The following is a 230686-nucleotide window of genomic DNA, read 5'->3' on the forward strand; positions in this document are numbered from 1 at the left end:
TATCCGGACGGAAGAATTGCCGAGCAGGCCAAGCTGCACATTACACCTGCGGAAGTCGAAGGCTGGAATATGGGGGCGGGAGAAGGGCTGGAGGTATTCCAGACCGATAAAGGCACCATCGCTATGCTGACCTGCTATGACATTGAATTTCCGGAAATTGTGCGCATGGCCAGAGCCAAAGGTGCAGACGTGATTTTCTGTCCATCCTGTACGGATGACCGCCATGGATTCCACCGGGTAAGATATACGAGCCACGCCCGCGCGATTGAGAATCAGATCTATGTGGTGCTGACAGGGACCGTAGGCTCCTTGCCGACTGTCGACCTGATGCGCGCCAATTTCGGCCAGGCAGCGGTCATTACGCCGAATGATATTCCTTTTCCGCCGCAAGGTCTGCTTGCCGAAGGTGAAATTAATGACGATATGATCATTACCGCCGATCTGGATCTGGAGCTGCTGTACAGTGTGCGCGAGAAAGGTTCTGTAACGACGTGGCGGGACCGCAGGACAGATCTCTACACAGATTGGAAGTAAGGAGTGGAGCACGGTATGTACTACAAAACCTTTTATGCTTTTGACGGAAAAATCCCGGTGCCTGCGGTTATCCGCCAGTATACCGAAGACGATTTTGCCGAGCTGATCACCATTCAGTCCGAAGCATTTCCGCCGCCTTATCCTGCTGAATTATGGTGGAACAGGGCGCAGCTGCTGAATCATGTGACGCTTTTTCCGGAAGGCGCGCTCGCTGTGGAAGTGAACGGGGAACTGGCTGGCTCAGTGACAGGGCTGAAAATCAATTTTGAGCCGGAGGGTGAAGGGCTTCATCATACGTGGTCGGAGGTTACAGCAGACGGTTATATTACCACGCATCAGCCGGATGGAAATACGCTGTATATCGCCGATTTATGCGTACGTCCCAAATACCGCAAGCTGGGTCTCGGCAAGGAACTGGTGCAGTCGCTGTATCACGTTGTGGTGGAGCAGAAGCTGGAGCGGCTACTGGGAGCGGGAAGAATGCCCGGCTATCATCTGCAGGCTTCCCGGATGCCGGCGGAGAAGTATCTGGCCGAAGTGGTCGCCGGCACACTAACTGATCCTGTGATTACCTTCCTGCTGCGCTGCGGGCGGACGCCGGTCGGGGTCGTAGCCGATTATCTGGATGATGAAGAATCGGGCAATTTCGCTGCACTGATGGAATGGCGCAACCCCTTTGTTTCACGTGTATGAAGTCGTAGTGAATTCATAACCGGATGGAGGAGGAAATGGAATATGGAATATATAAGAATCACCGATATTGGGGACCCGTTGTTCAGACAAGTGCATCAATTGCTGGCAGAGGTGTTCCCGCCGGAGGAAGTGCTGGAGTACAGCTTGTGGAAAGCGCCGCTTGAAGAGCCCGGGATTCGCGTATTTGCCGCCGTCCATGATGGAGCTGTGGTGGGCACAACGGAATACCGTTATTATCCGGACTGGAATGTGGCAATGACCGACTTCACCATCATTGGCCGGGAGGGTCTGGGGATCGGGCGTTTTCTGGCCCGGAACCGGCTGAAAGACCTGAACAAGCTTGCTGCGGATAGCGGCAAAATGCTGTATGGTATGTTCGCAGAAATCTACGATCCTTACCGGGCCAGGCATCATGAGTTTGGAGGCGTTAAGCCAATGGATCCGTTTGTACGCCGGGAGGTGCTGTCGCACTTAGGCTATAAACGTCTTGATTTTCCTTATGTACATCCCTCATGGATGGGCAACGGGGAAGCGGTAACCGGACTGGATCTTTGTTTCATGCCCGCAGATGAGGAGCAGGACCGGCTGGATGCATCTTTGGTTGCCGATTTCCTGACCCGCTATTATGCTGTGCTGGAGGATAAGCCTGAGGCCTGGCTATCCATGGTGGAAGTTCTGCGTGCCCAGGATAAGCTTGAATTGCGTCCGCTTTAATTATTCTTCATGGCGAATTAGCCATTGAATTGCTCTCTTGAACTGGATATAGTGTACAATGGGAAAGCGAATATGACTTTGATTAAATATAAGAAAGAATAAGCGAGGAACACGTGATGGCTGAAGTACAGTCCGACAAATACGGTGTTTCTGTGACACTGGAAAGCCTGCGGGACGGGCAGCGAAATGTTGTAAAAGCAGCCGGAGAAGTTACTGCCAGAGGGCCGCAGCTATATATCCGTTATGAAGAGTCCAGTCAGGGCCCGCAGGGCGAGGCTGTTTCCGTCCGCACCACCATAAAGATTTCAGACAGCGAGCTGAAGCTGATCCGTCACGGCGGAATCCAGTCCGAGCAGTCTTTTGCGCCGGGGCGCCGCCTGCCGGGATTCTACCGTTCCCCTTACACACAGTTCAATCTCTCTACAGAAACGCGGAAGCTGGATATGGTCCGGAACGGGCGGTCGCTGACGGTTTCATGGGAATATGATCTGTACGTTTACGAGGAGTTATCAGGACAGTTCGCGATCAGTTTGCATATACAGGAGGAACCACAATCATGACACAAAGTTCAAATCCGCTTCAGCTTGCCAATGAACGGGTGAAAGAAGCCATCGCCGATGCAGTTGTTGCCGCAGGCCTGGTGACCAGAGAAGAGCTTCCCGCTATCGTGCTGGAAGTGCCGAAGGACAAAGCGCATGGCGATCTGGCAACCAACGCCGCGATGCAGCTTACCAAGATTGCGAAGCGCAATCCGCGCCAGATCGCTGAGGCGATTATTGAGCACCTGGACACAGGCCGTGCTTCTATTGAAAAAGCAGAAATTGCCGGACCGGGATTCATCAACTTTACTTTGTCCAAGAGCTACCTTTATCCGGTAATCGCTCTTGCCCACGAGCAGGGTGACAACTACGGCCGCATAGATGTTGGCCAAGGGCAGAAGGTTGAAGTGGAATTCGTCAGCGCGAATCCTACCGGCAGCCTGCACCTGGGGCATGCCCGCGGTGCTGCTGTCGGCGACGCGCTCTGCAACGTGCTGGATTATGCCGGCTACAAAGTAACCCGTGAGTACTATATCAACGACGCCGGCAACCAGGTGGCCAATCTGTGCAAGTCGATTGAGACCCGCTACCTGCAGGAACTGGGCCAGCCGGCCGAAATGCCGGAGGACGGCTATCATGGCGAAGACATCAAGGGATTTGCCAAAGAGCTTGTGGCTGAGAAGGGGGATTCCCTGCTTGCGATGACTCCGGGGGACCGTGCCGCTTTCTTCCGCACTTACGGCCTGACCAAGGAGCTGGACAAAATCAAACGCGACCTCGGCCGCTTCCGCGTCAACTTCGACATCTGGTTCAGCGAAACCTCGCTGTATGAGAATGGACAGGTCCTGCGTTCACTCGATGAGCTGCGCGACCGCGGAGAGGTATATGAGCTGGACGGGGCAACCTGGCTGCAGACGACCAAATACGGCGACGACAAGGACCGCGTACTGATCAAGAACGATGGAACCTATACCTATCTCACGCCTGATATTGCTTACCACAGCGATAAATATAGCCGCGGCTACGATAAAATGATCAATATCTGGGGCGCTGACCATCACGGCTACATTCCGCGGATGAAGGCGGCGATGTCGGCCCTTGGCAACGATTCGGAGAAGCTTGTGGTGCTGATTGCCCAAATGGTCAGTCTGTTCCAGAACGGCGAAAAGGTCAAAATGTCGAAACGTACCGGCAAAGCGGTTACGATGGAAGACTTGATGGAAGAAGTCGGCCTCGACGCGATCCGTTATTTCTTCACGATGCGCAGCATGGATTCGCATCTGGACTTCGATATGGACCTGGCAATTTCCACGTCCAATGAAAATCCTGTATTCTACGTCCAATACGCGCATGCGCGGATCTGCAGCATTTTCCGCCAGGCGGAAGAGCAGGGCATCACATTGCCGGATTACGCCGATATCGATTATACGAAGCTGACGGCAGCTCATGAATATGATCTGCTCCGCAAAATCGGCGAATTACCGGCGGAGATTGCCATTGCTGCCGAAGGTTATGCACCGCACCGCCTGATCCGCTATGTCTACGATCTGGCTGCGCTGTTCCACAGCTATTACAAAGCCGAGCGCGTGATCACCGAGGATGCCGCACAGACCGTGGCCCGTCTCGCCCTGCTGGGCGCTGCGCGTACGACGATTGCCAACGTGCTGCGCCTTGTGGGTGTCACTGCGCCTGACCGCATGTAGCTGCAGCTTGCGCCAGCAAACTTAAAAGCTCCGCCTTCCGGTGATAGGAAGGCGGAGCTTTTTGCGTGAGGCAGTACCGATACTGCCGGGTCCTGCCTTGAATAACACCGGACCGGTGACCGCCCGCAATCTGGGCGGCCCCCGGTCCGGGCTGGTTGCAGGCCCCGTGCCGGAGGGGCCTGCTGCTGCGCGCCGCCGCAGAGCGCAGCGGCGGCATTTGCCGCCCGTTGCCTACGCCTTCGCGGCGGCGGCAACGGGCTTAGCCCGTGCGCCCGCCCGCAGCAGGCGCAGGGCATCGGCCGCGCCGCCGCCCAGGGAAGCGCGGCGCTGGCCCTTGCGCAGCCGCACCGGCGAAGCCGTGCGGCGCAGCAACAGCTTCAGCTCGCGCGGCGTAAGCGACGGCCGCAGCGCGAGCAGCAGTGCAGCGGCACCGGTGACATGCGAGGTCGCCATGGAGGTGCCGCTCATCTCTTTGTAGCCCTCCCTCAGCCAGCAGGAGGGCACGCTTTCGCCTGGTCCGTACACATCGATGTACGGACCGCGGTTGCTGAAGGCCGCTACGCGGTGCCTTCTGTCAAGGGCGCCGACGGCGATCGTCTCGGGGTAGCGGGCGGGGTAGTCCCCGCCCCGTTTGCCGTCATTGCCGGAGGAGGCGATGATGGCGATCCCGGCCCGATAGGCCTTGATCACCACATCATGAAGTGCTTTGCTTCTTGTTTTCATCCCGAAGCTCATATTGATAATGTCGATCTTGTTCTGTACACACCAGTCGATCCCAAGGACAATATCCGACACATAGGCCGAGCCGCTGTGGTCAAAGGCTTTGACCGGATACACCAGTGCCCGCGGGGCTACGCCCATCATTCCGCGCGTGCCGCCCGCTGCGGCCAGTGTACCGGCAATATGAGTGCCATGCCCGTTATCATCGAGCGGCAGCATGCCGCGGTGCAGCAGATTCACACCGGAGGCCAGGGAATGCTTCAAATCGGGATGGCGGTAATCGGCTCCCGTGTCAATGACGCCTATTTTCACATGCACTCCGGTTGATTTGGACCAGGCCTGGGGAGCATGTATCGCCTTCACCCCCCATGGCATGACGGCGGTTCCGCTCTTGTCCGGGGACACGGAGTGGACCTGTATCCGCAGGTCATCTTCAATACGCAGCAAATCGGAGAATTTATCCATCAGTCTTTCTGCACCCGCAGCAGGCAGAAAGAAGGCCCGAATCAGCGGGGAAACCTGAACCTGCCGCAGCCCGGGCCGCTTTTTCTTCAGCGCCTTCCACTGTGACAGCGCTCCGGCATACTGGCGGGCATCGTTAAAGGTAACAATACGCCGCTCAGTAGTACTTTTGGGGGCAGCCGATATCTCATCAAGCAGCATCTGCCAAAATCCGTAATAGTCCATAAGTTATACGCCGTCCCCTCCTCGGTGCCGTGCTGCCATATTGTATGAAAGAAGGCGGACGTCCGAATGGGAACTTGCCCTTTTTTAGCGAAATGGGCTGCCCATCGTGTCAAAAGGCGGCGCTTCACATAAAATAAACGGAAGAGATCTAAACCTCTCTTTGCAACATCCCGTAAGGAGCCGATCCTTGGCGTGGATACAGTCATGCGCGGAGGAATTTCCTCCGCCTTTTTTAGCAAATAAGGAGTATAAGCTTGGCACTATACTTTCTTCATATCTTTTGTACAGAACCGGCTGTGTGTGTCTTTCAAAAAAAGAAGGTTTATCACAGATTTCCTGGCGTTGGGACAGCCGGGTACATATGATCAGATCGAACTGCTTTGTTCATGCCGGTGCAAGCAGCGGCTGAAACATCCGAAAGCGCTTCAAACCTTCCGGAACGCCAGAAACAAATCTCCATACCAGGACCGCAAAGCGAATCTTCCGGCCTCTCACCGCAATTGACTTGCAATTTGCTGGCAAATAGGTTTTACTTAGGTTTGTTAATGGATATGATAAATTAAGCATGATTTGTAAAGTGAACAATGCGTGAGAGGAAGTGTCCTTTAGTGAGTACGCCACTCAATTTAAAGCTGGACCCTGAGAAAGTTAAAGAAATACCGATGGTGGACCTGGCTTTCCTGGTGCTTAAAGCAGCCAACACACCTTTTTATTACCGTGACCTGATGGTTGAAGTAGCCAAGCTGCGCGGTATGACCGAGCAAGAAAGCCAAGATACTATTGCCCAGTTATATACCGAGATTAACATTGACGGGCGTTTTGCCTGTGTCGGAACCAACCTGTGGGGGCTGAAACGCTGGTACCCTCTGGAACGCTCCGATGATCCTGTCGGCAACACCAAACGCGTTCGTATCATCAACGATGAAGACGACGATTTGGAAGATGATGATTTTGCCGAAGAAGAAGAGAACTATGCTGCTGAGGAAGAGGACTTCGACGTTATCGACGAAGATCGCGACGACCTCTATTCAGACGACGACAGTGAAGAAGAAGTTGACGAGGATGTTGTCATTGATGAAGATGACATTGACGAAGACGAAGTGGATGAAGATGACTCCGAAGACGGCGAAGGCGAAGATGCCGACGAGGACGAGAACGACAAATTTTAGAATAGTGCACTAGGGCAGAATTCCTCCCTTGACATGGGTAGGACCGTCAGAGTAAACTATTGCATGGGCTTATAATGAACGTTAATATTATTTTCTAAAATAAAAAGTGCCCCGGCTCTACGGGTGTCACTTTTTTGTTTTTTTAGATGGTTTTTCCGTGATTGGATGAACGCATCCCAGGTTTTTTTGGATGGCAGAAGTAACTTTTAAGTTCCCCGTTTTGATGATGGAAAAAAGGGTTACGATAAACAAATGCGTCGCCTGAATTTCTGGACTTTATTTAGGAGGGTTTTACAGTGACAAAGTATATTTTTGTAACGGGTGGCGTTGTGTCTTCCCTGGGCAAGGGCATCACCGCTGCTTCGCTGGGCAGGCTGCTCAAGAACAGAGGTCTGAAGGTGACGATCCAGAAATTTGATCCTTATATCAATGTAGACCCTGGAACTATGAGTCCTTATCAGCACGGGGAAGTATTTGTCACCGATGATGGTGCGGAGACTGACCTGGATCTTGGACACTACGAACGGTTTATTGATATCAATCTGTCAAAGAACAGCAATGTGACGACAGGTAAAATTTATTCCTCCGTAATCAGCAAAGAACGGCGCGGGGAATATTTGGGCGGCACGGTTCAGGTTATTCCTCACATCACGAATGAAATCAAGGAACGGGTATACCGCGCCGGCCGCGAGACTGGTTCTGATGTAGTTATTACCGAGATCGGCGGTACTGTAGGCGACATTGAGAGCCTTCCGTTCCTGGAAGCTATCCGTCAGATTAAGGGTGATATCGGCCGGGAAAATGTAATGTATATCCACGTAACCTTGATTCCTTATATTAAGGCTGCGGGTGAAGTAAAGACAAAGCCGACACAACATAGTGTCAAGGAGCTGCGCAGCATTGGGATTCAGCCGAATGTGATCGTATGCCGTACGGAATATCCGCTTTCTGAAGACATGAAGGCCAAAATTGCCTTGTTCTGTGACATCGATGCCAATGCAGTAGTTGAGTGCCGCGATGCTTCCACGCTGTACGAGGTTCCGCTTAACCTGCGTGATGAAGGTCTGGATGAGATTGTGGTTAACCATTTGAAGCTGACTACACCTGCGCCGGATATGCGTGAATGGGAAAGCATGCTGGAGCGGATCCAGAAGCTGGAACACACCGTGGAGATCGCTATTGTCGGCAAGTACGTTGCTTTGCATGATGCATATCTGAGTGTGGTGGAGTCGCTTTCGCATGCAGGTTTCGCAGCCAATGCGGAAGTGAAGCTCCGCTGGGTGGACGCCGAGATGGTGACCGACGAGAATGTGGACGAACTGCTTGGCGGAGTAGGCGGCATTCTGGTGCCAGGCGGCTTCGGCGACCGGGGGATTGAAGGTAAAATCTCCGCAATCCGTTATGCCCGTAAGCAATTGATCCCATTCTTCGGGATTTGCCTGGGAATGCAGGTTTCCGTTATCGAATACGGCCGTTCCGTGTTGGGACTGGCAGGGGCGAACAGTTCGGAGATTGATCCGACTACATCGCATCCGCTGATTGATCTGCTCCCTGAGCAGAAGGATATCGAAGATATGGGCGGCACCATGCGTCTTGGACTGTATCCTTGCAAGCTTTTGCCGGATTCACTGGCTATGTCCTGCTATGATGATGAACTGGTCTATGAACGCCACCGTCATCGGTATGAGTTCAATAACGCCTACCGCGACGATATTGAAAAAGCGGGTCTCGTGATCTCCGGGACTTCACCTGATGGACGTCTGGTGGAAATTGTGGAGCTTCCGGGTCATCCTTGGTTCCTGTCGGTACAATTCCATCCGGAATTCACTTCCCGTCCGAACCGTCCGCAACCGCTCTTCCGTGAATTTGTCAAAGCTTCGCTGACTCATTCCGAACAGCTGTAATTCATATGTCAAACCGGCCCTCACGGGTCTTTGAAAGCCTCCATCTGGAGGCTTTCTTCAAAATATAAGAATTTATATGTTTCACGCTATAAATTATCCTATAGGACAGTATAGGTTGTGCGCTATACCTTTTCCTTCATTTCTGCAAAAACGGATGTCGTCCTTCGTTAAGGACGGCAAAGCCGTTTTTTTTCGGTTATAAGGGTTTGTATACCTTTAATGCTGTTGAGAATTAATTTTTATAGTTTTGAATTTACCATTCCCGGGTAGTCAATATTTAACCATTATATGGATTGTATTTACCCATTTTATCCAATTAGCAGGATTTTGGCTGTTAAGCACGAATTATAGGTTTCGTATAGACTAAGTTGTAGTGGGCCGTTAGCTGTGCGGAGCGCGGTATAGTCAATCTGCCTTAAATCTGGGAGGGTATGATATGGAAAAGAAGAAAGTATTAATTGTCGATGATCAGAACGGAATCCGGATTCTTCTCATGGAAGTGTTTAATAGCGAAGGGTATACCACTTTTCAAGCAGCTAACGGAAAATTGGCACTGGACATTGTTCGTAGTGAATCCCCAGACTTGGTTCTGCTTGATATGAAGATTCCGGGAATGGACGGACTCGAAATCCTGAAGCATTTGAAGGAAATCAATCCGGCCATCAAGGTGATTATGATGACTGCCTACGGAGAGCTGGATATGATTAAAGAAGCGACGAAACTCGGAGCACTGATGCACTTTACCAAACCTTTTGACATTGATGAGATGCGGGTAGCTGTGAACATGCATCTTAACAGCAAGTCGATAGACCAGTGCAGCTAGTGCTAGTGTGGAATAGGCGGTTTGGGATGCTCCTGAAATGGACAATCTAAAAAGGATGAGTTCCGCTGGGATATGGGCTGGATGAATATCGTCCCACCGGGACATTTTTTTGTGTGCCCTATTTAGTATTTAACACAGGATGTGCTATAATAAGCCTGTATGTGATGTCGGCTTATATATAAGCAACCAACATTCTTAGGAGGATTGAAACCATGCCATTAGTATCTATGACAGACATGTTAAACAAAGCACTTGAAGGAAAATATGCAGTAGGCCAGTTCAACATCAACAACCTGGAGTGGACTCAAGCGATTCTTGGTGCCGCAGAAGAAGAGAAATCACCGGTTATCCTTGGTGTATCCGAAGGCGCAGCTCGTCACATGGGCGGATTCTACACTGTTGTAAAGATGGTTGAAGGTCTTGTTCATGACATGAAAATCACCGTTCCTGTAGCGATTCACCTGGATCACGGTTCTAGCTTTGACAAATGTAAGGAAGCCATTGATGCCGGATTTACTTCCGTAATGATCGACGGTTCCCACCACCCAATCAGCGAAAACATTGAAATGACTAAAAAAGTCGTTGACTATGCACACGCTAAAGGTGTTTCGGTAGAAGCCGAAGTAGGTACAGTTGGCGGACAAGAAGATGACGTTATCGGCGGCATTCAGTATGCTGACCTGAACGAATGCGTAAGCATCGTTAAAGAAACCGGCATCGACACTTTGGCTCCGGCACTTGGTTCCGTACACGGTCCTTACCATGGCGAGCCTAATCTCGGATTCAAAGAAATGGAAGAAATCCGCAACGCGGTTAAACTTCCACTGGTTCTGCACGGTGGTACAGGTATCCCTGAGCACGATATCAAGAAATCGATCTCCCTGGGTACTTCCAAAATCAACGTAAACACTGAGAACCAAATCGCATTTGCTAAAGTAGTTCGCGAAGTTCTTGCTGCTAAACCTGATGCTTACGATCCACGTACATTTATCGCACCAGGCCGCGATGCCATCAAACAAACCGTTATTGGCAAAATCCGCGAGTTCGGATCCAGCAACAAAGCGTAATTTATTTCCGCCCTTAGCGGACGAGCTACCCTTGTTAAGAGTGCTCTTTCCTTTGTGCATCTGCACAGATTAATATCTTTATGCACCGGGACAGGTTATTTAACGCTGTCCAGTTGAATAGTTTGATATGGAAAGCACACCGCTTAGCCGGTGTCTTTCCATTTTATTCACCAAAAATGCCACAGCAGGTATTGCCGGATAAGTTGCAATACACGTAGGGGGAACCAGATAAATCTATGGAAAAATTAATGATTGGCGGTGGACGTCCGCTAGAGGGCGTTGTAACCATCAGCGGAGCGAAGAATAGCGCAATTGCGCTTATTCCTGCGGCGATTTTAGCCGAATCTGAAGTTGTTCTGGATAATTTGCCCTCCCTTAGTGATGTGGCTGTTTACTCTGAAATTCTGGAAGAGCTTGGTGCGACTGTGTCGTGGTCAGGTAACCAGATGAGAATTGATCCCTCCCGTATCGTCTCCATTCCAATGCCTAACGGCCCCGTTAAGAAATTGCGGGCTTCATATTATATGATGGGAGCGCTTCTTGGAAGATTCAAAGAAGCGACAATTGGTCTTCCCGGCGGCTGTAATTTTGAACCCCGCCCAATTGACCAGCACATTAAAGGTTTTGAGGCGCTGGGAGCGACCGTGACCAATGATCATGGTTCGATTCATCTTTATGCTAAGGAACTGCGCGGTGCGAAAATTTATCTGGATGTATCCAGCGTTGGAGCGACCATTAACATTATGCTTGCGGCTTCACGGGCCAAAGGCTCTACAATTATTGAAAATGCGGCTAAAGAGCCTGAGATTATAGATGTAGCTACCCTATTAAACTCTATGGGCGCAGTTATTAAAGGCGCCGGTACCGAAACCATCCGGATCGAAGGCGTTACGGAGATGCATGGCTGCCGTCATTCCATCATTCCCGACCGGATTCAAGCTGGGACATATATGATTGCTGCTGCAGCAACGCGCGGCAACGTGTTAATAGATAACGTTATCCCCAAACATTTGGAGGCATTGACCGCCAAACTTCTGGAGATGGGCGTAGAAATTGAAGAACTGGACGAAAGCATTCGTGTGATCGGCAGAGCCCGATATGAGCATGTCGATGTTAAGGCTTTGGTATACCCCGGTTTTGCCACCGATCTTCAATCCCCGATGACAAGTATATTGACCCAGGCTGAGGGAGTTAGCGTCCTTAGCGATTTTGTCTACAGCAACCGGTTTAAGCATGTGCCGGAACTCGTGCGGATGGGCGCAAAGATCCGCGTAGAAGGGCGATCAGCCATTATTGAAGGCGGCAAGCTTAACGCTGCTAAAGTAAAGGCTGCCGATTTGCGCGCGGGTGCGGCGCTGGTCATTGCCGGACTGACTGTTCAGGAAGGCATTACCGAGGTCACGGGTGTGGAATATATTGACCGCGGATATGATAATCTTGTTAGTAATCTGCGCAATTTGGGTGCCGAGGTCTGGCGCGAGAACGAATAGAAATTGAGGTTGCCCGAGGAATTGGGAGGAGTAATATTTGCCTCTAAACTGCATATCTCCTTCCAATTTGGGTAATCCTATCCTAATGAGCAATTTAATAGACTCATATTTTGCCCGAACTCATACAAAAATTGAATAGGTGGTTATTACATGGATCTTCAAATTTCCGATCTGGAAGAAATGAAGCTGACCGATCTGTATAAGCTGGCCAAGAAATACCAGATTCCCTACTACGGAACGCTCAAGAAACGGGAACTGATCTTTGCGATTCTTCGCGCACAAGCGGAGCAAAGCGGGCTCATGTTCATGGAAGGCGTACTGGAGATTTTGCCTGAAGGTTATGGTTTCCTGAGGCCGATTAACTATTTGCCCAGCGCGGAAGATATTTATATCTCGGCTTCGCAAATTCGCAAATTTGATTTAAGAAGCGGCGATCTTGTTTCCGGGAAATGCCGCACACCGAAAGAAAATGAACGTTACTTTGGATTGCTTCAAGTAAATGCCGTGAATGGCGAGAATCCTGCCAGTGCAGCGGAGCGCTTGCATTTCCCGGCGCTGACACCTCTTTATCCGCAAGACAAGCTGCCGCTCGAAACATCCCCTACTCATTTATCTACCCGAATAATGGATTTACTTGCTCCTGTAGGTTTGGGGCAGCGCGGTTTGATTGTAGCACCTCCCAAAGCAGGAAAAACGCTCCTTCTGAAAGAAATAGCCAACAGTATCTCCACTAATAATCCCGAGATTGAACTGTTTGTATTGCTGATTGATGAACGTCCCGAAGAAGTAACTGATATGCAGCGTTCTGTAAAAGGCGAAGTGGTTGCATCCACATTTGACGAGCTTCCGGAGAATCATATTAAGGTAGCTGAGCTTGTCCTGCAGCGGGCACTGCGTTTGGTTGAGCATAAAAAAGATGTTGTTATTCTGCTGGATAGCATTACCCGGTTGGCACGCGCCTATAACCTTGTGGTTCCTCCATCCGGCCGGACACTTAGCGGGGGGATAGATCCTGCGGCGTTCCACCGTCCGAAGCGGTTCTTTGGTTCTGCGCGGAATGTAGAAGAAGGCGGAAGTCTGACGATCCTTGCAACAGCGCTGATTGATACTGGATCGCGTATGGATGATATCATTTATGAAGAATTTAAAGGTACAGGCAACATGGAGCTGCATTTGGACCGCAAGCTGGCGGAACGCCGTATCTTCCCGGCAATCGACATCCGCCGTTCAGGCACACGCCGCGAAGAGGTGCTGCTGAGCAAGGAAGAACTCGACACCATTTGGGCGATCCGCAAAAATATGAACGAGTCGTACGATTTTGTAGAGGGATTCATCAAAAAGCTGCGTGACACCAAGACCAATGCCGAATTCCTGGCGTCTTTTGATGTGGCCGGAAGCAAAGAAGGTTCATCGGCAAGCGGTACAGCCAGCAATGGCGGAACTTCTAATAGCGGTTCGTCGGCGCGCCGGACAACACGGCCCAAGACACCTACTGTCCCTACAACCTGAGAATTGATATAAGAGGAGACTAACATGTATTTGGTATATGCCGACGGGCAAGGAAACGTATATGATCATCCCGAGCTGTACGGGCTTGCCCGCAGCGGAGATATGATTGTTGAGATACTGGAGGAAGAATTGATTCCGCTGCCGGAAGGCGCGACGCTGGTAGGACTGCCTAATACGCGGGCAGTAGGCATGAACCCCGAGACAGGGGAAATGCTGCCGTTGCCGGAAGGTTCGCAGGCTGTAGGCGCACTGTTGCCGCAGGGTTTTACAAGGCTTTGTCTTCCTGGTTATGTCAAGACAGACAAGTCTTATAAGCTTCCGCTGTTCGGATATTCCGCTGTAGTGTGGAAGGATGGCGGCTTCTACGTGGCTGCTGATCTTACGGATGATCCCGAACAATGGAACCCTTTGAATTGTGACCGGGAGAATGTGGAAGCCGGAGTCGGTGATTTGACCGCCAAGTATCCGGAGAACCGTCTATATGATCATCTTTCCAACTGCGCGCTGGGCTATGAATGCCTGACTTCCTCAAATACCTTTTTAGGTCGTTGGGAAGGTGCGGTTCCGGTCTCCTATTCTTGCAATGCCGGGTGCTTTGGCTGTATTTCCGAACAGCCTGATGACAGCGGGTTTGTATCGCCGCAGACCCGTATGAACTTCCGGCCAACGGTGGATGAAATTTCTCAAGTCATGCTGGAGCATCTGAAGACGCCTCAGTCCATCATCAGCTTCGGTCAGGGGTGTGAAGGCGAGCCTTCCACACAGGCCAAATTAATTATTGAGTCCATTCGTGCAGTGCGTTCGGTTACTGATATGGGCTACATCAATATCAACACCAACGCCGGGCTGAGCGACCATATTCGCGGGATTGTTGATGCAGGGCTTGATTTGATGCGGGTGAGTACGATCAGTGCCTTGGATAACCATTACAACGCTTACTACAAGCCTCGCGGCTACACTTTAGCGAATGTGGAGAAGTCGTTGAAGTACGCTGCGTCGCAGGGTGTCTATACGTCTATCAATTATCTGATTTTCCCCGGGGTCACGGATCGCGAGGAAGAAATTGAGGCGATGGTGGAGTTTGTAAGACGTACAGATCTGAAACTGATTCAGATGCGTAATCTGAACATTGATCCTGAGAGCTATTTAGAACTCATTCCTCCGGCGCAAGGCGAAATTCTGGGTATGAAGACCATGCTTGAGATTTTCCGCGAGGAACTTCCGGGTGTGGTTATAGGCTCCTTCACTCATGTCCCTCCAGCGGATTTGGCCCGTCCCAAACAGCGCAGAGTCCATATGTAGCACGGAAATATGGGCTTCAAACATATTGCAGACTTCTACCTTTCATGCTAAAATACCGTTGTATGTTTAATAACTCTGGGTCCGCATGAGTCCTAGGGCATGAGAGGTGAAATTCAAATGCAACAAGCAATCCAACCAAAGTACAACCTTACTAAGGTAACCTGCGCATGTGGCAACACATTCGAATCCGGTTCTATTAAACAAGAGCTGCGTGTCGAAATTTGCTCTAACTGCCATCCGTTCTTCACTGGCAAGCAGAAATTCCTTGATGCCGGTGGTCGCGTTGATAAATTCAAGAAGAAATACGGTATCTAATCAGCCTTGCCTTTCAGTTGCATAAGATTGGACTGCCCCTTGGCTTTTTAGCCAGGGGGTTTTTATATACTAGAGGAAAAGAATGCCGTTTCCGCTTGCCGGGTTGATTTTTACCGGGCGGTGAGCTATACTTATCTTCGCCGTGCTAGACGGGGAGGTAGCGGTGCCCTGTAACTCGCAATCCGCTGTAGCGAGGTTGAATTCCTGTTAGAGGTGCTGTCGATGTGAGGCCTTGGTCCCTATGGACTGTGTTGACGGTTGGGTCCTCCGCAATGAGTGCTTGTGAACCTGGTCAGGTCCGGAAGGAAGCAGCCATAAGCAAGTTTACTCTTGTGCCGGAGGGTGGCCTAGCCCGAGCAGTCTTGTAGGGTTGCCGCTTGGATCGCAGCCATCAATAACAGGTGCACGGTTTTATATTATGAATATATCGTTAATGATAGCGTCTTTGCCACAAGCAAAGATGCTTTTTGTTTTTGGTCAAAGTCTGGGGAATATAGTATAATAAATTAGCGACAAATGCCGGAAAGCGGCAGCCTAAGAAAGGGTAATGCATAGTGGAACATATCGCGCTGTACCGTGCTTGGCGGCCGCAGTCGTTTCAAGACATGGTAGGACAACAGCACATTATCCAGACGCTGCAGAATGCGATTCGTGAACAGCGGGTTTCGCATGCCTACCTGTTCAGCGGCCCGCGGGGAACCGGCAAGACGAGTGCTGCCAAAGTGCTCGCCAAAGCGGTCAATTGCGAGCGCGGTCCGGGTCCGGAGCCATGCAATGAATGTCCATCCTGTGTGCGGATTTCCGCTGGCAACGTAATGGATGTGCAGGAAATTGATGCGGCCTCCAACCGGGGGGTTGAAGAGATTCGCGATCTGCGGGATAAGGTGAAATATGCGCCTACCGAAGTACGCCGTAAAGTGTATATTATTGATGAAGTGCATATGCTGACAACAGAAGCGTTCAACGCTCTGCTAAAGACGCTGGAGGAGCCGCCGCCTCATGTTATGTTCATTTTGGCGACGACAGAACCTCATAAATTGCCGGCGACGATTATTTCCCGCTGCCAGCGTTTTGACTTTCGCAGAGTATCGCTCGAAGAGCAGAGTGGCCGACTAACTGAAATCTGTGAGAAGGAGGGCATTACTGCAGATGCAGATGCATTGCAGTACATTGCCCGCCTGTCCGATGGGGGGATGCGCGATGCTCTCAGCATACTGGACCAGATTTCTTCCTTTACAGACGGCAATGTGACTTACCAGCAAGTGCTGGGGATGACAGGGGGGATTCCTTCCGAGCAGTTTGCCCGCCTTGCAACAGCCATTCTGGAAGGTGATATGGGCCTGCTTCTGGAACTTGTCGAACAGCTTATGCACGAAGGCAAAAGCGCCGACAAATGTCTGGAGAACCTGCTGTATTATTTCCGTGATTTGCTGATGATCAAGATGGTGCCGGGCGCGGATCAGCTAACAGACCGGGTTCTCAATCCGGCTGAATTCCGCGACATGGCAGCAGCGTTCTCTCGGGAGCGGCTGTTTGAAATTGTCGAGACCCTGAACCGCTATCTGGGAGAAATGAAATATGCCACTCATCCGCAGACTTTGTTTGAAGTGGCGCTGATGAAGTTATGCAGCTTGCAGCAGGGCGGAGGAGCTCCGCTTCTGGCGGCTGCCCCTGGCTCAGCGACCTCCCTGCAGCCTTCAGGGGGCAGCTCCTCCGTGGATCCGGGGGAACTGGAGCTTCTTAAGCGTCAGATTGCCGCATTGGAGAAGAAGCTCGAGCAGGCTATGCAGTCCGGAGGGATATCCGGTAACGGCTCAAGAGATCAGGCTTCCGCCCAGAAGCCAGCCCAAAGCTCGGCTCCACGAATCTCCTCACCCTCCAAGCTGCCTCCGCAGCTGGATAAATTCATCGCCGGTAAAGACAGTGCTGATTTCGCCTCGGTGTTTAAACAATGGAGCGTCGTCTTGCAAGGGGTGAAGGAGGAGAAGGTAACCGTGCATGCCTGGTTTGTTGACGGTGAGCCTGTGTCCGTAATGGAAGATGCGGTGCTTGTGGCCTTTAAGAACACAATTCACCGGGATACCACAGAGAAACCTGCCAACAGACAGGTGATTGAGAATGTGTTAGCTGCACGGCTGGGTAAGCCCTACCGTCTGGTCACGATATTACTGCGTGACTGGAATGAAGCGGCGCAGAAGTCTGCTGCACAACCGGGCAAGGAGGAACTTCGTCTCGAGCATGAGCATGAAACTGCGGAGACAAAGACTGAACCATGGATTGACGAGGCTATCCAGCTCTTTGGAGAAGACCTTGTTGTCATAAAAGAGTAGCATTTAAGCCTATGAGCGCAAAAAGCGCATTCCAAAGGAGAGACGACTTATGAATAATATGAACCAAATGATGAAACAGGTTAAAAAAATGCAGGAGCAAATGCTCAAAGCCCAAGAAGAGCTGGGAAGCAAGACGATCGAAGGTTCTTCCGGCGGCGGTGTGGTTACTGTTCAAGTGAATGGCCATAAGAAGCTGCTGTCCATGCAAATCAAACCAGAGGCTGTTGATCCGGAAGATATCGAAATGCTGCAGGATCTTGTCATCACCGCTGTAAACGACGCCCTTACCCAGGCTGAAGAGCTGGCTAACAACGACATGGGTAAATTCACCGGCGGAATGAAGATCCCTGGCTTATTCTAGGCCTACTCCACTCCAGACCAAAGGAGAACCATCAATTTGTATTATCCAGAACCGCTAGCCAAGCTGATTGAAGCTTTTACACGTTTGCCCGGGATCGGCCCGAAGACAGCAGCCCGGCTGGCTTTTCATGTACTCAACATGAAAGAGGATGAAGTTATTGATTTTGCCAAAGCGCTTGTCAGTGTCAAACGCAATCTTCATTACTGCTCGGTCTGCTGCAACATTACGGACACCGATCCATGCCGTATATGTCAGGACAAAACCCGAGACACCTCAGTGATCTGTGTGGTACAAGACTCCAAGGATCTTGTTGCCATAGAGAGAACCAAAGAGTTCGACGGCTACTATCATGTGCTTCAGGGTGCAATTTCACCGATGGAGGGCATAGGTCCTGACGATATAAGACTCAAGGAACTGTTGACCCGGCTGAGCGACGAGAGAGTGAAAGAGCTTATTATGGCCACTAACCCCAATATTGAGGGTGAAGCTACGGCCATGTATATCTCCCGTCTGGTTCGTCCGTTCGATATTAAAATCACCAGAATAGCCCATGGCTTGCCCGTGGGGGGCGATCTGGAGTATGCGGACGAGGTTACCTTATCCAAAGCTTTGGAAGGCCGTCGTGAGCTCTAAGCAGTTCTGACATTATAATCAGCGAAGGAAGCCCGTGAGGGCTTCTTTTTTGTATATACGGGGGGGCGCATACGTCCGAACGATACATTACATACAAGATAAGCTATGAACTGCCGTCTTGCTTTGTGGGACTTTTTTAGTTCTAAGTTTGTCCCCATCTTTATATGAATGAGAATATGCAAGACGCGGAAGCCGCGTTATCAAAGCATAGAATTATTCTTGAGGGGGATTCGCAAATGGGTTGGTGGGGCTCCAGAAAGCAGGGAAACGATGTAAAAGATGTTCAGGTGTCAGACTTGGATGAGCACTGGAATGTATACCTTGAGGTGTGTAAGGCCCAATCGGACTGGCAAAGAGCCTATTTGATGTTTGATGAGGCGCTGGGTCAGGATCAAATTGATTACGCGATATATATTCTGGAGGCAGCTGAACGCAAATATCAGATTCATCTTAAGCATGCTAAAAGCTTGGGGCTTAACCGCAGTCTATTATAAGCTTGGACAAGACATGTAAAGGGGGAGCACAATGCTAAGATTGGCTGCAATGGGCGTATTGATATTATCCGGGTTATTATTGATATTAATAGTTTTCCGTAAAAAATTGGGCTGGGCCTGGCTCAGTTTGTTTGGAACTCATCTTATTCTTGCTGCACTGGGCATTTATATAGTGAATTTCTCCGGATTGCTTACGGAAGTTTATCTTCCTTTAAACCCGGCAACCATAGGCGCAGTAACGATTCTTGGACTTCCGGGAGTCCTGATGCTGCTCGGTTTAAAAATAACTTTGTTTTAATGGTTGACGCATGTTATAAATTTATGATACATTAAGTCTCGGCCCTTTGGACAAGATATCACTTGATAACTTGCCAATAAGGAAAGCGAAAAAAAGAAATTAAAAAAACGCTTGACTGAAGTAAGGGTGTTGTGATATATTATAAAGGTCGCTGCTGACAAGCAACGACAACGAAAAAGAGGCATTGATCTTTGAAAACTGAACAACGAGTGAGTGGGAAATCACGCAAGTGAGATCCAAAACGGATGAGTTTCACAGCGTATTTATACGCTTTAGAAATTTCATCGTGAGAATGTAAATTCTCGTCAGATGTTTCAAATTGAGCAATCGCTCTTTTCAATATCTTTTTCGGATGGTTATTTTCTCGGAGTAATTCGGGTGAAGTAACCGCTCGAAAAAACCAATTTGGAGAGTTTGATCCTGGCTCAGGACGAACGCTGGCGGCGTGCCTAATACATGCAAGTCGAGCGGAGTTATGAAGGAGCTTGCTCCGGATTAACTTAGCGGCGGACGGGTGAGTAACACGTAGGCAACCTACCTCTTTGACTGGGATAACTACCGGAAACGGTAGCTAATACCGGATAATTCCTTTGTTCACATGGACGAAGGATGAAAGGCGGAGCAATCTGCTACAAGGAGATGGGCCTGCGGCGCATTAGCTAGTTGGTGGGGTAACGGCTCACCAAGGCGACGATGCGTAGCCGACCTGAGAGGGTGAACGGCCACACTGGGACTGAGACACGGCCCAGACTCCTACGGGAGGCAGCAGTAGGGAATCTTCCGCAATGGGCGAAAGCCTGACGGAGCAACGCCGCGTGAGTGATGAAGGTTTTCGGATCGTAAAGCTCTGTTGCCAGGGAAGAACGTCCGGTAGAGTAACTGCTACCGGAGTGACGGTACCTGAGAAGAAAGCCCCGGCTAACTACGTGCCAGCAGCCGCGGTAATACGTAGGGGGCAAGCGTTGTCCGGAATTATTGGGCGTAAAGCGCGCGCAGGCGGCTATTTAAGTCTGGTGTTTAAACCTTGGGCTCAACCTGAGGTCGCACTGGAAACTGGGTGGCTTGAGTACAGAAGAGGAAAGTGGAATTCCACGTGTAGCGGTGAAATGCGTAGATATGTGGAGGAACACCAGTGGCGAAGGCGACTTTCTGGGCTGTAACTGACGCTGAGGCGCGAAAGCGTGGGGAGCAAACAGGATTAGATACCCTGGTAGTCCACGCCGTAAACGATGAGTGCTAGGTGTTAGGGGTTTCGATACCCTTGGTGCCGAAGTTAACACAGTAAGCACTCCGCCTGGGGAGTACGGTCGCAAGACTGAAACTCAAAGGAATTGACGGGGACCCGCACAAGCAGTGGAGTATGTGGTTTAATTCGAAGCAACGCGAAGAACCTTACCAGGTCTTGACATCCCTCTGAATCCACTAGAGATAGTGGCGGCCTTCGGGACAGAGGAGACAGGTGGTGCATGGTTGTCGTCAGCTCGTGTCGTGAGATGTTGGGTTAAGTCCCGCAACGAGCGCAACCCTTGACTTTAGTTGCCAGCAGGTAAGGCTGGGCACTCTAGAGTGACTGCCGGTGACAAACCGGAGGAAGGTGGGGATGACGTCAAATCATCATGCCCCTTATGACCTGGGCTACACACGTACTACAATGGCCGGTACAACGGGAAGCGAAGCCGCGAGGTGGAGCCAATCCCAGCAAAGCCGGTCTCAGTTCGGATTGCAGGCTGCAACTCGCCTGCATGAAGTCGGAATTGCTAGTAATCGCGGATCAGCATGCCGCGGTGAATACGTTCCCGGGTCTTGTACACACCGCCCGTCACACCACGAGAGTTTACAACACCCGAAGTCGGTGGGGTAACCCGCAAGGGAGCCAGCCGCCGAAGGTGGGGTAGATGATTGGGGTGAAGTCGTAACAAGGTAGCCGTATCGGAAGGTGCGGCTGGATCACCTCCTTTCTATGGAGAATCGTCACCTGCAACGGTGACATTCAAATCGGAAGCTTAGCTTCCAAAACACTCACTCGTGTTCAGTTTTGAAAGAGCAAGTCTCTTTCGTATGCGTTTGGTGGCGATAGCGGAGGGGTTCCACACGTACCCATCCCGAACACGACCGTTAAGTCCTCCAGCGCCAATGGTACTTGGACCGAAGGGTCCTGGGAGAGTAGGACGCTGCCAAGCGGACAACCAATTCGTTGGTTGATTCAAAAATGTTATATATGTTATATGGGCTTTTAGCTCAGTTGGTTAGAGCGCACCTCTGATAAGGGTGAGGTCGGTGGTTCGAGTCCACCAAGGCCCACCATATAACATTAAATTCCTTTATGGGGCCATAGCTCAGCTGGGAGAGCGCCTGCCTTGCAAGCAGGAGGTCAGCGGTTCGATCCCGCTTGGCTCCACCACAATGATTTAAACTCAATACTTTTTCAAACTTGATCCTTGAAAACTGGATACCGAAACGAATTTGCGTTTTAGAACATCTTTTAGCTGAAGCTTGTGTGAACAAGTTTTAATTAATAGTGATACTAAGGAAAGGTTTTGGATTGTGAGCGACTTTTGGCTTTAAACAGACTGGCGGACAGAGAGATCTGGAAGCGCTGTTTAAAACAAGATGAGCGAATAAGCCAAATACCAGAGCGATTGGTTAAGCTAATAAGAGCACACGGAGGATGCCTAGGCGCCAGGAGCCGACGAAGGACGTGGCGAACAACGAAACTGCCTCGGGGAGCTGTAAGCAAGCTTTGATCCGGGGGTGTCCGAATGGGGAAACCCAGCTGTGGTAATTCGCAGTTACTTCTCTCTGAATACATAGGGGAGATAGAGGCAGACCAGGGGAACTGAAACATCTAAGTACCCTGAGGAAGAGAAAACAATAGTGATTCCGTCAGTAGCGGCGAGCGAACGCGGAACAGCCTAAACCAAGGGGCTTGCCCCTTGGGGTTGTGGGACGTCTCACATGGAGTTACAAAGGAATATGGTAGGCGAAGAGGTCTGGAAAGGCCCGCGATAGAGGTAAAAGCCCTGTAGCCTAAACTGTGTTCTCTCCGAGACGGATCCCGAGTAGTGCGGGGCACGTGAAACCCCGTATGAATCCAGCAGGACCATCTGCTAAGGCTAAATACTACCTGGCGACCGATAGTGAAACAGTACCGTGAGGGAAAGGTGAAAAGCACCCCGGAAGGGGAGTGAAATAGAACCTGAAACCGTGTGCTTACAAAAAGTCAGAGCCCGATCTATGGGTGATGGCGTGCCTTTTGTAGAATGAACCGGCGAGTTACGTTTAACATGCAAGGTTAAGGTGAGAAGCCGGAGCCGCAGCGAAAGCGAGTCTGAATAGGGCGATTTAGTATGTGGACGTAGACCCGAAACCGTGTGATCTACCCCTGTCCAGGGTGAAGGTGCGGTAACACGCACTGGAGGCCCGAACCCACGTATGTTGAAAAATGCGGGGATGAGGTGGGGGTAGCGGAGAAATTCCAATCGAACTCGGAGATAGCTGGTTCTCCCCGAAATAGCTTTAGGGCTAGCCTCGGTGAATGGAGTGGTGGAGGTAGAGCACTGATTGGGTGCGGGGCCCGCAAGGGTTACCAAGCTCAGTCAAACTCCGAATGCCATTAACTTCTTGCCGGGAGTCAGACAGTGAGTGCTAAGATCCATTGTCAAAAGGGAAACAGCCCAGACCATCAGCTAAGGTCCCCAAGTGTGTGTTAAGTGGGAAAGGATGTGGAGTTGCACAGACAACCAGGATGTTGGCTTAGAAGCAGCCACCATTGAAAGAGTGCGTAATAGCTCACTGGTCGAGTGACTCTGCGCCGAAAATGTAACGGGGCTAAACACACCACCGAAGCTATGGCTAGATGCACTAGCATCTGGGGTAGGGGAGCGTTGTATGCAGGTTGAAGGTGTACCGTAAGGAGCGCTGGACAGCATACAAGTGAGAATGCCGGTATGAGTAACGAAAAGATCAGTGAGAATCTGATCCGCCGAAAGCCCAAGGTTTCCTGAGGAAGGCTCGTCCGCTCAGGGTAAGTCGGGACCTAAGGCGAGGCCGAAAGGCGTAGTCGAAGGACAACAGTTTGAAATTACTGTACCACCGTAATCCGCTATGAGCGATGGGGTGACGCAGGAGGGTAGTGACGCGGACTGATGGATGTCCGTCTAAGCAGTGAGGCTGGTGTGTAGGCAAATCCGCACATCGTTAAGGCTGGGCTGTGATGGGGAGCGAAAATTAGAGTAGCGAAGGTCATGATCTCACACTGCCAAGAAAAGCCTCTAGCCAGGAGAAGGTGCCCGTACCGCAAACCGACACAGGTAGGCGAGAAGAGAATTCTAAGGCGCGCGGAAGAACTCTCGTTAAGGAACTCGGCAAAATGACCCCGTAACTTCGGGAGAAGGGGTGCCTCGGTAGGGTGAATAGCCCGAGGGGGCCGCAGTGAAAAGGCCCAAGCGACTGTTTAGCAAAAACACAGGTCTGTGCGAAGCCGCAAGGCGAAGTATACGGGCTGACGCCTGCCCGGTGCTGGAAGGTTAAGGGGAGCGGTTAGGAGTAATCCGAAGCTGTGAACCGAAGCCCCAGTAAACGGCGGCCGTAACTATAACGGTCCTAAGGTAGCGAAATTCCTTGTCAGGTAAATTCTGACCCGCACGAATGGCGTAACGACTTGGGCGCTGTCTCAACGAGAGATCCGGTGAAATTTTAATACCTGTGAAGATGCAGGTTACCCGCGACAAGACGGAAAGACCCCATGGAGCTTTACTGCAGCTTGATATTGAATTTGGGTACGATCTGTACAGGATAGGTGGGAGCCGTAGAGGCAGGAGCGCAAGCTTCTGCGGAGGCGCCGTTGGGATACCACCCTGATCGTATCTAGGTTCTAACCTGGTACCCTAATCGGGTACGGGGACCGTGTCAGGCGGGCAGTTTGACTGGGGCGGTCGCCTCCTAAAGAGTAACGGAGGCGTTCAAAGGTTCCCTCAGAATGGTTGGAAATCATTCGAAGAGTGCAAAGGCATAAGGGAGCTTGACTGCGAGACCAACAAGTCGAGCAGGGACGAAAGTCGGACTTAGTGATCCGGTGGTACCGCATGGAAGGGCCATCGCTCAACGGATAAAAGCTACCCTGGGGATAACAGGCTTATCTCCCCCAAGAGTCCACATCGACGGGGAGGTTTGGCACCTCGATGTCGGCTCATCGCATCCTGGGGCTGAAGTAGGTCCCAAGGGTTGGGCTGTTCGCCCATTAAAGCGGTACGCGAGCTGGGTTCAGAACGTCGTGAGACAGTTCGGTCCCTATCTGTCGTGGGCGCAGGAAATTTGAGAGGAGCTGTCCTTAGTACGAGAGGACCGGGATGGACGTACCGCTGGTGCATCAGTTGTTCCGCCAGGAGCATGGCTGAGTAGCTACGTACGGACGGGATAAGCGCTGAAAGCATCTAAGCGTGAAGCCCCCCTCAAGATGAGATTTCCCAATTAGTAAGACCCCTTGAAGACGACGAGGTAGATAGGTTGGAGGTGGAAGTGCAGCAATGCATGGAGCTGACCAATACTAATCGGTCGAGGGCTTATCCAACAATTTAAGACGCAGATTTGTTTCGGGTTCAGTTTTCAGGAATCAAGGTTCCTGAATGAATTTACATGGCACCAACTTGTTTGGAGAGATACCCAAGTGGCTATAAGGGGACCCTCTGCTAAGGGGTTAGACTGCGTAAGCGGTGCGAGGGTTCGAATCCCTCTCTCTCCGCCATTTCAAATTCATAATATTGTTAGTGTGGCGGCGTAGCTCAGCTGGCTAGAGCGTACGGTTCATACCCGTGAGGTCGGGGGTTCGATCCCCTCTGCCGCTACCATACAACCCGGAGGCTTAGCTCAGCTGGGAGAGCATCTGCCTTACAAGCAGAGGGTCGGGGGTTCGATCCCCTCAGCCTCCACCATTTTCACAATTCAACACCGTTTCAACACTTTTACACCGTGCCGGTGTAGCTCAACTGGTAGAGCAACTGACTTGTAATCAGTAGGTTGGGGGTTCAAGTCCTCTCGCCGGCACCATTATTTTTACAAATGCGGAACCGTGGTGTAGTTGGCCTAACATGCCTGCCTGTCACGCAGGAGATCGCGGGTTCGAATCCCGTCGGTTCCGCCATTTTTTTATGTTTTATGGCTTTTTTTATGGCTCGGTAGCTCAGTCGGTAGAGCAAAGGACTGAAAATCCTTGTGTCGGGGGTTCGATTCCCTCCCGCGCCACCATATATGGAGGCTTAGCGAAGTGGCCAAACGCATCAGACTGTAAATCTGCTCACGTACGTGTTCGGTGGTTCGAATCCATCAGCCTCCACCAGTTTTATGAGCCATTAGCTCAGTTGGTAGAGCACCTGACTTTTAATCAGGGTGTCGAAGGTTCGAGTCCTTCATGGCTCATCCCAATCAGAAAGTCATCACCTCCGGGTGGTGGCTTTTTTGTGTTATTGTCATACCGCAGGAAATTGAAATTGCTGACAGCGAGTTTAAAATTTCTGTCTCCGTTTAATTATAAGTTTATAACACTGAGCAGAAATGAGGGGATTCCCGTTATATATGATGCAATTATTGTTGGAGGCGGTTTTGCCGGCCTGCAGGCAGCGATTCAATTAGGACGTTACTCTACCCACCATGTGCTTGTGATAGACGCGGGAGGGGGAAGATCTAACATTTGCCGCAATTATCATAATATATTGGGCTGGCCAGAGGGAATATCCGGTGAAGAGCTTAGGGCAAGGGGCAGGCGGCAGGCTGAAGTTGCCGGTGTGGAGTTTGCTACGGATAGGATTACTAAGGCAGAGAAGCAGAATGGTTTGTTTCAGCTGAACGGTTCCGAGAATCAGTGCTATAGTTCAAAGACATTGCTGCTTGCAACAGGTGTAATGGACCGCTTTCCTGAGCTGCCGGGGCTTGCAGCTACACTAGGGAAGACGGTATATGTATGCCCGGATTGTGATGGCTACGAAATTCAGAACCGGCAGACCCTATTGCTGGGCTCAGGTGACGTAGGGGCAAATATGGCTTTTGTTTTGCGTGAGCGTACGGGTGATTTGACTTATATCAATCATGAGTGCCAGCCGGTATCGGCAGAGAACCGCCAACGTCTTGAAGAGCAAGGGATCTTATATGTAGAGGAAGCAGTTGCTCGAATCGATGAGGAGAATGATGGAATCATTAAAGCGGTAATCCTGGAGAGCGGAAATACTTTGCTTGCGGAGCGAGGGTTCATCGCCTTTGGGAATAATGCGGTACATTCGGAACTTGCGGCAGAGCTTGGGGTGAAGCTTCATAAGAATAGGCATATCGAAGCGGATAAGCGTTCATTAATGACCAATGTGGAGCATTTATGGGTGGCTGGTGATGTCGCTGTTCATGCAGAGCAAGCTACTGTTGCAATGGGTGAGGGAGCGATAGCCGGTATTTGGATGCATAAAGAGTTAAAGAAGATATCCCCGGTAAGCTTGCCGCCGTCTAAGCAAAATCATAGCGAAATGGTAAAACAAAATAAATGATTCCTCAAATTGTCGATTGTGTCTTAGTAATCGGAGGGACCAGGCCGCATAATGTTGGGAATTATGATAAAATAGGCGAAAAGAGCAAAAGTGGTGGAGAATGGTGACGATGGATAGTGAGGCATTGCGTCAAAAATTGGAGCAGCTCACCGGAAAGAGAACCGGAATCAAACAACTCGGGAGGCAGCATTCAGCTTCTCTTTTTGGCATAGGCAAAGAAGAGTTGGATCAGCCGGTCACTCATGAAGGTCATCTTTGGGTACCATTGTATGAGAACGAGGGAAGAATAACTGCGATTTGGGTAGAGATGGATGGCCTTTCGGCTCTGGAATTGCAATTGGTCAATTATGCGGCACGGAATTTTGCTGTCGCGCTCAAGGCCACAGGGTTAAAGGAAGAAGGAGAAGTAGAGGCCCGGCAGCTGAGCAACTGGCTGAATTCGCAGCTCGAGCAAGAGAAGAATGATGCAGAGATTCCTGACGAAATCACTCTGAAGGGACGTTTGTTCGGCGAGATGATTCCTTTTCTGCTGGTGAGTGAGAATGTCCACAATCCGCAGATCTCTTACCGTTCGCTTATGAAGCTGCTGCGCAATTATTTTGAGAACGAAATATTGCTGATCCCCCTGCAGGAGAAGGAATGGTTAATTTTAGCCCGCAAGGAATTGCTGACCGGCGGGGATGATAAGGACGATGAGGAAGAGAGTGTAGATGAGCTTCTGTCACAGACCTGTATGGGGCTGCATGAGCTGATTGCCAGTGAGTGGGTAGGTGTATTCCATCTGGCGGTTGCACCGGCGATCATCCCGGTAAAAGGTTTGACGGGCTCGGTTGCGCTGCTGCGGGAAACGATTGTTTTGGGACGGATTTTTCAGGTTGGCGACTATATTCATCTCCCGTGGGAGCTGCATATGGAGCGGCTGGTGAACAGTATCCCTGATGAGCGGCGCAGGCAGCTGCTAGGACAGATCGGTGACTATACTTCGGTGCTGGCGGATAAGGAAATGCTGCTGACGCTGGAAACTTTCTTCGAGATGGACTGCAATGTCAGTGAGACCGCGAAAAAATTGTACATCCACCGCAACACGCTCCTATACCGGTTGGACAAGATCAAACAGGAGACCGGAGCCGATGTACGGAGCTTTGGCGACGCAGCAATTGTAAAGTTAACCATGTTATTGTATAAAGTGACGAAAAGAAAATAGGATTTTTGTGAACGTTACAAATAGCCAGCGAGGCACGTCTGGGGTAAGATAAATGTACAAGAAAGCGATTTATTTATAATCAACTAATAACTCGAGGGGGAAATACAATGGCAGGCGTACGTTTAGAGCATATTTTCAAAAAATACCCGGGTTCCGATAAAGCAACAGTAATCGACATCAATCTTGATATTAAAGATAAGGAATTCCTCGTACTGGTTGGACCTTCCGGTTGTGGTAAATCCACTACCCTGCGTATGATCGCTGGTCTGGAAGAAATCTCCGAAGGTAAAATGTACATTGGCGACCGTGTAGTCAATGACGTTGCTCCTAAAGACCGCGATATCGCGATGGTATTCCAATCCTACGCCCTGTACCCGCATATGAGCGTGTACCAAAACATGGCTTTCGGTTTGAAACTGCGTAAAGTGAAGAAAGAGGAAATCGACAAGAAAGTTCGCGAAGCTGCAAAAATTCTCGATATCGAGCACTTGCTTGAGCGTAAACCTAAAGCACTGTCCGGTGGTCAACGCCAACGTGTCGCTCTAGGCCGCGCTATCGTCCGTGATCCGCAAGTCTTCTTGATGGATGAGCCACTTTCCAACTTGGATGCTAAACTTCGTGGTCAAATGCGTGCTGAAATCACTAAACTGGTTAAACGCCTTGAAACCACTTGTATCTACGTAACGCATGACCAGACAGAAGCTATGACGATGGGTGACCGTATCGTAGTTATGTATGATGGTATCATTCAACAGGCAGCTTCTCCTGAAGAACTGTACAATGAGCCTACCAACTTGTTCGTAGCCGGATTTATTGGTTCCCCAACTATGAACTTTATCAATGGTACTCTGTCCGATGTTGGCGGCGCTGTTCGCTTCCGCGCTGAGAACCTTGACGTTGAAGTTCCAGGAGGCAAAGCTACAATCCTGCGCAGCAAAGGCTATATCGGCAAAGAAGTGATCATGGGCGTTCGTCCAGAAGATATCCATGAAGAACCAGTATTCCTGGAAGCTTCCCCGAACACAATCTTCACTTCGCTGGTAGATGTTACGGAAAACCTTGGTCATGAAATGCTCCTTTACTTGAGCGGCCTGGGCAGCAACACTGTAATTGCCCGTGTAGATGGACGTTCCACTACCCGTGAAGGCAGCAAGCCTAAATTGGCAATTGACATGAACAAAATCCACATCTTTGATAAAGAATCCGAACTTAACGTATTGTTGGGCTAAGATAGACATATCTTCCCTTTTAAAGAAAGCCGCCTGAAAGGGCGGCTTTTTTGTCTTCTTGGAGTCTTCCCCTAATGACTTCCTAATCTATAGGAATAGATGGGCAGAATATAAGCAGGTTTGGGTTGGGTTCAACTCCTTATATATCAATGGATCTAAGGGCACGGTAGCAGGTATTAAGATTGCATTAAAGGGGATTATCAATTAAGATAGCAGGAGAATTACCTACGGATGGAATGGAAAGAGTTGTTAACCAAATGTAGGAAAGCGGACATAACCGTTAGGTGACGAAAGGACGGACATACATGGCTAAGAAGGTAAAAGTATCGGAATTGGTACAGCATTTTCAATTAGAGGTTGTTTCCGGGCATGAAGGTCTGAAGAGACCGATTACAGTGGATGACTTGAATCGGCCCGGTCTGGAAATAGCAGGTTATTTCGAATATTATCCGGAAGAACGGGTACAGTTGCTGGGCAAGACAGAGCTGGCCTTCTTTTCTATGCTTTCGGAGGAAGAGCGCAAGAGCCGGATTCGCGGGATCTGTAAGGAGAATACACCTTGTATTGTCATTACAAGAGCATTGGATGTGCCGCAGGAGCTGATTGACATAAGCAATGAAAAAGGGCTTCCGGTATTGCGCAGCTCGATGGCTACAACGATTTTTTCCAGCAGACTGACCAGCTTCCTTGAAGGCAGACTTGCACCTACAGCAACCATTCATGGCGTTCTCTGCGATGTATACGGTGTAGGCATGCTGATTACAGGCAGCAGCGGCATTGGTAAAAGTGAAACGGCACTTGAGCTCGTTAAACGCGGACATCGCCTGATCGCGGACGATGCCGTGGAAATCCGCCAGACCTCCGACAACCAGCTGCATGGTACGGCACCGGAGCTGATCCGCCATTTGCTCGAAATCCGCGGCGTCGGAATTATAAATGTAATGACACTCTTCGGTGCAGGCGCAATCCGCAATCATAAGCGTATTACGCTGGTGGTTCGGCTGGAAGCCTGGCAGCAGGACAAGCAATATGACCGGCTTGGTCTGGATGAAGAAACGACACGGATTATCGATACGGACGTTCCCCTCGTAACCATTCCGGTACGGCCAGGACGAAATCTTGCCGTTATTATTGAGGTTGCGGCCATGAACTACCGCTTGAAGCAAATGGGCTTTAACGCGGCTCTGCAGTTTACCAATAAACTTACAGCTACCATATCTGAAGACATGGATGATCTGGACTAGGAGTGTGAGAGCATGTTTTTTTCATTAGCGATTAATCCCATTGTATTCTCCATCGGTTCACTACCCGTTCACTGGTATGGTTTGATCCTTGGATTCGGCGCACTTGCCGGATTATTCCTCGCGATTCAGGAAGGCAAACGGTTTAATATTTCCCAGGAATTCTTTATGGATATGCTGCTGCTTGGAGTGCCGTCGGCGATCATTGGCGCGCGGATATATTTTGTGGCTTTTAAATGGGAGGACTATAAGGATAACTTTATAGATGTCTTCAAAATATGGAACGGCGGAATTGCCATCTATGGAGCCTTGATCGGGGCCATTATTTGCGCCATTATCTATTTCCGTTATAAAGGGTACCCATTCTGGCGTGTTGTGGATATTTGCGCGCCTGGACTGCTGGCCGGACAAATGATTGGCCGATGGGGTAACTTTATTAATCAGGAGGCTTATGGTGGGGTTGTAGAGGAGTCGTTCCTGCGCGATAAGCTGCATTTGCCTGACTTTATCGTCAATCAAATGTACATAGAAAATGCGTTCCATCATCCAACCTTCCTGTACGAATCGCTGTGGAGCTTGCTGGGTATTCTACTCCTTATGGTGCTGCGCCGCCAAAGGTTTGTCCGTGCGGGTGAAATCTTCTTATCCTACTTTATCTGGTATTCAATCGGCCGTTTCTTCATTGAAGCCTTGCGTACCGACAGCTTGGGCTTTAACGGCAGCAGCGGTGTAGCTTCATTCGTCAACGGCCTGTGGAGCCCGATGAAATGGATGGGCTTTGAACAAGGGTACTTTGATCCTGCCTATGGAAATATCCGTATCTCACAGCTGCTCGCTTTGCTGATTATCGTGGCTGCTGTAGTACTTATTATTGTGCGCCGGGTAACCGGTCAATCTAAGGCTCATTATTCCGATCCTATTGTCAGCACCAAGCCGGCCGCGGCAGATTCTGTGGTCCCGGAGAATGCAGTCAACACACCGCAAAAAGCCCCGCAGGCGGCACCGCCTGACAAGGTCAAGTCTGAGGATGCGGAACCGAAGGAGTAGTAACCCGATGATAGAATGCGTTCTTTTTGATCTGGACGGAACGATTGTGAACACCAATGAACTGATTATTGGCTCTTTCATGCATGCGCTGAAGGAGAACAATCTTCCGTCTCTGACCCGGGAGCAGATTATCCCCCATATGGGAACAACACTTCATCAGCAGCTGAGCGCGTTCTCCGGCCTTGAGGATACCAGCATATTGGAGAAGTCCTACCGTTCTTACAACTACGCGCATCACGATGAGCTGATTGGTTCTTTTCCGCGTGTGAATGAAACGATGGAAGAGCTGTCGCGGCGCGGGATTAGAATGGGGATTGTAACGACGAAGATTCGTCCGACTACGCTCAAGGCACTGGAGATGTTCGATCTGCTGAAGTATATGGAAACTATAGTAACGGTTACTGATGTGACACAGCCTAAACCGCATCCGGAGCCGGTGCTGACAGCTATCCGCAACTTAGAGGTTGACCCGCAGCATACCTTGATGGTAGGCGACAGCATTGTAGATATCCAATCGGCCAAAGCGGCCGGTGTGCCTGTAGCAGCTGTAGCCTGGTCACTTAAAGGGGAAGAGACGCTGCGTAAATATGAGCCGGATTATATTATCCATGACATGACGGATTTATATGAGATAGTCCGGCAAGGGACGAAGGAATCGTGAGAAACCTAACCCGCTATCCGGTGGAGGGGCATAATTCACTCTGGTACATTTACCGTACAGTTAGCCCATGGAAGGGCGTCCGTAATTTTATTTTTATCCAAATTGCCCGGTATTGCCCCATTCTTCCGCTCAAGAACTGGATTTATCGCCGGATCCTTGGCATGAAGGTGGGTAAACATACGGCATTTGGACTGATGGCAATGGTCGATGTATTTTTTCCGGAGAAAATTACAGTCGGCGAAAACTCCATCATCGGCTATAATACCACCATTTTGGCTCATGAGTACCTGATTAAAGAGTATCGGCTCGGTGAAGTCATTATTGGTGAAAATGTTCTAATTGGCGCTAATACAACCATTCTCCCCGGTGTAACGATCGGAGATGGCGCGGTTGTGGCGGCCGGTTCGGTTGTGCACAAGCATGTGGCGGCCGGATCGTTTGTCGGAGGCAATCCGCTGCGGGAGCTGCGCCCGGGGGACTCGTCAGACCGGTTAGACCGTACAGAACACCTATAGTTAGAAACAAACCGCTTACGTATTTTACTTGTCCAGGATGCATTATGATGTCTTTTGGGTATAGTTACGTAAGGCGGTTTTTTTCGTTATAGAGGAGCAGCGACAGATAAGTTACAGGCATCGTATCTCTTTGCATAGTCAATCTGAAGGAGATGAGAGATTTAAAGTGAATTCCATCAAAAAGGAAAGACTGCCCCAGTTGGATATTTTCCGGGCTTTGGCCATACTTGGTGTACTGCATGTACATGCCACATCGTTCGCAGCAGGAGAGCAGGCACTTCAATCGCCTTATTATGTTTGGATCAACGGGGTCAATATTTTTTTTAGATTCGGGACTCCCTGTTTTATTTTTCTTAGCAGTTTTGTTCTTTTCTATAATTACTACGGCCGTCCGGTTACCCGTGGGCTGATGCTTAACTTTTACCGCCGGAGACTAACGTATATCCTTTTGCCTTATCTGCTGGCCTCCATCGGATATCATCTAATGGTTCTCTACATAAACGGCCAATTGCTTGATGATCCGTTAACGAATCTATCCTCCTTTATGTACGCCCTCATTACAGGCTCTGCCTATACTCATTTGTACTTCGTATTTATCAGCATTCAGTTCTATTTGGTCTTTCCGCTGATCCTGCAACTGATGCAGAAATCAAAAACAATGGTCACCTGGGCTATACCGGTCGGTCTCATCATTCAGTGGGCTTTTGTATTCCTGAATAAATATCAGCTGCAACTTGTGGATAAGGCCAGCTATGCTCCAACGTATATGGCTTACTACATGATGGGGGCTTATCTTGCGATTCATTTTGACAAAATCAAGCCTTGGCTGGAACGCTCCTTCAAAGAGTGGTCCAACAAACAAACAGGAGAGACATTTGTGCTCTGGGGGAGTTGGCTCGCTGCGGCCTTCATTCAGATTCATCTATGGTATCAAGGCCGGCATTTTGGCCATTGGGTCAACTCGCTGTGGTACGAGCTGCTCTGGAATGCTCACTCCATGCTTTCGGCGCTTGTACTGCTCCATGCCACCTTCCTGATATACCGCACTGCTTCCCGAGGGGTTAATGCCTTTATGACTAGGCTTGGAGAAATCTCCTTTGGTGTGTATCTGCTCCATCCGCTCATTCTGGTGCTGTACCGCCGGTTCCGGTATAACATTCCATTGGATTCCTTGGCCTATGTATTATTCGTACATGGAGGGCTTATAGTGGCTCTTGGGGTAAGCTGGGTGGTCGTTCAGATCTCGTTCCGCCGAATCCGGTGGTCCTGGATCGCATTCGGAAGTGTTCCCCGCTCGCTTGCACCACAACCTAAGCAGGAGCCGGAAGCTGTGCTCACTTTGGATAATAGCCACGGAAAGGCTTAGCGAGTTTTTAAACAGCAAAAAGCCATCGGCATGAAGAATGCCAATGGCTTGATATTCCCGGTTATCGGGCACTAAGATCGAATAGTTACGGATGTATGCTTTATTCCCCAAAGGTGATATCAACTTCAAGCAGCTTGTCTTTCTCCTGCCCCAAAGTGACTGAACCTCCGAACAAGGCTGGAATGGACTCCAGTGGAGCGGCCATGATCCCGATCTTGTTCTCAACGGGAGCAGCCAGCTTGACGGTTTGTCCATCGAGCAGGGCTTCGTCCGAACCTACAGTCAGTTCCGCAACGCTGTCTCCCTTGGCGAGAGTAATCAATTTCTTATCGATATCATAATCGAAGGCAATCCCCAGCATCTGCGCATAGAGCTTGAGAGGAGCCATAATGACGTCTCCTGTCGTTGGCGGAAGGAAACCGAAGCTCTGCGGCTCACCGTTCAGAGAGAGATCTATGGAATAGACTGTGCCATCCTCTGTATTAACGATTACATTCTCGGCCTGCCGTTTCAGCAGTTGGATCCCCTGTTCCAGGTTATCTGCTGTGACCAGATGGGTCCCTTTAGAGATTCCATCCACAATTATAGAATTAACAGCGCCGGAGTGATGGGACAGATCCTTGTAAAGATCAAGGTTATAGGTGATGTCGGTGTCTGTCTGGAATTCATAAATACTAACATTGGAATAGGAATTAAGCTTATCGAACATATAACGTTTCATTTCTAGCTGGTTGCCGTAGCGTTCCGGGTTGGTCTTATACCAGACCTGCTGCCGCAGAATCGAATATGGCGGATAGTAGAAATAAAACTTCGTCTCTGGATGAGCTTTGACTATGCTGACCACATTCTCATCAAAGGTTTGCTTAACGGAATCCAGCGGATCCTCATTATTTCCATACGCGACCTCCTTGTTCCGTGCCGACTGCCAGTTCTTAATAACTAAGTCGCGTCCATAGGTAACTGACTTGTCCCAGTTGTACAGTAGCTCAAGCGATGTCAGCTTCAGGTTCGCTCGTCCTTCTGACTTACTTAAAGCTGTAAGCGCCGACTTAATATTAGTTTCATTGAAGACATATTTGTAATCGTTAAGCGGATTGCTGTCGTACAGATATGCGGGGAATTCTTCATTACCGGTTGCATTGTTAGTGCGGAAGGCGAAATAATCGATTCCCCATAATACTTGTTTGACCTGGCCTGTTTTGAAGGCTACTTTTGCAGTCTGATACTGCTCTCCGATGGTCGAGCCTTCAATAGACAATTTAAGAACGTCGCCCTTCAACTTCTCGCCTACATCAGAGGGGAGAAAATTTTCCGTCATGGAGCTGCCGAGAACGATGGTATCATATTTGTAGTTACGGGCAAGACCGGGATTCTGGTATCGTTCCTGCCAGGACAGTTTAGGAGTGTAGAAGCTGGCCTTGCGGTAGAACTGCAAGGGATCGACGATATAACTAAAGGTACCAATCAGAACAGCGAACGCGATAACCATAGTTATAAATTGAAATATAAATTTTTTGTATTTCGTTTTTTTATGCCTCAATTCAATAAATCTCCTTTATCAGTTGAAATGGCCGGGATCAGAAGCTGAAATAGAGAAACTCGCTGATTTTGTTGAAATAGACGACAGCAATACAGAACAAAGCGGCGGCAAAAACGGCGGTTTTCCAGCCCGGCTTGAATCCTTCCAGCATCTGCATAGAGTTGCGGCATAGCACAGCCACAATCATGAAGACAGCCAGTCCCAATACAATCGTCTTGTCCAATGAAGCGATGCCGATTCCGTTAAGGCCGACCATTCCTTTCAACACCTTGATGGCATTGTCCCAACTGGTTGCCCGGAAGAAAACCCAGGTCAGATTAATAAATTGGAAAGTGATAAACCAAGCTACCCATTTCGGCAGTTTGATGTTGGCTTTTTGCCAAATCCGGTGGATAAACTGGGCAAATCCATGCATGAATCCCCAGAAGACAAAGGTCCAGCCCGCCCCGTGCCAGAGACCGCCGATGAGCATGGTCAGCATGGAGTTGATATGGGTGCGGGTAGTTCCTTTACGGCTGCCGCCCAGAGGGAAATAGATATACTCCCGCAGGAAGCGGCTTAAGGTCATATGCCAGCGGCGCCAAAAATCCTGAATGTTCAAGGATTTGTATGGTGAATTAAAGTTGATGGGCAAAATAATATTAAACAGCAGGGCAACACCAATCGCCATGTCCGAATACCCGCTGAAATCATAATAGAGCTGAAGGGTGTAGGAAAGTGAGGTTGTCCAGGCTTGAATAAAATTCAACTGGGACAGCACATCAAATCCATTGCTGGCTACGGGTGCAAATGAATCGGCGATAACCACTTTCTTAAATAACCCAATACTCAGCAGAAAAAGGCCTTTGGCCACGTTGCTGTAATCAAAACGTTTGCCCCGTAAACGGTCGAACTGCGGCATCATCTCCTTATGATGGAGAATCGGACCTGCAATCAGATGCGGATAAAAGGTTACAAACAATACATAGCTGATCACATTATATTCTTTTGCTTTACCGCGATAAGCGTCGACCAGGTAAGCGATCTGTGTAAAGGTGAAAAAGCTGATTCCGAGCGGAAGCACGATCTTGAGCAATGGAACATCTGAATCGAACAGAGCGTTGACATTGCCGATAAAGAAATCGGCATATTTATAATAGATAAGCAGCAGCAGATTCATGATGATGGCGAAAGCCAAAGCTAGTTTGCGCTTTCGTTCCGTGGCATTTTGCATATGGGAGATGGTTCTGCCCATAAAATAGTTGAAGGCGATGGAACCCAGCAGCAGTGGAAGGTAGCGCACATCCCACCAGCAGTAGAAGAACAGGGAACTAAGCGCTAGCCAGAGCTTGCTGGCGTAGATCAAACGAAAGCGATTTAATAGAAAATAAACTATCACAGTAACCGGCATGAAAATAAATATAAATTCGTAAGAGTTAAACAGCACTTCTTCAAACACCTCTTCATAATTTTCGACTTCAAATAGCTGGTCTATGGCCCTAAGTTTCAATATACTAAAAAAACGTCTGGCGGGTAAGTCCTTACACGGCAAATAATAAGAAATAATCCTGAAAATTGACAAAAAACGATGTGCGGCAAATATTCCATATTTTAGTTTTTTTGTCAAGTGCCATGCGGCGAGCCGATATCAGGAAGATGTATTCAAAGATATGAGATTGCCGAATATAACATCTTGCCGGTATCATCAGCCAGTACTCCTTTACTCCCCCGACTGTTCACGCTGAAACCCGGCGATGGCCTCATATTGACTTTCCAGACTCCGGAAGACGGAAATATAGATGGGCAGCAGCTGCTTGTACACTTTGGCATGCTCTTGGATCGGCTGATGCTGATGTGTGGAGCCGATCATTCCGAATACATGATCAAGGGAGTCGATGCGCCGGATAGCATAAAGGCCAAGCACCACTGCGCCAAGGCAGGAACTCTCGAAGCTCTCCGGAACGACAACCTCCTGATCGAAAATATCGGCCATCATCTGCCGCCACAGGGAAGAGCGGGCGAAGCCGCCGGTGGCGAGAATCTTGCTCGGGCGGCCAATGCGCTCCTCCATGGCCAGCAGCACGGTGTACATATTGAAAATGACCCCTTCCAGCACTGAACGGATCATATGCTCCTTGTGGTGATTCATCGTCAGGCCAAAGAAGGAGCCCCTGGCGTCCGGATTCCATAGCGGTGCGCGTTCTCCAGTCAGGTAGGGATGAAAGAGCAATCCGCCGCTGCCGGGAGGCACCTGCTCGGCAATGCGTGTCAGCACTTCATAGGGATCAATGCCGAGGCGTTTGGCAGTCTCCACCTCGGAGGCGGCAAATTCATCACGTACCCAGCGGAACAGCATGCCGCCGTTATTCACCGGCCCGCCGATGACCCAGTGTTTCTCGGTCAGGGCATAGCAGAAGATTCGCCCTTTGGGATCGGTAAGCGGACGGTCCACTACGGTGCGGATCGCTCCGCTGGTTCCGATCGTGGCAGCGATAACGCCAGGCTGAATGGCACCTACCCCAAGATTGGAGAGGACCCCGTCGCTGGCGCCGACAATAAATGGAGTAGAGGAGAGCAGGCCCAGTTCTGCTGCCAGCCCCGGGAGCAGCCCCTGCATGATATGAGTGGTAGGGACAGGGATTGACAGGCGCTCCCTGGTAATGCCGGCAATGCTCAGCGCCTCTTCATCCCAATCCAGCTTCTCCAGGTTGAACATGCCGGTAGAGGAAGCGATGGAATGGTCGATCACATATTCTCCGAACAGTTTGGCGAAGATGTATTCTTTAATGGAAATGAATTTATAAGCCTGGCGAAAAAGCTCAGGCTGCTCTTCGCCAAGCCACATCAGCTTGGTGATCGGGGACATCGGATGAATAGGGGTTCCTGTACGCAAATATAATTCATGTCCCCCGAGCTCGTTCTTAAGACGGGCAGCACAAGCAGCGCTGCGGTTATCCGCCCATGTGATGCAGGCGGTAAGGGGCTTGCCCGTATTGTCTACGGCAATGACACTATGCATGGCTGAACTGAAAGAGACAAACAGCACCGCTTCAGCGGGGACAGCGCTGTCCCGCATCACCGCCGCAATGGTTTGGGTTACTGCATTCATAATTTGCTCCGGGTCCTGCTCAGCCACAGATGGGGAGGGCTGGTGCAGCGGGTAACCCTGATTGGACTGTGCCGCGATTCGGCCATTTTCTTCGAAGAGGACTGCCTTAGTGCTGGTGGTTCCAATATCAACGCCGATCATATAGGATGTATTCAACGGATAGTCCTTCTTTCTATTGGAAAATAGATACTTGGAGCACTGGAAGCAGGGAATAAAGTACAATTATATAAGGTTATTATATTATCCGGTAAACGCTGAGGCAAAATTCAGGTAAACCTCAGGCTGGTGGTTAAGATATTATGTCTATGGTGTAAGGTTTTATTGACGCAAAAGGATGGATCATGATACGATGTTGCAAATGCTTTACTTTGCTACCACTTTACCATAGTAAAGTGAACGATATATATAACTAGCATGATATCTGATGAGGTGACTAATGAAGATGTCCAAACCTAAGGGATTCGAGAAGCCGGCTGGTGTGCGCGACTATCTCCCGCGTGCAGTAACGAAGCTGCGCAAGATTGAGAACGACGTGCTCCACTGTATGAGCCGCTGGGGATACCAGCAGATGATTACACCCACACTTGAATATTACGATACGGTCGGCGTGGCTAGTTCCACATCAGACCAGAAGCTTTATAAATTGCTTAACAACCGTGGTCAGGCCCTGGTGCTGCGTTCCGAAATGACTGCGCCGGTTGCGCGCGTGGTTTCATCGTTATTGAAGGATGAGCCACTTCCGCTCCGCCTTTCTTATCATGCCAATGTGTTCCGGGCAATCGAAGAGGAGGCCGGCCGGGAAGCGGAGTTCTTCCAGACTGGTGTGGAGCTTGTAGGCGATGATTCGCCTGAGGCGGATGCCGAGGTCGTGGCGCTGGCCATTTCATCGCTGCAGGCAGCGGGCGTCAAGTCTTTCAAAATCGCGATGGGACATGTCGGATTCCTGGACGGACTCTTCCAAGAGGCGGTCGCCGGACTGCCGGAAGCCCAGGAGGAGCTGAAAAGCCATCTGCTGAACCGCGATTATGTTGCTTTCCGGGAAACCCTCCGGCGGCTGGACCTGACGGAGGCCCAGAAGCGGGAGCTGGACGGGCTGCTGCGGCTGCGCGGCGGCAAAGAAATCTGCGGGCAGGCACTGGAGCTTAGCAGCCATCCGCTGGCCCGGACCTCTATTGAGCATCTGTGCAAGGTGTGGGAGGTGCTTGTCTCTTACGGGGTTTCACAGCATGTGCTGATTGATCTGACGATGATCGGAGATTTCTCTTATTATACAGGGATGACCTTTGAGGGATATGCCTCCGAGCTGGGGTTCCCGGTATGCAGCGGCGGGCGGTATGATAATCTGCTTCAGCAGTTTGGGCGCCCGATTCCTTCGACCGGGTTCTCACTCAAAACGAACCGGATTCTGGACGGAGTATCCGGCATGCCGGAAGAGGCGGAGCTGCCGGTATTGATCCAGTACGATGCGCTGCGGCGGACCGAAGGGCTGGAAGAAGCCGCGCGGCTGCGCGCACAAGGCCGGATTGTTGTAACCAAGCTGGCAGCGGGGCCGGAAGAGCTGAAGACGGTGAAGCGGCTTGACACAGAGACGGTGGAAGCCGACGGCGAGCAGTATGGTGAAATCTATACATTTGTGTCTTTTGTCAGCGAACACGGCTAAGCGGAGAGCCTGCGGCTAGTGATCGGTATAGTAAGAGAACAGAAATGAACAATTTGCAGAGGGAAATGGAAACGGAGGCTAATGATGATGGCGCAGATACTGAAGGTAGCGATGCCGAAAGGCCGAATATACACTAAAGCGGCAGAGTTGTTCCGCCAAGCGGGGCTGCCGATTCCGCCGGATGGCGAAGAGTCGCGCAAGCTGGTGATCTCACTGCCTGAGGCGGGCATGGAGTTTATTCTGGCCAAGCCGGTTGATGTGCCTACCTATGTTGAATATGGTGTGGCGGATATTGGCATTGTGGGCAAAGATGTGCTGCTGGAGGAAGAACGCGACGTGTACGAGCTGCTTGATCTGGGCATTGCACGCTGCCGGATGTCCATTATCGGGCTGCCAAACTGGCAGCCAGGGATTCAGCAGCGGGTAGCGACGAAATACCCGAATGTAGCTTCGCGGTATTTCCGTGAGCAGGGCCAGCAGGTGGAGGTCGTTAAGCTGAACGGCTCGATTGAGCTTGCTCCACTGATTGGCCTTGCCGACCGTATTGTCGATATGGTGGAGACCGGGCAAACCCTTAAGGATAACGGACTGGTGGAAATGAAGAGCATCTTCGAAATCACAAGCCGGCTGGTTGCGAACCGTGTAAGCTACCGGATGAAGAATGAGCAGATCCAGCAGCTGTGCGACCGTCTGCAGGCAGTTATCACAGAACCGGGGTTTCAGTTAAAATAAAATGAGTATGGATGTTCAAAGGGGGAACGAGCGGTGAAGGTCCAATCGAGCAGGGAATTTAATCTGCAGCGTGAAGTGGAATACGGAACGCCGGAGCAGAACAAGGCCGTGAAGCAAATCGTAGCCGACATCAAACAGGAGGGCGACGCTGCGCTGCTCCGCTATACGGAGCGGTTTGACGGGGCGGCGCTGACACCGGCGCAGCTGCGGGTAACCGCAGAAGAGCTCCAGGCGGCTTATAGCCGGGTTGAGGAGTCGTTCGTAACCGCGATTCGTGCGGCTGCGGTCAATATCCGGGCGTTTCACGCCCGTCAGAAACGCAGTTCCTGGATGGATCTGCAGCCGGACGGTACGATCCTCGGCCAGATCATCCGCCCGCTGAAGCGGGTGGGTGTATATGTTCCCGGCGGCAAGGCAGCGTATCCGTCCTCGGTGCTGATGAACGTGATTCCGGCCCAGATTGCCGGAGTGCCGGAGATCGTGATGGTCACACCGCCGTCGACCGGCGGCAAGGACGGCATCGATCCTTACATCCTCGTTGCTGCGGCAGAAGCCGGTGTGAGCGAGGTCTACCGCGTGGGCGGCGCGCAGGCGATCGCTGCGCTCGCCTTCGGCACGGAAACCATCGCGCCGGTCGATAAAATCTGCGGCCCCGGCAACATCTACGTTGCCCTGGCCAAGCGCGAGGTCTACGGCGCGGTCGATATCGACAGCATCGCCGGGCCCAGTGAAATCGTTGTGCTCGCCGACGAAACCGCAGAGCCGGCTTACATCGCGGCTGATCTGCTCTCACAGGCCGAGCATGACGAGATGGCCTCGGCTATCCTTGTGACGCCGTCGCAGAGCCTCGGAGAGGCCGTAGCGGCCGAGGTGGAGCGGCAGCTTCAGGAGCTGCCGCGCGAGGCTATCGCCCGCGCCTCAGTGGAGAACTACGGCGCAATCATCGTCGTAGACTCGATGAAGGAAGGCATCTCCGTAGTGAATCGGCTGGCGCCGGAGCATCTGGAGATTGTCGTCGAAGATCCCATGGGCCTGCTTGGCAGCATCGAGAATGCCGGAGCGATTTTCCTGGGACCGTACAGCTCGGAACCGGTCGGCGATTATTTCGCCGGACCGAATCATATTATACCGACCAATGGCACCGCGCGGTTCTCTTCGCCGGTTGATGTGGATGATTTCATCAAGAAATCAAGCCTGATTTATTACAGCAAGGAGGCGCTGCTGCGTGATGGAGCAACCATCATCGAGTTGGCCAGACGCGAAGGGCTGGAAGGTCATGCACGGGCGATAGAGATCAGGCTGGAGAATGAAGCGAAGGGCGGAGAAGAAAATGGAGAATAACAATAACGAACAGGCTGTACGCAAAGCAGGCCTTAGCCGTAAAACAAACGAAACGGATATCACGCTGTCCCTGGCTGTGGATGGAAGCGGCATTGCCGAGCTGGAGACCGATGTGCCTTTTCTGAACCATATGCTCGATTTATTCGCGAAGCATGGCCAATTTGACCTTTCTCTGGAGGGCCGGGGGGATATTGATATTGACGACCACCACACGGTGGAGGATATCGGCATCTGTCTGGGACAGGCGCTCCGCGAGGCACTGGGTGACAAAAAAGGCATCAAGCGTTATGCGAGTGTGTTCATTCCCATGGATGAAGCGCTGGCCCAGGTGGTCATCGACATCAGCAACCGGCCGCATTTTGAATACCGGGCGGCTTATCCGTCGCAGCAGGTAGGCAGCTTCTCTACGGAGCTGGTTTATGAGTTCCTCTGGAAATTCGCGCTGGAGGCCCGGATTACACTGCACGTGATAGTACACTACGGCTCCAATACTCATCATATGATTGAGGCGATATTCAAAGCGCTGGGACGGGCGCTGGACGAAGCAACGCAGATTGATCCGCGTGTGAAGGGTGTGCCATCTACGAAGGGAGTGCTGTAGCATGACCGTTGCTATCGTCGATTACGGCATGGGCAATCTGCACAGTGTCAGCAAGGCGGTGGAACGTCTCGGCTACGAGAGTCTTGTGACAGGCGATGCCGGGGAAATTCTTGCGGCAAGCAGTGTCATTCTGCCGGGCGTCGGTGCCTTTGGCGATGCGATGGAACAGCTGCGGAGCAGCGGGCTCGATCTTGTGGTTAAGGAGGCCGCCGCCGGGGAACAGCCGGTGCTTGGCATTTGTCTGGGCATGCAGCTGCTGTTCAGCAGCAGCGTGGAACACGGCGAGCACGAGGGGCTGGACATCCTGCCGGGATCGGTGGTACGGTTCGCGCCCCGTTACGGCTATAAGGTGCCGCATATGGGCTGGAACAAGCTGAGCTTCCGGCAGCCGCAGAGCCCGCTGCTTGAGGGACTGGAAGAAGGGCATGTGTATTTTGTCCATTCCTATCATGCAGTGGTTGGACAGGAGAACGATTTGCTTGCCGTAACCGATTACGGGCATCCGGTCACGGCGGTGGTCGGGCGGGACAATGTTTTCGGCATGCAGTTCCATCCGGAGAAGAGCGGAGAGCTTGGCATGAAGCTGCTGGGGAATTTTCTAAAGCTTAAGAGAGAGCGGGCGTAAGCCCGCTATAAATATATTGTAATGAAAGCGGGGAGCGCCACATGTCTTCTTTTATCGTGTATCCGGCGATTGATATCCGGGATGGAAAGTGTGTAAGACTGCAGCAGGGTGATTACGCTCAGGAAACGATCTATAATGACAGTCCGGTGCAGGTCGCTAAATCATGGGAAGAGCAGGGAGGCCGGTTCATTCACCTTGTGGATCTGGACGGCGCGAAGGCCGGGCATCCGGTCAATGATACCATCATCGGTGCCATTGCCAAAAACGCAGGTGTGCCCGTCCAGGTGGGCGGTGGACTCCGCAGTCTTGCTGATGTGGAGAAGCTGCTCGGTCTTGGAGTCAGCCGGGTCATTATCGGGACGGCGGCCATCAATGACCATGCTTTTACGGAGGCTGTGCTCGCCAAATATGGCGATAAGGTAGCTATCGGCATTGATGCCCGGAATGGCTACGTAGCTACGCATGGCTGGCTGAACACCTCCGAGGTGCGCGCCGAGGATCTGGCCAAGGAGCTGGCAGCCAAAGGTGCAGAGACGTTTATCTACACGGATATCTCCCGTGACGGGATGATGCAGGGCCCGAATATCGAGGGAATCGTGGCCATGGCTGCTGCCAGCGGCAAAACCGTCATCGCCTCCGGCGGCGTTACGAGCCTTGACGATCTGCTGCGCCTGAGCGTACATAGCGGCAGCGGAATCGGCGGAGCGATTGTAGGCAAAGCGCTGTACACCGGCAACATCAAGCTTCCCGAGGCACTGCAGGCGCTGGGACGTCCAGCAGGACAGCTGTAATATAGGGCGAAAAATTGGATCGAAGAGAATTCGAGGCGGATGCCCTCAGAACCCTTTGAAGGAGGGACTTCATAATGTTAGCCAAACGTATCATCCCCTGTCTGGATGTGAAAGACGGGCGGGTAGTCAAAGGCGTTAATTTTGTCAATCTGCGCGATGCCGGAGACCCGGTGGAGCTGGCGGCGTTGTATGACCGTGAAGGTGCGGATGAACTGGTGTTCCTGGACATTTCCGCCTCGGTGGAAGGACGGGCGACCATGGTTGAAGTGGTCCGGCAGACGGCTGGCGAGATTGCCATTCCCTTCACCGTTGGCGGGGGAATTTCCACTCCCGACGATATGAAGCGGATTCTGCGCGCGGGCGCGGATAAAATCGGCATCAACACGGCGGCGGTCAACAATCCGCAGCTTATTCTGGAAGGGGCCCGCCGCTTTGGCTCCCAGTGTATTGTGGTGGCGATGGATGCCAAATATAATGAGGCTTGGGGCGAATGGGAAGTGTACACGCATGGCGGGCGCAAGCCTACCGGCATCCGTGCGCTGGCCTGGGCCAAGGAGGCCGAGAAGCTGGGCGCCGGTGAAATACTGCTCACGAGCATGGATGCGGACGGGACCAAGGACGGTTTTGATTTGAAGCTGACCGCAGCGGTCTGCGATCTGCTCAGCATCCCCGTAATTGCCTCAGGCGGTGCGGGCAAGATTGAGCACTTTTATGATGTATTTACCGAAGGCAAAGCCGATGCGGGACTTGCGGCGACCATTTTTCATTATAAAGAGATTGCGATTCACGATTTGAAGACAGAACTGAAGCAAAAAGGGGTAGAGATCCGATGAGCCAAGAACAAGAGAATAGAACCCTGAACCAACAAGAAACGGTCGAGGGCATCCGCTGGAATGAATCCGGTCTGCTCCCTGCTGTGGTGCAGGATGCCGGCACTTTGGAAGTATTGATGTTTGCCTATATGAATCCGGAGTCGCTGCGGCTCTCGCTGGAGAGCGGCCAGACCTGGTTCTGGAGCCGTTCACGCAGTGAATTGTGGCATAAAGGGGGAACCTCGGGCAATACCCAGGCCATTACCTCGATCCATTATGATTGCGACAGCGATACGCTGCTCGTAAAGGTTGTACCGGAGGGACCCGCCTGTCATACCGGTGAAACCTCCTGCTTCTTCCGTGAGATTCCACTGAATACTTCGGCAGCAGCACCAGTCGCTAAGGCAGCTGAGACAGAGCCTTCTGCAAACCTTGCAGACAGCGGACGTTTTGCTGTACTGGGTGAACTGGAGCGGGTCATTGCCGAGCGGGAAGCCGAACGTCCGGAGGGGGCTTATACGACCTATCTGTTTGACAAAGGTGTCGACAAGATTCTGAAAAAAGTAGGCGAAGAGGCTTCGGAAACGATCATCGCCGCCAAAAATAAAGACAACGCCGAGCTGCGCCTTGAGGTCAGCGACCTGATCTATCACCTGCTGGTGCTGCTCCAGGAGCGCAAGCTTCCGCTCGATGAGATTCTGGAGGAACTGAGCGCCCGCCACGAACGGCCGCGCCGGGACTAAGGGGGCTTTCCGCATGCATATCGATTACCATACCCATCATGAACGCTGCGGCCATGCGGTAGGGAAGCTGGAGGAGTACGTGCAGCGCGGCATAGCGCTGGGGCTTGAGCAGCTTGGGTTATCCGACCATTTGCCGCTCATTCATGTCAATCCGGATACCTATTATCCTGAAATGGCCATGCCGCTTGCTGAGCTTCCGCGTTATGTGGAGGAATGCCTGACGCTGAAGGAGCGCTACCGCGGAAAGATTGAGCTGCGGGTGGGGCTGGAAGCCGATTATATCGAAGGCTATGAAGAACAGATTCACGAGCTTTTGTCGCCCTATCCTTGGGATTATCTGATTGGTTCGGTTCATTTTCTCGGGGAGTGGGATATTACGGATCACCGGCAGACCCATGGCTGGGAAGGCAAAGATGTAATGGAGGTATACCGCAGGTATTATGATGCTGTGCGGAAGTCGGCGTTATCAGGATTATATGATATTATAGGACATATGGATGTAATCAAACGATTCGGTTATGGTCCGCAGACACCGGAAGGTAAGGCTGAGGTCAGGGAGCTGGAGCTGGATGCGCTGAAAGCAATTGCAAGCAGCGGCATCGCCATGGAGCTGAATGCTTCCGGGCTGAGCAAGCCCTGCGCGGAGATGTTTCCGGCAGAGCATGTGCTGCAGCAAGCGCTGGCACTCGGTATTCCGCTTACCCTGGGCTCGGACGCCCATGATCCGGCAAAGCTGGGAGACGGTTTGCAGGAGGCGCGCAGTCTGCTGTGGCGCACTGGTTTCCGCGAGCTGGCGGTATTCGAAGGACGCCGCCGTACATCCGTTCAGTTTGAACTATAAATTATGATCCCCAGGAGGGTACTATGCATCATCATCAATTGCGTATTTTTTCCGGTTCGTCGAATCCGAAGCTGGCCGCAGATATTGCGGAGCGTCTGGGCGCCCCGCTGGGCCAGATTAAGCTGACCCGCTTCAAGAGCGGCGAGATTTATGTGCATTATGAAGAGAGCATCCGGAACTGTGACGTATTTTTGGTGCAATCCCTCGCACACCCGATCAATGAGCTGTTCGTTGAGCTGCTCGTCATGATTGATGCCGCCAAACGCGCATCGGCAAGAACCGTGAATATCATTGTGCCTTATTACGGATACGCCCGGCAGGAGCGTAAATCTGCTCCACGTGAGCCGATTTCGGCCAAGATGGTCGCGGATGTGCTTACGACTGCAGGAGCGACCCGTGTCATTACCATCGACCTGCATGCAGCGGCTATACAAGGATTCTTCAATATTCCGGTCGATCATCTGACAGCGCTTGATCTGATCAGCGGGTATCTGAAGGTGAAGGCACTTTCCGATCTTGTGGTAGTTTCGCCGGATGCCGGGCGCGCTTCCATGGCGGAGAAGCTGGCCAGCCGGCTGGATTCACCGTTCGCGATTATGATCAAGAAACGTCCGGCCCATAACGAATCGGTAATCACGCATGTTATCGGTGATGTTGAAGGACGAACGCCGATAATTATTGAGGATCTGATCGATACGGGCACGACGATTGTGAATGTGGTGGAAGGCCTGAAGGAGCGGGGAGCCAAGAACAGCATCATATGCGCAACTCACGGTTTATTCTCCGGTGACGCGCTTGTACGCATGGACCATCCCAATATAGATGAAGTGGTAATCACGGATTCCATCGCGCTTCCGGATGACCATTCCAACCGCTTTAAAGTGTTGTCCGTTGCACCTATGCTGGCTGAGGCGACACGCATTATCATCGAAGGCGGTTCTATAGATAAGCTGTTCAGAGACGCGGGGATTTAATTTCCCGCGTTTTTTTGCTGATGTTCTCATTCATTCCTGTGAACCTCTCACGGCTGCAAGCTTTTTCCCTCCAAATGGTTTCCCTTGCGCTTGAGAATCTCCCTGCCACATGTGGTATACTATTTGGAGACAGTCGGGACCATAAATGGAAACGAAAGAACGCTTAAGATGGGAGCTCAGGGTGCCGCAAGGCGCCGCTCTCCTATTTTTCGTGAGGATAAGGAAGCTTACAAAGGGAGGTGCCTTGCTTCCATGATTGAGAGAACTTCAGAGAATGTTGCGGAAGGCAGTAATGTTATTTCCGTCACTCTGGATGCCAATTTTTTCTTTGAAAGAGCCGTACGGTCACTGGACCGCTTTCAATATGATAAGGCATTAAAGAATTTTCGCAAAGCTGTTGAATATGAACCGGAAAACCCTGTGAATCATTGCAACATGGCGGGTATATTATCTGAGATGGGCGATTATGAAGCATCGAATGATATTTTGATCCATGTGCTGGAGAAGATTGACCCTGCAATGACGGAATGTCATTTCTATATGGCCAATAATTTTGCCAATATGGAAAGTTTTGAAGAGGCGGAGCGGTCGCTGGTCACTTATCTTGAGGAGGATGCCAGCGGCGAATATCTGGCAGAGTCCGAGGAACTGATGGAGCTGCTGCAATACGAGCTGAACCGCCCTGCCCCGCTGATCCGGATCCGCAGCCGTGAAGGCGTGGTCGAGCATGACCGGGCCCGCATGCTGCTGGAAGAGGGGAAGTTCCCGCAGGCCGTTAAGATGCTAGAGGAGATCACTAAGAATACGCCGGACTTTCTGGCGGCTCATAACAATCTTGCTCTTGCCTACTTCTACATGGGCCGTTTTGCCAAAGCGAAGGAATGCCTGTCCGAGGTGCTGGAGCAGGATCCCGGCAACCTGCATGCGCTTTGCAATATGGCCATCTTCATGCAGTATGCGGGAGACAAGGAACAACTGGCGGTCTTGCTGCGTATGCTTGAGGCGACAGTGCCGTTTCATCAGGAGCATGTGTTCAAGATGGCCACAACGATGGGCATTCTGGGCAGACACAGAACAGCCTATGGCCATTTCCGCCGCCTGCTGAAGGATGAAGAAGTGGGCGGAGACGCCGGTCTCTATCATTATTGTGCAGCGGCCGCCAGCAACAGCAGCCTGTACAATGAAGCGCTGCGCTGCTGGAGACAGGCAGCCAAGCTGGATCCCGAATCGGCTGTGCCGGGCTTCTTCCTGTCACAGCTGCAGGGGGCGCAGACTGAAGGCAGACCGATGCCTCTTGTCAGCTACAACTACCAGCTGCCATTTCAGGAGCAGCTCAAGCAGTGGCAGGACAACACGGACAGCTTTACCGAGGAAATGCGGAACAATCCGCTGCTGCGTGCTTCGTTCTTCTGGGCGCTGCGTTATGGTGATGCCAACACGAGGCTGCAGGTGACCGAAGCGCTGCGCTGGATCGAGGACGAAGAGATGTCCGAGGTGCTGAACGGGCTTCTGGCGCAGGAGCCACTGCAGGAAGATAAGCTGCAGGAGGCGGCGCTGATCAGCCTGCAGCGGCTGATCGGCAGCAGCCCGGATGCGAATGCTGCTCCCCAGGAGGAGCTTCCGCCGCTAAGCCATAAAGGGCCGCCGGAATGGAAAGAAGACTGGCAGCGGATATTGGACCATACGGCATCAATGATGGACCGGCGGTATGATGCCATCCAGAAGAAGGACGCCGAGCTCCTATGGAAGCAGTTTGTTAGCGATTTGTATCCCGATGTGCCGTACTTCCGCCATACGGGAGGCTGGGCCGCAGCTCTGGAATATCTGACTGCCAAACTGCATGACCGGCCGATTACCTATCGCGAGGTGGCCCAGCATTATGGGGTTTCTGCCTCCATGGTAAGCCGGTATGCACGCCGTATCAGCAACGAGTGTGATATTCCCGGGAGCTTGCCCGGGCAGGAGACCCTGCCCTCGTCAACGGAGAATATCTAGGTACTTGCAACATGACTGTAAGAAAATATAAGCAAGGAAGTATAAAGTGAGTATTATACTGCATCCTTTATATTGTTCACCTGAAACGCATCTTGGCTTCCGAGAAGCCCTACAGCCGTTTCTTCCAAATAAATAACCCACTTGTAAGGAGGCCAAAGTGATGTACAAAACGATTGTAATCGGAACAGGCCCGGCCGGGCTGACTGCCGCGATTTATTTGGCGCGTGCCAACCTTAGCCCGCTCGTGATTGAAGGCTTGCAGCCGGGGGGACAACTGACAACGACGACAGAAGTGGAGAACTTTCCAGGCTTTCCTGAGGGAATCCTCGGTCCTGACCTGATGGATAACATGCGTAAGCAGGCGCAGCGCTTCGGTGCGGAATTCAAGAACGGCTGGGTGGAATCCGTGGATTTCTCGCAGCGCCCCTTTAAAGTAACTGTAGATGGACTGGGTGTGCTGGAGGCGGAAACAGTTATTATCTCGACGGGCGCCTCGGCCAGATATTTGGGCATCCCGGGGGAGCAGGAGAATGTAGGACGCGGGGTCAGCACTTGTGCAACCTGTGACGGCTTCTTTTTCCGCAACAAAAAGATTGTCGTGGTCGGCGGCGGCGATTCCGCAATGGAGGAAGCCAGCTTCCTAACCCGGTTTGCCTCCAGCGTAACCTTGGTTCACCGCCGTCCGGAGCTTCGTGCTTCGAAGATTATGCAGGACCGGGCGCGTGACAACAGCAAGGTAGCCTGGGCGCTTAACCGCACGCCGCTTGAAGTAACGGTCGGCGATGCCGGGGTTAAAGGGCTGACAGTGCGCAACAACGAGACAGGTCTTGAAGAACTGGTGGAAGCGGACGGTGTATTTGTAGCCATTGGACACACACCGAACACAGCGTTCCTGGGCGGTCAGATTACTACCGATACCAATGGGTACATTGTGGTGAATCCGGGTACGACGGAAACGAACATTCCGGGTGTATTCGCTTGCGGCGATGTGCAGGATACACGTTACCGGCAGGCAATCTCCGCAGCGGGAACCGGTTGTATGGCGGCGATGGATGCCGAGAAATTCCTGGAGGGCACCATGGTGCATGACTGGAGCGAAACGTTGGATAAATAAGTACAGATTCTTCTAAAATATCTTTTGAATAGGCAAGCCGGCTGGTCCCTAAATCAGGGACCAGCCGGCTTTTTCTTTTATCTTCAGAGATGTGCGGACTTTCGGATTGAACTTTTTTTCACTTAGTGATTGCAATCACTATTGCCCCCTATCGGCTATGCTAAGCTGTTGTTGAGAAGGATTCTCAGTAGGGAGAAGATGCATATGAACAAAGTGCTGAAGATGGATGAATCCATATTCGAGCTGGTGAGCCGGCATCCCGAGGTTGTGGACATTATGACAGAGCTGGGTTTCCAGGATATTGCCAAGCCGGGAATGCTGCAGACCGCAGGCCGTTTCATGACCTTGTCTAAAGGAATCAAACTGAAGAAAATGAATCCGGACGCCGTAAAGCTGACGTTTCAGCGCCATGGCTTCGAGATTCTTGAATAGAGATTATCTGCAAGACGATATGATAAAAGGAGCGGAATTCCAATGAGTGAACTGATTAACAACCGCGAAGTAGATGTGCCTGAGCAGACACGCCGGCAGGCGATGCTCAAAGAAATCATAAAGGAACTTCATGCCGGAAAAAGTGTGGAAGAGGTCAAAGCACGCTTCGCGGAAGCGGTAGGCGATGTTACGGTAGCGGAGATTTCCGCGATGGAGCATTCACTGATGACGGAGGAGGGTATTCCTGTAGCGGAGGTCCAGCGCCTGTGTTCGGTGCATACGGCCATTTTCAAAGGCTCCATTGAGCAGATTCACCGTTCCTCGAAGCCGGAGGAGCAGCCTGGTCATCCCGTGCATACCTTCAAGCTGGAGAACCGCGAAATCGAACGTCTGGTCAACTTCCGCCTGGAGCTGCATGCCGGTAAATTTTTGAAGAATGCCAGTGAAGAAATCATCTTCAAGCTGCTGGAGGATCTCAGCCTGCTGCTGGATCTCGACAAGCATTACAGCCGCAAAGAGAACCTGTTGTTCCCTTATCTTGAGAAATACGGAATTTATGGCCCGACCAAGGTCATGTGGGGTGTGGACGACGGCATCCGCGCGATGATAAAAGAGGCTAAAGCTGCACTCAGCCAGTATAACGGCCAAGCCGAGGACATCGGAGTTATGCTTACGAACATCATCCAGGAAGTAAATGAGATGATCTTTAAGGAAGAAAATATTCTGCTGCCGATGGCGCTCGACAAGCTGACCGAGGATGAATGGGTCAAGATAGCCAGAGAAAGCGACGAGATCGGCTTCTGCCTGACTGCACCGGAGCAGGAGTGGATTCCTGAGCGTGCTGACGAACCGGAAGGAGCTGCAGTGCAGAGTGAAGCTGTAGGCGAAAGTCCGCAGGGCTTTATCCGTTTTGAGACGGGCCTGCTGTCGCTTCATCAACTGGAGACCGTACTGAACCATCTGCCGGTCGATTTAACGTTCATTGATGAGAATGATGTAGTCCGCTATTTCTCACATGGCAAGGAACGGATTTTCGCCCGGACCAAAGCGGTTATAGGCCGCACGGTGCAGAACTGCCATCCGCCGCAAAGCGTTCATGTGGTCGAGAAATTACTGGAAGACTTTAAGGCAGGCCGCAAGGATGCTGAGGATTTCTGGATTGCGATTAAGGATAAATTTATCTACATCCGTTATTTCGCCGTCCGCGATGAAGCGGGCCGCTACATGGGTACGCTGGAGTTCACACAGAATATCGCACCGATTCGTGCGCTGGAGGGGCAAAAACGCATATTGTCAGAATAATGACAAGATTGATTTACTACACTTGTTCCTCGCCGGTTAACCCGGCAAATCTACCTGACTTCCCGCCCCTAAAGGCCGGGAAGTCTTTTTTGAACCCGCAAAAACCTGTTTTAGTTCTAATTAATCCCGTCTCTGCATTTCTTAACTATGCCATGTGCATTGTCCATGTGTCTTGCCTGACCAATAAATTCATGTGCTCTGGATGGCTTAGCTTTCAAATTAGCCGGGTGTGTCGCCTTTCCTTGACCGCAGAGAAAGCTTCTATTATAGTGGGTACGTAGGATTAACTATTTTAGCATAGAAAAAGGTGGCTTGTTACATGTCTGAAAATATCTACGTTGGCGTGGATTTAGGTGGAACCACGATTAAGGTTGGAATCTGCAATGCCGAGGGGAATCTGCTGCACACTTATGAAGGTCCTACAGGGACTGCGGATGGCGTCGATGCCGTCATCGATAACATCGAGAAATATGTGCGCCAGATTGTGGAGGACTCTCCATACTCTTGGGATCAGCTTGCCGGTGTAGGAGCGGGCCTTGCCGGGTTTACGAACATTCGTGAAGGAATCATCATCCTTGCGCCTAACATAGGTTTTAGAGATGTGCCGATCCGCTCCATTCTGGAGAACCGATTGAACAAGCCTGTGAAAATAGACAATGACGCGAATGTGGCTGCACTGGGCGAAGCCTGGAGCGGTGCAGGACGCGGCATTGAGAATTGCGTCTGCTATACACTGGGAACGGGTGTTGGCGGCGGCATTATCATTAACGGCAAGGTGTATCAAGGATTTGCCGGTCTCGCCGGTGAACTGGGCCATATCTCTGTAGTGCCAGACCTGGAAGCGATCCAGTGCGGCTGCGGCAATATGGGTTGTCTGGAAACCGTTTCCTCTGCTACGGGAATTATCCGTATGGCCAATGATGCTGTAGCACGCGGGGACCGCACCTCTCTGTCATTGGTAGAGAAGATTGCGGCGAAGGAAGTATTTGATGCGGCAAAAGCGGGCGACGAAGTTGCAATTCGTATTGTTAACCGTGCAGCGTTCTATCTGGGCAAATCCATTGCGGCGGTAGCTGCGGTGCTTAACCCTGAAGTGTTTATCATTGGCGGCGGTGTCTCCAAGGCAGGAGATATACTGTTTGACGAGGTCCGTCGTGTATTCGCCAAGCTGACTCCCGAACCATTGCAGAAAGGCGTTACCATCGTTCCTGCCGAACTGGGTAATGACGCTGGTATTATTGGGGCCGCCGGCCTTTTGTTGCGTTCTTAATAAGCTGGAATTATTCATATACTAATTTTAGGGAGGGGACGCTTTAATGACCGAATTGGAGCAATCTCCGTCGGCTAGTGCCACCCTGATCATTATTACGGGTATGTCGGGTGCAGGCAAGACCATTGCTGTACAAAGCCTGGAGGACCTCGGGTTCTTCTGTGTCGATAATCTGCCGCCGGTGCTGATCCCGAAATTCGCCGAGCTGATAGAGCAGTCGAAGGGGAAAATTGCCAAAGTGGCGCTCGTAATTGATCTGCGGGGGCGGGAGTTTTTTACGGCTTTGTCGGAGTCGCTGGCCTACATCAAAAACGAGTCAACCATCGGCTGCGAGATTCTGTTTCTGGATGCAACGGATTCTGTGCTTGTCCAGCGCTACAAGGAGAGCCGGCGGCATCATCCGCTGGCTCCCAAAGGGATGCCGCTTGACGGCATCCGCCTGGAGCGCCAGATGCTGGAAGAGCTGAAGGATTCCGCTACACTGTGTCTGGACACCAGCAGCATGAAGCCGGTGCAGCTGAAGGAGAAGATCGTATCGCGGTTTTCGCATCTTGGAAAAAGCACACTCTCCGTTAACATTACCTCGTTCGGATTCAAGTATGGCATTCCGATCGATGCAGACCTCGTATTTGATGTCCGCTTCTTGCCTAACCCACACTATGTGGATCAACTGCGGCCCAAGACTGGCCAAGACAGCGATGTCTACGATTATGTAATGAAATGGCCTGAAACGCAGACGTTTCTGACCAAGCTGCTGGATATGCTTCATTTCCTAATTCCGCAATACCGCAAGGAGGGCAAATCCCAGATTATTATCGGCATCGGCTGCACAGGCGGCAAACACCGTTCGGTAGCGATCGCGGAATATTTGGGCAAAATGCTTGGAGTTAGCGAGACGGAATCCGTAGCGGTTAGCCATCGGGATTCCGAGCGTGATCGGCATTAACGAGAGAAGGGATCATTAGTGGCTGAAGAACAAGGGCAGCGTCCGCGTATCGTCGTGATGGGCGGCGGTACCGGTCTGTCTGTCATGCTTCGCGGTTTGAAGGAAAAGCCGCTTGATATTACGGCTATAGTTACTGTAGCGGATGACGGGGGCAGCTCCGGTATTCTGCGCAGCGAGCTGCAAATGCCGCCGCCAGGCGATATTCGCAATGTGCTCACGGCTATGGCTGATGTAGAACCGCTGATGGCGGAGATTATGAAATACCGCTTCAGCAGCGGAGAAGGACTGGCCGGACACAGCCTCGGCAATCTTATTCTTGCAGCGCTTACGGATATCTCCGGTGACTTTGTCACCGCTGTCCGTGAGCTTAGCCGGTTGTTCGCCGTTCGCGGCAGAGTGCTGCCGGCTGCGGGGCACGCTGTGGTGTTGCATGCGGAGATGTCGGACGGCACGATTATTACCGGCGAGTCCAAAATCCCGGAGGCCGGCGGACGGATCAAACGCGTCTTTCTGGAGCCGGCTGATGTGGAACCGCTGCCGGAGGCGCTGGAAGCCATCCGTAATGCAGATGCCATCCTCTGCGGCCCCGGAAGCCTGTATACCAGCATTCTTCCCAACCTGCTGGTGCCGAAGCTGGCGGAGGCCATTGTGGAATCCGAAGCGATTAAGATCTTTGTCTGCAATGTGATGACCCAGCCTGGTGAAACGGATAATTACACGGTCAGTGATCATCTTCAAGCGGTATATGATCATGTAGGCCTGCACTTATTCGATTACGTTATTGTCAACGACGGGGAGATTCCAGAGCAGGTTCAGGTCAAATATGCGGAAAAAGGCGCCCGACCGGTGCTGCTTGACCGGGATGTGCTGGACGGCAACGGTTATAAGGTCATTGCGGATAAGCTGGTCTTATTCAAGACTTATCTCCGGCATGACACGAATAAACTCAGTCACCATATTTACCAGTTAGTGAAGGACTGGAAATCCAGATAGTTCTGGTTTGATTTTTGGATGAACATGAAAGAGGTGAGCCCCTTGTCTTTTGCGGCCCTTACAAAAAAAGAGCTGACGATGGTGGAGAGCCAGCCTTGCTGCGAGAAAGCGGAAATGTCAGCGCTGATCCGAATGAATGGTTCGGTGCAGCTTTCGAGCAAAAAGGTAGTTCTCGACATTTCGACGGAAAACGCCGCGATTGCAAGGCGGGTATATTCTTTGCTTAAGAAATATTACCAGGTCCATATCGAGCTGCTCGTGCGTAAAAAAATGCGTTTGAAGAAGAATAACGTTTATATCGTAAGAATCCCAAACCGTGTTCAGGAGATCCTGAAGGATTTGCGGATTGTTTCCGAAGGTTTCATCTTTACCGATGGGATCGACAAGGAAATCGTCGGTAAGAACTGCTGTAAGCGCGCATATCTGCGTGGTGCATTTATGGCGGGGGGATCGGTCAACAACCCGGAAGGTTCTTCCTACCATCTGGAAATCGCCTCCATGTATGAGGAGCACTGCAAAGCGCTGGTGGATCTGGCTGGGGAATTTCACCTGAACGCCCGCTGCATAGAGCGCAAGAAAGGCTTTATCCTATATATCAAGGAAGGCGAGAAAATCATTGAGTTTCTCAGTCTGATTGGAGCGCATCAAGCGTTGTTTAAATTTGAGGATGTGCGGATTATGCGCGATATGCGCAACTCTGTGAACCGGATCGTCAACTGTGAAACGGCGAATTTGAACAAAACGATTGGCGCTGCGGTGCGGCAAATTGAGAACATCAAGCTGCTGCAGCGTGAAGTGGGGCTGGAAAGCCTGCCGGATAAGCTGCGCGAGGTCGCTGAAATCCGTTTGGCACACCCGGACATCAACCTCAAGGAAGTGGGCGAGATGCTGAAGGGAACGGTCAGTAAATCCGGTGTAAACCACCGTTTGCGCAAAATTGACGAGCTGGCTGATAAGGTTCGGGGAAGCTGATTATTTTTTTTCTAGTGTGGATGAGGTTATAATGATATAATATTATAAAATTAATGTGAAATTTTTGGGCAGATCTCAAATAGGGGGTAAGCGTTTCATGACAAAGCACCCGGTAGTTGTACGGTTGAAGACGGGGCTCCACGCTCGGCCGGCAGCATTGTTCGTGCAAGAAGCTAACAAGTTTTCGTCGGAGATTTTCGTGGAAAAAGACGATAAAAAGGTTAACGCCAAAAGCATCATGGGCATTATGAGCCTGGCGATCAGTTCCGGCACGGAGATTTATATTAGCGCGGATGGCGCCGATGCGGATCAAGCTGTAACCGCTTTGACTAGTCTTGTAAGCAAGGAAGAGCTTGAGAACCAATAATTTTGCAAGGTCTTACTTATTCGTACACCAGAAACGTTGCTGCTCTCCCTCTCCGGGAGACAGGCAGTTTAAAAAGCCCCTTTGCGGGCTTTTTTTATTACCTTGTTTAGGAAATTTGAATTTGATGAAATTACAAGGAGAATGAGCATGCACAATCAGGTGACTTTAGCAGAGCCGACAGTAGAGCTGGCGCCGCAGTACTTGGCATTTTACGAAGAATGGCTGGCAGGTGGAGAGATATTCGTCCCTTGGGTAATTGGCATTGATCCCACCGACTTCGCGGCTATGGTCCGGTATTTGCAGGATAACGCGGATGGCGTAAATCTTAAAGAAGCAGCGCAAGGGATGATCCGGAGGTTTTGGCTCGAGACGTGAAATGCAGGCAGAATGTAACCTCTGCAAATTTTTTCTTCAAAAGCTTTAGGGGATATGCAACTTTTGCCAAGCAGTTCCGTCTAGAGGGTACCAACAATTTTTGGAGAATGAAAGGGGATGGCAAGGATGAAGAAATGGGGCAAAACAGTCGGTACCGTATTGCTGGCGGGAAGTTTATTGGTAGGGGGTACGGCGTTAAGCGGAGTGCTTCAGGCTCCTGAAAAGGCTTACGCTGCTGAGGACGTGCAGAGAAATGTCGTTAGTGTTGTAGGTAAAGGCGAGCTTTCGATCAAGCCGGATATCGTGTATCTGTCGATCGGCGTCAGCACTTCTGCTGCAACAGCTGAAGAAGCACAGAAGTCGAATGGAGCCAAAATCACCAAGCTGACCAACCTGCTGAAAAAAACCTGGGGTATTGCGGATAAGGACATTCAGAGCACCCAATTTTATGTGCAGCCTAATTATGCCTACACTGAAAAAGACGGTCAACAGGTTAAGGGTTATAACGCCCAGCACACGCTGCAAGTCTCTTACCGCGATCTGACTAAGGTCGGGGGACTGCTGGATGCCGCTTCTACAGCGGGGGCGAACAACATCGGAAGTGCACGGTTTGCCATCGAGGATCCTTCTGCATTCGAAGCACAGGTTATTGAGAAAGCAATGGCTAATGCAGATGTGAAGGCAGCCGCGATTGCCAAAGTGGCCAAACGCAGTCTGGGCCAGGTCGTTACGGTTATCCAGAATGACGACGGTAATAACCCGGTTGTCTATATGGAGAACGCCCAAATGTCCAAAGCATCGGCCGATATGGCTGCAGGCACTTCGGTTGAAGCGGGAGAGGTTAAAGTATCCACCCAGCTTAGTGTAATGTACGAGCTGAAATAAGAAAGCGGCGGGTGAGGCGTTGCTTCCGCTGTGATGGCGGAGGCAACGCCTCTTTTTGCTTTTGAAGTACAGAAGCAGGTGTGAAATCTCTCAATTTGTTTAAAGTAATGTAATAAGACTCGTAATATTTGCAGGGAAACTTTAAGAAACTGTAAGGAACGTTGTAACAACCACGGTTGCTGTTTATCTTATAATGGGAAGAGTCAATATCGTACCAGCGGAAGGGGAAAAAAGTATGAAGTATATGTCGAAAGAACAAGCCCGTAAATGGGGCGCAGGATTAATGGCGGCAGGATTGCTGCTGGGCGGAGCTCTTCTGCCTGCAGAGACGAGCCAGGCCGCAGCGGCCAAGACACAGGCTAAGGCCAATTCATCACTTGTTGTATTAAAAACAAACGGAATGATTTCACAGCATACCGGGATTGTAAGCGCAGGGAAAGTATGGGTGCCGGTTGCTTTTATGCGTGATACTCTGGGTATGCCGTTGACTTATGATAAAACGGAGAAAACGTATACGGTCGGGAGCGGAATTACACGAACCAAGCTGATGGTCTCCGATTACGGCACCTCCATCTCGGTCAATAATTATTTTCTGGGAGAGTATGAAGGCAAGATTATAAATAACCGACTGTATGTTCCCTTTGATCTGCTCAGCGATTATTTGGGATATAAGGGGGATTGGAATGCTGCCTCCGGACGGTTAAATGTGATAAAGAAAACACAAAATCCGATTACGGTAACGACTGAAACTTACAGCAAGGACTACAAGGACGCACCGATCAAGCTGGATTACCCGCAAATCAGCGGTTTGGACAATGCCAAAGCGCAGGCAGCGATTAATAATACCCTTAAGCAGACGTTCCTAAAGTATGCGGAAGGGGCTGAGAAAGAAATTGCCATTAAAGCCAAAGATGACCGCCCCTATGAATATGAAGGAGGATATGTGGTTACGTACAATCAGGACGGGGTGCTCAGCCTTGTGACCAGCCAGTATGGGTATACCGGCGGCGCTCATGGAATGACCTACCGCAATGCCTTTACCTTCTCGCTCAAGGACGGAAAGCAGCTATTGCTTAAAGATTTATTCGGTGCCAACCCCAACTATAAAAAAGAGCTTAATGCAAAGCTGGCGAAGCTGCTGAAAGCAGATGGCGGGTATCTTGGCGGCTTCACCGGCCTGAATACGGAGAAGGATTTCTATTTGAAAGACGGCAAGGCAGTACTTTTCTTCCAGTTGTATGAATACACTGCATATGCTGCCGGATTCCCTGAGTTTACTTTCACATTCAAGGAACTGCTCCCCGGCGGAAGCAGTCCATTTGCCGCATTGAAGTAAATACAGTGACCTGACTGCGAATCCGCCAATGCCGGCTACGGACATTTCTCCGTTACCGGATCACCTAACCGTTCATAAGCTAAAGGAGAAACCAGCTTAGGAGCGGGGAGGGAAAGTAACGATGAGTATTCAGTATACGGCGATTGGCGATTCGTTAACGACAGGATTTGGAGCTCTGCCGGGCAATGGGTTTGTTCCGGTCTACCGCCGGATGGCAGAGGCACGGCTGCGGGTACCGATCGAATTATCCAATTTGGGAGTCAACGGTTTGACCACAGATGGATTGGAGCAGAGACTGAAGGGGGATTACAACTATCGGCTTGCCATCAGTGAGGCCGAATTGATTACGATGTCCATTGGCGGCAACGATTTGATCAAGGCGGCCAAAGCGGCGGCCGGCCGGCCGGCCGATCTGGCTCCGGTTCTGCAAAAAGCGCTCCGGGAATGCAAGCGTAATTTGAATGACATTATGGGCACGCTTTCGCAGTTGAAGGCGGGCATGCGGAGACCCTATATTATTAGAATAGTAGGACTGTATAACCCCTATCCCCAGTTGACGGAAGCGACGGATTGGGTGCGGCAGTTTAACCGCTATGCTGCGGTATATAGCAGCCCGGTATGCCGGTTCGCCTCTATATATAATGAATTTGCCGGCAACGAGCGGGGGCTGCTGTCAATAGATCATTTGCATCCTAACGGAAGAGGTTACCGTGTTATCGCCGGGAAACTGGACACGTTGGGGTATGGGCGTCTGGGGTAATTCTTCATCAATAGAATAATGTACCTGGACTATAAAACAGCAAAAGAGGCTGGCGGGGATCACTTAGTGGTCCCAACCAGCCTCTTTGTTGTTGCATGTATTAAACGCCGGCAGGCAGCGTCTTCTCGATAACTTTATCGACAATACCATATTCAGCTGCATCAGCTGCAGTCATGAAATAGTCGCGGTCGGTATCCTTTTCGATCCGTTCCAGCGGCTGTCCTGTGCGCTCGGACAGAATGCGGTTCAGCTTGTCGCGCAGCTTGAGGATGCGGCGGGCGCGGATTTCGATGTCCGTTGCCTGACCTTGAGCACCGCCCAGAGGCTGGTGAATCATAATTTCGCTGTTAGGAAGTGCAAAACGTTTGCCTTTGGCACCGGCGTTCAGCAGGAAAGCTCCCATCGATGCGGCCATACCTACGCAAATCGTCGATACATCCGGTTTGATGTACTGCATTGTATCAAATATAGCCATACCCGCTGTAATGGAGCCACCAGGGCTGTTTACATACAGGTGAATATCCTTCTCCGGATCCTCGGCAGCCAGAAACAGCATTTGCGCGATGATGGAATTGGCTACCACGTCATTAACCTCCGTTCCAAGGAAAATGATGCGGTCCTTCAGCAGGCGGGAATAGATGTCATAAGCGCGCTCACCGCGGTTGCTCTGTTCTACTACCATAGGAATATAACTCACGTGGAAAACCTCCTTGAATTGGTTCTTCGAATGTGTTCATTTTTACTGTTACCGTATTAACCACATGATAAACAAATTCAAACAAAAAGTCAAAGAAAGTCAAACTTAGTTGCAAAAAAAGAGCCATCACCTGGCTCTTTGGTTAATCATTAGTATGGGTGTTGCTAAATTATAGACAAATAAGAAAATAATGGCGCGCCCGCCAAGAATCGAACTTGGATCTCAGGCTTCGGAGGCCTACGTCATATCCATTGGACCACGGGCGCAACAGAAATTATTATAATACACTTATTATGCAAATGCAATGGATTCATCCTGCTGTTTGAAAAATATCTTTTCCCGGATGTCTGTGGCCTCATTTTTAGTCCGGCCGGAAGTATACAGCTTGGGCGTTTGTGCGGCCAGCACAAGACTTTCAGCCCCTTACATGGCTTGGCAGATGTATAAGATGAAAAGAGGTTGAGAATTATACTCTCGGAAGACTTGCACTCCGCGTAATATTTGGGTAGAATATGGGTGGGACTTAAAAAGTTAACCCGGGACATTTTAAGACCACGAACAAGGGAATAGAGAAAGACGAAGTTGCAGGAGTGAAAGCATGCGTAATTTATTAGAAATCCAAAAGCAGCTTCTGCCTGATCTCATGGAAACCCTTAAGAGACGGTACACGATTCTACATCAGATCATGCTGTCCGATATTATCGGACGCAGGACGCTCGCCGCTTCGCTTGATATGACTGAGCGGGTACTGCGCGCCGAGACGGATCTTCTGAAATCGCAAGGGCTCATTGAGATCGAGAGTGTCGGCATGCGCATCAGCGATGCCGGGCGCAGACTGCTTGACCTGCTGGAGCCGATCGCCAAGAGCTTGTTCGGCCTGGATGATCTGGAAGAGAAGATTCGCTCAACGTACGGTCTTAGTAAAGTCATAGTAGTGCCTGGCGACTGTGAGACATCGCTGTTTACCAAACGTGAGCTGGGCCGGGCAGGCGCCAAAGCGTTGCTGGGTGTGCTCCGTGCAGGCGATACGATTGCTGTCACCGGCGGCTCGACACTGGCCGAAATGGCCGATCAGCTGACACCGCCGTTATCCCATTCCTATAAGAACGCCTGGATTGTTCCGGCGCGCGGAGGACTTGGGGAAAGTATGGAGATTCAAGCCAATACCATTGCTTCGACGATGGCCAAACGGCTTGGAGCCAATTACCGGCTGCTGCATGTACCTGATCTGCTCAGCGGAGATGCTTATCAATCACTGGCGCTAGACTCCAATATTGGAGAAATCGTGCAAATTATCCGCAGATCGCGTATTATTGTTCATGGAATTGGCGATGCCATTGAAATGACCCACCGCCGTAAGCTTGATGAGACTACGGTCTCGGAAATACAGGAAGAAGGCGCGGTTGCCGAATCGTTCGGCTACTATTTCAATGAAGACGGCCAGGTTGTCCATACCATGCTGACGATGGGACTGCGACTGGAGGATATTATCCGGACGGAAGTTGTCATCGGAATCGCCGGAGGCAAACGCAAGGCGAAGGCCATTCATGCGATGCTGCGGTTTGGGCAAGAAGACATACTCGTCATAGACGAGGCAGCGGCTGTCGAAATCGGCAAAGAAATCGACGCACAAATACAGCAGGCCCTATAGCATCCAGTTTCTGGAGAGCATTCGCAGTTATTTTGCATTATACTTAACATTGTTGTCTTGACAAGCTTAACGGCCTGTCTTGAATAAATAAAACGAAATCTAGGAGGAACTATTCAATGAGTGTAAAAGTTGGTATTAACGGTTTTGGACGTATTGGACGCCTTGCATTCCGCCGTATTCAAAATGTAGAAGGTATCGAAGTGGTAGCAATCAATGACTTGACTGATGCTAAGATGCTTGCTCATTTGCTTAAATATGATACAACTCAAGGTAAATTCCAGGGTGAAGTTGAAGTTCACGACGGATTCTTCAAAGTAAACGGCAAAGAAGTTAAGGTTCTGGCTAACCGTAACCCTGAAGAACTTCCTTGGGGCGACCTCGGTGTTGACATCGTGCTGGAATGCACAGGTTTCTTCACAACTAAAGAAGCAGCTGAGAAACACTTGAAAGGCGGAGCTAAGAAAGTAGTTATTTCCGCTCCAGCTACAGGCGACATGAAAACTGTCGTTTACAACGTTAACCATGACATTCTGGATGGTACTGAAACAGTTATCTCCGGCGCATCTTGCACAACTAACTGCCTGGCTCCAATGGCAAAAGTGCTGAACGATAAGTTCGGTATCGTTGAAGGCTTGATGACAACTATCCACGCTTACACTGGTGACCAGAACACTCTTGATGCTCCACACGCTAAAGGCGACTTCAGACGCGCCCGTGCTGCTGCTGAGAACATCATCCCTAACACTACCGGTGCTGCTAAAGCCATCGGCCTGGTTATTCCAGATCTGAAGGGCAAACTTGACGGAGCTGCTCAACGTGTGCCTGTAGCTACAGGTTCCCTGACTGAGCTGGTTACTGTTCTTAACAAGAGCGTTACTGTTGAAGAGCTGAACGCAGCAATGAAAGAAGCTTCCGATCCAGAAACTTACGGATACACTGAAGATGAAATCGTATCTTCCGACATCAAAGGTATGACTTTCGGTTCCCTGTTCGATGCAACACAAACTAAAGTCCTGACTGTTGGCGACAAACAACTGGTTAAAACTGTTGCTTGGTATGACAATGAAATGTCCTACACTGCACAACTTGTTCGCACTTTGGAACACTTCGCTAAACTTGCTAAGTAAGATCGTTTTTATATAAGCAGCATCTATAGAGCGGAAACAGAAGTTCCTTGTTTCCGCTCTTTCTAAATGGATTCGTGAGTGAACCAATATGGGTGTGGAGGAAACTAATCATGAACAAAAAGAGCGTCCGTGATGTAGAAGTAGCAGGCAAACGCGTATTCGTACGCGTCGATTTCAATGTGCCAGTGGAAGACGGTAAAATCACTGATGATACACGTATCCGCGAAACACTTCCAACGATTAAATACCTGATCGAGAACGGTGCAAAGGTCATTCTGGCCAGCCATATGGGCCGTCCAAAGGGTCAATTCGTTGATTCCATGCGCCTTACCGGTGCTGCTGTACGTCTGTCCGAGCTGCTCGGCAAACCAGTTGCCAAAGCTGATGAAGCGATTGGCGATGCTGTTAAAGCACAAATTGCTGAACTGAACAACGGTGATGTGCTTGTGCTTGAGAATGTCCGTTTCTATCCGGGTGAAGAAAAGAACGATCCTGAACTGGCTAAGCAGTTCGCGGAACTGGCTGACCTGTTCGTCAACGACGCATTCGGCGCAGCTCACCGTGCACATGCTTCGACTGAAGGCATCGCTCACTTCCTGCCGGCTGTATCCGGTCTTCTGATGGAGAAAGAATTGTCTGTTCTGGGCAAAGCTCTTTCGAACCCTGAGCGTCCTTTCACTGCCATCATCGGCGGTTCCAAGGTTAAAGACAAGATCGACGTTATCGACAACCTGCTGACTTTGGCTGACAATGTACTGATCGGCGGCGGCCTTTCCTATACATTCACTAAAGCCCAAGGCTTCGAAATCGGAAATTCCTTGGTAGACAACGACAAACTTGATGTCGCTCTTGGATTTATCGAGAAGGCTAAAGCACTGGGCAAAAATTTCGTGCTTCCGGTTGACGTAGTTGTAGCCGATAAGTTCGGCGCAGATGCCAACACCAGAATTGTTGATACAACTGACATTCCTGCGGATTGGGAAGGTCTGGACATCGGTCCTAAAACTCGTGAAATTTATGCCGATATCATCAAAAACTCTAAGCTGGTTGTATGGAACGGACCTATGGGTGTATTCGAAATCGACATCTTTGCTGAAGGTACAAAGGCTGTAGCACAGGCTTGTGCAACAACCGAAGGTTACACTGTAATCGGTGGCGGTGATTCCGCAGCTGCAGCAGAGAAATTCCACCTGGCTGACCAAATGGATCATATCTCCACTGGCGGCGGCGCATCACTCGAGTTCATGGAAGGCAAGGCACTTCCTGGCGTAGAAGCACTGAACGACAAGTAAGACGTAGAAGGTAGAAGGAGGCAATCCATTACTATGAGTAGAACACCTATTATCGCCGGGAACTGGAAGATGTTCAAAACCGTTCCGGAAGCAGAAGGCTTCATCGCTGAAGTCAAAGGCCAAGCAGAAGTAGCAGGCGTAGAGACTGTTGTTTGCGCTCCATTTACTAACCTGCCAGCACTGGTAGCAGCAGTAAAAGGCACAAGCATCAAGATCGGTGCACAAAACCTGCACTTCGAAGATAACGGCGCTTATACAGGCGAAATCAGCGGTGTAATGCTGAAGGACCTTGGCGTTGAGTATGTTATCATCGGGCACTCCGAACGTCGCGCTTATTTTGGCGAAACGGACGAAATCGTGAACAAAAAGATGCATGCGGCATTCCGTCACGGCATTACTCCAATTGTTTGTGTAGGCGAAAAGCTTGAAGAGCGCGAAGCTAATCAAACAAAAAATGTGTGCAAAGTTCAAACCGAAGCTGCATTTGCCGGTCTCAGTGCCGAACAGGCTGCTCAGGTCGTTATCGCCTATGAGCCTATCTGGGCGATTGGCACAGGCAAATCCTCCACTTCCCAGGATGCCAACGAAGTTATTGCTTATATCCGTACCCTTGTAAAAGGTCTGTATGATGAAGCAACTGCTGAAGCTGTGCGTATTCAATACGGCGGCAGTGTGAAGCCTGAGAATGTAACGGAGTACATGAGTCAAAGCGACATCGACGGTGCTCTTGTCGGCGGTGCCAGCCTGCAGCCAGCTTCCTTTGTTTCACTCGTTGAGGGGGCGAAGTAAGAATGTCAGCACCAAAACCTGTAGCGTTAATCATCATGGACGGTTTCGGTTTGCGCAATACGACTGAAGGCAACGCTGTTGCTCAAGCCAACAAGCCTAACTATGACCGTTACCTGAAACAATATCCGAATACCACACTAACTGCTTGCGGTGAAGCTGTAGGTCTGCCGGAAGGACAAATGGGTAACTCGGAAGTAGGACACCTTAACATCGGTGCCGGACGTATCGTATATCAGGATTTGACCCGGATTGACAAGTCTATCCGTGACGGAGAATTTTTTGATAACGAAACGCTGGTGGCTGCTGTAAGAAACGCCAAATCAACCGGCAAAAAGCTTCATCTGTATGCGCTGGTCTCCGACGGAGGCGTACACAGTCATATCAGCCACCTGTTTGCCATGCTTGATCTGGCCAAGAAAGAAGATATGCACGAAGTGTATATTCACGCATTCATGGACGGCCGCGATGTACCTCCTGACAGCGGACAAAAGTTCGTTCAGGATCTCGTAGCCAAGATTGAAGAGGTTGGCGTAGGTAAGATTGCTACGGTATCCGGACGTTACTTCGCAATGGACCGTGACAAACGCTGGGAGCGTGTAGAGAAAGCCTATCGTGCTATGGTATATGGCGAAGGCCCGAAATATACCGATGCCCTGCAGGCGATCACAGCCTCCTATCAGAATTCCGTGTATGATGAATTCGTTGAGCCTAGTGTTATCGTAGACAGCAATGACAAGCCGGTTGCGGTAGTGGAAAGCGGCGATTCCGTTGTGTTCCTGAACTTCCGCCCTGACCGTGCGATTCAGCTGTCCCAAGTCTTTACCAACTCGGATTTCCGTGGTTTTGACCGGGGTCCTTTGTTCCCGCAAGGTCTGCACTTCGTATGTCTGACTACATTCAGCGAAACGGTGCAGGGCTTCGTGGCCTACTCACCGAAGAACCTGGATAATACCTTGGGTGAAGTGCTGGTACAGCAGAACAAGAAGCAATTACGTATTGCGGAAACTGAAAAGTACCCGCATGTAACCTTTTTCTTCAGCGGCGGACGCGATGAAGAGCTTCCTGGGGAAACCCGCATCCTGATCAACTCTCCTAAAGTAGCAACTTATGATCTTCAGCCTGAGATGAGCGCATACGAAGTGGCGGCGGCCTGCGTAGCGGAAATCGAAGCGGATAGACAAGATGCTATTATCCTTAACTTCGCAAATCCTGATATGGTTGGACACTCCGGCATGCTGGAGCCAACAATCAAGGCTGTTGAAGTGACGGATGAATGTGTGGGTAAAGTTGTGGATGCCGTTGTAGCCAAAGGCGGCGTGGCAATCATCATTGCCGACCACGGCAATGCGGATATGGTATTTGACGAGAACGGACGTCCGTTCACGGCTCATACTACTAACCCGGTTCCTTTCATCGTAACTACCGAAAATGTTGTACTGCGCGAATCCGGTATCCTTGCCGATGTGGCACCGACGATTCTGGATCTGATGGGACTTCCGCAACCAGCGGAAATGACCGGACAATCCATGATCGCCAGCCGTAAATAAGCAGGATTTAAGCTTTACCATCACTACCAAAACCCATGATAAAAGGAGATTAACTTACATGACTATTATTTCTGATGTGTACGCTCGCGAAGTCCTCGACTCCCGCGGTAACCCTACTGTAGAGGTTGATGTTTATCTGGAATCCGGCGCTAAAGGCCGCGCTATCGTTCCTTCCGGCGCTTCCACTGGCGCTCATGAAGCTGTAGAGCTTCGTGACGAAGACAAAAACCGTTACCTGGGCAAAGGCGTTCTGAAAGCTGTTGAGAACGTAAATGAAATCATCGCTCCTGAAGTAATCGGTATGGACGCTCTTGACCAACTGGGCATTGACAAATTGATGATTACTTTGGACGGTACTCACAACAAAGGCAAACTCGGCGCTAACGCAATTCTGGCTGTATCCATGGCCGTAGCCCGCGCTGCAGCAGCAGCTCTGGATGTACCTTTGTATGTATACCTGGGCGGATTCAACGCTAAACAGCTTCCAGTACCAATGATGAACATCGTTAACGGCGGCGCACATGCCGACAACAACGTAGACGTTCAAGAGTTCATGGTTCTGCCAGTTGGCGCACCTAGCTTCAAAGAAGCACTGCGTACAGGTGCTGAAATCTTCCACGCTCTGAAATCGGTACTGAAAGCTAAAGGCCTGAACACAGCAGTTGGCGACGAAGGCGGATTCGCTCCTAACTTCACTTCCAACGAAGATGCATTGTCCTCCATCATGGAAGCTATCGAAAAAGCCGGTTACAAACCAGGCGTTGACGTATTCCTTGGTATGGACGTTGCTTCCACTGAGTTCTTCAAAGATGGCAAATACCACCTGGAAGGCGAAGGAAAATCCTTCACACCAGCTGAATTTGTTGACCTGCTCGCTTCTTGGGCTGATAAATACCCAATCATCACCATCGAAGATGGCTGCTCCGAAGATGACTGGGAAGGCTGGAAATTGCTGTCCGAGAAACTCGGCAACAAAATCCAACTCGTTGGCGATGACTTGTTCGTAACCAACACTGAGCGTCTGGCTAAAGGTATCGAAGAAGGTATCGGTAACTCCATTCTAATCAAAGTTAACCAAATCGGTACTTTGACTGAAACTTTCGATGCTATCGAAATGGCTAAACGTGCAGGTTACACTGCAGTTATCTCTCACCGTTCCGGTGAATCCGAAGACAGCACCATCGCTGATATCGCTGTGGCAACCAATGCCGGCCAAATCAAAACAGGTGCTCCTTCCCGTACAGACCGTATCGCTAAATACAACCAATTGCTTCGTATCGAAGATGAACTGGGTGAATTGGCTCAATACAACGGCCTGAAATCCTTCTACAACCTCAAAAGATAATTATTTTTGAGTCAAGCTTTTCAAAGAGTCTGCCGGTTTCCGGCAGGCTCTTTTTTATTATGGCTTTAGCCAGTTGAGTGCGTGAAACGCGCGAAACAAAAAACCACCCGCTATGCGGGTGGAGGGAACGAGGGTTTGACCACCAAGACCATTCCGATAGAATTGAGATGTTCAGGCTCAATGGAAAGGAATGGTCAAAGATGGCAAACAAGAGCTATAGAAGTGGATGTGCAAATACCATATCGTGTTCACCCCGAAGTATAGACGGAAAGAAATATATAATCAAGTAAGGAAAGATTTAATCGAAATCTTCAAGCGTTTATGTAAATACAAAGGAGTCGAGTTCATAGAGGGACACATGATGCCAGATCACGTGCACCTGTTGGTCGCGATACCGCCGAAGATCGCCGTGTCCACGTTCATGGGATATCTGAAGGGAAAAAGTTCGCTCATGATCTTTGAGAAGCACGCTGGACTAAAGTATAAGTATGGGAATCGAAAATTTTGGGCGGAAGGATACTACGTGAGCACGGTGGGTTTAAATGAAGCCACGGTAGCCAAATACATCCGTGAACAAGAAGCACATGACCAAGCCATAGACAAATTGAGTGTAAAAGAATACGAAGATCCATTCAGTGACAAAAGGAACAAAAAGAAATAAGCCCGTTTAACGGGTAAGTGAAGATGACAAATTACACTGAGCCTGAACAAATGTGTGGTCAGGCTAGCGTCTTTAGGCGCAGTTTGGCAACGAGGGGTTATACCCCTAGAGCAAACCACCCGTTGGACGGGTGGTCCTGATTTGAAATTGCATCTGCCACTCTGAATAGGTATTCTATAAATGTAGATAATTGGAAGGAGTGGATTGAATGAATGCTATTGTGGCCGGGATTGCGATTGGAATACTGATTGTAATCATAAGCTTAGTTTTTACACGAATCCGGGGACTGCATTCCGGGCTCACGTTTTATCCGGGGATTGTCGGCTTGGTTGGCGGTGCAATCTTGCTCGTGCTCAGTTTTTCAGTGATTGGGCGCTGGGAAGGGATTGCCTATGCCTTTATGTGTGTTCCTATCATTGTGATTTCCGCGCTGTTATTGCTGACTCTTACGTTTTTCAGGAGACAGGCATAGGAGATTGACACCCGGTATCTCCAAACTAGATTCGTAGTCAGAAGGTTGTATTCATACGGTAGCTATGATAAAATAAAAATGCTGTTTATGAAACGTAAAACCTAATTTAGCATAGATAGTGATGCTTGGACGTAGGAGGTGGAAGTGAATGGATATCTTTTTGAAAGTAGTTCTCCTGATTTTTTCCGTCGGTCTGATTGCGGTCGTTCTTCTGCAAAAAGGGAAAAGCGCAGGTCTCTCCGGTGCCATCTCCGGCGGTGCTGAGCATCTTTTCGGTAAAACTAAAGCACGCGGTATGGAGCTTGTACTGCAGCGTGTAACGGTTGCACTGGCAGCTGGATTCTTCATTATGGCGATCGTTGTTGCCATTGTAGTTGATTAGGACGTCTACAATAAGCCTTCGCACTGTTCTGAATAGAATGGGGCGTGGGCTTTTTTGGTGCAATTTTTTGGACTGCGTTAACTTTGTGATAATCATTACAGGGATGCTCTGGATTGATTTCGTGTATACTAGGGTATGAAGTATATAAAGGTAAATTTTACTTGAATGATTTCGGGTGAAGCAGGACAAGACATACATATATGCCAGCAGCGCTTAAAGGCTGCGGAGGGCCGAGGTGACTAACTTGATAACACAGGAAATATTGCTTGATTTTATGCGGGAGACCGCTTATAAACCGCTCACTTATGACGAATTGGTAAGCCACTTCGAGTTGCATGATAGCGCGTCGTTTAAAGCGTTCGAGGATTTGCTGCTGGAGCTTGAACAGGACGGGAGAGTCGTGCTGACCCGGAATGCCCGTTATGGCGTGCCGGAACGGATGGATTTATTGCGCGGACGGCTGCAGGCACATGCGAAGGGGTTTGCTTTTCTAATCCCGGACGACCGTGATCATCCCGACGTGTATGTACACGCCAACGATTTAAAGGGTGCGATGAACGGGGATATCGTACTGGTGCGTGTTACTTCGAAAAGTCCGTCCGGCGGGCGGATGGAAGGCGAAGTGGTGCGGATCGTGAAAAGAGGTGTGCTCCAGACTGTTGGGGTATTCCAAAGCCTGGAGACCTACGGTTTTGTGCTGCCGGATGACAAGCGGATTAACCGCGATATCTTTATTCCGAAGCAGTCCTTTATGGGAGCGGTCGACGGCGAGAAGGTTGTGGTCCGCATTGTAAATTATCCGGAAGGCCGCGCTGCGGCTGAAGGGGAAATCATTGAAATTCTGGGGCATAAGGATGATCCGGGTGTTGATATTTTATCCGTAATCCGTAAGCACCAGCTGCCTGAGGCTTTTCCGTCTGAAGTGATGACCGAAGCGGAGCAGGCGCCGGATTCCATTACCGATGAAGAAATTATCCAGCAGGGACGCCGCGATTTGCGCGGGCTCAACATTGTCACCATCGACGGTGAGGATGCCAAGGATCTGGATGATGCGGTCAATGTGGAGCGGCTGGAGAACGGGCATTACAAGCTGGGCGTTCATATCGCCGACGTCGGCTATTATGTGCGCGAAGGTTCGGAGCTCGATAAGGAAGCTTATGACCGCGGATGCAGCGTGTATCTGGTGGACCGGGTAATTCCGATGCTGCCGCACCGTCTCTCTAACGGGATTTGCAGTTTGAACCCGCAGGTGGACCGGTTGACGATGTCCTGTGAGATGGAATTTAATGAGCATATGAAGGTCGTGAAGCATGATGTCTTTACGAGTGTAATCCGCACCAAAGAAAGAATGACTTACTCCAATGTCCGTAAAATCGTGGAAGACGAAGATCCGGAGCTGCTGGAGCGGTACAGTCCGCTGATCGAAGATTTCCGTCTGATGAAGGAACTGGCCATGAAGCTGCGCGATGCGCGGATGCGGCGGGGAGCGGTTGATTTTGACTTTGAAGAAAGCAAGATCATCGTCGACGAGAACGGCAAAGCTGTTGATATCGTAAAACGTGAGCGTTCAGTAGCCGAACAAATTATCGAAGAGTTCATGCTGGCGGCCAATGAGACGGTAGCCGAACATTTCCACTGGCTAAAAGTGCCGTTCCTCTACCGGATACATGAAGATCCGGACCCGGAGAAGCTGCAGAACTTTATGGCCTTTGCCGCCAATTTCGGCTACCACGTTAAGGGACGCGGCAATTCTGTCCACCCGCGCGCGCTGCAGAGCCTGCTGGAGGACATTCAAGGCACCAAGGAGCAGACAGTCATCAGCACAATGATGCTGCGCTCCATGAAGCAGGCTAAGTATGATGCGGAGAGCACGGGCCATTTTGGACTTGCGGCGGAATACTATTCCCACTTCACATCGCCGATCCGCCGGTACCCGGACCTTGTCATTCACCGTGTGATGCGCGAGGTGATCGAGAACGGTGGAGCCCTAAGCCAGAAGCGTCATGATTACCTGTCCAGCCGGATGCCTGACATCGCGCAGCAGTCCTCTGAACGCGAACGCGTAGCAGTGGAAGCAGAGCGTGATACGGAGCAGCTGAAGAAAGCGGAATATATGCAGGATAAGGTCGGCGAGGAATTCGAGGCGATGATCAGCAGTGTAACCAGCTTCGGCATGTTCATCGAGCTGGAAAATACCGTCGAAGGTTTAATCCGTCTCAGCGCGCTGAGCGATGATTACTACCACTTCGACGAAGCTCATATGGCGCTCATCGGGGAGCGCACCTCCAAGGTGTTCCGTATCGGCGATGAGGTGAAGATCCGCGTCGCCAAGGTCAACATGGACGACCACACGATCGACTTCGAGCTGGTCGACATGAAGCCGCGTGCGGCAAGCGAGCACCGCAGCTATAGCGGACGCGGCGGTAAAGGCGGCCGTCCGGGTGCCGGCGGCTTCAGCAAGCCGTCCGGTGGAAAAGCCGGCGGCAAGGGCCGCACCGGCGGTAAAGGCAAGCCCGGCGCTGTCGGCGCGGGCAAGGGCAAGTCCGGCGGCGCGCTGAACGCCGGCAGAGGCAAGTCCGGCGCGGTGGGAACCGGCGCCTGGGAAGCGCCGCGCACAGACGCGGCGGCTGGTAACGGCGCGCCTGCAGGCGGACGCGCTAAACGTGGCAGCGGCGGCCCTGCAGAGGCCGCACGCCGGGCTTACGCCGCCCTGAACGGCGAAGCGGGCGGCAGCAGTGCGCCGCGCGAGCGTAGCGGCGGGGGACGTGGCCGCGGCGGAGAGGCCGGAGGCGGTGCCGGGGGACGCGGCATCAGCTTCGGCTTCGGCTCCGGCAAGGGCGGCTACGGCGCGCCAGCCGGCGGCGCAGGCGAGCAAGGTGCAGGCGAGCTGCGCGGCGTTGACGCGAACACCCGGTTCAGCAGCCGGGAGGATCGCGGGTTCGAGAGCCGCAGCGGAAGCACAGAAGGCAAAAATAAGGGCCGCCGCAAGAAGAACAAGAGCGGCGTGTTCATTGGCCCTTCCGTGACTCCAGGCAACGTGGAGACCTCCGACAAGGTAGCTGCCAAGCGCAGTGACAAAGGCAGCAATGCGGAAGGCGCAGTACGCCGAAAGAAAAAGAAGAAAAAACCTCAGGAGTAAGCTGAGATGATGAAAAGCGCTGTTCCCCGTGAAGGGAGCAGCGCTTTTTTACTAATAACGAATTTTATGTTCGGGGTCTCCCGCAAAAGGAATGCATAAACTTCCAAGATCAAAGTCTCCCTACACTGGGATTAACGCCATCTCCACTTATATCCTAGCATGTAATTTCTATTTATCCATCATATTGTATATAAATCACCTCCAAAGCGGGTCTTACTGACATACATATGTCAAAATGCCTGATGGTGAATGGGCGCTGCTTCCTTGCGTTCCCCGGAGCGCTTTTGATACAATATAGATCTGACGTTTGGATAATCAAACTTACCTGCTTGTTAAGGCGATCTGATTATCTCTGCCTAGGAATACGATTCAAGGAGTGACTCTCATGGGTAAAAAAGCAGACGGGAAAGTGCTCGCCCAGAACAAAAAAGCTTCCCATGATTATTACATCGAGGACACTTACGAAGCAGGCTTGGTGCTGACCGGCACAGAAATCAAGTCGCTGCGTAATGGGCGCGCGAATATTGGCGATGCTTTTGCGACGATCCGAAACGGTGAGATTTTCGTGCACAACATGCATATCAGCCCTTTTGAACAAGGGAACCGCTCCAATCCTACCGACCCGACGCGTACGCGCAAGCTGCTGATGCATAAAGAGCAGATTCACAAGCTGCTGGGACAGTCCAAACGTGAGGGTTTCACCATCGTGCCGCTGAAGGTGTACGTCCGCAATGGATACGCCAAGCTGCTGATCGGCCTTGGTAAAGGGAAGAAAGAGTACGACAAACGCGATTCTGCCGCAAAACGTGATGCTCAGCGCGATATTCAGCGTGTGCTGCGCGACAAGCAAAAGATCGCAAGATAGGCCCGGGCAGGAGATTGCCCAATGTTCCAGATTCCCCCTTCAATTCCTTTAACCTTCGTGTTAAAGTGTTGATAAATGTGCTATACTGTGTAAGTAAAGCTTAATGCTTCTATGCAGTCTTCTTGAAGAAGAGACTGTGGATCGGATCACTTTTGCTCGCTGGTCCGCTTAATCCGAAGCGCCCTTTTAATGAGGGGCCGTTCTTGGATTCGACGGGGGTAGTTCGAGCATGAGTAGCGAGTAGTGGGGACGCGTCCGCTTCATCAACGCTAAAGCCTATTAAACGGCAAACAACAAACAAACTACGCTTTCGCAGCCTAAGAAACTGTGTGCGTGCTTCTACCCTGCATCGCCCATGTGACAGGGATAGGGGCTAACAAGTAGTGGGATACGCTGTCTCATCTCCGCCTGCGGTGAGCTGAAGAAGACAATCAGGCTGACCCGAAGGGGACCCGGTTACGGGGGGCTTCTAGGGTGACATCAAATCCGTGACTACACTCGTAGAAGCTTATGTGCCGTTATCTTCGGACAGGGGTTCGAATCCCCTCGGCTCCATATGGAGTATGAGAGAGTACCTTAATTGGTACTCTTTTTCATGTTTTCAGGAGATAATCAGGGGTGCATTGTGGTTGAAAAGCCTTGATAACACTAGGTTTCAGCTAGAAGGATGATAAATTACGCCGCCTCTGGTTTTACTTCGCTCTAGCTTTATGTTTACAGAGGTTGAGAAGTTCCTCAGTGATGTTGACTGGATGTGCATTCTCCGTAACAATTGACTACGACAGTTACCCAAAGAGGCAAGTAACGAGGGTTCTTGGGAGGCAGTGAATGATCATGGTTGGCAGATATATAATTTAAGAAATAGCCAATAATTCTGAAATAACTTTAATAAAATTAAAAAAAATCATTTTCATTGGTGCGATTTTGAAGTAGACTAAAGAAGAATTGTTATATCATGAATAGGAGCGATTAATTTGGAACAATATAAGTTTAGCTCTGAGAATAACAAAATGATTGTTGAAGCTATCGTTGAAGGCTATCGGGATTACATTGAACATCGTAAGGATAGGAAAGCTAAGATGAAGATAAGTTCTGCTTTTGCTTGGACTAAAGGTAATTTCATTGAAAGCAAAATTGCAGAAGAGTGTGTTGATTACGGTTTTAGGTATAGAAAATCAAAAGCAGGCTTAACATGGGACTATCTTCAATTCATTCATGGTGAGTCTAAGATTCTTTTCCTGGTTAAGAATGCAACTTATTTTAATGAAAAATGCTTTTCGCAATCTAAATTACCAGCGAATAGAGGTAATAAAGGATCTCACCGGACATACTTACATGAATTGTCTAAAATCAATAAAGATGTGGAGTTCTCAAAATTTCAACCTGTTGCAGAGGATGGTGAATTAGCCGCGAGATACGAACAACTTTCGTTTTTCGTTTCTGAGAACCAAGTAAAAGAGGAATTGGAAGATTTCCAATCATCGTTTACTGAATTTCATATCCTAACATATACGCTAGATGAGGCGTATCAAATTTCTGAAGTGAAAAATTATTTACCTAATCCAACTGACAATGTGGCATATTTAGTTGAAGACTTGTCTGATTTTATATTTGGTGCAGAGTTAACTAATGAGGATCGAGAAGTGGTAGCACCAGAAATGGGCGAGGAAATCATGGATCCAGCAGCTTATGATATCGGGATATTGGAAGAGGATCAACAAGCTGAGTAGTTAAGAGGTAAGGAGGGGGCAAGAATGTTCATTGGTGAGAATCTTACCAATTTACGAATCATGCATGGATATTCTAGAAAGCAGCTCTCTGAAATGTTAGATGTGACAGAACAAGCGATTTGGCAGTATGAAAATTCGTATACATCACCTAAAGTACAAATTGTAAACGAGCTAAAAAGAATATTTAAGGTGAAGAGTAAATATTTTTATACTCGGGATATGGTATCGCTTTACAATGTGGCATCGAATATCGAAGTTATGAATATTGCTTATCGTTCAAAGATCATAAATACATTTTCAAAGACGCAATCGGAAGTAAAACATGTTGAATTTTTAGATGCATTTGTAGAGCAAATTACAGCTAAGATCAGTCTTCCAACCTTGAATATTGTTCAGTTAAGAGATGAAGTAGTAGATTATCTAAACAGCACAGACGACGACAGGATGATTCAAATCAATAAAATGGCCCAGTTAGCGCGAAAGAAGCTGGGCTTTTCACATGACACAAATGATGAACTAATGTATTTAATTGAAAAAAGTGGCATTTTTATATTTGAAAAAGCAATTGGTGAAGATATTGATGCATACAGTTTATGGACTCAAAAAAATAGAGCTTATATTATTTTGGGAAATATAAAACAATCCGCTGCAAGAAGAAACTTTGATCTCGCACATGAGTTGGGTCATTTATTGCTTCATTTTCGAGTTGAGTTTGCAAACTTAGATAGGAAAGAACATAAACATTTTGAGAATGAAGCTAATTTATTTGCAGGAGCATTTTTGTTGCCTGAAAAAGAATTTATCAAAGATATAACGGAAGTTATTGCTATTACAAATCCAGATTCGTACTTAGAATTAAAACGAAAGTGGAAAGTATCATTACAAGTGTTAGGTTATCGAGCTTATAAACTAGGTATTTTTGAAGCGAAGGATCATCGTAATTTCTATGCTGCATTACACAGAAAGAATTATCTAAAGGTTGAACCATTGGATAAATCAATCCCACTCCAGAAGCCCATGAAAATTAAAACGATTATTGATTTTTTGGCAAACAGGAAACTTATGGATATTCGTCAAATGATAGAAAAGGATTGGACGGTTGAAGTATCTTTTTTCAAGCAAATGACAGGGCTAGATGGTGAGTTTTTTGATAAATATGTAAGTAGTGAGTTGGAATTTGATTTGCAGAAAGTTATTACGATTCCTAATAGAAATCAATAAAAAACAAAGTGGTTTTTATAAACAAAGCACGTTAAACCATGCATAGTTAGATTCAGTTATCTTTCGTGTATGTAGGTTTACATGTGGAGCAAATCAGTTCGAAGTTTATGAGAGCGGGGGGCTTCTAGGGTGACATCAAATCCGTGACTACACTCGTAGAAGCTTATGTGCCGTTATCTTCGGACAGGGGTTCGACTCCCCTCGGCTCCATATGGAGTATCACCAAAAAAAGCGACCGTTAAGGTCGCTTTTTTTGATTTATAGAGTCTGTAAAATATATTGTGTAAACTCTCAAACCCATTAAAATGGAAGTAAGAGAAAGGTTGGGGAGAACACATGGGACTTTGGTCAAAACAGCAACTTCGGGAATTCATAAAGGAGAACAATCTGGTCACCGCTCAAGATGCACAGAATGCCTTGAAAGACCTGTTTGCAGAGACGATACAGGAGATGCTGGAAGCCGAAATGGATACTCACTTAGGCTATGGAAAGCATGAAGTAAAGGCCAAACTCACTCCAAATAGTCGCAATGGAAAGAGCCGCAAAACGGTCGTCAGTGAGTACGGTGAACAGGAAATCGCTATCCCTAGGGACCGTCTGGGTGAGTTTGAGCCACTTGTCGTCAAGAAGCATCAGTCGAACGTAACGGGCATCGAAGAACAAATCATTGCCCTGTATGCCAAAGGCGTCAGTACAAGAGAAATCCAGGATCATCTAGGACAGATGTATGGCATTGAAGTCTCTCCTACGCTCATTTCCAATGTCACGAACAAGATTGTTCCTCTCATTAAAGAATGGCAGAACCGGCCTCTGCAGGGCGTCTATGCGGTCGTCTATCTGGACGCCATCCACTTTAAAGTCAAACAAGACGGGGCCATTATCAACAAGGCCGCCTACATGGTCATTGGCATTGATTTGGACGGAAACAAAGATGTGCTGGGCATGTGGATCGGGGAGAACGAGTCCTCCAAGTTCTGGCTGAGCGTGCTCAATGAGCTGAAAAATCGCGGGGTGGGGGACATTCTCATTATCTGCGTGGACAACCTGTCCGGGTTCTCTCAAGCGATTGCAGCCTGCTACCCCCAAACTGAAATCCAGAAGTGTATTATTCACCAGATCCGCAGTTCCACACGGTACGTGTCGTACAAGGACATTAAGAAGGTGACCGCCGACTTAAAGCCTATATACAAGGCCGCTACTGAGGAAGGCGCCTTGCTTGAACTCGACCGTTTTGAGGAAGTCTGGGGCGCTAAATATCCTCTTATTATCCGTTCCTGGCGGACAAATTGGGACGAACTTGCTACCTTTTTCAAGTACCCGCCTGAGATCCGCAAACTCATCTACACCACCAATATGATCGAGAGTTACCACCGCCAGCTACGCAAAGTAACGAAAGGAAAAAGCATCTTTCCTACGGATGAGGCATTGCTGAAGATGCTCTATTTAGCTACCGTTGACGTCACTCGGAAATGGACGGGACGTGTACAAAACTGGGGGCAAATGCTGCTCCAGTTGTCCGTCTTCTTTCCTGATCGGGTCGGTCAACACTTGCGTTAGATTCGCGACTTCCCCCTCGGGGGAATCTATGCTTAAAAGCGTTTACACAAAAGTATTGACAGACCCGATTTATACCCTAATCTGGACACAATGGGCTTCAATAATATTGGATAATTCCTTAAGCGTAAATTTATGATTAACCATATCTACCGTGAAATCTTCAGCTTTCTTCGTATCCATCTCAAAGGTCAAATTATTGAGCTTTAAATAAACAACAAGTGCTGTAAAGGCAGACCGTTTATTACGTTGTGAAATGAATGGTTTTAGCCTAATGATTCAAACAGTGCAGCGGCTTTTTCAAGAACAGCAGAACAAGCTTCATCCCTAAAAGCGGAAGATTGCGGGCGAAAGACTGCCGATTCGAGTAACCCGGTGTCTTTTACACCAATTTGTCCTTCAGGGCTATACCGTTGAATCATTGCTAGATTAATGGCAATTGCATCTTGTATGGATAGATAGCGAGTTAGCATCCTTTAACTTTAAGCCCACGTAATGTCTGATCGTATTTATGCATAACGTCTGTCAAAGAATCCATGAAGTCCTTGCTGATTCTATTAGGCAATGCGACTTTATTTGATTTTCTGATAATAATCCCCCCATCGCTTCGTTTACATCAATAAGAACAGTATCCCCTTGATCTAGTCCTATCTGCTTTAAATCATCTGTCATAGTAATGCTGAGGCTATTTCCAAACTTTGAGACTTTACGTTCCATTTCGATCACACTATTCATTGGAGTTCCTCATAACCAATATATATTACGGTCACCCTGAGCTTGGCTAATGTCATGTCCCTTTAAATATAAAAAAAGTTGTTGCAATTTATATGTAATATGTTTACACTAAAAGTAATAAATTGGAAAAAACGAAAAAACGCGGACGGTTGTGAAGTGTTTCACAAAAATCACCTGAGGTATGTAAGTGATGGTAGGGATTTATTTGCAACATCTGCTTTTGAGAAAAATTATACATAGTATTGCCCTCATTAATTCAACTGATATCTGGAAACCCAATAGAGGCTTGGCACCAAAGAAAGACGAAAAGTTAGCTTGTACCAGTTAGAGATCCCGCTTTTGTGGAAGGGCAATTATGTAAGGTGGTGGTAGATGTTAAGGTTGGAAATCCTTGTAGACCCCATAATCCAAACTTAGTCATATCTTATAATGGAGAGGTAGATGATAAATGAAGAAGAATTTTTTATTATCAATTACACTATGTTTTTCCTTGCTTTTCTGTTTGGCAGTACCTGCAGCCTTTGCTAATTCAGTAAGTGAAGATGAAACCCTGAATAATGGATATTCAATAACTGATGCCTATGAGTACCCATTACAAATAGATACTGGGGAATGGAAAGAAATTCAATCCTCCGAGGAAAAAGTTAAGGTTTCTCAAATCCCAGAATCCATTTTATATAATATGACGACAGAAGCATTGGTAGAAACAGTGATGAATTATCCATTAATGGTTACTATGTACGCTTTTGATACCGAACAAGCAGGATTTAATGCCGTTTACAGTACTTTTAATGGTTTGCAGGAATTAACAAAGAGGTCTGACGCAGCCTTTGAATTAGAGCGATATCGTAGCAATACTGCTCTTTTAAAAACAACAGATACTAAAATAATCGTTCAAAGTTATTATGCCGAAACTTTACTTGCAGCTATTGGCTCTAATAGCCGTGTAAGTTCAGATAGCGTTATTACTCCAAATTTCACCAACAGTTCTGTAACTACACCTAGAGGTACTAGTGTGCCGACATTTAAAGATCTGACCTGGGCGGATCATGGATATACATCGGCACAAGGGGCTGCAATTCAAGCTCAGTTCGTAGCAGCATTTCCTAATGCAACAGTTTTGAGTGCTCAGAATCCCAGTTATAATTGTCACTCGTATGCATGGTATTCTACAAGTTCGGCTAATACACATTGGATGAATAGCTCAAGTGGGTATAGAACGGATGGTAGCTATACCAGTGGAACGGCGAGAGTTGGGAGCAAAGTGGATTATGGAGCAGGAGATCATTCAGCCATTGTAACATATGTTGGAGGAGGATCGGGACCCAATATTACAGTTAAGTCAAAGTGGGGACATAATGGAGTGTTCTCACATAATATAGTTGATTCTCCTTATACGATGGGTGCTTATTCTTGCACTTTCTGGAATTGATTATAACCACAAGTTATTATACTGTTTCTCTGGTTATACGTGATAGTGATTTGAAGGATGGGTTACAGTAGTGATGTTATTGAGGACTAAAGTTCCTTCGGTTGACATCAAATCCGTGACTACACTCTTAGAAGCTTATGTGCCGTTATCTTCGGACGGCTGAATAACTACTCGGTCAACGTATTCTTGAAGAACTTGTCTTTTTTCACCTTCATCGGCGGAGAGAAGCAGGTTCTTTTTCGTTTTCAATACTTTTTTTAAAATGGCCCTCACTAGTAAAGGGTATTAATAAATGAACAGTAAATGGAGTAATTATAGTGGTGGGTTTCTTTGACGGCTGCCGTACTGCTAGGGGTACAGGCAGTGGGAGCAATCTTCGGGTTGCAATTGGCCCAGAAAAATACGATGAGGTTATAGCGGCCGTGAATGCGGTCCTGGGTATCTTGGTAGTGCTGGGGAATTGTGAGTAATCCGGAAGCAGGCAAAGGATATATTAACAAAGAATAACTATTTACAAATGATAAGTAAAGCCCCGTCATTAAAGGAGGAGCTTTACTTACAAGGTAGTATAGTTTTGATTAATACTTAATATCTTCGTCTTGATAATCGTTCTGAACTGAATTTAAATAGCCTCCTATCGCAAATGTAGTTATAAGTCCACCGCTGAAACCCATAAAGATTGAAAAAAGCGTAAACCCAAAAAGCGCGCCAATTCCAAGCGTAGATAGAAGCACAAGAATGATACCAAACCATTTCATAGCAAGTAACTCCTTTATTATATGTATTAAAATGGTAATTTAGTAGTAATACGTATTATTTTCCTATCAGTTTCACTTGTATTTCAAGTACATACAGCCGAAGCTATCACGGACGCAAGCAACTCTGATAAAGAGTAAATTCCCAAGCGTTTTTGTGTACAAATCTCTTTCAAACAAGGATGGAGATTTCCTACTAATGGTTTCATGTTTTGTACATTGGCCTTATTATGCATCTCGACAGTTAAAGTCAAATTATGGTAAGTTCTTCGTATAATTACTGTAGTAATGAAGTCAGATTCGAGCGATAAATTAAGTGCAGCTACTTTTTCACTTGGAAAATATAATATAACAAGCCTTTTCACCTGGGAGGGAGGTACTGAAGATGAATGAGCCGGGTTTGGAGAAGGCGATGGACACCCTGCAATATTTGAGTCAGGATCCAGAGGCCAGACGCTTGTATGAGGCCAGACAGAAGTATCTGCATGATGAGGCATCTATGCTCGGAAGTGCAAAAATGGCAGGTATAAAGGAGGTAGCAAAGAATATGCTGACCTTGAATCTGGACATAGCGACCATTGCAAAAGCCACTGGATTAACGGAGTAGGAAATTAATAGTTTGAGGAAGTAGATAATTAGGGAGCATCTATTGAGCGGATGCTCCTTTTTTATTGAAGAAATTATGTGGGGTAACTTTCGTTGCCTAATAACCTATCTAGGTGTATGATTCTATCCTGCATATAGGGACTAACAAGTAGCGAGATACGCTGTCTGGTCTCTGCCTCTGGGGGCAGCAGAAGGGGATAATCAGGCTGACTTAACGTATAGCCGGTTTCGGGGTGATACGTATCAGTGAAGACACCTTAAATGTTTTTTCACTTCAACCTTTACGCCTAAGCGTACCACATATATTCTGCAAATATGCTACGCTGGTTTATATCATTTTTAATTCTGAATCTTATAGAGGAGGCCCCCATGCCAAGCATTCTCGAATCCCTATACCACGGTAGCTTGTTCCCTAACGAGCACGTTATCCCCAAAGATTCTAATTATCGCCCGTTAAACAAACAAATCATCGAGTCTATAGAAACTTGGAAAGGTAAGCTGTCCCAAGGAGATTTTGAGGAACTGGAGTCTTTATTGGAGTTCTATTCGCAAGTGCAGGGGATGGATATGACGGCTGCGTTTGTGTGCGGACTCAAGACCGGAGCGGCGATGATGATTGAAATTCTAGTCGATGATTGCTCTTCTAAATCATATTAGCGCTCAACTCCGAGGTAAAAAAAGCAACCTCTGTCCGAAGCGGATAGAGGTTGCGGCTACTATAACGTCTTCGTGAGGCAACCTGCGAAGAACGTTCTGCATGAATAAGCTTTATCCCATAATGACTAGCACGTTGTTTTCAGCTTTCATTTTGGCGATTGGGATCAGGTCGCCTTGAATTTCTTCGCCGTTAATGACGATATGGGTAACCCCTTTTTGGACGCCGTTCTTGTTCTCTACCTGAATGTTCAGCTTCTTACCGCGGAATTCCCGCACCATGGAGAAGTCATTCCAGCTGGAAGGAACACATGGATTGATGCGAAGGCCATCCATCTGCGGCTGAATCCCCATGATGCCCTCCACCAGAGAGACCATCACGGTCGAGGCGGTGCCGGTGAGCCAGTGGACATGCGCCCGGCCTTGATACGGGCTGTCTTTGGACTCGACGAACTGACCATGCACGTAAGGCTCAAGTTTGCGGATTTCGGCTTTGTCGTTCATGCTGGCCGGACTGCAATTCAGGAAGTATTCGAACGCGCGTTCACCGTTGCCAATCATGGTTTCCGCTAAGATGAGCCATCCCTGCGGCTGGCTGAAAATACCGGCGTTTTCCTTGGTGGAGGCGTTGAAAAGGGCCATCAGAGCCACTGGCAGGCCGTACTCCCGGAACGGCGGGTAGAATAACATAGTGCCGTAATCGGTCCGCAGATTGTCGTACACTTTATCCATGGAGACCTTTGCCTGTTCCGGGCGGGCGGCGCCGCTTAATACGGCCCAGCTTTGCGGATTCAGCCAGATTTTTGCTTCATCATTCTCCCAGGAGCCAATTGTATAGTTATCTTCGGTGAATCCGCGGACGAACTGATCGTTCTCCCAAGCATGCTTCTGAATGTTCCCGTCGAGCTCATCAAGCAGGCCCTGTGCCCACTTTACGTCGTCCGGCTTGTTCTTGTTTTGCGCGATTTCCATGAACACTTTGAAGGCCATGTACAGCTGGAAGGCGACGAATAGCGACTCACCTTTGGCTCCGAGACGCAGACAATCGTTCCAGTCCGCATGAAGCCCGACCGGCATGCCATGTGCACCCATACGATCCAGGCTGAATTGAAGAGCCTGGCGCAGATGCTCGTACACCGTGCCTTCACCTTTATCCGAATAAGGTATCATCTCATCTGTAAAGTCCCAGTTGCCACTTTCATTTAAGTATTTAATGATGGTTGGGAACAGCCACAAGGCGTCATCGGCGCGATAGTGGGGATGACCGGTTTCCCGCACGTATTCCGGGTCGTCTGGTGTGCCCTCGTGACCAGGGTTATGATCAAACTTCACCAGTGGAAGTCCACCGCCGTTGGAGACCTGGGCGGAAATCATCAGTCTTAGACGCTCGAGGGCCATCTCATGATCCAGATGAATGATACCTTGAATATCCTGTACGGTATCCCGATAGCCGAGTCCGTTACGAAGACCGGAGTATTGGAAGGAGGCTGCACGAGACCAGATGAAAGTGATGAAGCATTGATATGCGTTCCAGGTGTTGATCATGTTGTTCAGATTATCGCTTGGTGTCTGGACCTGGAAGCGGTTAAGTTTGCTGTGCCAGAATGCCTTCAGTTCTTCGAGTTCCTTGTCCACGACAGACAAATCTTTGTAGTGGCTGAGAATTTCGGACGCACCTTTCTCATCATATTGTCCCAGAAGGAAGGCGATTTCTTTCTCTTCTCCTGGCTGCAGCTCTACGTTGATCTGCAGAGCACCGCAGGAGTTGGTGTTGTAGTTTAATGTATTGCTACATTGGCCGTTTGCAACGGAAGCCGGATTGCCGTAGCTGCGGTAATCGCCGAGGAACGTATCCCGGTCGCCATCGTAAGCGGTTACCTCTGCGCCTGCAGCACCGAAGAATCTCCAGCTCTGATCCTCGGGAACGTTTTCATTGATGGATTGAAGGATCATATTGTTTTTGTAGTAGGTCCGGGAGATGAACAGCGTGTACTGAAGGTTGACGGTATCCTGCTCGTAATTGTTATTGTTGGTTAATTCGACAAATCCGAAGAGAGCCAGCTTCCGCGCTTTGGAGTCATTATTGCGGACCTTCATGCGCCATACCTCGTAGGTTTTGTTCAGCGGCACATAATATAATGATTGTGTATGGATATTGTCGTAATCCGAGACGATGTTCGTGTATCCGGTTCCATGATGGCATACCGACTTGTACTGATCCAGATCTTTACCCACGGGCTGCCAAGAACCGGACCAATAATCCCCGTTCTCCAAATCTCTCACGTAAATGTAGCGCCCAGGCTCGTCCTTTGAATTAAAATGGTAGCGGACATGCCGCCCGTTGGCTCCAGACTTTACAAAACTGTAGCCCCCTGCGTTTCCTGAGATAATGGCGCCGTATTCCGGCGAGCCCAGGTAGTTCGCCCAAGGGGCAGGCGTATTCGGTTTCGTAATGAGATACTCTTTGTTTTTTTCGTCAAAGTGACCGTATTGCATAACCATTCCTCCTATAAAGTGGATGATGGGCAGGGCAATAAACGCGCGTTCACAAACAGGTGAAGTTTCCCGGCCCAATTTCATTATAAGATAGTTTTAATCAACCTATAACCCCATATTTGTGAAAAAACAACAAAGAATATCAAACTAAGGAATTTTCAAGTTCTTCTAATAAAGGCGGAGAAACGGAAGGGGTTTATCGCCTTATGGATGTGCCGAAGGACTTTTTTTTCGTAATACGCAAAATTTAGTTTAACATGTCGTTTTTGATGGTAATGTATGTATATTGTGTGGTTATATAATGAATCAACTAAGTTTTTATGTATTCTGTATATGCATTAGGTCCACGGAAGCTTGTACATAGATCACATTTAGTGTTTATTTGGGTTGGGAGTTAATCTACCCTGCGAAAGGATGATTTTATGAAAATTGATGTCCAAAGGGAGAGCGGAATTGCCCGGGAGATCGGCCAGCATGAAGTTTCTCTGGGCGCAATCAAAGAAAATCTCGAGTTGTACAAGGAAAGCTTGAGAAAAAGCTGGGATGCAGATGAAACTATACATATGACACATGCTATGGAACTGATTCAAACGAGTATTGGAAGGGTCGCATCAAGTCTTAGAGCGATTGAGTCGGATATTATATCTACGGCAAATGCGATAAGACAAGAAGAAGATGCGAAGGAGGCAGCAGAAATCGCAGCTAGAGAGGCAGCAATGAAGCAGCTCAAGAATAGTCCGCATACTAAATAAAGTCTGTGCCGGGAGGACACTGTATTGAATACCATTTTCCTAGATGAGAATCTTATTCAAATTGCATCAACCCATCTTTCTAAGTACACCTCTGACTTATCTGACGCAGTGAGCAGACTTTCCCGGTTGCTTGGTCAAATTGACAATAGAGTTCTGTCGCGAAGTGATGTAGGCAGCCGGTTAGGCAACCTGTGTAAAGAGCTGGGGGATTTACAGGAAAAGCTGGGGAATTTCAAGAAGTTTGTGGAGAATGAAAGTGGAAAATATTTTGATATTGAAGATTATTTGGTTAAAGTCGGATTGTCATTCAGCTCAAACCCCATAGACCAGTATGAGTCTCAATTGGCTGGCGATCCTTTCTTTCTGCTGGCCTTCCGCAATGCCGTGAATGATGTATTCTCTGGCATTACGAACTCGGATACATTACTCCGGTATAAAGATTTGCAGTTTAAAACCGTTAAAAAAGACGGGAAGATTCTCATTCAGCTCGTCAATGCGGAAATGGTTACGGGCAGACACTATATGGAGTATAGAGACGGGTTGGTCCGGCTCTTAGGCGGGGAAAGTGGAACCTTCAAGAAGCGATACGTGAACCGGTTAATTAACGGGGATGGAATACCTCTGTATGTTGACGGCCATGGGGTTATCCAAGATAATATGGACCGTTTTAATAGACTGGCTCCGGTAGAACAATTCATCAATGGAAGAAGCAACAGATTACAAAATATGAAGGATGTATTCAAATCTTCTTATAAAGACGGGATGACACTCTGGGATGATTTTAACTGGAAAAACACGACGGCTTTGTCTAAGGGCGGAAAGTTTCTAGGTGCGGCCGGGACGGTTCTGGCGGTAGGAGATAACTTTGTGGAGACCTTCAGAGACGGCGGGAAGTGGGATTTTAACTTGAAGAACACTGGTACTTTTGCTGTGAACACCACGGTGGATGTTGCCGCCGGAGCGGGTGCAGCAGCAACTGGGGCCGTTATCGGCTCATTTGTGGTGCCACCCTTGGGAACTGTAGTGGGGCTCGCCACAGGCGTAGCTATAAACTTTGCCCTCAATGCCAAGTTCGGAGGTCCGCCGCCGAAAAGTGTAGTCGATCATACGAAAGATGTGGTTAACGATGCAGTGGATGCTACTTGCGACGCTATCAGTGGTGCTGTATCAAACATCGGAAAGGGCTTGAACAAATTGATATGGTAGGAGGCTCACATGTTAAAGCAATATAACGAGGAGTACTTCGCTAAAATAAAGGAAGCCGCGCGTGAACGCTTGCGTCCTGATGGTGTATCTGTATTTATTATAGCTACCTTAGTGTTCAGTGCTGTAATGATCGCGGTTTCGCTTAATGCGGTTCTCTATGGTGATAACACCGGTTCGAGGTGGATGATTTATTTAATTGTAGACATAGTCCTCTGGGCATTCCATTTGCTGGCTGCACTTTTATTTTATAATGTGAAATGGGCCTATAAATATCAAAAAATCCAGTCCTACATACTATGTTTGATTACCCTGAAATTTTCGCTGGAATTCTATTTGGTTTACTTTCTGATGTGTGAAGACAGAGAGGCAGCGCCGTTCATGACATCACTCGGTCTGCTGATGTTGTTAGGCGGAATTCTTTTCCTGATCCTCTCCACCTGGCGGGCAGTGCAGCGGGTAAAAAAGGGTCATTTACAAAGAGGCGGCAGCGGATTATACAATTACAAAGAGTCCAAGTCCTACATAAGTTTGCCTGTTATTTATCTCGGAGCCGTTATTGCCGGACATATGCCTAAGATGTTCTCGGATAATAGCTCATATACATCCATGGAGCCTGCAATTGCCTTGGTGTTTTGTGTAGTTCTTCAGTATGCCATTGCCATGGCCTGGCCTGAATTCTTCCTGCTGGTATACTGCAAACGACGATTCCCCTCCTTTCATATCCAGCCATACAAGCAGCGTAAATCGAAGCAGCAGAAGCCACGCGGGGGGCACAAGGCATGAAAATAAAGCGGACTCCGATCATATTCCATAACGTCATCAGTTGTACCAAAACCTGCAAAATCGAGGAATGGCATCAGCTGGCCAGAGAGCTTCGTAATTCCGTTGTAAGCAGTGGCTTATATGGTACAGGTCCGGTCATTTATCAAGTTGCCAATCTGAATTTGGCTGCAGGGGAGGCCGACTATTCCTTCTATGTTCCTGTAAATGCACCTGTGGAGATGAAGAACAATGAGGAGTATCAATTTACAGAAACGTTGAACTTTACAGATGGGCTGCTGCTTAGACACGCTGATCTCGACGACGATATCGAAGAATCATACGCTGTTCTGAGGTCATGCGCGGAGTCCTATCAGCTAACGCTTGAAGAACCCTTTTACAATATCTATCTGGATGTCTACGGGGATGGAATTATCGATATTTTTGCTCCGGTCATCAAGGAGGGATAGTGTGGTAAATCCAAAGGATTCGATAAAATACACCAGTGTTGTCTCCAGAAAATATCATTTCTACTATAAGGATCTGGAGCAGCAGCTATCTGATTTTATGAGTGATGTATTCCAGCTTAAGGCTACGATTAAAGGTCCCTTATTCTATTCCATAAACAATATTCCAATGGATGAAATGCTGCATGCGGAATTTTTTATTCCTATCCATGAGGATTATCTGGACGTGACAGAAGATATGCATTTCCACAGTTATTTCTGCATCGACCGGATGATTTCTACTTGTGATCTTGCCGATTATGAAGCAAGTACGGAGACCGCTTATGGAGAGCTGCTCCACTATATGGAGAGCAATTATTTGCGCCAGACGACTCCCATTTTTCATATCGTTTCCGGGGACCGGACATTACCCTATTTGTTTATCAAAATCGGAGTCAGCGCTCAAAGTGCTGAGGAAATTTGGCTGTGAACGGCGGTACAGGACGGTTATCAGCGAATTGAACCGCATGTAGAAAGGATGCAAGGAGATGGCATTCAATCCAGAAACCAATGAAGAATTAGTGATTGACGGGAAGGTTTATGTTGTTCAGGGGCATCCGCTCATGAGTGAGATCCCCTACGGCCAAGAGGGCAGGCAAGGTACGGTGTATAAACTCACCAGCATTCAAGACGGCATTTCCAAAGCGCTGAAAGTATTCAAACCCGTCTTCCGGCAGCCTTCTAATGTATATTTGTCAGAGCAGCTTGCGGCCTTTTCAAAGATTGATGGACTTCAGGTCTGTGAACGGGATGTATTGATTCCTCAGCGGGACGTACAACTGTTGGGAAGTCACCCGGAGCTGCTGTATGCTGTTCTTATGCCATGGATCAATGGTCCGACCTGGATGGATATCATACTGGAAAAGAAAGATATTCCCCAAGAAACGGCGCTTCATACCGCCAGATCGTTGGCTGAAGTGTTATCTTTCATGGAGCAGCGCGGGTTGGCGCATGGGGATTTATCAGGCTCTAACGTTATGATTCCCGGACTCCTGCATGAGATTATGCCCTTAGTCAAATCATGCATTCAGCTGATCGACATAGAGCACATGTATGCGGTCCACCTCGACAGGCCTGAATATATGACGATGGGATCACCCGGATACTCTTCCGGGAGAAGTGATTATCAGCATCTTTGGAACAAGTATGCAGATCGTTATTCCGGCAGCATCCTGCTCGCGGAGATGCTGGCATGGTTCCATCCTGAGATTCGGGAAGCGGCATGGGGTGAAAGTTATTTTGACCCCGAGTTGATGGAGAATGACCAGGATAGAGTAGCCTTAATTAATAGAGTGTTGACTGAAAATTACGGCGGCGAGGTTGCGGGTCTTTTTCGTAAAGCATGGGAAAGTGACGCGCTATATCAATGTCCAGCATTCGGAGAATGGTATATTGCCTTATCCTCGGTCAGCCTTGGCTACACGGACTCCTCCGAAGAGGTTCTGGCGGAAGGAACAATGACTTCAACGGCCCTCCCATCCGTTCTTCGTCCAACTCCAATGGAAGAGTTGTCAGAATGGGATGAAGCGCCGCTGGGTAGAGCAAGAATGCTGGAAAGTTCAGGGGATTTACAGGGAGCCTTGGCGGCTTACACAGCATTGCTTGCCGGTCCCGTTGCTGATTCCTCTGTCCGCCATGAAATCGAAGTTTCCATACAGGTGATTCAGTCTCTGCTGGCTGAACAGCATTCGAAAGAAACTGCGCCGGAACAGGAAGAGCTGCGCCACCCGGCAGGCAAGAAATGGCGGCTCGGAATGCTGATTGCATTGGCGGCAGCTATTGTGCTCGGCGGCAGTCTGACTGTAAGGGGGATAATGGGCGAATCGGAGCCCTCAAATGAGGCTGCTGACGTTGCCGCTCAAGCAACGGTGCAGCCAACGGCAACAGCCCAGCCAACAGTTGCCGCCAGCCCGTCGGCGGCTGCTCTGGCGCCCGTAACTACGGAAAAGCCGAAGCCAAAGCCGACAGCTGAGCCGACGGTTAAACCAACGCCGAAGCCGACAGCTCAGCCAACGGTTAAACCAACACCGAAGCCGACAGCCCAGCCAACGGTTAAACCAACACCGAAGCCGACAGCCCAGCCGACGGCTAAACCAACACCGAAGCCGACAACTAAACCAACAGCCAAACCAACGTCGAAGCCGACAACTAAACCGGCGGCAACCGCCAAATCAGTAGCGAAGAAGCAAAAAATCAAAGCGTTGGAGGATAGCATTCTTTATGCCTACAACGTTGAAGATGATACGGAAAAGGTTATCCGTCTAGCTAAACAACTAAAAGCACTGGATAGCAATAACAAGCTGGCACGAAGCATGCTAAAAGAGCTTACAGGAGAGTAGTTATACAAAAGTACATATAACATTTAGGAGGAATAGATATGAAGAAGTTTATCTCAGGCTTTATCTGCGGTGGATTATTATTCGGAGGTGTTACCGTATTTGCGGCAGATTTAAAGGGAGCCCTATTCAATATTAATAGTGTTGAGGTGGATGGCGCGAAGATTACGGTGAATAGTAAAAATAAACCTTTTACATTCCAAGGCTACGCTTATTTTCCCAGCTATATGCTGCCTGAGCTGGGTTATGAACCTTCGCGTTCCCGTGACGGAAAGACTGTAATCTTAAATTCAACGGGCAAGAAGGTTTACGCAACCACCGGCACGATTGAGGCAGGCAACGATTTCCTGATCGGAGCCCCTGAAGTGGTTAATACGAACGCAGAGAGCAGCATTATGTACGACGGCAGCACTGTGATTAAAGAGCAGAACGGGACCACCCATTTGAATTATATCTATACGATGCTTGGAGACTATACTCCGGATAGCAAGGGACAAGCAAAGATTACCTATCAACTGGATGAAAAGTACAGACAGTTTAATGCGAAAGCGGCTCTAATTCAGCATAAGCTAGGAAGCGTCAGCACGCAGCCGGTCACGGTAGATGTTTATCTTACAAATAAGGGCGGGCAAACGACCTTATACGGATCGTACACATACACGTCCACCCAAGAACCCCAAAATTTGATTGTGCCGCTTCGTTATGTGGATAAGATTACATTTGCGATAAGCAGTCTAGGCGCTTCTAAAGTGGAATTTGCCATGTTTGATCCAGTATTCATTAAATAGTAATCCTGCAGGAAGTTAGTGCCGGCTATTTGGTGGATTTGAATAGGGAGTGAAGATACGCATGCAGCTATCACTGCTTAAAGATACGGTCATCTATACTTGTGTTCTTCCCGAGAAACAGAAGGGACAATACTGGATCACCCAGAGAAATGAACAGAATTATGAGGAGAACGTTATCAGCATTGAAGGCATTGAGGGGAAATGGATTCTAAAGTCCAATAAACAGGCCGTTATTCTGGACAGCAACAAGTCCACTATTAAGGAAATTGCCATAGAACCCATGAACATGTACTCCATTCATCTTATCCGAACGAATGAGTATGTAGTGCTCTTCTCTGAGCCTGTCTCCCGTGACAGGAACACCTTTAAGAAGCTGAAGTTTCATGCAAACAGTAAAATAACGATTGGACGGGCAGAAAATTGTAATCTGCATTATGCCAATAAGTATACCTCATCCCTTCATGCTGAACTGTTGATCAATGGCTCTACCCTGACGATTCAAGACCAGAGCAGCGCAAACGGAACGTTTGTGAATGGGAGACGGGTCACCAGCAAAGTGCTGAAACTAGGAGATGTCGTCTATATTATCGGTCTCAAAATTATTATTGGCCCCGATTTTATCGCCGTGAACAATCCGGACGGTCAGCTAAAAATCAAAGGGGCTGCGTTTCAGCCGTATGTTAAGCAGACGGCAGCTGTGGTTGAGGAGGAGGAATTGGAGGAGATCGCCGTTTCCCCTGAATTCTTTTACCGTTCTCCACGGTTTAAGCGGGATATTCAGCAGGCGGAATTTGTAATTGATCCTCCACCTTCACTCGGTAATATGGAACAATTACCAATCATGCTGATGCTGGGTCCGTCCATCACTATGGGGATGGCCTCACTTTTCACAGGGTTGTTTGCCCTCCAGAATGCACTCAGTTCCGGGGGGAATGTCAGAAATGCAATGCCTACTCTAGTAATGTCTATGAGCATGCTGCTAGGTACAATATTATGGCCTATCTTGGCCAGAAGACATGAGAGCAAGCGGAGAAGCCGGCGCAATCAGGAGAGAAATGTGAAATACAAGGCCTATTTGGAAGAGCTCCGGCAAAAAATTGCAGATGAGTGTGCCTATCAAAGCGATATTCTACATGAGAACCTAGTGACTGTAGAAGATTGCGTTGGCCGCATAGAACAAAGGAAGCGTAATTTATGGGAGCGAACCCGCAGGCATAATGACTTTTTATCGCTTAGACTGGGACTGGGAACCGTTAACCTGCAGGCAGAAATTAAGCATCCCGAAATAAGATTCAGCTTGGATGAAGATGATTTGCGGGAGGAATTAGAAGCGTTCATCAAAGAACCGAAGCTCCTGAAAAATGTGCCGTTGCCGCTGTTATTGACGGAGGATTGGATAGCGGGAATTATCGGCACCAGGGAAGCCGCCGTTATGCTTACGAAACAGCTGATCCTGCAGCTTACCGCACTTCACAGCTATGATGAACTAAAGCTCGTCTTTCTCTATGATACAAAAGAACAAGATACTTGGGGATTTGTGAAATGGCTGCCGCATGTATGGAATGAAGAGGGCAGTTTGCGGTTTGTCGCAACGGAGCTAAATGAAGTGAAAGAGCTGTCCAGTTATCTGGAAAAAGAGCTGTCCGCCCGGGAAATGCTCTCATCTGATGAAGAAATACGGGAGTTGTCGCCATATTACGTGATTATAGCTGCGGACAAGCAGCTGGCGGGCAAAGCTGAAATAATCAACGGATTATTAAAGCAGAAAAAGAACCTTGGCTTCAGCATTTTGCATCTTTATGATCAGCTTATGCATCTTCCCAAAGAGTGCTCTCTGGTGATTGAGTGCGACGGTGAAGATTCGAATATTTTTGACAAAGATAATATTTCCGGGAAATCTGTATCTTTCCGCCCTGATCCTTATGGGATCCGTAATGAGCTTGCGCTTGCTGTCCGGCTGGCTAACATCAAGCTTGACACATCAGGGTCTAAATATAATCTGCCGGATATGTTAACCTTCCTCGATATGTTTGGCGTCGGAAAGATAGAGCATCTTAACGCCTTAACCCGCTGGAAGGATAACGATCCGGTACTGTCACTGGAAACTCCCATTGGAGTGGATACCACAGGAGCCTTATTTCAACTGGATCTGCATGAAAAATTCCATGGTCCTCATGGATTGATTGCCGGAATGACAGGTTCGGGTAAAAGTGAATTCATTATGACCTTTATATTATCACTGGCAGTGAATTATCATCCTCATGAAGTAGCCTTTATCCTTATCGATTATAAGGGCGGCGGGATGGCAAGCGCATTCTCTAGCCTTCCTCATCTTGCAGGAACGATTACCAATTTGGACGGCGCTGCGGTAAAACGTTCGCTGATTTCAATCCAAAGCGAGCTGAAACGACGCCAGGCCATATTTCAGGATATTCATAGCCGGCTTGGTCTTAGCAACATTGATATCTATAAATACCAAAGGCTTTACCGGGAAGGGCAGGTATCCGAACCGCTTCAGCATTTGTTTATCATTTCTGACGAATTTGCCGAACTTAAAACCCAGCAGCCGGAGTTTATGGAACAGCTGGTAAGTGCTGCGCGAATCGGACGAAGTCTGGGCATCCACTTGATTCTGGCTACTCAGAAGCCTGCGGGTGTCGTAGACGACCAAATCTGGAGCAACAGCAAATTCCGGATTTCATTGAAGGTCCAGGAGAGGGCCGACAGTATGGATGTAATCAAAAGACCGGATGCCGCGGAATTGTCCGTTACGGGCAGATTTTATGTGCAGGTAGGCTTTAACGAGCTGTTTGAACTAGGGCAATCTGCATGGGCCGGCGCACCGTATGATCCATCGGACCGGATGGAACGTACACCGGAGCACAACCTCACGATAATTGATACGCTGGGCCGTATTGTAAAGCAAACAGCTGTGAATAAACGAAAAATCAGACAGGCCAATCCGGAGAAGCAGATTAGCAAGATTAATGAGTATCTATCCCACATTGCTGCCGAAGAAGGCATCAAGATCCGGCCGCTGTGGTTGGAGCCGATTCCTGCTGTGATTTATCTGCATGAATTGAAGAAGAAGTACCCTAACTCCCCTTCTTTTTATGGTGAGATTAATCCTGTAATCGGCGAGGTCGATGATCCGGTGAACCAGAGACAGCTGCCCATGACCTTCCCGCTCTCCCGGGACGGCAATGCCATCGTTTATGGTACGGCCGGAAGTGGCAAAACAGTCTTTCTGACGACACTTATCTTCTCCTTGATAGAGCAGCATACTCCGGAAGAAATCAATATATATATTCTGGACTTCGGTTCGGAAACGCTGGGAGCCTTCTCAGAAGCACCGCATGTGGGTGATGTAGTCTTCTCTCACGACAGTGAAAGGGTTAATAAACTCTTCCAGATGCTTCAGCAAAAAATAGAACAAAGAAAGAAAATATTCTCGCCGTATGGGGGTGACTTCGGTTCTTATAATCGCGTATCTGCGGAACAAGAGCCATCTATATTAGTCGTCATTCATAACTATTCTGTATTTACCGAGCTTTTTGAGGGCAAGGAAGAGGTGATCTCGCTGCTTAGCAGAGAAGGCCTGAAGTATGGAATTTATTTTATGCTGACTGCACTTAATACGGGAGCTATACGGTACAAAACCTTGCAGAATTTCAAGCAGCTCTACGTGCTCCAGCTGAATGATCCATCCGATTATTCCGGTGTGCTCGGCAATGTAGGGGGCGTATACCCTTCCAAATTGAAGGGCAGAGGTATCTTCAAGAAAGACAACGTCTATGAATTTCAGCTGGCCCATATTCAGGCAAACGGCAACAATCTGCTGAATGAATTGCGTAGCAGCTGCAGCAGCTATGCGAAACAATGGACGGGAACAACTGCTGAACAGATACCGATATTGCCGGACAAGGTGGATCTTGCCTTCCTCAAGAAGGATGTTCATCGCTGGAAGGACGGATTGATTCCTGTAGGGGTGGAGAAAGACAGCCTAAAAGTATCCTATATGGACCTCAGCCAAAGCTATATTCAGTTGGTAGCTTCCCGCGATCATGATATGTCTACTTTCATGCAGGGCCTGGTCGAGGTACTCTCCGAGCAAGGCTCTTCTGATTCGGAGCTGTTGGTGCTAGATGCCAATAGACAGTTTACGGAAGACTTTCACAGGAGATGCCGCTATATCAATGACCATAGCGATGCTGCCGAGCAGGCAGTTATTGAATTGTTCAATATGCTGGTGCTGCGGAATAACGCCTTTAAGGATGCACTTGCTGCCGGCCAGCCGGTTCCTGTATTCAATAAACTGACGGTAATTGTGCTGTCGGTATCGGCCTTGCTGTCCAAGCTATCCGTAGATGCTAAGGATAAGTGGAAAGTTCTGCTTGAAAAAGGGAACGCCGCCTATCAGGTTCATTTTATATTGGCTGAACGGGCTGCTAATATCGCGGCATTCTCCTATGAAGCTTGGTTTAAAGAGCATGTGGCCGGAGGTGAGGGGATATGGATTGGAGATGGTTTTACCGATCAGTACCACATGAAGCCGGCCAGATTCAGCCAAGAGATGTACCGCGAGATTGGGGACGACTTCGGATACGTGGTGCATCGCGGGAAGGCTGTTCTGGTGAAGCTGCTGTCTGCCAGTGCGCTCGTGGAGGAGGAGGTCCCCGTTGGATAAGATCATTATTGAGCTCTATATTCCGGCAATCAGCCAGACACACGATGTGATCATTCCTTTAGATCTTCGTCTGCATGAGATCGAAGGCCTGCTGGCAGCTGCAATCATGGAGCTGTCGGGAGGGGTCTATATCAGATCAGAAGATACCGTCATCTGCGATAAAGAGACCGCTACAGTGCTTGATATTAACCTATCGGCAAGGGAGCTGGGATTAAGTAACGGCTCCATGCTGATGTTAATATAAATTTTATGTTTTTTTAATCAGAAAGGAGTAGAAATAATGTCGAAAATTACTGTGGATCCTGCACGGCTGGAATCAGCAGCACAAAAGATGGATGGTCAAGCGTCTGAGTACGCCACGCAATACAAGAAGTTATTCACAGAGGTAAACGCTATGGGTGCCGCTTGGAAAGGGGCCGACAATACGGCATATGTTACCCAGATTCAAGGCTTTGAGGAGGATTTTAAGAACATGTACGATCTGCTGCTTAAATACTCCGAATTTCTAAAACTGAGCGCCAAGATGTACCGGGATACACAAAGTGAAATTATCAATTCTGCTAAAAAATTAACCAATTAAAAAAGGGGGCTGCATATATGTCAACGGAAGGAATTCAAATTTCTTTACCTGAGGTAGCGAATACTGCCGGAACGATCCGATCCATTAATGAAAATCTCAGCGCCAGACTGGACGAAATTAAAATGGAGATGAACGCACTTGCCTCCACCTGGCAAAGTGATGCAAGCAATACCATTCGTGAGAAATTTAAAGGGATGGAACCCCGCTTTGAAGAATATAAGAACGTCATTATTTCCTATGCTACTTTTTTGGATACAACAGTAAAAGGATATGAAGATACGGAAAACGCGATAAAAAACAATGCGAGCCAATTCAAATAACAGCTTCTGAAGGAAGGGTAATGGACTATGTCCGTTGCCCTTATTAGCACTGAACCAGGGATAGGAGAAGGAAATATGTTGACAAACGGAGAGATTCTTGGCGGGAGATATCTGGTAGAAGAGCTTATTGCCAGAGGTGGCATGGGTGCTGTATACCGGGTACGGGATACCAGATTGAATCGTAAGATTTGGGCGGTTAAGGAAATCATTATCGATGCTGAAACCGATGGCAGCAGCTTTCTGGAAGAAATACGGATTCTCAGCAATCTGTCCCACCCGTACATCCTGAAGATAGCGGATTATTTTGAGCCGGATGCTGAGGGAAGAAGTTATCTGGTGATGGAATATGTGAACGGGCACACGATTGAAGAGATATATGGGGATAACAAGACGCCGATAACAGTGCAGCGTGCGCTTAAATATGCCGTGCAGCTATGCGAAATTCTGAACTATTTACATGAACAGCCTAAACCGGTGATTTTTCGTGACCTAAAGCCTTCAAATATTATGGTAGATGAACACGACAATTTGAAGCTGATCGACTTCGGAATTGCAAGGACCTTCAAGAAGGGGCAGTTAAAGGACACGGTAGCATTAGGTACAATGGTGTTTGCAGCCCCGGAGCAATTGGAAAATGGGCAGACGGATTTCCGGACCGACTTGTATTCAATGGGTGCCACACTTTACTTCCTGCTCACCGGTGGGAAATATTATTCTTCCGTTCACTCTACCTTTGCGTTCATCTCTCCTGAGGTTCCATTGGAATATGTGAAGCTGATTAAAAAATTACTTGAAACGGACCCGGATCAAAGGGTTCAAAGCGCGCGTGAAGTGAAAAAACATTTAGAAAACATCTCTAAACTAATGATCGATAAAACACCGGTCGTTGAACCGACGGTTATGATCAATAATCACGATGGAGCTTCACCAATGACTGGAGATTTAACCGGGGGATTAGCCCCCAGGGAAAAATATACAGTACAGGCTACGCAAAGCACTCCGGCATTGATTATTTATCTCATTGATGTTAGTGCTTCAATGGGGTTGGAAATGAATAATGTCAGAAGAATAGATTTAGTGAAAAAAGCATTGGTTTCTACCATAAAGCAAATGGTCTACCGCTCCACTAAGGGGAGCCGGATTGCAGCACGTTATCGGATCGCTATTCTTCCTTACAGTGACGAGGTGGACGACTTGCTGGGAGGCATCAAGGCGATCGATCAAATTGCCAGGACGGCGACGCTGCCAGAGCTTACACCCATGCGATTTACGGATACAGCACTTGCGTTTCAAAGAGCGGAGGAATTGCTTCTGGAACAGTTGCCCCTTATGCAGAAGTGTCCGGCTCCATTGATTTGCCACATGACTGACGGCGTGCATACCGGAGAGGATCCCGAGCCGGTGGCCAAACGGATCATGGAGATGAGTGTGCCTGATGGGAATGTGCTTATTGAGAACATTTTTATAAATGATCATTTTCTCGAAGAGCCTGTTAACGACCCGCGGAACTGGAAGGGGATTCTGCCCGGAATGAATCTGAAGGATGACTATGCGCTTAAACTCAGAAACATGTCTTCTGCACTTCCGGAAAGCTACCGTAAGATGATGACTGAATTCTCTTATACTCTGCAGAGCGGAGCTCTGATGATGCTGCCTGGCAGCAGTCACGAAATGGTATCTTTAGGCTTCCAGATATCTGCGTCTACTCCGATACGATAGGACAGTGATGCTAGAGATGAGATTATTTCAGATTGACCAACGATTGGAATATCCTCTGTCGTCACTGCAAGCAGGGCCTTTTTCCATACGCTGCACCTATGCCCGTTCCAGAGAGACACGGCAGGGAGATGATATGGGGCAGGACTATATAACCTATAAAATAACGGATGACAGCATCCTGTTCTGTGTATGTGATGGGGTCAGCCAGTCCTTTTACGGAAATTTAGCAGCAAAATACCTAGGGGATTCTCTGCTGCAATTCATGTCTGAATCCGATTGGTTTAATTCTGCGGACAGCGAAGTTGTAAAGTACAAGTTATCTTCAGGCTTGCAGCAAATGACCGCCCCGGCTACAAATATGATCAACCATTATGAACTCCCTTCGCATATTGGCGGCCTCTTCCGTGAAGTACTGGAGGAGAAACGCTTGAAGGGCAGCGAGACTACATTTGTATGCGGGAAGATTAGCTACATGGCTGACAGCAACAAGGGTCAGATCACCGTAGCCTGGCTGGGAGATACAGCTATTCGTTTCTTCGATTATGGCACTGAGATTCCAGGCTTAGTAAGCGGGTTTTCCCAATGGAACCGTTGGTCGACTTGTCATGGTGTTATGGGAGAAGGACCTTCTATTCTGTCTATGGATCTTGCAAAAGGTTCCGGTGGACCGAATTGTATACAAATATTCACGGACGGACTAATGGGGTACAGGAATTGGAAAAGGTATCCGGAAAACGCGGAACTTCGACAGATGATTGAAACATCGTATAACCATGTTGCCAGTGATGATGTTTCTTTTTTGGAAATTCGCTGGAATTAATTGTTGGTTAGTCCTATCCATTTGAGTAGGGCTGCCAAATAAGTTGAGAAAATAAACTATACATAAGTAAAACGGACATTGTGGTGATCGTCCTTTATTTAAGTATAATACAAAATATGGTAATCTGGATTCTGATAATATACTCTTAATCTTGGATGTGGTCCATGGAATGAAGCCCTAAGAGCAAGATGGCCCGCAATAAAGCTTTGACGCTCCGCAGGCATCAGTGAAGTCACTGGCAGAGCATTACTCCACGCAGGGTGCCGAGGAAGCGGAAGGTCTGCTGAAGCATGGTTCGTACTCCGTTAGAGGTGGCGAGTCCCCGGATGACTACACCATCTGGGGCGATTATTACTATCTTGAAGCATTGATGCGGCTGGAGCGGGGCATTCCGGGATACTGGTACGAGCGGTAGCCCGGAAGCAAGCTTGCTCTTTCAAGCTGGAGAAGCATAAGCAAGAGCACCTGGATGGGTGCTCTTTGTGCTTTTAGAGCAGAAACCTCTACCGAAAAAACTACCTGGTGGCGAAACGCCTTTCTCCGCGTGTGATGAGAAAATGTGTACTGTAAATTGTCCTTATCATTCTCGCTGAAACGGATCTCGTCCTTGTAAGGACGACGCAGCTGTTTCTACTTGGTGCAATTCACGCCGCTCCTTGCTCTTCAGTCGTGTAGTTTGCGCCTGTTTTGCTGTGAGCGCCGGTACCGCCGCAGTGCCCCCGTCCATTTCCGTAAGATGCTTCCAGTAACGTTTGGGCATCAGGGAGGAACGCAGCCGGTCATTGCGGCGCTCCTGAATACCGATGGCAGTATAGAATTTCTTCCACAGGAGGCGATAGGCCTCCTCAGCCGCATCAGGCTCCGGGGGTATCCATTCCTGGAGTGGAATAATGGCTTCTTGCCCGGGCTGATGGATCAGCGCCATCCTATGGGTCTTGTCATAGATCATGAAGCTTTCGCCCTGAAACCGGTCGCAGAAATGCTCCTGAATGACAGGGAGCACGTAGTTGCGGGGTTCAATCACCGCTGCCATGACCGGACCGTAAACGGAAAACCGCACAAAACCGAGAAAGAGATGCCCTTCCCGCCGCAGATGCTGTACCGCCTTCTGCAAGGCGTTCACGGTATCATCGGCAAGCATGTCCATAACCTTGCGGCCATGCGTGAAGCCGAGATACAGAAAATTCAGCAGCAGCAGTTCCTTGTCTGGCGTACATGTCCAGAATCCTAAACGGACAAGCTCTTCGGCCTCAGGACAGATGCGCAGAGGTATCGAGCGCAGCACGCGGTCTGCTTTGGCGTTGTCGGTCTCAATCCATTTGGATTCCAGCAGCAGGCCTTGCCCTTCACCCTCCGAATGTATGGTTAGCGGAGTTTCTTTCCATTGGTAGCTCTCGAACACGCAGCATAGCAGGCCTTCAAAGCTGCCGTCATAGGTATAAGCCAGAGCGGCCGTCTTGAACATCAGGAGGATTCTCCTTTCCTCAGTCCTGCCGCTCCCGCTGCAGGCAAGGCTGCCAAATACGTGTCATCGAACAGGGAAAGCTGCTCGTACTGCGGCTGTAGAAACGGGGACAGCTCTTGGCCGGACATGAGTGAACGAAGCAGGGTATGCTCGCCGACTTTTAACCCCTCCAGCATTTTCCCCTTACAGGTAATGAAAAATTGAGCGCGCTTCAGCACGACACCGAGCTTCTTCAGCGCGTAAAAATCCAATGTCCCCGCCCGCCGTGCTTTTACAATCCGCTGAGCACTCCTTACACCGATGCCCGGAACACGCAACAGCGTTTCGTACGGCACACGGTTGACTTCAACCGGGAACTGCTCGCGGTGATTGATGGCCCAGCTGCATTTGGGATCAAGCAGCGGATTGAAATTGGGCGCCGCTTCATCCAGCAGCTCCTTGGCCTGAAAGCCATAGAAGCGCAGCAGCCAGTCAGCCTGATAGAGCCGGTGTTCCCGCAGGAGCGGCGGTTTGGTGTCCAGGGAAGGCAGCAGCGAATGCTCTACCACCGGGGTGTAGGCAGAGTAAAAGATACGCTTCAGCCCATACTTCCGGTACAACCCTTCCGTGAGGTTGAGAATCTGGTAATCGGTATCCGGTGTTGCCCCTACGATCATTTGTGTACTCTGCCCGGCCGGTGCGAAGCGGGGAGCGTGGTTGTATTTGACAATGTCCGAAGAATTCTCGTTTATCTTCTCTTTAATAAGGGCCATCGGCTTCAGAATGGACTGTTTGCTCTTATCTGGAGCAAGCCGGCCCAGACTCTCCTTGGAGGGCAGCTCAATATTGACGCTCATGCGGTCGGCGAGCAGGCCGAGTCTGGACAGCAGTATATCATCTGCGCCGGGAATTGCCTTCACATGGATATAGCCCCCGAAGTGATGGACGTTCCGCAGCAGCTCCAGAGCGGCCATCAGCTGCTCGGTTGTATAATCGGGGTTACGCATAATGCCGGAGCTGAGAAACAGGCCTTCTATGTAATTGCGGCGGTAGAACTGCATGGTGAGGTCTGCGATTTCCTCCGGTGTAAATGCAGCCCGGCGCGTCTGATTCGATTTGCGGTTGATACAATAGGCGCAATCATAAACACAGCTGTTCGTCATGAGCACCTTTAACAGTGAAATGCAGCGGCCGTCGGCCGCAAAACTGTGGCAGATGCCCATACTGACGGCATTGCCCATGCCTCCAGCCTGACTTTTGCGTTCTGATCCGCTTGAGGTACAGGCCACATCATATTTGGCCGAAGCCGTTAAAATTTCGAGTTTCTCCATGATATCCACGATCATATCCCCCTCACTTGGGAAAAGTATAACCCGAACAAATGTTCTTGTCAAAATCAAACAAATACATAAAAATACACACATAAGGGTGTCCTTTCGTGTCAGTGCATATGCGCCGCAGCGCGCCGTGCAACAAAGCCGCAGGATTTTGCAAGAAAACGCAATACTATAGTTTTAGCAAGGTTTTGCTTATAAGATTAGTTGTGAAAGGAGGCTGCAGCATTGAACGTTATATTTGAAGCCGATTCAGCATTAGACCGGGGTGTCGCCAAAGTAAGTACCCATCCTGCGGAAAAGGAATATTGGGGGAACATTAAAGAGGCTATTCATACCGCAGAGAAAAAGCTTGTAGTGATCAACGCGAAAAATGACCGCCATGTTCAAATCGGGTGGAGTACGGTTGCTGTAATTGAAGCGGAAGACCGCATGTGCAGCGTACGTGTAATTACCGGAGAAAGGTATTTGCTCAATAAACGGTTGAAGTATGTTGACGAAAGTCTGGATTCAGCCCTTTTTATGAAAATTAATAATCAAACCATCATCAATACGGGCTATATTAAAGAGTTTTCATCCACTAGCAACGCAAGGATTCAAGTGGTGCTCATGGATCATTCCAGTTATTTTGTCAGCCGCTATTACATTAAACAATTCAGGGGGAGATATCATGATTAGCCAGTTCAAGCATTCTTTTTTTCAAGTATTTACGGTGACATCCTTATGGGTAACGTTACTGTTAACGGTTTTTTATAGGGAACAACCGATCAGTATGGTATACCTGTGGCATGTTGCGGGGATTGCTGCAATATCGGCCGTATTATTTGGAATTATGTACGATGCCCTATGGAATCATTTCACCTTAAAGCCGTTCTGGAATATTCTGATTTCCTCCATTATTACAATAGCGGGCGGAATGCTGATTGTCTGGTTATTTTCACAAGATATGTTTCACGTTATTCTGCCCTGGTGGCCCGGAATGCTGTTATTGTCGGTTGTAATGCACACCATAGCTTTTTATTTCTACGCTAGAATAGACAGCCGAAAAAGAGTGGAAGAGCTGAACAAGATACTGAAGTAGGCTGCAGCGGGGCGGGGGGCTGAAAGTGTTATTCCCAAGGAATCAGTTACTCCTGGCTCTGCAATCTGGCCAAAATGTATGCGCATTCCTACTTATGCTATAATAGCATCTAATAGTAGATTAGATTGATGGTTTAGGCTGCGTGGGTTTGCCGATTTGTGAAAATTAGGTCAGGGGTGTTGCAGGGATGAGAGGATATAACATTTGGCGTCCGTTGATGCTGATATTGGTCGCGCTGCTTACGAGAAGTGTGGTTACCAACCTGTGCCTTCTGTTTGGCATGGGCAATGATTCAGCGACCAGTGTCGGCATGATCGGCGCGATTATAGCTGCGTTTGTGATGTATAACCGGATGACGAAACAACGGCGTAAAAAATAAAAATCAGGCCGCCGGGGACCGCGTCCCTTCGTGCTTTTCCTAAACACCCGCTCATGGATTGGGTATTTAGGAATGTCTGGTGGATGAACAAGCCGAATATTCACAATATTAACAGATGAAACTTTGCTTTTATAGAAGCTGAGCTTGTATATTAATATTAAGTTGATGAAATAAGTATAGAGATGATCATAGGGAGAGAATACATTGAGCACACAAAGTTTTGGAGTTCCATTAGAAGGGTTTGCTGAATTCAGCAGAGTCGTCGCCGCAGAAGGTGCAGTGCTGTTAAAGAATGAAGGACAAGTTCTTCCGCTTCAGGCAAGCGACAACGTTGCCATTTTTGGCAGAACCCAGGTGAATTATTACCGTAGCGGAACCGGTTCAGGCGGCAGTGTCCATGTTTCACATACAACCAATCTGCTGGATGGTCTTCGGAGTAAACAGAACATTTCCATTAACCAGCCGTTGGCAGCTGTATATGAAACGTGGATTGAGAGCAACCCGTTTGATAATGGCGGCGGGGGTTGGGCTGCAGAGCCGTGGCACCAGAAGGAGATGCCTTTAACCGATGAGCTGGTATCAGAGGCAAGAGCTAAATCCAATAAAGCTATCGTAGTGATCGGACGTACGGCCGGTGAAGACCAGGATAATGCCAACGAACCGGGAAGCTACCAGTTAAATGATGAAGAAAAAGCGATGTTGAAGCAGGTGACGGCCTATTTTGAGCAAACTGTCGTTGTGCTGAATGTCTCCAATATTATCGATATGAGCTGGTTGAACGATGAAGGTTATGCGCACCCCATCCCTTGTGTGATTTATGCTTGGCAGGGCGGTATGGAGGGTGGCAATGCGATTGCCGACGTGCTGGCCGGAGAAGTGGCACCAAGCGGTAAATTAACCGATACGATTGCTTATTCCATCGAGGATTATCCCTCGACCCGTAATTACGGCAATGAACTCAAGAACTTTTATCAGGAAGATATTTATGTGGGCTATCGTTATTTTGAGACGTTTTGCCCGGAGCGGGTTCAATTTGAATTTGGATACGGTCTATCGTATACCCGGTTTGAAGTGAAGCCGGAAGAAGCCAAAGTGATCACCAAAGATGGAGAAGCGTACATTGCTATTGAAGTAAACGTATCTAATACGGGAACTGCCTTTGCGGGAAAAGAGGTCGTTCAGGTCTATTATGAAGCGCCGCAAGGCAAGCTGGGCCAGCCGGCCAAAGCTTTGGCTGCCTTCGTGAAGACCCAACTTCTCCAGCCGGGTGAATCGCAGCGTCTGACTGTAAGATTCCCTGTTCAATCGATGGCCTCTTACGATGACGCCGGAGTGACCGGTCATGCTTCTGCTTATGTGCTGGAAGCCGGGACATACCGCCTTTACGTGGGAACCAGTGTTAAAGCGCTGGCTGAAGTGGGCGTAGAAGGACAGAGCGGTTACAGCGTGGAAGCTCTTCAGGTTGTGGAGCAGCTGCAAGAGGCGCTGGCGCCGACAGAGAGCTTTACAAGAATGCACCCGGGAGCCCGCAAAGCAGATGGCTCTTATGAACTTGCCTATGCAGAGGTACCGAAACAAAAGGTTTCTATGGCTGAACGTATTCAGAGCAATCTCCCTGAAGCCTTAGCGCAAACCGGCAATCAAGGATATAAATTAAGAGATGTCCATGAAGGCAAAGTCAGCATGGAGACTTTTATCGCCCAGCTTAGCGACCAGGATCTGGCGGCGATTGTCAGAGGCGAAGGCATGAGCAGTCCGCTCGTTACACCGGGTACGGCTTCGGCTTTCGGTGGAGTAAGCGATCAGCTGTTCAGTTATGGAATTCCGGTTGGCTGCACCGCAGACGGCCCGTCGGGCATTCGCATGGACAGCGGGCAGAAGGCGACACAGGTTGCCATTGGAACCTTGCTGGCAGCAACCTGGAATGCTGAATTGGTGGAAGAGCTGTATGTCATGGAAGGCCGGGAGCTGTTAAGCAACAGTGTAGATGCGTTGCTGGGACCGGGTCTGAATATCCGCCGCAGTCCATTGAACGGGCGCAATTTTGAGTATTTTTCGGAAGATCCGCTGATTTCAGGGGTTTTTGCTGCAGCCTGCACCCGCGGGATTATGAAGGGCGGCTCGAACGCCACACTGAAGCATTTTGCCTGCAACAATCAGGAGAAGCACCGCAGTAAGGTGGATGCGATTGTGTCCGAACGGGCGCTCCGTGAGATTTATCTGAAAGGTTTTGAAATCGCGGTAAAACAGGGTGGAGCCAATTCGATTATGACCTCCTATAATCCGGTGAACGGGCATTGGGCGGCATCCAACTATGATTTGAATACTACGGTTCTTCGCGGAGAATGGGGCTTCAAGGGCATCGTGATGACCGACTGGTGGGCGATAATGAACGATGTCGTGGATGGAGGTCCTGCTGACCGGAGGAACACAAACTGGATGGTCCGTGCACAAAATGACTTGTATATGGTTGTCAGCAACTATGGTGCAGAAACCAATGTCTGGGGAGACAACACGATTGAATCCCTGGACAATGGCACTCTGACCCGTGGAGAGCTGCAGCGCAGCGCTATCAATATTTGTGAGTTCCTGATGCAGGCACCTGTGTTCTCCAGAGAACAAGTGATTGCAGAAACGGTTGATGCCTTCAAGGCGAATCCGGCTCTTGCCGCTGGGCAAGCCCAAACCGTAGCTGACAATGCAGTGGTCCAAACGGCTGCAGCCGGATCGACCTTCATAAAAGTTGATCAAGCGGGTGTATACCGGATCTTTGCAAGCGTCATGTCTCCGGATACAGAGCTGGCTCAGAGTGCAGCCAATATGACTCTAAACGATCAAGTGGTGACGACTATTCAAACCAATGGTACGGACGGCAGATGGATCACGCTGAAGCTCGTGAAGATTGAGCTGGAAGCAGGCCTCTATGAAATGAAGTTTGATTTCGTCAAACCAGGCATGCAGATTAACGCGATTGAATTCAAACAAGTGTAAATGAAGACGGCCTTGGAGTTTGGCGACACCTGGGAATGGATCGATCATGCTACATCTGTCGGTGACTGGATCGCCTATTCCATTGACAAAGATATCTACGTTGTGAAGAAGGATGGCACCGGACTCAAGAAGCTAAACTAGAAGCACCTTTGAAATAAGGATGGAAAAAGGTAATAAAAGAACAAAAGACACCTCCAGGGGTGTCTTTTGTTCTTTAGGGTAGTATATGTTGTGCAATTACAAGTTCTCATCTTTGATGGCATCAATCACATTCTCCTGCCGTATCTTTGCGCCGGTGATTTGGTAGGCCAGTCCTATGCTGCCTGCGGCGAGGATAAAGCAGCCTGCTAATTGAAGCCAAGGGATCCCGGCCAGAAAGTCCTTCCACGTAGCGGCAATTGCGTAATGCAGCATAATACCGCAGACGCCGGCCAATATCGGTATAGACAGCAGGGAGGGCAACAATCCAAAGTATAGTCCTTCCAGTCGCAGCATACGTTTCATACCCCGGGGAGACAAGCCCATACTGCGAAGGATCGCGAACTCGCGTCTTCGGGCTGAAAGGTTGCCGGATACGGTGGAAAAAGCACCTGTGATGCCTATACAGCCAAGCAGGATGGCAAAGCCGCCGACCAGCAGCTCGATGGAACGGATGGCGTCCCGGTTGCTTTCCTCCCGGCTGAGCAGGGTGGTAATGCTCCAATCCTCGGGCGGCAGGTACTGGTTCAGGATCTCACCGGCCTGCTGCCGGGCCACAGCCAGCTGTTCCCGGGGAATGTTCATTTTGTAGGTAATACTCTGGTAATCCAGCGCCCGCTCCATACTGAGTTTCTGAACAATACCCTCATACGTGTCCATCGGCACGATCACCACCAGATCCAAGGGATAGTAATGCTGGTCGAGCGTCGGATATTGGCCGGTCACCGCACCAACTGCAAGCTTATACTCTCCACCCGTATGCGGCTGGTCAGAGAAATGATCTTCTTCAATAGTGATTGAATCACCGGCGGTAAGGTGAAGATACTCCGTTTCCGGGATGTTGTACTTTTCGATAAAAGAGGGAATATTGCCACTGGTCCGGTTAACTATGATAGCCTTAGACTCACCCTGATCAGCAAATAGAGCTGCGTCTACCCCAATCTGGGCGCAGTAAGCGGCAAAAGAGGCACTGTCTAGTCCTTTCAGCTCCAGAAAAATTCGCGGCTGCCCCTCTTCTTGCAGCAGATCGGTAGGGAAGCTGCTGCCGGAATCACCGGGATAGTAGCTGTCCTGAAATCCACCGGCAGCGGCAAAGGCCGGATGGATTCGCTGCTTATCCCATTTAAGGGAGTGTTCAGCCTCCCGGTAAACCACCTGCTGCTGAACACCGGACAAGCCGGACAGCAGCTTCATCATAGCCGGATTGGGCTGCTCCACGGTGGTCATTGACAGTTCGAAAGTGTATTGTTTCTGGGCCAGTGCCAGCTTCTGGTCGGCTATCCAGATGACCGCGAAGCTTTGAAAGCCTACTAGCAATGTAATGAACAGCGTGAGCGAGATTATCGTCGTGCGATAGGCTTTTTTGTTGGCTGCAAAGGCGCTGAACGCAAGCCCTCCCTCAGCACTTAGTCTGTTATGTATCCAGCGGTATTCGCGTGTCTTCCCCGCTTTCCTTGTAGCCGGGACATTTCGGATGGCTTCTATCGGCAGCAGTTTGGCCAGCTTCCGGGCTGGCGTCCATGCGGACAATAACACAGTAGCAAAGCTTGCTGACCCTGCTATGCCTACGATAGGCCAAGAGAATGCAATGCGTAAATGGTTGTTTGCAGAATCGGCTAACAGGGCGTCGATCGCTTTGATAATAACGGCCATTCCGGCATAACCAAGCAGCAGTCCCAGGGGGATGGCGATGCAGGCCAGTCCCAAGGCTTCATACAATACAATGCGGCGAATTTGCTTCGGTGTTGCGCCAACGCTTTTGAGAATACCCAGTTGCCTGATTTGGCTTGCTGTTGTAACTGTAAAGGCATTGTAGATCAGTATGCTGAAGAGGAGCATCACCAGCCCCATCGTTAGAAGGGCAGAGAGTACATACCCGGAGGTTAGGGCAATTCCGCCATGGACACCGGGCCCCTTGAGCCCGTACAAGGCGAGAAGCGGTGTATTGTAAGTAATGGCGTAGCTTCCGGAAGCATTCGGCTTCTGGCCAATGTTCCCGGCCAGCTGCGGAGCTGTTTCATAAGCATCGATGTTACGTAGCCGCAATGAGACGTTAAACAGCTCTTGCGGTGAAGCCGTCTGCATATCCGCGAAGCCATAGGCAGAGTAACAGGGATAAGAGGATACGGAGGATTCATTGATCGTTCCCGTAATGATGAATGCTTGTTCACCAGCAGGCTGAAAGGTTTCACCTTGGAGCCGTGGGGCATAGTCCGCCACCGGCCTTCCATCCAGCATACGTTGCCCTATGGGAAGCTGAAGGCTGTCTCCTATTTGGTATTGGGGATTCTCGGCAAAAAATAATTTGGATACGATGATCTCGCCCTTATTCTTTGGGATCCTGCCTTCCAGTAGTCTTCCTGTACGCGGGCTGTTCTCCCAAGCGGCATCGCTCAGCTGTACCAGATCCAGATAAGGCCGCTTTGTGCCCTCCAGCTGTAGCGACTGGTGCTGCGATTCCAGATAGACCTCATCCACCTGCGGATGGAGCTGAATATATTTCAGCTGTTCTGCCGGAACCGGTTGTCCTAAACGGGCATGCCAATTACCGCGGTCCTTGACGGTCGTATCCACCTCGTTAAGCCACTGGGAATAAAGTAGAAAACCAGAGGCGCAGAGTAAGGTGGCAGCGATCAGAATGGCCGTGAAGATGAACATTGTGCTGCGCTTGTTCGCCTTGAGATGGGAGCGGACGTAGTCTCCGATGATAGTATTCATTGCCGGATCACCTCGTCGGAAACAATGCGGCCGTCTTCCAGAGTGATAATGCGGTCCGCTTCCAGCGCAATCTTCTCGTTATGGGTAATGAGCAGAACGGTCTGATTGAATTGCCGATGGGACAATTTCAGCAGCCCGACCGTTTCCTCTGTATTTTTCCTGTCGAGATTTCCGGTCGGTTCGTCCGCCAGTAGGAGAGCAGGTCTGTAAATCAAGGAACGGGCGATAGCCACACGCTGCTGCTGCCCGCCGGACAGCTGGCCCGGCAGGTGGTCGAGCCGTGATTCCAATCCCAGGCTGCGGATAATGTCCTGCAGCCGCTGTTCATCCGGCGGTCTTCCGTCCAGAAGCATCGGCAGTACAATATTTTTTCGGACACTTAAGGCAGGAATAAGATTATAGAACTGGTAGATCAGCCCGACCTTCCTTCTGCGGAATACCGCTAATTCTTCTTCGTTCAGCTGTGCAATGTTACGGTCCTCAATCATGATCGTACCGCTGGTCGGGCGGTCTACGCCGCCCAGCAGATGCAGCAGAGTGGACTTGCCGGAACCGGAAGCGCCGATAATGGCGACGAATTCGCCTTTTTGTACCGACAGCTGAACGGAGTCAAGGGCGGTAACGAGCGAATGTTCCGAACCGTAGGCTTTCGTCAAGTTCTCACAACGTAATATTTCCATGGGTGGAGCCTCCTTTGTACGGTCCACTCTACCAGCCCACGGTGACATTCCGGTGACGGTGGAAGATTAATAGGCATACCACTTGATGACAAAACGGGCCCCGCCCTCCGGCCGGTTCTCCGCATGGATGCTGCCATTCTGCCGCTGAATGATGGAATGGGCCAGCGCAAGACCGATACCAACGCTGTCCTTGCGGGCATTGCTCCCTCTGTAAAAGCGTTTGAATATATGCGGAAGTTCTTCCGCAGGAAATCCCGCCCCGGAATCCTCCACTATAATTTGTGTGTACACGGGGTTCTGTGCGTAAGATACAGTGATGTTGCCGCCAGTAGGGATATGCTCCGAACAGTTCATCAGTACATTGAGCAGTGCTTCCGAGCTCCAATGGTAATCTCCGCGGTAGCTGATGGCGGGGCTGGATTGAAGGGTCAAGGTTTGCCTTCTGCCGGAGAGGATATTCTCCAGAGGTTCAGCGGCGCTGGCCAGCATCGTGTACACATCCACCGGAAGCTGCTGCAGCTCCAGCGTTCCCGCATCCAGCCTGGACAACGTCAGCAAGGAAGATACCAGACGCTCCAGGCGGGTTAGCTGGCTTTGGATTTTCTCCACATACAGGGCGTCTGCACTGTTCTGCCTGCTGTCTGCCAGTAATTCAGCCATCAAAGAGACAGAAGTCAGCGGTGTCTTGATCTGATGGGCAATATCGGACAGATTGTCGGCGAGCGATTGCCTTTCCAGCACGGCTGTCTCACGGGTATGCCGCAGCTCTACAACAGTCTTATATAATTCGTCTTCCAGGAAAGAGTATTCATCCTCACCAGTCCGGGGCAGAATATGGTGCTGTCCCTGATTAATGGAATAGAGATAAGCTGTCAGTCCGGCGATTCTTTCCTTTCTTTTGATTTGTAGTCGATACTGAACTGCTGCAAACAGCAGAAACAGGAGCATCCACAGGCCTACACTTCCCGCGATGATCAGCAGGCGGTTCATGTTATTAAAAGTGTGGAGGGTATACCCATAGCGGTGCAGAAGTTCGGTGCCGGTCTGCAAATCGGCGGCATTCCCGTCATGCAGTCCCTGTACTAACGTCTGTTCCAGCTCCGGGTGGCGGCTGTAGGATGTCCCGGTGAGCCGCGCCGTTTGGGTATATTCAGCCTGCGAGACGAGCCGGGATATGCCAATCCCCATAACCAGTCCGGCAAACAAGGCAGCGGCGAAGGCCAGAAGGAGAAACCGGCTGTACCTGAGTCTATTCATCATCCGGCTCCAGGCGGTAGCCGATGCCGCGAATCGTCTTGATGCTGGAGGAAGGGCCTAATTTCTCCCGCAGCCGTTTTATCATCACGGTCAAAGTGTTGTCGTTGACAAAATCCCCGTCCGCATCCCATAATTTCTCAAGCAGCACTCTGCGGGTCAGCGTCTGATTCTTGTTCTGCAGAAGCAGCAGCAGCAGGCGGTATTCACCGGCGGTCACCGGCACCTCTGTTCCGCTGCAGAATACCTGCGTTTTGACCGGATCAAGCAGAAGTGCTCCGCAGGTGAGGCGGGCTGACGCAGGGGCGGCGATTCCTGTCCGGCGCAGTACGGCCTGGATGCGGGAAAGTACCACACTAAGCTGAAACGGCTTAACGATATAATCATCGGCTCCCATATCCAGACCCTGCACGATATCATGCTCGTCATCCCGCACAGTCAGGAAGATTACCGGAATATCGGACATCTGTTTGACGTAAGAGCAGAAATCATAGCCGTTGCCGTCAGGAAGATTCCAGTCCAGCAGGATCAGATCATGGGGGCTGGCGGTCAGCATATTTTTGGCGGTACTGACCCGATCGGCATGTTGGATACCAAAACCCTTTTGCAGCAGGAACACTTTAAGTCCAAAGGCAATAGTCTCGTCATCTTCAACGATCAGAATTTGTTGTTGTCTCATGTTTCTAGTATATCTATTTTAGTTTTTGGAAGGAAAGTATATCTTTAACTATACCTGCGATGATTACAATGCTGCCAATGCAGGTAATATATACAAATAAGCCTCTGCTAAAAGGTAAGCCAAACCACACGATATATACTATAAACCGATGATAGGGTGAGGACGCATGAGAAAAACAATGATATTGACTCTATTGACCTGCAGTTTAGTATTTGCCGGTTGCAGTAATAATGCAGACAGCAAGGTAAATTCGGCAGAGCCGGATCAGACTGCGCAGCAAACAGCAACGGTGCCGGAACCGGTAACAACGCCAGAAGTAACCCCGGTAACAACCCCGGAAGCCACACCGGAGGAAACGTCGCCTGCAATCGGGCAGGAGCCTGCCGCCGGATCGATGAAGCAGGACTACTTGAAGAAGCTGGATAAGATTGAAGAGGGGCTTACGGATTTGCAGGCTTTATCTGATGAAGGGACAACGGCGTCGATGATCGAGGCTGCGGACAAGGAGTACGGACGGTGGGATGCGGCTCTAAATGAGATTTACCAGGTGCTCAAGCAGCAGCTCCCGAAAGATGAAATGGCCAAATTAAAAGAAAAGCAATTAAAATGGATCACAGAAAGAGATGAAACGGCGGCGAAGGCAGCGGCAGAATTTGAAGGCGGTACGATGGAGCCGCTGGAATATGCAGCGACCCAGTCAGGGGTCACTAAGGAAAGATGCTATGAGCTGGTTGAGCTGTATATGAAGTGAACAGGATACATCGCAAAAAAGACACCCCCGGGGTGTCTTTTTAATATTGTATGAAAATATATGAAGAAACGGATGTCGTTCTTTGTTAAAGAAGGAAAAGCTGGTTCTTCTTTGGTCGGCCCCTAAGCTGCTAAACCCCACTGCCTCCCCCCATCAATCCCTTAAGCCCACTCATAAACGGTCTGATTGTCTTAATCATGCCGTAGCCCATCTTCATCACCGGCATAGCTTTCTGAATCATTCCGAAGAAGCGGAGTCCGCCGCCCATCAGTCCGCCCAGTCCGCCAAGCCCCCCGCCCAGTCCGGCAGCGCCGGCACCCGAGCCTCCGAGCAAGGATCCGAGCATCGGCAGAAATGCTGAGGTTGTGGCCTTTTGCGAACGGGAGGTGGAAGCTCTACGTGGTTTATGGTTACTGCGCTGTTTGGAGAGAATGAGCGCCCCCTGATCGAGTCCGGTTATCCATCCCACATAGGTACGCCCGTCATGCAGCGTAATGCAGACCTTTCGGCCCTTCAATCGTTTTGCCTGCTTGCGCACTCTTGCTGAATTGCCCATTTGCAGATCACCTCATTGTTCTATTTACTCCTATAGTACACAGAGGATTGGATACGGCTTGTGCTAGTTCCACGAGTATGGCAAAAAAAGTTGAGAAATAACCGCCTAATGAGGTAGTATAGCTATATGGTATTTATTTTTATAAACTGATTCATATTTATATTAAATAAAAGGTTGGGAGAGACCCTAATGACTAATTTCCGCGATCAAATCATTGCACATTACAAATTCGAGGATGCAGACCATATCGCTAAAGACAGCTCTGGACAAGGGCGGAACGGAGAGGCCTTCGGCAAGGTAGCACCGGTAATCTCCGAGGTGAGCGGCAGAGTGGCTGCAACGTTTGCGGGTGGTGATGCAGGAACCTCGTATGTCCGGCTTCCGGCGGACTTGCTTCAAGATGTAAGCGACAACACGGGGATAACCGTTGCTGCATGGGTGAACTTTGCCAAGGGCTCTAACGTATGGGAGCGGATCTTTGACTTTGGCAAAGGGGAGAAAGGGCCTTATCTGTTCCTGACACGTAATTTGCGCGGTACCCTGTCTGCCGGCGGCGATCTGGCCGTTGATCCGGGCAGAGGATTTGCCGGGGGCGAGTGGATGCACATTGCCATGTCGGTAACGGGTACGCAAGGCGGCACTTTAAGCAGTGCGGGTCCGGTGGTGTATGTGAACGGTGAAGCCGTGGCCGACGGCTCGATCAGCCAGACCTCCAGCGGCAACTATGCCCAGCTGCGCAGATGGTTTGCGACCTTTACGGATTCGGACAACTACAGCAGCAACTTTATCGGCCGTTCGCAGTTTGCTGCGGATGCAGACTTTGCCGGCTCGCTCTCGGATATGCGGATTTATAAAGCGGGTTTGTCGATGGACGAGGTCATTGAGGTGATGTGCGATTCTTTGAGTAATGAAGAGATCGTAAGGCTGGCCAGAGACAAGTATCTTGCCTTCCCCACGACCATAATCACTAAGGACTTGTCACTGCCGGCTTCGCTGATGGGCGGAAAAGTTGAAGTGAGCTGGAAATCTAGCCAGCCTGCGGCGCTTCTGGATAATGGACAGGTTCAGGAAATAAGCTCTGCTCAAGCCGCAACCCTTACCGCAGTTCTGACCCGGGGGCCTGTCTCTATGGAAAAAAGCTTCGACGTCTCAGTGCTGCCGCAGGACCTGCCTCCATATACACTGACCATCCATGGGAATAAGGAAATCCTCGATGTCAGCGAGGTGATGTACGGCTTGTTCTATGAAGACATTAACAACGCAGCGGACGGCGGAATTTATGCTGAGCTGGTGCAGAACCGCTCGTTCGAATCTTTTGCTTTTGATACCTATTCCCATACTTCCGGGGAATGCGGCTGCTCCACCGGCCGGAACCGCGAGCCCTTATTCGCGTGGTCCGGAGATACCGGTAAGATGCTCCCGCAGCACAGCGGCGGACTAAATGAACATTTTGGCGTAAAGGACCCGGAAGTAAATGCTTATTATGTGACGGTGGCGGATGGCGCCGTGATTCAGAACAAAGGGTTTGCTGATTCCAACGGAAATTGTGCCATGTCCATACTAACGGGCGCGAAGTACGATTTCACGATCTGGGCGAAGGCAGAGTCAGCCGGTACAATTACGCTGCAGCTTCAGGGAGCGGACGGGTCAGCGATCAGTGATTCTGTAATCGTGAAAGTGGAGGGCAGAAATACCTGGAAGAAATATGGAGTGGATGCCAAGCTTGTGCTGACGGGTTCGGCTACGGCTCTTGGCCAGCTTGCGCTTGCTTTTGCGGGTGAAATTTCGATCGACATGGTGTCTCTGGTTCCGCAGGATGTATGGGGGGCAGGCGAGGAAGAGCACTCCCGGTCGGCTCACGCCAACTATACGGGCAACCCGAACTACCGGCTGAGAAAAGATCTGGTGAACGCGCTTGTCGGTATGCATCCGAAATTCCTGCGTTTCCCCGGCGGCTGCATCTCTGAAGGCTCCTTTATTTGGGAGAATGTGTATGACTGGAAGGATTCCATCGGAGCGGTTGAGCTGCGCAAAGAAAATTACAACGTATGGGGCTACATGATGACTATGGGCCTCGGCTATATGGAATATTTCCAGCTGGCAGAAGACCTTAATGCAACTCCGCTTCCGGTGATGGCTTGCGGCGTGCTGTGCCAGGCGCGTTCGGACTACGCCCATCCGGCCGGAGGCGAATTACGGGAGTATTACATCAAGAACTTTACCGACCTGATCGACTTCGCCATCAGCATGGACTTCGAGAATAACGAATGGGCGGCCATGCGCAGCAAGATGGGCCATGAAGCTCCGTTTGATCTGCGCTATCTGGGCGTAGGCAACGAGAACTGGGGTACAGAGTTCTTCGCCAACTTTGAAGTGTTCAAGACATCAATAGATGCCTATATGGAGCAGAACTATCCGGGGCATGAGCTGCATATTATCTCCACGGTTGGCGCGCAAGCGGACGATGATGCGTACCAACAGGGCTGGAAGTTCCTGAGCGGCAATCTCAGCGGATCGGCTGAGGTGGCTTTTGCCGACGGGCATAAAGTAATTGAAGAAACGGTAACCTGGTACGGGCAGCAGAGCAACTACATGGACACGATTGCCGATGAGCATTACTACCGTTCCAATGACTATCTGCTTGCGAATGCCGACCGGTATAATTACTACTATAGAGCGTATAACGCTGACGGCAGCATCGACTGGAAGGAAACCTCCAAGGTATTTGTCGGGGAATATGCTTCTACGGACAAAAACACACTGGCTGGCGCAGTAGCAGAGGCAGCGGTTATGACCGGATTCGAAAACAATGCGGATGTCGTTCTGCTCGCCGCCTATGCGCCGCTGTTCAACAAGGTACTGACGGATGGGACCTACCGCTGGACACCGGACTGCATCTGGTTCGACGATGAGACGGTGTGGTTCACCCCGAACTATTATGTGCAGCAGCTGTATGCCAAATATTTGGGCAATAAAGTACTGGCAACGTCCTTCTCTACGTATAGAAACGGCAAACCGGCAGCACTTCTTCCTCATGGCGGAATTGAAGTGGCGGCAGGCAATGCTGATATTCTGGTGAAGCGCGTGACCGTAACGTCGAACAAGGATGGCCGTGTGCTGCTTGATCAGGACTTTACACAGGCGCTGGATCCGGCTTGGCAGACCATCCCCGGCTCCGCAGGGTATACCGTTCAGGCGGATAAAGGGCTTGTACTTAAGGCGCAGGCCAGCGGGCTGAACGGCCTGTACATCCTGAATGACAGCTGGACCGATTACAAGGTGGAGGTTGTTGCTTCGCGAATCGCGGGGGAGGACGGTTTCTACGTGGGCGCAGGGCTGACTGACATTTCACCGGAGAACAAGGACGTCCTCGAATATGCTATCAGCTATGGCGGCAATGCTACCGGTGTGAAGGTGTACAAGCAAGGCGTGGAAGCCTATACCCTGGGCGATTACTCTTCCAGCACGGCGGCAGGCAATCTTAGAGCAGCCAGCTATGAAGAGATTTCCGACAACACGGAATACACGATTACAGTGAATTACGGTGGTGAAAACGGAGAGAGCCTGATCTGTTTGTATACGGATGGCAGAGCAGCCAGCAAGGTGCTGGACTACAAGCTGGAGGCCTACAACAGAGAGATCTTCAACTCGGTTACAAAAGACGCGAAGCATGTGTATGTAAAGCTTGTGAATGCCGATGATGTAGACAAAATAACGCAGCTGCAGCTTGAAGATTTGAAGGTCGGGGCAGCCGCGAAGCTGATCACCTTGACTGGCGAAGCCCAGCTTGTACATGTGCCTAATGTAAACCAGAAGAACAATGAGCGAATCGTGCCTGACGAGCGGGAGATTACACTAAACAGCAGCAATATTGTTCTTAATCTGCCTGCTAACTCGGTGAATGTGCTGGTGCTGGATCTGAAGGCATAAAGAAGCGTCTGCTGTACTATGCAGGCTTTCGCCGCAGCAGGTGCAAAATAATATGCAGTACTGCACAGAAGACACCCTTAGGGCAATGTCATTAAGTTAAGGCGCAGGGCCAAAAATCAAAAAAAGAGCAGGTTATCGAAAAGATAGCCCGCTCTTTTTTGCACGAAAAAGAAAAACAGGACTTGACAAGCGGATGGAAATGTGAGGCGAAGCCCCTTGAAACAACGAGGAGGTTACGCCAATGAATGAGTACGCGAATTCGCTAAAAAAACTCTGACATCCCTCATACGAGAAATGTCAGCCACACCAGCACCTTTTGTCAAAAAACCTGAAATATATTTTACCTGAAAGAAAAAGCTGCCCTTTGAAACGGTCATGCAACTCCTGATTTCCATGGGAGGAAACAGCCTATGGAACTCTTGGAATCGCAGGGTTATGACGTAAACACCGCAACCACTTCTGCTTTTGTCCAGCAGAGGAATAAAATCCTGCCGTCTGCTTTGGAATTTTTGTTTCATCAATTTACGCAATCGTATACGGATATCAAAGACTACCGAGGGTATCGATTACTTGCCGTTGATGGTTCGTATTTACATATCGCTACGGACTCTGCGGACACGGACACTTATTTTCAAAGTCAACCGAACATGAATGCTTATAACCTTCTGCATTTGAACGCAGCTTATGACTTATGCAACAGACTTTACGTGGATGCCCTTGTTCGCCACGAAGGTTGTGAAACGAGGGAAGGGCCCTGGCTGCTATGGTTGCCGTTCCCCTATCCAAGGCAAGACCATTGTTACGGCCGAGAGGGGTTATGAAAGTTACAACCATTTCGCACATATGGAACGCAAAGGGTGGAACTACGTCATACGGGTAAAGGATTTGGAATCCAATGGTATTCTTTCGAGCTTGCGTTTGCCGTCTAGCGGAGAGTTTGATATTGACGTGCATCTGACACTCACCAAAAAAGAACCCAAGAGGTCAAGGCTCATCCCGAGATTTACAAGTTCGTCCCTTCCACGTCTACCTTTGATTTTTTGGATTTGCAGGAGAACTATTTTTATCCGATTTCCTTTCTTGTTGTTCGTTTCTTCCTGCCGAATGGCGCTTATGAAACCGTCATTACGAGTCTTTCTGCCGCTGATTTCCCGTCCGGTGTCGAAGCGCTGATTCACAAAAACATTTTGCCGATTCGACCCATTCGCTCAGGGCAGAAGAATACGCGCAAAATCGGCTGGAAATCTGTCGTTAGCTTCGTCTACAGAGCAGCATAATTCGTTTCGCATGAACATTTTTTAAGCGGATATTCCATCCGCTTTGCTTGCTGTGCGCTTTTTCCCTTCTTGCACCAAAAAAACAAACGACACAGGGCTTTTCCCCATGCCGTTTTGGATTCCACTTTTATCTCAGTCTTATCTTTGAGTTTATCTTAATGACATTGCCCAGGGGGCACCTATTTTTTAAGCATTTCTCCTTTTCCTAACTCTCTCAATCTAGTATTTAATCTATCCTGACGTTCTTGGAGCTTAATTGGTTGGATAAACGTAAAATCAAAGAGAGTTTCTAATACCTCAAGCAACCATTCAGCTTCGCCATCTTCAACTTCCATTATCTCACCTGTTTGCTTACTTTTTAGTGGGTGAGCTGCAAGATTTCCAATGACTCTTATTGCATCAACTGAATCTGCCAAAAAAGAAGGTATGTTAGGAAGACTTATAAATTCCCCAATTTCTTGATAAAGGTCTTTCTTTTCAATGGAGAACTGTTCGCGTAATATCTGTTGAAGCATTCTTCTGCATATTGCAGCACTTGCTTTTGGACTAATGGGAAGAATCAGAGCTGCTTCTTTATAATCCTTTCTATACTTCTCAGGAATAAGAACAGATAAATGCGTGTCAGTTGTTCTTGGATAGATCATTTTTTCTTCTAACATGTCTTCTGGATTCATATGGTAATAACTCCCTACGGTACTCAAATCACCCCTTCTTAACATAATAATTATGTCGTTGCATTCTGGACAAAGAAAACTCTTCACCTCATAGCCTACAGATAACTTTTCATATTCTACATATCTTGCACCTGTTTCATGATAGGTTGATTCAGGTTCTTGTATTTTAAAGCTAGTGCTACAATGTGGGCAAAGCATTTTCATAATTCAACCCCTCTCAATTGTCTCAATAACTTCATTTTATCATGATGTTTGGAGTAGAGAAGGGAAAAAGTATTACTAGTATTTATTATCCTTGGCATGGAACGGTCTGAAGCTGAGGAGTTTTTAGGACTGCCTTCAGCAACAAATAACTATGACTCCGCCGTGCTCTGTACCTATAGTTCAGGTGTAGACGTTTTGTATAGAACCGAATTGGTTGTCGGCATTATTTTATCGGCTTCTTCAGAGGGGAGTTACCAAACACAGCGCGGGTTAACCATAGGAATGCAGGATATAGAAGTGAAGGGGATGTTTAATCAAAGCCCTGAGCAAACGGCCGGTAGCTCTACTGTGAATTACATTTATGATTCTGAACTTAATGATGTCCTGGAGAATATTCCAAATCCCCCAAGGGAAACAGTATTCGTTTATAATATCGAAATTGATAATGCTGCAGGAAAAATTCGAAATATTAGGCTGTCTGATAACCAGGCCAGTATTAGTGCATTTCAAAGATAAGTAAGTATTGGCCACGAAACTCCAACACCCACTAAAAGCTCAAGCGACCGGCGAAGAACACGCCGTTCCATTGGGCTTTTTTGCTGCGCTTACGCTCCGCAACCATGGGTGCCGGTGGCACGGAAGGGCAACCCCGTAAAGACTGCAGGAGCCGGAAAGGGAGGCCGCGGCCTGGATGACACTTGCCGCCCGCAGCAAAGCTTATCATAATATGCAATGGTCTAAGGCTGAAATTATCTATTTGAAGTGTATTAGAACAAGTGCGCCCTTATATAGTTTGTAAATAGTGCGAGTAATATTATGGAAAAAAATAAAATGAGAGGGGGAAGATATAAGGCAATTTCATTGCGGTATTATGTCGTGTAGGATATACTGAAAACAGTAATTGAGCTTCTCGCTGATTCCACCACGGGCGAGCAACCCGTTTTAGAGTTTATCCGTCAGATGGCCGCCGAGGGGCGAAATGATCCGGATAAACTACAGCTCTATAAACTAATTATTCGTGGACTTGATTTTCTAAAGCGTTACGGCCTGCAAGAGTCCTTCAAGAAGTATTTTGAGTCTCACAGCGAAGATGGAAGACCTTATACTATATACAATCATGCTTGTAAAAAATCTTCGACATCATGTTCCTTTAATAGAATTCAGGGTAAATTGGAAGGCTGCAGGAGCATTCAGGGCTGTTTTTTTCGAACACCAGATAGAGGACACTCAAATTTTGTTGTTTGTTCAGTCCGTTGTGAAGCAGACAACGCATGACCCGGAATTTGAGCCAATCGTCAAGGAAACAGAAACCGTTCATTCTAACTTTTTACTTCATCCAGAGCAATATATAAACCTATTAGGAGATGGTAAACCATGACTAAACACTTAGGGCAGGATTTTGAAGAGTTGTTGGCAGAGGCAAGAGAGATACCGGAAGTTCGGGAGTATCTGGACAGCTTCTCGGTTATCATCGGGGATATGGTTTATGCTCGGCGTATGCAGTTGAATCTCTCACAGCAAGAGCTTGCGAACCGGGCCGAGACCACACAGAAACGGATTTCTCTAATTGAAGCCGCTAAAGGGAATGTTGGCCAAGATGTGTTGGACCGTGTATTTAGAGAGTTGAAGCTTAAAAAATTGGATGCTCAATTTGAAGAATTATCAGCTGGACGGGCTTAATAAACCAGAGTTCACCTACGAGAGCAAGCACGTCGAATCCATAGGAAGTATATTTCATGACAAGTGCCTCAGCTTTGGCAGAACGATAGTAGGTTTTAGGGTAGGGGCAATCCGGGTGAGGATAGGCATAGGCCATATTCCAAATATCGAAGATTCCATTCAAGGTGCTGACGTATTTATGCCAAGCGGTATGGTGCCGCTTCAGTTTCGTTCCGCAGTGCGGACACTGCTGCAGTTCGCTATGGAAATACATTCTCTTCTTTGGGGTAATCCGGTTTTTGGTTGAAGGCATAGATGCCTCATCCTTCCTCACCTTTTATTACCACTAAGGGGAAATTCTCCATATGGTTAGTGAAACGGGCAGATGTAGAAAAAAAGTGGCAAGTTAATCTGAAATGCCAATTGTTGTACTATATTTTTGTTAAAATATTGCGTAACATAACGAAACAAAGTATATTATAAGTAACAAAAATTTAATCTTTTATAAGGAGTGTAGTTGTGAAATATAATATCAATTTGTTTGGAAACAACTTTGATTGTGAAATGCAAGTACAAAATAATGCCTTGACCATTACATTAGTCGAGGATAATCAGAAAGCTTTAGCATCGTACTTATCCAGAGTGCTTCAAAAATATACGGAAATAAATCCTACAGATAAGAATTCTTTAGAGGTAATGGTTAAGAAAGCGATTCAAGTCGAAAAAAGCATGGGGGGAAGGATGTCCGAACCCAAGCTCAAATTGCCTTATGAGTTTGCTCCGGAAGTCAAAGAAAAGCTTATCGAGTGTGCCGATCTACAGGATACCTCAGCTACTCAATTGTTAATTCGCCTCATTGATCAGAAGTATCAAGAAGTGATGAATAATAACTGAATGAAGATAGGAGAGTCTAAGCTATGGCTTACGGAAATAAAGTGAAATTCCACTATGATGTTCCCGCATATATCAAAAAAGAGTTGGCAGAATCGGCTAAAAAACTGGGAATTACTGCTACAGAACTACTAATTAGAATTATTGAAGAAGAACATCAAAGAGTAAAAGGGGCAGAGCAGGACTCAAATTGAGTCCTGCTCTTTTTTTATTATTTGAAGAGTTGGGACAGACAATTATGTAAGTGTATGCTCTCGGTGATGGAGAAGTTATGATAACGGTACTCTTTAGTATTCCTTTCTATCTGGTCCATATAAAAAAGGTGCATATTCCAATAATCTTCTTTTGCATTGGTTGTTACTAGAAGTAAACTGAAAAAATCCGGTTTGTCAGCAATATTCATAGCAATCTTGGTGTCGGCATCCTCAGTGTTAAGGATTTCATGCACATGTAGTAATAACGGAGAAGGTGGCAATTCCTGCAGCGGGAAAAAGCTTTCATTGAGAGAAACGAAGTCCATTGTTAGTTATTTCCCCCTCGTATTTCCTTTTATTCAATTATATTACGCTATGTGTAATAACGCAAAATAGTTTGGGGAATTTTGTATCTTTTTGTATTCTTTTATATTATATACGAACAAATGTTTCCCTTTAATACTCTTAGATACTCTTTTAAACGTATCTTTTTTTCCAAAGGATTCAAATTCTAAAAAATTATTATGAAAATAACTCCACAATAAATATGGAGTTATTTTCGTTTCTTTTATTTATTCTGTTTTTTAATGGTTTCTAGCAATTCGTTCATGGTTTTGTTCAATTCATCCAGGCGCTCTTGGATACTGCTCATTAAATTTCTTAATAGAAGAATAGCAATGACTATTGGAAATCCAACATTGCTAATTAGGTTTACCCACAGATCCAGACTTTCCATATTAGCACCTGCTTTCAAAAATAGTGATTGTTGGGTAACGAATCACTATTTTTTGAAGCTGTTTCTGTTATACACTCATGGAAACAGCATATCGTCCATTTGCCAATTCATTACTAACCCCGTTGAAATCTACTGGTGAAGGAGTGGATACTCCTGATGGAGTATGTGCCAAACTCGCTACCGCATTTCCTGAATTCACGTTAATCCAAGAGCCTGCCGCGTTTTTAAACATCATTTCAGAAATTTGAAGTCTCGAAAAAGATAGCTTCCAATTTGGGAGACTAGACGGCAAAGATGAATAGCGAGTATATTCAGCACCAATGATATAGCGAGCACAAGTTCCATCTATACTGTAGGTGCTCGTGCCATAGGTACCTTTAGACGTATATACGGTAGTGCCGTTCACGATAAATTGTACATGTTCATTATCCAGGCGCAGCAGCTTAATATGGACCGAATCGCCATCTCGGTATTCGCACATTGGACCGTCATGTAGTCCCTCAGGACCATTTGCGAACCAGTGCCATTGATAGGTTCCAGTTCTGGAATCTTTAAACTCAGGAGCGTATTTAACCGAAACACCACACTCAAATCCTGCCATACCACAATAGGTATTAATGTATGATCCCCCTTGTGGGAGTGATTTGGACGAAGGTAAGGTTACGCGGGCCTGAAAACCTTGATTGGTGTATCTTCCTGTAGTAGGGTAAATTTTAGCGAATTTAGCATATTCATAACTTGGCATGATATTACTCCTCCTAAAAATTTATATTGGTTAAGGAGTTTGGAGGGGAACAGAATGGGGTGCTTCCCGGCACTCATCAATCATTCTGCAACAAACGCTTACCGTGTTTTTATTATATTATATAGCGTAACGTTACGCAATATATTTTTTTTAGGAAAACAGAACTTTTTCTTGTTTGAAGCGTCTATAATTTAGTGTAATTACAAATTATTGGAGGTTAGTTAGGTATGAAAAAATTTTTTCTTTCATCTTTATTTACTTTAAGTATGCTCTTAACATTTGCTATCCCACTTTCTGCTGCGCCAGCGATTCAATTGGTGATCAATAGTGAGGTTATTAATTCAGATGCTCCACCCGTTTCCGTCGCAGGGCGAACTATGGTTTCTTTAGCTTCCTTAAAGACGCTGAAGCTCAATTTAGTCTGGAATGCTGATAAGAAAACGGTGACTGTCAATGCTCCTGGGGTCAAAGACAAGCTTGTACTTACGATCGGTCAAAAAGAAGCTTCTTATGGAGGAAAAACCCTTACTTTGGATGTGCCTGCTCAATTGAACAAGAATCGCGTTGTTGTGCCTTTGCGGTTCATCAGCGAAGCCCTTAAAGCAGAGGTGGAGTGGAAAGCGGACAAAAATACTGTCATTATCCGGAGTGCTGACCAAGTAGAAACATATAACAAGCTGTATCAAGGTACGGATTTGGTCGCGGCACGTAAAATCGCTGTAGACCTTCCTTCTAAGGATGAAAATACGCTTCATAATACCGAGGAAGGCGTTTATTATCAGTATATCTTTCCTGAAGGAGAAGCATTGAGATATTATTATGTTGTTGGAAATTTATATACTTACTATGAAATTAAGGATGATGTTAAACATTTAGTTTGGGAAGGTGTAGAAGAAGATTCAGGGAAGAAAACGGAAGAAAAAGGAAAACAGCCACCGGAAGACAAAACACAATATTATTTTTTACAAGAACGTGTGGATCATAGCGTCACATATGGTAAGGTCGGGGATGAAAAGTCGGTAACGCAAGCTTTACCTAAAAATACTACGGGATTAGTGGATATTATAGTACCTATTTCCGGTGAAGTAAGGAAAGATCAAATTAAATAGATTATTCACATCATTTTGGACGTCCTGAGCAATAAGGGATGTCCTTTTTATGTTTTAAGTTTTCTATTCCGTATGCTTCTGAAGCCAGTAGGCTGAAGAACAACCGGAAAAGAGCGGGGAAATCATGCTACTCGATCTAAGGCGGTAAGAGCGGTCGCCGGCCGGGTCCAGCCCTTCGGCAAGCAGGGGAGCGAGAAGCTGCATCCGCTCAGCGGCGAGGGCTTCGGCTTTCCGTTGGTCTTTCATGTCTCCTTCATAAAATGAACTCCAGGATAGTCTACCGCAGGGCCGGGGCGAACAGATAGGAAAAATGGTATGTACTCACAACTGGGCGTTAGCGACCGGGCGGACAAGTCTGGCCAGCCAGCCGGGTTCTTGGTAGCGAAAGGCTTCGGCGGGGGCGGTAGGCGGATGGAAGGAAGGTATTTTCGTAGGTCAGAGAAACCCTCTCGGGAAACCGAGCATTCAGCTCTCGCAAGGCCAGCATGAAATAGACGGCAAGCACCCGAATGGCAATGTGACTGAAGTTAGGAATCATGAGAATTTTCGCTGGTATCGGCAGGGTCACCCAGTTCAAGGGCCGCAGGTTCTTTTATCATTTGTTCCTATACTTCTATTTATGAAGAAAGTCTTTAAGCCTCTGCATGGCGCTGGCTGTTCTCCAGTATCTCTTTAGCCAGCTCATCTCCACGGTGTTCGAGCATGCTTACGGTTTGCAGTAGCTCCGCCTGCCGGCTTCGGTGCTCATTCGTCCAGAATGGGTGGGGGGAAACACCCGGCTCTATAGAGGCCGGATCAGTCATTCCCTTGAAAAAACCTTCAAGTAAGGCATCGATCTGTTCATACACCCCGGCCATCTCAGCCAGCGCACCGGCTTCGGCAGGATGCTGCAGCAGCGGCAGCGATGCTTTTAAGTAAGCTGCGGCGCTTCTACGGGCATCGGTTAGTGCCATCATGCAAAAGTGGTTTACGCTGAACCTGCGTTCAAAATCAGAGGTTTCTGCATCTTGGTACCACCGGTTGCTGAGCAGACCTTCGCACCAGGTATCCAAAGCCTTATAGCCGAGCTGGTAACCTCTATTATCATCGGCCCTCATGGAGTCCAGCTTGACCCTGAGTGAAGCATAGAAGTTGTCCAGAGCTGACGGTACATGAGCCTGGCTGTCAAAGCGCATTAGCATATAAGGCCAATGGTCCACATATAAATAGCCCTTGCTGACCCTCATATCGCTCTGAAACTCTGGATCGTCGTGCAGACTCTCGAAGGTTTCCCCATCAAAATAGCTGCGGCACAGAAGGGTATCCCCATTGTCCAAGTACCCTGTAATTACGCCCCACTCGGGGGCAACCCTGAGGTTGATCGCTATCGGCAGCTGATGCTTCCGAATGCTGTCCATTAGTTTTTGCTTCTCCTGTTTGCGTTCTTCCGGTGTAAGCCGGTTCGCCCGGCTGGCTGTAAGTCCATAGGCTTTATGGGCAGCAGCTGAAAAATCATAGGCTACGAGTGCATCGGCTGAGCTATAATCCCACACCGGTGTAAAAGAAATTCTCCAGCATGCCCCGGACACCCCCATTACCTGCTCATAGGTAGTCTCAATCCCCCTTGTGCTCAAAGACAGATAGAAGGCTCCTGCCCATGAACAGTCCATTCCTTGGCCGAAGCCAAGTCGGCCTACATTCTCAACAATATAATGCTGCCGGGACGGTTGGATGGCAAAGAGGCGGGTCCGGTCCGGGCTGTAGTGAATCTGCTCACCTTCGGCACAGCTTACCGCATGAATACCCTCGGCATTCAAGTAGAGGAGCAGCAGATAATCGTTGCCCTCATTGTCGATAAGGCTTGGGAAAAGCTCGTGGCTGACCGTGAAATGCTCCCACTGAAAGAACTCATAATGCTGCATCTTCTTCAAAACATTCCGGTGGATCAGCTCATTTCCATAGGAGGCGTACACAAATTCCAGTCCGCTTTTGCCGGAGGTATACCCTTTGGAATGGACATCAATCGTCAGAAGCTGTTCTTTCAGCGCATAGGCTGAATAGATTCCCGCAGGCGTCTCATATCTGAGAATCAGCACCTTGGAGCGGTCGCCGGACAGACAGCTGGGAAAGATATGATCGCTGACGGTGAAGGACAGTTTGTTGCCGGCCACGAACTGGTTCACAAAGTGGGTGACATCATGGGAATCCCGGCCGTCTGTGTATACGGCGGAAAGTACGACTAATTCCTGGGGCAGCAAAATGCCGTCAATGGGGTGGCCCAGTACACTGGACAGCAAAGGAAGGGTGGCGGTTTCGGGCAGGGACTTCCCTGTTTCCCATTTGGAGACGGCTTGAGCCGTGACATTGAGCTGTTCGGCCAATTGTTCTTGGGACAGCTGTTTTTCTTTACGGAGCATGGCGATGCGTTTGCCGACTTTTTCGCTACTGATCATAATTACCTCTCCCGAAATTGAATTCGACGTCGTAATTTCATTATAATCCCGGACTATGGAATAACCATGGATTCAAGGAGGGGAGAGGGGCAGCGTTTTCCAACCGGCAGTTGAGCCGGACGACAGTCATGGGCATTTTTCCAGAATAATCAGCTCCCCGTCCCATTCAGGAACAGAAGAGGTAACTTCTTCAAAATGCTCACATGTAAATGAATTTAGAGGAGATGCGTAACGTTCGCAATTTTTTTTTTGAAAAACTTTTGCATGTTTGGTTGCGTCTATTATAAATGAGTCTAAAAAATGGGAGGTATGTAGAAATATGAAAAAAATGATAAGTATTTTATTAGTAATGTGTTTAGTATTTTTGTGTAGTTCAATACCAATATATGCAAAATCACCGGTTACTCTTATTATCAATAGTGAAGTAGTCAGTTCAGATTCACCACCTGTCATAATTAATGGAATAACCATGGTCTCATTAGATTCCCTGAGAAAGTTAAATCTTAATTTGAATTGGAATTCAATAAATAAAACAGTTACTGTAACAACAAAAGTGAACCAGGATAAGTTAGTTCTTAAAGCAGGAGAAAAAGAGGTTACGTATGGAGGGAATACAATAAAATTGGAGTCCTCTGTTCAAGTCAAAAATAATCGGATTATGCTCCCTTTACGTTTCATTAGTGAAGCTTTTAAAGCAGAGGTGAAATGGGTTAAAGATGCAAATGAAATAATTATTCATAGTTGGGATAAGATAAATACCTATTCTACCTTATATCAGGGCGATGATTTACTCGCTGCTCGTAAAATTGCCCTGTCTCTTCCTTTGATTGGAGAAAATAAACTATCCTCAAGTAAAGAAATGTCATCCCATCAGTTGTATTTCCCTGAAGGTGAGGTCTTGCGATACTACCACGTATGGGGAAATTTAGTTTCCTATTATGAGATTAAAAATGATCTAACCTATTTAGTTTGGGAGGGAGTAGAGGAAGTAGGCAAATCAGGTGTGTATTCAAAAGAGTATGGAAAGCGACCTGAACCAGAAAAAAATGAGGTTTACTTTGATCTTGCGAGAGATTCAAAAGATGTAACCTATGGTAGAGTGGATTCAAAAGATGTTTTAAGGAGCATGCGAGACGATAGTTCAAATCTTTTAGTTGGAATGCTTCAATCCATTCCTGATGAAGTTCGAACGGATAAAGTTGTGAATTAGACAGGGTCTACTTTCTCTTTATTTAGCTTTACTTTAAACTGAAGTATTTTTAAATGGTTATATCAACTAAAAAGTAAAGGGTGGATTAAATTGAAAAAAACATTAATTTCAATTCTTAGCACTTTCTTTATTTTATTTTCATTAAACAGTATAGCTAGTGCAGCAAAGCCTATTCAGTTAAATGTAGATGGAAGCTTTTTAACTGATTTGGCTGCACCTTTGATTAAAAACAGTATTAGTTACGTTCCTATTCGTACCGTTCAATCTTTGGGTTACAAGGTGAATTGGGACAGCAGGTCCAAAACAGTATTAATTATTAACAAGGCCACCTCTGATAGATTGAGTCTTGTCATAAACAGTGATGTTGCGATGATGAATGACAAAAAACTAGACTTAGATAGGCCTCCTCTTGTGAAGGGGAACACAGTTTATGTTCCTCTGAGATTCATCAGCGAAAATTTCGGAGTGCTTGTCGATTGGGATTCAAAAAATAACGGTATTGTGCTTGTTTCTCCAGATCCCGAAACTCAAACCCAGATAAAAAGCGGCGATCTGGCTAAAGCCAGATTAGCTGTTGCTGGGATGCCAAGGGTTCAATTTTATATATCCACTGTGCGTCCGGAAAGTCATAGTTACAGCTATATTTTTAATGAAAAAGACTATTCTAAGTTCTATTTCATTTTGGGTGACAGCATCTACTATTACGAAATGAAAAACGGATATATGAGCATTGTTTGGGAAGCTCAGATGGCTGCTTCCAATCAGAAGAACTCGTCTAGTCCGTTGGCTAAATTTTTAGATACAGGTATAGATACTCTCTGGGGGAGACAACCTGAATTAACGTCTCGACTAGTCTATTTTGAAGATGAAGCGTTTGTTTACGATAAAGGAGAGTATGGGATTGTTGGTATGGATGGATCGGTGGAGTTTTCTAAAACGGTTGTAAATCCTAAAAAATTTAGCGATATTTTGATTAATTTTCCGGAAGAAAATTAAGATAACCGGGAACTCGGTAATTTCGAGTCCCCGATTTGTTCAGTAGTCAGCCCTTCTCTTTGAGCGCTTGTATAAGGTCGCGGACACGTTCTTTTAACTCTTGGACATTGGTTTTTAAATCATCAATGGTCTTGCGGTAACTGACCATTAGATAAAAAGCCATTGCTGCCCGACCCCTTGGATATGGCCTGAATCCAATGGAACCATCTTTCATAATCAAAAACCTCCAAGAAAGAGCCTGAAGATCTCAGGCTCTTTCTATTTTGCTTTAGGTTGTTAGTCTCGCAGTCCAGGAACCGCCAGTATACATGTGACTACCGTTTGCGCTAGTAAGGTAGTTGAGTGGAGCTGGAGTGTTTGCATCCGAAACCCCTTCTGGATGGTGAAATGCCGTTAATGTACCGGATGCCATGGATACCCATGTGTCAGCAGTGTTGCGGTAGTAGATGTTTGAAACAGTTACGTTGTCATGGAAAACCCTCCATGCTGCCAGTGGTGCTTTGAATCCAGAGGATTGACTGGCTCCGAGGACGATACGGCAATCTGGTAAATACCAAAGATGCTGACATGACCAATCTTACGCGGCGTATTACGGCCGTTTCGCTTTACCGCCTCTTCGGAGTGGCAGAGGGGACAGGCGAATTAGACAGGGTCTACTCTATGGCCCCTAGGTGAGTCTGTTCAGCGAGGGAATGTTGTTGTAACAAGAGTTACGCAACTTTCTTGTTAAAAACATCAGTTTAGATATTTAGCTTTACTTTAAACTGAAATATTCTTAAAATGGATGTATCAACTAAAAAAAGTAAAGGGTGGATTAAATTGAAAAAAACATTAATTTCGATTCTTAGCACTTTCTTTATTTTATTTTCATTAAACAGTATAGCTAGTGCAGCAAAGCCTATTCAGTTAAATGTAGATGGAGCCTTTTTAACTGATTTGGCTGCACCTTTGATTAAAAACAGTATTAGTTACGTTCCTATTCGTACCGTTCAATTTTTGGGTTACAGGGTGAATTGGGACAGCAGGTCCAAAACAGTATTAATTATTAACAAGGCCACCTCTGATAGATTGAGTCTTGTCATAAACAGTGATGTTGCGATGATGAATGACAAAAAACTAGACTTAGATAGGCCTCCTCTTGTGAAGGGGAACACAGTTTATGTTCCTCTGCGATTCATGAGTGAAAATTTCGGAGTGCTTGTCGATTGGGATTCAAAAAATAACGGTATTGTGCTTGTTTCTCCAGATCCTGAAACTCAAACCCAGATAAAAAGCGGCGATCTGGCTAAAGCCAGATTAGCTGTTATTAGGATGCCAAGGGTGGAATTTTATACATCCACTGTGCGTCCGGAAAGTCATAGTTACAGCTATATTTTTAATGAAAAAGACTATTCTAAGTTCTATTTCATTTTGTATACTAGCATTTACTATTACGAGATGAAAAACGGATATATGAGCCTTGTTTGGGAAGGTCAAATGGTGGCTTCCAATCAGAAGAACTCGTCTAGTCCGTTGGCTAAATTTTTAGATACAGGTATAGATACTCTCTGGGGGAGACAACCTGAATTAACGTCTCGACTAGTCTATTTTGAAGATGAAGCGTTTGTTTACGATAAAGGAGAGTATGGGATTGTTGGTATGGATGGATCGGTAGAGTTCTCTCATACGGTTGCAAATCCTGAACAATTGAGCGATATTATTATTAATTTTCCGGAAGAAAATTAATGAAAACAGGGAATTCGGATAATTTCGAGTTCCCTGTTTTTTCAGTGGTTAGCCCTTTTCCTTGAGCGCTTCTATAGGGTCTCAGACACTTTCCTTTAACTCTTGGACATTGCTTTTTAAATCATCAATGGTCTTGCGGTAACTGACCATTAGATAAAAAGCCTTTGCTGCCCGACCCCTTGGATATGGCCTGAATCCAAATGGAACCATCTTTCATAATCAAAAACCTCCAAGAAAGAGCCTGAAGATCTCAGGCTCTTTCTATTTTGCTTTAGGTTGTTAGTCTCGCAGTCCAGGAACCGCCAGTATACATGTGACTACCGTTTGCGCTAGTAAGGTAGTTGAGTGGAGCAGGAGTGTTTGCATCCGAAACCCCTTCTGGATGGTGAAATGCCGTTAATGTACCGGATGCCATGGATACCCATGTGTCAGCAGTGTTGCGGTAGTAGATGTTTGAAACAGTTACGTTGTCATGGAAAACCCTCCATGCTGCCAGTGGTGCTTTGAATCCAGAGGATTGACTGGCTCCGAGGACGATACGGCAATCTGGTAAAAATTTGTATACCTGAGTGCCAATGTATATAGGGCTAGAAGAACCGTTTAGGTAGAAATTAAGCTTATTTGTGGTTGGGTCGAGCAAGATTTTAATTGTGACAGTATCGCCGTCATTAAACTGAACTGGTTGGTTTTCTACTTTATGGTCGTCATTGCTGGTGTTAACAAACCAGTGCCACTTATAAACACCGTTGCTCAGAAAAAGAGGCGTCCGGGCTGTCGAGATACCAATTTCGTATCCACCTATGCCACAGTAAAAGTTGATGTAATCGTATTCTCCACCTAACAACTTTGTGGATGGAAGCTTAAATTGCGCCTGCATCCCACGGCCTCTGGCCTTTTCTGTAGGAGCGTAAAGACGTACAAATTTTGCATATTCGGTATCCTTCATGAAAAATCACCTCCAAGAGTCGCGTTTTATACGCGTTAATTTGAGGTTATAGAAGAGGCGATTTGGGATATCAGCCAAAGGTGTATCCCTGCACCTTAGTCCGACTAGAATCTACCATTTCCTAACCTGCAAGTTCATAGTATCATATTGCGTAACGTTACGCAATATGATACTTAAAAAAATCTATTCATTTGAATTTTGATTTTTTATTCCTTAAAGGCTGGATATTTCTGCTGAATACGTGTTCACCAAGAACTTGAGATGATAAATTAAATTCTAATTACTCAAGTTACGTAGCTCAAATCTCCAAATAAATCATAATTACATACAAAATTAAAGAAAGATATACTTTAATTATATCGTAGCGTACTGTTACGCAATATGTTAAGATGGAAAAAAATCCTATTAAAAGGAGTATATATAACATTCGAAGCGAGCTTGAATTTGCTTTGAATATTTAGAATAGGTATTTTTTCGCAGGGTTAACAACCAGATTTCAAAACTGTAACCTGTAAAATCGAAACATATTGCTAAACCATAACGTAAAAAATATACTCCGATGGAAATTAAATCCTTAACACGAGAACGTACGTTTGGTATAATGAGCAAATCTAGTCTAGAATCGGTGTCGACAAAAAAAGGGGGGTCTTATCTTATGTTAGTCTATGAAAATCAGTTCCCAGTGAAAAGCCCATTTAAATTTCCACAAGAGGTACATCAACATATTATGGACATCATTGATGCAAGCCCAACTTCTCAATTCTTTTGCCATCTAGCAACAGAAATTCCAAATATCTATGTCTATTTATTCGAACATAACCCGTTGGAGGCATATACTATTTGTCATATTTTTTCGTGTGATCAAATAGGAGAAGACTATACCTATCAAAGTCTTTCTTCCAGTCAGATCCATATGATGGATCAATTTGTTTTAAAGGCTAATCTTACTTAGACTTTTTATCTCTTATTACACGTTCATATTCTTCTTCAATGGTTTTAGATAACAGTTCAGTTGCTGTCATATTCAGTTTTTTTGCTGCCGTAGCTAGCTGTTTTTTTATGTACACAGGTACGTCATAATGAAATTTAACTTTATTTCCATATGCCATTATCCGTTCCCCCTATCCTATGACTTCTTGGTATTTGTTTTCGATAATACGGATTAATAATTGAGTAGCTGACATTTCTTGTAAAGCAGCTGCTTCAATTAATTTCTCCTTAATTTCAGGCTGGAATTCATAGGGTAATTTTAATTTAGGTTCTACCATGCGGCCATCTAATGTCTTTTCAGCATCCAGGGCAAGTCGCACTAAAGCTTCTAAGGATGAATCATTAGAAGCTTCTCTTCCGTACTTGGGTAAAACGCGTATTAAATATTTCTTTAAGGCCTTCTGATTTTCATCCGGTATTTCGATCCCAAAATGCTCACCATCGATCTTAATATCACAGTCTATTATAAGTCCAAATAAGTTGATGCTATACTTCATACTCATCCTCCTTTTCAACTATGGTTATTATATAGCGATTCGTTACGTACCACAATATTTTATTCCTTCATTTGCAACCCATTTCCATTTAAATATGAACGAATACCCAATAGCTCTGAAAAAATAGCATTGCCGTTAGCCTTATGATTAGCTATTAAGCTGTGTGTAGCCAAAACTACTAGCTGCGATTGAGACAACCCAGTCTCCTGAGCGATCTCATGTAAATCAATTCTGGATTTTTCTGGAAGATATACAGTGAGCCTAGAAGGCTTTACTTTCGATTCCATTCACATCACCCTATTTTAATTTATCTCTATAATAGCATATATTAAATGGTACTGTAACATATGATATATGCTACTATTATATATAGCGTTACGTAACGTTATATATAATAATAAATATGAAAGGAGGTTTTCACTTATGGATTTACAGGCGGTTGTTCAGCTAATTGGAAACGTTGGATTCCCAATCGCCCTTTCTCTGATGCTCCTTCAGACGATTCTTGTGAAATTCAATAAACAAATGGACGGATTAGAGAAGCGATTGGCTCAGCTTGATAAGACCATGAATTTAATACTCAGGACATTTCATCAAAATGCTTCAAAGTCAGCTTTTCGTCAGGATCAAAAGGAAGAGGATTGATATTGCTTAACGTTTATAAGCTCGTACAGTTCTAAAGAGGTTTAGACGTATCGTACTGACTGTAACATAATTGGTTATTTTTTTATTTGAGCATTTTGCATAATTTATTTTCCCAGAAAGAGACAAGGATAGAATCATGCTAAAATTGAGGTTTTGAAAGAACCAGACGTAAAATGGACAAAGGCAGAATTTTCAAAATTTAAGCGGTGGTTGTGACTCGTTGTCCCGATAACGCCAGTGCAGAATAAAGCAGAAAATCGCACTTGTGATTTTTTGATTGCCCAAAACATGCAGTTGGTCTGCGGTTATATAGGTCTTCATTCGAGAGTTACAGCGTTCTACACTGGCTGGCTAGTTGTAGAGGGGCTTCCCAGCCCCTATCCCGGTGCGGTAGCGCATACCGGCGGAGATACTGCGAGAGTCTACCTTGACCACCGTTCCATAATTGGAAGGGGAACACGACGACATACCCAAAGGACAATCGATTTTGCCCGTGGTGTGTGGACAGCGGAATGTCAAACGTTCGTTTCCCAGCCCCCAAGGTCATAGGAAAGCCGATAGAACATCAGGGTGTAACCTTACATGTCAGGCCTGCAGGCGACTCTTTCTCATTTGGAGGATTCAGCGAAATAATCGCTTGCTTCGTGACATTTCGGACACCCTCCTAGTTTTTCTTTTGTTATAGCCTGCATTCAGCATGAAAAATCGGTGCTTGAATCGATCCCGGTTAGCTTCATGAGTGTGGGCCCTCTGCTCCATCATTCACATGCGCGGGTAACCTTAGGTAATGGGGAGATCAGTCGTAATTTCATTATAATCCCGGACTATGGAATAACCATGGATTCAAGGAGGGGAGAGGGGCGGTGTTTTCCAACCGGCAGTTGAGCCGGACGACAGTCATGGGCATTTTTCCAGAACAATCAGTTCTCCGTCCCATTCAGGAACAAACAGCTGGCCGTCATAATAATCGAGGCTGCATATTCTTGGCAGCTGAAGGCTGAAGAGATCGAGAGTATCCAGAGCATGCTCCGCTGGAGAAACGATGTGCGGGGTTCCGGCAATGGTGGTGATGATCCCGGAGCTATTGTCAACCCTGCGGACAACATGATTTTGCGTGTCTCCGATATACAGATTGGAGGCTTCGTCGAGAGATAGTGACCATGGCCCGTCAAAATGTTCTCCGCTGCTTGAACCGAAGGTAGCCTGGAGCGCAGATCCCCCATCTCCGGTGTAACCGCCGCGGCCCGTTCCCGCAATCACCGTGACTTCTTCATTAACGGGATCAATCTTGCGCACACAGTAGTTTTTGCTGTCCAGCACATACAGGTTTCCATCCGCTCCCCGTCTTAAATCATAAATCCAGTTAAACTGCACCTGTGTAAAGGATACTGTGCCCGCCTGAAATCCCGGTTCACCCGTTCCTAGCGTAGTCATTAAATTACCTTTCAGATCAAATTTATGGACCCGGCAGCCGGTCACTTCATTGATCCACAAGAAGCCGGCAGAATCATACTCACAATTCCCAATATCCTTAAATCCACAAGCCGCTCCATCTATCAGCAACTGGGCTTCTCCGGCAGCAGGGTTAATTGCGAATACTTTGTTATTCCCGCTGCTGGCGACGATAACGGTCTCCTTATCCGGAAAGGTAATATAAGTAGGGTTGAGGATATCCGCATAGATATGCCTAACATGCTCTCTGACGATCTGATTTCCGGCCGTCCAGTTCAGAGTGTCCGTATCCGTCGCGATTTCCCCAACCCAGTGTGTATCATGGTCCAAGATATAGCGTGTACCCTGTGGATTATGAAAGCCAAAGTGGCAGTAGCCGTCGATAAGCTTCAGTTCTTTTCCGAATTGCAGCCGCTCTTTAATTCTCCAGTTCATCCAATCACCCCCGCTTCTTGGGTTTTTTCTTGATCAGGATCATTTGCTCAATATCCTTAAGTTCATCTATAGAATGCACTTTAATCCATAGCCATCGTCCATCGTGGAATTGAGCAGCAGCTTCATACACCGACTTAAAATGTGCACCGAACTCTTCCATCTTGCCCGTATACGCTTCGATCTCCTTTTTCCCGAGTACAAGCAGAACGGTAAAGCCCTCTTTTTCCGGAAACATAGCAAATAAGGTCTTTCCGCTCCTGCGGTATCTCACGTTCCAGCCATAATTTTTTCCGCCAAAATTGAGTTCTGGCTGGTGATCGTAATTTTGCTCGGCAAAGCGGCTGAGTTCGATCCATGCTTGCTTGGCCTCTGCGCCAATAAACGTATAGATCTGTTCTTCCGTAGGAACAACTTCTTTATCACATAATCGCTGGCTATTCACTCTGACTCCTCCTTAATTTGTTCTACTAAGGCCGCAAACCATGAGTCTAGTTCCTCCGGTTGAATGGATAGAAGTTTGTGCTTATCTACAATGATTTGGTCTTTCGTGACGGAGGTAAAGCGGACAAAAGGTTCTCGCGACAACATGGATAAACCCATGCGATCCGTCCATTCCTTGATGGGGAGACTGTCTTTAGGCAGCAGGAATTTCAGCAGATCATAGAAGGTTTTGTGCATTACATTCAAGTTGTAGCCCGGACATTCCTTACTGATGATATAAGAATCGACTTCCCGCCAAAGATGCTCGATTATGGCTTGTCTTACAATCAGACTCTCCTTGGAGAGGTCCCCGGTGCTCATCATTTCCTTAAGTCTTGTTTCCCAGCAGTCCGGAGTCCATGGCAGCGTTCTGCTCATGTGGACCAGCCATTTCTCATGCGGCACATATTCATGGTTGGTAATAAATAAGGCCTCCAGCAAGCGGATCGCTGCCATATTGAGCATGGAGTGGCCCTGCACGGGATCACCTCTGTGAATCCAGATATCCCCGGCCAGCCGAAAATACCACCAGCAATTGAATAACAAGCCTTCGGCATGCAGCGGCTCTGGTGTATGCGCCAGCTTTTCTGACATCATTTTGGCGATTTGCCCCGTGGGATCGTACAGGATTTTGGCATAGGATAAATCCCACAGTGCCACACTCTCCCACGACCGCTGCTGCTCTTCTTCCAGATCTGAGATCTTGATGTCATACAGATAGCTGCCGATCCTGGTAATACCTAGGGGGATAGGGGGTTGTCCGCTGTTCCACAGCTCATACGGGGAGGACTCCAAGTAGAAAACCAAATCGATCTCCGATAACTCGTCGGCATACCCGCGGGATAATCCGCCGTTCAAGGTGATGCCCAGAACGCCGTCCAGAGATTCAAAATCCTTCATTCTGCTATCCAGTTCCGCGAGGAATAAATGAAGCTTATTGGTGCTTGTTGCCGTTACATAAGGCCTGCTCATACAGAATCACCTCGTTATTGATCTGTGACCGAATGGGAAATCGTTAGTAATAATATATAGCTATGAAAGCGGTCCACCTATGATATTAGTCTTAAACGCCAAAATTTAAATGCTAAATAAAAATTAACTTGCCCTCTTGTTAAAATCATGATATATTAATTCCTGCACTGCAATAAACAATACTTTGCGGTCATGGCGGAATTGGCAGACGCGCTGGCTTCAGGTGCCAGTGGTAGCAATATCGTGGAGGTTCGAGTCCTCTTGACCGCATACCAACAAAGAAAGCTTCTGAATTGTCCCTACGGACAGCTCAGGAGCTTTTTTTCATTGGGTTCAGCTGCTCAAATGAGCTTCAGCTGAGTAGGACAACAGGGTTGAGCTTGGACTGGGCGTGGCCTGATGCTTACGGAACGCGGACGGAGACATGCCGCTAAGCTTATTGAATACGCGGTTGAACTGGGAGAAGCTGTTGAATCCGCACTGCTCGGCGATGTTGGAAATCTTTTGCCGGGTGATGATCAGCAATTAAATGAAGAGACTGCTTCACCCGCTGCATCATACGAGGGGGGAGCAGTCTCTTCTGAGTTAGGGGAGGAGTTGCTTATTGCGCCGGAGCGGGAACCGCTGCGGAGGGGAAGAAGTTGGGCAGATACTCCTTATTCGCTTCCAGCATTTCATCAAGCATAGCAATAGCTACCTCGACCGAAGGGACCAGCGGATGGTGAGCCATCGCCTGAATAGCCAGGCTACGGTCACCGCTTACGGCGGCATCAATTGCAAGCTGCTCGTAGGTTTTGACGGCATGGATGAGCCCTTTGGCCATCTGCGGAATTCTGGTCAGCGGCAGCGGCAGCGGTCCGGTCTTGGTCACGACACAGTTGACCTCGATACTGGCATCCTCCGGAAGAAAGTCAAGGATACCGCGGTTGGCGACATTAAGGGTCTGGATGTCATTCGTGCCGTTGTGCAGCGAACGCATCAGGTTCACCGCCGCCTCGGAATAAAAGGATCCGCCGCGCTGCTCCAGCTGCTTCGGCTTCTCCTTCAGCTCCAGATTGCTGTAGATCTCAAACAGCTCTTCTTCCACACGTTTGACCACTTCGGCGCGATTCCCGCCTTCCTTGAACGATTCCTGCTGCTCTTCAAGCATCGCATCGGTCATATAGAAATATTTCAGATAATAAGAGGGCACGGCGCGCAGCGATTGCAGGAACTCGGGATTCCACTCCCGTGCGGGCACATTCTTTGCACTGTAGCCGGCGGTGTCGGCCAGCATGTCATCCAGCATGTCTTCGCCTTCGACATCAATGCGGGTGATCCAGTGCAGATGATTCAGGCCGACAAATTCGGCATAGATCCGGTCAGGTGCGGCGTTATATTTGGCCGATACCTCCTTGATCAGCCCGATGGGGGCATTGCAGAGGCCGATGCTCTTCACGTTCGAATATCTCAGTACGGCTTCGGTCACCATTCCTGCCGGGTTGGTGAAATTCAGCAGCCAGGCGTCAGGCGCTAGCTCTTCGATATCCCGGCAGATGTCCAGGATGACGGGGATCGTGCGCAGCGCTTTCAGCATTCCGCCGGGGCCGGTCGTTTCCTGGCCGATAACGCCGTATTTCAGCGGTATGGATTCGTCGCGTCCCCGGGCATCCAGCATGCCGACGCGGATTTGTGTGCTGACGAAGTCCGCGCCTTCTATGGCTTTGCGGCGGTCGGTGGTGAGGTGGACTTCAATCGGCAGGCCGGACTTTTCGACCATGCGTTTAGCCAGACTGCCGACAATATTCAGCTTGCGTTGTCCTTGTTCAATATCCACGAGCCAGAGCTCGCGGACGGGGAGCTCCTTGTAATGCAGAATGAATCCTTCTACCAGTTCCGGTGTATACGAAGAGCCTCCGCCGATAACGGCGATTTTCAGTCCTTGCTTAGCTGTCAAGATAAATCACTCCTGTCCTGTTGTGATAGGGATAAGTTCGAAATCCTGAAACGCACGCATCTTCTCATAAATATCGCTGGTAATGGTGAGGCCGTCACTTTCCAGGGCTGACCAGACAGCACCGACCACAGGCTCAGTGGATAAGGTGACTACAGCAGCAAGCGGAGCCGCTTCTTGTACAGCCTGGCTGATAGGTCCGCGGATCCAGCCGCGGTCGCCCCGGGTGAGCAGGCTTCCGACAAGCACTACGTCGAAGGTGTCCTTCTCCATGCCTAGCTTGTGAATGACTGCTGCGGCAGCTTTGCCCAGCTCCATGCCTTGGTGCTGCAGAATCGCTAGCGCCGCAGCATCTCCTTCGGCGGCCGCCGGGAACAACAGGCGGGCAGCGTCAAGTGGCACATGCTTGCCGTGATCAAGAAAGTCATTGTACATATCATCCACCCGCTCATAGCCGAGCAGCTTCAGCAGCGGCGCAGTTAGAAGGGTGGGGGATTCCCGGCCGTCCCAGGCGCGGATAACGGTGCGGAACACTTCGATATTCAGCGAGCCGCCGCCGCCGAAATCGCCGTACATATAATCGAAGCCGCCGCATTGATAATGCTGGCCCTGCGGATTGCGTCCGGCGGCGTTGGTGCCTGTGCCGCAGATCAGCGCGACCCCGTAAGGCCGGCCCGTACCCGCCCTTAGTCCAATCATCGGGTCGCCGCTGAGTGTATAATTTGTAAATCCGATCCCGCGTATCATCGGGTGGAGGATATCATAATCCGTCTTCCGGTCGGCGCCGGCAAGCCCGAGATAAGCATGCTTGATATCGCCTAGCTGCAGCCCGGCTTCCGCCAGTGCGGCGAAGGAGGCTTCGCGAATGCTCGCAGCGGCTTCCGTAGCGCTAATCTGGTGATTGCCGTTGCCGCTCCTGCCCTTGCCAAGCACATTGCCGTGCTCATCGCAGAGCAGGGCATAGGTTTTGCTTCCTCCCCCATCGATCCCCAAGTAGTAAGTCAATGGTCGTCACTCCTAAAGTTTTGTGAGCATCACTTCTCTGAATCTCTTCGTACAAAACTGGCTTCGAAAGCATTTGCTTAGTTTTGTGAGCATCACTTCTCTGAATCTCTTCGTACAAAACTGGCTTCGAAAGCCCGCAGGCGGAATGATTGCAGGTGCGGTTCTACCTGGAAGAGGTGGAGTCACGTACAATCAGCTCCGGATCAATCCGGATGTTAGCACCGCGTTTCATATTTCCGTTGATGCGTCTGAGCAGCATATCGGCAGCGGCAAGCCCGATCTTATCCGCCGGCTGGCGCAAAGTTGTCAGATGCGGGCGCAGCTGTGAGGCGATATAGTGGTCGTCATATCCGACGATGGCTACCTCTTCCGGCACAGAGATGCCGGCCTCCATCAGCGCGTTGATCAATCCCAACGCGATATTGTCATCCCCGGCGAATACAGCCGTGGGCAGCTTGCCCGCCTGCAGCCAGCGTTTGCCGGTGTCATAGCCCATGCCGATATCGAAATCGCCATGGACAATCTCAAACGGCTCCAGCCCTTTCTCCTGCAGGGCCTGCAGGAAGCCGCCGCGCCGCTCCCGTGTGCTGCGGAACATCTCATTGCCGCAGAGGTGGGCGATGGAGGTATGGCCAAGCTCAAGCAGATGGCTGCCCGCCGCATAGCCGCCCTTGAAGTTATCAATGGTGATGGAATAGGCGTCATTCCCCTCCTGCTGATTATCAATCAGCACATAGGGGATTCCCCGCCGTTTCAATTCCACAATATAATTGTCTTCTTGCATCGGGGAGAGCAGAATCAGTCCATCTACCCGGTCCTCCTGAATCAGATAGTGGTTCTCATTGAAGTCGATGCCTGTCGAGATGGAGATGGCCAGGTAGTAGCCGTGCAGGGCAAGCACGTCATTCAGCTCCTTGACCACGGCATCGAAGAAGGAATCCTGCAGTGTCGTTACGATAAGGCCGATAATCCCGGTCTTGCCGCTGGCAAGGCTGCGCGCAGCCGCATTGGGCCGATAATCCAGCTCCTTGATTGCATCCAGCACCTTCTGGCGGTTATTCTCCCGCACCGTCCCGGCGCCATTCAGCACCCGGGAGACGGTGACAACGGACAATCCCGATTTTTTGGCTACATCAAAAATACTTACTTTCATCGCTAACGCTCCTTGCGGCGGATTTTCCGAAGCTTTATTCTATCTTTAGTATACAAGGCTTACGGAATATCCGCTAAACGTCTTATCTCTTAATAATTTCGGTAACTTTTTTCTGAATGACCGGCATCACCTCTTCAAGGGTTTTGTGTCCGGTCTCGACAGGCTGCAGCTCATTGATGAACATATCATTGATCTGCGAATATTTAGTGATGAGGTGGTTGTAGGATTCATAGCCATATCTAACAGCGCCTTCGTATACCTTCTTCACATCCTCGGGATCAATGCCGTCAAAATGTTTGTAGTAGGCTTCTGCTGCTTCGGTGTTCACAGGCGGGTTGCCGCCGCTCAGCTCAATCGATTTCTCCTGAACTTCAGTCGTCAGCAGGAATTTAATCCATTCAAAAGCTTCCTTCGGATGTTTGGAGTCCTTCAGAATCATTAGCGGGTCGACGAACAGGGTGCTGCGCACCTTGTCATTGCCGCCCCATGGCACTGCGGCCACGCCGATGTTGAACGGGAAATCATTGGCTCCCGCAAGGTTCCACGAGCCGCCGATCGACATGCCGATTTTGCCTGCGACGAATGGATCGCCGTTCTGGCCGGCTACGCTTTTGCTCCACTCGGAGTTCGGTGAGACTTTATCCTTGAAGATCAGATCGAACAGCTTTTGGTATGCGGCAATAACCTCCGGAGAATCGAAATGAGTTTCGGAAGGAACGCCGCCATTGGTCCAGGTGTCCTCGGAGTAAGGCTCCGCCCCAAAATACAGCGGCCGCATATCCCGCTCGGCCCAGGTAAAGTCGACACCGTATTGTGTTTTAGCGATATCGTCGGAGACGAGCGTCATTTTTTTTGCTTCCTCGACCATCTTTTCAAACGTCCAGCTCTTATCTTCATAGTCGCTTGGCGGATAGGACAGCTTCGCAGCATCGAACATATCCTTGTTATAGAGCATCAGGGTGACATACATATTGACCGGGATGCCGTAGGTACGGTTGTTTACGGTGTAGATCTTCATCAGGTTATCCGGTATGTGGTAATCTCCGGCTTTGAAGCCTTCCTCCGCGATCAGGTCGGTCAGATCAAGCAGCATGTCTTTGTTGTAATATTCCGCGAACCCGCCGTAGCCGTAGTGGCTGGTGACATCGGGAGATTTGCCTCCGGCAATCAGCGTCTGGAGCTTGCTGTCAAACTGCTCATACGGCGCTTTTTCCACCTTGACCTTGATGTTCGGGTGCTCCTTCTCGAAATCGGGAATCAGCTTTTCGATAAAGGTGCGGTCTTCCGAATCAATCGTGTAATGGGTAATGGTCACTTGTTTCTCTGAAGCGCCGGAGTCTCCGGTGTTTTTGTTTCCCGGGGCCACATTGCCTGCCGACTTTCCTCCTCCGCAGCCTGACAGCATCACCATCAAGGCCATGGACGCTGCAAGCAGCAGTGCGAATGACTTCCTTGTACTGTTCCTTTTCATGAGCGAATCCCTCCATCATTTCAAGTCTATTTGGCCGCCAAGAGTACTGCGGAGATTACTTGATGCCTGTCAGTACTATGCCTTCCACGAACTGCTTCTGGGCCACCGCGAACAGGGTGACGATTGGAACCATAGCCAGCACGGAGGCGACCATCAGCAGATGCCAAGGCGGGATGCGGAACCGCGACGAGGTGAGCGAGGCCATGCCGACCGGCAGTGTGAATTTGTCCGAGGAGCTTAAGTAGAGCACTGGTGTGAGCAGATCGTTCCAGCTGTAAATAAAAGCGAAGATGGCGACGGTCGCCAGTGCCGGTGCGGACAGCGGTAGCGCAATGGTACGCCACATCTTCAGTTCGCTGCAGCCGTCGATCCGTCCGGCGTCGAACAGCTCCTCGGGCAGCGTAGAGAAAAATTGCCGCAAGAGGAAGATGTTATAGGCGGAACCGAAGAATGCAGGCACGACCAGCGGCAGGAAGGTGTCGATCCAGTTCATTTTGGAGAAGAGCACGAACTGCGGGATCATGATCGCCGGATAAGGCAGCATCATCGTGCTCAGCAGCAGGGCGAACCAGAGCTGGTTGCCCCGGCCTCTGTATCTGGCGAAGCCGTAGGCCACCAGTGCCGAGGAGAGCAGGGTGCCAATGACGGTGAGTCCGGCGATGATCAGGCTGTTCTTATACAGTGTGCCGAACTGCAGTGTATCAAAAATCTCCGTGTAATTGCTCCAGGCCCAGCTCTCCGGGAGAAAGGTCGGCGGAAATTTCAGCATTTCCCGCTTCGATTTCAGGGAGGTCGAGACCATGAAGAAGAGCGGAAGCAGCATAAGGAAGGTTGTAATCAGCAAGGTAATGAAGCTGGTGATCTTTACGGGATCCGCTTTCCGCCGGGAATGGGAAGTTGGCACCCGGGGGCTGGTGGCCTTGACGGTACTCATCGGCGTTCCCCTCCTTCGTAATGAACATAACGGTTGGACAGCTTCATAATGATGGCCGTGAACACCAGTACAACGATCAGCAGCACCCATGCAAGAGCTGACGAGTACCCTGCCCGGTATTCCTTAAAGGCGGTGTTGTACAGATTGTAAACATAGAACCAGGTGGAATAATTGGGACCGCCCTGCGTCATGACGAACGCTTGGGTAAAGACCTGGAAGGAGTCGATCAGGCCCATAATCAGCTGGAAGAGCAGCACGGGAGAGATCATCGGCAGCGTAATGTTCTTGAAAATTCTAAAGCGGCCCGCACCGTCCAGTCTGGCGGCTTCAATTAGGCTGGACGGCACGCCCTGCAGCCCTGCAAGGAAGAGAATCATACCGGATCCGGCTGTCCAGAAGGACATGATGATCAGGGCATACAGTGCGGTGTCCGGACTCATCAGCCAGGCCGGGCCGTGAATGCCAAACCAGGAGAGCATGTAGTTGAAGAGGCCGATCTGTGGATTGAAGATCCAGTACCAGAGTAGAGACATCGCGACGCCTGACACCATGCTGGGAAAATACATTGCTGTCCGGAAGAAGCCCCGCAGGGGAATCGTCTGGTGCAGCAGCAGCGCAAAGCCGAGAGCCAGCAGCATCTGTATCGGAACACTGATAAAGGTGTATCTAAGCGTGACCGTTACCGACTTCCAGAACAGATCATTGTGAAACATTTCAGTGTAGTTGGCCAGGCCGATAAACCTGGGAGGGTGAATAATGTCGTAATCGGCGAAGCTGTAGTAGAGCGATGATATGATGGGGTACAGCGCGAAGACCAGGAAACCGATAAGCCAGGGCGAAATAAACAGATACATGTAGAACATCCGACGCCTGCTCTCACTCTTAATCACGGACACACCAACCTTTCGATCTTAAAAGTATAAGCGCTTTAACTTTTGTCGTAAATAAATGTCGTAAAAAGGCAATATTACTGTATTTATTCTTTATAAAGTTTAATCGCTTTAACTTTTAAATCCACCTGATGACATTATCATAGTGGATGAACCGGAAATAATCAACCCTTATTTTATTGAATAAAGCGCTGCCAGTCAAATAAAATAACATTCGTTATAGTTTTTTTATATTTTTTTGCTGAAAAAACATGAAAATTTCATACTGGTGTAAGGTAATATAACTCTTAAGTGTGAATTGGGCGGGGTTTGTTGAATGCCGATTTGTTTTCCTGACTAGAATCCACTGCGAAAGTGGAGATTTTATTCCATGGATTACTGATATTACTCAAAAAAACAGGTACCCTCCTTATAAAAAGGACGGTACCTGTTACGTATCATTTCAAAATATAAGACTATAAATTATCCTTCTATTTCTCGCCGAAACGGATACCGTCCTGTTGAGGCCGACGAAGCCGTTTCCACTTGTTTACCGCGTGTTTCCGTTCCACTGCTCATCGCCCGAAAGATACTTCCCGGTCAATACGGACAACAACTCGATGCCAACCTGATTCTGTCCGCCTTCAGGGATGATGAGGTCGGCGTATTTCTTGGAAGGCTCGATAAACGCCTCATGCATTGGTTTTACCGTCGTCAGATATTGCGTGTGAATGGAGCGGATGGTCCGGCCGCGTTCTTCAATATCCCGCAGCACCCGGCGGAGAATACGCACATCCGGGTCTGTATCTACAAATACCTTGATGTTCAGCTGTTCCCGCAGCTTCTCATCGGAAAGCACGTGCAGCCCTTCGAGAATGACAATGTTGTTGGGCGCAAGCTCAACCGTCTTGTCAGTGGAACGGGCGTGAACTGTGAAGTCATACACTGGAGCGTACGCAGCTTGTCCGGCTTTCAGACAATCCAGGTGCTCAATCAGCAGTTCCGTATCGAAGGCAAGCGGATGATCGTAATTGATTGCTCCGCGCTCAGCCATGCTGAGGTAAGAATGGTCTTTATAGTAGTTATCCTGAGATATGAACGTCACTTTGTCTGTTCCCAGACGGTCAATGACGGAGCGAGCTACTGTCGTTTTGCCGGAACCGGTCCCGCCGGCGATACCAATAATAAGCATGGTGTTTTAATAAACCTCCCTAAGCGATTGCCTTTGCAATTTCAATATTGTAGCACAGCGGTCAATTTATTTCACCTCGGTACGGGGAATAAAACGTGAACATTCAAAAAATTCAGGAGTTTTAGCCTGAAATGATATAATTTAAGATATTCGATGCAGATGTAGGTGTATAGATGAAGGGAGAATTTACCGGGATGTATGAGACAAAATCACTGCTTGAAGCCTTTAACGCCACGGCTATGAAGTTGGCCGGACACGGGAAACGCGAGATTGAAGTGTTGAAAGAGGCCTTTGCCGGAGTGGATGGACAGACGGACAGCGATATTTACGGAGGGGGCGGGCTGATCGAGGATTTCCAGGCTGAAATGGCGGAAGTTCTCGGGAAAGAGACGGCGGTCTTTTTCCCCAGCGGGACTATGGCCCAGCAAATTGCTCTAAGAATCTGGTGCGACCGTAAGGGGATGAAGACGGTAGCGTATCATCCTTTATGCCATCTGGAGATTCATGAGCAGGACGGGCTTAAAGAGCTGCATCATATCGAGCCGCTGCTTCTTGCGGACAAGGACAGCTTAATTACACTGGATGATGTCAAGAACATCGGAAAGGACATTGCTTGCCTGCTGCTGGAGCTGCCGCAGCGCGAAATCGGCGGCCAGCTGCCCGAGTATGCCGAGCTTGAAGCCATCTCCGCCTATTGCCGCGGGCAGGGCATTATTCTGCATCTCGATGGCGCGAGATTGTTTGAGGTGCTGCCGTATTACGGGAAGACAGCGGCTGAGGTATGCAGCCTGTTTGACAGCGTATATATCTCCTTCTATAAAGGGATTGGCGGCATCGCCGGTGCCATTCTCGCAGGCAGCAGGGAGTTTACAGAGGAATCGAAGATCTGGAAACGGCGGCATGGCGGCGACCTGGTCAGCCTCTACCCGTACATCGTTCCGGCCCAATATTATTACCGGCTGAGAACCGGCAAGATGGGACAATACTATGAGGAGGCCAAGGAGCTTGCCGCTTTGTTGGGCGGCTGCCATAAGGTGTCCACGCTTCCGCAGCAGCCGGTCTCGAACATGTTCCATGTCCATTTTGCCATGGCCAAGGAGCAGCTTGAGCCGATATTGGTTACAGTGTATGAGCAAACCGGAGTGGGGCTGACTGCATCGCTGAGGGAAACAGGGGAAACCTCCTGCTTTTTTGAGATGCATATCGGTGACCGCTATGGCAGTATCCCCAAAGCAGAGCTTGGCGCAGCGGTAGAACTGCTGGATCAGCTGATAAAGCAAGCGTAACAAGGTTCAAATGGCATCCTCCCGATGAAGGAGGGTGCTGTTTTTTGTCTTGCATTAGTTTGTTTTTGTGATTATACAGGGTATTGGTTACACGAAAAAAAGACACCCCACGAGGTGTCTGGTTACTACATTAGTATGGGCGCAGTCGAAGTTACCGGTTGAGCAGCGAACGAACGAAGGATACCCGCAGCAGCTGCTTTTTCATCAGCTTGGTGCGGAACTGGCGTTTCAGCTGGCTGTAAGCTTTGGGGGAATGGCTGCTGGCCCAGTTATACATGAACTTGAAGTCGGTATGACTTTTGGCCGAATTCATCAGGTAATAAGAGATCGTGTCATACACATTGTGGTTGAACCACTCGTTCATTTCCTGCTTATTGTAGCCGTAGCGTTCAATCGCCATATTGCGGATAAGCCGCTTCTCCTCCAGGTTCTCGATCAGGAACGACTGGCTGAGATGAAAGGTGATGTTATTGCCATGAATCCGGTACACCCCGGCCAAACAATCGATGAACCCGGCATCGCCGATCAGCAGGGCACGCAGGTAAATCGAGGCATCGTTGACCATGTTCATGTTCAGGATGTCCATGCTCATCAGCGCTTCGCGTTTGAAGACTGTGGTTAGTGTAGAGGCAGGCTTGGGATAACCCTTCTGCTCGAAATTCATGAAATAATCCTTTTTGCCGGTAATGCTGGCCAGCTGCAGGCTGGAGATCGTGAGCTTCCGGCTTTTGGAGTATTCCAGAAATACGTTTGCGGCCACAAATGATACCTCAGGATGCGTCAGGTGAAAATTCACAGCTCTGCTTAAATAACTGGAATCAATCAGATAGTCGTCATCATCGAGGAACAGAATATATTCACCGTCTCCATGAGCGGCAAAAGCCTTACGCCGGTTATTCCCCGGCCCGCTGTTGGTTTCATTCTGCATGAAGATGACACGCGGGTCACCGCCAAAATTCGTGTGCATCATCTCGTCCGTGCCATCGCTGGAACAGTCGTCAATGACGGTAACTTCTTTATGGGGATAATCCTGCCGCAGAATGCTCTGAATCGCCTGATGCAGGAAGTCTTTTCTATTATAAGTAGTGATAATGACGCTGACCTTCGGATAAGCAGCAGGATCGGCGGATTCAGGCAGCTGGTTCTCTGTTTCCCCGGTTCCGCTGCTGAGTCTGGCAAGCTGCGTAAGCAGTCCCTCAATCGTATTCAATTCAATATGAAATTGGCGCAATAAATAGTACTCCAGCGCATCCTCAGACGCTCTCCCCGCCAAATAAGCCTCGATCAGTTCAGCCAAGGTTGCCAGATGTTCCTGGATCGCGGGTGCGCTTTCCTTGCTGCTAATCTCCCGGCCCCGGCGTACAATGGCTTCGCGTGACAGCTCTTCGGCGGAGAAATGCTGAATATCGTCATGGAGCTGATGGAGTAATCGGTAGCCGGCCTGTTGCAATTCCTCGCTGTGATCCATATTCAGCCCTCCTCAAAGTTTTGTTAGCATCTGCTTCATTGATGTACTTCGTGCAAAACTTGCTTCGAAAGCATACACCACTCCGCTTAAGCCTGCCCGGCCGTAACCTTGCGCTTCAGCTTGAGCTTCGTACGGAAGCCTTTGAGATAACCCCAGGTATAGAGGAATACCTCGCGTTCCATCAGCGATCCGACCAGGAAATAGATGGGCAGAATGATGATGCCGAGCAGCACGGCCCACAGAATCACACCGGTGTATGAGGTAATGCTGAGGTCGAGCTTGGTGGTGACAAAAACGATGGCAGTGAAGACCACGACGTTGATCAGCCATCTGCGGAAAGTGATCCATGGACTGCGCTCCAGCAATACCCGGCTGGCATAGACAACAATATCAATGGAACGGTACAGCAGCGCGGCGATGGTGCCCATCAGCACGCCATAAATTCCGAAGAAGATGACGCAAATGATCGAAGCCCCCAGATTGATCGCCGACTCCATAATAGAGCGGAACTGGGTGTTTCTGAAATGTCCGGCAATCGTAATGATATTGTTGGAGGTGGTGCGGGCATTGGTCAACAATTTAATCACCACGAATAGAACCGGCAGCCAGGCATTAATATAGTTCACATCGTTGACGCCGGCCGTGTACAGTTTCATGAACGGCAGGATGATGATATAGACAACAGTCAGAATGGCAAAGATGAGACCCATGAAATAGACCTCGTAAGCATCATAGAACTTCACGAAAGCCTCTTTGCCCTCATGATAGCTTTGGCCCAAGGCGGCCTTTATGCTTCCGTTGACCGTCTGGACGATATTGTCGACAATGGTGAAGATCATGTTGTACATCACGTAGATGCTGACGATCTTCAGGTTCGTAAATATAGTCAGAATCAACACGTCCGTATTGCGGAAGATGAGATAGGAAATCTCATGCACCATAACCGAGTTCTTCTGGCCAATGGCTGCAAAATCCGGCTTGTGGCTGAGGTCGATCCACTTATAATATTTCTTCGAATAGAAATAGAAAGCGACGATCTGCAGCAGGGTGAGCACGAAGAAGGAAGCCTGTACGGCAATGATGTTCACACCCTGCAGCAGCAGGATGATCCGCACGACATTGTTCAGAATATTTGCGATGGTGACGATGGACGTCTCCACATAGCTTTTGCCCTCGGCGATCAGCAGAATTCTGAATTTGCCCTGGAAGTAATAGTTGATGGCCCCGCCCAGACCCGAGAATAAAATAATCGCCATGATGCTCACTTTGTTGATCTCCGAGTGGATGACCAGCGGATAAATGACTGCAAGCAATACGACGGAGATAAAATAGTACATTCCCGTTTTTTTATAATAGCTGGAGGTTGCCGCGAGAATCGAATTGATATGACCCCGGTCATTGTTGGCTATCGGCTTATACAGAGCCTGCAGCGAAGCTGCACCGACCCCTGCTTCAAGCAGGGCGAAGTAACTGATGATCTGCACGATGGATGCAATGAGACCGTTGGCTTCGGAGCCGTAGTTGACCATAATCAGTCTTGGAATGAAGAAGCCGAGAATAATTGTGATCACCTGGCTGGTAAGGCCAAAGCCGAGGTTCAGCAGGCTCCGTTTAGCTTTCATAGCTTCTTCTCCCTTCCATCAACGGTGCCGGTGACAGATAAGCGTCCAATTGTTCAAAATGCTTCTCTGCCTGATTTGCCTGCAACGTCACGTCAAGCCGGTTAGTGGCCATACTGTCATACACCTCTTCCGGTGTAAGCTCGGACAGATGGGCGAAATCGGTGTATTTTCCGGTAAAATAGGCATCCTGCATGACATTGACCATCTTGCTGCTGTAGGCCACCGGGAAGACAGGCTTGTCAAATACCCAGCCGAGAATCATCGCATGGAACCTGGAAGCGACAATACAGCTGGCACCTGCCAGCGCGGCGAGGATGTCATCTATGTTTGTTTTATAGAGGTGAACATGGGTCTGCTCCTGAAATTCTGCCGGAATCAGGCCGAGAATTTGCCCAATGGCTTCCTGGTCGCCTTCATGCTGGCAAAATGACATGAAATGCACGGCATAACCCTGCTTGATGAAATAGATTGCAACATCTTTCATTTTTTCATAATAGAGGTTGTCAAAACCGCTTAAGTTCTTGGACGACGGCTTAATCACCGAAATCGCAATCGTTTGGCCCGCTGGAGGTTTTTGTCCGGATGAGGTTTCGTTTGCGTTATATTTCAGCTGGAAGATGATATCCGGAGCCATTCGGACATTGCCCAAATCCTTAAATAAATCATAGGAGTATTGCTCTCTGAAAGAGACGTCGGTATATTCCGGGAAAATCCGCCGGTGCACCTGGTAATACTCATCATCCGTAAAGGGACCGAAATTGGCGCCCATCAAATAATACGGCTTGCTCTTGTTGCGCATGGCTTCCGCGTTCGCCACATATTCCGCCCAGTGTTCTCCCTGCATAAAAATAGACCCGCCGATATGTACGGTTCCATCTGACTGATCACCCAGAAATCTCTGCAGAAAGTTGTTATGCAGCTTTAATTTTCTGAAGACATAATTAATTCCCCGGAACAGGACGGAGTCCGAAGCGTAGACCTTGAGGTTCTTGATGTCCTTGAATACCAGCTTATATAAACGGGGAGCAATGATCATAAACCGGGTATCCGGATACCGTTCGCAGAGTACCTTGATAAACAAATCATCGCCCAAATTGAATTCTGTATATGCGCTTACCATCATCTTCTTCATATCTTAATTTCCTTTCTGGTGATCATGGTTTTGAGCTTATGTTTGAACTGGAGCCAGCTTCTGTCCATGTGGATCAACCGCGCATATAAAGGCGGGGAAATTAAGAAGGCTTTGATTCTAAAGGCGAGCTGTCTGTCATCCCCGCTGTAGCGTTTCATAATGAGCCGCATCTCGTGGTTCAAATGAGGGTAGCTCTTCTCAATGTCATGAAGCAGGTCACGCATGCGGATTCCCGAAGTGCCGTTCAGGCAGGTCTTGAGATTGTAAAAGTAGTTCTCCGTCATCTCCCGGGTCAGGAGGAGCTCCGAGATGGTGCTGGCCTCGCTGAAGGGATGGGCTTTGAAGTATTCATCCACCCGTTTGAAGGCATCGACCACATCAAATTTATTCACGTTATACGTGCCTGTAATAGATGACGTCCGTTGCACATAATAGGATAATACGTCGGGGATTGAGATCACCCGGGACGCTCTGGACAAGGCTTTATAGATGAATTCCTGATCCTCTCCGTTCACACAGCGCTCCGTGTAGCGGATGCCGTTCTCCAGGAGAAAGCTCCGCTTGAAGGCAATGCTTCCGGTCCAGATTCTCAGGCTTTTGTGTACAAAAATATTCTGCAGCGCCTCGCTTCCCGTAGTGTCGGACTGACCGGAAGTGAAGCTTACAATGGTCGACTGATCCTCCCGGACGAGGTTGTAGCCCCAGCAGACCACATCCGGATCCGTGGTCCGCGTGGCGCCCTCGATACTCAGCACCAGGCTGCTGTCGGCGTAATCGTCTCCGTCCAGGAACAGCACGTAATCTCCTGTAGCTGAGGCCAACCCGGTGTTTCTTGCGGCGCTCACTCCGGAATTGGGAGTGCGGATCAGCTTCGAACGCAGATCGGGATGCTGCTCCAGGAAGTCAGCGGCCACCTCATACGTCCGGTCTGTTGAGCCGTCATCGACCATAATCAGCTCGAACCTCTTCCCGCTCTGTTCCAGGAGTGAGAGCAGCAGAGGTGTTAAATAACGTTCTAAATTGTACATGGGCACTACAATGCTCACACTCATGCGGCCACTCCCTTCCTGAGGTTTGATGGATTAACCGGCGGTTTGTCTGGAGAATATTTCTCTCAGCCCTTTTTTGTAGCCGCTGATGGCAGCTGTATTCTTCTTGGGCTGTTCCCGCAAAATCAGATAGAGCGTCGTCCAGACCAGGGCGAGATAACCGACAGGTCCCGAACGTTTATCCTTGAGCAAATGCACATGGTTCAGCACTCTCATATAAGCTACATTCTCAAGATTGTCTCTGGAGGCCGGGGACTCATGATGCAGAAGTTTAAGTTCGGGATTGATATAAAGGGGGCCGGAACCTTGCGCGATACGGGACATAAGAATGTCTTCACCGACGCTGTAGCTTTGGAGCCAGGGGACGGGTTTGAGGTCTCGAATGGCCTCTTTCTTGAAGGACATGTTGCAGCCGTGCTGGAACTCTGTCTTGAAGATCTTCCGTGCCTTATGCCAATTGTACATGGAGCCGGCCTGGCCGCTTAAGGAAAGCTTGCCGCTCGATAGAGATTGCTGGAAGGAGAGCAGACAGCGGATCGTGCCGAGGAAGCTGTTGCGCATCCCGATGGCGACCCCGCCGACACCTGCGCAGTCCGGATGGTCGAGGTAGGTTTGGATTAAAGTGGCCAGATAATGATCGGGGATTTCGACGTCGTCATCAAGGAAGAGGATCTTGTCCATGGTAGACAGCTCCACCGCCTTGATTCGGGACAGCCATAATCCCCGCTCAGTTTTGCTGTGGTACAAAAGGGGATAACCGCAACCGGCCAATAAGGCTTCGAACCCCTTGAGGGTTCCTTCGGGAATCTCTCCGTCATCAATGATAATGACCTCTATAGGATACGTCCGGCCTATGCTTTGTATAGTTATAGAATGAATGCACCGTGTCAGGTCCTGTACCCGGTTCCTCGTGCAGATAGCCACTGACAATCCTTGCATATACTCCACTCCCTTATCCGATTCTCCCATCTACATTAATCATAATAATCTTGGGATTATAAGCTAACTTAAGCTTACTATTGGCAGAGAAAGGTTGTATATACTACTTTAGTTTACTTATTGACTACCTTGGAGCAGTAACAATTATTTTGAATTTAACATTAAATTCTATAAATTCGACATAATCAGCGCTTCCTAAAATTCCGATATATTAATTATAAGCGTTTTCCAGACTAAGCCAGGGAGGGCAGACCAGACATAGTTGAACAGCAAGGACATCTTAGAAAAATGGGGCTGAATTTGTGGGAATAAAAAGAGGATCAAAACACTTAATCATGGCTTTGGTTGTCATCCTGATCATTAGCAATTTTTACGGTATACCCCATGTCGCTCGGGCACAGACTTCAATACCGCTGGATACCATTCTCGAGGACACGCTGGAACCTGCAGGGAAAAACATTTCAGATTTAAATCAAAGCGGAGTTGGCATCACCGAGGTGGATAACGCCAATGGGCAATGGCAGTACAAAAACAACTCGGGCGTATGGCTGTCGATTGTAGCTCCTGATCCGGGCAACATTGTTGTGTTAGGCAGCGGTGTGATGATCCGCTTTGTTCCGAAGAAGGATTGGAACGGAACTGTAGGCATCAAGTATCGCGACTGGCTGATTCCAGCGGAATCCGGCGGAAATCCTCCTAACTATGTAAATGTGAATGAGGCCTATACAGGAAAAGAACCGGCTTTTGGGGAATTTGAGGAAACCGCGCAGCTCAAAGTCCTGCCTGTTAACGATACTCCTTATATTTCCGAGTCTGGGGGCAATGATTACCTTGATTTTGACGGTAAGGGGTACGTAACCCTTCCCGATCTGGACATATATGCTAATTCCCTTACGATTGAAACGTGGGTGAACGCCAGCAGTGCTCCGTCATGGGGGCGTATCTTTGATACCTCTTACGGTCCTGATAATTTTAATTTGCATTTTACCTTTGAAGGAAATACAGGGAGAATAGCACTTGAAGCGTTGCCGCAAAAGGGTACCAGAGTTAAAGCTTACCTGGTAAGGACAACGGAGCGATTGCCTTTGAATCAATGGGTTCATGTGGCCGCCGTATATAATCATGTGGAGAAAAAGGCCTATATTTACTGGAATGGAATTCTGAAAGGCAGCGGATTTATGGATCTGACGGACATGGCTAAAGCCAAGGCGCAGAACTCCAATCTGCCGAGAGCTTATAACTTTATAGGTGAGAGTACATGGTCCCAGGATGCCAATTATACGGGGGGCATGAGAGACTACCGGATATGGAATAAGGCAAAGACCCAGGCGGAGATTGAAAGTCAGATGAGCACCAGTCTGAGCGGAGCTGAAGCGGGTCTGATGGCCAACTACAAATTCAATAATCCAAGTGATGGAGCGGTCGCCAAGGATTCCTCCACGGGAGCAAGAAATGGCAGCATTGTAAGTGGCAGATGGCAGTCCGACACAGGGTTCAACACCAACGTGGTAACACCGGTGAACACTCCTGTATCTAAGCCGTTTAAACTGACTGATGTGGATGACGGCGACATGCTGACGCTTTCTGCGACCTCGTCGAATACGGCCCTTTTGACGAATGGCAATATCACCTTTTCAGGGGAAGGCCCGGAAAGAAGTATCCATCTTACTCCGGCAGCAAACATGACAGGCGCCTCCACCATCAAAGTCACAGTAAACGATGGAATTACTTCAAGTAACAGCAGCTTTTTATTGAGTGTTGTGGCCGGGAAATTTGATCTTAAATTCATTTCGCCCTCTGTGGGTGTGATGGCACCTGCTTTTAACCGGGGGATTATCTACAATAAAGTGCATGTTCCCAACAAAAGCGGAAGCAGTCCGAACAACAGTATCGATATAAATGTAGGAGCGGTGAATCCTGCTGATGTAAATGTAACAGCGTACGCAGACAATGGATCTGGCGTCACGGTGACTGGCTCCTACCCTACGTTTACTGTCAGCGGCCTGATTGTGGGTGTATATAAGCCCATAAAGATTAAAGTAGCCGATAAATTCTCATCCAATTTCAAGGAATATCAGCTTGATATCATCCGTTATCCGGGAAATGATGCCAATCTGGCTGCGGGGAATGGACTGGCTTTGTCCAGCGGCGGACAAGCCATTGCGCTGTCCCCGAGCTACAGCAGTAATACGTCCAACTATACCGCTACCGTCGAAAATGATGTAAGTTCGGTTAAAGTGGACGTGAAGAAGTCGAATCTGTTCTCTACAGCGACGTTGAACGGTGGAGCTATTGGTTCTACGGAATCTGTTGATGCCACTGGGAATGTCAGCTTGGCCTACGGGAAGAATCTGATTTCCGTTGTAGTAACGTCAGAGGACGGGAAAACAAAGAAAACCTATGACGTTGTGATTGTGAGAAAGCTGTTGGGGGATGCTTCTCTGACTAATCTGACCGCTTCGCCGGGCGGACCGTCGCCAGTCTTCAATACTAATCAGGCGGACTACACAATGGATGTCGCAAACGCAGTAACGACTGCGGAATTTACTCCGACAGCCGCATTGGGTGCAAGCGTTAAGGTGAATGGCGTGGATCACCCGAGTGGTACGCCTTTTCTCATTACGGGTCTTGCAGCAGGAAATAACAAGTACTTGATCGAGGTAACGGCACAGGATGGAGTGACGAAGAAGTCTTACAGTCTGGTTATTCTGCGTGCACCTTCGGATGTGGCAGATCTTTCGGGTTTGACCGTCTCTTCGGGAACGTTGTCGCCTGCCTTTAATAACAACGAAACGGGATATTCGGTTGAGGTTGCCAATGAGGTGTCCTCGCTGGAGCTTACTCCAAAGCTTCTGGATGCTGCGGCAAGCCTCGTAGTGGACGGCAATATTCATATTGATGATACTGCCTATACTAAGAACTTAAATGTTGGTCTGAACACGGTTGAGATCGTGGTGACTTCACAGAGCGGTGTCCGTGTAAAAACAACCCTCGTAAATATTATCAGAAAGGCTTCTTCCAATGCCGATCTGTCCAGTTTGGTCCTTTCAGAAGGAGTAGTCGATCCTTCTTTTGACAAAAATCAAACCGGGTATGGTGTGACCGTGGCTAACAGTGTCTCTCAGCTTACGATTACTCCTACTCCTGAGGATGCAAACGCAGAGATCAGCCTGAATGGAAATGTAGCGGCGAATGCTCAGCCAAGACTGGTAAATCTACAGGTTGGTGTCAACGAATTCAATATTTTGGTCAGGGCTCAGGATGGGATAACGTCAAAGAATTATGTTTTGACGATTGTCCGTGAGGCTTCCTCCGATGCGGATTTGACCAATATCACTTTGTCCGGCAAAACATTATCGGGAGGTTTCGACCGCGGAACTTCAACCTATTATGAGTATGTGCCGAACAATGTTACCAGCATGGCAGTTGCAGCAACTACAAGTGATGAACAGGCAACCTATACCATCAATGGGCTGGAGTCGGCAGGAGGAGTGCCTATTCCTTTGAATGTAGGAGAAAATGTAGTTACAGTAGTTGTTACAGCCGCTGATAAAGTTACTATCAAGGAATACACGGTAACTATCGTCCGTGCAGCTTCGTCGAATGCAAATTTGCTCGAGTTGACGATGACTGACTTATCGGATAATGCGATTACCCTTACATCCGCTCCGGGCACTTTCAATTATAGCGGCACGGTCGAGGATGAAGTTTCTGTAGCTAAGCTAAGTGCAGTTGTTGATGATGCAAATGCAAGCACCTCCGTATTTGTGAATGGGGTTTGGATCGAAGACCTGAACGCTGTGCCTCTGACCACAGGCTTGAATGTTATTGAAGTTAAGGTCACGGCTCAAGATGGAAGCATGCAAGTATACACCATTAATCTGGTGAGAAATCCAAGTAAAGATGCAACTCTGCTGAATATGACGATTTTCCCTGGCGATTTAACACCGGTTTTCCAGGCAGGCATCGGTGATTATTCGGTCAATGTGAACAACAATGTAAGTGACGTCGATTTTTTAATTAGGACTAATAATGAGCTGGCAACCTACATCTTAAAGAAGAATGGAACCTCTACCGGCGTAATAGGCGACCGCGTAGCACTGGATGAGGGCACGAATCAAATTACAGTAGAGGTTACGGCTGGTGATGCCAGCACTACAAAAACCTATTCCGTTACTGTGAATCGTGCCGTTCTGCCGAAGGACTCCTCTCTTACTGATTTGACCGTCAGCTCTGCAAGAGGAACAGAAGCTCTGAATCCCCAGTTTTCCGCTGAAGTCTTCAAGTACTTCTTGTCGGTACCCTATGAAGTGGATCGGGTTGAACTGGATGCTGCCAAAGGGGATATGAATGCACAGATAACCGTAAATGGTGTCACGGTAGATAGTCCGATGCCTATTTCGCTGGTGGAAGGGCTAAACATCGTAAACCTGAAGGTTACAGCACAGGATGGAAAGACAGAAAGTGTGTACACGGTGGAAATCACCCGACAATCACGTTCGTCCGATGCTACTTTGGGGAGTATCGGTGTAGATGTCGGAGCTTTGGACCCGGCCTTTGATCCTGCCGTTTCCGATTATACGGTAGAGGTAGGAAATGATGTGAACTCCATCATCCTGAGTCCGATAGTGGCTGATGGAAAGGCGAAAAGCCAAATCACTGGAAGAGACGGGGCCTCTCTAGATAATCTGATTGAAGGGGACAACGTATTTGATATTCAGGTCACTGCTGAGGATGGGACTTTAAAGATATACACAGTTAAAGTTGTTAAGGCCCAGCCTGTAGCTACACCAACACCAACACCAACACCAACACCAACACCAACACCAACACCAACGCCAACAGCAGAACCGACGGCAGAGCCGACGGCAACGCCAACGGCAGAACCGACAGCGACGCCAACAGCAGAACCGACGGCAACGCCAACGGCAGAACCGACAGCGACGCCAACGGTAGAACCGACAGCTACGCCAACGGCAGAACCAACGGCAGAACCGACGGCGACGCCAACGGCAGAACCGACGGCGACGCCAACGGCAGAACCAACGGCAGAACCGACAGCAACGCCAACGGTAGAACCGACAGCAACGCCAGCACCGGAAACGCCGACAGCTGAACCGGCGGTACCTGTCGCACCAATTGCGACAGCGTCGACAGAGCGGATAACCGTGAAGGTAGAATCAGGACAGCTGGGTCAAGGTTCTGTGCTGGCTGAAACGGTTATCCAACGCACACGGGATTCAAGTGGAATCCTGCGTGATGTAGTCAACTTCACCACGGATCGGGTGGAGGAGGTTGTCCGGAAAATTGCCGGATCCTTGGATAATACGGCCCGGATCATGATCCCTGATGAGAAGGATCAGGTTGCGGATATTAATGTAAGTGTTCCTAAAGATGCGATTAAGACGCTCGGCGACTCCAACGTGAACATGGAGATCTTCACGGAGAACGTAAGAATTCTCATATCACAATTATCACTGGATAATTTCACTGAAGATCTATATTTCCATGTAGTGCCGATTAAAGACCAGACGTTGCGCAAAGAGGTTGAAGACCGGGCTAGAATCGAACGGATTGTCAGAGAAATAGCAGCTGACAAACAAATTGATGTCGTCGCCCGTCCGATGACAATCGAGACCAATATGCAGAGCAGACCGGTTACATTAACGCTCCCTCTGCGTGACGTGCAGCTGCCAGCCAATCTCTCGGAAAGAGAAGACTTCCTGTCCAATCTGGTCATCTTTATCGAGCATAGTGATGGCGACAAGGAACTGAAGAAGGCGAAGGTTGTTGATTACAAATCCGGCGAACTTGGCTTGCAGTTCGAGGTGAACAAATTCAGTACCTTCACCATTCTGAATATGGAAGGCTGGGAGCAGTATTTGGCGGCAACAGAGGCAGCGCAGCAGCAACAGCAGCAGCTGAACCAACATAAAGCCTTCATCAACGGCTTTACAGATGGAACCTTCAAGCCGAACCATTCCATTACCCGTGCGGAAATGGCCGCAATTCTGGCGAGAAACCTTGGCTATGACGCCGCTGCGCCGGCTGCATCCACTTACCCGGATGTGAAGGACAGTCACTGGGCGAAGGGTGCGATTCAATTCGTCAAGGAGGCAGGGTTGATGCAGGGTAACGATAAAGGCCTGTTCCTTCCGGATGCCCCTATCAGCCGCGGAGAAATAGCTGCCGTTGCATCGAGATACCAGAAGCTGGACACTACGGCTATTACATCCGGCAGGTTCAAGGATACGGCTAGCCACTGGGCCGCCAGAGAAATTGAGGCCGCAAGTAAGGCTGGCATCCTCAATGGCTATGAGGACGGTACGTACCGTCCAACCGGCAGCCTGACACGCGCTGAAGCCGTAAAGGTTGTCAATCGTCTGTTCGGACGCGGACCGTTATACGGTGTCACCACACCAAGCTGGCCCGACGTACCAGCGACACACTGGGCTTATACTGAAATTGAGGAAGCCTCCAATAACCACACGTTCACTGTGCGGATTGAAGGTGGAGAAACGCTTAGTCAATAAAATCATATAAGTACGAAGAAGGCCGTAACCCATCAGTGGGCTAACGGCCTTCTTTTTTACTGAAAACACGGAAAGGTGTTATGAAGCATGTAGTATTAATTAATTTCTATCGTCAGGGAGCTGGCGAAATGTTCTCCTGGCGACAGGGTGACAATGCCTTCTTTTTCCGAAAGCTCGCCTTCGAAGACATCACTGTCTGCGAATCCCTGCCAAGGCTCGATGCAGACAAAAGGTGCATTCAGCGGCTGCCAGATGCCGAGATCCGGGAAGCCTTCGAAGGATACAGCAACGCTTTTTCCGGTAAGTCTGCTTTTCAGCGTGATCTGCCGGGAGTTCACATTCTGGAAAATAAGCGCGCCGTCCTTGAACATTTCATGGGATAATGGAAGGCTGCGCTCTTCCCTCAGCACAGGCTCTGATTTACCGCTGATCCGAAGTCCGGCATCATTCAGGAACTCCCGGTCGAGGTTTTCGGCCTCGGAGAACTCGAGCACATAGTCGATGAAGCTTCCGTTCTCATCCAGCGGGCAGTTGAATGCAGGATGTGTGCCGAGCTGGAAGGAAAGGTTGCCTCCATCAATGTTCTCTACCCGGTAATCCAGCTTAAGAGTGCTATCGTTCAGCGTGTATGTAATATACAGGTTGAATTGAAACGGATAACTGGACAGAGTATGCTCGCTGCTGGTGAGAAGGAAGACCGCACGGGACTCGTCCGCTTCAACAACTGTAAATTCGCTGCGTCTGGCAAAGCCGTGATTGGCAAGCTTATACGCTTGTCCACCAACCTTGATCTCTCCGTTCCGGACAGCCCCGATAATCGGGAACAGCACTGGAGAACGGCCTGTCCAATACGCGGCGTCCCCGCTCCATATATATTCAGTGCCTGTGTCTTTTCTGGTGAAGCTGACAAGCTCCGCTCCTAGGGTGCTGATCTCAGCCTGTGCTGAGCCGCTGCGCAAAATGGTGTTCATAAGATTACTCCCCTTTCACAATGGTTGGCCAGCCCGTCTTCCTTGCTGACAGCTCATATTCTAACAGACTTCCTTAACGGCGTTGTAACACATCGTGAACAATTCAGAAAAATAATTATTACAGTGTGTAAAATGACAATCTGAGGCAATGGTATAACATATATAGAAAGCAAAGAATCTGTATAAGTATGCGTTCAAAATGGAGGGATAGGCCCATGCAGCTTAAGCAAATATTCGTGAACGGTGAGAGATTGAAGGATACGATTGAGGCCTTTGCCGATTTTGGACGTACGGACAATAACGGAGTTACCCGGTTGTCGTTGTCGGAGCAGGATGTGAAGGTGCGGAATTACTTCGCTGCGTGTTGTGAAGAGCTGGGTATGTCGGTCAAAGTGGATGATATGGGCAACATGTACGCCACACTCGCAGGAACGGAAGCAGGGCCGCCTGTGGTGATTGGCTCGCATCTGGACACGGTCAAGAAGGGCGGCCGCTTCGATGGTGTGCTTGGCGTCATAGCCGGCCTGGAAGTAGTGCGGACCCTGGTTGACCATGGCATCAAGCCCCGGCTGCCGGTGACGGTGATGAATTTCACCAATGAGGAGGGTGCACGCTTTGAGCCTTCGATGATGGCCTCCGGTGTATTGTCCGGGAAGTTTGACAAGACGGAAATGCTGAAGAAAAAGGACCCGGAGGGGGCGACCTTCGGAGAGGCATTGGAAGCGAGCGGCTATGCGGGAGAGGCTGCGAACCGGATCAAGGAAGCGGCTGCATATCTGGAGCTGCATATCGAGCAGGGACCTGTGCTGGAGAGAGAAAATCTCGCCATTGGCCTGGTCGACTGTGTTGTAGGCATGGCCTGCTATGAGATTGAAGTGACGGGTGAATCGGATCACGCCGGAACTACGCCGATGGATATGCGCAAGGATGCCTTGTTTGCCGCCACCGACCTGATTGCGGAGCTGCGGAGCAAGCTGGGGTTGCTGGATTCGGAGCTGGTTTATACAATGGGCAGAATGAACGTGCTGCCTAATATTCATACGGTCATTCCTAATAAGGTGATTTTTACCGTCGAGGCTAGACACAAGGATATGGATATTGTCCGTGAAGTTGAGCATATCATAGGCGGCCTACCCGAAGAGGTGCTGGAGTGTTCGGTGTCCAAGACCAAGCTATGGGGACGCGATACCGTGTGGTTCGATCCGGAGATCTGCGCTTTGACTCAGCAGGCAGCATCGAGGCTGGGTTACAGCAGTAAAAAGATGGCCAGCGGAGCAGGGCATGACGCGCAGTTTGTGGCCGGATTTCTGCCAGCGGCAATGATTTTTGTGCCCAGCGTGAACGGGAAAAGCCACTGTGAAGAAGAGCTTACCTCCTATGAAGATTGCGAAAAAGGGGTGAATGTTGTACTGGAAACGGTACTGGCTGTATTATCCAAGTAACTTATGTTATTAAACATGACATTCAATTTGAATTTCTCTTAAATCCATCCTATGACCGGCATGTTACCCATCTTCTTAACAAAATAATTCAGTACGAAAGACACCTGAGCTGGTGTCTTTTTTTGTGCGCGGTATTCCCCGGTTTGCTATATACACCAATGCTTTGGTAAAATGATCAACGGGTGTCCATCACCTCCATTGTGTAAAAACACAATCATGGAAGATAAAGTTTTTATTTTTCACCAAATTGTCTTGAGAAATCACATGTTATAATTCTTTACATAAGAGAAACACATAAGACGGGAGCGATTAACGATGATTATTGGTGTACCCAAAGAGATTAAAAACAATGAGAACCGCGTAGCCATTACCCCTGCCGGAGTAATCAGCCTGGTAGCCGAAGGACATAAAGTGCTGGTGGAAGCCGGCGCAGGAGCAGGCAGCGGATTTCTGAATGAAGAATATGTTTCCGCCGGAGCGGAGCTGATCGCTGAAGCTTCTGCCGTATGGGATGCCGCCGAAATGGTGATGAAGGTGAAAGAGCCGCTGGAAAGCGAATATGGCTACTTCCGCCCGGGCCTCATCCTTTTCACTTATTTGCACCTTGCCCCGGAACCGTCCCTCGCCGCTGCATTGAAAGATAGAGGCGTCTTCGCCATCGGCTATGAGACAGTTGTCCATGAGCGCACCTTGCCGCTGCTTACGCCAATGAGTGAAGTGGCCGGACGGATGTCCGTGCAGCTCGGGGCACAATTTCTGCAAAAAAACTATGGCGGACAAGGCATTCTGCTATCTGGTGTTCCCGGCGTCAGCAGAGGCAAGGTCAGCATTATCGGCGGTGGGGTAGTCGGCACAAACGCAGCCAAAATGGCGATTGGCCTGGGCGCGGAAGTGACGATTGTTGACCTCAGCGCTGACAGACTCCGCCAGCTGGACGATATCTTCGGCGCACAGATTAATACGCTAATCTCCAATCCTTACAACATTGCCAAAGCGGTTGCTGAAGCGGACCTGCTGGTTGGCGCAGTGCTGATCCCGGGTGCGAAAGCTCCGAAGCTGGTCACTGAAGAAATGGTGAAGTCGATGAAGCCGGGCTCGGTCATTGTTGACGTGGCGATTGACCAAGGCGGTATCGTTGAAACCATCGACCGGGTCACCACCCATGACAATCCGGTATTTGAGAAATATGGTGTACTGCACTATTCGGTAGCGAATATGCCGGGCGCTGTAGCCAAAACCTCAACGATTGCATTAACCAATGTTACAGTTCCTTATGCGCTGCATATTGCCAATAAAGGGGTATTCCAGGCGATTGAGGACGATGCCGGTCTGAAGAGCGGTGTCAACGTGGCCAATGGAAAGATCACCTGCCAGGCCGTAGCGGAAGCTCTCGGGGAAGAGTACTTTACGGTAGAGAAAGCATTAGAACAAGAGTTCACTCTGATCTAGTATATAGAACCGAAAAAAGAGCAGAAGGTTAATCTTAAGCAGTCCGGTGAAATTACCGGGCTGTTTTTGTTGCCGGGTTTGGGGCGGAAAATCGAGAATTTGAGGGGAGTTAGCGGTACACTCATCATTTATCGCAGGACATGTTAGGTTTTCTTTCATCACCCTATAGTCAGCCGCTGCTCGGAGTACTATAATGTAATCACTCTGTAGCGAAAATTCGGCTATTCTTCAGGTTGGGGTGGGAATATGACAGATTCAGAGCCAATATTTGACCGTTTTTTTGACAGCATGGAATCCCTGGCGGATACCCTCAGCGAATCCCTTCAGTCCCAGGTAACGATTGAAGACAGCAACCATCATGTCATCGGGTACAGCTCCCATGAGTTTGAAAGCGACCCGGCCCGCATCTCCACCATTATCGGCAAACGTGTCCCGAACACAGTTATTATTGGTCTCCGGAAAAAAGGTGTGATGCATCAGCTGGAGAACGCAGCACATCCTATCCGTATTCCGGCGGTTATGGAGGTTGGGCTGGGGCCCCGGCTTGCCGTGTGCATCAAACACCAGCAGGAAATCCTCGGCTATATCTGGGTTGTGGACCGGGGCAATCTGGCCTCAGGCCATGCGGAGAGCATCGTGGAGAAGGCCGCCGGCATCGCCGGGCGATATTTGCTGAAGCAACGCGGGTGGAAGATGAAGCAGGATAAGACACATGAAGATTTCTTCTGGAAGCTGCTGACCTCGCACTATGAAAATGAGCCGCGCATCCGTCAGGAAGCGGAGAACGGGTCGATCCTGTTGCCGGAAAGCTATTATATCGGCGTGCTGGAGAGCAACCGGGTGATCGACGAGCATTTTCTGCTGAGGTTTCGCCAGATGATGGACACCTATGCCGGGCAGCGCCTGCTGTTTTTGACGGCGGAGCAGAACCGGCTGATTATTTTGTTTTCGTTTCTTTTTCCGGTAGAAGGGACAGAGAGGCTGGCTTCATTCGTGCACAAGCTGATCCGCGATATGAGCAAAAGCGAAAGCTGTACGCTAGCGGCAGGCTGCAGTCCGGGATACCGGGAATATACCCTTGCTGCTGTCGCCTACCGGGAGGCACTGTCCATTCTGGAGCTTAAAAAGCTGCTGCCCTATCATGCCCGCGAGCTGCTGCTCTATGAGGAAATCGGCTTCTGGGCGTATATTCCGGCCATTATGGAGCAGAAACGCAGCATGACCCGCCGAAGTGCACTGCTGTATCCGCTGAAGGAGCATGACCGTGAACACAAAAGCGATTTTCTCAAAACGATCGCCGTTTACTTGTCTTTGAACGGCAATCTGAAGGCGTCCGCCGCATTTCTGCATATCCATACCAACACATTGATGTACCGGCTGAACCGGATCGCCGAGATTACGGGCAAAAGCCTCAAGGAGACCGATTACCGGACCTCCATCTATCTGGATATTCTGACCGAAGAGACCGCACGGGTGAACCGCTGGTTTCTGGAGGAAACCGGCAGCTCCGAATAAAGTGCCTGAAGTTTATCTCGTTAAATTTCCGCTGCCCCGCACCAACTGAAGTCCCGACACGTACAATAACCTATATTTTGTGAACTTAAGATGAAAGGGGCAGAGCAGAATGGGGATTGGATATGGACCTGGAGATCCGTCTTTTGAACGGAGCATGCGGGCGGGAATTATCGCGGCGGCGGAATCCATGAATGACGGCGGAACTGACTTTTCCAACTTTAAGAACTCCCGCTGCAATCCAAGGTATTGGACCCGTACGGACAACGGCGGATTTCAGTTGAAGGAAGGTGTCGCACCCTCGGCGGCAATCAATGATATTTTTGAGAACGGATCTCTCTATGCATTTGAATGCGCGATGGCTATGGTGATGATTCTTTATAAAGCGACGATCGGGGCGATCGGGGACGCCGCCTTTGACCGGCATTTCGGAGACATCTTCCTGTGGGACTGGAATTATGACAGCAATCTGCAGATGATTACCACCTTCGAGAAGTCTGATATGCTGCCAGGAGATGTGGTCTATTTCAAGAATCCCGACCATAACCCGGATAAGCCGGAATGGCAGGGCGAGAATGCGATCATGCTTGGGGATGACCGCTACTACGGGCATGGGCTGGGCATCAAAAGCTCGGAGGAAATGATTGCCGCACTCAACCGGCACAGAGTGCCGGGAAGCCGGATTTCTGCTTATTTTACCGACGAGGCGCTGCATCCCAACTTTGCCTATATTAGTGGATTGGCGATGAGGGCGGCTGTCCCTACGCCGGAGAACAAGGGTGCCAGAAACACCATTTTCTCCAGGATAGGTGTGAAATCCTATATTTATAAATAGCCGGATTACGGCGTCTCTTCCTGGTCGGACCGGTATTTGAGCGGGTGGACGCCCACGGTTTTCTTGAACACGGTGCTGAAATAATGGGGGTTCTCATAGCCTACCCTTTCGGAAATTTCCATCACTTTCAGATCTGTAGTCTGCAGCAGCTCTTTGGCTTTGCCCATGCGAATTTTGGTGATATAGTCCGTGATCGTTTCACCGGTTTCTTTTTTGAAGATCAGGCTGATATAGTTGGGGGTCAGAAAGACCTCCTCTGCAATCCTGGAGATGGACAGCTCCTGGGCATACCCCTCCTGCACGATACTCCGGATTTTGTTGATGGCTCTGCTGTTCTTTGAGGTGTTTTTGCCTGCCACATATGCGCTTAGATCATGAAAAAGAGAGAGCATGTAGCTTTTGAGTCCGCCAATATTTTTCTGGATATAGAGTGTATCCATGATAGTAATCCGGTCATTCAGCACCCGTTCGATTTCCTCATCAATTTCATACAGGGCTCTTGCAGAAGTAAAGATGATCTCCGCACAGATGCTCTGTACATAACCGATTTGCAGCTTGGGCCCTTCAAGCATGGTGAACAGGGTTTCCAGCAGCTCCATTACTTTGTCCGTATGGCCTGCCTTGAGCTCATTCATCAGCTGGGCATGGAATTTATAAAAAAAAGTGCTCTGCAGCGTTTCCGTATCCGGCTGAATATCCTTGATATGGAGAATGGAAGCATGGCCGGTATAAAATTTGTAAGCCAGCGCGGCCAGCGCATCTTTATAGGAGTTCTCGATTTGTCCGGCGAGCATACAGGTTCTGCCGATGCCAATCGAGGCGTCAAGACGCAGATATTCTTTGATACTGGCGATAATCTGCTCGCAAAGGCTTGAGATGGAGTCTGATGCAGGCTCCTCCCCCGGACAAAAGATCATAATAAACTCATTCTCGCTGGCTACAAAGCCGATTCCGCAGGGGTGGCTGTTCAGACACTCGCTCATAATATTCTGGATGGAGAAATAGAGCAGCTGCTTATACTCCTCCGTGAATTTGTCTACTGCCGCCCCGTAATCGTCAAGCTGTAATACGCCTACCGTCAGTGGGTCTTCTCGTTTAAAAGGAAGGGCGAAGTAGTCGATTTTCTCCCAAATCTCCCCTTCATTGCGGTATAGTCCGGCGATCAGGTTCTGCAGGAATTTCTCGCGGATCAGCGGCATATTGTCGTGCAGCTGCTTCTTCAACTGATTCAAATGCAGCTGGTTATCTCTTTCGTGGTGAATCCGGGCAATGACTTTATGAAAGATGTCTTTGACTTCGCCCAGTTTAACCGGCTTTAGAATATAGCCTTCGGCATTAACCTTCATCGCACTTTGGGCATAGGAGAAATCCTGTGCGCCGCTGATGATGATGATTTTGGTTGGACAACCGGCGGCCTTCAGCTTCTCGGCGACCTGAAGGCCGTTCAGAAAGGGCATCATAATATCGGTGAACAGAATATCCGGAGTATGCTTCATACATAATTCATAGGCCTCCTCGCCGTCTGCCGCCTCACCGATGACCTCAAGGCCGAACTCCTCCTGCCACTTGAACCCATGGATCAGACTGCGGCGGATAAACGGCTCGTCATCCGCTATGATCATCGTCAACATCTTCAATCACCTCATCCCAAGTAGTAACGACCGGAAACCGGATCATAGCCAGTAGGCCTGCCTGATCTTCGGTGTTGGCATAATAACGGATACCGTAGGACTCGCCAAAAAACTGCTGGATTCTCATATGTACATTGCGGATGCCATAAGACTGGTTGCCTTGCTGATCGGTAAGCAGCTGGTTCAACCTCTCCGGGTCCGCTCCTACGCCGTCGTCAAAAACCGATATGCAAAGGATATCATGGGAAGAGTCCACCCTTATGCGGATTGTACCTTTCCCCCGCCGCTGCTGGATCCCGTGAATAATCGCATTTTCTACGAGCGGCTGGATACTCAGCTTCACTACGAGGCATTCCTCCAGCAGCCGGGGGTCGGCTTTCTCCAGCTCATAGGCGAGCTTATCCTGAAAGCGGAATTGCTGGATTTCCAGATAGCTCTCCACCTGCTTCAGTTCATCCCGCAGCGGGATGATATTCCTCCCCTTGCTGAGGCTGTACCTGAAGAAGTCGGATAAGGAGGTCACCATATGGCTGATCTCGGGGACATCATGATTGATGGCCAGCCAGTTGATCGAATCCAGGGTGTTATAAAGAAAATGGGGATTGATCTGGGCCTGCAATGTTTTTAGTTCAGCTTCTTTTTTGCGCAGCTCAGTGACATAGAGCTTGTCGATCAGCGCCTTGATTTGCTGCAGCAGCTTGTTATAACGGTTGAACAGATAGGAAAATTCGTCCTTGCGCCGGTAGCGGATAATGATGTTGAAATTCCCGCTTTCGGCATGTGACATCGACTGGATAAATTTGCGTATAGGAGCAGAGATATTCTCCGACAGCAACAGGGCCATCATCAGGGATACCAGCATGCATATACCGATAACGACATACATCACCCGCCGGAACGAGGCCAATTCTCCATTCAGTTCGCTTATGGGCGAGATGGAAAGAATGGTCCAGCCGGTGGCTTTTATTTTTTTGTAGCTCACGAGCATATTTTCGCCCTGAATCACATGATCGAAGGAATGAAAGATGCCGGGGTCTGCGGGTTCGGCAGCCATTTTGCCGTAATAATCCTGTGTGCTGATGTTCTGCCCGATCAGGGTCTCCTCGGGGCTGATGGCAATGGTTCCAGTCTGGTCTGCAATATAAATTCTGCTGCCCGTCGTTGGCTTATAGTGCTCCAGCAATGTACCGAATTCCGTCACGGGAATATCGATGGTGAGCAGCCCGACATAAGGCAACTGGGCATGCCGTATGCCAAACAGACGTTTGGCGAATTTAAGCGTAAACCGGGAGTCCAGTGAGCTTAGGCCGACGACGGTGAAATCGGATCTGGCCGGTATGCCGAGATACCATGGCTTCAGTGAGATCTGGTCGATATTAAAGACCCGTCTGGAGAAGTTGTATTGGGTATATTCCGGGCGGTTCAGCATATACAGCATAGGGACAAAGCTGCTTCCCGAGGTCCCGTTTGCAGGGAAGTTCTCCAGCATTTTGTTCAGGGCAGCCAACTCATTGATAATACCGGTGCTGTCGGTAGGGCGGTTGGAAGAGATCAAATCTGCAAATTCGGTATTGAGGTAAAGCGAGACCATGGAAGTGTTGGCGCTCTCGAAGCGCTGTGCCAGATTATCCTGTACAAGATTAAGATTGTTCTCAATCGATGTATTGACATTACGGGTGATGATATCCGCCGATTTATTGTAAACGGTAATGGAGATGATCGTAGTCGGGAGAAGGACAAGGAAGAGAAAGTAGAGGATGAGCCGGCTGCGGATGCTGAAATTGTACAGGAAGAGGGTCTTGGAAAGAGTATCAAATAGTTTTTTCATTTGAATCCTCCTCTGGCCCTGTGAATATTCTTTGCTTGCCATTTAACGGATATTATTGGAATATATTAAATACTGAACGAGTTTACCCCAATAGTTGGTATCCATTGTAAAACGCGATAAGTCTTGATGTCAACGCAGGAGGTGCACGGTGAAACGAATCCTCTTCCTTGGAATTGCCTTGGTCCTTTGCGGGCTTGTGGCCTATGCTGTCGCTTATGACCGTCCGCTGCTGGTTGATTTCGCTTCCGAGCCTGCGCCTGAGGCAGTCCCGGTTACCCAGATCAGAATAGCACTATATGACTGGACGGAGAACCTGGAAGTGAAGAATGCGATCCATCAATACAATAAGAGCAATCCGGACCACATTGAGATTATAATCATGAATCTTTCAACAGATGTCTATGGGGATACACTGAACATGCTGATGACATCAGGTCAAGGGCCGGATGTGTTCAGCGTCGATAATGGCTGGCTGGCAACGTATGTGGAGAAGGGGTATCTGGCCGAATTATCTTCTTTTCTGAATCCCGGCGATTTAGACAGGTTCCCGGTTTGGGCGAGAGACTTTGCGGACAGTTCGCTGTATAAGGGCGGTATTTATTTTATGCCCTCCAGTATTGAGACGGTACGGTTGATTTACAACAAGCAGCTGTTCCGCAATGCCGGCCTTGATCCGGAGCAGCCGCCCGTTACGTTTGCGGATATGGAGCGGTTCGCCGGGAAGATCAGCCAGGCCGGGGTAGGCGTTAATAAATACGGATTTGGCCTCCCGGCGGGAGACAGCCAGTATAGTCTGCAGACGGGACTTGAGATGTCGAGTACCTACAGCGGGACTTATCTTTATAATTACCGTACCGGCCGTTATGATCTGAGCGGTTATGCCCCATGGCTGCAGATGCTGCTGGATATGAAGGCACAGGGCAGCCTGTATCCGGGAGAAACGCTGCTGAAGCGCAACAGCGCCTTGCGGCAGTTCGCCGATGGCAATATCGGGATGATGTATGTAACGAGCAAAGATTATGTGAAATTGCAGGAATATATGCCAAAGGATGACTGGGCAGTGGCTTTGCCGCCGGTAACATCAAGGGCCCAAAAGGGTGCCGGAGCCTTGATGATGATTCCACATTCTCCGCTTGTTGTGAACAGTGCCGCCTCTAACCGCGAGGCGGCGGTGAAGGTCTGGGAATTTCTGCAATCGAAGGAGTTTTTGACGATTTTATTCAAGCAGGCACTGGCGCTGCCGGTGGTTGACGGCATTCTGGAGCTCCCCAACATGGCTCCGGGGCTGGGGCATTTCTCGGAATTTTATCCTACCGCAGAAGATTCAATATATCCGCTCGCACCGCAAATCATGGATCAATATGATCCCAATACGGTTTCGATCGAGCCGCGGGACTCGGGCGACCGCCCGCGGATGCAGCTGTACCTGCAGATCCTCTCCGGGGAGAAGGAGCTGAAGGAGGCGCTGCGCAGAGAGACGCAGCGGCTGAACCGGATGCTGGATATCGCGGCTACCGGGTATTCTTTTAAGCATGAGGAGTATATTTATCCCCAGTTCAACCCTAAAGATCCGCTGAAGGGTAACAGTCTGGAGAATCTGTTAAGTGAGGATTAGGATGGATAGAGTAAGCTGCTGACAGGAGTAGCAGCAGGCCGGAATGTATGTGAACTGAAAATGTGCTGTATTGCGATAAGAGACTGTGCTGAAGCCGACTGGGCTGCGGAACAGTCTTGGACTGTGGCGTCGCCATATTATGATAGTCCAACATTCAATGAAACTACAGGAAACTATACCATACCGGCAACAGGCAGATATTCCATTGAAGCGACTGTCAATTATTCTACAACTGCAGCGATTTCGGTAGCTTTGGGCGCAGGCGTCGATCCGGCCTTTGTGGTACGGAGAACCTCGCCTGTAACAACAGATTTGGTAAGCGGGTTATTCCCGTTGCTCAATGTAAACATTGCCCTCCTGTTAACGCTCCGCACGATACTAGGGAACGGCACAGTAACCTTGACGGGTGAATTCGAGTTGACGGCAGGAGATGTGATTGGTCTGTTCTATGTATCCGATGGTTTGACGGTTCCTTTGGATCTGGGCGGCACATCTTCAGGTATTGTATGGTCTGTTCACAGACTCACTTAAGAACATCTATTTTGAAGTATTCACAAACGAGTGGCCCACAGCAGGATTGTGGGCTGCTCTTTTTTGCGTGCGTGGGTTTTCAAGCCCTCTCTTTTTCTACACAAAAGACTGTAGGATTTCGAACTTTTATTATAGATCACCTTATTTAGAAGCCGCCGCTCTCCGGCTAAACTTAAGTCATGGAAGAGAGAGACTGCTTAAGGAATCAGGAGGCGGAAGTGATGATTACTAATGAGAAGAGGAGCGCGATCAACACTGGACAAAGCTCACCGGTCCGGCCGGGAGCCCATAAAGGGTCCATATTTAAGCATTTGCTGAAACATAAGGTGCTGCTGCTGATGTTGCTGCCCGGTTTGATCTTTCTGCTCATCAACAATTATTTGCCGATGTTCGGAATCATCATTGCATTCAAGAATATCAACTATGTTGATGGAATCCTGAGAAGCCCGTGGGTGGGGATGGATAATTTCAAATTTCTGTTCGCGACCTCGGACGCGTGGATTATTACCCGAAATACGGTGCTGTACAATTTCGTGTTTATTATTCTCAATCTGGTCATTGCGGTTTCGATTGCGATTGCCCTGAACGAGCTGAGAAATAAGCTGGCCGCGAAATTTTATCAGAGTATTATGTTTTTTCCTTATTTTTTATCTATGGTCGTTGTAAGTTATCTGGTGTTCGCCTTTCTGAATGTTGAATACGGTTTCATTAATAAGGGTGTCTTGTCCCTGTTTGGACTGAATGAAATCAACTGGTATTCGGAGCCGAAATACTGGCCGTTTATTCTGCCGTTAATTAACCTCTGGAAGGGTGTGGGCTACGGCTGTGTCATTTATCTTGCGGCCATCATCGGCATTGATTCCGAGTATTATGAGGCAGCTCTGATCGACGGCGCCAGTAAGTGGAAGCAGATACTTCATATCACAATTCCGCTCATCCGGCCGGTCATTATCATCACGACCATCCTGGCGATCGGCGGCATCTTCCGCTCTGACTTCGGGCTGTTCTACCAGACCACGCTAAACTCCGGGGCGCTGTATCCGACAACGCTGGTCATTGATACCTATGTATACAACGCGCTTATCAATATGGGCAATCTGGGCATGTCCGCAGCGGCAGGCTTATACCAATCGGTGGTCGGCTTCTTCCTGGTCCTGGGCTCGAACTGGATCGTGCGCAAGGTCGACAAAGACCAGGCCGTTTTCTAAATTTGTGAGAGGAGGGAGAAGCTGTGACCAATAACGAAATATCCAAAGTAACGAATATGATACTCCATATTATTTTTATTATCCTGACGATAGCCTGTCTCTTGCCGATTGTGCTGGTCTTTATGATCTCGATTACCGACTATGATTATATTGTGCTCAACGGTTATCAATTTTTCCCGGAGAAGCTTAGTCTGGAGGCGTATGCCTATATCTTTAAGGATTACACCATCATTGCAAAAGCCTACGGCGTATCCATCTTTGTGACGGTAGTCGGTACACTGCTCAGCGTTTTTATCTCTTCGCTCTATGCGTACCCGATCTCACGGACGGATTTCAAATATCGCGGCTTCTTCGCCTTTCTGATCTTCTTCACGATGCTGTTTGGCGGGGGGCTGGTGCCGTGGTACATGGTGTACACCCAGGTGCTGGATCTGAAAAACTCCATATGGTCCTTGATCATCCCGATGCTGCTGTCGCCTTTTAACGTGCTGATTATGAAAACCTACTTCCAGATGTCTGTGCCGCCTGCGCTGATTGAAGCCTCCAAAATTGACGGTGCCGGGGAACTAAGAACCTTCTTTCGGATTGTGTTTCCGCTCTCCCTGCCGGTCTTTGCCACCATTGGATTATTCAACACCCTGCATTACTGGAATGACTGGTTTAACAGCATGATTTTTATTACCGACACCAAGCTCTATTCCCTGCAATACCTGATGTATAAAATGATCTCGCAGGCGGATTATCTGAGCCGCAACAGCGCCTTGATTCAAGGTTCGGCTACAGAACTGGCCAAATTGCCGGGAGAAACCATCCGCATGGCGATGGCGCTGATCGGAATCGGTCCGATTGTGCTGGCGTATCCGTTTTTCCAGCGCTATTTCATCAAGGGCTTAACGCTCGGGTCCATTAAAGGCTAACCTCGGAATCCACCGATTTAGCATATATTTTTAAGTCAAAGGGAGGAAAAGAGTAATGACAGGTAAAAGAGGCACGGGTCTACTGCTTTCGCTTGTACTTATGATTGGAATGACACTCAGCGGGTGCTCGGGGAATAATAATAACAATAAAACCGCCGCCCCCGGGAAAACCGCGGAAAGCACAGCAGCCCCAGCCGCCACTGAAACTGCCAAAGCAACAGAAGCAACCGAAACAACGAATGAGCTGGAGCAGGTGGAGCTGTCCCTGTATCTCCCGGGCGGTCCGGATAAGGATGTAGCGTCTGTTGAGCAGGCCATCAATGCTTATTTGAAGGATAAAATTAATGCCACGATCAAGATTAACCAGCTGAGCTGGGATAAACCGGCCGATAAAGTGAATCTGATGATCCAATCCGGTGAAGTGTTTGACATGGTCTTTACCTGGAACTTCATGACCAATGCCGCCAAAGGCGCGTATCTGCCGCTGGAAGAGCTGCTGGATACCTATGCCAAAGAAACCAAGGCACAGATCAATCCTGCTTATCTGCAAGCGGCTACTGTAAACGGACATTTGTATGCGGTTCCAACGGAAAAAGAGCTGGGCCAATCCGTAGGGTTCGCTTTTGACAAGGCGATTGTCGACAAGTACGGCTTCGATGTCAACAGCATCACCAAGCTGGAGGATATCGAGCCGATGCTGAAGACCATTAAAGAGAAGGAGCCGACCATGTCGCCGCTGTTCATGAACCATACAGACAGCCTGAACTGGTTCACGGTGTATCCGGAAAGTGAAGATCTGGACGGAAGCAATGAAATCCCAACGCTGCTCGATTACAAAACCATGAAGGTGTTCAACGAATATGACACTCCTGAAATTGTGGAAAGACTTAAGCTGATCCGCAAGTGGTACCAAGCGGGATATATCAACAAGAACGGAGCCACCGACAAGACCGAGCTTAAGGATGCGGTGAAAAGCGGCAAAGCCTGGTTCGTGTACGGCAATATGAATCCTACATCCACCAACGACTGGACCCGGCTCGCGGAGAGACCGATGATCATCAAAACGCTGCTTCCGGTTCAAGTAAGCACCAAAAGCTTGCAGGGCTCGATGCTCGCCATTTCCAGAACATCAAAGAATCCGGAACGCGCTATGATGTTTATAAACCTGATTCATACAGATCCTGTCCTCTACAACTTGCTTACCTTCGGTATTGAAGGCAAACACTACAACAAGGTTGGCGAGAACACTGTCGATTTCATTCCGGACAGCGGCTACAACTCCGTATCCTCCTGGATGATCGGGAACGTGCTGCTCAACTACCTGAACAAGAGTGAAGATCCGAAACGCGTACAGCTCTACACGGACTGGAACAAGAACTCCAAAGTTTCGCCGGTTATCGGATTTGTATTTGATTCGACGAAGGTGCAATCGCAGATTGGGGCACTGATCAATATTACGAAGCAGTATAAGAATACCTTGTACTCCGGAGAGCAAGATCCGGAGCCTATCCTCAAAGAAATGAACAGCAAGCTGAAGGCTGCAGGACTGGAAGCTGTGATTAACGAGATTCAAGCGCAAATGGATGCATTTTTGGCCGCCAAATAAGGAGCCGCAGCAGTAGCAGACCCGATATCCGGCAAACAGCCTGGCCGTAATGGCCGCTTGCCCGGATTTCGGGTATTCATATTCGCCTAGCCAGCACTTGGGGTGCCCCGAATCTACCTTATTAGAAGAGGGTGTTTATTGTGCGAATTCAAAAAAACATTGCTTTACTGCTCATTCTGGCGTTGATGCTGATGACCTTCTGGATACCTGATGGGTCAATGGGTCTGGCATCGGCCGCTGCTGAAGATGCAATTGCTACAAGTCAGGTGATTGGACAACAGGCCGATTCACAAGAAGCGGCCGCAAATTCCGTACACAATAGCACGGTGACTGCATCAACCTATGAACCTCCGATGACCTTGTTATGGCAGGTCGGCGATTCGGATAATAGCTCTGCAGAATTTACCGTCTTTAACAATGTCTACAGCAAAACTCTCCAAGTTCCCGTACCCCCGGGCCACTGGGACAACGTCCCCAAGGGCATGAAGGCCGATGCCAACGGATTCATGAATCTTTCCTTCCATTTAAGTCGGGTCCCAGAATATGGAGTCCAGTTTAGCCTCAAAGTTATCGATGCAAGCACAGCTATTCCCCAGCTTGCTGTATTTACAAACGGTCTGATGAGCGGGCTTATTCAGATCACCGGCCTGAATGACGGTGAGAAGACGCTGGAGAATACCTGGAAACAAACCTACAGGCTATACATTCCCAAGGAACAGCTGAAGACCGGGCGAAATGCAGTCCGGCTAACCGTGGATCGCGGATTGTATGCGGATCCGCAGGCTCCCGGCTATGACGGAGACAAATATTTATGGTTCGAGTGGGATTACTTCAAGCTGGAGTCACTGAATGCACCGGCTGTCGAGCCAATCCATGGACGGTATGTCCATCTGGGAAGTACAATTGCCGCGGCAACCTTCAAATACGATGAGCATGCGATCCGCCATTTAGGGCCTATGGCCAAGTGGATGGGCATTGCCTACAGCGGCAACTGGATGCGGGCCTCTTTCTGGTCTGACACCAGCGCTGGCTGGGACCCGCAGGGGCGAAACTACCTGGCAACGCTGCGTGATCTGAACCTTGAGCCGATGGTCAATATCATAGGAGGCAACTGGAGGAATAACAGCGAGCTAAGCAGCGGCACAGTCCCGGCAGCACTCCGGAGTTACTACGCTAACTTCGTCAGTAAGTTCGGTGATTTGTACCAGTATGCCGAAACCGGCAATGAACCGGGACTGTTCGGTTGGGCCCAGAAAGCCGTGGTAGCCACGCATGAGCTGATGGATGAAGAACGGGCAACGAACAGTCAGCCCTATCTCAAGATTGTTGCACCGGGTTGGGCGTATTGGCCGTATAACGGAGCTCCCGACGGCTGGGAGCGGGACGCGGAGCAGCGAAGGGAGATCGAGGAGCTGTCCGATGTGACGAATGGGCACAGCTATGGCGGAACGGGAGTGCAGCCGCTGCCGGGCGGCAGCCTGTATGAGACTCTGCAGGTCTATGACGACGCAGATGACGGCTTCGGCAAAAAGATGGCGATGAGTGAAACAGGCGCCAATGACAACCATTCCGACAACACGAAGTATGGAACCTATGCCTACAGGTTCGCTGCTGCTTTTGACCGGGAGATGCGCGGGAATATTGGATATGTGGACCATATTATGCAGCATGCGGCATTCTTTAACGACGGCACGGAATTTGGGCTGTTTGCTTCCGGGATCAATTGGAACACGCACCGTTATGAAGATACTGTTGCGGTACCGGCCAACAGCAGTGAGGCGGGAGAAACGCGGCTGAAGACATTCCGCAGGCTGGCTGCCGCGTACGCTACCCATGGCCGTCCGCTGAGCTACAAGGTGCTGAATACATGTGGATGCAGCTCGAACATGAACATGAAAAAGGCCTACTTCCGCGCGGTAGATACGTCGGCACTGGGTACCTCGGCTATCGGGGCAGAATCGGATAAAATCCTGCTGAACTTCGTCAATTTCGAGAAAAAGCCGATGACGATGAAGGTTCGGGTAACCATGCCTAGCAGCGGGCAATATGCCGGAGAAGTGTTCGGAGCGGGCAATTCCTATGCTGCCGCACATTCCACCGTACAGCTTACGGCAACGCCGGATATCACCCTTACGGTTACCCTGGGAGCCGGCGAAACGGTCCAGTATATTCTGGATAAACTGGAGACAGAAGCACCGACTGTACCGGGAAGTCCTGCAGCGGTAGCGCTCAGCCATGAGCAGATCAAGGTGACCTGGAATGCCTCGGCCGACAATGATGCGGTGATCAGCTACAACGTGTACCGTGACGGCGGGGTTACTCCAGTGATGACGGTTCCGGGCCGGATAACCTTTTTCAGTGACTATAGTGTGGCCCCGGAAACGCAGTACAGCTACAGGGTTCAAGCCGTGGATGATTTCGGCAATATTTCAGCATTAAGCCCGGCCGTATCGGCAACTACATCGGCCATGCCGATCACGCCGCATGTCCCGGGTGATCCCACTAAGTTTGAAGCGGAAGCAGCCTCCTTTGCCCTGCCTCTGCGAATCGGTAACAACAGCAGTGCATCCGGAGGAAAGGTTGTGGAACAGACCCATGGCGGCGGCATTTCCATCCAGGGATTGTATTCGGAAGTGGGCGGAAGCTATACCCTGACTATTGCATACGCTTCCAATCAGGACTCGAAGAAAAATATCGTCGTGAACGGACAAAGGCTGTCCACGGTTAGCTTACCTTCAACGGGCAGCTGGAACAGCAACATTACGGCCAGACAGTTTGGTGTTACGCTTCAGCCTGGCTATAATACGATCAGCTTCACTTCCGCTGGCAACGGAGCGAATCTCGATTATTTCAAGCTGGAGGAAGGGCTTTATATTCCGGTGTCCGCCTGGTACACGGTAGAGCATGACCATGCCTATATTGACTATACCGGGTTTGAAACAGCAACGAACGGGGTGTCCCATGTAACCTACTCGCCGGATTCGTCGGCGGTGTTTAACTTTAACGGAATCGGTGTCCGCTGGAGATCGGATATTAAGAGCAATATGGGCAGCGCGGATGTGTACGTCGACGGGCAATACAAGGAGACCGTTGTCATTCCCCAAGCAGGGCTGGAAGGTGACAACAAGATCGTCTATGAGCTGACGGGTCTGGACTATGGGCTGCACCGGATCGAGGTCGTCCATAACACCGGAACGGTAATGGTCCACGGCTTCGAGTTCGAGGGCTATGAGTCTACACTCCCGGCTCCGATGGCGGATCTGACCGTCACGGAGATCGGCTGGAATATCGTAAACAGCGACGGCACACCTTCCAGTCATGTGACCCCCGAGCTGGGCGATTCCTTAATCTTCTGGGCCAAGGTTAAAAACGTCGGTGTGCGTCCTACCCCGCTGAACAATTCCACCGGGCTGGGACAGATTACAGGTGGTGCCTTCTCTGTCAACGGCGGGGTCGTATCCTGGTCGGACACGAATAACACGGTCATCCAGCCGGGCGAGGAAATTACCCTTACGGCCAACAGCAGTGCCCAGGGAACGCCAAGGTGGACAGTGCCGACCATTGGAGACTTCACTATCAGCTTTTTTGTCAACGATATCTGGCGATATGAGGAGATGAACAAGGAGAATAACAAGTTAAACAAGACCCTTCAAATCAGTCTGAATTGATCGAAGGATCGGCCTGCCTCCCCCCGCGGCTTTGGATTACGAAGCTGCGGGGTTTTTCAGTTTGCTAAATATAGAAGATTCTAGATGTTTATAGAATTTTGAACTTATTTTGTAGTTGCCTTTATTTAGAGTGGCGCCGGGTTTCGTTACACTGGGGTTAGAAACTACCGGGAGGAATCGTGACCATGCGAAAGGCATTAGCTAAGGAAGAGCGGGACTGGGTAGAGCGCACCTTACGATCCATGAGCCTGCGTGAAAAGATCGGGCAGACGATGCAGGATCATGCGGGCAGGCTGCCATTCCAAGGGATGGACGAAGGGACTATAAGGGCGTATTTAGAGAAATATCCGGTGGGCAGCTTCTTTATTGGCGGAGAGGTGATTCAGAAGGCTGCCGGAAAAGCGGAGGAATACCGCGAATGGGTGGAGCTGCTACAGAAGGTCAGCAAATATCCGCTGCTGTTCTCGGGTGACCTGGAGTTCGGGGCTGGCTCTGCCGTCAAAAGCTTAACCGCTTTTCCTCCGCTGCTTGCGCTTGCCGCAGCAGATGATGAAGCGCTGGCCTACGAGTACGGCAAGTATACAGCAATCGAAGGACGTGCGGCCGGGTTTACCTGGGCGCTGGCGCCGGGTACGGACCTTTTGCTGAACTGGATGAATCCGGTGATTACGACCCGCTGTCTGGGTGATGATGCGGAGCGCGCACTGCGCCTGTCCAGCGCCGTGATGCGGGGAATGCAGGACTTCGGTATTGCCGCTTGTGCCAAGCATTTTCCGGGAGACGGGGTGGATTACAGGGATCAGCATATTATTACCACCATCAACGGTTTGTCCGAAGAGGCATGGTTCGCCACTTATGGCCGGGTGTCCCAGCAGATGATTGATCAGGGCGTGATGTCGTATATGACAGGACATATCGCCCTTCCCTGGCTGGAGGCGAATGCGCAGGGGAATAAACCTGTTCCGGCTACGGTCTCGGCACGCATTACAACGGAGCTTCTGCGGAACCGCATGGGGTTTGAGGGGGTAGTCCTGTCGGATGCGCTGGATATGGGCGGATTTCTGGCCTGGGGTGATTATGAGACGCGGATTGTGGATTGTTTCATCTGCGGGACCGATGTGCTGCTGTGGCCGGGTGTGAACTATTTTGAAGTCATGGAACGGGCAGTCGCCAGCGGCAAGGTAACGATGGAACGGCTGGACGCGAGTGTCCGGCGGGTTCTGGAGATGAAGGCAGAGCTGGGTATGCAGCATCTGGATGCCGAGGGCCGGGATCACTCCGCTGCGCCGCTGCTGAATGACAAATTGTTTCCTGAGCTGGACCGGGAGGCCAGAGAACTAAGCACGACACTTGCCGGGCGGTGTATTACGCTGGTGCGCAACCGGAGAAATCTCCTGCCCCTGAATCCGCAGACGACCCGCAGAGTTCTCATCATTATGCTGAACAAAGTGACAGAGGGACGCAAATATGACCGCATGGAGCTGTTTGTCGGGCACTTGAAGGCCAGAGGTCTGCAGGTGGATATTCTGGATGAATTCGAACCGCTGAATACGCTGCAGAAGTGGGAACAATCCGGGATTCGCTGGGATGCTGCGTTTACGCCTTATTTTCTGCCGCTCCACGGCATGATGAACACGGCTCGTCCAGTGGGGGAAGCAGCCAAGGCAATCTGGGCGATGCAGCATGCGGAGACGATCCACCCGATCGGGATCTCTTTTGCCACACCGTACCTGCTCCGGGATATGCCGTTTCTCGACACGCTGGTAAATGCGTATTCACTGCATGAAGATACGGTGGCGTTGACGGTTAAGGCGCTGTTCGGGGAGATTCCGTTTCAAGGGGTATCACCGGTGCAGGCAGATCCTGAGGGAATGAACACCCTTCCAAGGGGGCTTCAGCATGCCCGATACTAAGCAGTTATTGGAGGAAAAGCTGGACCTGCTGTTCGAATGCATGACTTCCCCCCGGCACCAGGGAAATTGGGGAATGGACATGGATCACTGGGACTGGGTTCCCGGGGTCGGACTGATTTCCATACTGGATTATGGAACGGCTGGCGGACAGGACAAGGCCATGAATTACCTGCTGCAATGGATGGAGCGGAATAAGCAGAAGGCAGAAGGCGTCAAAGTCATTAATTCCATGGCTCCTTATGCTGTGTTCCCCGAATTGTTCCGGCGGACTGGGGATAAATGGTTTCTGCACAAAGCGCAGGAAACCGCCGCCTGGATGCTGGAGGATGCACCGAGGACCCGGGAAGGCGCGCTGGAGCATACCGTCACTGAAGCGGCCCTGTTCCCTGAGCAGGTATGGGCAGATACGGTATATATGGCTGTGCTGTTTCTGGCGCGGCTCGCCAGTCTGACCGGAGACCGCGGCATGGCCGAGGCTGCGCTGCAACAGACTCTGCTTCATCTGCGGCTGCTGCAGGACACGGAGACGGGCCTGCTGTTCCACGGCTGGAACTGCCGGGAGGGCAGCCATATGTCGGCCGTCCGCTGGGCGCGGGCCAACGCCTGGATTACCCTTGCTGTCCCGCAAATTGTAGCCGGGATCAAGGGACTTGTACCGGTCCCCGAAGAACTGTACAGCCGCTATTCGGAGCTTGCTTCAGCGCTGAGGTCCTGCCAGGACACAGGCGGACTCTGGCATACGGTGCTCGACAGGCCGGACTATTACCAGGAAACATCGGGGAGCGCAGGCATCGCCTGCGGCTTCATTCAGGCAGTCAGGCACGGTATGCTCGAACCTTCTTATCTCGGCAGCGCCCGGGTCACCCTTGAAGGCATCCTCCCGCTTATCCAGGATAACGGTGAAGTGCAGGGTGTGTCGGGAGGCACCCCCGTCATGCCGTCGGAGGAGGCGTATAACGAAATTGCGCTGTACCCTTCGCTGTACGGGCAGGGGCTGGTCATGCAATTATTGGCGCAGGCACTGAATCTGAATCTGGATCTGGATCTGGGTCTGGGTCGGTAATCCGGCCTTGGCCCAGTAGGATCAGCCAAACCGTTTTATCAGAGAAAGGCAGGGAGATCGATGAACAAGAGGACCGGTAATACCAAACAAGGGATAGACCAGCAGCAAATGCTGATCCGTAAAATGCGCATGCTGGAGTCCCGTTATGATCCGGGAATTTGCATGCTGCGCTCGCCGTTCGGCAGCCCGGGTTATCATACAACTCTGAAGCAGGCGGAGTTTATCCATTCCACCAGAGATTCGCTTTCGTATGCACTCGGGCTGCTGGATACCGAACTGGCTGAGATGGAGCAGCGGGCCTTTGATATTATCAGGCAGGTGATTTCCCTGCAGGATACGGACCGCAGCCATGCTACCTTCGGAATCTGGTCATGGTTCTATGAAGAGCCGCTTGCGCAAATGTCGCCTCCGGACTGGAACTGGGCCGATTTCTGCGGCAGCCGGCTGATTCAGGCGTTGTCACGCCATGGCTGGCGCTTTCCGGAGGCTCTGCGTGAAGACGTCATACGCTCCATTGATTATGCCTGCGAGGCGATTATGAAGCGGAATGTCGGTCCGGATTACACCAATATTGCCATTATTGGAGCCTTCGTTACGAGAATTGCCGGGGAGCAATTGGGCCGTGAGGATTATGCCGAGTACGGCCTGAAGCGCCTGGAAAAATTGTATGCGTATACACAGCAGCGCGGGGCCTTTCAGGAGTACAACAGCCCGGTCTATACCTATATCGCTATTCTGGAGCTGTCCAAGCTGCGTTCCGAGACTACAGACAGCACGGTAAAAAGGCTCAGCGATGAGCTGATCGAGCTGACCTGGCAGACGGTCGCCGGGTATTATCATCCTGCGACCGCCCAGTGGTCCGGGCCGCATTCACGCTCCTATCAGACGCTTCTGAATGATCAGAGCAAGGCTTTTCTGCAGGTCGCAACTCAAGGGGAGGTTATGTTTTTTCCTTGGGAGGAGCTGCCTTATGAAGAGGAGTGGTACAAGAGCAAATTCTATTGCCCGGCCGCTTATCTGGATGCATTTAAGGTTAGGGGGACAAAAGAAGTGCGGCAGCTCTACGAAGGAAATGCGGACGACGGCAGCGGCAAATGGGCGGTTACCTTTATGAACCCGCAGGTTAGCATCGGTTCCTTTACAGACAGTGACCTGTGGAATCAGAGAAGACCGCTGGTGGCTTATGTGGATAATAACGGTTCACCCTCCTATATTCAGCTCCGCTGTCTGCATGACGGCTATGACTATTGTTCCGCCCGTTTCAAAGCCAGACAGGATCAGGGGCATCTCCTGTTTGGAGTGGATTTTCTGACCAATGGGGGAGATACCCATCCCAACTTAGACCGCATTGACGGTGAGATTGAAGCGGGGGATTTCCGGCTGAGACTGGAGATCGGGGGCAGCCTGGACGGCATCTTTACTGAAACTGTAGAAGACGGGGCTGTGATCAAGATAGGAGAGACCGTCTTGCGTCTAACCACATGGTTCGCGGCATTCACGGGACATTCAGGAGCCAAGCGGAGCTGGAGCTGGGAGATTCACACGGGCGAGGATGCCATCCTGGTGGATATGGTGCTGTATTCCGGCCTGCGTAAAAGCATTAATTTCACCCATCTGCGGCAAGCGGCGTTTGTATTCTCTCTGGATATTCAGGAGGACGGGGACATTCCAAGGCCGCTGGTGGAGATGACCAGCAGCGGCAGGCTGCGGATCAGCGGGAGCACAGAGGAGCCTGAAGCGTTCTCCCTGACCCTGCGCCCGGGTCCCGCAGAATGAAGATTCCCGAGACTGGAATGACAAAGGAGATAGGAAGCTCATGAAACCAGACACCTCCCATATCAAACAAATCAAGGTTGTCTCTAATACACACTGGGACCGGGAGTTCCGGCGGTCGTTTGAGCGGACCCGCCGGAATCTGCTGACCATGCTGGATACGACACTGGATATTCTCGCCGCTGATCCGGACTATGCGTCCTTTACGCTGGACGGCCATTCCATCCTGCTGGAGGATTATGTGGAAATGCGGCCGGAGCGCAGGGGACAGCTTGAACAGCTGATGCAGGAAGGGCGGCTGATCGCCGGCCCGTATTATACGCTGGCCGAGGAGTTCAGCATCTCGCATGAGGCGCTGGTCCGCAATCTGATCCTGGGCCGGAGTGTGGTGGAGAAATTCGGCGGCAAGACAGGAACGGTCGCCTACACCCCGTCCTCCTGGGGGCAGACCGGGCAGCTGCCGCAGATTCTCCAGGACTTCGGACTTGATAAAATGATGTTCTACCGCGGCATCTCCCATCACGAGGCCGATGCAGAATGGATCTGGAGCGCGCCTGACGGAACGCAGGTGCTTGCCAGCCGTTTTGGCCTGTATGCTCGTTATAACTGGTATTACCAGGTTCACCGTGCAGTGACCCGCGGTACGGTTTTTGACAAGACCTATCATTGGGGCAAGGAGAATGACCTGCCTTTCCGGCTGTCGGATGCCTTGTCCGGAGAGGATCAGGTTTACGAGATTAAATCTCCGGTTGTCCAATACGACAAGGAGAAGTTGAAGCAGGCAGTTGAGGACATGATTGAGCGTGAAGGCCGCCACTTCACGACCGAAGTGTTCCTGGCGATGCATGGGCACGATATCTCGGTAGCCCATCCTCTGGAATCGCGGATTATTGCCGATGCCCGGGAACTGCTGGGGGATAAATATAACATCGAGCAGACAGATCTGGAGGGCTTCTGGAAGGAGGCGAAAAAACATCTGGACCGGGAGCATCTTCCCGTCCTCACGGGGGAGCGCCGGTCTTACCTTAAGGAAGGCATGTGGACATTCCTGTTCCCCGGAACGATCAGTGCGAGAACCTATCTGAAGCAAATGGACTTCTCGGCCAGTAATGCACTGGTGTATTATGCGGAGCCGCTCGCTTCCTTGGCCTCGGCGCTGGGGTCTGTCTATCCGGCAGGATACATGGAGCGGGGATGGCGGTATTTATTGTCCAACCATACCCATGATGCTAACGGCGGCTGTGCGCCGGACAACGTCTGCGCCGATATGGAGTACAGATACCGGAAAGCAGGCGACATCGGGGATATCGTTACGGAGGATGCGATGGCGTACATCGCCTCGCAGCTGTCACCCGAAGGCATGGAGCAGGATGAGATGCAGCTGGTAGTTTATAATCCATTGCCGATGGAACGGAATGCAGTCGTGCTGCTCGATTTGGAGGTGCCGAGAGTCAATGGGGCCCTTTCCGTCAGCCTAAGCTCGGCACTGGACCCGCTGGTAGAACGCCAGGCCATTGCCAGCGGCAATTCCAGCGTGTTCGTGGATAGCATTTGGGATGTGCCTACGATCCTGGAGAGCCGCCGCATCCGGTTGTTAGCCCGCTTGACCCGCCTGCCCGGACTCGGCTACCGCACGTACCGGATTGTGCCGGAGGCGCGCGAGCTGCGCAGCAGCGGCACACTGATTACAGGACCCGACACAATGGAGAATGAATTTTTGAAAGTACAGGTGAATCCTGACGGGACGCTGGATATGCACAATAAAACAACCGGCAGAAGCTACAGCAGCCTCAACTATTTGAGCGATCAGGGAGAGAACGGAAACGCCTGGAAGCATGTGTCTCCTCTGCATGACCGCAAATACAACAGTCTTGGTGTACCGAGCCAGGTAGCGGTAACGGTAAGCGGTCCCCTGAGCAGTACGATTGAAGCGGAGTATGAATTTGCGGTTCCGGCAGATTACGGGGACGGAGAGTCGCGCAGCCGGGTAATGGCAAAGCTTCCGGTGAAGGTAGCCTATACGCTGGAAAAGGGCGCCAAGCATGTACTTGTGAAGCTGACGGTAGATAATAGGGCCAAGGATCACCGGCTGCGCGCCAATTTCCCTACAGGGCTGCGTACCGGGGTCACTTGGGCCGACAGCCATTATGATGTGTTGTCACGGCCCATCCCGCTGCCGGATTCCACGGATTGGGCGGAACGGGCCGAAGGTACTCATCCGCTGCGCACCTTTGCCGGCATGACGGACGGAAGAGATGGACTCGCGGTTCTGCCCAAAGGGATCTATGAATATGAAGCCTTTGAGGATGAGCGCAGCACCCTGGCGCTGACCTTAATCCGGGCCTGCCGGATCAAGCTGGCAGTGAGCGAAGAGAAGCTGACGGAGCTGCCCGATCAGGGCATTCAGTGCCCTGGCCTGCAAAGCTTCGAATACGCCATCCACGTACATGAAGGAGATTGGCAGGAGGCAGATCTGCTTGCACAGGCGGCGCAGCTGTACACTCCTGTACGGATCGCAGCCTCCGGCCGTGGGCAGGGTGCGCTTCCGGCAGAGGCCAGCTTCTTTACGCTGAATAACCCTGCCCTTCATGTCAGTTGTGTGAAGCAGGCGGAGGATGGCAGCGGAACTATCCTCCGGCTCTTCAACGGTTCGGATACGGAACAGAAGGCGGACATCACATTCGGTATCACCCCGGAGCATGTGCAGTGCTGCCGGATGGACGAAACGCTTCTGGATGAGCCGGAGCTGCAGCTGGCTGCCAATCTCTTGACAGTGACGATACCGGCCAAGAAGATCGCCAGCTATAAGATCTCTATGGGGGCCTGGGCGAGATGACGGAGAAGAAACTGCCCGGATTTGGTCTTGGAATGTCACAGCTGGCCGCCGGCTTCTTTGAGCAGGAGAGCGGAGGAGATGGGTTATTCCGCAGGGGAGTTGGCGGCGTTGCCGCTATTCTGACACCGAAGGACCGGAAGACTGAGTTTATCGTATACGAAGACAAAACGCTTTGTTATGTAAAATCTTCGATGGGTTCCCCGGCGCTGTATCCTTTTCACGATGCAGCTTTCGAGGGTCCGGCAGAAGCGGTGCTGATGGATCTGGACGGAACCAGTGTCCACAGTGAAGGCTTCTGGATGTGGATTATTGAGCAGACGGTGGCCCGGCTGCTGGGAAATCCCCGCTTCGCGCTGCGCCCCGAAGATGAGCCGCATGTCTCCGGGCATTCCGTGTCGGAGCATCTGCAGTACTGCATAGCCAAATATTGTCCGCAGCGCAGTGTAGAGGAGGCCCGGCAGCTTTACTTTGACATTACTCATTATGAAATGAATGAGATTATGCAGGGCCGGGGGAAGCCGGGAGCGTTTGTTCCTGCGCCCGGTCTGGGAGAGTTCCTCCAGACCCTGAAATCCAAGGGCGTAAAGATTGGACTTGTAACCTCGGGACTGTACGAGAAGGCTTGGCCGGAAATTCTGTCAGCCTTCCGGACGCTGGATCTAGGGGATCCGTTTGGCATATACGACGCGGTCATTACGGCCGGGCAGACATTTCATCCCGGCCAGGCGGGCACGCTGGGTGAATTGTCGCCGAAGCCGCATCCCTGGCTGTATGCCGAGACGGCAAGGATCGGCCTGGGCCTGAGTACGGAGAAGCGCCGCCGGGTGGTCGGCATTGAGGACTCGGCGGCGGGTGTCATCTCGATCCGTCTGGCCGGATTTGCAGCGCTCGGCGTGACCGGCGGCAATATCCGCAGCAGCGGTGTGCTGCCCTTGCTGCAGCAGGAATTTGGCAGCCTGACGGAGATGCTTCCGCTGCTGCTTGGCGAGCCTGGTCCAGCAGCGGCCTATTGAGGCTTAAGGAGGGCATGCTGCGGGCGAAGAGTAGGCAGAGGAAGCAGCAGAAGAAGAAGGAGAGGGGGAGGAGGAAGAAGAAGAGGGAGAGGAAGAGGAAGAGGAAGAGGGCGAGGGCAGCTGATCTCCAGGGAAGGCAGCCTCAATGAAGATACTGGCATCTATGAGGAAAGCAGCAAATGATGATTGCACCGGGAAAAATGCCCGCTATATTTGTGCAGACAGCCCTTTTGAGGGATATACAGGGAATACATGCCGCTAATATGGACTTATTCTTCAATAAAGCCTTTTTGTAAAATATTAGCGGGCACAATTTCCGTTAGGTGTTCGATTGTCGGAGTAATCTCTATATAGCGGCAGTAAATCCCGCTAATGAATCCGTGAGCTGCAAGGTAGCGAGGTAGCAAGATAGCAAGGTAGCAGGGTAGCAAGGTAGCAAGGTAGCAAGGTAGCAAGGTAGCAAGGTAGCAAGGTAGCGGGGTGGCAGCGTCTTACGCATCACAAGGTGAAATTTGATCAGGGACACCGAATATATAATATAAAATTGTCTCTTCCATAGCTGTATTTAGTTAAACCACAAAGGAGCTTGCCCCTGGTCACCGGACCTGAGGCAAGCTCCTATTCTGTGTTCACCTTTTTATTGCGGGAGCTCGATGAAATCCCCGCGGAATCTTTCATAGTCGGCCGCCCTGCACTCCAGCTGAAGTTTTGTGCCTTGCTCTTCATAGCTAATCTTCTGAATATGCGCATGCTCGTTGAAGTACGAGACGACGCTGCCGCGATCGAACGGAACCAGAATTTCACACTGGATATAGTCATTGAAGACATGCCCCCGGATCAGCCCGGTAAGCTCGGCGATTCCGCTGTTCTGCTTAGCCGAAAGAATAACAGAATCCTCATGGACAACAGGATAGGGCTGGTCCGTCAAATCTGCCTTATTGTAGGCATAGATCGTTGGAATGCCGTCTGCGCCCAGTGCCTTCAGGGTCTCGGCGGTTACCGCCATATGCTGCTCATGCTGCAGATCGGAAATATCGACGACATGAATCAGCAGGTCGGCCTCAGTCACTTCCTCCAGTGTGGAGCGGAACGCCTTGACCAGATGATGGGGCAGCTGGCTGACAAAACCTACGGTGTCCGTAAGCAGGAACGTTTTCTGGTCGGGCAGCTTAATGCTGCGGACCGAAGTCTCCAACGTGGCAAACAGCATATCCTTGGCAAATACCTGCTTGCCTGAACCCGGATGATACGTCTCTACTATGACATTCATCAGGCTGGATTTGCCGGTGTTGGTGTAACCGACAAGACAAATCACCGGGACTTCATTCTTGTGCCGCTGCTTCCGCTGAATCTGGCGCCTGGATACCTGGGTCTGCAGCTCTGTCTGCAGTGCCGAGATACGTTCTTCAATTCTTCTGCGGTCCAGCTCCAGCTTGGTTTCACCGGCCCCCCGGTTCTTCAGGCCCGCCCCGCCGCCTTGTCGGCCGAGGGACTCGCGCATTCCGGTCAGACGGGGAAGCATATACTGCAGCTGGGCAACTTCCACCTGCAGCTGAGCCTCCTTGGTTTTGGCCCGTTCGGCGAAGATATTTAGAATTAGAATCGTGCGGTCAATCACCTGGCGGTCCAGCGACGATTCCAGATTACGGATCTGCGAAGGGGTCAATTCATCATTGAAGATAACAAGGGTATCTTCATCCTCCAGCATAAGGGACAATTCCTGAATCTTCCCTGTGCCAATATAGTGGGAGGGGTTGATCCGGCTGGCTTTCTGGCTGAGTTCCCCGATCACTTTGATGTTGCAGGCAGCGGCCAAATTGCGCAGCTCCTCCATGGCATAGGCGAAATTAGTTTCATTCTGCAGTTGAACCCCGACGATTACTGCGTGTTGTGGTGTGGATTCCATATATTTATCAACCTCCTAAAAGTTTTGTGAGCATAACCCCACTGAATAAGCTTCGTGCAAAACTGGCTTCGAAAGCATACACCTAGTTTTGTGAGCATAACCCCACTGAATAGACTTCGTGCAAAACTGGCTTCGAAAGCATAAAAAAGCACAGGCAATCAGCGGCCTGTGCTTAATATCGTAGAGGAAACAGAATAGGACTGGGAGAGCACCGCAAAAGGATGCAATGCTTCTTCCAGCTGGGCATAACCATAGAAGGTAAAGTGAAAGAACCGGCATCCGCAAAGGGGAATAGCTGCCTATTCCACCGCTGGTGCATGCGGTAATTCCTTGGCTATGGCTGTGCGAATTTCTAAAGGCGAATGCGGCGGAGCGTTCCCGGTCCGCTGGTTAAGCTGTGGGTTGCCTTTAAAAATGGATAGACCTATCCTGAGTCCTCTGCACAAGGCAGAGCTTTAGCGCTATTAAAAGCTGATTAGCCGCGTAAAGTACGAATCCGGATATAATCTATCACATTCATTTGCAACCCTCCGTTCCTAAAAGTTGTGTTCATTTTAGCACATCAGTTATTTTATGGCAATCCTGATCCTTTGCAAGCACCTTCTGGAATTCGCGGCTTTTTGGCCACTTGCCATTCAACCAGAAACTTCCTACTTTGTTTGCATACAATATACTAATTGTCTTAATAGGAAGGAGGGATGAGCCATGGCAGTTCTAACTACAAATACAATCACCAGGAATCCTACCGGCGTTTTAGGACCGATCAGCCAGGCTGTTATAAAAATTGTAAATAGCGGAACAGCCAAAACAGTGGTCTATATAACGGTCCTCAACAATGATGTTAGTCCGGCAACCCTCTTTGCCCAGGAATTGTTCGAGGTGAACTACAGGGAGGTGGTGAGCAAAACCTACAATATCACCGATTTTTTTTCAATTTAATGTACTTTATTCTCAGGAAAAGCTGGGTGTTCAGATTTTTCTTGTGGATAGTGGAGGGAAGTGGTTTCCGGTCAGTCTGACGCAGCTTGCGGTCAGCCGGATTACCTCGGAGTTTCGCGATAACATCGCCGTAACCAGTACTGATTTCGCCGCAATCAGCTTCCGCAGAAATGGGGCGCTGACGATTCCGGAAGGGGTAGCCGCTGACATCCGGCCTGACGGTGTGGAAATTCTGGCATCAACGCCCATCCGCTACAAAATCGTGGCCGGCGGTACCGTTAACGGCAGTTTTGTTAATTTTCCGACACCGACTACCGCTTTTTCCGTGAATGACACGGCGCTGCAGGTGAATTATACCTGCTCGACGGTTACGGGCGGCAGAGTCATCACGCAGGGCCTGGGCTCCGGGATTTCCGGTGCTTATCAGGATGTGGTGGTCAATCTTCTGAATCAGCAGCTTGTATATGACCTTCAGGAGGAACCGGTAACGCTTGTGGTCAGCTCGCTCGCCGGGGAGGATAATCTGGCAGCCACCTTTAGAATGGCGGAGCAATGGTAGGGTTAGCTGCGCGGAACAGCAATCTTACTCCATAATGCGGGCATACAAAAAGAACACCGGCGCATGCAGCATGCAGCAGATGTTCTTTTTTTGCACATTATAGGTGATGCCTGCTGCTTCAAGAGCTTGAAGGAAAAAGGAGAGGGCCGGGTCAGCCAACCCACTCCTGCCGCAGCGTGAACAGATCTTTCAGCGCATCTGTAGACAGCTCGGTAATCCAGCCCTCGGAGCCGGAGATCACATCGTCGCTGAGCTGCTGCTTGCTCTCCAGCATCTCATCAATACGCTCCTCCAGCGTGCCGAGTGAAATGAATTTATGCACCTGCACATCCTTGGTCTGGCCCATACGGTAGGCGCGGTCGGTGGCCTGGTTCTCCACAGCCGGATTCCACCAGCGGTCAAAGTGGAACACATGATTGGCCGCTGTCAGATTGAGGCCGACGCCCCCCGCCTTGAGGGAAAGAATAAAGACGTTTGGCTGATCGGACTGGCGTTCGCCTGCCGCCAGCAGGTCCCCGCCTTCCTGCGGCGGCGTCTGGAATTGTTCGATCATCCGGTCGCGTGCCGTTTTGGACGTGCTGCCGTTCAAGTAAAGGACCGGCTCCTGCAGCTCCTGCCGAAGCACGGCCTGCAGCATTTTGCCCATGCCGACATATTGGGTGAAGATCAGGCAGCGTTCGTTCTCTTCACGCAACTCCCGCACCATCGCCAGCAGCCGTTCGAGCTTCGAGGAACGCTCAATCAGGGACGTGGTATCCAGTTGGCCCTCGCCATCCGGATCAGGCAGCGCCTCCTTCGTCAGCAGCATCGGATGGTCGCAAAGCTGCTTGAGGCTGGTCAGCGCAGCAAGAATCGCCCCTTTGCGCTCAATGCCCTCCAGCTGCTTCATCCGTTCCAGCAGCCCGGTTACGTTCTGGTCATAGAGGGCGGCCTGCTCAGCTGTGAGATGAACATAGGTTTTCATCTCGTTTTTGTCGGGCAGATCCAGCTGGATGGCCGGGTCTTTCTTCTTGCGGCGCAGCATGAACGGCTTTACAAGCTTCTGCAGATCCGCCGTGCGCTCCGCATTGCGTTCCTTCTCAATCGCATTCGCGAACCGGTCCTGGAATGCTTTTGGACTGCCGAGATAGCCGGGTGTGATGAAATCGTAAATCGACCACAGCTCGGACAGCTTGTTCTCGATGGGTGTTCCGGTCAGGGCGATCCGGTGCAGGGCAGGGAAGCTGCGCACCGCCACAGATTGTTTGGTTCCGGCGTTCTTAATATTCTGTGCCTCATCCAGGCAAACCGTAGCCCAAGTGAACTGCTTCAGCAGCTCCTGGTCGAGCGAGGCCGTGGCGTAGGAGGTGAGGACCACGTCGGCCTGGGAAGCGGCACCGTAGAAGTAACCTGCATCGAGGCGCCTGCTTCCGTAGTGGAGCATGATGTTCAGGGACGGAGCGAACCGCTGGAGCTCTTTCTGCCAGTTGCCGAGCACTGAAGTCGGACAGATAATCAGCGACGGCCAGTCCGGCGGGTCGGTCTGCCGCCCGGGCCCCATTGCTGATGGGCCGGCTTCGCCCTGCTGTTCCTTCAAGTGGAGCAGGTAGGAGATCAGCTGCACGGTTTTGCCGAGGCCCATGTCATCGGCCAGGCAGGCGCCGAGTCCGAAGCGGCGCAGAAATACAAGCCAGGCATACCCTTCATGCTGGTAGCTTCTCAGCTCGGCATGCAGGCCAGCCGGTACCTCGGGCTTCGGCCAATCCGAGCGGTGGCCGAGCTGGCCGATCAGCCGGACCAGATGCTCGTTCAGCTCGACCTCCAGCCGGAAGCGGGCGGCATTCTCTTCCGCCTGCTCCGCCTCGGCCGCCTCGTTGTCCTGCTCTTCGCCGCCGCCCAGCAGGTGCAGCTGGAGCACATCCTGAAAGGACAAGCCCTGGGACTTGTCCATCCCGGCCATGGCCCGCTGGATCTGGGCCAAGAGAGCGGGGTCAAGCGGAATCCACTTGCCCCTGAACTGCACGAGCCGCTCGCCGCGTGCGACCAGATCGGCGAACTCCGCCTCGGAGAGTTCGGCATCGCCGATGGAGATGCGCCAGTCGAAATCGACCAGCGAATCCAGCCCGAACAGCGACTGGCCGCCGCTGCTTCCGCTGCCCTCGCCGGAGCTAATCTTGGCGCGCAGGCGGGGTTTCTTCCGGCTGGCGGCTTCCCACCACGCCGGAAGGAGCACCTGCCAGCCGGCTTCCAGCAGCAGCCGGCTGTCCACGGTCAGGAACCGCCAGGCGTCGCCGTCGCTGAGCGGTTCACCAAGCACATCGTCCCCGTGGCCGATGTGCTCCCCGGCCAGGCTTTCGCGCAGGCGCGAAAGCCACCCGGACGCGCGCTCGTGGACGTGGGGCGTCCACGCTGCCGGCCACAGGCCATGCGGCTCGCCGTCCCCGGTGAGCCGCAGCGGCACAAGCGCGGATTCATCGCGCTTGTCCTGCAGGAGCAGCTGGAGCCTCCAGTACGACTTCTCGTCGTCCGGCTCCAGCAATTGCAGGGCCGGCCGGAACGGCGCCGTGTCCGCCTTCCAGCCGATGGACATCAGCCAGCTGTCGTCGTCCATGCCGGCAGTTGCCGCGCCCGCGCTGCTGCTGAACAGCAGCGGGTATTCGCTGCGCAGGTCTGCGGCTTCGGCCTCGGTGCCGTAATACTGCTGGAACACCGCCGCCGAGAAGGCAGCGCGCATTCCGTCCGCAAGGTTCCGGCGCCCGGCAAGTCGGCGCAGGGCAGACTGTGCGCTCCCATTGCCTTCCGCAGCCAGCTCCAGCGCCTTGTCATCCCAGTCCCACTGCAGCTTGCCTTCGCGATAGGCAGACAGGCTCGGCGCATACTTCTTCTCCGCCAGCAGCCCGGCGATGGCGGGCGCCAGCCCGGTCAGCAGTTCGGCGTCGCCCTGCCAGCTCCAGCCGACATGCCGCAGCAGCCTGCGCTCGGCAAAGAAGGGGATGACCTGCTCAGCGGGCAGAACCACAAGGTCAACCCCATCGGCGTTCTGGAGCGTTAACTCCGTTCCATAAAAAGACTCCTCATGCCAGGAGAACAGCTTCTGCTTAAGCTGAACACCGGGCACATAATCATCCCTGTCATCCACCCCGTAGATCAGCGCATCGCCATATTGGGTTAAGGCAAGCTGGACAGTAATATTTCGCATATATTTGCTCATGGGATCAGCTTTCCTTTCCGCAGCTCTTCCTGCAGTGCGCGCAGCCGGCTGTACCGGAAGGTGAAGGAATCCAGAAATTGTTCCCACCGCTCCTCGCGTTTCAGCTTTTTATAGAGCTTGGACAAGCGCTTTAACAGTTTTACAGCCGCTTTGTAGCCGTGCCGGTTCTTCTCCAGCACGAACCGTTCTGCCGCCTGATGATAGAACGGGAGCAGCAGCTCCGGCGCGTTCTTCTCGATCGGCTGGAGGTCGCTGACACGGAAATCGGCGGGTTCCTTGCCGGAGGAGAGCTGGTAATCCATCCATTCCTGCCAGCGCCCGTGGTCCAGCAGCATTTCTTCATAAATCTCCCGGGACAGCGGCAGCATGCCGATCAGCGTATCCCACATCCGGGGTTCGGTCTCCGGCAGGCGGCGGACGGCTTCCTCCCAGTATCCGGCATAGTTCTTCAGGTTATATAGGCGGCTGGTCAGCAGAGGGCCGATTTCGGCCAGCCACAGAGCAAGGCGGGACCAATGCCCGGCCTCCGCCAGGGGAGCCAGAAAGCTCATCAGCTCGTCCGGGTAGAGGCCCGGGCGTTCGGAAGCTTTGCCAAGCAGCTCCCAGGCGCCTTTGTCATCGTTCAGATAGAAATACATCCGGCTCTCCGCCAGTTGCTGCGAGTGGCGCGAGAGTGATATGCCGGCTTCCTCGCCGGTCTGGCGGAGCGCTTCCAGCTCTTCCAGGTACATAGCCGGACCGCTTGCATTCGGTGCAATCCAGCCTCTCCAGATCAGATCGTAGCAGAGGGAGTAATAGGGCTGTTCCCGTGAACGGTCGCGCGGCTCATTCAGCATCTCCCGCCGCAGATAGGCCAGCGTTTCGCTGACCCGGGGCCAGCATTCCGGTTCTGCGGCGAGCGGCAGGCTGTTTTTCATGAGATCCGTTACCGCTTTTTGCAGCTCGGAGACAGCAACAGAGGTATAATAACCCAGAGAAGCACCTGCTCCCGGGACATGAGGGCCTGCCGGTTTCAGTAAGCTTTCCAGCACAAAGAGATGGGCATGAAGCTTATATAACAGCCCGGAGGCCGGAGGGAGCGCTGGAGTGGCCTCGGAGATGGCTGCCAGCGCCCTGTCGGTGTATTGGGAATTCCGCACGGTAGGCGCCAGCGGTGCGGTGAGCAGCGCTAAGTATTCACGCCACTGCTCCACATTTCCGGATGGAACCAGGGCAGCCAGCTCCTTCAGCTGCTCCTTGCGGCGGGCGGAGCCACCGGCAACGGGAGTCTCCTTGACCACCGGATTGCGGATCCATTGACTTGTCGTCTTGGCATTGGCCAGCATATGCACCAGCCGGCCCTGCTGCTCGGCATACTTCATTAATACAGCAGCCATATGCTTGCAGGAATGCTGTACCGGGCAGCTGCAACGGCTGGCGGACAGGGTATCCAGATCAATAGTTACGCTGTAGTCTTCCCCGCCTTCCACAAGCGCCAGAATGCTCCCGACTGAGATCATTTTGAACGCATGGACACGGTCCTGCTTATAATACTGAAATCCCCGTTTGAGGGTGATATCACTGAATTGATAGGCTACGTCTGAAATAAGCTTGTCCCATTCCTGATCGGCCATGTAGAAATTTCGCTGCATCGCATTTGGTCTCCTGTAGCAAATTGGTCTTGACTCATTTTCTCATTATAACATTTGTGACGATCTTATCCTTAACTCCCTAAAATCTTAAAGAATATGACATGCTCCATATTGCCGTATAGGCGAACATGCTACTCTAAGGTCTGAACTAAGCGAACTGCGGAAGGATGAAGCTGCACCTATGCTGCGATTTAAATTAAAATACTTGCTGAACAATAAGCAGACCCGGCTGATTCTGATGCTGACATTCAGTGTATCTCTATTAATTACTCTAATTGGCCTGTTCTCCTATAGAGAGTACAGGAATGCGCTGGATACTGAGCTGAACACGCCAAATGTAGAGCTGCTGCAAATTAACATGGATGTGACTAACCGGGCATTCCGGGAATCTGATAATAAAGCGGTCGATCTGGCCTTTCACCCGGCCGTCCTTAAATATATGGATGCCGATCCGGCGGATAATGCGCTGGCGGCTGCAGAGCCGCAGAATTTCCTGAAGACGCTCGCTACGGAGCCGGATGTCCATGCCATCAGTGTAATCAAGTTCGGGGATCATTCCGTCGTCTCCAGCAGTTACGGGTATAGAGCTCTCTGGGAAGAAGCACCGGAGCATGCCTGGAACTCATGGATTGATGAAATGAAACAGAAGCCGCTGCTGATTAAAAGAAGAGTATATACCGGCACGGATGCCCGGCTGACCGGCACGGAGCTGCTTTCGCTGGCCCGGCCGATTGTCCGGAACGGGGACGTCACAGGCGCGGTATTGATCGATCTGGACTATGACATGCTGTTCTCCAAGATGTACACTCATTTATCCAGCTATCAATTTGTATATAACCTGGAGGGAGAGCTGATTTACCCCAAGCTCAATCTGCCTTTCCCTCTGGCGGACATGAATAATGTGCTGTCGGACATTGATGTAAGTCCGTTTGCCCATGTGAAGCTTCAAGGAAAAGCCTATATGGCAAACCAGACGTTCTCGAATGTCACCGGCTGGCGGCTGATTTCCCTTGTTCCGATGGAGCAGCTGCTGAAGAATGTGAAGACGGCACGCAATATGATGCTGATGCTCTCGCTGATTTCGATCGCTGTTGGCTGCTCCGCGATTTATTATTACAGCTTTGCCGCATTCCGGCCGCTGAAGCGGATCAATAAACTCCTGATGCCTGACCAGAAGCTGGCCGGTCATGGAAATCTTTATGATTTGGAGCCGGTCATCGGCAAACTGGTCGGTGATTTTCAGAGCAAGTCGCTGGTGGCCGAATGGAGCCTGCCGGAGCTAAGGTCCAAATTTGTTAGTGATCTGATTACCCGGAGCATCGGGACGCAGGAGACGTTGACGAAATGGGAGCACTACTTTGGAGGCTGGAAGGAAGGCCCTTTCGTAATTCTGACAATCTCTGTAGACCGCCATTCTAAGTGGACCTCCGCATATGTGGAAGAGGATCAGCTGCTGCTTAAATATGCGATGAATAACATTGTAGTTGAGTTCTTCGAGCCTGCCTGGCAGACGGTTACAGCCACTCCCCGGAAGGACAACCTCGTGGTACTGCTGCAGCCCAAAGATGATAACAGCATCCATCTGCGCGAGGATGCCGCGAAGCTGATTGCCATCCTGTCCGATGTCTTAAAAATATCGGTATCCATAGGTATCGGCGAACCGGTCTCCGCGATTTCACAGGCAGCCCGGTCCTACTCGGAGTCCGAGCTGGCTTTATCTTATCGTCTGTATGAAGGCTACGGTCATGTCCGTGAGTTTTCGGCGAAGGAGAGCAAATATGAGGAAGGCGGCGCAGCGGCAGATGATGCCTGGCGGCTGGAGGTGCTGTATGCGCTGAAGTCTTTTGATGCTGCGACTGCCCTGCAATGGGTCCGCAAGTGGTCGGCTGATACCCGCAAGAAAGCCGTGCAGCCGCAAAAAGTTGTTCGTGTTGTAGACGATTTAATAGGAGAAATTCTAAATATGGCGACTTCCGGGGGGCATCCGCTGCCAGCCGAGCTGGCGGATTATACGTGGCATCAAGTGATGACGATGGATTTGTCCGATATTGAGGACATGCTCTGCAGTATTGTTATTCATATGTCAGGTGTGCTTGAAGTGCACAGACAGTCCAAAGAATATCTGATGGTACAGGAACTGATCCGGTACATGGAATCTCATTTGCAGGATAACATCGGACTGCAGGATATCGCTGCCCATGTCAAAATGGGCGTCTCCTCCGTAAGCACCATCTTCAAGGAAGAGACGGGTACGACACTATATGATTATTTGACCAACCTGAGAATAGATAAAGCCTGTGAACTGCTGCAAGGCAGCAGCCTGAAGATTGCCGAAATTGCGCTTCGGGTAGGATACCAGAATGAGAACAGCTTCATCCGTGCTTTCCGGAAGATCAAATCGGTTACACCGGGCAAGTTCCGTGAGAGCAGCAAATATCCCAATGAGTATGCAGATCGGCCAAAACCGCGCCATTCCGGCGTTTCTGACGATTCATAATAAGATTATACGATTGATGGCAACCCCCCGTTTACGTTAAAGTTCTATTTGAGAAAACTTTCACAGATTCGTGAATGAGACTGTGATTGAAGAAATTTGGGGGGTGAAGCGGCGCACGCATGGCAGTAGATCCATTGTGGCCTGCGGCTCAATTGTCATTATTAAGGAAGAGGGATGGTCTTGAAACGGACAGCAAAAATAGGCATTTGGACGGCATCCGTCCTGGCAGTTTTGACGATGGTATGGGCTGGAAACCGCATGATAACCAGCGATAACAGCCGGGAGAATGTAAGCGGTGATTTTCCGGTGAAACCGATTACCTTAATCGTGCCTTATGCAGCGGGCGGAGGGACGGATATCACAGCAAGAGCTTTAGCTAAAGCAACAGAGAAGGTACTGGGCCAGCCGATTATCGTGCTCAACCGGACAGGCGGCGGAGGTTCCGTCGGACTCATGGAGGGCGCCAATGCCAAGGGCGATGGGTATACGGTCACATTTCTTCCTGCCGAGCTCACCATCCTGCCGCATCTGGGATTGCTTCCGATTACCTATGAGAAGTTCAAACCGATCGCCCAAACGAATTTTGATCCTTCCGCCATAACCGTAAGAGCCGAAGCGCCGTGGCAAACCGTAAATGAGTTTCTCGACTTTGCGAAAGCGCATCCAGGTGAATTGAAAATGGGGAACGCAGGAACGGGGAGTATTTGGCATTTGGCTGCCGTAACATTGGAGCGGGAAACCGGTGTGAAGTTTGCACATATTCCTTTTGAAGGGGGAGGCCCTGCCGTCTCCGCCTTGATGGACGGTTTTGTCGATGCAGTGCCTGTAAGCCCTGCCGAAGTGAAAAAGTATGTGGATGAAGGGAAGCTGCGGACGCTGGCGGTCAACGCCGACAAGCGCTCGGAGGCAATGCCTGGCGTACCCACGCTGGAGGAAGAGACGGGGATACATGTCAATTTCACAGGTACATGGAGGGGACTAGCTGTACCGAAGGATACGCCGGACGCTATTGCCGAGCTGCTGGCCGGGGCCTTTATCAAAGGGACAGAGGACAGGGACTTCCGCGAGTATATGAAAATCAACGGATTAGGGCTGCTGGTCACGGACGGCAAAGCGTTCTCCAAGCAATTGAAGGAAAGCGACGATTTATTCTCCGGGATGATTCCGCAGCTAGGGCTAAGCCGTAAGTAACATGAAAGCGCCGTCAGGCAAATTTTCTCAGAATCTGCTGCTCACTGATGATTTACCTTTAGTGGACAGGTAAGGTCTTGGGGCTGATTTGCTGCGCCTTCTTCAGGTAAAATCATCAATTTATGCAAGAATTAAGAATACGAGATGAAAGGTCTGATAAGATATGAAAATTAAAAAAGCGCTGGACAAAATTCCCGGCGGTATGATGCTGGTACCGTTGTTCCTCGGGGCGATCATTCACACCGCTTTCCCGAATGCGGGCGAATATTTTGGCGGCTTCACCAAAGGGCTGATGACGGGGACTGTACCGATTCTGGCGGTTTGGTTCTTCTGTATGGGGGCGGCTATAGATGTACGCGCTACAGGAAGTGTGCTGCGGAAATCAGGTACATTGGTACTGACCAAAATTGCCGTGGCCTGGGTAATAGCCCTGATCGCGATCCAGTTCCTTCCGGAGGGCGGCATTCAAAACGGCTTCTTCGCCGGATTGTCGGTGCTGGCTATTATCTCTGCGATGGATATGACCAACGGAGGACTGTACGCCTCCATTATGCAGCAATATGGCACCAAAGAAGAATCCGGCGCATTCGTGCTGATGTCACTGGAATCCGGCCCGCTGGTAACGATGCTTATCTTGGGCAGCACCGGGGTAGCTGTATTTGAACCGCATGTGTTTGTGGGTGCTGTGCTTCCTTTCCTGATCGGTTTTGTTCTGGGCAACCTGGATCATGATCTCCGTACCTACTTTGGCAAAGCGACACAAACACTTATTCCGTTCTTCGGTTTCGCACTGGGCAGCTCCATCGACCTCGGCGTCATCGTAGATACCGGACTGCTCGGCATTCTGCTGGGTATTGTAGTCATCATTATTACAGGGATTCCGCTGATTCTGGCCGATAAGTTTATCGGCGGCGGCAACGGCACTGCCGGACTTGCGGCCTCCAGCACCGCCGGGGCAGCCGTAGCCAACCCTATGCTTGTGGCAAATATGAAGCCTGAACTCCTGCCGGCTGCAGAATCAGCCACGGCACTTGTTGCGGCTTCCGTCATTGTCACCTCTATTCTCGTTCCGATCATTACCGCATACTATTCCGACTATATGCGGAAAAAGAATCCCCCGGCTGCCGATGGCCCTGTGGATCTAAAAACTCAGAAAGCTGCAATCTAATAACATCATATAACAACGTAAATACTTTATAATTAATGATTGCAAAAGCTAAGATTAGCTTCAAAAAGCTGGGATCTTCCGGACGCCTAATGGGCGGTGCCGGAGGGTCCTTTTTTAGATTGCCGGGTTTAATGAGCCGGCATGTGGAAGCAGCCGGACTCCAGCGCTCCTATTTCGGCAAAATCAGTCTTATTGGGGGCGAAACGGACCTCAGCGCCGCTATTTTCACAAAAACCGTCTAATTGTCGCAGGAAACAGGAAATAACGTCAATGCAGTCCGCCGGGCATGAAAGTGGGTTTTTCTGCTATAAATAGCGTCTCTCCAGTCCGGCAGCGTTGAAAGCTCCCTTCTGGCCGAAGCGGACCGCTGTGCGCATATCGCGCGGCATGGTGGACTGGTCAGAGCACGGTTGCAAAGGTCTTTACTGTCGTAATCTTGCTCTCCTATTGCGATAGGCTGCATAAGGCTAAAGCAATCGTTTATACTGGCGGTATGAGGTGATTTCATATGGATCAGGCATTATTCGAACAGGTCTACGATTCGGTAGTCAAGCGGGAATCAACCTATGACGGGGTTTATTATACAGCGGTGTTGACTACACATATTGTCTGCCGCCCTTCCTGCCGGGCAAGAACGCCGAAGGCGGGCAATGTGGTCTTTTACGGTTCTTTGCAGGAGGCGACGAGAGCAGGTTTCCGCCCCTGTAAAAGATGCCGCCCCGAGGAAGGCGGCAGGCTAAGACCCGACGCGGTGCTTGCTGCACAGGCAGATGCCGTTATGGCAGAACGTTATGGAGAGAAGCTGACGCTGCAGTCACTGGCTGAACAGCTGAAAGTCAGCCCGTTTCACCTGCAAAGAACCTATAAGCGGGTAACCGGCCAGTCTCCTGCCGCGAGGCTGGACCAGCTGCGGCTGGAGAAAGCAAGCGGACTGCTCGCGGACACCGGGCTCGCCATTGCTGAGGTTGGCAAGGCGGTCAGCTTTCAGGGACCGTCCCATTTTACCGCATGGTTTGCGCGAAAGACCGGCCTTGCGCCGACAGAATACCGTAAAGAGTTCAAAGGAGGAATCCAGCATGACCCAGACACTCAAGACCATTGAGATTTTCCATCATACCCTCAACACCGGGAATAGACACTGGACGTTGTGGGCCAGCAAGAAGGGCCTAATCCGCATATCTTATCAGGAGGATCAAGGTGTGCTTCCGGCATCGTGGCTGAAAACCTATGCACCGTCACATCAGTTCAGCGAGGACGCTAGCATCTTCGATCAATTCGGGGCCACGAAGCTTCTGGAGGGTTATTTTAACGGAGAGTCTGTATGCTTCAGCAGTATCCCTTTGGATCTCTGGGGCACCCCGTTTCAGCAGGAGGTCTGGATGGGGCTGGCCGCTATTCCGCATGGTGCAATAGTGACCTACAAGGAGCTTGCCGTAAGCATCGGAAGACCGCAGGCAGTCCGCGCGGTGGGTGCGGCTAACGGGCAGAATCCGCTGCCAGTCGTGCTGCCCTGCCACCGGGTCATCGGCACGAACGGCACGCTAACCGGATACCGGGGCGGCCTCAAGCTGAAGCAGGAGCTGCTGAAATTGGAAGGCATTACGAATGTGGGGGCGGCGGGACATGAACGATTTGCTTTTTGAGCTGCCGCTGCCGGAGTTTTTTGACTTGTCCGCATGTCTGGAATACATGAACCGCTCGCCGCTGGAATGCCTGTTCCGTTCCGATGGGGAAGGGGTAACCCGGCTGTTCATGCTGGAAGGAACGCCGTCGCTGGTGAGGCTGACGGTTGCAGCCGGTACGCCGAGTCTGCAGGCCACACTGCTGACCGGTGCCTTTCCCGGCCCGAAACCTCTGGCGGAACTAACGCAGTATATCGTGGAATGGTTCGATCTGGACCGCGATCTTGCACCGTTCTACCGGCTGGCTGACGCAGACCCGCTCTTGCAGAAGCTCGCGGCGAGTGAACGGGGCTTGCGGATCATCGGCATCCCCGATCTGTTCGAGGCTTTATGCTGGGCTATTCTCGGCCAGCAGGTCAATCTGGCTTTTGCCTACAGGCTGAAGCAGCAACTCACCGCTGAATACGGGAAGTCGCTGGAATATGAAGGGCATACTTATTATCATTTTCCGGGGCCTGAGACGTTTCTACAGGTCTCGATGGAAGATCTCTGTAGTCTGCAGCTGACCCGCAGCAAAGCGCGGACCCTATTGGATGTGGCTGCACTGATCGCCGGCGGTGAATTGAGCCGGGAGGAGCTGCTGGCCCTGCCGTCCCCTGAAGCCGCCGAGCAGCGGCTGCTGAAGATCCGGGGAATCGGTCCGTGGACCTCGCAGTATGTGCGGATGCGCTGCCTGCGCGACGCTACTGCCTTCCCTGTAGGAGACGTCGGCCTGCAGAATGCGGTGAAATTCCTCACCGGCATGGATAGAAAGCCGACCCCGGCGGAACTGCTGGAACTGTCGGCACCCTGGCGCGGCTGGGAAGCCTATGCCACATTTTATTTGTGGCGGGCGCTGTATTGACTAATCCGCTGCCTGTGAACGAGTATTCTAATCGGTCAATAGTTTTGGGTTGTTTTTGTTTCACCTTGTTGTATAAAAACCGATATGCTAAGATACAATTAAAGAAGGAGCCGTGCGTCAACACGACTCCCACTCATGTACAATCCGCTATAAGAGCGGTTGGCTTTCGGAGTTTGGTCAGTAGTAGACCGCTATCCTAGGACGGGGCGGTCTACTTTTTTTTGTGAAAAGACAGTATAAGCACAACCAGTGTCGCAAATGAAATCATCAGCGTCAGTGCTTGGTATACCTCCACAGGCATCACCTCCCTTCCGGGAGATTAGCCGACCGCCCTTATGCCATTGTACTGGATTATTATACCAAGCCATACTCGTTTAGGGTATGGTTTTTGTTTTGCACGATCCGTTTTATTGACCTCAGATTTGAGGTGGTTACTTCTGCAACTCTACGAGTTGGGCCTGGAGTAGCGCACGTTCTAAATCAATCTGCAGGTAAATTAATTCGTCACCTGTATATTTTCCAGATGCTATGTTTTCTTTTATTTAGCTATGTACTATACAATGATTTATTTATCGGTAAAGGTATAGTGGTTTATAATTCTCCAGCAGTTAACCGTGCATCAATGGAAATAAGACCAGCTTTGATAGCCCCATACTTTTTTACACGCGAAAAAGCCCCTGCAGAGTTTGCAGAGGCTCGTCCGGCTATTGATTTATTTAATGGTCTACCCCGTGGCGCAGCGGTCCGAAGCCGCCGCTTGCAATCTTATCCGTGCTGGTGGATCCTGCGTCCGCGCTGACAACAGCAGCATTAACACTTACCAAAGCGACCACAATAAAGATGAGCGTAAACACTTTTTTCTTCATTTTGAAATCCTCCCTAGTCTTGTATTTGTTCCATCAAGCAGAGGTACTCGTCCAGTTGCCCGGAAGTTGTTTGATTTCGGAGTTTCTCAAAGAGAACCGCTGACTTACGGAACCCTGTATCATCTTTAAGCTTAACTGATGATGCCAAAGAACATAGAAGCGAATTTATAGAATCATATATATTTCCATTTATGTAATAATATTTCGCCTTCAAATAAATGTAATCTATGTAATACCGGATGTTCCTTTTTGTTATGTAGTATTCCCCCATCGAGTCGATCTGCTCTTTGAACTCGATCAGCACCTCATCGACGTTGTACTTATGCTTGATTGCTGACTCCAGGATGTATATCATGCCTGGCAGGATTTCCTCTTCGTTATGCCGTAGGAAAACCAGGTAATCCGGAAGCGCGGTGGTGTTCCCCTCGTTCAGTTCGATTACGTGCAGATTAGCTAGGGCAATTTCACGATAATATTCAACCTCGGCCCAGCCCTCGGCGTTCATACCGTTAATCCATCCCAAATCCTCATACTTCGTGATGCACGCTCTCGCCTCGTCATATCGGCCCAGCTTCTCTAGCGCGATTCCTTTCAAACACATAGAATAGCCGAAGTAATAGACGATGCTTCGGTTTAATCCGAAGTTGCACACCTTCTGGCCGTCGGCATACTCCCGCTGATATATGCTGTAGAATTGATTAATCTCGCTGTATAGCCTATCGGCGATTTGGAGGATACCGTCCCAATTTTCAAGGGTAAATGATGCCCGTAGCATCTGAACCAGTGAATCAGCATTGATCCCGTTAAGATCCAACTCCAATATGATCCATCCTTCCGTAAAAAGCGAAAAAAGTTTCTCCATATATTCCACAAAATACAAAATAAGAATTTCTTTGTCTAATCATTGTTCTTTATTTCACCCTTACTAGTAAGTGACCCATGTCACACATAAAGGTAATTTTGTACAAAAAAATTAATTATATGGAAAATATGCGGGGTGTCCGATACGCGTCATACAAAAACGCCCGAAATAAGCTCAGACGCTGCAATATCGAAACAAAGCTACGTCTGAATTAGTTATATCTATAAAGGAAAAGAGACATCTCTAAAAGAGACATCTCTTGAATAAAACGGAGTTTATGTCACAGATATAATCAAAGTTGTACATTCAGGATTAGACTTGAGAATAAATAATATTTTCCAAATAAAGTTGATAATTAGTAATCCGTGGTTGTAAATCCTCCTTCTCTATCTCCCTATTAATAGAAGGCGGTTGATGCAGAGCACAATGATATGGAGTTATCTATTAGCCTCTGCCACTCCATCAGCTAATCCTTCAAAAACAATTGGAGGTTTTATAAATGGGATACCACATTAGGGTTAACTTGAACGCAAACCGGACAAAACTGGGTTCACTGAAAATGTATAATGATAGCGGGGCTTTAGTATTTGGTCCTGTACAAGCACTTGGCCGCTCAGAGTACGGTTATCCTTGGTCTCAGACTGACGGACATACACCAACCGGGGTATATTCAGCAACAATATCGAAAGAGCCAATGCCCCAAACGGTTAAAAATAAACGTTCTTATGGCCCGTCGAAATATATCATAATGGACCCTGTTAGTGGCAATGCGATAATTGCAGAACAAAATGGCCGCTCAGGTCTATGGATTCATGGTGGAGATCCAGCAGATACAGGTGCCCCTTCTTATCCACTACGTCCAACACATGGTTGCGTAAGACTTTCGAATGAGGACCAGCACAGCTTGATTTATGTTCTATCCACATTAGGTGGCGGTACTGGAAAGGTTACTATCGCCGAAGTTTAATCTAAGGAACAAAATCAACATTTGTTCAAGCCGTTTTAAACGGGGCACTTAAATACAGACACAGGCCATGGCTGCCTGCCTATGGAAGGGCAGGAGCCATGGCCTGTTTTTTTACCGTGGCCGCTTGGTGAAGATTTGAAAGGTTACACCGAACTTGTCGGTGATCATGCCGTAGGCTGGGCTGAAATAGACCGGACCGAGTTCAACGTCAATCTGCCCGCCTTCCTTAAGGGTGTTGTATAACCGTTCCGCTTCCCCGGCGTCCTCCGTCGAAAGGCAGATGTTGATGCCGTTGCCTGTTTGCAGCACCTGTCCGATGTCAAGATCGGCTACAAAAATATCCGTGTCTCCCACACTCAGGACAGAATGGGCGATACGCGCTTTTTCTTTGTCCGACAATGGTGAATCCGGATTCTGCGGGCCTTGTCCCACGGTTTGCTTAAACTGAAGTTTTGCTCCCAGACTCTCCTGATAAAAAGCAATGGCTTCCTCTGCCGTACCGTCAAGCAGGATAAAAGGATTTAATTGGATACTCATTTCTAATTCGCTCCTTCAAGCTGTATTTGCCCTTTGCGGCTTGGCTTTGATTTCATTGTAGTCTATAATAGTGACAAGTATTGTCATGAATAGAAAAGTAAATGAAGCCAATTTCGAAATCATCTGAATGGAGGCTGGCGCATGTCCAAATCGAAAAGGCTGCTGGACCTGATGATGACCGTCAACCGCAGGCGGAAGTTTACCGTCAGGGAGCTGGCCGACGAATTCGGGGTCTCTACACGGACAATTCTCAGGGATTTACAGGAGCTTGGCGAGCTTGGGGTTCCGCTGTATTCCCAAGTAGGCCCCCATGGAGGTTATCAGGTGCTGAACGAACGGATTCTTCCGCCGATTGCTTTTACGGAGGCGGAGGCGGTGGCGATTTTTTTTGCCAGCCATGCCTTGCGCCACTATCAGTATCTGCCCTTTAAAGAAGAGTCCTTATCAGCATTGCACAAATTTTATAATTATATGTCCGGCGATGTCCGCGACCGGATTGATGAGATGAAGAACCGGATTGATTTCGTGACTCCGTCAAGGCAGGCAGAGTTTCCTTTTTTGCCGATCCTGCTGGAGGCGGCTACCGATCAGAAAGTGCTGCGGATCGACTATGAATCCAAAGGGCAGCAGTCGTGCAGAGCAATACAGCCTGTCGGTATTTATGCCAGCAGCGGCTTATGGTACTGTCCGGCTTATTGTTTTGTGCGCGGGGATATCCGCGTGTTCCGCTGCGACCGGATCCATTCGGCGGACTATGACCATTCGGGGCTAGCGCCGCTGGATTTGCGGCATATCCACCTGGAAAATAAGGAGATTTACAGCGCCATGGAGCAGGTACCAGAAGAGGAACGGGTCAAACTTCACGTAGAGCTTGGGAAAGCGGGAGTCCAGAGCTGTGAGGCCGAGCTGTGGTCGGCATCCCTGCTGCATAGGCGTGAAGACGGGACCGGATGGCTGGAAGGCAAGGTGCCTGGAAGCGATCTGCGCTTTTTTGCCAGATTTGTTATGGGGCTCGGAAACGGGGCGACGGTCCACGAACCGCCGGAGCTGGTGGAGGAACTAAAGGGTATGCTTGCCGAAATGCTGGAGAAATACAGCTGACAGGAAATGCTGCGGCTGTTTCTGGGGATTAGCATACCCCAGCGGGCCGGGTGATAACTTCGTTATTTGGTCACACGGATGAATTGCTTATCCGCCAGGTTAAAGGAGCCTTCCGGCTCGAAGTCCGGCAGATGAAGGGTCCAGTCCAGATCCGGGTTTATGGTCTTGGGGAAATCACTGTCCCAACAGGAATAGATCTCCATAGATTCGCCTGCGGCCATATGTTCATTCATATGGGAGAGCAGCAGCCGGATGCATTTCAGACTGCAGGCATAACCCTGCGGATTCTGTGCCTTCATCTCCTTGCTGAGAGTGAAAGAACCATTAAATCCATAAACGTACGGCTTGGATATGGGCAGCTCCTTCCTCCAGGGCATTGAGCTTACATCCCCGATGTCCAGTCCTGACGCATCCAGCTCCGTTTCAAACACTTGGACATAGGTATCGTTCAGATGGGATAAATCCATAATGTTGTGTAGCGCATGTTTATCATCTGACTTCGGAATGTCAGAATATTTCTGATACGTATATACATATCCGAAGCTTCCGGCCGGCAGCGGTCTGTCCGAGCCAAGGTAATGGTTAAGGGTCATTGGGATTCACCTTCCTGAATGGTTTGCTGAATAACTTCTTTAAATCAAGGGGAGCCATACCTCAGCCAGGCGCCGAATCCCTTCTTCGATCAGGTTTTCAGGGATGCCTCCAAATCCAAGGATAAACTCAGGGTCATCGTTTTCGGGCTGCTCCCACCAGGTATAAGACATTGGGGTAACCCGGATGCCGGCCTTTTCTGCCAGAGCTGCCAGCTGCCGTGCACTGCCGTGGGATTTCAGTGTGAGCAGAATGTGAAATCCGGCGTCCCTTCCGCTTACAGCTGCCCGGTCTCCGAAATAGCGCTGAATGGAGCGGAGGAGAAGGTCGTGTTTTTTCTGGTAGAGCAGCCGCATTCTCCGCAGATGCTTCTCGAAATGCCCTCTTTCCATAAAATAATGCATCGCGATCTGATTCAGCCGGGAGGCTGAATGCTCCAGATACAGCTCCCTCGCCAAATGGTGATACAGCGGCAGCAGTGGCTTAGGCAGAACCATGTAGTGAATGCTAAGGGCAGGGGCTACTGACTGCGCGAAGCTGCACATGTAGATTACGGGGCTGTCTTCCAGAAGTCCCTGCAGTGCGGGAATCGGCCTTCCGTGATAGCGGAACTCACCGTCGTAGTCGTCTTCAATGATTATGCTGTCCGTTGACCGGGCCCAGTCCAGCAAGGCGTGGCGTTTGGCGATCGGCAAGGTCATGCCTCTGGGGAACTGGTGGGAAGGTGAGATATACACGCTGCTGGCCCTGCTGGTATAGAGCTTCTCCACATCTATTCCATCTTCCTGTAAAGGTATGGGAATTATCTCAAATCCGTGCCTGCGGAATGCTGCCGGCAGCAGATGATAGCCCGGATCTTCAATGCCGAGCCGTTTGCTGCTGCCCTGCAGTATAAGGCAGAGCAGAGAACATAGCGTATACTGATCCCCTCCGATTACAACCTGCTCTGCCGTGCAGCGCAGCCCGCGGAATTGCCGTAAATGGGCGGCGATGCTCTCGCGGAGGGCAGGCTCACCCTGCGGATCGCCATATTGCAGCAGATCAGGGTTGGCGAGCTGTTCCTGATAGAGGCTGCGCCATATTTTGTGGGGAAACAGGGAAAAGTCGTTTTTCGACATATGGAAATCATAAGCATACGGCCGGGAGTCGCGGGCTGTTATCGGGCGGCTGGGCAGCGGCGGAGCGTCTGCGGCGGCTGTCAGCCCGCTGAACATATGCATAGGCTGAACATAATAGCCGCTGCGCGGCTTACTTGCGATGAAGCCCTCGGACAGCAGCTGCTGGTAAGCAAGCTCGACCGGTGTAGCGCTGAGGCTTAGCTGGGCGGCAAACACACGGATTGATGGCAGACGGGTACCGGCCGGCAAGGAGCCGCTGATGATTTCTTTTTTGAAATAATGATATAACTGAATATAGTAGGGAACTTCATGGTTCTCGCTGAGAGCGGGGACAAGCAGCATATTATCCTCTCCATCTGTCCTTTGAAATTGAATGATTTTGTCTATTTTATAGTATACAGTCTTGCAATATCATAGAGCTACACTAAGAGACAGGAGTTGGCAGCAATGAACAAGCAGTCCGGGCTATTAAATGGAGACAAAGTGTATCTGCGTCCGCTTAACGGGGAAGATGCCGAACTGTACTACCACATGTTCTATGATAAGGAGACCCGCTACCTCACAGGCACCCAGAAGCATATCAACAAGGAACAGATCACGGGGTATATTGAGCGAAAAGCCGGGGATGACAGCGCAGTGCTTCTGCTGATTGCCCTTCAGGAGAATGACGAGGTGATCGGCGACATTGCGATTCAGGATATCGACCGGAACAACCGGAATGCGAATCTTCGGATCGCCATCGGTGAAGGGAAACATCAGGGACAGGGTTACGGCCGGGAGTCTCTGCTGCTCATGCTGGACTATGGCTTCGGGATTCTGAATTTGCACCGGATCGAACTGGAGGTCTTTAGCTACAACAGCCGTGCTATACATGTATATGAGAGCATCGGCTTTGTCCGGGAGGGCGTGCAGCGGGAGGCGCTTTTTTATAACCATGAATATCATGATGTGATCAAGATGGGCATGCTGGAGCAGGAGTACCGGGAGCGTTATTTACGATGAAGGTCAAATAAGGTCAAATATTTAAAAAAGCTAAAATTTGTAATATAAAATAAGCCGAAACGCCGGGATTTGCCGGATTTTCGGCTTATTCCGGTTTTGTCATCCAGCGGCAGCCGGACTATAATAAAGCCATAAGGTCAAATAAAGTCAAAGTCAAAATTGAGTTCAAAATTCAAGACATTGAGAGGAGAATGGATCATGTTTGATTTGGTGCCTTTTGGAAAACGCAGAGATGATGTGTTTGGTGTGCTGGCTAAGTCTTTAAACGAAGTGTTTAATGATGAGTTTTTTGCTCCGATGACCGGCGCTGCCCAGTCCTTCCGGACGGATATCCGCGAGAGCGGTCAGGCCTATCTGATCGAGGCCGAGCTTCCCGGCTTCAAAAAAGAGGAAATCGACATTGATTATACCCGTCCTTATTTGACGATCAAAGCGGTACGCAAGGAAGAGGATGCTCAAGAGAACGAAGAGCATCAGGTAGTGCGCAGAGAACGCCGCTACGGGGAGTATGTGCGCCGCTTCTATGTGCAGGATATTGCCGAAGATGAAATCCGGGCTTCCCTGAAAGACGGCATGCTGTCGCTGGAAGTACCGAAGCAGCAGAAATCTCAGGGCAAACGCATTGAGATCCAGGATAATGGTTCATCCGGTGAACAGCTTCAGTAACATATTCCAAGGCTACAACATCCGGGGGAAGCAGGGAGTCCCGCACGCGGATGGAAGGTGAAGTGAGACTTTCAAGCCTGGAAGAATGAGCTGTCTAAAAAGGGGTCCCGGGCAGGGCGGCCTATGCCGCATGCCCCTCTGATCCCTGCAGTTGCAGCGGCTTCACCGGGCTTTTCATATAGCAGTAACCATAGAAGACGCATTGTAGTGGGATTTCCGGCTATGGTGCGTCTTTTCTGAGAGTATATCCCCTGTGGGCAGCAACAGAGACAAGGTAAAGCAGCAGCACAGGGCTGCTCCGGCTGACGAATTACCAGTTGATGGGACGGGAAGAATATATTTAAGAATACAAGTGGAAAGCGCCGGAGGATGGGTGCAGCCAGCAGAAAGGAAGAGGTTCGATTGGCGGCAAAAAACTATTACGAGGCTTTAGGGGTAGGCAAGCAGGCTTCCAGGCAGGAGATTAAAAAAGCCTATCAAAAGCTGGCCAAAAAGTGGCATCCCGATGTTAATAAATCTCCTGATGCGGATGTGAAATTCAAGGAAGCGGCAGAAGCATACGAAGTGCTAGGCAATGAGGAAAAGCGCAAAGTGTACGATGAAGAGCTCCGCTACGGATTTGGCGGCGCAAATACGGGCGGGACACAGCACTCCGGTTCCGGGGCGTACTCCTCCTCGTCCTGGGAGTCGCCCTTTGGTTCCGGGGGCGGCGGTATTTCCGAAGAGGATTTGTTCGGCATGTTCTTCGGCAGCCGTGGTGCGGCGGACCGGGCCGGATTCGATTTTTTCTCCGGCAGCGGCGGTGCGCGGCAAGGCGGGAGAGGACCGTGGGGTCAAGCGCAGGGCACCATGCAGGCCCAGCTGGAGATTACGCTGGAGCAGGCTTACAAGGGCGGGAAAGTAAGGGTGCAGGTCGCTGGCAAAGACGTGAACGTCAGCATCCCGGCGCGGTCATCCGAAGGTACGGTCCTGCGGATTCCCGGCGGTGAAAATGCTGCTGCGCAAGGTGGAGACGTGCTGATTACACTGCATATCCTGCGGCATGAGATTTATGAGCCCGAAGACGGCGATCTGTATGGGACGGTGGAAATTGCCCCATGGCAGGCCGTGCTGGGCGGAGAAGCCAAAGTGCCGCTGCCCGATGACAGCAGTGTCAAATTGAAGATCCCCGCCGGGATCACGGGCGGGAAAACGCTGCGGATTCCGGGCAAGGGGCTGAAGCGCCCGAACGGCACAAACGGTGACATCCTGTTCGCGATTGAGATTGTCATCCCGCCCGGAACTACGGAAGCGGAGAAGAGCATTTACCGCCGTCTGGCCGAGGGCGCAAGCTTTCAGGCCGGAGCCAAACGCCAAGGCTCCGGAACACAGCGGCGCACAGCCGCCAGAGGGTAATTAGATATAGGAGCGATGAAAAAAGGGAAAGGTGATGAAGGAGATGGACTTCAACAAACTAACACAAAAACTGCAGGAGGCCGTTGCAGCAGCACAATCGCTGGCGGGAGCGGGCGGACATCAGGAGATCGATAACCTCCACCTGCTTAAGGCGCTGCTCCAGCAGCAGGATGGATTGCTGCCGCGGCTGCTGCAGAAGATGAATATTCCCGCTGCCGAGCTGCTGCGGGGCACGGATGAGCTGCTTCAGCGGAAGCCCAGCGTCAGCGGATCGGGTGCCGGCACGATGCGGCGGTACGCTTCGCCATCGCTGATTGCCGTACTGGAGCAGGCTGAGAAGGAAGCGGCAGGGATGCAGGATGAGTTCGTTGCGGTAGAGCATGCCGTACTGGCCATGGTGTCTGTTTCCGGCAGCGAAAACCGCGAGCTGCGCGATCTGTTTGCCAGCCGCGGGATTACACGCGACAAGCTGCTGGCTGTGCTTGCGGATATCCGCGGGCACCAGCGGGTGACGAGCCGTGAGCCGGAAGCCACCTACGAGGTGTTGGAGAAATACGGCCGCGATCTGGTGGCCGAAGTACGGGCCGGCAAGATTGATCCCGTCATTGGACGTGACGGGGAGATTCGCCGGGTCATCCGCATCCTCTCCCGCAAAACCAAAAACAACCCGGTGCTGATCGGGGAGCCGGGCGTAGGGAAGACGGCCATCGTCGAAGGGCTGGCTCACCGGATCGTCCGCAGGGATGTGCCGGAGGGACTGAAGGATAAGACGATTTTTTCGCTCGATATGAGTGCGCTGGTCGCCGGAGCCAAATACCGCGGGGAATTTGAGGAGCGGCTCCAGGCGGTTCTGAAGGAGATACGCGAGAGTAACGGGCGGATTATTCTCTTCATTGATGAGCTGCATACTATTGTCGGAGCAGGCAAAACCGAAGGAGCGATGGACGCCGGCAACATGCTGAAGCCGATGCTGGCCCGCGGTGAGCTGCACTGTATCGGGGCGACAACGCTGGATGAGTACCGCAAATATATCGAGAAGGACCCGGCGCTGGAGCGCCGTTTCCAGCAGGTGCTGGTCAGCGAGCCGGATGTGGAGGACACGATCTCTATTTTGCGCGGGCTGAAGGAACGTTTTGAGGTGCATCACGGGGTCAAAATCCATGACAGCGCACTTGTAGCAGCGGGCGTACTGTCGAACCGCTATATCACGGACCGGTTCCTTCCGGATAAGGCGATTGATCTGGTGGATGAGGCCTGCGCAATGATCCGCACGGAGATTGACTCCATGCCGGGTGAAATGGATGAGGTGACCCGCCGCCTGATGCAGATGGAGATTGAAGAAGCCGCGCTGAAGAAGGAAACTGACGATGCCAGCAAGCGCAGACTGGAAACCTTGCAGCGTGAATTGGCTGACCTTAAGGAGAAACATCTCGGGATGACTGCGCGCTGGGAAAAGGAAAAGTCAGCTATTCAAGGCATCCGTGAGCTGAAGAAAAAATTGGAGCAGGCGCGCAAGGACCTGGTGGATGCGCAGGAAATCTACGACCTCAACAAATCGGCGGAGCTTAGCTACGGCATCATCCCGGATCTGGAGCGGCAGGTGAAGGCTGCGGAGGAAGCGGCGCAGCAAGATCAGGAGACCCGGCTGCTGCGCGAGGCCGTGACAGAGGAAGAAATCGCGGATATCGTCTCCCGCTGGACAGGAGTTCCCGTGAGCAGACTGGTCGAAGGCGAGCGGGATAAGCTGCTGCGGCTGGAGGATACGCTGCATGAGCGGGTTGTCGGGCAGGAGGAGGCGGTCCGGCTGGTGGCGGATGCCGTACTCCGGGCCCGGGCAGGCATCAAAGACCCGAACCGGCCCATCGGCTCCTTCCTGTTCCTCGGGCCGACCGGTGTTGGCAAAACCGAGCTGGCAAAAGCGCTGGCCGTATCGCTGTTCGACCGTGAAGACGGCATGATCCGTATTGATATGTCGGAGTACATGGAGAAGCACAGCGTCTCGCGCCTCGTCGGTGCGCCTCCGGGATACGTCGGCTATGAGGAAGGCGGCCAGCTTACCGAAGCGGTGCGCCGTCAGCCCTACACCGTTGTCCTTCTGGACGAGGTGGAGAAGGCCCATCCCGATGTGTTCAACATCCTGCTGCAGCTGCTGGATGACGGGCGGCTGACCGATTCGCAAGGCCGTATCGTCAACTTCAAAAATTCGATTATCATTATGACCTCGAATATCGGCTCGCCGCATCTGATCCAGGGCACCGATGATAACGGGGAGCTTACCCAGGCGGTCAAGGACAGAGTCATGAAGGAACTGAGCGGGCATTTCCGTCCCGAGTTCTTGAACCGGGTTGACGATATCGTAATGTTCAAGCCGCTGACATTGGCTGAAATTGAGCAGATCGTTGTCAAGCTGGTCGACGGCTTGCGTCTGCGTCTGAGCGACCGGGGGGTTGGCCTTAAGCTAAGCGAGGCGGCGGTGCGGTTCATCGCCAAGGAGGGTTTTGATCCGGTGTATGGGGCAAGACCGCTCAAGCGGTTCATCCAGCGCAGTCTGGAGACACCTGTTGCGCGCGCCCTCATCGCCGGGGAGGCGCCGGAGGGAGCCGTCCTGGAGGTTCACCATGCGGGCGGTGAGCTGGAAGTTTCCATTGCCAAGCCGGAGCCGGCGGAGAAAATAAGCACGGTGTGAGAAGCTGACAGATAAGTTGGGTCTGGCAGGGAGCAGCAGCCTTGATTCGCTGCGTTCTGAGCTGCGAAGCCGCTTGTGGTGCGCTGTGTTCCGCGCCACGTAGAAACTCGCGATACGAGGCGTCCTGCGCTGCGAAACACTGCTGGTGCCGCACTCTGTGCTGCGAAACACTACTGGTGCCGCACTCCGCACTGCGAAGCAGGGCGCTGGTACTTTGCGTTCCACATCACGCACCGCTGAGTTCAGACTATGTGATGCCCTGCCTTGGCTGGAACTGGCCGCCAAGGCAGTTCTTCCGATCTGATCAGCAGATAGCTGCACTTCGTACAACTAAATGAACCCGTTATCCATGTGGTCAAGCCCCTGTTTTATAGACACTGAAAAAAAGCCCCTAGGCTATAAGCTGCTTCCGGTACTCTACCGGAGGTAGCTTATTTAGTTTTCGCTGCGGTCGATGCTCGTTATAAAATTGAATATAGGCTTCAATTCGCCTTTGTGCCTCGTCCACATTTCGGATATCATAAGGGTAGAGCCCTTCCGTTTTGAGATGCGAGAAGAAGCTTTCCATGGAGGCATTGTCATAACAATTTCCTCGGCGAGACATGCTGATTCGGGCGCCAACCTGTGGCAGCATGTCATGGTATGCATGAGACGTGTACTGGAATCCCTGGTCGCTGTGAACGATCAGTCCGGTCACGTCTTTTGTCTGGTTAAAGGCCTTCTCAAAGGTTTGGAGAACCAGTGGATTGTCATTTCTATGACTCATATGGTAGGCTACAATTTCATTGTTAAATAAGTCTTTCACCGCAGAAAGGTAGAGCCACGATTCCCCCACCCGGTATTGAGTCACATCGGTAACCCATTTTTGGTTAGGGGCATCCGCTTTGAAATCCCGTTTCAGTAGGTTTTTAGCGACACGCCCTTCGGTCGAAGAAGCGTAGTTACAGCGATGTTTTCGCCGAATTCGTGAGCGGATCCCTAGCACCTGCATAAGCCGAAGTACCTTCTTATGATTCATCCAGACTCCATGGTCCTGCAGTAAGAACAGTTGAAGCTGCCGGTAGCCGTATACTCCGTTGTAGTGCTCGTAGACCTTCTTTACAAGCGCTTTGTCTGCTTGATTCCGATCTTGATCTTTGCGTTTAAGGTAGGCGTAGTAGCCACTTCTGGAGACACCAAAAATCTTACAGAGTTCGCTAACGGGATACTCTTTTGCAGCTCTCTCAATGCTTATATACCTTTGCGTTTCATCTCCTGCATCCAGATTTCTAAACACTTTTTTAGCATTTCGTTTTCCCGTTTCAGCCGCTGCACCTGTCTATCTTGATCCACATATTCCTCTCGTCTTCCCCGATGATCGATGAGTCCAAACTCACCGGATTCTTTATACTTCTTCATCCAATCTTTGAGACGATGTCTGTCTGTAATTTCAAACTTCTCCATTATTCTACGGTAAGTCCAACCTTCTACTACATGAAGGCGTATAGCCTCCACCTTTGTCTCGTACGGATACTCTTTAAATTTCTGTCCCTTAACTGCTGGCATAAAAAATGCACCCCCTAGAATTTCATCGGTTAAACCAGGGGTTTAATCCAATGTCTATTCTAAGGGGTGCACTTCACATGCGGTGGAGGTTTAATTGTATTTCGTGCAGCTATTTTTTTGATTTCCCGCCCATTCAGCCTTATGACGGTTTTTTAATTGCAGGAACTGCAACTATAAGCCGCTTCTGGCATTTTTGGCTGGGGATAGTTGCACGAAATACAGCTATAGATCTGGAATTGAAATTCTGTACTCCGCAATTCCGCAATCAATCTGCTTACGGCAGGCATCCATTTATTGCACTTGGTGAATCAGAGTTACTGGAACAGATTAAGGGTAGCTACTGCTATCTGCTGCATCAAATTGTCCAAGTCCGGCACAAAAAGAGCGTCCACCAGCTATGTATGGCTGAGGGACGCTCTTCAGTGCTATTGGAACTGTAAGGTTAATTGTGCAGCTTTCAACTAAAAATGCTCTTTCCTCAAGAAAACTGAGGACAGCAGCGCCCTAGAGCAGTTGACCGCGTGTCTTCAAATGGCGGTAGAGCAATCAGTGTTGCTACTGTCGAGCTGAGGCCGTAGAAGAAATGGGACAGATTCATTATCGTGCCCGAAACGGCCATCAAGCCGAAGATCAGAAAACCGGCGAACACGGTCAGCAGCTGCAGAATATAGTTTCGTTTAGTTGATGCGTGCAGTGAAATTTGCACAAAAAACTGCATAGGGTCCAGTATACAACCACTCACTCTATCCAAGGGACCAAATTGGGGTGCTGCTCAAGAATGGAGGCATATTGCTCTTTCCAACCGTATATTCCATCCGGATCAAGCAGCATATAGCGCAAATATTTATCCAGCCGGAATTCTGGCCGGGACCAGCCGAGATGCTTAAGCCGCAAATTGCTTAATTGATGGGGCAGCTCAAAAATATTCTCCGGCAGCCGTCCGCAATGCTGCGGCGATTCATTCCAGATATAGGAGAAACCCTCGCGGTAGCGGAGCAGAAACGGACGATAGCTGTGGTGGGAACGCCAATACCTGTCTTCACGGTAATGATGATCATCCCAGAAATCATAGAGCCGGAAGCAGAACAGGTCGCAAGCATCCTCCCGCAGCAGGGAGTCGATGTCCCCGGCAAACCTTTCCTCAAAAATCTCATCCGCATCCAGGCTCAGGATCCATTCCGGCCCACTCTTAACAACCTCATCCCACTGCTGCTTGCGCAGCTCCGCCTCATTGCTGAACTTGGAGACGGTGTTGTGTATAAGATGGAGTGGAATGCCCTGAAGGGCTTCCCGGCAAATATCGGCCGTATTATCCGTGCTGCCATCGTCAATAATGACGGCTTCGTCGATATACTTGCGATGTTCTTGCAGAATCTGCCGCAGGAAGCGCTGGCTCTCATTCTTGACGACCATCGTCAGAGTCAGCTTTGGTCGTCTGGCAGCCGGGGAAGCAGAGGCAGCAGACGCCGACGGGACGGCATTGGCGGTGCGATCCTCTGCCTCAGCGGGTTTATCTCCCGGCAGTGCCGTCAGGTCTTTGCTCAGGCGTACCTTCGCCTCAGCCGCTGTCCACGGAGCAGAATGCTGCTGTGAATCCTGTTGAACCGACGTTTCCCCGGATTCAGCTTCCGGCTCTGCGGTCTTTGCTGCTTGGGCAGCCTCCGCCTCCGTTTGTAGTACGTCCCCGGGTGCCGCAGAACCCTCCGTTTCTTCTGCGACTCCCGGAACCGCCTCCGCTTCTTGTACGCCTCCCGGTGCAGCGGCAGCCTTTGTTTCATGTGCGTCTCCCATCGTTCCCGCCGTGTCTGCTGCATCTGCCCCGTCATCCGTCCCGTCCACAGCTGCTTCCGGAGCGGGTGACGTCAGCCGGATATAATCATCCACCTTGCTAAGGTCGCTGTCCCTGTAGAGATGCAGCGCAGGATAGTGGGTGTCGACATACAGCGGAAGGCCCAGAGCGGCGGCACGGATGCAGAAATGGCGGTCTTCGCCCCAGTAGGAGATATTCCGGATCACATCATAGCTTACCCCGGACTCGATAGCCCGGCGGCTGATCAGCGTACAGGCGCCAAGTCCGCCAACCTCATAGATTCCCGGCTGCTGCAGCTTGGACAGAAAGGCGTGAAATCTGTGGTTGATCTCCTCGTGGGTAAGCTTCTCCCCCGGAAGTGCCTCCCACTGGTTGTACTCGTCATGCATCCAGACCTGCGGCTGCAGCATCGTATTTGACTGCCACTGTGTCCAGAAGACCTCCGAGATAATATCTTTTTGCGTCTGGATCAGGTGGAGTAACGTGTCTGGATGCAAGATCAAATCGGAATCGATCAGGAACAGATAATCATAGCCGAAGGCTTCAGCCCGCCGGATCATCAGGTTCTTGAAGCCAGCCACCTTCCAGACCAGGCCCGAATTCCAAAAATGGGTATGGTCATCCCGGACATAGGTATCGCGGAAGCCGGAGGATTGCAGGAATACATTATTGGCGCTTTTGGAGAATTCCTGCAGCAGTGAACTGGACGCTTCATCCTCATTGTCATCAATGAAGTAGAAATCCAGCTCAACACCGTCAAGCCGCAGGCGCAGCAGTGAATTTAGAAATTGGTGCAGGATCGGCGGTTTTTGGTGGATCGGGCTGCCGAGCAGTACGCGTGTCTGGGGTCCGCTCATAGTTTTCCATTCCAGTACAGGGTCATCATTAATAGAACATCCCCTTGGATTTACAAATAGATGATTTAGATTATATGTATTCAATATATTTAGAGAGGTACTAGACTAACCCTTATTTTTTATAGGGGGTGGGAATTTATGGATTGGTGTCTGAGGACGGCCTGTTGTACAATACCGCTTAAAGACTGCAACGGGCAGTCGGCAGGCTGACGGGAGGAGTGGCACTATCGCTATGGATAAATCACCGCTGAAAGTACAACAGCTGATCAATCTGCTGCTGGCAATGAATCCGCGTGCCGAGGTGTTCTGGCATGATGCGGAGGGGAACTACCGTCCGCTGCGGGACGAGGATGTATAGGAGATCTATGCGCCGGAGGAAGCTGCCAAGACGGTTGCCCATATTGGCGGCCCTTTTAGAAATGAAGAGCCGGAGGGGAGATCATGAAGCAGGCATCCATCAGACTGGAGCAAGGACAGGTTATTGAGCTTGAGCTTCATGAGCAGGAAGCCCCGGGTACCGTAGCCAATTTTGAAAAGCTGGCGAACAGCGGCTTTTATAACGGCCTGACTTTTCAGCGTGTAGTCCGCGGGTTTGTGGCCCAGGGCGGGTGTCCCGAAGGCACGGGGCGTGGAGGCACCGATAAAATCCCCTGTGAAACACAGAATAATCCCCATAAGCATGTGCGTGGCGCCTTGTCGATGGCTCATTTCGGGCCTAATACCGGCAGCTGCCAGTTTTTTATCTGCTATGATACGTTTGATTATTTGGATCCCTGGCATACGGTGTTCGGAAGAGTCACGGCAGGAATGGAGCATGTGGACACCTTGAAGCGCGGGGACGTCATGTCAGAGGTCAAGGTGTGGAATCGTTAGACGCCCAACCCGTCTTTACAGGCGATTCCCTCGAACTCCCATTATTGTGAAATTGCATCCATTGTAATCCCGAGTATTCCGATATATAATTCTTAACAGAAGTAGTGAAGTTGCTCATAGACATGGAGGAGAAACAAATGCGTAGAGGATTATCAGGGGTTATTGTTCTAATATTGTTAACGGTTATGATCAGTGCGTGCTCCGGGGGGAATAATGCAGCATCAACAAAGGCAAGCCAGTCACCGGACGCCTCGCAGCAGCCTGCGGCAGGTGAACCCAAAGACGGCGGGAACCTGATTATCGGGGTGGCTTCCGATCCGGTAGTGCTTAATCCGAACTATGCAGGTGACCGGGTCAGCCTGACGATTGACCAGGCGCTGTATGCCCCGTTGTTCCAGGTTAATAACGGAGAGAAAACATTTTATCTGGCGGATAGCCTTACGCCTTCAGCCGATAATCTTACTTATACACTAAAGCTGAAAAGCGGACTCACCTGGCATGACGGAGAGAAGCTGACAGCGGACGACGTAGTGTTTACCATTGACAGTATTTTGGATGAGGCACAGAACAGCTTCCTCAGAGCCAGCTTTGTCATCGGCGACAAGCCGGTCAAAGCGGTGAAAGTGGATGATGTGACTGTAGAATTCCAGCTGCCGCAAGTCAGCCCGGCTTTCGAAGCTGCACTGGTGCAGGTATTCCCGATTCCAAAGCATATCTTTGAGAATGAAACTGATCTGGAGAAAAGCACCAAAAATGCCTCTCCTGTAGGTTCGGGCCCATTCAAGTTCAAAGAATATAAAGCCGGTGAGTATCTTACACTGGAAAGATTCGATAACTACTTCGGCGGCAAGCCGCACCTGGATTCCGTAACATACCGGATTGCCAAGGATACGAACGCTGCCAACCTTGCCCTGCAGAATGGCGAGATCAACGTGCAGTACCTGGATCCAAAGGATGTAGCGACTGTCCAGGCTACAAATAATTTTCAGATCCTGCCTTACAGTGAAGGCCGCCTGGCTTATCTGATGTTCAATGCCAACAGCGATACAGGTGTTCTGGCTAAAAAAGAAGTACGTCAAGCTTTGTCTCTGGCGCTTAGCCGTGATGAACTGATTCAAACGGCATACACTTCCAGTGAATATGCCGATCCGGCGAAGTCATTCCTGACTCCGGACGCGCTGTACTTCACCAATGACGTGACTACGTATGACAATGATGTCGCCAAAGCAAAGGAACTGCTGGAAGCGGCTGGGGTCAGCAACCTCAAGCTGAGATATATTGTGCAAAGCGGCAACAAAACTCAGGAAGCCATCTCCCTGTATGTGCAGCAGAAGCTTAAAGCGGTCGGCGTAGAGGTTGAACTGCAGAATATGGATTCCTCAGCCTGGGTGCAGAAGTTTATTGACCTGAAGGCTAAGGACTACGAGCTGGCATTGACCGGATATATCATGGGATATGATCCCGATGCTTACCGCATCCTGTTCACTTCGGGCGCTTCCTCCAACTATTCGCATTATGCGAATCCAGAGGTTGACCAGTTGCTGAAGGATGGAGCCGGCGAGGCTGATACAGCCAAACGCGGCGAGATCTACAAGAAAGCACAGCAAATTGTTGCTGAAGATGCACCGATCTACCCAATCGCTTATACTAAAACTGTCGTAGCCGTGTCCAACACCTATGGCGGAATTGAAGAAGCTGTTCTGAAGCCTGTCGTTATTTTCGAAGATTTGTCCAAAATCTATTTGAAATAAAGCGCAGCGAAAAATAAGTACGGCAAAAAATAAGCTGGACATCCAGCTTATTTTTTGCTGATCAAGAGCTGGGAGAATATGCGTATGAGACAACTCATTCTTCGTAGACTGCTGCAAACGATCCCGATGTTGTTTTTCGTGTCGGTTGTCTGCTTTACGATGATCAAGCTGGCTCCGGGAGATCCGGTGCTGTCCTTTGTAACACCGAATATGCATGCCGATGATATTGAGCGCATCCGCCATAACCTGGGGCTGGATAAGCCGGCGTATATTCAATATTTTATCTGGATCAAAGAAATCGCCCAGGGTGACTTCGGGTATTCCCTGGTCAACCATCAGCCGGTATTGGATCAAATTCTGGACCGTTTGCCGGCGACAGCCGGACTCATGGGCAGTGCGATCCTGCTTGCGGTACTGCTGGCGATTCCCCTTGGCCTGATTGCCGGTGCGAACCGCAACCGCTGGGCCGACAAGCTGATTAATTTTATCTCCTACATCGGGATTTCGGTGCCATTATTCTGGCTGGCCATTTTGCTAATGTACTTATTTGCCATTAAACTGCATCTGCTGCCGAGTATGGGGATGCGTACGATTGGCGTGGAATCGGCGGTTGATGTGCTGAAGCACGGGATTTTGCCTTGCTCTGTTCTGGCTTTTGGTTTTCTCGCCACATACGTGCGCTACATCCGCTCCAGCACCATCGGACAGCTGAAAGAGGAATATGTGCAGATTCAGTATGCCTTTGGCTCGAAGAAGTCGACGATACTGTTTCGTCATGTCATGAAGCATGTGCTGCTGCCTGTAATTACGCTGCTCGGCATGTCCATGGGCGATCTGGTGGCAGGGGCCATCGTGACGGAGACGGTATTTTCCTGGCCGGGCATCGGGTCGCTGGGAATGACGGCAGTCAAGGGAATGGATTACCCGGTCATTATGGGGATCACGCTATTCTCTTCCCTGATGCTGATTATCGGCAATCTGGTGGCGGATATTCTCTACAGCTTCGTTGATCCGAGAATTAAATTAAAGGGGTGACCTCATGAATCGCAGTAAATGGAAAAATCTAAAATCAGAGCTGTTTACGAACGGTCTGGGTGTCGCCGCTCTCGTAATATTGATTGTATTTACCCTTGGAGCCATTTTTGCCTTCCTGTCCGGCTATGATCCCAATGCAATGGATGCGATGGCGAGACTAACTCCGCCGGGGGCCGCCCATTGGTTTGGAACGGATGACTATGGACGGGATTATCTGGCCAGAGCGTTGTACGGCGGCCGCGTATCCCTGCTGGTTGGCTTCGCCTCGATGGTTGTGGCAACCGTCATTGGGGTAACAGTGGGCGTAATCAGCGGCTATTTCGGCGGCTGGCTGGATAATCTCCTGATGCGTATGCTGGATGTTATCATGTCGATTCCTTCCTTCCTGATTCTGCTGCTGCTCAGCGTGTTTCTGAAACCAAGCGTCAGCAACATAATCATCATTATTGCGCTCCTGATGTGGATGAATGTAGCCCGGGTTATCCGTGCGGAGGCGATGACGATCAAGGAACGCGAATATGTGCTGTACGCCAAGGCGTCGGGACAAAGCGCCACAGGCATTATCTGGCGGCATATTCTTCCCGGCCTGGTGCCGGTCATTATTGTAGGGGCAACGAACAACATTGCTTCGGCCATTATGATGGAATCCTCGCTGAGCTTTCTCGGCTTCGGCGTACAGCCGCCGAATGCCACCTGGGGCAGCATGCTGAACAGCGCGCAGGGCTATATTGCCCAGGCGCCTTACCTGGCGCTGTTTCCCGGGCTGATGATTTTGTTAACCGTACTGAGCTTTAATGTGCTGGGTGATATTTTGCGGGTTGGCTTTGAACCGAAGCTGATCCGGAGATAGGAGAGTGAAGACATCATGACGCAGAGGCTGCTGTCTGTTGAGGATTTGCAAGTATCGTTCTCTACCCGCGATGGGGAGAACCAGGCGGTCCGGGGAGTCAGCTTTCATATAGATGCCGGTGAAACCGTGGGAATCGTCGGGGAATCCGGCAGTGGTAAAAGTGTCACGGCCAAGGCGATTATGTCCTTGATTACGCCTCCGGGCCGCATCACCGCCGGAAATATTGAGTTCCGCGGCGAGAGTCTAAGCGGGCTCTCGGAGAAGCAATGGCGCAAGCTGCGCGGCAACCGGATCGCCATGGTCTTTCAGGACCCGATGACCTCGCTGAATCCGGTCAAGCGAATCGGGCAGCAATTAACGGAAGTCATCCGCAGACACCGCGGATTGAATAAAGAAGCAGCTTATGCCGAAGCGGCGGACATGCTTCGCCAAGTGGGCATCCGTGATCCGGAGCAGCGGCTGAAGCAGTATCCGCATGAATTCAGCGGAGGAATGCGGCAGCGGGTGATGATCGCTATGGCGCTCTCCTGCCAGCCGGAGCTGCTGATTGCCGACGAGCCGACAACCGCGCTGGATGCAACGATCCAGGCGCAGATTCTTGACCTGTTTAAAGAGCTGAAGGGAAGATCGGAGACTGCTGTCGCGCTAATCACCCATGATCTCGGTGTGGTGGCGCAGGTCTGCACCCGGGTTATCGTGATGTACGGCGGGCTTATTATGGAGGAGGGGACGGTCCAGGATATCTTCTACCGCCCCCAGCATCCCTATACCCAGGGCCTGCTGCGTTCGATTCCGAAACGTGGCGGCGGCTCGCGAGAACGGCTTATTCCGATTGAGGGCACGCCGCCGGATCTGCTGGATCCGCCGCCGGGCTGTCCGTTTATGGAACGCTGCCCGCATGCTTTTGCCCGCTGCAGCGAGCGGCCTCCGGTAACCGAGCTGTCTCCGGGCCACCGCTCAATGTGCTGGCTGGCGGAAGGCGCGCCGGAAGCTGCTGCAGTTCGTGCGGAAGGAGGGGAAGCCCTGTGAGTAAAAGCGATGTGCTGGTGGATGTGAACAATCTCAAGAAGCATTTCTCCAAAGGCAAAGATATGCGCGGACGGGACACCGCCGTGCTGAAAGCAGTCGACGGCGTCAGCTTCCAAATCCGCCGGGGGGAAACCTTCGGACTGGTCGGAGAATCGGGCAGCGGAAAGTCGACAGTAGGACGCTGCCTGCTCCGGCTATACGATTATACAGGCGGCGAGGTGTCATTTGACGGCCAGTCGCTCGGCTCACTTAGCGAGAAGCAGCTGAAGCCTTTCCGCAGACGGATTCAGTCGATCTTTCAGGATCCGTATTCTTCGCTGAATCCCAGTCTGAATGTGCTGGAGCTGATCAGCGAGCCGATGAAAATCCATGGCGTGCACCAGGGTGAAGAGCGCAAAGAAGCGGTGGCTTCGCTGCTGGAGAAGGTAGGACTCAAGAGAGAGCATCTGTACCGCTTCCCTCATGAGTTCAGCGGCGGCCAGCGCCAGCGGATATCCATCGCCAGAGCGCTTTCCGTGCGCCCTGAATTTGTCGTCTGTGACGAGCCGATTTCGGCGCTCGACGTCTCCGTCCAAGCTCAAGTCGTCAATATGCTGGAGGATTTGCAGTCCGAATTCGGACTGACGTATCTCTTCATCGCCCATGATCTGTCGATGGTCCGGCATATTTCCGACCGGATCGGCGTCATGTACGGCGGACGCCTTGTCGAGGTTGCGGAGAGCGATGAGCTGTACGACAACCCAATTCATCCGTATACCAAAGCGTTGCTGTCTTCCATTCTGGAGACAGACCCAATGAAGGTGAATCAGAGAATTCATCTGGACGGCTTCTCTGTCTCGCGCGGCGAGGGCGAAGCCGTCAAGCTGCAGGAAGTGAGCCGAGGCCACTTTGTGGCTTACGACTTCGCGGAATAAAGGACAGCCGTGCTATGATTTGAACTAAGGATAGGCTGAGTTAATGGTGTTATTACTGGAGGGAGGTCATACAATGACAGAAACATCGGGCAAAGTTAAATTATCGCAATGGGATGCGCTGCTGCTGGAATCGCTGCGGTCCTTGGGGTGGGAGAGCGGGCAACTGCTCGGAATAACCTCCGGGGGAGAGCTGCCGGTGGATGAGAGTGAATTCCATTTTGACTATCAGCAATTGGCAGCATTCGCTGCGGAGCAGCCGGAGGAGTACCGCCGCGCGGTAACGGATGGCTACCAGATCAAGTACAATACCATTCGCGGGATTCGCAGCTGGATTGCTGTAGCCCTCGGCAAAGAGGGGCAGCTGGAGCTGGAGGAAGGCAAGGAAGCGGTGGAGGTGGCTCTGACGGATGCTGAGAAAAGCCGTCTGGAAGCGGTGCTCTCCTTCGGATGGCAGATGATTTCAAGACAGGCTGAGGCCGGAGTATACCGGATCGAGCCGATCCAGCGGTAAACGGGGTACAAGGCATTTATAAAGTTTTATCGACATCAGAGAAGATTGTGCCCGGCGCTCTGCCGGGGCAATCTTTTTTTATTGAAATATAATATGAAATAGAACGTTAATCCGGATTATATAGATTGAACTTGAGAATTATATTTAGGGAAAGGTGGCGGAGGGGAATTTTGGAACTGGAGGAGCGATAGCGTCCGCCTTTAGGTTTGGATTTCTACCGCGATTCGCGGTTAAATTCAGGAAATCCAAACCTAACAGCGGCCGGAAGTCCAAATATTCTCTGTAGTCACGGCCAACCCCAAAATAGAAGAATTATAAGTTCAATTTATATAGGAGGGGAATCAGTGTTACAATCGAAAAGCGCAGGTGTTACAGGATGGGCAAACGCTAGTATTCGGAGATAAGGTGCTGACGGCTATGTTGCGCCGGGGCATACGGGTGATGGACTGTGCAACAGGGAGCTGATAGAGAAGGAACTGGCCGAAACTGCCGGTGAGACTTAAAGACCGGAAATGCAGTTTAGAGCCAGCTCCTCTTTCAAGCCGTTTATAGATTGAGCAGGGTCTTGCGGGTGTTGAGCACACCTTCGAGTCCGGTAGGGTCTGTGCTTATCTTGCGGGAGACGAAGGCTTCCGCCTGTTCCGAGGTGCGGATCCGCAGCGGCTTGGTTTCCATATGCACCAGGTCCCACATGACGTCCGCTACAGAAGCAGCGGTCTGCGGCACCACGTTCCGCTGCAGGAATGTCGCGGTATAGGCATCAAGAACCGGCTTATATTCGTCCTCCAGAATTCCTCCGGTGTCGGCTACATGACCGAGCACGGTCTTGTTGAATTCAGTGGCGATGGCTCCCGGCTCAAGCAGCGTGACATCAATATTGAACTGCGGCTTGTAGTAGGTAGCCAGACTTTCCAGCAAGCCCTCCACCGCGAACTTGCTGGCGCAGTAGATCTCGTTCATCGGCTGGCCAACCAGTCCGCCGACGCTTGAAGTGGCTACAATGTGTCCATATCCGGTGCGGCGCAGCAGCGGCAGCGCGGACCGAATCGTATGCATGACGCCATATACGTTAGTGTCGAACACCTTTTGAATGTCCTCCAGCGGTGCTTGTCCAAGCGCCCGGAGATAGCCAAAGCCCGCATTGGCAAACAACACATCAAGTTGGCCCTGCTCCTGATCAATCCGCTCGATCACAGCCTGAACCGATTCCGGCTTCGTAACCTCCAGCTCTACAAAATGAAGATTGCTCTCTCCACGGTACTGTTCCTGATCGCGTGCGGGGTTTCGTGTACCAGCGTAGACGATCCAGCCTTCACGCGCGAACTTCAAGGCCGAGGCCTGGCCAATTCCGGATGAGGCTCCGGTAATACAGATGATTTTTCCCATAAGATAAAGACCTCCAGTGGCAGAAATGATTCTGCATATTTAGCGATTTTTTTCCACATTATAGCATAATACGGGCTCGGCTATGATAAGTTGACATAAAGTTTGTATTTCCGCGTATTTTAGGGGCTCTCCAAGTTGCTATAAGTGATTTCATTACTGTAGACTATAAATAAAAGTCCTAATTGCAAGCGAATGGAGAGGAACAATGGAAGTGTTCAAGCGTTACTACGCGAATTTAACAGCCCGGCGGTTTTTGATTCTGGCGCTGATCGCACTGTTGCTGTACAGTATTCGAGACATGCTGAATTTGGTGCTGCTGACGTTTTTGATTGCTTATGTAATGAACAGCTTTCAGGTATTGCTGACCAAGCGGACCAGTAGATTTGTTAAGGTGAACAGTAAGGTTATTATTATCATCTTATATCTTGCTTTAATCAGCATGATCGTGATGGCCCTCGTCAAATATCTGCCCAAGGTTTTTGAGCAAATTAAGCAATTAACCAATTTTCTCAGCACCTTAACCTCTGAAGATATTCCGCAGAATGAGATTATGCAGTATTTATTCAACATGCTGAAGGATTTGAACTATGAGTCCTATATGAAGAGCGGCATTGATTATGTGCTCAAGATCAGCAATTGGGGCACAACCTTCGTATTGTCAACCATTCTGAGCTTTGTTTTCATCCTGGAGAAGAACCGGATTGTCAATTTCACCTCCCGCCTGAGAGAGAGCAAGATTTCCTGGTTCTATGTGGAGCTGGAGTATTTCGGCAAAAAATTCATCTCCTCCTTCGGCAAAGTCATTGAAGCCCAAATTCTGATAGCATTGTTCAATACTTTCTTCACGGTCATCGGGCTGTGGATTCTTGGCTTCCCGTACCTCTTCGCGCTGTCGATCATGATCTTCATGCTCAGCCTGATCCCGGTTGTCGGCTTTGTCATCTCCCTGATTCCGCTCTGCATTATCGGCTATAGCATCGGCGGGCTGGAAATGACGATTTATGTGCTGGCGATGATTGCAGTACTGCATTTTGTCGAAGGCTATTTCCTCAATCCGAAGCTGATGTCTTCCAAAATGAACCTGCCGATGTTCTACACCTTTATCGTGCTGCTGTTCTCCGAGCATTATATCGGCGTATGGGGACTTATTCTCGGCATTCCGATCTTCGTCTTTTTCCTGGATATTCTGGATGTTACCCGGGATAAGCAGGTACCTCTGGATATTGAAGCGAAAAAGATTCAATAACCTGTCCGATTCCTTAGCGGCATAATAAAAAGTGGCATTCCTACTTAACGAAAGTTGGAATGCCACTTTTTCTTTGTTCAAATTTAACGGCTTTGTTATGTAGTTCCCGTTAATCGAATGAGGTAAGAACGCTTTGAGCCACAAGCTCGCTGAGTTCGGCTTTCTGAGCGGTATATTGCTCCGAAGTAATGCTTCCGCTTGCCAGTCTGGCATCAAGCTGCTGGGTTAACTGGGTAACCTGCAGGTGAATAACACTGTCAATATTCCCGCCGTTCTCTACAGCGATATCATGTAAGGACTTCCCGTCATAGAGTGCCTCGTACAACTCCTCGTCGGAGGATTGATTCAGTGCCTCCAGTAATTCATCCTTGTCTGCCACATTGGTAGAAGTGGACCATTTGGCTACCGGAGCAGCAGCAGCAGCAGCAGGCTTGCCCCAAGTGGTTCCTCCAAAGGACATGGCCACAATCATCGTTCCGACAATCATCACCCGTTTAATGTTCATGCGTTTAATGTTCATGTCTTTTATATTCATCAGTGTCATCCTCACTTTAAGTGTAATGTTATATCAATCAAGGGGCGTAGGTTACGGCAATTAGGACTTTAGCTTAAGCTTATTGTAAACGGT

The 230686-nt window shown here is 49.9% G+C and carries 202 protein-coding genes, 12 tRNA genes, 3 rRNA genes, 2 other RNA genes and 1 pseudogene (1 of these 220 only partly in view); 161 read left to right on the forward strand and 59 right to left on the reverse strand.

Translation table 11 applies throughout. From position 1 onward, the window contains the following. The 5 genes from NSS79_RS00550 to argS form a co-directional block, all read left to right on the forward strand. Positions 1-534, forward strand: partial view of a carbon-nitrogen hydrolase family protein gene (locus NSS79_RS00550; protein ID WP_076114090.1) — the 3' portion only. It extends 324 nt beyond the left edge of the window; 534 of the gene's 858 nt are visible here — the last part of the coding sequence; its start codon lies beyond the left edge, outside the window; its stop codon occupies positions 532-534. 15 nt (positions 535-549) lie between these two features. Further along, entirely contained in the window at positions 550-1227 is a 678-nt protein-coding gene (locus NSS79_RS00555; protein ID WP_342437889.1) for a GNAT family N-acetyltransferase, read from the forward strand. 42 nt (positions 1228-1269) lie between these two features. Further along, the gene (locus NSS79_RS00560; protein WP_076114092.1) at positions 1270-1941 is read left to right on the forward strand and encodes a GNAT family acetyltransferase; all 672 of its coding nucleotides are present in this window, start codon (positions 1270-1272) and stop codon (positions 1939-1941) included. Between the two features lie 116 nt (positions 1942-2057). Further along, positions 2058-2501, forward strand: a complete 444-nt coding sequence (locus NSS79_RS00565) for a DUF1934 domain-containing protein (RefSeq protein WP_342437890.1) — start codon at positions 2058-2060, stop codon at positions 2499-2501. Next, positions 2498-4183 (forward strand): arginine--tRNA ligase, encoded by a 1686-nt coding sequence (argS, locus tag NSS79_RS00570; RefSeq protein ID WP_076114094.1) that lies wholly within the window; start codon positions 2498-2500, stop codon positions 4181-4183. The genes NSS79_RS00565 and argS overlap by 4 nt, the downstream gene beginning before the upstream one ends. Before the next feature lie 231 nt (positions 4184-4414). On the opposite strand, the gene NSS79_RS00575 is transcribed toward argS, so the two are convergent. Further along, positions 4415-5590: a S8 family peptidase gene (locus tag NSS79_RS00575; protein WP_342437891.1), complete on the reverse strand. Its 1176-nt coding sequence runs from the start codon at positions 5588-5590 to the stop codon at positions 4415-4417. A gap of 608 nt (positions 5591-6198) precedes the next feature. Here NSS79_RS00575 and rpoE point away from each other — a divergent pair. The 35 genes from rpoE (at position 6199) to NSS79_RS00750 (ending at position 34074) form a co-directional block, all read left to right on the forward strand. Further along, the gene (gene rpoE, locus NSS79_RS00580) at positions 6199-6759 is read left to right on the forward strand and encodes a DNA-directed RNA polymerase subunit delta (RefSeq protein ID WP_342437892.1); all 561 of its coding nucleotides are present in this window, start codon (positions 6199-6201) and stop codon (positions 6757-6759) included. A gap of 296 nt (positions 6760-7055) precedes the next feature. Beyond that, entirely contained in the window at positions 7056-8663 is a 1608-nt protein-coding gene (locus NSS79_RS00585; RefSeq protein ID WP_342437893.1) for a CTP synthase, read from the forward strand. A 436-nt stretch (positions 8664-9099) separates the two neighbouring features. Continuing rightward, on the forward strand, positions 9100-9486 hold the full coding sequence (locus NSS79_RS00590) for a response regulator (RefSeq protein ID WP_038584563.1): 387 nt from the start codon (positions 9100-9102) through the stop codon (positions 9484-9486). A 212-nt stretch (positions 9487-9698) separates the two neighbouring features. Further along, complete coding sequence (fba, locus tag NSS79_RS00595) at positions 9699-10553, forward strand: class II fructose-1,6-bisphosphate aldolase (protein ID WP_038584566.1); 855 nt, start codon at positions 9699-9701, stop codon at positions 10551-10553. Positions 10554-10789: 236 nt separating this feature from the next. Further along, positions 10790-12043, forward strand: a complete 1254-nt coding sequence (locus NSS79_RS00600; protein ID WP_038584569.1) for a UDP-N-acetylglucosamine 1-carboxyvinyltransferase — start codon at positions 10790-10792, stop codon at positions 12041-12043. A 150-nt stretch (positions 12044-12193) separates the two neighbouring features. Next, positions 12194-13552 (forward strand): transcription termination factor Rho, encoded by a 1359-nt coding sequence (gene rho / locus NSS79_RS00605; RefSeq protein ID WP_038584572.1) that lies wholly within the window; start codon positions 12194-12196, stop codon positions 13550-13552. A 24-nt stretch (positions 13553-13576) separates the two neighbouring features. Further along, on the forward strand, positions 13577-14854 hold the full coding sequence (locus tag NSS79_RS00610; RefSeq protein ID WP_342437894.1) for a radical SAM protein: 1278 nt from the start codon (positions 13577-13579) through the stop codon (positions 14852-14854). A gap of 117 nt (positions 14855-14971) precedes the next feature. Next, positions 14972-15169 (forward strand): 50S ribosomal protein L31, encoded by a 198-nt coding sequence (gene rpmE / locus NSS79_RS00615; RefSeq protein ID WP_342437895.1) that lies wholly within the window; start codon positions 14972-14974, stop codon positions 15167-15169. A gap of 140 nt (positions 15170-15309) precedes the next feature. Beyond that, an RNA gene (gene ffs, locus NSS79_RS00620) (signal recognition particle sRNA large type) lies at positions 15310-15578 on the forward strand. 145 nt (positions 15579-15723) lie between these two features. Then, positions 15724-17499 carry a DNA polymerase III subunit gamma/tau gene (gene dnaX, locus NSS79_RS00625; RefSeq protein WP_342437896.1) on the forward strand — a complete coding sequence of 592 codons (1776 nt, stop codon included), beginning with the start codon at positions 15724-15726 and terminating at the stop codon, positions 17497-17499. A gap of 49 nt (positions 17500-17548) precedes the next feature. Continuing rightward, positions 17549-17860, forward strand: coding sequence for a YbaB/EbfC family nucleoid-associated protein (locus tag NSS79_RS00630; RefSeq protein ID WP_038584581.1), 312 nt, complete (start codon positions 17549-17551; stop codon positions 17858-17860). A 36-nt stretch (positions 17861-17896) separates the two neighbouring features. Next, positions 17897-18493 (forward strand): recombination mediator RecR, encoded by a 597-nt coding sequence (gene recR / locus NSS79_RS00635; protein WP_038584584.1) that lies wholly within the window; start codon positions 17897-17899, stop codon positions 18491-18493. 236 nt (positions 18494-18729) lie between these two features. Continuing rightward, positions 18730-18987 (forward strand): hypothetical protein, encoded by a 258-nt coding sequence (locus NSS79_RS00640; protein ID WP_342437897.1) that lies wholly within the window; start codon positions 18730-18732, stop codon positions 18985-18987. 31 nt (positions 18988-19018) lie between these two features. Further along, on the forward strand, positions 19019-19285 hold the full coding sequence (locus tag NSS79_RS00645; protein WP_038584589.1) for a pro-sigmaK processing inhibitor BofA family protein: 267 nt from the start codon (positions 19019-19021) through the stop codon (positions 19283-19285). A 402-nt stretch (positions 19286-19687) separates the two neighbouring features. Then, positions 19688-21243 (forward strand): 16S ribosomal RNA (locus tag NSS79_RS00650). Positions 21244-21348: 105 nt separating this feature from the next. Further along, positions 21349-21465: ribosomal RNA gene (rrf, locus tag NSS79_RS00655) — 5S ribosomal RNA — on the forward strand. 47 nt (positions 21466-21512) lie between these two features. Then, positions 21513-21589: transfer RNA gene (locus NSS79_RS00660), tRNA-Ile, on the forward strand. 21 nt (positions 21590-21610) lie between these two features. Continuing rightward, positions 21611-21686 (forward strand) — tRNA-Ala (locus NSS79_RS00665). Between the two features lie 240 nt (positions 21687-21926). Next, positions 21927-24854 (forward strand): 23S ribosomal RNA (locus NSS79_RS00670). The 16S, 23S and 5S rRNA genes sit together here with 10 tRNA genes alongside, the layout of an rRNA operon. An 82-nt stretch (positions 24855-24936) precedes the next feature. Further along, positions 24937-25028 (forward strand) — tRNA-Ser (locus NSS79_RS00675). 26 nt (positions 25029-25054) lie between these two features. Then, positions 25055-25131: transfer RNA gene (locus tag NSS79_RS00680), tRNA-Met, on the forward strand. An 8-nt stretch (positions 25132-25139) separates the two neighbouring features. Continuing rightward, positions 25140-25215: transfer RNA gene (locus NSS79_RS00685), tRNA-Val, on the forward strand. Between the two features lie 39 nt (positions 25216-25254). Beyond that, positions 25255-25330, forward strand: a tRNA-Thr gene (locus tag NSS79_RS00690). Between the two features lie 16 nt (positions 25331-25346). Continuing rightward, a tRNA-Asp gene (locus NSS79_RS00695) sits at positions 25347-25424 on the forward strand. A 28-nt stretch (positions 25425-25452) separates the two neighbouring features. Continuing rightward, positions 25453-25528, forward strand: a tRNA-Phe gene (locus tag NSS79_RS00700). Between the two features lie 5 nt (positions 25529-25533). Next, positions 25534-25619: transfer RNA gene (locus tag NSS79_RS00705), tRNA-Tyr, on the forward strand. 7 nt (positions 25620-25626) lie between these two features. Next, positions 25627-25699 (forward strand) — tRNA-Lys (locus NSS79_RS00710). Between the two features lie 71 nt (positions 25700-25770). Continuing rightward, the gene (locus tag NSS79_RS00715; RefSeq protein WP_342437898.1) at positions 25771-26811 is read left to right on the forward strand and encodes an NAD(P)/FAD-dependent oxidoreductase; all 1041 of its coding nucleotides are present in this window, start codon (positions 25771-25773) and stop codon (positions 26809-26811) included. A 109-nt stretch (positions 26812-26920) separates the two neighbouring features. Then, positions 26921-28015 carry a helix-turn-helix domain-containing protein gene (locus tag NSS79_RS00720; RefSeq protein WP_038584592.1) on the forward strand — a complete coding sequence of 365 codons (1095 nt, stop codon included), beginning with the start codon at positions 26921-26923 and terminating at the stop codon, positions 28013-28015. Between the two features lie 107 nt (positions 28016-28122). Continuing rightward, a complete protein-coding gene (gene ugpC / locus NSS79_RS00725; RefSeq protein WP_038584594.1) occupies positions 28123-29244 on the forward strand; it encodes a sn-glycerol-3-phosphate ABC transporter ATP-binding protein UgpC in 1122 nt (373 codons plus the stop codon). Between the two features lie 305 nt (positions 29245-29549). Then, positions 29550-30488 carry an HPr(Ser) kinase/phosphatase gene (gene hprK, locus NSS79_RS00730; protein ID WP_342437899.1) on the forward strand — a complete coding sequence of 313 codons (939 nt, stop codon included), beginning with the start codon at positions 29550-29552 and terminating at the stop codon, positions 30486-30488. Between the two features lie 12 nt (positions 30489-30500). Beyond that, a complete protein-coding gene (gene lgt / locus NSS79_RS00735) occupies positions 30501-31532 on the forward strand; it encodes a prolipoprotein diacylglyceryl transferase (protein WP_342437900.1) in 1032 nt (343 codons plus the stop codon). A gap of 7 nt (positions 31533-31539) precedes the next feature. Further along, on the forward strand, positions 31540-32193 hold the full coding sequence (gene ppaX, locus NSS79_RS00740; RefSeq protein WP_342437901.1) for a pyrophosphatase PpaX: 654 nt from the start codon (positions 31540-31542) through the stop codon (positions 32191-32193). Then, entirely contained in the window at positions 32190-32708 is a 519-nt protein-coding gene (locus NSS79_RS00745) for an acyltransferase (RefSeq protein WP_342437902.1), read from the forward strand. Before ppaX ends, NSS79_RS00745 begins: the two co-directional genes overlap by 4 nt. Before the next feature lie 166 nt (positions 32709-32874). Further along, complete coding sequence (locus NSS79_RS00750; RefSeq protein ID WP_342437903.1) at positions 32875-34074, forward strand: acyltransferase; 1200 nt, start codon at positions 32875-32877, stop codon at positions 34072-34074. 100 nt (positions 34075-34174) lie between these two features. On the opposite strand, the gene NSS79_RS00755 is transcribed toward NSS79_RS00750, so the two are convergent. The 3 genes from NSS79_RS00755 to gntK all read right to left on the reverse strand — a co-directional run bounded on the left by NSS79_RS00755 (position 34175) and on the right by gntK (position 38858). Next, positions 34175-35614: a copper amine oxidase N-terminal domain-containing protein gene (locus tag NSS79_RS00755; RefSeq protein ID WP_342437904.1), complete on the reverse strand. Its 1440-nt coding sequence runs from the start codon at positions 35612-35614 to the stop codon at positions 34175-34177. 37 nt (positions 35615-35651) lie between these two features. Beyond that, on the reverse strand, positions 35652-37040 hold the full coding sequence (locus NSS79_RS00760; protein ID WP_342437905.1) for an MBOAT family protein: 1389 nt from the start codon (positions 37038-37040) through the stop codon (positions 35652-35654). Between the two features lie 273 nt (positions 37041-37313). Further along, positions 37314-38858: a gluconokinase gene (gntK, locus tag NSS79_RS00765; RefSeq protein ID WP_342437906.1), complete on the reverse strand. Its 1545-nt coding sequence runs from the start codon at positions 38856-38858 to the stop codon at positions 37314-37316. 286 nt (positions 38859-39144) lie between these two features. On the opposite strand from gntK, the gene NSS79_RS00770 reads away from it, so the two are divergent. The 23 genes from NSS79_RS00770 (at position 39145) to NSS79_RS00880 (ending at position 60569) form a co-directional block, all read left to right on the forward strand. Then, complete coding sequence (locus NSS79_RS00770) at positions 39145-40362, forward strand: ATP phosphoribosyltransferase regulatory subunit (RefSeq protein ID WP_038598307.1); 1218 nt, start codon at positions 39145-39147, stop codon at positions 40360-40362. 87 nt (positions 40363-40449) lie between these two features. Beyond that, positions 40450-41094, forward strand: coding sequence for an ATP phosphoribosyltransferase (gene hisG / locus NSS79_RS00775; protein ID WP_342440280.1), 645 nt, complete (start codon positions 40450-40452; stop codon positions 41092-41094). Between the two features lie 33 nt (positions 41095-41127). Further along, positions 41128-42435 (forward strand): histidinol dehydrogenase, encoded by a 1308-nt coding sequence (hisD, locus tag NSS79_RS00780; protein ID WP_342437907.1) that lies wholly within the window; start codon positions 41128-41130, stop codon positions 42433-42435. Beyond that, the gene (hisB, locus tag NSS79_RS00785; protein WP_342437908.1) at positions 42425-43036 is read left to right on the forward strand and encodes an imidazoleglycerol-phosphate dehydratase HisB; all 612 of its coding nucleotides are present in this window, start codon (positions 42425-42427) and stop codon (positions 43034-43036) included. The genes hisD and hisB overlap by 11 nt, the downstream gene beginning before the upstream one ends. Before the next feature lies 1 nt (position 43037). Next, entirely contained in the window at positions 43038-43661 is a 624-nt protein-coding gene (gene hisH, locus NSS79_RS00790; protein WP_342437909.1) for an imidazole glycerol phosphate synthase subunit HisH, read from the forward strand. A gap of 41 nt (positions 43662-43702) precedes the next feature. Beyond that, positions 43703-44452: a 1-(5-phosphoribosyl)-5-[(5-phosphoribosylamino)methylideneamino]imidazole-4-carboxamide isomerase gene (gene hisA / locus NSS79_RS00795; RefSeq protein ID WP_038584626.1), complete on the forward strand. Its 750-nt coding sequence runs from the start codon at positions 43703-43705 to the stop codon at positions 44450-44452. 74 nt (positions 44453-44526) lie between these two features. Then, entirely contained in the window at positions 44527-45285 is a 759-nt protein-coding gene (gene hisF, locus NSS79_RS00800) for an imidazole glycerol phosphate synthase subunit HisF (RefSeq protein WP_038584629.1), read from the forward strand. Further along, positions 45282-46007 carry a bifunctional phosphoribosyl-AMP cyclohydrolase/phosphoribosyl-ATP diphosphatase HisIE gene (hisIE, locus tag NSS79_RS00805; RefSeq protein ID WP_342437910.1) on the forward strand — a complete coding sequence of 242 codons (726 nt, stop codon included), beginning with the start codon at positions 45282-45284 and terminating at the stop codon, positions 46005-46007. Before hisF ends, hisIE begins: the two co-directional genes overlap by 4 nt. A 13-nt stretch (positions 46008-46020) precedes the next feature. After that, a complete protein-coding gene (hisJ, locus tag NSS79_RS00810; RefSeq protein WP_342437911.1) occupies positions 46021-46848 on the forward strand; it encodes a histidinol-phosphatase HisJ in 828 nt (275 codons plus the stop codon). Positions 46849-46871: 23 nt separating this feature from the next. Further along, positions 46872-47822: a ribose-phosphate pyrophosphokinase gene (locus NSS79_RS00815; protein ID WP_342437912.1), complete on the forward strand. Its 951-nt coding sequence runs from the start codon at positions 46872-46874 to the stop codon at positions 47820-47822. 252 nt (positions 47823-48074) lie between these two features. After that, the gene (locus NSS79_RS00820) at positions 48075-49817 is read left to right on the forward strand and encodes a tetratricopeptide repeat protein (protein WP_342437913.1); all 1743 of its coding nucleotides are present in this window, start codon (positions 48075-48077) and stop codon (positions 49815-49817) included. Positions 49818-49977: 160 nt separating this feature from the next. Further along, complete coding sequence (gene trxB / locus NSS79_RS00825; RefSeq protein ID WP_038584642.1) at positions 49978-50931, forward strand: thioredoxin-disulfide reductase; 954 nt, start codon at positions 49978-49980, stop codon at positions 50929-50931. Between the two features lie 204 nt (positions 50932-51135). Then, the gene (locus tag NSS79_RS00830; protein ID WP_038584645.1) at positions 51136-51363 is read left to right on the forward strand and encodes a DUF1858 domain-containing protein; all 228 of its coding nucleotides are present in this window, start codon (positions 51136-51138) and stop codon (positions 51361-51363) included. Between the two features lie 42 nt (positions 51364-51405). Continuing rightward, complete coding sequence (locus tag NSS79_RS00835; protein ID WP_341089139.1) at positions 51406-52665, forward strand: DUF438 domain-containing protein; 1260 nt, start codon at positions 51406-51408, stop codon at positions 52663-52665. 319 nt (positions 52666-52984) lie between these two features. Beyond that, complete coding sequence (locus NSS79_RS00840; RefSeq protein ID WP_038584650.1) at positions 52985-53935, forward strand: ROK family glucokinase; 951 nt, start codon at positions 52985-52987, stop codon at positions 53933-53935. Positions 53936-53981: 46 nt separating this feature from the next. Then, complete coding sequence (rapZ, locus tag NSS79_RS00845; protein WP_076113245.1) at positions 53982-54881, forward strand: RNase adapter RapZ; 900 nt, start codon at positions 53982-53984, stop codon at positions 54879-54881. A 57-nt stretch (positions 54882-54938) separates the two neighbouring features. Further along, positions 54939-55874: a YvcK family protein gene (locus tag NSS79_RS00850; protein WP_179091833.1), complete on the forward strand. Its 936-nt coding sequence runs from the start codon at positions 54939-54941 to the stop codon at positions 55872-55874. A gap of 42 nt (positions 55875-55916) precedes the next feature. After that, positions 55917-56846, forward strand: a complete 930-nt coding sequence (whiA, locus tag NSS79_RS00855) for a DNA-binding protein WhiA (RefSeq protein WP_038584659.1) — start codon at positions 55917-55919, stop codon at positions 56844-56846. A gap of 97 nt (positions 56847-56943) precedes the next feature. Beyond that, positions 56944-57213 carry an HPr family phosphocarrier protein gene (locus tag NSS79_RS00860; RefSeq protein ID WP_019914358.1) on the forward strand — a complete coding sequence of 90 codons (270 nt, stop codon included), beginning with the start codon at positions 56944-56946 and terminating at the stop codon, positions 57211-57213. A 147-nt stretch (positions 57214-57360) separates the two neighbouring features. After that, positions 57361-57588 (forward strand): hypothetical protein, encoded by a 228-nt coding sequence (locus tag NSS79_RS00865; protein ID WP_342437914.1) that lies wholly within the window; start codon positions 57361-57363, stop codon positions 57586-57588. A 126-nt stretch (positions 57589-57714) separates the two neighbouring features. Next, entirely contained in the window at positions 57715-58473 is a 759-nt protein-coding gene (locus NSS79_RS00870) for an SIMPL domain-containing protein (RefSeq protein ID WP_342437915.1), read from the forward strand. 235 nt (positions 58474-58708) lie between these two features. After that, on the forward strand, positions 58709-59809 hold the full coding sequence (locus tag NSS79_RS00875) for a DUF4163 domain-containing protein (protein WP_342437916.1): 1101 nt from the start codon (positions 58709-58711) through the stop codon (positions 59807-59809). Positions 59810-59930: 121 nt separating this feature from the next. After that, positions 59931-60569: a GDSL-type esterase/lipase family protein gene (locus NSS79_RS00880; RefSeq protein ID WP_342437917.1), complete on the forward strand. Its 639-nt coding sequence runs from the start codon at positions 59931-59933 to the stop codon at positions 60567-60569. 100 nt (positions 60570-60669) lie between these two features. Here NSS79_RS00880 and clpP read toward each other — a convergent pair whose 3' ends face one another. Next, on the reverse strand, positions 60670-61266 hold the full coding sequence (clpP, locus tag NSS79_RS00885) for an ATP-dependent Clp endopeptidase proteolytic subunit ClpP (RefSeq protein ID WP_342437918.1): 597 nt from the start codon (positions 61264-61266) through the stop codon (positions 60670-60672). Between the two features lie 191 nt (positions 61267-61457). After that, positions 61458-61532, reverse strand: a tRNA-Arg gene (locus NSS79_RS00890). Between the two features lie 332 nt (positions 61533-61864). On the opposite strand from NSS79_RS00890, the gene NSS79_RS00895 reads away from it, so the two are divergent. The 15 genes from NSS79_RS00895 (at position 61865) to NSS79_RS00965 (ending at position 79044) form a co-directional block, all read left to right on the forward strand. Further along, on the forward strand, positions 61865-62917 hold the full coding sequence (locus NSS79_RS00895; protein WP_342437919.1) for a sugar-binding domain-containing protein: 1053 nt from the start codon (positions 61865-61867) through the stop codon (positions 62915-62917). A 116-nt stretch (positions 62918-63033) separates the two neighbouring features. After that, positions 63034-64044: a type I glyceraldehyde-3-phosphate dehydrogenase gene (gene gap / locus NSS79_RS00900; RefSeq protein WP_342437920.1), complete on the forward strand. Its 1011-nt coding sequence runs from the start codon at positions 63034-63036 to the stop codon at positions 64042-64044. 110 nt (positions 64045-64154) lie between these two features. Continuing rightward, the gene (locus NSS79_RS00905; protein ID WP_342437921.1) at positions 64155-65336 is read left to right on the forward strand and encodes a phosphoglycerate kinase; all 1182 of its coding nucleotides are present in this window, start codon (positions 64155-64157) and stop codon (positions 65334-65336) included. 33 nt (positions 65337-65369) lie between these two features. Beyond that, complete coding sequence (tpiA, locus tag NSS79_RS00910; RefSeq protein WP_342437922.1) at positions 65370-66125, forward strand: triose-phosphate isomerase; 756 nt, start codon at positions 65370-65372, stop codon at positions 66123-66125. Positions 66126-66127: 2 nt separating this feature from the next. Next, positions 66128-67672 (forward strand): 2,3-bisphosphoglycerate-independent phosphoglycerate mutase, encoded by a 1545-nt coding sequence (gpmI, locus tag NSS79_RS00915; RefSeq protein ID WP_038584686.1) that lies wholly within the window; start codon positions 66128-66130, stop codon positions 67670-67672. A gap of 58 nt (positions 67673-67730) precedes the next feature. After that, on the forward strand, positions 67731-69017 hold the full coding sequence (gene eno / locus NSS79_RS00920; protein WP_038584689.1) for a phosphopyruvate hydratase: 1287 nt from the start codon (positions 67731-67733) through the stop codon (positions 69015-69017). A 226-nt stretch (positions 69018-69243) separates the two neighbouring features. Continuing rightward, the gene (gene tnpA / locus NSS79_RS00925; RefSeq protein ID WP_342437301.1) at positions 69244-69678 is read left to right on the forward strand and encodes an IS200/IS605 family transposase; all 435 of its coding nucleotides are present in this window, start codon (positions 69244-69246) and stop codon (positions 69676-69678) included. Positions 69679-69886: 208 nt separating this feature from the next. Continuing rightward, complete coding sequence (locus NSS79_RS00930) at positions 69887-70150, forward strand: hypothetical protein (RefSeq protein ID WP_038584692.1); 264 nt, start codon at positions 69887-69889, stop codon at positions 70148-70150. A gap of 148 nt (positions 70151-70298) precedes the next feature. Beyond that, complete coding sequence (gene secG, locus NSS79_RS00935) at positions 70299-70532, forward strand: preprotein translocase subunit SecG (protein ID WP_038584695.1); 234 nt, start codon at positions 70299-70301, stop codon at positions 70530-70532. Positions 70533-70776: 244 nt separating this feature from the next. Next, the gene (rnr, locus tag NSS79_RS00940) at positions 70777-73671 is read left to right on the forward strand and encodes a ribonuclease R (protein WP_342440281.1); all 2895 of its coding nucleotides are present in this window, start codon (positions 70777-70779) and stop codon (positions 73669-73671) included. A gap of 385 nt (positions 73672-74056) precedes the next feature. Continuing rightward, complete coding sequence (smpB, locus tag NSS79_RS00945; RefSeq protein ID WP_038584698.1) at positions 74057-74536, forward strand: SsrA-binding protein SmpB; 480 nt, start codon at positions 74057-74059, stop codon at positions 74534-74536. Positions 74537-74729: 193 nt separating this feature from the next. Next, positions 74730-75094: a transfer-messenger RNA gene (ssrA, locus tag NSS79_RS00950) on the forward strand. A gap of 416 nt (positions 75095-75510) precedes the next feature. Beyond that, positions 75511-76266, forward strand: a complete 756-nt coding sequence (locus tag NSS79_RS00955) for a DUF5986 family protein (RefSeq protein ID WP_342437923.1) — start codon at positions 75511-75513, stop codon at positions 76264-76266. A gap of 24 nt (positions 76267-76290) precedes the next feature. Beyond that, positions 76291-77487 (forward strand): XRE family transcriptional regulator, encoded by a 1197-nt coding sequence (locus NSS79_RS00960; RefSeq protein ID WP_342437924.1) that lies wholly within the window; start codon positions 76291-76293, stop codon positions 77485-77487. A gap of 336 nt (positions 77488-77823) precedes the next feature. Beyond that, a complete protein-coding gene (locus NSS79_RS00965) occupies positions 77824-79044 on the forward strand; it encodes an IS256 family transposase (protein ID WP_342436647.1) in 1221 nt (406 codons plus the stop codon). Between the two features lie 522 nt (positions 79045-79566). Here NSS79_RS00965 and NSS79_RS00970 read toward each other — a convergent pair. Then, the gene (locus NSS79_RS00970) at positions 79567-79776 is read right to left on the reverse strand and encodes a hypothetical protein (protein WP_342437925.1); all 210 of its coding nucleotides are present in this window, start codon (positions 79774-79776) and stop codon (positions 79567-79569) included. 448 nt (positions 79777-80224) lie between these two features. Between NSS79_RS00970 and NSS79_RS00975 the strand changes: the two genes are divergently transcribed. Beyond that, positions 80225-81208, forward strand: a complete 984-nt coding sequence (locus NSS79_RS00975; protein WP_342437926.1) for a hypothetical protein — start codon at positions 80225-80227, stop codon at positions 81206-81208. A 578-nt stretch (positions 81209-81786) separates the two neighbouring features. Here NSS79_RS00975 and NSS79_RS00980 read toward each other — a convergent pair. Continuing rightward, on the reverse strand, positions 81787-81966 hold the full coding sequence (locus NSS79_RS00980; RefSeq protein ID WP_342437927.1) for a hypothetical protein: 180 nt from the start codon (positions 81964-81966) through the stop codon (positions 81787-81789). A gap of 382 nt (positions 81967-82348) precedes the next feature. Here NSS79_RS00980 and NSS79_RS00985 point away from each other — a divergent pair, with 382 nt between their 5' ends. Further along, positions 82349-82570: a hypothetical protein gene (locus NSS79_RS00985; RefSeq protein ID WP_342437928.1), complete on the forward strand. Its 222-nt coding sequence runs from the start codon at positions 82349-82351 to the stop codon at positions 82568-82570. A 368-nt stretch (positions 82571-82938) separates the two neighbouring features. Further along, a complete protein-coding gene (locus NSS79_RS00990; RefSeq protein WP_342437929.1) occupies positions 82939-83226 on the forward strand; it encodes a DUF6809 family protein in 288 nt (95 codons plus the stop codon). 111 nt (positions 83227-83337) lie between these two features. Here NSS79_RS00990 and NSS79_RS00995 read toward each other — a convergent pair whose 3' ends face one another. Continuing rightward, positions 83338-85719: a N,N'-diacetylchitobiose phosphorylase gene (locus NSS79_RS00995; protein WP_342437930.1), complete on the reverse strand. Its 2382-nt coding sequence runs from the start codon at positions 85717-85719 to the stop codon at positions 83338-83340. 422 nt (positions 85720-86141) lie between these two features. Between NSS79_RS00995 and NSS79_RS01000 the strand changes: the two genes are divergently transcribed. The 15 genes and pseudogenes from NSS79_RS01000 to NSS79_RS01070 all read left to right on the forward strand — a co-directional run bounded on the left by NSS79_RS01000 (position 86142) and on the right by NSS79_RS01070 (position 100607). Then, complete coding sequence (locus NSS79_RS01000; protein ID WP_342437931.1) at positions 86142-86471, forward strand: hypothetical protein; 330 nt, start codon at positions 86142-86144, stop codon at positions 86469-86471. 24 nt (positions 86472-86495) lie between these two features. Further along, the gene (locus tag NSS79_RS01005; RefSeq protein WP_342437932.1) at positions 86496-87677 is read left to right on the forward strand and encodes a hypothetical protein; all 1182 of its coding nucleotides are present in this window, start codon (positions 86496-86498) and stop codon (positions 87675-87677) included. A gap of 9 nt (positions 87678-87686) precedes the next feature. Next, a complete protein-coding gene (locus tag NSS79_RS01010) occupies positions 87687-88460 on the forward strand; it encodes a hypothetical protein (RefSeq protein WP_342437933.1) in 774 nt (257 codons plus the stop codon). After that, positions 88457-88906: a DUF5085 family protein gene (locus tag NSS79_RS01015; protein WP_342437934.1), complete on the forward strand. Its 450-nt coding sequence runs from the start codon at positions 88457-88459 to the stop codon at positions 88904-88906. Before NSS79_RS01010 ends, NSS79_RS01015 begins: the two co-directional genes overlap by 4 nt. A gap of 1 nt (position 88907) precedes the next feature. After that, positions 88908-89372: a DUF5085 family protein gene (locus tag NSS79_RS01020; RefSeq protein ID WP_342437935.1), complete on the forward strand. Its 465-nt coding sequence runs from the start codon at positions 88908-88910 to the stop codon at positions 89370-89372. Between the two features lie 58 nt (positions 89373-89430). Then, the gene (locus NSS79_RS01025; RefSeq protein WP_342437936.1) at positions 89431-91281 is read left to right on the forward strand and encodes a hypothetical protein; all 1851 of its coding nucleotides are present in this window, start codon (positions 89431-89433) and stop codon (positions 91279-91281) included. A 38-nt stretch (positions 91282-91319) separates the two neighbouring features. Beyond that, complete coding sequence (locus NSS79_RS01030) at positions 91320-92066, forward strand: hypothetical protein (RefSeq protein WP_038584732.1); 747 nt, start codon at positions 91320-91322, stop codon at positions 92064-92066. Positions 92067-92127: 61 nt separating this feature from the next. Then, positions 92128-96753: a type VII secretion protein EssC gene (gene essC / locus NSS79_RS01035; protein ID WP_342437937.1), complete on the forward strand. Its 4626-nt coding sequence runs from the start codon at positions 92128-92130 to the stop codon at positions 96751-96753. Next, positions 96746-96997: a hypothetical protein gene (locus NSS79_RS01040; RefSeq protein WP_038584738.1), complete on the forward strand. Its 252-nt coding sequence runs from the start codon at positions 96746-96748 to the stop codon at positions 96995-96997. Before essC ends, NSS79_RS01040 begins: the two co-directional genes overlap by 8 nt. Before the next feature lie 36 nt (positions 96998-97033). Then, on the forward strand, positions 97034-97333 hold the full coding sequence (locus tag NSS79_RS01045) for a WXG100 family type VII secretion target (RefSeq protein ID WP_038584741.1): 300 nt from the start codon (positions 97034-97036) through the stop codon (positions 97331-97333). 17 nt (positions 97334-97350) lie between these two features. Further along, positions 97351-97653: a pore-forming ESAT-6 family protein gene (locus NSS79_RS01050; RefSeq protein WP_038584744.1), complete on the forward strand. Its 303-nt coding sequence runs from the start codon at positions 97351-97353 to the stop codon at positions 97651-97653. A 75-nt stretch (positions 97654-97728) separates the two neighbouring features. Next, positions 97729-98484 (forward strand): annotated as a pseudogene (locus NSS79_RS01055) (serine/threonine-protein kinase); the annotation flags it as partial. Between the two features lie 99 nt (positions 98485-98583). Further along, positions 98584-99372: a vWA domain-containing protein gene (locus tag NSS79_RS01060; protein ID WP_052092410.1), complete on the forward strand. Its 789-nt coding sequence runs from the start codon at positions 98584-98586 to the stop codon at positions 99370-99372. Between the two features lie 133 nt (positions 99373-99505). Continuing rightward, positions 99506-100192 carry a hypothetical protein gene (locus NSS79_RS01065; protein ID WP_342437938.1) on the forward strand — a complete coding sequence of 229 codons (687 nt, stop codon included), beginning with the start codon at positions 99506-99508 and terminating at the stop codon, positions 100190-100192. Positions 100193-100418: 226 nt separating this feature from the next. After that, positions 100419-100607, forward strand: coding sequence for a hypothetical protein (locus NSS79_RS01070; RefSeq protein WP_342437939.1), 189 nt, complete (start codon positions 100419-100421; stop codon positions 100605-100607). A gap of 165 nt (positions 100608-100772) precedes the next feature. On the opposite strand, the gene NSS79_RS01075 is transcribed toward NSS79_RS01070, so the two are convergent. Together NSS79_RS01075 and NSS79_RS01080 are read right to left on the reverse strand one after the other, a co-directional pair. Beyond that, positions 100773-101657 (reverse strand): TIGR03915 family putative DNA repair protein, encoded by an 885-nt coding sequence (locus tag NSS79_RS01075; protein WP_342437940.1) that lies wholly within the window; start codon positions 101655-101657, stop codon positions 100773-100775. After that, positions 101657-102967 (reverse strand): putative DNA modification/repair radical SAM protein, encoded by a 1311-nt coding sequence (locus NSS79_RS01080; RefSeq protein WP_342440282.1) that lies wholly within the window; start codon positions 102965-102967, stop codon positions 101657-101659. The genes NSS79_RS01075 and NSS79_RS01080 overlap by 1 nt, the downstream gene beginning before the upstream one ends. A 231-nt stretch (positions 102968-103198) precedes the next feature. Here NSS79_RS01080 and NSS79_RS01085 point away from each other — a divergent pair, with 231 nt between their 5' ends. From NSS79_RS01085 to NSS79_RS01105, 5 genes are all read left to right on the forward strand, one after another. Beyond that, complete coding sequence (locus NSS79_RS01085; protein WP_342437941.1) at positions 103199-103648, forward strand: LytTR family DNA-binding domain-containing protein; 450 nt, start codon at positions 103199-103201, stop codon at positions 103646-103648. Beyond that, entirely contained in the window at positions 103641-104051 is a 411-nt protein-coding gene (locus tag NSS79_RS01090; protein ID WP_038584761.1) for a hypothetical protein, read from the forward strand. The genes NSS79_RS01085 and NSS79_RS01090 overlap by 8 nt, the downstream gene beginning before the upstream one ends. A gap of 187 nt (positions 104052-104238) precedes the next feature. After that, entirely contained in the window at positions 104239-104430 is a 192-nt protein-coding gene (locus tag NSS79_RS01095; protein WP_038584764.1) for a hypothetical protein, read from the forward strand. Between the two features lie 204 nt (positions 104431-104634). Continuing rightward, positions 104635-107421, forward strand: coding sequence for a glycoside hydrolase family 3 C-terminal domain-containing protein (locus NSS79_RS01100; protein WP_342437942.1), 2787 nt, complete (start codon positions 104635-104637; stop codon positions 107419-107421). Further along, positions 107422-107562 (forward strand): hypothetical protein, encoded by a 141-nt coding sequence (locus tag NSS79_RS01105; RefSeq protein ID WP_342437943.1) that lies wholly within the window; start codon positions 107422-107424, stop codon positions 107560-107562. A 96-nt stretch (positions 107563-107658) separates the two neighbouring features. On the opposite strand, the gene NSS79_RS01110 is transcribed toward NSS79_RS01105, so the two are convergent. The 4 genes from NSS79_RS01110 to NSS79_RS01125 form a co-directional block, all read right to left on the reverse strand. Further along, positions 107659-110337, reverse strand: coding sequence for an ABC transporter permease (locus NSS79_RS01110; protein ID WP_342437944.1), 2679 nt, complete (start codon positions 110335-110337; stop codon positions 107659-107661). Further along, entirely contained in the window at positions 110334-111017 is a 684-nt protein-coding gene (locus tag NSS79_RS01115) for an ABC transporter ATP-binding protein (RefSeq protein ID WP_342437945.1), read from the reverse strand. Before NSS79_RS01115 ends, NSS79_RS01110 begins: the two co-directional genes overlap by 4 nt. A 66-nt stretch (positions 111018-111083) precedes the next feature. Next, positions 111084-112277, reverse strand: a complete 1194-nt coding sequence (locus NSS79_RS01120) for a HAMP domain-containing sensor histidine kinase (RefSeq protein ID WP_342437946.1) — start codon at positions 112275-112277, stop codon at positions 111084-111086. After that, positions 112267-112950 carry a response regulator transcription factor gene (locus NSS79_RS01125; RefSeq protein WP_076113435.1) on the reverse strand — a complete coding sequence of 228 codons (684 nt, stop codon included), beginning with the start codon at positions 112948-112950 and terminating at the stop codon, positions 112267-112269. The genes NSS79_RS01120 and NSS79_RS01125 overlap by 11 nt, the downstream gene beginning before the upstream one ends. A gap of 166 nt (positions 112951-113116) precedes the next feature. Here NSS79_RS01125 and NSS79_RS01130 point away from each other — a divergent pair, with 166 nt between their 5' ends. Next, complete coding sequence (locus tag NSS79_RS01130; RefSeq protein ID WP_342437947.1) at positions 113117-113701, forward strand: lysozyme inhibitor LprI family protein; 585 nt, start codon at positions 113117-113119, stop codon at positions 113699-113701. 130 nt (positions 113702-113831) lie between these two features. On the opposite strand, the gene NSS79_RS01135 is transcribed toward NSS79_RS01130, so the two are convergent. Next, positions 113832-114257, reverse strand: a complete 426-nt coding sequence (locus NSS79_RS01135; RefSeq protein WP_342437948.1) for an LSm family protein — start codon at positions 114255-114257, stop codon at positions 113832-113834. Positions 114258-114446: 189 nt separating this feature from the next. Here NSS79_RS01135 and NSS79_RS01140 point away from each other — a divergent pair, with 189 nt between their 5' ends. The 3 genes from NSS79_RS01140 (at position 114447) to NSS79_RS01150 (ending at position 119464) form a co-directional block, all read left to right on the forward strand. After that, on the forward strand, positions 114447-118187 hold the full coding sequence (locus NSS79_RS01140; protein ID WP_342437949.1) for an alpha-L-arabinofuranosidase C-terminal domain-containing protein: 3741 nt from the start codon (positions 114447-114449) through the stop codon (positions 118185-118187). Between the two features lie 410 nt (positions 118188-118597). Beyond that, a complete protein-coding gene (locus tag NSS79_RS01145) occupies positions 118598-119008 on the forward strand; it encodes a hypothetical protein (protein ID WP_342437950.1) in 411 nt (136 codons plus the stop codon). 225 nt (positions 119009-119233) lie between these two features. Then, positions 119234-119464, forward strand: coding sequence for a hypothetical protein (locus NSS79_RS01150; protein WP_342437951.1), 231 nt, complete (start codon positions 119234-119236; stop codon positions 119462-119464). Between the two features lie 179 nt (positions 119465-119643). Here the strand turns inward: NSS79_RS01150 and NSS79_RS01155 are convergent, their stop codons facing one another. Next, positions 119644-120342: a DUF4145 domain-containing protein gene (locus NSS79_RS01155; protein WP_342437952.1), complete on the reverse strand. Its 699-nt coding sequence runs from the start codon at positions 120340-120342 to the stop codon at positions 119644-119646. A 195-nt stretch (positions 120343-120537) separates the two neighbouring features. On the opposite strand from NSS79_RS01155, the gene NSS79_RS01160 reads away from it, so the two are divergent. From NSS79_RS01160 to NSS79_RS01180, 5 genes are all read left to right on the forward strand, one after another. Beyond that, a complete protein-coding gene (locus NSS79_RS01160; protein ID WP_342437953.1) occupies positions 120538-120858 on the forward strand; it encodes a hypothetical protein in 321 nt (106 codons plus the stop codon). Between the two features lie 858 nt (positions 120859-121716). Beyond that, on the forward strand, positions 121717-122022 hold the full coding sequence (locus NSS79_RS01165) for a helix-turn-helix domain-containing protein (RefSeq protein ID WP_342437954.1): 306 nt from the start codon (positions 121717-121719) through the stop codon (positions 122020-122022). Continuing rightward, the gene (locus NSS79_RS01170; RefSeq protein ID WP_342437955.1) at positions 121994-122308 is read left to right on the forward strand and encodes a hypothetical protein; all 315 of its coding nucleotides are present in this window, start codon (positions 121994-121996) and stop codon (positions 122306-122308) included. Before NSS79_RS01165 ends, NSS79_RS01170 begins: the two co-directional genes overlap by 29 nt. Positions 122309-122520: 212 nt before the next feature. Further along, positions 122521-122895 (forward strand): hypothetical protein, encoded by a 375-nt coding sequence (locus tag NSS79_RS01175; RefSeq protein ID WP_342437956.1) that lies wholly within the window; start codon positions 122521-122523, stop codon positions 122893-122895. 23 nt (positions 122896-122918) lie between these two features. After that, the gene (locus NSS79_RS01180) at positions 122919-123086 is read left to right on the forward strand and encodes a hypothetical protein (protein WP_342437957.1); all 168 of its coding nucleotides are present in this window, start codon (positions 122919-122921) and stop codon (positions 123084-123086) included. Positions 123087-123103: 17 nt separating this feature from the next. On the opposite strand, the gene NSS79_RS01185 is transcribed toward NSS79_RS01180, so the two are convergent. The 3 genes from NSS79_RS01185 to NSS79_RS01195 all read right to left on the reverse strand — a co-directional run bounded on the left by NSS79_RS01185 (position 123104) and on the right by NSS79_RS01195 (position 124567). Next, positions 123104-123412 carry a hypothetical protein gene (locus NSS79_RS01185; protein ID WP_342437958.1) on the reverse strand — a complete coding sequence of 103 codons (309 nt, stop codon included), beginning with the start codon at positions 123410-123412 and terminating at the stop codon, positions 123104-123106. A gap of 242 nt (positions 123413-123654) precedes the next feature. Further along, a complete protein-coding gene (locus NSS79_RS01190) occupies positions 123655-123822 on the reverse strand; it encodes a hypothetical protein (protein WP_342437959.1) in 168 nt (55 codons plus the stop codon). A 67-nt stretch (positions 123823-123889) separates the two neighbouring features. Continuing rightward, complete coding sequence (locus tag NSS79_RS01195) at positions 123890-124567, reverse strand: hypothetical protein (protein WP_342437960.1); 678 nt, start codon at positions 124565-124567, stop codon at positions 123890-123892. A 227-nt stretch (positions 124568-124794) separates the two neighbouring features. On the opposite strand from NSS79_RS01195, the gene NSS79_RS01200 reads away from it, so the two are divergent. Continuing rightward, a complete protein-coding gene (locus NSS79_RS01200) occupies positions 124795-125676 on the forward strand; it encodes a copper amine oxidase N-terminal domain-containing protein (protein ID WP_342437961.1) in 882 nt (293 codons plus the stop codon). Positions 125677-125739: 63 nt separating this feature from the next. Here NSS79_RS01200 and NSS79_RS01205 read toward each other — a convergent pair whose 3' ends face one another. Both NSS79_RS01205 and NSS79_RS01210 read right to left on the reverse strand, forming a co-directional pair. After that, the gene (locus tag NSS79_RS01205; protein ID WP_342437962.1) at positions 125740-125922 is read right to left on the reverse strand and encodes a hypothetical protein; all 183 of its coding nucleotides are present in this window, start codon (positions 125920-125922) and stop codon (positions 125740-125742) included. A gap of 386 nt (positions 125923-126308) precedes the next feature. Then, positions 126309-128108 carry a helix-turn-helix transcriptional regulator gene (locus NSS79_RS01210; protein ID WP_342437963.1) on the reverse strand — a complete coding sequence of 600 codons (1800 nt, stop codon included), beginning with the start codon at positions 128106-128108 and terminating at the stop codon, positions 126309-126311. Between the two features lie 319 nt (positions 128109-128427). Between NSS79_RS01210 and NSS79_RS01215 the strand changes: the two genes are divergently transcribed. Both NSS79_RS01215 and NSS79_RS01220 read left to right on the forward strand, forming a co-directional pair. Further along, a complete protein-coding gene (locus NSS79_RS01215) occupies positions 128428-129318 on the forward strand; it encodes a copper amine oxidase N-terminal domain-containing protein (RefSeq protein ID WP_342437964.1) in 891 nt (296 codons plus the stop codon). Between the two features lie 90 nt (positions 129319-129408). Beyond that, positions 129409-130314, forward strand: a complete 906-nt coding sequence (locus tag NSS79_RS01220; protein ID WP_342437965.1) for a copper amine oxidase N-terminal domain-containing protein — start codon at positions 129409-129411, stop codon at positions 130312-130314. 46 nt (positions 130315-130360) lie between these two features. Here the strand turns inward: NSS79_RS01220 and NSS79_RS01225 are convergent, their stop codons facing one another. Continuing rightward, positions 130361-130528: a hypothetical protein gene (locus tag NSS79_RS01225; protein WP_342437966.1), complete on the reverse strand. Its 168-nt coding sequence runs from the start codon at positions 130526-130528 to the stop codon at positions 130361-130363. Positions 130529-131133: 605 nt separating this feature from the next. Here NSS79_RS01225 and NSS79_RS01230 point away from each other — a divergent pair. Then, complete coding sequence (locus NSS79_RS01230; protein ID WP_342437967.1) at positions 131134-132039, forward strand: copper amine oxidase N-terminal domain-containing protein; 906 nt, start codon at positions 131134-131136, stop codon at positions 132037-132039. Between the two features lie 271 nt (positions 132040-132310). On the opposite strand, the gene NSS79_RS01235 is transcribed toward NSS79_RS01230, so the two are convergent. Then, entirely contained in the window at positions 132311-132985 is a 675-nt protein-coding gene (locus tag NSS79_RS01235) for a hypothetical protein (RefSeq protein WP_342437968.1), read from the reverse strand. Between the two features lie 655 nt (positions 132986-133640). Here NSS79_RS01235 and NSS79_RS01240 point away from each other — a divergent pair. Beyond that, positions 133641-133937: a hypothetical protein gene (locus tag NSS79_RS01240; RefSeq protein ID WP_342437969.1), complete on the forward strand. Its 297-nt coding sequence runs from the start codon at positions 133641-133643 to the stop codon at positions 133935-133937. On the opposite strand, the gene NSS79_RS01245 is transcribed toward NSS79_RS01240, so the two are convergent. From NSS79_RS01245 to NSS79_RS01255, 3 genes are read right to left on the reverse strand one after another with little or no spacing between them, the layout of a single operon-like run. Further along, complete coding sequence (locus tag NSS79_RS01245) at positions 133930-134094, reverse strand: hypothetical protein (RefSeq protein ID WP_342437970.1); 165 nt, start codon at positions 134092-134094, stop codon at positions 133930-133932. The genes NSS79_RS01240 and NSS79_RS01245 overlap by 8 nt on opposite strands. A 12-nt stretch (positions 134095-134106) precedes the next feature. Next, on the reverse strand, positions 134107-134472 hold the full coding sequence (locus NSS79_RS01250; protein ID WP_342437971.1) for a hypothetical protein: 366 nt from the start codon (positions 134470-134472) through the stop codon (positions 134107-134109). 59 nt (positions 134473-134531) lie between these two features. Then, positions 134532-134759, reverse strand: a complete 228-nt coding sequence (locus NSS79_RS01255) for a hypothetical protein (RefSeq protein ID WP_342437972.1) — start codon at positions 134757-134759, stop codon at positions 134532-134534. A 136-nt stretch (positions 134760-134895) separates the two neighbouring features. Between NSS79_RS01255 and NSS79_RS01260 the strand changes: the two genes are divergently transcribed. Next, the gene (locus tag NSS79_RS01260; RefSeq protein WP_342437973.1) at positions 134896-135117 is read left to right on the forward strand and encodes a hypothetical protein; all 222 of its coding nucleotides are present in this window, start codon (positions 134896-134898) and stop codon (positions 135115-135117) included. Between the two features lie 897 nt (positions 135118-136014). Here NSS79_RS01260 and NSS79_RS01265 read toward each other — a convergent pair. The 3 genes from NSS79_RS01265 to NSS79_RS01275 are packed head-to-tail and all read right to left on the reverse strand — an operon-like array spanning position 136015 to position 138456. Then, entirely contained in the window at positions 136015-137004 is a 990-nt protein-coding gene (locus NSS79_RS01265) for a hypothetical protein (protein ID WP_342437974.1), read from the reverse strand. Positions 137005-137008: 4 nt separating this feature from the next. Then, positions 137009-137446: a DUF3788 domain-containing protein gene (locus tag NSS79_RS01270; protein WP_342437975.1), complete on the reverse strand. Its 438-nt coding sequence runs from the start codon at positions 137444-137446 to the stop codon at positions 137009-137011. Continuing rightward, positions 137443-138456, reverse strand: coding sequence for a DUF4037 domain-containing protein (locus NSS79_RS01275; protein ID WP_342437976.1), 1014 nt, complete (start codon positions 138454-138456; stop codon positions 137443-137445). The genes NSS79_RS01270 and NSS79_RS01275 overlap by 4 nt, the downstream gene beginning before the upstream one ends. A gap of 186 nt (positions 138457-138642) precedes the next feature. Here NSS79_RS01275 and NSS79_RS01280 point away from each other — a divergent pair. Then, positions 138643-138726, forward strand: a tRNA-Leu gene (locus NSS79_RS01280). 63 nt (positions 138727-138789) lie between these two features. Here the strand turns inward: NSS79_RS01280 and NSS79_RS01285 are convergent. The 8 genes from NSS79_RS01285 to udk form a co-directional block, all read right to left on the reverse strand. After that, complete coding sequence (locus NSS79_RS01285) at positions 138790-138981, reverse strand: helix-turn-helix domain-containing protein (RefSeq protein WP_342437977.1); 192 nt, start codon at positions 138979-138981, stop codon at positions 138790-138792. A gap of 76 nt (positions 138982-139057) precedes the next feature. After that, the gene (locus NSS79_RS01290; RefSeq protein ID WP_076113424.1) at positions 139058-140392 is read right to left on the reverse strand and encodes a 6-phospho-beta-glucosidase; all 1335 of its coding nucleotides are present in this window, start codon (positions 140390-140392) and stop codon (positions 139058-139060) included. A 6-nt stretch (positions 140393-140398) separates the two neighbouring features. After that, a complete protein-coding gene (locus NSS79_RS01295) occupies positions 140399-141394 on the reverse strand; it encodes a BadF/BadG/BcrA/BcrD ATPase family protein (protein WP_342437978.1) in 996 nt (331 codons plus the stop codon). 163 nt (positions 141395-141557) lie between these two features. Further along, complete coding sequence (locus NSS79_RS01300) at positions 141558-142547, reverse strand: LacI family DNA-binding transcriptional regulator (protein WP_038584810.1); 990 nt, start codon at positions 142545-142547, stop codon at positions 141558-141560. 82 nt (positions 142548-142629) lie between these two features. After that, the gene (locus tag NSS79_RS01305; RefSeq protein ID WP_342437979.1) at positions 142630-144018 is read right to left on the reverse strand and encodes a sugar ABC transporter substrate-binding protein; all 1389 of its coding nucleotides are present in this window, start codon (positions 144016-144018) and stop codon (positions 142630-142632) included. Between the two features lie 55 nt (positions 144019-144073). Continuing rightward, positions 144074-144952: a carbohydrate ABC transporter permease gene (locus tag NSS79_RS01310; RefSeq protein ID WP_342437980.1), complete on the reverse strand. Its 879-nt coding sequence runs from the start codon at positions 144950-144952 to the stop codon at positions 144074-144076. Then, positions 144949-145815 carry a sugar ABC transporter permease gene (locus NSS79_RS01315; protein ID WP_342437981.1) on the reverse strand — a complete coding sequence of 289 codons (867 nt, stop codon included), beginning with the start codon at positions 145813-145815 and terminating at the stop codon, positions 144949-144951. Before NSS79_RS01315 ends, NSS79_RS01310 begins: the two co-directional genes overlap by 4 nt. 556 nt (positions 145816-146371) lie before the next feature. Then, on the reverse strand, positions 146372-147013 hold the full coding sequence (udk, locus tag NSS79_RS01320) for a uridine kinase (RefSeq protein WP_076113420.1): 642 nt from the start codon (positions 147011-147013) through the stop codon (positions 146372-146374). A gap of 194 nt (positions 147014-147207) precedes the next feature. Here udk and NSS79_RS01325 point away from each other — a divergent pair, with 194 nt between their 5' ends. Beyond that, positions 147208-148299: a beta-eliminating lyase-related protein gene (locus NSS79_RS01325; protein ID WP_342437982.1), complete on the forward strand. Its 1092-nt coding sequence runs from the start codon at positions 147208-147210 to the stop codon at positions 148297-148299. Positions 148300-148450: 151 nt separating this feature from the next. Here NSS79_RS01325 and NSS79_RS01330 read toward each other — a convergent pair whose 3' ends face one another. The 5 genes from NSS79_RS01330 to NSS79_RS01350 form a co-directional block, all read right to left on the reverse strand. After that, complete coding sequence (locus NSS79_RS01330; RefSeq protein ID WP_342437983.1) at positions 148451-149767, reverse strand: glycosyltransferase family A protein; 1317 nt, start codon at positions 149765-149767, stop codon at positions 148451-148453. 86 nt (positions 149768-149853) lie between these two features. Beyond that, the gene (locus NSS79_RS01335) at positions 149854-151389 is read right to left on the reverse strand and encodes a sugar isomerase (protein ID WP_342437984.1); all 1536 of its coding nucleotides are present in this window, start codon (positions 151387-151389) and stop codon (positions 149854-149856) included. Further along, positions 151379-152521 (reverse strand): polysaccharide pyruvyl transferase family protein, encoded by a 1143-nt coding sequence (locus NSS79_RS01340; RefSeq protein ID WP_342437985.1) that lies wholly within the window; start codon positions 152519-152521, stop codon positions 151379-151381. Before NSS79_RS01340 ends, NSS79_RS01335 begins: the two co-directional genes overlap by 11 nt. Next, positions 152518-153573, reverse strand: a complete 1056-nt coding sequence (locus tag NSS79_RS01345; protein ID WP_342437986.1) for a glycosyltransferase family A protein — start codon at positions 153571-153573, stop codon at positions 152518-152520. Before NSS79_RS01345 ends, NSS79_RS01340 begins: the two co-directional genes overlap by 4 nt. Before the next feature lie 30 nt (positions 153574-153603). After that, positions 153604-154509 (reverse strand): glycosyltransferase family 2 protein, encoded by a 906-nt coding sequence (locus NSS79_RS01350; protein WP_342437987.1) that lies wholly within the window; start codon positions 154507-154509, stop codon positions 153604-153606. A gap of 302 nt (positions 154510-154811) precedes the next feature. On the opposite strand from NSS79_RS01350, the gene NSS79_RS01355 reads away from it, so the two are divergent. Continuing rightward, the gene (locus NSS79_RS01355; protein WP_342437988.1) at positions 154812-161042 is read left to right on the forward strand and encodes a cadherin-like beta sandwich domain-containing protein; all 6231 of its coding nucleotides are present in this window, start codon (positions 154812-154814) and stop codon (positions 161040-161042) included. A gap of 95 nt (positions 161043-161137) precedes the next feature. Here the strand turns inward: NSS79_RS01355 and NSS79_RS01360 are convergent, their stop codons facing one another. Continuing rightward, on the reverse strand, positions 161138-162013 hold the full coding sequence (locus NSS79_RS01360; protein ID WP_342437989.1) for an aldose 1-epimerase family protein: 876 nt from the start codon (positions 162011-162013) through the stop codon (positions 161138-161140). 215 nt (positions 162014-162228) lie between these two features. Between NSS79_RS01360 and NSS79_RS01365 the strand changes: the two genes are divergently transcribed. The 4 genes from NSS79_RS01365 to NSS79_RS01380 all read left to right on the forward strand — a co-directional run bounded on the left by NSS79_RS01365 (position 162229) and on the right by NSS79_RS01380 (position 167251). After that, positions 162229-163455, forward strand: coding sequence for a Zn-dependent hydrolase (locus tag NSS79_RS01365; protein ID WP_342437990.1), 1227 nt, complete (start codon positions 162229-162231; stop codon positions 163453-163455). Between the two features lie 315 nt (positions 163456-163770). After that, positions 163771-164904: an alanine dehydrogenase gene (gene ald, locus NSS79_RS01370; protein ID WP_342437991.1), complete on the forward strand. Its 1134-nt coding sequence runs from the start codon at positions 163771-163773 to the stop codon at positions 164902-164904. A 246-nt stretch (positions 164905-165150) separates the two neighbouring features. Further along, positions 165151-166419 (forward strand): helix-turn-helix domain-containing protein, encoded by a 1269-nt coding sequence (locus NSS79_RS01375; protein WP_342437992.1) that lies wholly within the window; start codon positions 165151-165153, stop codon positions 166417-166419. A gap of 109 nt (positions 166420-166528) precedes the next feature. Continuing rightward, positions 166529-167251 carry a protein-glutamine gamma-glutamyltransferase gene (locus NSS79_RS01380; protein ID WP_342437993.1) on the forward strand — a complete coding sequence of 241 codons (723 nt, stop codon included), beginning with the start codon at positions 166529-166531 and terminating at the stop codon, positions 167249-167251. A gap of 5 nt (positions 167252-167256) precedes the next feature. Here NSS79_RS01380 and NSS79_RS01385 read toward each other — a convergent pair whose 3' ends face one another. Both NSS79_RS01385 and NSS79_RS01390 read right to left on the reverse strand, forming a co-directional pair. Beyond that, positions 167257-168882, reverse strand: coding sequence for a response regulator (locus tag NSS79_RS01385; protein WP_342437994.1), 1626 nt, complete (start codon positions 168880-168882; stop codon positions 167257-167259). Continuing rightward, on the reverse strand, positions 168857-170710 hold the full coding sequence (locus NSS79_RS01390) for a sensor histidine kinase (protein WP_342437995.1): 1854 nt from the start codon (positions 170708-170710) through the stop codon (positions 168857-168859). The genes NSS79_RS01385 and NSS79_RS01390 overlap by 26 nt, the downstream gene beginning before the upstream one ends. A gap of 148 nt (positions 170711-170858) precedes the next feature. Here NSS79_RS01390 and NSS79_RS01395 point away from each other — a divergent pair, with 148 nt between their 5' ends. From NSS79_RS01395 to NSS79_RS01450, 12 genes are all read left to right on the forward strand, one after another. Further along, on the forward strand, positions 170859-172325 hold the full coding sequence (locus NSS79_RS01395) for an extracellular solute-binding protein (protein ID WP_342437996.1): 1467 nt from the start codon (positions 170859-170861) through the stop codon (positions 172323-172325). A gap of 123 nt (positions 172326-172448) precedes the next feature. After that, a complete protein-coding gene (locus NSS79_RS01400) occupies positions 172449-172856 on the forward strand; it encodes a hypothetical protein (protein WP_342437997.1) in 408 nt (135 codons plus the stop codon). A gap of 221 nt (positions 172857-173077) precedes the next feature. Next, on the forward strand, positions 173078-174064 hold the full coding sequence (locus tag NSS79_RS01405) for an ABC transporter permease subunit (RefSeq protein WP_342437998.1): 987 nt from the start codon (positions 173078-173080) through the stop codon (positions 174062-174064). 23 nt (positions 174065-174087) lie between these two features. Beyond that, positions 174088-174981, forward strand: coding sequence for a carbohydrate ABC transporter permease (locus NSS79_RS01410; protein WP_038584856.1), 894 nt, complete (start codon positions 174088-174090; stop codon positions 174979-174981). Between the two features lie 55 nt (positions 174982-175036). Further along, positions 175037-176587 (forward strand): ABC transporter substrate-binding protein, encoded by a 1551-nt coding sequence (locus tag NSS79_RS01415; RefSeq protein ID WP_342437999.1) that lies wholly within the window; start codon positions 175037-175039, stop codon positions 176585-176587. Positions 176588-176727: 140 nt separating this feature from the next. Then, the gene (locus tag NSS79_RS01420; protein ID WP_342438000.1) at positions 176728-180255 is read left to right on the forward strand and encodes a carbohydrate-binding domain-containing protein; all 3528 of its coding nucleotides are present in this window, start codon (positions 176728-176730) and stop codon (positions 180253-180255) included. Positions 180256-180440: 185 nt separating this feature from the next. Continuing rightward, positions 180441-182168 (forward strand): glycoside hydrolase family 3 N-terminal domain-containing protein, encoded by a 1728-nt coding sequence (locus NSS79_RS01425; RefSeq protein WP_342438001.1) that lies wholly within the window; start codon positions 180441-180443, stop codon positions 182166-182168. Then, positions 182155-183231 (forward strand): glycoside hydrolase family 88 protein, encoded by a 1077-nt coding sequence (locus tag NSS79_RS01430; protein WP_342438002.1) that lies wholly within the window; start codon positions 182155-182157, stop codon positions 183229-183231. The genes NSS79_RS01425 and NSS79_RS01430 overlap by 14 nt, the downstream gene beginning before the upstream one ends. 60 nt (positions 183232-183291) lie before the next feature. Next, positions 183292-185007: a hypothetical protein gene (locus tag NSS79_RS01435; RefSeq protein ID WP_342438003.1), complete on the forward strand. Its 1716-nt coding sequence runs from the start codon at positions 183292-183294 to the stop codon at positions 185005-185007. Between the two features lie 40 nt (positions 185008-185047). Next, on the forward strand, positions 185048-187840 hold the full coding sequence (locus tag NSS79_RS01440) for a glycoside hydrolase family 38 C-terminal domain-containing protein (protein WP_342438004.1): 2793 nt from the start codon (positions 185048-185050) through the stop codon (positions 187838-187840). After that, complete coding sequence (locus tag NSS79_RS01445) at positions 187837-188853, forward strand: HAD family hydrolase (protein WP_342438005.1); 1017 nt, start codon at positions 187837-187839, stop codon at positions 188851-188853. Before NSS79_RS01440 ends, NSS79_RS01445 begins: the two co-directional genes overlap by 4 nt. Before the next feature lie 14 nt (positions 188854-188867). Continuing rightward, the gene (locus NSS79_RS01450; RefSeq protein WP_342438006.1) at positions 188868-189002 is read left to right on the forward strand and encodes a hypothetical protein; all 135 of its coding nucleotides are present in this window, start codon (positions 188868-188870) and stop codon (positions 189000-189002) included. A gap of 488 nt (positions 189003-189490) precedes the next feature. Here the strand turns inward: NSS79_RS01450 and hflX are convergent, their stop codons facing one another. Next, entirely contained in the window at positions 189491-190759 is a 1269-nt protein-coding gene (hflX, locus tag NSS79_RS01455) for a GTPase HflX (RefSeq protein WP_342438007.1), read from the reverse strand. A gap of 705 nt (positions 190760-191464) precedes the next feature. Here hflX and NSS79_RS01460 point away from each other — a divergent pair. After that, positions 191465-191698 (forward strand): hypothetical protein, encoded by a 234-nt coding sequence (locus NSS79_RS01460; protein ID WP_342438008.1) that lies wholly within the window; start codon positions 191465-191467, stop codon positions 191696-191698. A 43-nt stretch (positions 191699-191741) separates the two neighbouring features. Beyond that, the gene (locus NSS79_RS01465) at positions 191742-192257 is read left to right on the forward strand and encodes a hypothetical protein (RefSeq protein ID WP_342438009.1); all 516 of its coding nucleotides are present in this window, start codon (positions 191742-191744) and stop codon (positions 192255-192257) included. Positions 192258-192408: 151 nt separating this feature from the next. On the opposite strand, the gene NSS79_RS01470 is transcribed toward NSS79_RS01465, so the two are convergent. Together NSS79_RS01470 and NSS79_RS01475 are read right to left on the reverse strand one after the other, a co-directional pair. Further along, a complete protein-coding gene (locus NSS79_RS01470) occupies positions 192409-195447 on the reverse strand; it encodes a DEAD/DEAH box helicase (RefSeq protein WP_342438010.1) in 3039 nt (1012 codons plus the stop codon). Continuing rightward, positions 195444-197078 carry an SWIM zinc finger family protein gene (locus NSS79_RS01475; protein ID WP_342438011.1) on the reverse strand — a complete coding sequence of 545 codons (1635 nt, stop codon included), beginning with the start codon at positions 197076-197078 and terminating at the stop codon, positions 195444-195446. Before NSS79_RS01475 ends, NSS79_RS01470 begins: the two co-directional genes overlap by 4 nt. A 181-nt stretch (positions 197079-197259) precedes the next feature. Between NSS79_RS01475 and NSS79_RS01480 the strand changes: the two genes are divergently transcribed. The 7 genes from NSS79_RS01480 to NSS79_RS01510 all read left to right on the forward strand — a co-directional run bounded on the left by NSS79_RS01480 (position 197260) and on the right by NSS79_RS01510 (position 204460). Further along, positions 197260-199575 carry a helix-turn-helix domain-containing protein gene (locus NSS79_RS01480; RefSeq protein ID WP_342438012.1) on the forward strand — a complete coding sequence of 772 codons (2316 nt, stop codon included), beginning with the start codon at positions 197260-197262 and terminating at the stop codon, positions 199573-199575. A gap of 258 nt (positions 199576-199833) precedes the next feature. Continuing rightward, positions 199834-200766, forward strand: coding sequence for a tripartite tricarboxylate transporter substrate binding protein (locus tag NSS79_RS01485; RefSeq protein WP_342440283.1), 933 nt, complete (start codon positions 199834-199836; stop codon positions 200764-200766). Between the two features lie 163 nt (positions 200767-200929). Then, positions 200930-201934, forward strand: a complete 1005-nt coding sequence (kdgT, locus tag NSS79_RS01490; RefSeq protein ID WP_076113900.1) for a 2-keto-3-deoxygluconate transporter — start codon at positions 200930-200932, stop codon at positions 201932-201934. Positions 201935-202053: 119 nt separating this feature from the next. Continuing rightward, positions 202054-202176 carry a hypothetical protein gene (locus tag NSS79_RS01495; protein ID WP_342438013.1) on the forward strand — a complete coding sequence of 41 codons (123 nt, stop codon included), beginning with the start codon at positions 202054-202056 and terminating at the stop codon, positions 202174-202176. 266 nt (positions 202177-202442) lie between these two features. Continuing rightward, complete coding sequence (locus NSS79_RS01500) at positions 202443-203036, forward strand: Ada metal-binding domain-containing protein (RefSeq protein WP_342438014.1); 594 nt, start codon at positions 202443-202445, stop codon at positions 203034-203036. Then, entirely contained in the window at positions 203011-203577 is a 567-nt protein-coding gene (locus NSS79_RS01505; RefSeq protein ID WP_342438015.1) for a methylated-DNA--[protein]-cysteine S-methyltransferase, read from the forward strand. The genes NSS79_RS01500 and NSS79_RS01505 overlap by 26 nt, the downstream gene beginning before the upstream one ends. After that, complete coding sequence (locus NSS79_RS01510; protein WP_342438016.1) at positions 203558-204460, forward strand: DNA-3-methyladenine glycosylase 2; 903 nt, start codon at positions 203558-203560, stop codon at positions 204458-204460. Before NSS79_RS01505 ends, NSS79_RS01510 begins: the two co-directional genes overlap by 20 nt. A gap of 716 nt (positions 204461-205176) precedes the next feature. Here the strand turns inward: NSS79_RS01510 and NSS79_RS01515 are convergent. After that, on the reverse strand, positions 205177-205326 hold the full coding sequence (locus NSS79_RS01515) for a hypothetical protein (RefSeq protein ID WP_156130793.1): 150 nt from the start codon (positions 205324-205326) through the stop codon (positions 205177-205179). Positions 205327-205339: 13 nt separating this feature from the next. Continuing rightward, entirely contained in the window at positions 205340-206146 is an 807-nt protein-coding gene (locus NSS79_RS01520) for a DNA-binding protein (RefSeq protein ID WP_342438017.1), read from the reverse strand. Positions 206147-206687: 541 nt separating this feature from the next. Here NSS79_RS01520 and NSS79_RS01525 point away from each other — a divergent pair. Then, positions 206688-207155: a L,D-transpeptidase gene (locus NSS79_RS01525; protein WP_342438018.1), complete on the forward strand. Its 468-nt coding sequence runs from the start codon at positions 206688-206690 to the stop codon at positions 207153-207155. 111 nt (positions 207156-207266) lie between these two features. Here NSS79_RS01525 and NSS79_RS01530 read toward each other — a convergent pair whose 3' ends face one another. Beyond that, positions 207267-207692: a VOC family protein gene (locus NSS79_RS01530; RefSeq protein WP_342438019.1), complete on the reverse strand. Its 426-nt coding sequence runs from the start codon at positions 207690-207692 to the stop codon at positions 207267-207269. 141 nt (positions 207693-207833) lie between these two features. On the opposite strand from NSS79_RS01530, the gene NSS79_RS01535 reads away from it, so the two are divergent. Next, on the forward strand, positions 207834-208793 hold the full coding sequence (locus NSS79_RS01535) for a YafY family protein (RefSeq protein WP_342438020.1): 960 nt from the start codon (positions 207834-207836) through the stop codon (positions 208791-208793). Positions 208794-208855: 62 nt separating this feature from the next. Here NSS79_RS01535 and NSS79_RS01540 read toward each other — a convergent pair whose 3' ends face one another. Continuing rightward, positions 208856-209386, reverse strand: coding sequence for a hypothetical protein (locus NSS79_RS01540; protein WP_342438021.1), 531 nt, complete (start codon positions 209384-209386; stop codon positions 208856-208858). A gap of 39 nt (positions 209387-209425) precedes the next feature. Continuing rightward, positions 209426-210844 (reverse strand): PLP-dependent aminotransferase family protein, encoded by a 1419-nt coding sequence (locus NSS79_RS01545; protein ID WP_340895354.1) that lies wholly within the window; start codon positions 210842-210844, stop codon positions 209426-209428. A gap of 105 nt (positions 210845-210949) precedes the next feature. Here NSS79_RS01545 and NSS79_RS01550 point away from each other — a divergent pair, with 105 nt between their 5' ends. The 5 genes from NSS79_RS01550 to NSS79_RS01570 all read left to right on the forward strand — a co-directional run bounded on the left by NSS79_RS01550 (position 210950) and on the right by NSS79_RS01570 (position 216555). Continuing rightward, positions 210950-211504 (forward strand): GNAT family protein, encoded by a 555-nt coding sequence (locus NSS79_RS01550; protein WP_342438022.1) that lies wholly within the window; start codon positions 210950-210952, stop codon positions 211502-211504. Positions 211505-211702: 198 nt separating this feature from the next. Beyond that, positions 211703-212170, forward strand: coding sequence for an Hsp20/alpha crystallin family protein (locus NSS79_RS01555; RefSeq protein WP_038584915.1), 468 nt, complete (start codon positions 211703-211705; stop codon positions 212168-212170). Between the two features lie 402 nt (positions 212171-212572). Continuing rightward, positions 212573-213565, forward strand: coding sequence for a DnaJ C-terminal domain-containing protein (locus tag NSS79_RS01560; RefSeq protein WP_342438023.1), 993 nt, complete (start codon positions 212573-212575; stop codon positions 213563-213565). A 43-nt stretch (positions 213566-213608) separates the two neighbouring features. Beyond that, positions 213609-216251: an ATP-dependent chaperone ClpB gene (gene clpB, locus NSS79_RS01565; protein ID WP_342438024.1), complete on the forward strand. Its 2643-nt coding sequence runs from the start codon at positions 213609-213611 to the stop codon at positions 216249-216251. Positions 216252-216408: 157 nt separating this feature from the next. Beyond that, entirely contained in the window at positions 216409-216555 is a 147-nt protein-coding gene (locus NSS79_RS01570) for a hypothetical protein (protein ID WP_342438025.1), read from the forward strand. Between the two features lie 87 nt (positions 216556-216642). Here NSS79_RS01570 and NSS79_RS01575 read toward each other — a convergent pair whose 3' ends face one another. Then, a complete protein-coding gene (locus NSS79_RS01575) occupies positions 216643-217527 on the reverse strand; it encodes an IS3 family transposase (RefSeq protein ID WP_342437143.1) in 885 nt (294 codons plus the stop codon). Further along, positions 217482-217796 (reverse strand): transposase, encoded by a 315-nt coding sequence (locus NSS79_RS01580; protein WP_340980241.1) that lies wholly within the window; start codon positions 217794-217796, stop codon positions 217482-217484. The genes NSS79_RS01575 and NSS79_RS01580 overlap by 46 nt, the downstream gene beginning before the upstream one ends. Before the next feature lie 50 nt (positions 217797-217846). On the opposite strand from NSS79_RS01580, the gene NSS79_RS01585 reads away from it, so the two are divergent. Further along, the gene (locus tag NSS79_RS01585; RefSeq protein ID WP_342438026.1) at positions 217847-218236 is read left to right on the forward strand and encodes a hypothetical protein; all 390 of its coding nucleotides are present in this window, start codon (positions 217847-217849) and stop codon (positions 218234-218236) included. 298 nt (positions 218237-218534) lie between these two features. On the opposite strand, the gene NSS79_RS01590 is transcribed toward NSS79_RS01585, so the two are convergent. After that, entirely contained in the window at positions 218535-220463 is a 1929-nt protein-coding gene (locus NSS79_RS01590) for a glycosyltransferase (protein ID WP_342438027.1), read from the reverse strand. Positions 220464-220695: 232 nt separating this feature from the next. Between NSS79_RS01590 and NSS79_RS01595 the strand changes: the two genes are divergently transcribed. From NSS79_RS01595 to NSS79_RS01630, 8 genes are all read left to right on the forward strand, one after another. After that, positions 220696-220821: a hypothetical protein gene (locus NSS79_RS01595; protein ID WP_342438028.1), complete on the forward strand. Its 126-nt coding sequence runs from the start codon at positions 220696-220698 to the stop codon at positions 220819-220821. Between the two features lie 83 nt (positions 220822-220904). Continuing rightward, complete coding sequence (locus NSS79_RS01600) at positions 220905-221336, forward strand: peptidylprolyl isomerase (protein ID WP_342438029.1); 432 nt, start codon at positions 220905-220907, stop codon at positions 221334-221336. 137 nt (positions 221337-221473) lie between these two features. Beyond that, on the forward strand, positions 221474-223087 hold the full coding sequence (locus tag NSS79_RS01605) for an ABC transporter substrate-binding protein (RefSeq protein ID WP_342438030.1): 1614 nt from the start codon (positions 221474-221476) through the stop codon (positions 223085-223087). Positions 223088-223171: 84 nt separating this feature from the next. Further along, positions 223172-224122 carry an ABC transporter permease gene (locus NSS79_RS01610; RefSeq protein ID WP_038584936.1) on the forward strand — a complete coding sequence of 317 codons (951 nt, stop codon included), beginning with the start codon at positions 223172-223174 and terminating at the stop codon, positions 224120-224122. Between the two features lie 4 nt (positions 224123-224126). Continuing rightward, positions 224127-224972 carry an ABC transporter permease gene (locus NSS79_RS01615; RefSeq protein WP_038584939.1) on the forward strand — a complete coding sequence of 282 codons (846 nt, stop codon included), beginning with the start codon at positions 224127-224129 and terminating at the stop codon, positions 224970-224972. 15 nt (positions 224973-224987) lie between these two features. After that, complete coding sequence (locus NSS79_RS01620; RefSeq protein ID WP_342438031.1) at positions 224988-226001, forward strand: ABC transporter ATP-binding protein; 1014 nt, start codon at positions 224988-224990, stop codon at positions 225999-226001. Then, positions 225998-226915, forward strand: a complete 918-nt coding sequence (locus NSS79_RS01625) for an ATP-binding cassette domain-containing protein (RefSeq protein WP_342438032.1) — start codon at positions 225998-226000, stop codon at positions 226913-226915. The genes NSS79_RS01620 and NSS79_RS01625 overlap by 4 nt, the downstream gene beginning before the upstream one ends. Before the next feature lie 73 nt (positions 226916-226988). Further along, positions 226989-227426: a hypothetical protein gene (locus NSS79_RS01630; RefSeq protein ID WP_076114555.1), complete on the forward strand. Its 438-nt coding sequence runs from the start codon at positions 226989-226991 to the stop codon at positions 227424-227426. Positions 227427-227972: 546 nt separating this feature from the next. On the opposite strand, the gene NSS79_RS01635 is transcribed toward NSS79_RS01630, so the two are convergent. Further along, on the reverse strand, positions 227973-228812 hold the full coding sequence (locus NSS79_RS01635) for an SDR family oxidoreductase (protein WP_342438033.1): 840 nt from the start codon (positions 228810-228812) through the stop codon (positions 227973-227975). A 205-nt stretch (positions 228813-229017) separates the two neighbouring features. Between NSS79_RS01635 and NSS79_RS01640 the strand changes: the two genes are divergently transcribed. Next, positions 229018-230058, forward strand: coding sequence for an AI-2E family transporter (locus NSS79_RS01640; RefSeq protein WP_342438034.1), 1041 nt, complete (start codon positions 229018-229020; stop codon positions 230056-230058). 109 nt (positions 230059-230167) lie between these two features. Here NSS79_RS01640 and NSS79_RS01645 read toward each other — a convergent pair whose 3' ends face one another. Then, positions 230168-230593, reverse strand: a complete 426-nt coding sequence (locus tag NSS79_RS01645; protein WP_342438035.1) for a hypothetical protein — start codon at positions 230591-230593, stop codon at positions 230168-230170. Positions 230594-230686 lie beyond the last annotated feature (93 nt).

Source organism: Paenibacillus sp. FSL L8-0436 (assembly GCF_038593025.1).
GTDB lineage: Bacteria > Bacillota > Bacilli > Paenibacillales > Paenibacillaceae > Paenibacillus_AQ.

Coding starts and splice junctions, on each gene's coding strand:
- NSS79_RS01430 (WP_342438002.1), top strand. CDS start 182,155: ATGCCCGATACTAAGCAGTTATTGGAGGAAAAGCTGGACCTGCTGTTC.
- NSS79_RS00830 (WP_038584645.1), top strand. CDS start 51,136: ATGAACAAAGTGCTGAAGATGGATGAATCCATATTCGAGCTGGTGAGC.
- NSS79_RS01045 (WP_038584741.1), top strand. CDS start 97,034: ATGTCGAAAATTACTGTGGATCCTGCACGGCTGGAATCAGCAGCACAA.
- NSS79_RS01615 (WP_038584939.1), top strand. CDS start 224,127: ATGAATCGCAGTAAATGGAAAAATCTAAAATCAGAGCTGTTTACGAAC.
- NSS79_RS00975 (WP_342437926.1), top strand. CDS start 80,225: ATGAAGAAGAATTTTTTATTATCAATTACACTATGTTTTTCCTTGCTT.
- NSS79_RS01340 (WP_342437985.1), bottom strand. CDS start 152,521: ATGAAGAAGATGATGGTAAGCGCATATACAGAATTCAATTTGGGCGAT.
- NSS79_RS01480 (WP_342438012.1), top strand. CDS start 197,260: ATGCTGCGATTTAAATTAAAATACTTGCTGAACAATAAGCAGACCCGG.
- rpmE (WP_342437895.1), top strand. CDS start 14,972: ATGCAACAAGCAATCCAACCAAAGTACAACCTTACTAAGGTAACCTGC.
- NSS79_RS01190 (WP_342437959.1), bottom strand. CDS start 123,822: ATGGAAAGTCTGGATCTGTGGGTAAACCTAATTAGCAATGTTGGATTT.
- NSS79_RS01135 (WP_342437948.1), bottom strand. CDS start 114,257: ATGGGCAATTCAGCAAGAGTGCGCAAGCAGGCAAAACGATTGAAGGGC.
- gpmI (WP_038584686.1), top strand. CDS start 66,128: ATGTCAGCACCAAAACCTGTAGCGTTAATCATCATGGACGGTTTCGGT.
- NSS79_RS01110 (WP_342437944.1), bottom strand. CDS start 110,337: ATGAATACTATCATCGGAGACTACGTCCGCTCCCATCTCAAGGCGAAC.
- NSS79_RS01010 (WP_342437933.1), top strand. CDS start 87,687: ATGTTAAAGCAATATAACGAGGAGTACTTCGCTAAAATAAAGGAAGCC.
- fba (WP_038584566.1), top strand. CDS start 9,699: ATGCCATTAGTATCTATGACAGACATGTTAAACAAAGCACTTGAAGGA.
- NSS79_RS00565 (WP_342437890.1), top strand. CDS start 2,058: ATGGCTGAAGTACAGTCCGACAAATACGGTGTTTCTGTGACACTGGAA.
- NSS79_RS00815 (WP_342437912.1), top strand. CDS start 46,872: ATGCATCATCATCAATTGCGTATTTTTTCCGGTTCGTCGAATCCGAAG.
- NSS79_RS01310 (WP_342437980.1), bottom strand. CDS start 144,952: ATGAGTACCGTCAAGGCCACCAGCCCCCGGGTGCCAACTTCCCATTCC.
- kdgT (WP_076113900.1), top strand. CDS start 200,930: ATGAAAATTAAAAAAGCGCTGGACAAAATTCCCGGCGGTATGATGCTG.
- NSS79_RS01180 (WP_342437957.1), top strand. CDS start 122,919: ATGGCTTACGGAAATAAAGTGAAATTCCACTATGATGTTCCCGCATAT.
- NSS79_RS01120 (WP_342437946.1), bottom strand. CDS start 112,277: ATGATGAATAGACTCAGGTACAGCCGGTTTCTCCTTCTGGCCTTCGCC.
- NSS79_RS01015 (WP_342437934.1), top strand. CDS start 88,457: ATGAAAATAAAGCGGACTCCGATCATATTCCATAACGTCATCAGTTGT.
- NSS79_RS01250 (WP_342437971.1), bottom strand. CDS start 134,472: ATGAAGTATAGCATCAACTTATTTGGACTTATAATAGACTGTGATATT.
- NSS79_RS01215 (WP_342437964.1), top strand. CDS start 128,428: ATGAAAAAAATGATAAGTATTTTATTAGTAATGTGTTTAGTATTTTTG.
- NSS79_RS01445 (WP_342438005.1), top strand. CDS start 187,837: ATGACGGAGAAGAAACTGCCCGGATTTGGTCTTGGAATGTCACAGCTG.
- hisIE (WP_342437910.1), top strand. CDS start 45,282: ATGAGCCAAGAACAAGAGAATAGAACCCTGAACCAACAAGAAACGGTC.
- NSS79_RS01630 (WP_076114555.1), top strand. CDS start 226,989: ATGACAGAAACATCGGGCAAAGTTAAATTATCGCAATGGGATGCGCTG.
- NSS79_RS01360 (WP_342437989.1), bottom strand. CDS start 162,013: ATGAACACCATTTTGCGCAGCGGCTCAGCACAGGCTGAGATCAGCACC.
- argS (WP_076114094.1), top strand. CDS start 2,498: ATGACACAAAGTTCAAATCCGCTTCAGCTTGCCAATGAACGGGTGAAA.
- NSS79_RS01640 (WP_342438034.1), top strand. CDS start 229,018: ATGGAAGTGTTCAAGCGTTACTACGCGAATTTAACAGCCCGGCGGTTT.
- NSS79_RS01590 (WP_342438027.1), bottom strand. CDS start 220,463: ATGAGCGGACCCCAGACACGCGTACTGCTCGGCAGCCCGATCCACCAA.
- NSS79_RS01415 (WP_342437999.1), top strand. CDS start 175,037: ATGACAGGTAAAAGAGGCACGGGTCTACTGCTTTCGCTTGTACTTATG.
- NSS79_RS00575 (WP_342437891.1), bottom strand. CDS start 5,590: ATGGACTATTACGGATTTTGGCAGATGCTGCTTGATGAGATATCGGCT.
- NSS79_RS01635 (WP_342438033.1), bottom strand. CDS start 228,812: ATGGGAAAAATCATCTGTATTACCGGAGCCTCATCCGGAATTGGCCAG.
- NSS79_RS00770 (WP_038598307.1), top strand. CDS start 39,145: ATGTCCAAACCTAAGGGATTCGAGAAGCCGGCTGGTGTGCGCGACTAT.
- hprK (WP_342437899.1), top strand. CDS start 29,550: ATGGCTAAGAAGGTAAAAGTATCGGAATTGGTACAGCATTTTCAATTA.
- hflX (WP_342438007.1), bottom strand. CDS start 190,759: ATGGAATCCACACCACAACACGCAGTAATCGTCGGGGTTCAACTGCAG.
- hisJ (WP_342437911.1), top strand. CDS start 46,021: ATGCATATCGATTACCATACCCATCATGAACGCTGCGGCCATGCGGTA.
- NSS79_RS01405 (WP_342437998.1), top strand. CDS start 173,078: ATGATTACTAATGAGAAGAGGAGCGCGATCAACACTGGACAAAGCTCA.
- ald (WP_342437991.1), top strand. CDS start 163,771: ATGATTATTGGTGTACCCAAAGAGATTAAAAACAATGAGAACCGCGTA.
- NSS79_RS01195 (WP_342437960.1), bottom strand. CDS start 124,567: ATGCCAAGTTATGAATATGCTAAATTCGCTAAAATTTACCCTACTACA.
- NSS79_RS01140 (WP_342437949.1), top strand. CDS start 114,447: ATGACTAATTTCCGCGATCAAATCATTGCACATTACAAATTCGAGGAT.
- NSS79_RS01315 (WP_342437981.1), bottom strand. CDS start 145,815: ATGTTCTACATGTATCTGTTTATTTCGCCCTGGCTTATCGGTTTCCTG.
- NSS79_RS00555 (WP_342437889.1), top strand. CDS start 550: ATGTACTACAAAACCTTTTATGCTTTTGACGGAAAAATCCCGGTGCCT.
- NSS79_RS01200 (WP_342437961.1), top strand. CDS start 124,795: ATGAAAAAATTTTTTCTTTCATCTTTATTTACTTTAAGTATGCTCTTA.
- NSS79_RS01375 (WP_342437992.1), top strand. CDS start 165,151: ATGACAGATTCAGAGCCAATATTTGACCGTTTTTTTGACAGCATGGAA.
- trxB (WP_038584642.1), top strand. CDS start 49,978: ATGTACAAAACGATTGTAATCGGAACAGGCCCGGCCGGGCTGACTGCC.
- NSS79_RS00865 (WP_342437914.1), top strand. CDS start 57,361: ATGCACAATCAGGTGACTTTAGCAGAGCCGACAGTAGAGCTGGCGCCG.
- NSS79_RS00880 (WP_342437917.1), top strand. CDS start 59,931: ATGAGTATTCAGTATACGGCGATTGGCGATTCGTTAACGACAGGATTT.
- NSS79_RS01450 (WP_342438006.1), top strand. CDS start 188,868: ATGCTGCGGGCGAAGAGTAGGCAGAGGAAGCAGCAGAAGAAGAAGGAG.
- NSS79_RS00905 (WP_342437921.1), top strand. CDS start 64,155: ATGAACAAAAAGAGCGTCCGTGATGTAGAAGTAGCAGGCAAACGCGTA.
- NSS79_RS01155 (WP_342437952.1), bottom strand. CDS start 120,342: ATGAAAATGCTTTGCCCACATTGTAGCACTAGCTTTAAAATACAAGAA.
- NSS79_RS00600 (WP_038584569.1), top strand. CDS start 10,790: ATGGAAAAATTAATGATTGGCGGTGGACGTCCGCTAGAGGGCGTTGTA.
- NSS79_RS01205 (WP_342437962.1), bottom strand. CDS start 125,922: ATGAAAGACCAACGGAAAGCCGAAGCCCTCGCCGCTGAGCGGATGCAG.
- hisG (WP_342440280.1), top strand. CDS start 40,450: ATGGCGCAGATACTGAAGGTAGCGATGCCGAAAGGCCGAATATACACT.
- NSS79_RS01125 (WP_076113435.1), bottom strand. CDS start 112,950: ATGAGACAACAACAAATTCTGATCGTTGAAGATGACGAGACTATTGCC.
- NSS79_RS00840 (WP_038584650.1), top strand. CDS start 52,985: ATGTCTGAAAATATCTACGTTGGCGTGGATTTAGGTGGAACCACGATT.
- NSS79_RS01345 (WP_342437986.1), bottom strand. CDS start 153,573: ATGAGTGTGAGCATTGTAGTGCCCATGTACAATTTAGAACGTTATTTA.
- NSS79_RS01460 (WP_342438008.1), top strand. CDS start 191,465: ATGGCAGTTCTAACTACAAATACAATCACCAGGAATCCTACCGGCGTT.
- eno (WP_038584689.1), top strand. CDS start 67,731: ATGACTATTATTTCTGATGTGTACGCTCGCGAAGTCCTCGACTCCCGC.
- NSS79_RS01350 (WP_342437987.1), bottom strand. CDS start 154,509: ATGCAAGGATTGTCAGTGGCTATCTGCACGAGGAACCGGGTACAGGAC.
- NSS79_RS00835 (WP_341089139.1), top strand. CDS start 51,406: ATGAGTGAACTGATTAACAACCGCGAAGTAGATGTGCCTGAGCAGACA.
- NSS79_RS01330 (WP_342437983.1), bottom strand. CDS start 149,767: ATGGATCACAGCGAGGAATTGCAACAGGCCGGCTACCGATTACTCCAT.
- NSS79_RS00640 (WP_342437897.1), top strand. CDS start 18,730: ATGGGTTGGTGGGGCTCCAGAAAGCAGGGAAACGATGTAAAAGATGTT.
- NSS79_RS00875 (WP_342437916.1), top strand. CDS start 58,709: ATGAAGTATATGTCGAAAGAACAAGCCCGTAAATGGGGCGCAGGATTA.
- NSS79_RS01530 (WP_342438019.1), bottom strand. CDS start 207,692: ATGAGTATCCAATTAAATCCTTTTATCCTGCTTGACGGTACGGCAGAG.
- NSS79_RS00870 (WP_342437915.1), top strand. CDS start 57,715: ATGAAGAAATGGGGCAAAACAGTCGGTACCGTATTGCTGGCGGGAAGT.
- udk (WP_076113420.1), bottom strand. CDS start 147,013: ATGCTTATTATTGGTATCGCCGGCGGGACCGGTTCCGGCAAAACGACA.
- hisA (WP_038584626.1), top strand. CDS start 43,703: ATGTCTTCTTTTATCGTGTATCCGGCGATTGATATCCGGGATGGAAAG.
- NSS79_RS01025 (WP_342437936.1), top strand. CDS start 89,431: ATGGCATTCAATCCAGAAACCAATGAAGAATTAGTGATTGACGGGAAG.
- NSS79_RS00560 (WP_076114092.1), top strand. CDS start 1,270: ATGGAATATATAAGAATCACCGATATTGGGGACCCGTTGTTCAGACAA.
- NSS79_RS00965 (WP_342436647.1), top strand. CDS start 77,824: ATGGGACTTTGGTCAAAACAGCAACTTCGGGAATTCATAAAGGAGAAC.
- NSS79_RS01505 (WP_342438015.1), top strand. CDS start 203,011: ATGACCCAGACACTCAAGACCATTGAGATTTTCCATCATACCCTCAAC.
- hisB (WP_342437908.1), top strand. CDS start 42,425: ATGGAGAATAACAATAACGAACAGGCTGTACGCAAAGCAGGCCTTAGC.
- NSS79_RS01610 (WP_038584936.1), top strand. CDS start 223,172: ATGAGACAACTCATTCTTCGTAGACTGCTGCAAACGATCCCGATGTTG.
- NSS79_RS01325 (WP_342437982.1), top strand. CDS start 147,208: ATGTATGAGACAAAATCACTGCTTGAAGCCTTTAACGCCACGGCTATG.
- NSS79_RS00590 (WP_038584563.1), top strand. CDS start 9,100: ATGGAAAAGAAGAAAGTATTAATTGTCGATGATCAGAACGGAATCCGG.
- NSS79_RS01235 (WP_342437968.1), bottom strand. CDS start 132,985: ATGAAGGATACCGAATATGCAAAATTTGTACGTCTTTACGCTCCTACA.
- NSS79_RS01185 (WP_342437958.1), bottom strand. CDS start 123,412: ATGGACTTCGTTTCTCTCAATGAAAGCTTTTTCCCGCTGCAGGAATTG.
- NSS79_RS01580 (WP_340980241.1), bottom strand. CDS start 217,796: ATGCCAGCAGTTAAGGGACAGAAATTTAAAGAGTATCCGTACGAGACA.
- NSS79_RS01145 (WP_342437950.1), top strand. CDS start 118,598: ATGGAACTCTTGGAATCGCAGGGTTATGACGTAAACACCGCAACCACT.
- NSS79_RS00980 (WP_342437927.1), bottom strand. CDS start 81,966: ATGAAATGGTTTGGTATCATTCTTGTGCTTCTATCTACGCTTGGAATT.
- NSS79_RS01060 (WP_052092410.1), top strand. CDS start 98,584: ATGACTGGAGATTTAACCGGGGGATTAGCCCCCAGGGAAAAATATACA.
- NSS79_RS01600 (WP_342438029.1), top strand. CDS start 220,905: ATGAAGCAGGCATCCATCAGACTGGAGCAAGGACAGGTTATTGAGCTT.
- NSS79_RS00970 (WP_342437925.1), bottom strand. CDS start 79,776: ATGAATAGTGTGATCGAAATGGAACGTAAAGTCTCAAAGTTTGGAAAT.
- ugpC (WP_038584594.1), top strand. CDS start 28,123: ATGGCAGGCGTACGTTTAGAGCATATTTTCAAAAAATACCCGGGTTCC.
- NSS79_RS00645 (WP_038584589.1), top strand. CDS start 19,019: ATGCTAAGATTGGCTGCAATGGGCGTATTGATATTATCCGGGTTATTA.
- NSS79_RS01545 (WP_340895354.1), bottom strand. CDS start 210,844: ATGCTGCTTGTCCCCGCTCTCAGCGAGAACCATGAAGTTCCCTACTAT.
- ppaX (WP_342437901.1), top strand. CDS start 31,540: ATGATAGAATGCGTTCTTTTTGATCTGGACGGAACGATTGTGAACACC.
- NSS79_RS01275 (WP_342437976.1), bottom strand. CDS start 138,456: ATGAGCAGGCCTTATGTAACGGCAACAAGCACCAATAAGCTTCATTTA.
- NSS79_RS01595 (WP_342438028.1), top strand. CDS start 220,696: ATGGATAAATCACCGCTGAAAGTACAACAGCTGATCAATCTGCTGCTG.
- NSS79_RS00850 (WP_179091833.1), top strand. CDS start 54,939: ATGGGCGGCGGTACCGGTCTGTCTGTCATGCTTCGCGGTTTGAAGGAA.
- NSS79_RS01620 (WP_342438031.1), top strand. CDS start 224,988: ATGACGCAGAGGCTGCTGTCTGTTGAGGATTTGCAAGTATCGTTCTCT.
- NSS79_RS01510 (WP_342438016.1), top strand. CDS start 203,558: ATGAACGATTTGCTTTTTGAGCTGCCGCTGCCGGAGTTTTTTGACTTG.
- NSS79_RS01030 (WP_038584732.1), top strand. CDS start 91,320: ATGAAGAAGTTTATCTCAGGCTTTATCTGCGGTGGATTATTATTCGGA.
- NSS79_RS01065 (WP_342437938.1), top strand. CDS start 99,506: ATGGGGCAGGACTATATAACCTATAAAATAACGGATGACAGCATCCTG.
- NSS79_RS01390 (WP_342437995.1), bottom strand. CDS start 170,710: ATGAAAAAACTATTTGATACTCTTTCCAAGACCCTCTTCCTGTACAAT.
- NSS79_RS01080 (WP_342440282.1), bottom strand. CDS start 102,967: ATGGAGAAACTCGAAATTTTAACGGCTTCGGCCAAATATGATGTGGCC.
- tpiA (WP_342437922.1), top strand. CDS start 65,370: ATGAGTAGAACACCTATTATCGCCGGGAACTGGAAGATGTTCAAAACC.
- NSS79_RS01130 (WP_342437947.1), top strand. CDS start 113,117: ATGAGAAAAACAATGATATTGACTCTATTGACCTGCAGTTTAGTATTT.
- NSS79_RS01535 (WP_342438020.1), top strand. CDS start 207,834: ATGTCCAAATCGAAAAGGCTGCTGGACCTGATGATGACCGTCAACCGC.
- rapZ (WP_076113245.1), top strand. CDS start 53,982: ATGACCGAATTGGAGCAATCTCCGTCGGCTAGTGCCACCCTGATCATT.
- NSS79_RS01500 (WP_342438014.1), top strand. CDS start 202,443: ATGGATCAGGCATTATTCGAACAGGTCTACGATTCGGTAGTCAAGCGG.
- NSS79_RS01470 (WP_342438010.1), bottom strand. CDS start 195,447: ATGAGCAAATATATGCGAAATATTACTGTCCAGCTTGCCTTAACCCAA.
- NSS79_RS01555 (WP_038584915.1), top strand. CDS start 211,703: ATGTTTGATTTGGTGCCTTTTGGAAAACGCAGAGATGATGTGTTTGGT.
- NSS79_RS01210 (WP_342437963.1), bottom strand. CDS start 128,108: ATGATCAGTAGCGAAAAAGTCGGCAAACGCATCGCCATGCTCCGTAAA.
- NSS79_RS01105 (WP_342437943.1), top strand. CDS start 107,422: ATGAAGACGGCCTTGGAGTTTGGCGACACCTGGGAATGGATCGATCAT.
- NSS79_RS01550 (WP_342438022.1), top strand. CDS start 210,950: ATGAACAAGCAGTCCGGGCTATTAAATGGAGACAAAGTGTATCTGCGT.
- NSS79_RS01365 (WP_342437990.1), top strand. CDS start 162,229: ATGCAGCTTAAGCAAATATTCGTGAACGGTGAGAGATTGAAGGATACG.
- NSS79_RS01380 (WP_342437993.1), top strand. CDS start 166,529: ATGGGGATTGGATATGGACCTGGAGATCCGTCTTTTGAACGGAGCATG.
- hisF (WP_038584629.1), top strand. CDS start 44,527: ATGTTAGCCAAACGTATCATCCCCTGTCTGGATGTGAAAGACGGGCGG.
- NSS79_RS01245 (WP_342437970.1), bottom strand. CDS start 134,094: ATGGCATATGGAAATAAAGTTAAATTTCATTATGACGTACCTGTGTAC.
- hisH (WP_342437909.1), top strand. CDS start 43,038: ATGACCGTTGCTATCGTCGATTACGGCATGGGCAATCTGCACAGTGTC.
- NSS79_RS01605 (WP_342438030.1), top strand. CDS start 221,474: ATGCGTAGAGGATTATCAGGGGTTATTGTTCTAATATTGTTAACGGTT.
- NSS79_RS00990 (WP_342437929.1), top strand. CDS start 82,939: ATGCCAAGCATTCTCGAATCCCTATACCACGGTAGCTTGTTCCCTAAC.
- NSS79_RS01540 (WP_342438021.1), bottom strand. CDS start 209,386: ATGACCCTTAACCATTACCTTGGCTCGGACAGACCGCTGCCGGCCGGA.
- secG (WP_038584695.1), top strand. CDS start 70,299: ATGGATATCTTTTTGAAAGTAGTTCTCCTGATTTTTTCCGTCGGTCTG.
- NSS79_RS01265 (WP_342437974.1), bottom strand. CDS start 137,004: ATGAACTGGAGAATTAAAGAGCGGCTGCAATTCGGAAAAGAACTGAAG.
- NSS79_RS01440 (WP_342438004.1), top strand. CDS start 185,048: ATGAAACCAGACACCTCCCATATCAAACAAATCAAGGTTGTCTCTAAT.
- NSS79_RS01385 (WP_342437994.1), bottom strand. CDS start 168,882: ATGTTGACGATGATCATAGCGGATGACGAGCCGTTTATCCGCCGCAGT.
- NSS79_RS01260 (WP_342437973.1), top strand. CDS start 134,896: ATGGATTTACAGGCGGTTGTTCAGCTAATTGGAAACGTTGGATTCCCA.
- NSS79_RS01225 (WP_342437966.1), bottom strand. CDS start 130,528: ATGAAAGATGGTTCCATTGGATTCAGGCCATATCCAAGGGGTCGGGCA.
- NSS79_RS00930 (WP_038584692.1), top strand. CDS start 69,887: ATGAATGCTATTGTGGCCGGGATTGCGATTGGAATACTGATTGTAATC.
- lgt (WP_342437900.1), top strand. CDS start 30,501: ATGTTTTTTTCATTAGCGATTAATCCCATTGTATTCTCCATCGGTTCA.
- NSS79_RS01240 (WP_342437969.1), top strand. CDS start 133,641: ATGTTAGTCTATGAAAATCAGTTCCCAGTGAAAAGCCCATTTAAATTT.
- NSS79_RS01165 (WP_342437954.1), top strand. CDS start 121,717: ATGACTAAACACTTAGGGCAGGATTTTGAAGAGTTGTTGGCAGAGGCA.
- NSS79_RS00720 (WP_038584592.1), top strand. CDS start 26,921: ATGGATAGTGAGGCATTGCGTCAAAAATTGGAGCAGCTCACCGGAAAG.
- NSS79_RS01485 (WP_342440283.1), top strand. CDS start 199,834: ATGATAACCAGCGATAACAGCCGGGAGAATGTAAGCGGTGATTTTCCG.
- NSS79_RS01435 (WP_342438003.1), top strand. CDS start 183,292: ATGAACAAGAGGACCGGTAATACCAAACAAGGGATAGACCAGCAGCAA.
- NSS79_RS01255 (WP_342437972.1), bottom strand. CDS start 134,759: ATGGAATCGAAAGTAAAGCCTTCTAGGCTCACTGTATATCTTCCAGAA.
- NSS79_RS01050 (WP_038584744.1), top strand. CDS start 97,351: ATGTCAACGGAAGGAATTCAAATTTCTTTACCTGAGGTAGCGAATACT.
- tnpA (WP_342437301.1), top strand. CDS start 69,244: ATGTGCAAATACCATATCGTGTTCACCCCGAAGTATAGACGGAAAGAA.
- NSS79_RS01075 (WP_342437940.1), bottom strand. CDS start 101,657: ATGTTCAAGACGGCCGCTCTGGCTTATACCTATGACGGCAGCTTTGAA.
- NSS79_RS01300 (WP_038584810.1), bottom strand. CDS start 142,547: ATGAAAGTAAGTATTTTTGATGTAGCCAAAAAATCGGGATTGTCCGTT.
- NSS79_RS01585 (WP_342438026.1), top strand. CDS start 217,847: ATGTCTATTCTAAGGGGTGCACTTCACATGCGGTGGAGGTTTAATTGT.
- smpB (WP_038584698.1), top strand. CDS start 74,057: ATGGGTAAAAAAGCAGACGGGAAAGTGCTCGCCCAGAACAAAAAAGCT.
- NSS79_RS01305 (WP_342437979.1), bottom strand. CDS start 144,018: ATGAAAAGGAACAGTACAAGGAAGTCATTCGCACTGCTGCTTGCAGCG.
- NSS79_RS00985 (WP_342437928.1), top strand. CDS start 82,349: ATGAATGAGCCGGGTTTGGAGAAGGCGATGGACACCCTGCAATATTTG.
- clpB (WP_342438024.1), top strand. CDS start 213,609: ATGGACTTCAACAAACTAACACAAAAACTGCAGGAGGCCGTTGCAGCA.
- rho (WP_038584572.1), top strand. CDS start 12,194: ATGGATCTTCAAATTTCCGATCTGGAAGAAATGAAGCTGACCGATCTG.
- gap (WP_342437920.1), top strand. CDS start 63,034: ATGAGTGTAAAAGTTGGTATTAACGGTTTTGGACGTATTGGACGCCTT.
- NSS79_RS00860 (WP_019914358.1), top strand. CDS start 56,944: ATGACAAAGCACCCGGTAGTTGTACGGTTGAAGACGGGGCTCCACGCT.
- essC (WP_342437937.1), top strand. CDS start 92,128: ATGCAGCTATCACTGCTTAAAGATACGGTCATCTATACTTGTGTTCTT.
- NSS79_RS01515 (WP_156130793.1), bottom strand. CDS start 205,326: ATGAAGAAAAAAGTGTTTACGCTCATCTTTATTGTGGTCGCTTTGGTA.
- NSS79_RS00610 (WP_342437894.1), top strand. CDS start 13,577: ATGTATTTGGTATATGCCGACGGGCAAGGAAACGTATATGATCATCCC.
- NSS79_RS01090 (WP_038584761.1), top strand. CDS start 103,641: ATGATTAGCCAGTTCAAGCATTCTTTTTTTCAAGTATTTACGGTGACA.
- NSS79_RS01335 (WP_342437984.1), bottom strand. CDS start 151,389: ATGAAAGCTAAACGGAGCCTGCTGAACCTCGGCTTTGGCCTTACCAGC.
- NSS79_RS01095 (WP_038584764.1), top strand. CDS start 104,239: ATGAGAGGATATAACATTTGGCGTCCGTTGATGCTGATATTGGTCGCG.
- NSS79_RS00895 (WP_342437919.1), top strand. CDS start 61,865: ATGCGTAATTTATTAGAAATCCAAAAGCAGCTTCTGCCTGATCTCATG.
- NSS79_RS01645 (WP_342438035.1), bottom strand. CDS start 230,593: ATGAATATAAAAGACATGAACATTAAACGCATGAACATTAAACGGGTG.
- NSS79_RS01475 (WP_342438011.1), bottom strand. CDS start 197,078: ATGCAGCGAAATTTCTACATGGCCGATCAGGAATGGGACAAGCTTATT.
- NSS79_RS00960 (WP_342437924.1), top strand. CDS start 76,291: ATGTTCATTGGTGAGAATCTTACCAATTTACGAATCATGCATGGATAT.
- NSS79_RS01425 (WP_342438001.1), top strand. CDS start 180,441: ATGCGAAAGGCATTAGCTAAGGAAGAGCGGGACTGGGTAGAGCGCACC.
- NSS79_RS01525 (WP_342438018.1), top strand. CDS start 206,688: ATGGGATACCACATTAGGGTTAACTTGAACGCAAACCGGACAAAACTG.
- NSS79_RS00630 (WP_038584581.1), top strand. CDS start 17,549: ATGAATAATATGAACCAAATGATGAAACAGGTTAAAAAAATGCAGGAG.
- NSS79_RS00995 (WP_342437930.1), bottom strand. CDS start 85,719: ATGCAATACGGTCACTTTGACGAAAAAAACAAAGAGTATCTCATTACG.
- NSS79_RS00820 (WP_342437913.1), top strand. CDS start 48,075: ATGATTGAGAGAACTTCAGAGAATGTTGCGGAAGGCAGTAATGTTATT.
- NSS79_RS01115 (WP_342437945.1), bottom strand. CDS start 111,017: ATGGAAATATTACGTTGTGAGAACTTGACGAAAGCCTACGGTTCGGAA.
- NSS79_RS01000 (WP_342437931.1), top strand. CDS start 86,142: ATGAAAATTGATGTCCAAAGGGAGAGCGGAATTGCCCGGGAGATCGGC.